Origin of the sequence: Pedobacter sp. KBS0701, assembly GCF_005938645.2 — a bacterium.
Lineage (GTDB): Bacteria > Bacteroidota > Bacteroidia > Sphingobacteriales > Sphingobacteriaceae > Pedobacter.
Genome location: NZ_CP042171.1, coordinates 1,211,098 through 1,441,783, shown reverse-complemented (window position 1 = coordinate 1,441,783; position 230,686 = coordinate 1,211,098). Strand labels below are relative to the sequence as shown.

Here is a 230,686-nt window from a genome sequence, read left to right as displayed (position 1 = left end):
GGTTATAACCAAATAAGTCTTGCCTGTAGCCGATTCTGATGGGAACGCTTGTATATTGATTTGCGGCAAAGGCTCCAAAATTCCTTAGATACCCAAGTTCCGAATCTATAAAAAAAGTACCCCCTGTTACATCCAAATTTTGTTTCACGGCGAGATTCCCGAAGCTATAAAGCGCCTGTTGTCTTCTATAAACATCAATGTTCAGGCCTGAATCATACCTTCTGACATAGTCCCGGTTGTAGGCGATGGGTGTCATGTTGAGGGATAATGACGGGAGTCTGTCAGCTTTGAAACTTTGATATTCCCAATAAGATGCCATATAACCGTTTTTTGCGCGAAAGGTTGCCAATGAGCTATCTGAAGCGATCTGAACTGTTTTTTGCAGGTCGAGCCTGATAACTTTCTCCTGAGCGAAGCTTGTGTCTGAGAAAAACACACTTTGCAGGACAATTAAGAGATATAAAATTTTCACCGGTTTATTCATGATTTTCAATCGCATCGCTTGTTTCTTTATGATATGCCAGCCAATAAAGTAATGGGATCAGGAAAATACTCACTACCGTTCCGACCGACATTGTACTGATCATTGCAATAGCCAGGGGCTTCTGTAACTCTGAGCCCAGATCAAACGCAAATATTATAGGTACCATTGCTAAAATGGATGTCAGTGAAGTCATGATGATCGCTCTGAGTCGCCTAACTCCCGCAACGTGGATGATATGTCGTAATGAGTGGCTTTTGTTGGAAGCTCTAAGTTCATTTATCAGATCGATTTTCAAAACTGAATCGTTGACTATGACCCCGATTACTACAATGATGCCGATTGCGCTCATCAAATTCAAGCTGTTTCCGGTAATCCATAAAATCCCCAGTGCAAAGGCAATGTCAATAGGCACCTCCATTAACAAAATCAACGGCTGAAGGAAACTCTGGAACTGTGCAACCAATATGAGGTACATCAGGAGTATTGAAATAAACAATACTACCGATAATTGATTGATCATTGACTTATTATAAAAGTAATCACCTGCGAACTTCAGGTTAAAAGGGCTGGTTTTCCCAAATTTCGCTTTCACGCGCTCCATGAATTCCTCAGGTTGATTGATGTGGTTATATTTAAAAGGGATATGTTCACCAGACTTGCCGGCAACGATGATTTTCAGATCTTCAGCGAGCCTCAGCCCCAGTAGTGTTCTAACCGGAATCAGATCCGATTTTCCATTGGAAGAATAAACGCTTTTCACATGTGTATCGGATAAGAGTTTATCAATGGACTGTTGTTTACCTGAAATTACTATCGGAAGATACTGGTCAAACGATCGCAGTACCGCAACCTGATTATCCTGCAAAGCAATTTTCAACGCGTTATAGACATCATGCTGGCTAACGCCATAGAGCAGTAGCTTTTCACTATTCAATATCAATTCATATTGCTGATCGAAAGAAACGGGCTCTGCAGTTCTTCCGGTAATGGAAGGAAGAATAGTATCCAGGTGTTTTACATCCTCAACTTTAGGGATGTTTTCCTGATTTTTTGAACTGAGTTCCAGAATGAGATCAGCTCCTTCTGTGTCGAATATTCTCTGAAATACATTATCAGGAGGTGAGAAAGTGATGGCTGCTCGTGGGTAATTTGTTTTGAGCCATCTATATGTTTGTTGTTCGAGACGGGATAACTGCTTAGGGCTTCCTGTCCTGAAATAGATCTCTGTTTCGTTCCTACTTAACTCATTGTTTTTTTCCAACAAATATTGCTGATGCCCGAGATAGGCTGAGTGTTCGGTTACGTGTTGCCCGACATTTTTGACCAGTCGGAATGTCCTGGTATTATTTTCATCTATTGATATATTTTCATTCCAATCGATCTTCGTCAGTGTCTCTACATGGTCCAGCTTGGGCATCATCGACTTTGGCATAAAAACAAATAGCAGGATACACAGCGGAATGGAAAGGACTAAAATCAAAACGCTTTTTTTTTGGTTCCTGAAGACAACCTCAATGCCCTTATCATAAATTGGGAAAATAATATTGTCAAGCTTAAGATGGAGCTGAGTCAACCTGTTTGACAGCGCGTTTTCACGAAACTCATATTTATACAGCATTTTATATGCCACCGGCAAGAGTATGATGCCTGTAAAATAGGATATGATCATGCCGACAGTAACTGCAAAGGCCTCAGCGTAAAAAATTGCACCTGCTATTCCACTCATAAAGACCAATGGCACAAAGACGGATATCGTTGTCAGGGTTGAACTCAATATAGGCACAATGACTTCTTTTGTCCCTTTCTCACAGCTTTCATCCAGGCTATAACCTTCGTTCCTATATTGGGCAATAATATCTGTCACCACAATCGAACTATCTATCATATTCCCAAGGGCAAGGATCAGTCCTGATACCGTGATGATATTCAAAGATTGTTTGCAGAGAAAAAAAACGATAAATGTGGTAAGGAAAGCGGAAATTGTACAAACCGCAATGACAAATGGTGATTTGAAGTTTCCCAGAAAGATCAATGCTACTATAGAAACAAGAATAAAACCTGCAATCAAATCGTTTTGGAGGTTGGAAATCGTATAATCCAGCAATTCGGTTTGATTTCGGTTCAAAGTAAAATCAATCTCATCATGATTGGATTTCAGATTGACCAAGATTTTGTTTACTGCAAGTTTCAGATCTTCGATCGTTTCTTCCGACTGCTTGATAATGCCGATAGTGATTGCCCTTTTCCCATTGACCAGCGAGCGTCCAATGTCATTTTGCTGGGCCACTTTAACCTCCGCAATGTCTCCGAGCCTGATCACTTTGCTATCCTTTTCAAATAGGATGTTCAGAATATCTTCCACTGTTCTCAGTTGAGAGGTAAGTTTTACGTTGTATAGATAACTTCCATCCACAACCGACATGTTTTCAGTTTCAATATTATTTGAATTCAAGGCAAATTCAATATCTTCTGTGGTAATAGAACTCGGCCCCATATTACCCTTGAGCATAATCTTAATGTGTTTCTGCATCAGACCGGTAATATCTGCAAGCGCAACTTCAGGCAGCTGTTCGATATGACGTTTGACCACGTTCTCGGCCACTTCAGAAAGTTCCAAAAACTTTTCATCGTTGCCGGACGTATAGGGAACATCACTTTTTAGGGACAAGTTCAAATAAAAAACCGGTAGATCGGAAGCACTTGCTTTGACAACCCTTGGCCTTGCCATATCACGTGGCAGCGAATTCATTGCCAGATCAATTTTTTCATTCACCTCAATGAAGGCCAGATCAGTATTGGTACCATGATTAAACTTCAATCGTATAAACCCAAGACCGTCCTGTGTCTCGGAGCGGATATCCTGCAGGCCGGACAACTGCTGCAGATATTGCCGGATTGGCTTGACCGCCGTGTTTTCGAGCTCTCTCGCCGATGAACCATCCTTCTGAAGCTGGACAGTAATCTGAGGAATTGGAATGTCTGGCAATAAAGAGACCGGAAGCCTGTTATAAGCTATAAAACCCAGAATCACACAGGTCAGAAAGAAAACCAGGACAGATATTGGCTTTCCAAGTAGTCGTTTGATCATATCTGCAGCTCGTCGTTATCTTTGAAACGTGACTTTTATCGGCGCACCATGGGAAAGCCCGGCATTTCCCTCAATGATAACCTGATCTCCGCCTTTTAAAGTTTCACTGGTGATGGAATACTGCGTAGAATTCTCTAACCCTGTTTTGACATAATGCCAATTCGCTTTTCCCTTATCAGCTGTAAAAACCACCTGTTTTCCGGTCCTCATGACCACCGCCTGTTTTGGAACAACCCATAAATGATCCAGGGCGCGGAATATGTGTACCCTAACATTCATACCTTCCAATAAACCCGACTCCCCATCAACAACTCCTTTTACCTGGATCATCCCCTTTTCATTGATCCAGGGATTTACTTCCGATATACGTCCGGCGATTGACCTGCTGTTCAAAGCGTAGGGCTCCACTTTGATTTTGTCATCAACCTTGATCAATGACAGCTCTGATTCCAGTATATTGAATACAATTTCCAAACTGTTCTGGTCGATGATGTTGCAGAAAACGGCTGAAGGATTTGAAAGGGTATTTGCCTTTGCCGTTAGATTTGCAACGACACCGTTGATGGGGCTCAAAAGCGTTGCGTTCCGAAGATTGTGGTCCGCAATCTCCCACTGGACCTGCGCATTATTCAGTCCACTTTTTATCCTGGCGAGCTGCTGGATTTCCGGTGGCACAGACGCTATCTGATTGATTTTGTAACCTTGACCAATTAATACATCCTGATAATCCAACTGTGCCCGATCCAAAGCATTTTTCGCCTGTACGTGCATTTGCTTCAGTAAATAGTTATCAAGGATAGCAAGGGGTTCCCCTTTTTTAACCCTTAATCCATTATGCACATAGATCTTCGAAATATCTGCAGAAGAGCTGAACCTGGTCTCAGCAATATTCTTAGTGGCCACTTTTCCATTGCTGATCAGCTCATGTTGAAAGCGTGATTCACTCAGGGTGACCGTACCAACATCCTGGATAGATGCTGTAGATTTCTTCAGGATAACCGGTGCGGATTCCTTTTCAGGTGAACACGCACATAAAAAAGACAGGCACGTAAGTGAAAAAAAAATATAGCAGAGATGCTTCATTAGCGAGAGGAATTTTAGTGTGTCTCAAATGTATATAAAAACTTTGTCTGTCAATAGATATTTGTATTTTTTTTCGACACTATTTGGAAGATTATTTATCTCAAAAAAAAAATTATCAAAAAAGTTGCAATTATTGAAAAAACGTTTTAGTTTTAAAAATCTAATCGAAATTATATGAAACGCTCTAAGCCCTACCAACCTTTTATAACAAAAACTAAATCGTTTAAGGAAGGTTACATCTGATTCATAATCCATTCTCTGTAAATTTTCCGGCCTAATCGCATCGTCATCATCGATTTTGCCTTTTCATCAATATCCCAAGGTTTTTCCGGCTGAAATAACCTTGATGAAAACAGGCTTTTAAGAGGCATTTAAACAATCTATAATCGCACATTAAGTATATTTAAAATTACATAATATGGACCGTTCAAAATTACGCAATCACCAATTTTTACTGTCATATACTCTCCTCGTCCTCGCATCTATTGCGGTTTATTTTCCCATTCTTAAAAATGCACTTCTAAAATACTGGGATGATCAATGGGTAGTAATGAATGGCTACACTTCAGGTGGGATGACCGCATCCAATCTCAAAGACATCATGTTAGATTATTATGAAGGACAGTACGCCCCGTTCAACGAGTATTTATATCTAACACTTTATTCAATAAACGGATATGACCCATTCATTTTTCACTTAGCGAGCCTTACGATCCATCTGGTCAATAGCATCCTGGTCATGGTTGTTATAAAAAACCTGATGGAATCAACCCTGAAATTTGACCCGGACTTCATCCGATGGGTATCATTCATCGCTGCGTTCATTTTTTGCGTCCATCCCGTAAACGTCGAGTCTGTAGCCTGGATGAGTGCGTCCAAGATTCTTGTTTACGGTTTATTTTATTTACTGGCTACCATCACTTTTTTAAAATATCTAAAAACCAAAAAACGAGCATATTACATCTTAACCTTAGTACTTTTTGCATGCAGTTTTCTTGGCAAGGAACAGGCTGTTACTTTTCCGGTATGGTTGCTACTGATTTATTGGATACTAAACTATGACCTGAGATCCAAATCCGTCTGGATGAGCGTCCTGCCTTTCTTTGCCTTATCCATATATTTTGGCATCATTACTATTTATTCTCAATACCCAGGTGGCGATGGCTTTTTATCGGCCCAAACCAATTATCCGTTGTGGCAAAGAATCATTTTCGGATGTTATGCTTTTTTGGAGTATGGCTTCAAAACGCTGCTTCCATTCCACCTTTCATATTTATACCCATTTCCGGTTCAGGTTGGGGAAAAACTCCCGACCTGGTTGATGATTTACCCCATATTGATCATCGTTCTGTTTATCTCCTTCAGGAAAAGTCTCGTTAGTTTAAAACCCTTGACTGCCGGATTAGCATTTTTCGCCATCCATATTGCTATTGCACTGCATGTCATACCGCTATCCAGGTTTGTGATCATTGCGGACCGATATGCGTACTTAGCGATCATTGGCTTAGCGGGCATACTTGCTTATTACCTTGTCTTGACCTTGAGATCGATAAATTCCACATTTTATCGCGCATTGTTGCTTTCCGTCACTGTTCTTTTTGTTTCTTACCTAGGGGTTTATGCCCATAAAAGAACGTACGTATGGCAGACTACAGACACCCTTAAAAAGGAAATCCGGGGCCTGCTAAAACAGCGGAATGATTATATGAAGCCAAAAGCAAAAATTCCCTCAAAATGACCCCGGCCGAAATTTAGTCGGAGTGTAATACCTGAAAATGCCCTATTTCCATTCTCGAACCATAACTTAAAAATCAAAAATTATGAAAAATTTAAAAATGACCATTTTAGGTGCAGTGACATTATTGCTGGCACTTACACTCAACTTTAGGCACGCGCTAAGTGACTATGGAATTTTGGATGGCAAATTGCATATCGAGGTGCTCGCTCAATCGACAAATACCAGTGGAGGCGGGTCATCTACGGGAAACACTACCAATCCGTGGTATCAGTGGCCTTTCCAAGGTGTTACCCAGGATGAACGTGAACTGTTCAGGGATTGCCCGACAAGCAGCAGTTCTAGTGGCGGTGGATCTGCAGGTGGTGGCAATTCAGCTGGCAGCGGCAGCGCAGGTGGTAGCTACAGCCACAGTCAGACCAACCCTACCACCAGAAAAGAACTGTCATGTCCTTACGGAAATGTAAACTGCTCAGCTTTGGACTGTTAAGCAATCCACAAAAGTGATAGCTATAACACGATAACTTAATTTACAAATATGCCTGTTGCGTTTCCATCATTCATTGTAGAATGGAATGGGGCATGTTGACTGGAAACGCATGCCAGGTTTCAGACCCGAATGCGGTTCCGTCATATTGATCAGATTTTCTGAATCAAGGACACGCAACAGGCTTTTATTATTGAAAAAATGAACAAATACTTACTCCTGATTCCCGTTGTACTTCTCGCTGGTTGTCTGAACTCCAGCAAAAAGAAGCCGCGTTTTACAAATTCTCAGATCAAATCTCTGCATCTAGAAAGTGCCAGAGTTCTGACGGTTAACACAGATTCAGCTGAAAAGCTCATTTTGGATCCATTTTTAGGCAAGAAGCCCTACGATCTGGGATCCAAGATCAACAGCTTCGATGTGATCCCACTGGAGACAACCGATGATGGTCTGCTAGATGTAATCTATAAGGTATTGACCACCAAAACCCACATCTATGTTCATGACCGCTTAAAGGGGGGTGGGTTAGTGGTATTTACCAGGGAAGGTAAATTCGTGAAACGAATGCCCTATGGCCAGGGACCAGGCGAAATCAACCGGCTTTATGATATCTGTTATGATACTGAGCATGACCGGTTGATCGCCTATCAGCATTCGTTCCTCAATTATTATACTGCTTCAGGGGAATTTATTGAACAGAAGCGGCTACCTTTCGGATTCTATAACTTTAAAACGTTCAAAAACGGATTCGTATTCAAGATGCTTGATGAACAAGGAAATGACCACTTAGGCAATTTAAAGAAAAGCACTTTGATGGCCACAGATACGCTGTTCAAAATTAAATCCGCCGGGCTTCCATTAAATGAAAAACTGGTGAGTTATGGAGGCTATAATTATCTTTATTCTCAAGGAGAAACCCTATCTGTAACGAGTAGGTTCGTGGATACCGTTTATAGTTTCCACCCGGATAACAACAAACTCACAGCTCAATTCATACTCTCCTACGAGGATAAAAAACTTCCGAAGGAATATCTAACAGAGAGTATGGCCGCATTTGATAAAGCAGCTACGCAAAATGACTATTATTATTTTCTTGGCGAATACCTTGAGAACGAAAAAAACAACGTATTTTTTTTGAAAAACGATTTTACGGGTCGAAAGACCTTGATCTTCCGTGACAAAAAAACCAAACATCTATTTGGAGGCAATGACCCCGTATTTGATCATGGCAAGAATATCTCCACATTGAGTTTACCTATTGCTGTCGAAGGGAACAGATTTATATCGATCCACTACCAAAACAGTAAAGACCAATCCCTGATGCAAAGTACCTTGTTATCTGCTCCGGCAAAGGCAAAGCTTGCAAAAGTAACTGAAGATGATAATCCAGTCCTTGTTTTTTACGACTTAAAGCAATTCTAAATGAAGGTGAAAATATTAACCGCTGCACTGGCAATCACGACAGCTCTTCTGGTTTGCTCTTCAATCTACATACTTAACACGGAGAAAACCGCTGCATTGGATCCTGCGGAAAACCGGTCGCAGGATAAAGCCGCTGGAAACGGTGTCTCAAAACCATCGGGTCAGAATGAACAGGATTTGTTGCATACTTACCGCATCAATTTAATCTCGGGCATTAAGTCAAACGGAGCTGATCTTAAGGCTACAGAATTGAAGAGTATGAATGGCAGTACTGGATTGATCGGTGATTCTTTGCGAAAACGTAATCCTTATACATTGGTCTATAGATTTACCGAATTCCACTGTGCCAGCTGCGTAAATGCAGAGCTCAAATTTTTCAGATCAGCCGAATCGATGATTGGAAAAGAAAACATGTTGATTTTCGGGGCCTACAAGAACAACAGGATTTTTAGCCGTACACTGAAAGCCTATGATGTCAGTAATTACAAGGCTTACAATGTTCGGGAACTGGACGTTTTTGCCGAAGAATTTGGATATCCCTACTTCTTCGTCATTGATAACAATTCAGTTGTATCCAATACATTCGTACCTGATAAGGCTACTCCGGAAATTACCAAAGAATATTTGGCAATGATACAACAACGATTTTTTCCGGGGTAACTTTTTGTGTCCTAGAAATCAAACGTGTCCTTTGACCGGCAACTATGATCCAATTCTAAAAGCAATTTGAATCTATAGCTATAATAGCATGTTGAATATTAAAATGCCAGATACCAGATCCAAACTATACCTGTTTACAACATTTGGTCTGGTTTACCTTATTGCCGTAATATTCAGTAACGGATACTATCATCCTGATGAACACTACCAACTGATAGAATTTGCGGGGTTAAAGCTGGACTGGAATTCTGCTGCCGACCTTACCTGGGAGTTTGACAGGAAGATCCGGCCGACCTTGCAACCCTTTATCGCAGTGGCCATCTTTAAGAGCCTTGGCTTTTTAGGCATAAAGGATGCATTTATTTTATCGGGAGCGCTTAGGTTCTTTTCGGCTTGCTTCTCTTTTCTTTCCATTTACCTGTTTACAAATACGTTTAAAGGAGAAGTAAAGGAAAAATTCCGGATATGGTTTTACATTTTATCTTTCTGCCTGTGGTTCTTACCCTCAGTTAATGTCAGGTTCTCATCTGAAACATGGTGCGGCAACTGTTTGATCATTGCTATCGTCCTGATCCGGCGGATCCATACTCACCGTCAAAATCCACTGTGGATCGGAATATTCCTGGGCTTAGCCTTTGAGTTCCGCTTCCAATCCACGTTCGCCACGATCGGCCTTCTTGCCTGGTTGATCTTGATCTCGAAGATTGAGTCTGGCAAACTACTTTGGATCATTACCGGTGGAATACTTATACTGTCCCTCGGGATAGCACTGGACAGCTGCTATTATGGACAGGTCGTCATCACACCCTACGAGTATTTCAAAGCGAACTTAATGGACGGAATTGCCTCGAATTATGGGACAAGTCCGTGGCATAACTATATTCATTTGATCATCGTTGCCCCTACTGCAATCATTGGCTCCGGCATATTATTCTCGCTGGTTTGGTCTGTGATCTATTTACCGAAACATATCATCGTGTGGGCGGTTTTCCCGTTTATATTACTGCACACCCTCATTCCCCACAAAGAACTCCGGTTTTTATTTCCGATCATTAATCTGGTTCCGCTCCTGATCACTCTGATGATCCAATACGTAGATGATCTTACCGTTAAGATCAAAGATCTAAAATTGCCTTTTCGACTTCTATTGTATATTTCACTAGCTACTAATATGCTGGGGCTGATCAGTCTTATCTTTAAGCCAGCCGGGAACGGTTCGGCCAACATGATCCGATACATCGATCGAAAATATAAACAGGTAGATTCTGTGAGCGTTTACTGCCTACCCGAAAACAATCCATATGTCATCGGAAGTGCAAGAGGACTTAAAGCAAAATTTTATCTCTCAGACAATATCATTTTGAAGGACATCAACTGGCGTAACCTTAAACACCCCAAATCCAATGCCGTATACCTCATGCCGTTGAGTAATATAGTGGAAGGGCGAATACTGGAAAAAAACGGCTTTAGAAAGGAATATATTGGACTACCTGAATGGATAATCTTCCTAAATCATTTTTACGGAACCTTTGACGGCCAATCCGTGCCTGCCCTGTACACAAAGCAAACTAAAAACTGAATTACAAATGTTATATTAGGATGAAAAGATTTTTTTTGGTAACGGGCGTATCCGTTCTGGTAGCTGTGCTGTTGCGTTTATTCGTTGGCGAGCCCTGCTATATCTCAAGTGCCAGCATGGAGCCAACCATCCTAGTGGGTGACTGGTTATGGATTGATAAGGCCTCATACGGAAGCCTGTTGCCAAAACGACTATCTGAAATTCCACTCATCAATATTTTTACCTGGAACAAAAAACTTCGGAACAAAGACCTGAACTCGGATTGGGGCCAGCACCGGTCGAAGGGCTGGGCGGTCCCCAAAAAAAACGATGTAGTCGTTTTTAAAAGTCCGGACGAACCTGAAGTGCTCCTGGTCAAAAGGATTTTTGAATATCTGCCTGAAGGAACAGTAATAATGCTCAATCAACAGAATCTACCGAGATACGAGAGCATTTTGAAACAGGAAGACAAAAAAACAGGTGATATCCTTTCCAAAATCAAGCTTAATCCATTTGGCAATACGGCTTATATATTACAAAACAGTTATTTTTTCGTGTTGGGCGACAATCCAAAGATTTCGAGGGACAGCCGTTTTTTTGGCTATCTGAAAGGTGATCGGATTGTCGGAAAAGCCAGCCTCATTATCACCTCAACAAAATCACTCAAGAGAAGCTTTTTAGGAATTCCTGATCTTCCGCTGTAACCTTACAACGCCTTCTTAATGTTTGACGCGGTTATATCTAAATTAGAAGGTGATCCGGGTTTGTTACTCACGATCGTTCCGGACCGGTCAACGAGTATATAAGTCGGGAAAGATGTCACCCCCAATTCCCGCTCGAGCATCGCCTGTTGCTCATTCGGCAGCCGATGATGAACAACATTATCACCCATCAGATTATATTCACCTATAATATTTTTCCACGTTTCTTCCGGAGACCTATTGGCCAGGTACAGGTAAACAACGTCCTTGGAGTTTACTTTAGCCTTCAGGCTATTGGCAAACTTTAAGTCTTTCCTGCACGGACTGCACCAGGTACCCCAAAAGTCCATATATACCACCTTACCCTTATAAGGCTTTAGCAGCTCTTGCAGTAGTTGTTTTGCATTTTTACTGTCTTGCAAAGGCTTCAGATGATCTGCAATAAAACTTTTGTTCTGATTGGCCAGGACCAGGTAATGGGCCTGAAGTTGCTGAATGTTATGGACCAGGAACGGATTGTGCACGTTTTCCATAAAAAACATTTCTGCCTGCCTGGATAGCGGTCTCCTCAACACTTCAAACCAGTAATGATATCTATTGGTCAACCACAGTTCTTTAAGGTTCGGATTGGTAAGCAACGTGTCAGCGGTTGAAAAATCCAGAAAAGACTTTTCAGATTGTAAAACCTCAGCAGTTTTTCTAATTATCTCCAGGGCGTTCAGGGCATTGGAGCGTTTATCAAGCTCAGCGTAAACAGTTTCCTTTTGAGAAGAGGAATCGAGCTTCTTCAGTAATACGTCGATTTCGGAAATTTGTGAAGCTATATCCGGAGTGAGTTTATGATCATCTTTTAAGCGCTGTCCAATATCTTTAAAGAGTACCGAACTGGAGGCGCCGTTTCCAGAAAGATATTTTAAATAGTCATTAACAAAGAGGCCAAAATAACGCGTTAGCGTATAATCCAGATCGTTGCCTAAATTAAAATTATCATTAACAAATTTTAAATATCGTTCCTCAAGTTTTGGGTTCTGCCTTCCGGAGATATCAAAGCGATGTTGCATGAGGTTGAATGCGAAGTCATATTTTTCCTCTGTTCGTTTGTAAGTGACAAATTTAGAGGACAAGGTCCTGTGCGACCCGATATAGGATCCAAGATGAGCATTCCTCCTGTTGAAAACATCTTTAGACTTTTCAAGATAATCCATATCCCCCAGACCTGCAGCCGCGGACCTATCCAAGCTCAAGGTAGACTCCGGATAAGCGTTTAATTCATTATTGATCCTGGCATTGCGGCCCATGAACAGTAACTGTTTTGATCTCTGTAGATAGCCCTGGTAGGAACCATCGTTCTTTTGGGGGACATAATCAGCAACATCCAAAAATAACAACAGCGTATCACCCGGCTCTGCAACTGCTTTGATCCTTGCCCGCTTCCAGTCAAGATAAAGTTCCTGCGCATTCATTACCGGGAAGGTGATCTTAAAACGTCCCAGCTTATCAAAATCAGCATAATATTTGACATCTTCTCCTTTAATGAAATCATATAGTGATACTTCAAACGGTGCACGAAAAAAGCGGTCGACGAATCCTTTGATCCCGGCATCCATATTCCGGTAATAACCGATGACCGTAACCGAATCGACTTTGAAATCGGGCCGCTGAAAAGAGGAAGTATCCTGGGATTTATACTCGGGATATTTGCTCTTCATTAAAACAAAACGTGAATTTAACCCGCCCTTTTCCAGAACCGTCATTTCTCCGCCCGAGCCAAGTTGTAATTTCAACTCCTTTAGGCCTGCCTGATCCCCGAACAAAATCTTATAAACCCCACTCCCATCGTCTATGACACGTTCATAGTTGATAAACTTGTTTTTATAGATGGCAAAATCTTCAAAAAAGCCATACTCGAAGTTATTGTTTACCGCGTTGATCCAATTGCCCATCAGCGCCTTCGGTAATATTACTTTACCCCTTCTGAAGGGCAAAAAAGATGATATCACAAATACGGTCAGTATAGCAATAAAAATTGGGAAAGTAAATTTTAACAGGACTTTCATAGGATGAGATGGATTAATCGATAACGTTTATAAAAATAACAATTTCCCTAAATAAAAAGAATTTAAATCGATTTAGTATTCAGGTCAATGTGGTAGAAATTTATTGAAGGGACAGTTTTCAAATGGTCTGGACCGTTTTCGGTACAGGGTGAAACCCACCTGTACCTTCAGGCCGTAAATGTATTCCTTCAGTACAGAAAAATGAAATAACAAACAAAAGCCCATAGATTATAAGCAGATGGATGTTAGAAACAATCTTTTTGTCATGAAATACGATCCTTAACAATCCGTGCGCCTTTTCTTCCACCGTACCGGGATCCGTTATTACAACAGCGGCTTTAATGATGAACCGAGATCTAGGCAGACTACTGCCCCGGAAAATTCATAAATGGCGAGTCTCCCCTTTTCGCTTCCCTGAAAGAATGAATTCCTGCTTCAACTAACTTTACAACTTCCTTTATAATCCAAGCCATCCTATTCGTTTTTGGTCAAACTCATAACCTAAGGTAAATTAATGTAATACACGAGACTTGCTGTTATAAAGAAACCTCTTATTAGATACATCTTATTAGCAACTAATTGTTTATCTTTATCATACGGCAGCCCTTAAAGGAATATGGAAATTGATGAATTACTACACACCCCTATTAACAGACTTGGTTTCAGTACTGGTTTTTGCAAAATTTGTGCGTCCATGAATTTCACCACGCTACTAGATGTAACTTCTATTTCGCCTGAAGAACTCATCAATAAAGAAGGGTTTAACTACACCTGGCTGGGGGAACTCAGCGGATACTTAGATAAGAAAGGATTATTGCATTTATTGCAACGACCGTAGGAAAAAATTACGGTTTATCCGCTGAACCATACGCTGTAAAAGGTCCCGTACGCGTGCGGCAGTATGCTGGTTGATACTGTAAAACTCTTTACTCAGACTACCGGGAGAAATCACCGCCTGTCTTTTAGTCTGGTAATGACCAGCAATACTTTTAAAAATGAACTTAAGATTCTGCGTAGCGAAAACACTTTCTTCATATAATAACTTGATCAGGCAGGACAAGTGTGCAACAGACATTTCCAATGGTATTTTGGGAACCGCCACTCCATCTTTATTACATAAAGCTTTTTCTGTCAGCAAAATCTCTTCCTGCAACCAATCCGTTATCATTGTCTTTATGGAAGGCCAAGCCGGATCATAAACCCAGTTTTTCACTTCAGGTGATGACATCATCAAGGCTTTCTGCTCCATTAGATAATCAAGCCTTCCATTTTTATCCCCAAGGTATCCAGCGGAATTCCGAATGCTATCCTGGAGATAAACCAAGAAGGAAAGGTTATTGAAATTCGAACGGACCAGTAACGAAACCAGCGGAATCTCCCCGGCTGTCGATAAAGCGTCGGATTCCAATAGTTGATTGGTGATATACCCAAAATAATGTAATGAACGAAAGCTAAATTCCACCGCCCCGATGTGATCAGACATCAGGGTAAACCACTTGGATAGGCATAAACTCAGAGCAGCATCAATATTACCCGACCGCAGTATTTTTTGGACCGCATTAATATTCCCGCTAAGTTGCGAGACCAGTCTTTGATGATACATTACAGGTGCAACTGCATCCTCGTTAAAATAGTTGGAACAGTAATTCTGCAGATGATCGATCAGCGCTAAAAATTCATTTTGGGAACTGAAGTATTGTTTTGGATTTGGCGAATGAGATAATCGAGTAGAGATAGTCGATATAACTTCAATGTGATAATGAAAATAACGCACCAGGCTGCTCTCGGGGATATTGGAAAATAATACATCTTCCCATGCTTGAAAGATTTGCCCGAACCGAGTTTTAAGATCAGTTCGGGCAGTTGTGTTGCTGTTGGAATATATTTGCTCAATCAAAATTTCTTCTATATCCTTCAGTTCATTTTTAAGCATAGCGAGGTGATTTCCTGGTGCGTCACGACTCAATTTACTTTTTGAAAATATGAGTGCTGGTTATTGTACCAGTAGCGGCGGTGGTATCCGTTTCTGATATATTACCGTTGCGCTGGAATGTCCCGTAGCGACTGTAAGTTTGTGTTCTTTTTTGCGGAAGTTTTTTGGATTTTGTCATGATTTCTATTTTTTATGTTTAAATTAATATGAATTTGATGTGAATGCACATTTATTACAGATCTCTAATGTTTCGAGGTATAAACAGCTATTTTAGCCATGGATTTATTTAAGCTTCCAATCAAGAAATTCTCATCTAACATACTAGCGATTCATGTTATTTGTTGGTCAGCCTTCATAGCGTACGAGCTTTCAATAGTCTATTTTACCATAGGAACGATAGAAAGTCCTTACATCTATTTTATTTATTACCCAATTAACATTTGTTTTTTCTACCTCTATGTGACGCTATTAAACCATACAATCATCGGTTGGAAGGTCAATTTTCTTAAATTGATTATCGGCTATTTCGTATTAGCTGTGCTGTATCTTTTGTTAAAGTATACAGCAGATTGTTTGTTGGAAGATCCACCCAACAGAACGGGAAAATCTTATGTATATATTGGAGCATTCGCTCCCCGGAATATAATAAGAGGTCTGAATTTTACCATATTAGGAACTTTTTATTGGTCTGCCAGTCATATTTCATATTTCCACAAAAAATTTCAACAATCTGAAAACAAAAAGCTAGCAATAGAAAAAACCAATGCAGAATTAGAAACACAGCTAGCGAAAACACACAACGCATACCTCCAACAACAGATCAACCCACACATGCTCTTCAATGCTCTTAACTTCGTCTATAACAATAAATCTAATACCAGCAGATCCGCTCACTGTTGCAGATCTTGCATGATCATTTAAGTCATCGAAATCATCTCTGAAGTAATTCTTTAAGTTAATAGTTGAATTAAGATCAAGGTGATATTGTGGGTCGTGACTACGAGGATTTATTGACTGTCCTGAGGTAAATATACCATTACCCCTAGAGGTATTTCCAAAATTATCCCACCAAAAATGGATGGAATAATTGCTTGGAAGGGCTTGCGCTTTTGCTTTTGTATTAACAGAAATTATTGCTATCAATACAATTGATAAGATAAAAATACTTTTACGGTTTATCATTAGTTTTTCGTTTAAAAAAGACGTTGGTTTGTCTTAACCCTTCTTCAAACATAAACTATTTAATGTTAAATTGTCTAAATAAAATACAAAACCAGTATTTCTAAATTGACCATGAACTTCTGCAAAATATAGCATATGGAAAGTTTGAACCACCTATGTTAGGTGCTTATATCTACCTAAAAAGCAAAGAGACAAAGGATGATCAACTGTTTCGGACAATCGTTCAAAATCTTCAGAACAAAATATTGGTAGAGAACCTAGATGCACCTGATCTGTGGGCTCTTAATTTACTTAGCTATGAACACTTTAACGAAACGTTCACTTCTGAGTCCAGAACATCCATCAACGGTACGCCAATGCTAAGAATCGCTTATGATACAATTAAAAGGGCTGCATCCAGATACAGATGGCTTGTTCCAGAAGGAAGTTTTAATGATCTGCGCATTGATCTTTTAACTGCCCGTTTAGTAGTAAATTTCTTTTTTTCTTTTTGGCGTTTTAATAACGGATTCACCCGGAATAAAGTTATTCATCAGTGGCAGCGTTGCCGGTTTTATTCTAAATTGCTCGCTCCATGCAGTCGATTTGCTTGTGTTTTTCTCGTCGCAGTGCTCTTCAGTATAACGTACCACGACATCTCCCGTTGATAAATTGTAATCAAATTTGGTAAAATTATCGCAGGGCGCACCAAAATTTACCTCTGCACCAATTAAATACCAGTTGTTGTTCTGGAAGCGATACCGATGTCTATAATTCCATTTGTCGCGGCTTCCACCAAAATGCTGAATAACAATCGCTCTTCTTTCGATCGAAATTCCGGCGTATGGATTGCCCATCATACCTCCGGCCTGATCTGACAATAAGGGCGAGCTGGTTTGATACCACAGTTGCCATTTAGCGTTAGCTTTTTTAAATATAGCCAAACACTGAATTTTGCCCATATCTCCGTCAATCGGGGTTTTATAACTGATTACCGCTTCATCACCAGTAATATTATCAAGGTCTCCATAAACGATATCGATCACTTTCCAGAGTTTGGGTGTAAATTCTTTAAGGTTGCTGGCCTGCCTGATTTTTATTTCTTCATCATAATTTCCATTTGCCAGGGCATCATTATATTCACTTACCTGTTTTTGCTTTTTCGACGCCCATTTTGGCATTTCGGTTTCAATATTTTTGAATTCTCCGGGCATTTTAGGTAGGGTAAAAATCCGCTCTTTTGAAGTCGGGTTTTGATAGATTATTTCCCTGATTTCTATCGATTGCAGCTGTTTTTGTCCGTATACACCGTTTTCGAGTGGTTGATAATAGGTTCGTTTTTCGGTCCAGTTTCCCTTTGCGTCATAAACGTAGGTAAAATGGGTAGGACTTAATACGTTTCCGGTATATTCTGTCATCTGTTCAAAAATGGGGTTTTCATGCTGATCATATTTTCTTACCATTCGCGACGATTTTTCTGTGCCCAATCTATGGTATCGTTGTTCGATACGTTCTTTATAATTATTGCCGTAGGTGTATTCTGTTCTGTTTTCTAATGTTCCGACAGGTTTATACCATATTTCCGACAGTAAAAAGCCATTTTTATCGTACGTTGAAACCACTTCACGATCATTGAAAACGTAACCTTTGGCTAGAATGGGTTTGAATTGCCCGTTTATCAATTCGAATTTTTCCAGCTTTGACTGGTATTCGGGCCTGGATTTGCTGAGTTGAGGAAGTGCAAAGTCGTAAGTTTTAGTTGGGCGTGCAACCGAATCAGCGCCATATTCTGTTATTATCACATTGATATGCTTTCCATCAGTAACCTTTAAATATTGAATAAATGCCTCATAAACAAAAGGTTTTTGAGGTAAGGTAAAGTATTTTACCTGCGCTTTCAGCACTCCGTCCTGATCATAAATCAGCCAATCTCGGTTTGTTTTGTTTGCATTTTGCTGTAGTTCCTTTAAGATCAGGTTTCCGGTTTTACTGTCGTAATGATATTTCTCAGTTGTTTGAGTTTGACCATAATACTTTACACGATATTTTTTTCTTCCGTCTGGCAGGTATTCTGTATAACTTTCCGGCACATAGGGTTTTCCGCCAATCATCCTGATGTTTTGGCCAGGACCATTTTTAAGTTTAGCTTGATAAATTTTAGCCGAATAAATATTACCACCTTTGAAATTGGCCATATCTTCATAGGCGCTGTTGATTACAAAATTATCGAGGTTGTTGTTGATTACATTTGGCTGGCTCTGCCCGGAGCAGGCAAAATTAAAAAATAATAGGCCAGCAGCTGAAATGTTTTTTAGAACGATTGATAGTTTCATGTCTTTCATATTTATAAATCAATATAGTGTTATACATTTATTAATCTGATGAAGTTTGAAAATCGGTTAGTTTGATCGATTCTTCGCGAAGTTTAATTAGGATATTGATTTTGATGGCATAAATCTCAGTACCGCTGAAATTGTTTGCGGATTAGCCAGCCAAAGACTGAAATTATACATGTAAACGCAAAATATTTTTTTTAAACCGAATATAAGTGATAAGATGTACATCCATTTAACTTATCCATTTTCCGTCTATTTAAAATGATGAAGATTCCAAAATTGAATATTTTACTGGAATGGTATGCTAAAAACGTTTCTAATATTTATTCTTATACCAGAGTAAAATGTTCAAAGATTTTTTAAACCTCAGGTTTCAAGCAGTGATATCATAATACTTCCAACTAAGTTCATCAGTATCAAAACCATATACAATACTAATTTTTAAGTATTTAAATCCCAATCGTCCTATCAGAGGTATTGAAACTACTTTCAATAATAATATAGAGCAGTTTGTCAATACGAAACGGATAAAAAGGCAGCTAAGCTAATGCGGCCATCCATCTCTCCTCCCACCAAAAGACTATGGCATAACGGACTACTTCCCTAAAGCGGGTACTTCAACGAAACTGGTCACTCCGTTTCGGATCAAACTCTACGCTAATGTTACTGCCGGGCACAGGGCAACCGACTAAATTTTTCCTTTCCACCGACCGCATAGAATCACCAACCCCAAAATTTCTCCCCTCCCTCAAGCGCCTACTTTAGCCCAGTCCAACAAGAAACCAGATCCTTTCAGGCACAGCATCTGCCTGCGAATCTTCATGCGGTAAAGCAACATAAGGCAGTCAGGATGCGTTAGTCAGAGTGAACATCTCCCACAATCATCGTTATTTGTGGTAACTATTGATTTTTTTTTGTATTTATCATATCTTAGCTTAAGTTATACTTATAAATACACTACTTACTATGAAAATTTACAAAACATTATTGTTTGCCGGGCTTTTGTTCGCCTCAACTTCAATTTCGGCACAAATTGTGACCGGCCAATGGCAACCTGTTGCCCCTAATGACGTCCAGCCGCTTAGCCCCCTTCCCCAGGAAGGCTTATTTGGTTTCTACCAGGAATGGAATGGTACCGGTAACCTGGTACTGACCTATGGGAATCATTCCACAAAGGCTTTGAACCTCAAAAAAACCACTCCAAGCGGTGCAAATGACAGAATTAAATCAATGGTACTTCAAGGCCCCTTGAGTAATACCCAAATTGTGGTATTTGATAACCCCGATGGACAAACAGATGATGATTATGCTGTTATTAAAGTGGAAGGAACTTTACCTCCGGGAATCCGGGTGGTCATTCCAAGCTTCGACATTGGTGCAGCACCTGGTGTTTTCTGGGACGGCGGTAATGGTAACCGGGTTGTTGAATATTTTTACTACCACAATGGCTTAGACGGTAAAATTTCTCATATTAGCCGGGCAGTGGGCCAATAAAGCGTTATCAATTATCGAAAAATCACTATTACAGGTAATAGTGATTTTTTAGCTTAGATTTTTACAATTAGGGTAGATGAGTTTTATCAGTGAATATGGGACCATTACGCCATTGAGTTCTGACATCAATGTCCATTGAAGATTTGCCCGAAAGCTAATGCCAATACCTGCTGTGCTGGTCCTTCAGTACCCAGGCATTACTATACTCGATATGCTTAGATCGACAAATCATTTCCTACTGACCCTTTACCGTCAATTTGCTAATATACAAGCCAGCAAAACTTTACAACAATTTTCGTTTCCGGTTAGATGGGGTCAATTCACTCTGGCTTTTCCATTAAAGTCACATTTATACCACGGATGATGAATATAGTTGGATGATCAGGCACAAGAGTTTTACAGGGAAATACCCTTTTCGCCTTTAATAGACAAACTCCCGTGCCTGCAGATAATTTAAATACCATAAATAGCCTTCACCCAACCGGCATCTTTGGTGGACGGGGATTTTGTACCACTCCAGGAATTATCGATCCAGGTGGAACCATCCAGTCGTGTCGTAGTTGGAAGACTGCTATTGATCGCGCCATATCCATTGTATGATCCATAAAGCATAATTGAACTGATGTCAAAAGTGGTCCCACCATAATTCATGCCGGTAAGTTTATTATATCCCGATTGTGCTGCCGTAGTGATATTATCCCATTTTACAGCGATATAAGCATCACGATCTGCACGCAGCTGTTCATGGTGTAAACCGATGGCATGACCCAGCTCATGAACAACAATGCCTTTAGCCTCCGGATTCGAAAGATTCATTGTCGCCCCGCTAACATAGCCCACAGTACAATTATTCGCACTTCCCGGCTGTATAGTCAGGTAATAGCCCGAAGTTACCGCCTCAAAGATAATTCCTGATTTTGCGGTCCAGTCGGCCATGGCTGTCAAGATAGTGTTTGTCTGAGCAGTAGTAAATCCAGAGGCAAACCTATAGGAGACTTTGTGGTTTGGCCACTTGTATGCTCCTGCCGGCCCGTGTCCTTCGGTTGTAACTTCCGGTAGTTTTGTGGTAATCTGTTCATCTGGAATAACCATATCGCCATTAAAAATATTTCTACCGTCAACTCGCTCGTAACTGATTAACGAGCCCAGGTAATAGCCCTGCCTCAATTCCAGACTTTTTGCAGCAGGGTTTTCTTGCGCTGAAACCTGTTGCGCGTTGTTGTCATTTTTTTTGCACCCCAGTGAGAGCAATAGCAATACCATAAAGGATAACGCAAATAATATTGTCTTTTTCATAGTCATAAAAATGTAGTTTAAATACTAATTTAATGTATTTTTTTTTACAATTAAAAACAAAACTTTCTGTCTGCAGCTGGTTAACTGTTGGCAACGGCTGTTTGATTGATTAGATTTAGTACAGGTGTTAATCTAAAAGAAGATTTGCAATCGTGTTGGTACGGTATTGTAGCACATCGGTGAATTAGCCCTCCCCATTTGCTTGCTCAATGAACAGTCGGTATTTATTTTGACCGTATTGAGTAAACTTTGCAGGGAAAGCTTCCGGTTATTAAACTTAGTTGATTAATAAAAATTTAAAAGGCCGAAGCTTTGTTCCTAAGTTAATAGGTGTTATAGATCAGGTTTTAATATACTTGCTCTTTTAGACTTCTGATGAGCGGATCATCGGATCAAGTGAAAAGGGCATATTGGCATCTCAAGGGTAACTACTGTTATTGAACCTATCATGCCTACTGGCTTTCCAGATAGATAAATAGCTACGCGCATCCTTAAACCGCTTTTTCAATGGACTGGAAGACTTCCTTTCAGCAAAAGATATTGTTAGCAGTCAGAGTCAAGTATCCCGCTATCGAAAAAAAATACGATGCTATTCTGTATAGGCTGGTTTATAACCAAAGTTACAAAGAAGAGTTTCAGGCTTCCCTTGAAGAATGGCGCGGCGGCGAAACGCCAACACAAACTTCCTGATCAACTCGTCAGATGATGAAACCGTTAATATAATGAGCGGATAAAGATTTCAAAACCGAAATTCCAAAAAAACTTTTTTTGCTCGTAAACACATTGCCCTCACGTCGCATGAGCACATTTCAATTTAATTAAAATCAAGTCAGGGCAATACTAGTAAACCGTATACGAAGTCTTAAAATTGCGGCTACCTATCCGCTCATATCTTGCCCTAGCGCATATAAATTGACGTTTGGATGCTTGGATGAACAAATTAGCGCGTCAGGCCTGGCCGGGTAAACATGCCGGCCTCCCTAAACTGGAACATAGGCTGTGACGGATTGGGTAAATATTTCATCAATAGGCGTTTATGCTTTCATCCTAGCCATAAATGTTTTATCTTAGGCCATAACAATCTCAATCTTATTAACGTGACACTACTCTTCCTCTCGATCAGCCCGATTACAGCCTGGATAATTGTACTCACCGCGCTGCTGGCCGGCATTTCCGTTCCCCTTAAAGAAAAGGATACCAAACTGGAAAAGTTTATTCAAAAATACGGCCTCAAAACCAAGGCTAGCCTGGTTACCGTTGTGCTGGTCTGCATTTTGAGTCTTTGGAATGAACATAATAATAACCGGGAGAAGCAAAAGCAGGACAAGGAATCGGAAGATTTACGTCAAAGCCTTAAAAGCTTAAGTAGTGAGAACACCTTCATTACGGTTAACCTTAAGCAAATGGGCATTGATTACCGAAATGGGCAGTTCTTTCCGGTTACCCGGGTGGCTCGGGAACTGATTTCGGAGATGAACAAAAGCAAGGCACCTGAGGCTACTTTTGCGTTGAATTTTAATTCGCCGGTTATCAAAAAATATATCCTGGGACATACAAGCCTTCGGTACGCGCGGGAATCACCGCTGATCATCAAGGTGGGTTATAGCGGGAGGATCGCTGAAGATCTCAATGGTTTGCACTACTACCCTGCGGGATATTTGACGATTGAAATTGACCAATTGCAAAGGAAAATGATCACTGACATCGAGCTTACCCAAACCTATCCAAGGGGCGCCAGAGAGTCGGCTATACAGCAGGATTTGCAAGCCCAGCTCGAAGCGCACATTCAAAACCAACCACAAAAAATCGCTAAATACATTCTCAAATGCTTAAACTAAGATACTTATGCTGCCTGTTCTTGGTATGCTGCAATATTGCCTTAAAGGCGCAGGAAAGAAATACGATTGTGTTGCATGCCCGCGATGCACCGGTGCTGTTGCCGGTGGTGGAAAAAATCCTGGATACGATGACCTTCAGGGGCAAAAAAGTATTTGATGCAACGACTAACCTGAATGAGGTATTTTCGAATATTGAAAACGACAAATCCAGCGCGGCCGCATTTATCTTTTTGACCAACAAAAACCTGAGACTCTCTAAAAAGGATATGTTGCTCTACGATAGTCTGGCTGCTGAAATTGCCAATTATAAATATTTTCTGAACATACACATTAATAAGATCAATACCATGCTGGAGATTCAGTTTTACCTTTACAAAACCAGCAACCTCGGGGTGAAAAGGCGCATTGGGCCCAATGACCTGTTAGCCTCGGCTAAGGTGAGTAAACCGGAATACTACACCTCCTTTATCGTTGATCTGGTTAAAAATGACTATAATGAGCGCATTTATTGGGAAGTGACCAAGATGTTTCCCTATTATAACGAGTTGCCCAGCGCCGTGATTTCAAGTCAGCAACAGCTTAAAAAGGTATATGACCTGGCCGTCGGGGATACTTTGGCCTTTGCAGGTGATTATTCTACTGATCGGGAAACCTACGCTAAAAACCTGAATTTTACCTGGTCGAGAAAGCGAATTGACACTGGGGTCAAATCGCCTGCGACCGGCAGGTCACTGGTTTCAGACCGGAGCGCGTTCAAGTTTATCGGACATGAAGCAGGCAGGTTTAGAGTATACCTTTCGGTGTCTGATGGTGCGAATGTTTCTGCGGAGGATTCAGTTGAGGTAAGGGTGAACTACAGGCCCAAGATCCAGGTCAGTTCGACTAAGGTCGTGCGTTATACTTACGGTACGGTCTTTCCACTGAGAAATTATGACCCTGGGACTTTTTTTGTGAAAGTGGAAAACTTTTCGAGGCCTTTTCCAACGCTTCATATAGAAAAGGATCCACTTGATTCAATTAGATTCGAGGAAAAACGTAAAAAAACTCTCCGTTATCGCCTGACATCACTTGCGTTTTCGCGCTTACCTAACCTGAGTTGGATCAATAACGCTAAATCGGAACCGAAACCCTATTCACTGGATACCTTGTCCAATGGTTATTTAATCAAAATGGATCGGGCGGAAGCAATGGAAGATTTATGGGCGAGCTATGAGGTATCGGTTTCCAATTATAACTTAGGAAGTGATAAGGTAAAAATAGTCTACCAAAATATTGTTTACTCAGCACCTTCGCTTTATGTAGCGTACGAAAGTTTTTCCTTCGGGCGCTTTTCGTTAAACCGGTTTGAGCAGAAGCCTTTTACAAACAGGAGGATGTTAAGGGTGGGAATCGCATATAATTTTATTGCAGAATTTTCCAGAAGAAGGGGAATTTATGGCACCTTTAGTTTTGGCAGTACGAAAGCCAACCTAGTAGAGGGCATGGATGTGGACGCCCCTTTGGAAACTACCCTTTATTTCAAACTTGCGAACTTTTTCCCGGTTGTATTTGGCGCTTATGGCCGGCTGGTCAATGTGCGCACGGTGTATATTGAGATCCCCAAGTACATTGAGGTAAAAGATAATTATCGGCTAATCGCTGGTGGTATTCTGGGATTTTACCTGCATCCGAGTAAGAAGTTGCCATTGGCGATTGTGGCAACTGCCGGGGTACAGTTTTCGCCAATTAGGGTGAACGGACTCGAAATTGGATATGGATTTTCAAATATTGGCCTTAAATATTTTTTTCGCGGCTAGTGGATAGCTGGCAGTTTAGCCGTTGTCCTTCCAGTCGCCGCGTCCGGTGAGACAAATCTCCCTGATCAGCCCGGTGACCACAAACCAGAGCTGCTGCTGCACCTCTCCTTCCCTAAGTGTGTTTTTTAATGTGAAAAAACGGCAAGGAAACGATCGTATGCTCCACAGCGTTTTTAAAATCTCATGACAACGGGTAAAAGCCTTCCGGGACTTTTAGCAGCTGCCCAAAGCATTTCTTACTGCCCATAATTTAAAAAGCTATGCGTCCCGACCAAAAAAAGGGAGCCGCGGCTCCCTCCTGTATCCAAGAATCCTATAGGATCCGTTTAAAGAACGATGGCTGAAATGATCGGTTAAAAATTGATTATTTCAGGACTCAAGATATGCCCAAAAGGAGTAAAAAAGGAAGTTTATTATAGGAAAGCCCTTCACCACTATACGAAATCCCAAAAATGCCAGGCAATATTTGTCTCTTTTATACTCATATACTTGCTGATTTAAAAGACAATTCCGATATTGGTAAGACATCTAAATTTCTTTCTATGGAACTTACCAGTATCGCTATCGATGATGAGCCGCAAGCCCTTGCCGAAATCGGGGAACTCCTTTCGCTTACTCCAGGGATCAACCTACGCGCAACTTTCAACAATGTAAACGACGCCATCCACAATCTTCAGGAATTCGGACCGGTGGATATCGTCTTCTGTGATATCAGCATGCCGGTTACCGACGGTATTAAAGGCGCAAAGATGCTGAAAGTCTATTGTGACCACTTGGTCTATATCACTGCACACCGCAACTACGCAGAAGAAGCATTTCACGAAGGCGCATCCGGATACCTGGTCAAACCCATCAACCATGAACGCCTGATCGAAAAGGTAGAACAGCTAAAGGAAACCCAGGAAAAAAACCGGCGGATAGAATATAGCGAAAAGAAGTTCGCCTTCATTACCGGAAAGACCAAGCATAGTTTTATCCAGGTGTTCTACAGCGAGATCATATACTTTGAGGCGCTGCTCAACCATATCAAGATCATTACCACCAGAAATACCGAGATCACCTATATAGGTCTTAAACAACTGGAAAGGGACCTGATGCGCCATCCGGACTTTATCAGGATCGGTAAATCGCACATGATCTCCATCAACTACCTGAAAAAAGTCGAAGGTAACATGGCCTTCATGAGCAACGGAGAATGTCTCTCAGTCGGGGAGAAATACCGGAACGCATTTACAGCAATCCTCCGGAAAGGCATGCTTAGCGGAGGTTAACGTTTGAAAAAACTGTAGTAGCCGTTGTCGTCAGCACTGTGGTCGGGTCTGTACTGGTGGTAGTCGGTTCTGTTGTTGACCTGATCGGCTGACTCGCACTTTTACAGGTGAACACGGTCCTTTTCTGAAGTTTTTTTGCTATGCTTTTCATGGCCTATTGCGTTGATTGACCAATTTTACCCCAGCCGGGCCGCCTGCACATTTTTACTATATGACAGACCTTAACGACGATATGAGATGCGGAATTTTAGCAAAACGAATTTCGGATCCACCTGATCTGCTGGACGGTTTACATCTTTTTAGAAGTCGTACTGGCGGGATTTATCGCAGGAAAACTCAGCAATTTCTTCCTGTATGTACCCTTCTACATCATCAATGTCGGCGTATTTTATCTGCACGCCTTATGGGTAATGCCCTTACTGAATAATAAGCAAAAAAATAGGTTGCTGTATTTCTCCTTGGCGGTAATCGTCGAATGTGTATTATACCTGGCCGCTGCAATACTGGTGAATTTATTTCTCGGCCGTATCGGGCTCAGGGGATCATCAGCATTAATGGTTAACTTAAAATACCTGGGCATCACGAGCTGGCGGGCAAGCATTTTCATCATATATGCCAGCGGTTACTATTACCTTAAACGACATTTGGAGCAAAGAGAACTTGAGCTGCACCGAACAGTGGAGATTGAAAGGCTAAGGATTTAACTGGTCATCGCAGAAAAAGACTTTCTTCGGGCACAGATCAACCCGCACCTGCTTTTTAATACCCTTAATTTTATCCGGCATGCCACCAAACACCATACCGCCGACGCATCATTCGCCATCTCCGCCCTAACTGATCTGATGGAATATGCACTGGAGGACAGCAAAAGCGATTATGTTCCCCTCAATAAGGAAATTGAACAGATGGAAAACCTGATTGAGCTGAACCGCCTGCGCTTCGAACACCTGCTCAACCTGAATTATACCAAAGATATCAGCAACGTAAAAGCAGTCATTTTGCCGATCATCCTCCTGACACTCGCCGAAACCTATTCAAACATGGGATAGTACACGATCCGGATAACCCGGCCAGTATTGAGATCCGTGCTAATGACCATCAAATCTTCTTCAGGACCAGCAACCTGGCCGCAGCGAACGGAAAGACTACAGGGGGACAGACTGGACTAAAAAACATCAGCGCCAGGCTTGCTCATGCTTATCCGCACTGTCATGATTTTGCTTATGGGACCAAAGGAGACCGCTTTGAGACGCAGCTGACAATTACTTTTAATTAAACAATCAAAGGGCGGTATGATATCAGTATCCGAGAGCGTTTCTAGACCTTGGCAGCATAAAACATTACCGGTAAAATTTCGGGCCGGAACTAAAGTCCGGCCCTTTCGCCACGCCTGCCCCTTGCGGTTAGGGTTTACTCTTGTGATCAGGATTCTTTGTGAAGAAAGGCACATCAACATACATCGAATCAATTGGCCGCATCGTTCATAAGTTCTGAATTAGCTTTGAAATTTGGAAGTACAATTGGTTAAGTAAACCCAAAATAAACCGGACCTGTCAAAAGACAGTATCCGGCTTTATTAACGCTCTCAATGACAAGATATAAAAAATAATTCACTATACCCACTTTGGACCAGAATTAAAAGCTTTTATAATAACCAAAATATATGCCATACTGAGAAACCTCAAATTTTCAAACTGATTTACCCCTTTCAAACTCTTTTGCAATTGGTTTTCCCTTATCTTAACCATCTTTTTCCCCATGATAGCCACTATTTCCAAGCATCCAAGCCAGTATCGGCCGTATAAAACGTTGTTCTATTCTTCTCTACAACAGCTCAGCCGACAAAACCGTAATGCCGGCGATGGTTCTTTGGCTTTACCCCAGATGAGGTATCAGAACAGCGAATAATGCTTATATTAGCGGCTTTAAAATTGATCGCTCTCATGAGATATAAAATCCCGTACTTCCTCAGGACACCTGCCCTGCTCTTGACCATCTTGTCTACGCTATTCATTCAGTCTTGCAAAAAGGAACCGGAAATCCTGCCTGTAAACCAACCAGCAGCCACTCCTCCCACCATTCAGGGACTCGCTAAACTTTTCACTGACAGCATCTCGGACCTGAGCAACTTCTCGGTTACCTTCCGTGGCAGGATACTCGACCAGGGAGTATCAGCTGTAAGCGAATCCGGGATGGTTGTTGATACGGTACCAAACGCCACCATCAGTAAAAATCTCAATAAGTTTAAAGCAACTCCCGATGCCTCAGGACAGATGAAAGTGATTGTGACCTACGTACCTGAAGGGACCACTTATTACATGCGCACCTACGCGGTTAACAGCGCCGGAACAGCTTATGGCAACGAGGTTGTATTTCACTCCCCTGAAGGGAAAAGTACCCTGGAGACCTTCGAAATCAAAACCCAGGAGCAACTTGTCGCCCTTGGCGCAAAACATTACACCAGCGTGCAGTCCCTGCGCATCGGCGGCACGGTGAGTGACCTGAGCCCCTTAAAGGACCTGGCCTTTGTTACAGGAGGCATGGAAATCAGCGGCACCAGCCTTTTAAAGGACTTCAGCGGGCTCGAACACCTGGAGATGGTCGGTACTAATTTCCCCAACAGCCTGCGCCTGGAGGGCAACCGGGGACTCATTTCGCTTAAAGGCCTCAATAAGCTCAAAATGGTCCGGGGCTATTTCTATATTCTTAGCAATCCGTTACTTACAGATCTCAGGGGCCTGGACAGCTACACGATGACCAATGCAGGGGAATTCAGGGTCGACAACTGCGCCAGTTTGCGTAGCCTTGACGGCATTGAAAGCATGATCTATTGTTATGATGGCCTCGCTATTATGAACAACCCGCTGCTAAACGACCTAAAGGCACTCCGGAACCTCAAAGGAACAACTGGTATCATTATCGGTGCCAATAGCACACTGACCAATTTAAATGGACTGGAAGGACTGACCCAGGTGGGCATTGGCGATCTGGAGTTTGCCAGCATCACCCTACAGGGCAACCCTTTACTGACGAGCCTTGAAGGACTTAAAAACATCAGTAAGTGCGGCAATCTGAATATTAACGGGAACGCTTCACTAAGAAGCCTCAACGGTCTCAACGCCCTTTCAGAACTGAACTATGTACAGGTCACCAATAACATTTCCCTGGCGGATCTTCAAGGGCTTAACGGCCTGAAAACGGTCAACAATAACCTAAAAATATGGGAAAACCACCAATTGGCAAATATGGATGGGCTTCAAAAGCTGGAGAAAGTAGGCCGGCTGGACATTGTAATGAATAAAGGAATAAAAGACCTCAGTGGCCTGGACGGCCTGAAGGCCGTTACCGGGCCAAACGGTTACGCCATAACCATCTCGCATAACGAAAACCTGTTATCCCTGCACGGACTGGAGCAGCTCGGCTCTTCTACCGAAGGGATACAGATCATGTATAATAAAAACCTGGCGGATTTCTGCCCGTTGAAACTATTAATGAGCAGCTATAAAAGTTACTTTTCGGCACTGGACAACAAAATCAAGATGGATCCGCAAATCCTGCAGAGCAGCTGCAAATAGGCATCTTAACGCATCCATGTAAAAAAAGTAACGTTGTTCGATCTTGTGGAGGATAATGTGCAGATTTCCATTCTTCCAGCAGCATCAACTCTGGGATCAAGCGGAACGATTTCGGCTCCCTTCCTAAACTCTGCGATGAAACCTCGGATATTATTATTTATATCTGGTTAATTGCACGACCTCATCTCGGCGTCCACCATTACTGGAAACGGTCAGCGGGTGCAACAGCGCTCATTTAAACAAAAGACAAAGCGGCTGACCCGCTCCCATTTTGCAATTAAGAGGCGCTTAGCACAGTCATTCAGCCAATATTATCTAAGGTTTAAAATCTGTTTCGCTTACGTCTGAATTGATCTTCAGCTCCACAACGTTCAGGGCCTGCAAACTGTTCTTGTTCCCTATTTTCATTTCGGATGCGAAGGTCAGGCCTGAATACTTTTGATAATTCAGGTAAATTGTTGTGGAAAAGCTGTTTTTGTTTACATCTTCAACCTTATCATCACGCTGCAGCAATTTGGTTTCCTTGTCAAAATACAACAGCTCAACCAACCCACTTTTCCGGGTTGCCTTAATTTTGTAACAGTCCTTTAGCCCCAGTTTTTCCTCATTCAGAAATTTAAGGGTCCAGAGTTCCGGCCTGATCCAGTCAAGTTCATTAAAAATATTTTTTCTATCAAACTTGTCTTTAAACTCAGCAAGATCGGCTTTTTTAACCGCACCATTAACGGTTTCAAAAGCCTTTTTCCCATCAAACCAGTTTTGAAATACAGTTCTGCCTTTGTATACAATCTTAAAACTACCCTTATTTGGCAACATTTCCCTTGTAATGTAATTGACCTCCCTACCCTCCGTTTCTGTCTTGATATCAGTGTACAATGTTGTAATACTACGGAGAAAGGTTTCTCCACCCATTGCCTCAATGCAATCTTTTACGATGACTGTGGGATCCGGCTTCGCGGCCTCCTGGGCCCGAAGCGTAACGCTGCCAAAAGCGGATAGCAACAGAATTGATATTATTTTGGGAAAGTTCATATTTTATTTTAAATATTAGGTATACTGATCGTACGGTTTTAATCTGGTTTTATCTCACGCAAAGCCTGCGACGGCTCGCTCCCTTCCGCACCCATCATTTTACCCGTCTTAAAGTCATACCCGAATTCATCATAATCCGCATTACCCTCTCCTTTTGGATTATCGCCATACTGATTGGGGCCAAAATCACCTGCAGCAAAAAACATCATCAGTCCGTAAAAAGGGACCAACTGCCACCAACCTGATCTACCCAGATCATGGCAGCGTTTTGCACCCTGAGAAATCAACAGATAAATAGGCAGAAGTAAAATAATCACGATCCAGCTGCCAACTGCCTTATTGTTCTCAAAAACCAGAACAAAAAAGTAGGTAATCATATAGAGAATCTGGGTTAAGGCAAATTCCGTACGACGGATCCTGCCATAAAAAGAAAGGGGGGCTTTGAACATTAGAGAGGTATTTATTTAGCTATTGGTTTGATGCGGACTAAAATACTGATTATTTGATCTGATCTCAAATATTTTTTTCACCTGATGGCCGGAGGCTGCCCCTGGTTGAAACCTGCTGACTACAAAAAATATCAAAACGAAGAACTTTTTCTCTGCCTGTTTCCTTTTAACGGCTTATCAGGATGTTTCCCTGTCTGTAATTCTGACCAAAGGTAGCATGGTGGCAAAGGTCCGGGATTTAAAATTCACAAGGCTTGAAAAATAGGTTTCCAGTAGGCTCAAGTTTAAAGACAAAAAGCTTTATGGACCAATCAAATACTAACCAACTGCTCCCGATCACCATCGTCAACATCAAACTCCTCATTCTTTACCTTATCTTCTTCCGACAACGCCCTACCTTCCGCCCTCGCCAAAATCTTCCCACACTCTTCCTCCAACAAAGCCGCAACCTCATTTTTAATCATCATATAATTTTCCACGATATCCCCATAACTCACCTCCCTCGGCCTTGGAATCGGCAAATAACCTTCCATCTCCTCCGCAATCGCCTGATGGTCATTCTGTATTTCACAATGAAACATTTTCAGTTTAATCTTCTCCTCCGGATTATCCGCCACAATGCCCACAAACTCCCCCGATGACAAAGAAGCGATCTTAGAAGCCGGCACCGCATAATCCATCTGCGTAGACCTCGAAATCGAAATATCAGAACTGTTGATACTTTTGCTTTCCTTATCCTGTACGATCTTTCCAAAATTCTCAGACAGTTTTTTCGCTGTATCCCCACTCACCTGCCCACTGATAATATTGCCTACAATGTTCGTGATGACATCCGCCTGCTCCTGCCCGTAATCCTTCCTCAACTGCGAAAAATCCTGCAATCCTAAGGTAGTTGCACATTTATATCCTCTCGCTACCGCAATATGACTGTCCATTCCCCCCACAAAAATCGAAGAATACTCATCGAAAACAATGCTACTTTTCAGCATCCCCTTTTCGTTCACCAGCTTTAACATCCGGTTCACATAAAGCGAAAGCACCGCCCCATAGGTCTGCACCTTCTGCGGATTATTGCCCATACAGACAATCTTCGGCTCCAGAGGGTTATTGATATCCAAGGTGAAATCATTACCGCTCAACACATAATACAACTGTGGTGAAGACAGCCTGGCCAGGCCAATCTTGGCCGAGGCAATCTGCCCTTCCAGTTGTGGCATCGCCTTGCGCTGCAAAGCAGAAATAAATGGATTGATCAATACCCTGATCTCCGGCTCTTCCTGCAACACCGCAAATAACCTGTCATATTCCGCCTGGATCAGCTCAATCGCATGCGGTAGACCGATAATGTAATCTTTTTATGAGAATCGACCAATGTAAAAAAACAGTTGATCGTGAGACCACTTTTTGACCATAACATAAAATCCAATATTGCAAGGTAAGATCCAAGCGGTATCTCTTTCTTATCATAAGAATAGTTTTTAGGGTCGAATCCCGCTTCTAAAGCAGGGAAGAATTCGAGGACTGTTGTTTCCATGTTATTTTGAATTTGATTTCAAAATTGGTAAGGAAAACACAAAGGTTATCCAATGTTGGGTAGATTGGTTGTTAGAAAAAAAGAGAACCTTTCCTTGTAAGCATCAAATTATGCTCAAATCAAAATTCAATAAGTGAAACAGAATATTTTCAATATGTTTAAAGGTCTAAATTATCAATCATGAAAAAATTCAAATCCAAAGGATTTCAAAATTTTGAATCCGCTCATTTTGACCTCAACATATTCATCAAATTTTCTATAGCTGCCGTAGATCATCTTTCAGATAATAATAGAAGCAAAGAGGAACTTACCAGTTTTGTTGCTCATTTACTTAATAATGCAGGGGAAAGATGGGGACTATCTAGATATGATGAGCCATTTGAAAAATTAACCATGGTTCGCTCAAGAATTACCAAATCGGGAATTATGTGGGTATACTCAGCATTTGAAGTATATGTAAATTATGCCCATAGTTATTGCGCAAATAGCGTCGAGGTTTCGGCAAATACAAAGCCTGAAATCCTCGAAGACAAAGTAAAAATTGAAGTACTGTTCGGTAAATATAGCTGGAACATTAATCAACTGGATTATTTAATGCCTTTGCTTAAATTCTATACAGAAGCACGGCATTGCATCGTACACAACATGGGAAAAGCAAATAATACCATGTTGAATATCTTAAGCTCCAATGAATTTAAAACCGCAGTTGAAAATTGGCCGACAGTTCTTGCAGGCAGAAAGCTATCCGCGCCGACATTAATTTTATCCGATGGCAAAATTGTTTTCAATCCACATCATGCGATAACCTATTCCGATATCTGCTGGAGGATCGCGCGCATTATTGACGAAAATATTTTTACAACGCTCAATATAGATCATTTTCTCTTAGAAACTGCTTCGAGTAGATTGGATAAGTCAAATATTTTAGGAACAATAGAGCGAAAAAACATTTACTCCTATTTGAGAAATTGTCTAAACCAAGACCTCAATATCTCCCTAAAGGATGAGGAAATTAAAGAAATTCTCGAAACTAAATTTGTTCTAGACGAATTGAAGATAAAATTTAATACGATGAAAACTTTTCTGAAAAAGACAGAGATTGAAACTCAAGCTGCAGATAAAAAGTCTAGAAAAAAAAGTCATCATAGATAATGCATGGATAGATTTTTCTGATTAAGCAATTCTAATTGATTGATGTCTTCAATGTTTTTCTTAACAGTGAAATAATCACTTATCTCCTAATGCGATCTTTTTTCTATACTTGTGCCAAATTTACTGGTATTATCGTTTATAGTTTTGCCTTTCTGAAACGCTCACACAAAATTTTTATTCTAGAAAAAAGTTTATCAGGCTCAAGCGATGCCCCATAGATCATGAACTCGCGCATAGACTTGTAATCAACCTCATATGCTACGATATGACTTTCGGGCGGATGAAAATCGATTACATTATGCGCTAGGCCATCATAATCAACCCCTTTGAGCGCACTATAGTGTTTTCGGTGATCAATAAGGCCGTAATAGAATTCGGGATCAGAAAGCGCTTCCTTCGCAAAAGGCGTATCCATCATTTTTTCCAGGTCATATAAATGACGGGACATCCGTTCGGTACGTATTTTATCCTTATGTGGCTTTGCAAACTCCTCATGAAGCAAAAAAGCCTTTTCCAGGAAGGTTTTGTGAGGCTTTACGGCAGTCACCACAAAGGGATCTTCCAGATATGCCTCATTTGGAAAATATTCATAAAGCAGGCTTTTTATCTTTACCGGCAAATGAGGCTCTAGCTTGGACCTTACACTCACCTCGATCTTGACCTCATCGGGAAGATAAGGGTTCGGGTCAAATAGAGACCTATACCTTAAAAAAAGTACTTGGGGATCTTTATCCGGCATTTCCGCTTTTACCTCCTGTGCTTCCAAGGTAAAACTACCCTCGGCAAGCCCCAAGCCAAGCAGTTCAATACGCAGCGCTTCCATCAGATCGTTTCCTGTGAACTCGCACCCGCCTTTTTTCAGTTTATGCAGATAGCCCCTGGAAGGACTTGTCACATATTTGATTCCAAAAGCTTCTGGATCTAAGGCTAGATCGATATCTTCTGAAAACCTGTCTATCAGCTTTCAGCATTTGGATAAGGAAGTCCCTCCTTTAAATATTAGATATCCAGCAAAAGGCGTCTGGAATAGCGCCTTGAGAGTAAGGGTTACCCACCAATCTTTTTCAATAGATTTAGCAATAATCCCACTTGAATTCGAAGCTTGGTTTAACGATGTTCTCCGTTGATCATCGGTCAGTTTAAGCCACTGGATCATCTGCAATAATAAGTTTAGTTATATATTCTGCAACTTGAACAGTCGCCTTTTTTAAATCCTGATTAAGAGTCTGTGCATTTTCCAGTTTCAACAGCTCTTTTAAGCGCCTTTCCATCGCCTCATCAATGTTATCAAGACCAAGCTCTTCCAGTGCCAAAATGATCAGGCTACTATAGGTCCCCTTCAATGACAGCTTTTTAGGTGTAGTGGCCTTGAACTTAATAATGTTCTTTCCAATTTTGATTTCCCTTGCTGTACCATCGGTTAAATATACCAGTTTGGTCGGTACCTGCATACTAAGGCCCAATTTATGAAGCGCATGAGCACCAGCAGGCTTTATCCTGACCTGATCTTTTTTAGCCAGGGAAATAGCTACCTGCTCTGCCGAAGGCAGTATCTCTCCAAAAATCGGATCTTTCTTGGGCAGTACATAAATGCCATGGCCCAACCTTCTGAGGATACCTTCCTGTGCAAGCCTGGATAATGTCTTTTTAACAGCATCATGGTTCCCCTTTCCCCTAAAATCGACAGGAAAAACCAACTCGCCCCTTTTGTAGCGTTTGATCGAGTTTTCTATATTGGAATGAATACTAGGCAATTCTTTCTTAAAGCAAATATAATACTAAAAATTATTTTGTCACCATTTTTTTGTATAAAAGTGACAACTGTAAAAATAAAACGTCACTTTTTACTCAAAAAAAAGTGACAATTACAAATAATAAAACAAACATAAATAATTAGTATACAGATATTTAATATTAAAAAATAAAATACTAATATTAAATTGTAATGGATTATAAACATAGATATGAAAACTATAAATAGATGGGTAATTTTTACTCTTGTATCTATCGATAAAAACACAGAAATTTGGATCATAATCATACCTTTTGTAACTTGGTATATATACCAAGTTACAAAAGGTAGCAATTAGCTCGTTTTCTTATATTCCGATAATAATAACAGTCTGAATCTGGGTCAAGAAGGTAAAACCGGCTGATTAAAAAAATGATACAATATAACTCTTAAAAATTATTGAAGCACCTGATTACCATCTATGGCGAATCGTTCAAGACTTTCAATGGCAGCAGGCCGTATCGAAAAGAAGTTGCAACAGCGGTCCCCCCTGGTATTTAGGGCAAATGAACTCTATACCATTTTTCACAAATTTAGAGAGACATGGAACTTACCAAAAAGTTTAGGAGCCGGCACATTCTTGGAAAAGCTGATAGAAACAGGAGTTATTGACAGCTGCTACCTTGATTTTGGCGCAGAAATCTTTGAGTTCTACTATATCGAAGGAATCTCAGTCTATCATCTGATAGGTTATGGCGTCACAAGATCCTATATGTCCCACCATTCCGCCCTTTATTTATGGAAACTCTCCGCTCAGGAAGATACCATCATTTTTGTCAACCAGGAACAATCTGCGAAGAAACCCGCATCCAAAAAAAGTGTGCTGATACAAGAGGCTATCGATAATGTCTTTGCCAATGCGCAGCGGGCAAGCAATTCTATAGCTTACCATGATCATCGCAATATTGTGCTAATCAAAGGCAAAGCGACCGGTATGCTCGGAGTAAAACTGTGGGGTAAAACGAAAAAAGACCGGGTATTGATAACCGATGTCGAACGTACACTTATAGACTGCGTTGTAAGGCCCAGCTACGCCAGTGGTGCCCACAATATTTTATACGCCTTTTTCATGGCTAGGCAAAAGAAAATGATTTCTGTAGAAAAAATGCTTGACTACCTGAAAACGCTGGATTATATTTACCCCTATCAACAGTCGATCGGGCTATACATGGAGCTTGCCGGTAACTATACCGAGGAAGAAATGGGCCTCTTTGATTTTGGCAGAAAAGAAATCAACTTTTATCTCGACTACGCGATTCAAGAAAAAAACTATCATCCACGATGGTGCGTATATTACCCATCTGAATTAGATAGATATACTGACTAGGGAAAAGCATTATCCTTTGCAGGTTACCTTAGTCCTACATCACTCCCTCATCCAAAAAACTGTAAAACCCGTACCTTGAAACAATCAGATGGTCATGCACACTTATCCCCAAGATATCCCCACCGGACTTCAGTTTCCTAGTTAAAGCCAGATCAGCATCACTCGGAGATAACTCGCCACTAGGATGGTTATGTGCCAATATAATTGCACTCGCACAGGCCTTCAGCGCCACTGCAAAAATCACCTTAGGATCTGCAGCCGTTCCCGAAAAACCACCCTGTGAAATATTCACTACACCCAATACCCTGCCCCTCCTGTTGAGCAAAATCACTTTAAACTCTTCCACAAGCTCCAACCTTCCATCATCCCAACGATCCATCAAAACCTCATAAGCTTCCCTGGAAGAAGTAACTTCTGGCAACTCTGCCAATTTAAACGCCGGACGGTAACTGATCTCAATCTCTGCTACTTTAAAACTTAAATTTTCCATAATTTTTCCGATTTAATTATGGCCCCCAGTAAGGTTCAGCTTCTGCCAAAGCAAAAGGAGGAACGGAATAAATGGGTAAGCGGGCAAAGGCTACAGGAGCGTTTATGCCGGAAATTCCTTTGCGTGCCAGAACTGAACCTTAACTTGGTTAAGAATTGAACAGGAACTCAAATGACATATTAAAAAGTTAAACCTTTCTTCGATTACCTACTGATAAAAAACGGGTACCTCTTTTCCCTAATTCCAATATTGGATATTTTCATAAAGAATTCAACCATAATTGCCTTTATATGCCTATCGATATGAAAAGAAAAATAAGGAAAAGACCAGGTAGCAAATTAAGGAAGAGCATTAACCACGTATCCATACCACTCGAACATCAATTCAACCCAACGCGCAGGGTAAGTACGGAACAGGCACAAAAAGTCTTATCGGACAGTGGTATAGATATAGAAAAAGAAGATGCAGCCAAAGTCTTGGAATTTATGTACCAATTGGCTAAATTGATTATCGACCAAAATTTTAAGAAATGAAAACTGCAGATTTATACATCAGGGTAAGTACAGATGAACAGGCAGATAAGGGTTATTCACAACGCGACCAGGCGGAGCGCCTGGAAAAATACTGTCAGGATAAGGGGATAATGGTCCGCAAAGTAATCTTTGAAGATCATTCGGCTAAGACCTTTGATCGCCCGGCCTGGACCAACCTATTACTCACGCTTCGCAAGCAGCGCGGGCAAACTGATCTAATACTTTTTACCAAATGGGACCGCTTCAGCCGTAATGCACCCGATGCCTACAACATGATCCGCACCCTAAAATCCCTGGGTGTAGAACCTCAGGCAATCGAGCAGCCGCTGGATATGGACGTACCGGAAAACAAAATGATGCTGGCCATTTACCTGACTGCACCAGAGATTGAAAACGACCGCAGGGGACTTAACACCTTTCATGGCCTAAGAAGAGCCCGTAAAGAAGGCCGGTGGATAGGCCTGGCGCCGACCGGTTATATCAACAGAACCGCTGAAAATGGCAAAAAATATATTGCCCTGCACGGCAACCAGGCTGACCTGATGGCCTGGGCCTTCAAAGAACTATCCAAAGGAAAATATTCCATTGAGCAGGTATTTAAAAAAGCAGTAGAAATGGGCCTAGTATGTAGCAAAAACAACTTTCTACGTCAGATCCGAAATACCATGTATTGCGGCATCATTCAAATACCGAGCTACAAAGATGAGCAGGCTTACACAGTTCGCGGGCTACATGAGCCTATCATCTCCCCCTCCCTTTTTTATCAGGTACAGGATGTCATCTCCGGCAAAAAAAACGATTTTAAAACCAAAATCCTTTCGGATGAAAACGTACCGCTAAAAGGATTTCTAACTTGTTCCAGGTGCACACGCACCTTATGTGGCAGTGCGTCCAAAGGCAGAAATGCATATTACTACTATTATCACTGTTCCTCCGCGTGTGGATGCAGATTAAAAGCAGAAATGGTGAATAAGGAATTCCTAAACTTTCTCAAAGATTATACACTGGATCAAAAAACCGCAGAACTCTTCAAACTTGTCATATTGGATGAATTTTCAAACGATTCGGAAAACAACAGGGAATATAAAGCCCGACTGGTAAAACAGCTCACCAAATCCAACAATAAACTCACCAGAGCACGGGAACTGCTTCTGCTAGGGGACTTAGAAAGCAGCGATTACAAAATCGTTAAAACAGAATGCGATGAAAACATCATCCGAACAGAGGCGAAGCTACAGGATTTTAGCAGGAAAAAATACAACAAGGCGCAACTCGAACTCATCTTAAATGATGCAATGGACACGATTTGCGATTTATACACGATTTACACCAAATCTGGCGTAGAAGACCAAAGAAGGCTGATTGGTTCGATGTTTAAGGAAAAATTCAATTTTGACAACGTACAACATCGAACCGCTGAAATGACGGAAACATTTAGTCGAATCTACCTGATTAAGAATCAAGTTAGGAGAAAAAAAGAAGGGGCAAAAAGTTGTTAAAAACTCTTTGCCCCATCAAGGGTGGCTGATGGGGCTCGAACCCACGACCCTCGGCACCACAAACCAATACTCTAACCAACTGAGCTACAGCCACCGTGTTTTTTGATGTCACAAAAGTACGACTTTTAACATTCCCTGCAAATATTTTTTTCAATGTTTTTACAACAAATTTTTAATTCCTTAACATTCAATTATTTGAAATTGAAAAAAAATTTCAGCAGCAGATAAAATAGGCAATTTTAAACCTAAAAACATAACTTTACTGCGTTTATGATCGAAATTTATACAGACGGAGCAGCTAGTGGAAACCCTGGGCCAGGTGGTTGGGGTACCATTTTAAGGGCAGGACAACACTACAAAGAATTGAGTGGTGGTTTTAGAATGACTACGAATAACCGCATGGAGTTATTGGCTGTAATAAAGGGATTAGAGGCATTAAAAAGTTTGAACCAACAGGTCACCGTTTATTCGGATTCGAAATATGTAGTAGATGCCGTTGAAAAAAAATGGGTTTTCGGCTGGGTGAAAAAAGGTTTTAAAGACAAGAAAAACAAAGACCTCTGGTTGAGGTTCCTTGAACTATATAAACTTCACAAAGTAAAATTCATCTGGATTAAAGGCCACAACGATCACCCGGAGAATGAGCGTTGCGACCGTTTAGCTGTTTTTGCTTCACAAGACAAGCAAAATCTGGCTATAGATACTTTTTTTGAAGCAGAAAGAAATAAAACAACTTTGCTTTAATCCAATCCACCGATAACATTTAAACCTTCCAGTTTAGCATCTACATTGTTTTCGATAGAGATCGATTTTGCCGTATATAGCAACATCATTTCTTCGGCTTTTTCGACCATTTTTTTTGATCCGATAAAAATCGGTACCCTTTGATGCAATTCAGTTGGGTTAATGTCGAGTATACGTTCAAAACCTGTACTGGCCTTACCTCCTGCCTGTTCAATAATAAAAGCCATTGGGTTACATTCGTACAACAACCTTAATTTTCCATTAGGCGAACGTGAGGTTGTGGGGTAAATATAAATTCCCCCTTTTATTAAATTCCGGTGAATATCGCCTACCATCGATCCGATGTAACGTGAAGTATATGGTCGTTTTGTTGCTTCATCCTCAACCTGGCAATATTTGATGTATTTTTTTACGCCATCGGGAAAATGCACATAATTCCCTTCATTTACAGAATATAAATAACCCATTTCGGGTATTTTCATTTGAGGGTGCGAAAGACAGAATTCACCGATTGATGGATCAAGTGTAAATCCATTTACCCCTTTTCCGGTCGTGTACACCAGCATGGTTGATGAGCCGTAAATAATGTAACCCGCAGCAACCTGTTGTGTACCTTTTTGCAATACATCTTCCAAACTGGCTCTCCCCTCAAGGGATTTCCTTCTGTAAATAGAAAAAATAGTACCAACTGCAACATTCACATCCGTGTTTGAAGAACCATCCAAAGGATCAATGCAAACAATATATTTGGCATTCTGCGAAACCGGCGATTCAATATGAATGATCTCATCTTCCTCTTCAGTTGCTACGATACAGCATTCACCACCACTGGTTAGTGCGGCAATAAACTGCTCATCAGCATAAACATCTAATTTTTTCTGTTCTTCTCCCTGAATATTCGTAGTGCCCATATCGCCAAGAATATCAACCAAACCTGCCTTATTAATTTCGCGGTTTACGATTTTTGCGGCAATGCCAATATCTCTTAGCAGCCTGGAGAGTTCACCTTTGGCATAAGGAAAATCTGCCTGTTTTTCTATAATAAATTGTCCTAGTGTTTTAACGCCACAAACCATACTTAGTGTAAATTTTACATTATCTACCTGATAACTCTATGACCTCTAAGGTATGAATATTTTCATCAGTAATGCAAAATCTAATCAGGGTTCTCACCTTGTGCCAACCATGTTTTCCGGCTGCACCGGGGTTTATATGCAAACATTTAATCTTTTTATCGAACATTACTTTCAAAATATGCGAATGCCCGGTAATGAATAATTTAGGAGGGTTAGTGTATATTTCTGGTTTTACAAAAGATGAATACCTACCCGGGTATCCGCCTATGTGGGTCAACCAAACATCAACCGCTTCGCAGCTAAATCGATTTTGTTCTGGAAAGGCTGATCTAATCGCTCCATCATCGATATTTCCGAACACCCCACGCAAAGGCTTAAAAGCAGCTAAAGGTGCTGCAACATTGGGACCAAAATCTCCCGCATGCCATATTTCATCCACCCCATCAAAGTGCTTAAAAACGGCATCGTCTAAAAAACCATGGGTATCAGAAATTAGTCCTATTTTTTTCATTTTGTAAAGTTAATATCCGCTGCGTTTTACACCTTTATTTACGGGTAAATTATTTTTGCCCCTTTTTAAAACAGCTATAAAAGAGATGCTTTTTAGCTTAAGCGGCAACAAATCCCAACGAATCATTCTTTTTTTTAATTATAGGATATTATCATAGACACAGCTCCAAATCAGGACTGATAATGGGTTGTCTTCTAATTTTGCCTTACCTGTTTAAATGTCCCGTTAGGTTGTATAAACGAAACGGACGAAGCTTTTGATACGCCCTCTTTCTTCTCGAATTTTAAACTAAAGCCTTTTAAATTTTTAAAATTAAAAGTATCGTTTCCTACTGATATGGTTTCATATTCTGGCTGACCGGGTACTGAAACAAACAAAATTTTGCCTTTTAAATATACCTTAGCCATCCCCTTTTCTCCGTAAGTACCCGTATAACTTTCTAAGTCCGCAGCACTCAACTCAACAGTTCTTGGTTTGTATGTAAAAATGGCAGGTTTCATTCCCCGCTCAAGCGGAATACTGATTCCTTCAATTTTGCCGTCCTGTCCGCTGATAAAATTAAAACGCAGATCACTTTCTGCCGTATCAATCTTCCCTTTTTTATCGATACCGCTGATGCTGAACACATCATAATGATAGTGCCTAAGCAAAAGTTTCTCTTTTCCCATCATAGCAAAAAGCGAATCGTTTTTAAACGATACATTGATCACACCATAAGCAGGGTTATCAAACAGGCCATCGTAATCTTTTAAAGGATGTGAAGGTTTGGTATTTAGAACATGGGGATTTTCAGCTGTTTTTTTTGCTGCCTTTTCTCTTTCTTTCGCCTCTTTTTTTGCTTTAATCGCTCTACCATTCCAGTCGATATTTTTCAGTTCCAATACCCTGTCGGCAATGCTGCTGTAAACAATTTTAGGAACATTAGAAGTATTCTGATTGGTTAAAACCACAATACCTATTTTATCCGTAGGAAAAAAGGACACACTTGCAGAAAAACCATTGATGTTGCCCCCATGCTCTACCATATAATGCCCACGGTACGAACTGATCATCCAGCCAAAGCCATAGGTAGACAGGTAAATATCCTTATCCGCTTCGGGTAAACCAGCCCCTATTACCATCTGAGAGCTTGCAGCCTCTCTTATATAAGAAGTGGGTAAAATCTCTTTTCCTTTAAAAGATCCCCCGTTGATCCACACTTTTAACCAGTGCGTCATATCGTTTACACTGCTATTGATGCTTCCGGCCGGCCCCATTCCATCAATATTAAAATAATCGATTTTTTCGATTGCGCCTTTATCGTTTATGGTATAAGGTAAAGAAGCATCATGATCCTTTTCAAATTCAAAAATATTGGTGTTTGAACGGTTCATCTCCAGTGGACCAAAAAACTTTTCTTTAATATTCTGCTCCCAGGTTTTTCCGGTCAGTTTCTCGACAATCATACCCTGCGCCAAAAACATAAAGTTATTGTACTGCCATTTCTCACGCACGGCAGCAGTTGGCTCCATGTAACGCACCCTCTGTATGATGCTATCGCGGTTGGAAGTATTAAAAATAAACCAGGATAAATCATAACGCGATAAACCGGTGCGGTGGCACATCATATCGCGCACGGTAATCTGGCTGTTCATATTATCATTATAAAACTTTAACTGCGGCAAATAAGAGGTGGCAATGCCATCATAAGAAAGCTTTCCTTCTTTTTGCTGCAAACCAATGAGTGCGGAGGTAAATGATTTAGTGCTGGAACCTATAGCAAAAAGTGTATTCGGCGTAACTGGTTTTTTGTTTTCGACATCGCGGTAACCAAAACCTTTACTATAAATGACCTGATCGCCTTTTACTACGGCTACCGCAAAACCAGCTACTTGCTGATCCTTCAAGATCCTGTTCAGCAAAGTATCAATCCCGGCTAAAGGATCGCCAGTTTTTTGTTTTTTGGATTGAGCAAGAGAAGATAGTGCCATGAAGCACAGCAAGAACACATTTAGAATACGTTTCATTTTAATTTAGGTGAGATTATGCCTCCTAAATTACAAATGATAATGAGATAAAAAGAATTATATCAGATGAGACATAAAATCGACTCTAATAAGCCAGGAAAAAGTCTTTCAATAAAAGCTTGTATTCTTGGGTATGTTCCTTTAAAGATTGATAAATATTAAAATCACTTTCTTTTAAAAGCGCTTCGCCTTTTTTCAAACAGATAATTTGCCTGAAAGTAGGTTTATTTTCATCAGAATGAATATTGATCCGTTCAGCAAGCGATAAATCATAGTGAGATGCGATCGCAATCGCTTCATTCGCCTGTTTAACCGGTAAAATAAGCCAGATCTGCCCATCATCAGCCAAAAGTGAGTTAGATTTTTCAACTAATAAACTAAAAAAATCTTCATTTGCATGCCGGGCGATGCCTTTTCTAAATTCCTCATTCTTTAAATCATTCACAAAAAAAGGCGGATTAGATACGATCAGGTCAAATTTTTCATTCGTATTATATTTTTCAATTGCAACATGGTTAATATTCAGGCGCTCACAGAAAACTGATAACCGGAAGTTTTTGCTCGCAGTTTCAGCAGCCAGTTGATCAATCTCCACTGCCTCTATAAATGCATCAGGAAAACGTTGCGCCAGCATTAAAGCAATTACGCCTGTTCCTGTGCCAATATCCAGGATTCTTTTTGGCGAAGGATGCGAAACTGTTGCACCAAGCAATACGCCATCGGTATTAATCTTCATGGCACAGCCTGTTTGATCGACATCGAACTGTTTAAACTTAAAAATGCTCATCTTAAATTTCGTACAATTCTAAAGGCAAACCATCCAGATCAGCAAAAAAAGTAAACCTTTTATCGGTAAATTCATCAACGCGGATCGGCTCCGTTACAATTCCCTGTTCATTTAATCTAGCAATTTCTTTCTCAATATCCGTTACCTCAAAAGCCAGATGACGCAAGCCTTGTGCTTCTGGCCGTGATGGCCTTGCAGGTGGGTTTTCGAACGAAAAAAGTTCGATCTGATACACACCATTTACCGCCAGATCGAGTTTATACGATTTCCTTTCCGCACGGTAAACCTCGGCCAAAACCGTAAAACCCAATTTATTTACATAAAAATCTTTCGATTTTTCGTAATCAGAACAGATAATGGCAATGTGGTGGATTCGAAGCATAAAAATTAATGATTGAATGGCAAAATGATTGAATGAGTGAATTAACCGGACAAAGTTGCAAAATATCCCCCTCAATTTATCAAATTATCTCCAGGCTTTCATCATTTCGCCTCCTGCCATTCATTCATTCAAAAATCCCTTCATTCCATCATTATATATTTTGACATTCAATCATTCAAAATTCTATCATTCAATCCTAGTATCGCACCTGTTTTTTCATATAAAAAAGCTATTTTTGCAACTTCAAAAAAAAAGCATGATTCATTTCTTCCTTAGTCAATCGCAGGCGATTTTTGTTTTACAAACAGACAAAGCGCTTTCTACCACTGATATTACTAAACTCGAATGGTTATTTGGCGGTGCCAAAATCTCGCAGGAAACAGCTCTAAAAGGCTTTTTCGTTGGCCCAAGAGCAGCAATGATTACTCCATGGAGTACTAATGCCGTGGAGATCACCCAGAACATGGACATGCAAGGCATCATCAGGATTGAAGAATTTAAGCAGGTTGACGAGAATTTTTCAGATTATGACCCGATGCTTTCTCAAAAATACGACAAACTTGATCAGGAGGTTTATACCATCAACATCAAACCTGAACCGATTTTAGAAATCACCGATATTGCCGCTTACAATAAAAAGGAAGGACTTTCTTTAAGTGATGAAGAAGTTGAGTACTTAAATACATTGGCAAAAAAATTAGAAAGACCTTTAACCGATTCTGAGGTATTTGGTTTCTCGCAGGTGAATTCAGAACATTGCCGTCACAAAATCTTTAACGGAAAATTCGTAATTGATGGTGTAGAGCAGCCTACTTCATTGTTCAAGCTCATCCGCAAAACTTCTGAAGAGAACCCGAACGATATTGTTTCAGCATATAAAGATAACGTTGCTTTTATTAAGGGTCCGAAAGTACAGCAGTTTGCACCTAAACGTGCCGATGAGCCTGACTATTATTCCACTAGCGATTTCGAATCTGTAATCTCTTTAAAAGCAGAAACACACAATTTCCCAACAACTGTTGAGCCTTTTAATGGTGCTGCAACCGGATCTGGTGGCGAAATCAGAGACCGTTTGGCTGGTGGACAGGGTTCTTTACCTTTAGCCGGAACTGCAGTTTACATGACCGCGCTTTCGCGTCTGGAGGATAACCGTCCGTGGGAACAAGGCGTTGAAGAAAGACAATGGTTATATCAAACGCCAATGGATATCCTGATCAAAGCTTCAAACGGCGCTACCGATTTTGGAAATAAATTTGGTCAGCCACTCATTACAGGTTCGGTTTTAACTTTCGAACATGAAGAAGATAACCGCACATTGGGTTTTGATAAAGTGATTATGCTTGCCGGCGGTATTGGTTATGGTAAAGCCAGCCAGGCACAAAAACTTAAACCACAGGAAGGCGATAATATCGTGATCTTAGGTGGCGAAAATTATAGAATCGGAATGGGTGGTGCAGCAGTTTCATCTGCTGATACGGGTCAGCATGGAAGCGGAATTGAATTAAACGCGATCCAACGGTCAAATCCTGAAATGCAAAAACGTGCGGCCAATGCCGTTCGTGGTATGGTAGAAAGCGATCACAATCCGATCATTTCTATTCACGATCACGGTGCAGGTGGTCACTTAAACTGTTTATCAGAACTGGTTGAAGAAACCGGAGGTTTAATCGACCTTGATAAATTACCAGTAGGCGACCCTACCCTTTCAGCAAAAGAAATTATTGGTAACGAATCGCAGGAAAGAATGGGATTGGTGATTGGCAACGAGCATATCGAAACCTTACAAAAAATTGCCGACCGCGAGCGTTCACCAATGTACACCGTAGGTAAAGTTACCGGCAATCACCGTTTCACCTTTAAATCGGCCACTACCGGTTTAAAACCGATGGATTTTGAGTTGGCCGACATGTTTGGCAGCTCGCCCAAAGTTGTAATGGAAGATACCACGGTAGATCGCAAATACAGTGAACTTAATTATAATGCTACCCAATTAAACACTTACTTAGAACAAGTACTTCAATTAGAAGCTGTTGCAGCTAAAGATTGGTTAACCAACAAGGTTGACAGGTGTGTGGGTGGCCGTGTAGCCAAACAACAATGTGCTGGTCCGTTACAATTACCCTTAAACAATTGCGGCGTAATGGCTTTAGATTTTCAGGGTAAAGAAGGTATTGCCACTTCAGTTGGTCACTCGCCTGTTTCGGCGCTGATTGATCCGGCTGCCGGTAGCCGCAATGCCATTGCCGAATCACTTTCGAATATTGTTTGGGCACCTTTAAAAGATGGTTTAAAAAGTGTTTCACTTTCTGCCAACTGGATGTGGGCCTGTAAAAACGAAGGTGAAGATGCCCGTTTATATGCTGCCGTTGAAGCTTGTTCTGATTTCGCAATTGGTTTAGGAATCAATATCCCAACCGGGAAAGATTCCCTATCAATGAAGCAGAAATATGCAAACGGTGATGTTATTGCTCCCGGAACGGTGATTATTTCAGCTGGTGCCAACTGCGATGATATTACCAAAGTAGTTGAGCCGGTGTTGCAAAAAGATGGCGGTGCCATTTACTACATCAACCTTTCTAACGATAGTTATAAACTGGGAGGTTCATCATTTGCGCAAATTTTAAATAAGGTAGGTACCGAAACTCCGGATGTTAAAGATGCAGATCAGTTTAAAAATGCATTTAACACCTTACAGGAATTAATTAAAGCAGGTCAAATCCAGGCCGGACATGATATTGGCAGCGGTGGTTTAATTACAACCCTGTTGGAAATGTGTTTTGCCGACCGTGATTTAGGTGCTCAGATAGACTTATCGGCTTTAGCAGAGCAGGATAACATTAAATTGCTCTTCGCTGAAAATATTGCCGTTGTTTTCCAGGCCGATGCTGCTGTTGAGGCAACTTTGACCAAAAACGGTGTTACTTTCCAAAAAATTGGTACTGTAAGCACTTCAGCTACCCTTGAGGTTAAAAATGCTGCCGATAGCTTCAGTTTTGATATCGACCACCTGCGTGATGTTTGGTTTAAAACTTCATACTTATTAGACAGCAGACAAACTGGTAATGGCTTAGCTAAAGAGCGTTACAACAATTATAAAAACCACGTTTTAAATTACAGTTTCCCGCTTACTTTCGATGGTAAAAAACCGGTAATAGACGAAACCAGGCCCAGACCAAAAGCAGCCATTATCCGTGAAAAAGGAAGTAACTCTGAGCGCGAATTGGCCAATGCCATGTACTTAGCTGGTTTTGATGTAAAAGATGTACACATGACCGATTTAATTACCGGAAGAGAAACATTAGAAGATATCCAGTTTATTGGCGCAGTAGGCGGTTTCTCTAACTCTGATGTTTTAGGATCTGCAAAAGGTTGGGCAGGTGCATTTTTATATAACGAGAAAGCGAGAATTGCTTTAGAAAAATTCTTTGCCCGTCCTGATACTTTATCCGTTGGGGTTTGCAACGGTTGCCAGTTATTTGTTGAGCTGGGCTTAATTAATAAAGACCACGCCGATAAACCTAAAATGTTGCATAACAAAAGTGGCAAACACGAAAGTATTTTTACGTCGTTAACTTTACAGGAAAACAATTCTGTCATGCTATCAAGCCTTGCCGGAAGCACTTTAGGTGTTTGGGTATCACATGGTGAAGGAAGATTCTCGTTACCATACGCAGAAGATCAATATAAAATTGTAGCCAAATACGCTTACGAAACTTATCCGGCCAGCCCAAATGGTTCCGATTACAACACGGCAATGTTGTGCGATGAAACCGGACGCCACCTGGTGATGATGCCGCACATTGAGCGTTCATTGTTCCAATGGCACTGGGCAAATTACCCGCAAGGCAGAAAAGACGAAGTTTCTCCTTGGATGGAAGCCTTTGTAAATGCCCGTAAGTGGATTGAGAACAAAGGGTAATACCTGGATGGAAGATGTAAAATGGATGATAGAATTAAAAACCATCATCCATTTTTTGTTAAATACACTCGTCATCTCGAGCGGAGTGCCTTATAGTGCCGTCATCTCGACTGAAGCGTAGCGAAATGGAGAGATCTATAATAGATTTCTTCATTTCGCTACAGATGAAACCTGTGAAACAAGTAAGCATACCATGTATAAATAATAACAGATGCTTAAACCGGCAAGCTTCATCCAATAGCTATCGTATCGAAATGACGTTTTTTTTTGTATTATTCTAAATGATTTATTTTATCATGAAATGAGCGTTCCGCCTTTCATAGCTGCTGTACACCTGCCATCGCTTATAGTCCTCGTTCCGCTGCACTTCACTGCGGGCTAACTGCTCTGTCTGGTTTATTGAACAAAAGCCTGTTCTTCGGCATAAGACTTTCTGCCCCCAGGTTAAACCTTTAATAGCACCACCAGCCTTGCCACCTAAACCCGACCGAAGTGGAAAACCCACAGCCCGAGGTACGAGGGTGAGGATTTGAAACAAAGGGCGGGACTACAATTACAAAAAGGCACTGTCCCTGCCTTCCAAAAAAAGCAACAATAAAACCACGAGAACAAAAAACCGGCCGGGCACCGCCCAAACCACCAACATCCACGATCCACGTCCTCACAGACTGTTTCTGAAAACTAAAATGAGTATATTTACTATGGAGAGAGATCTATAGTAGATTTAGCTTCGTTGAGCCTTCGGGTTCTCGACTGCGTTACCGATGTAAAATCGGTACAGGTAGCACTACGCTCGAAATGACGCAACTTATTTAAATCAGATTACATAAAAAACGGCCTGGGCACCGCGCCCAAACCGTTCAATTTACCTAACCCTACATCTCCCTAAAAACCAAGAGCGTTAATTAAAAATCCCACCATCATCCATTTCCAATCCTACATCTTCTAATTCGAAATCTGGAAATTGATTGCCATATTATACCTTACACGTACCGGAACACCTTTATTTTTTCCAGGTTTCCAAAGCGGCGATTTTTTGATCACTTTAATTGCTTCCTCATCACAGCCAAAACCGATTCCTTTAATTACCGACACATCAGTAATAGAACCATCTTTTTCTACCACAAAACTCACAAATACTTTTCCGGCTGCGCCTTCTTCCTGAGCCCTTGATGGATACCTTAAATTGCGTTCCATATATTTAGACCATGCCTTGGCACCACCGGTAAATTCAGGATATTCGTCTACACCACCCGCAATATATATTTCCTTATCGTCACCTGTCCCTGTCCCATCTTTAGCTGTTCCCGTGCCATCGCCACTTCCTTTATTATCAGAAGCCGTAGCATTAGGAGCCACAACACCATCCTGAGTCTTGATGCCTATCACCGCTAATTTTATATCATCAACTGTTGGGGGAGGTGGAAGTTCTATTTTATTAACTACCACAATTTGAGACGGAAGCGCTACCGTTTTAACCTTTACAGGCTCAGCCTTTTTGGGCTCAAGTTTTTCCTCCGGTTTAGGCAGATCCGGTTTCATCTGGTGAATCACATCCGTTAAATCTATAATTTTTGCCGTTTCTACAACCGCATCTTCTTTAGGAACCAATTTTGCATAAATTAAAGGAGAGAAACAGGCGAGTACAAATAAACTACCTGATACAAAAAGCGCCCTGGTCATAATCTTCGAAGATTTAGACCTTAAATCGTAAGCACCATAGTTTTTGTTGCGGTTTGCAAATACAAGATCGAGCCACTCGGTTTTGTATACGTTAATAGAAGAGTTGAACATAGCTTTAATTTTTATACCATGATGCAACAAAATCATCAATTCCACAAAACATTCGAAAAATCTCTTTTCTTTACAAAAAATGAAATTTCTCACCCGAAAAACATTTTTTTATTTCATTTTCAATAAAATTGATATAATTTTCACGATTATTTAACAGGAATTAATAAAATATACTATTTTTGACAAAAAACATAACAAATTAATGAAAAGCTTAAGAACCATCGCATTAAAAGAGGCTCAAAACAGAATTTCACCAGAAGTTAAAGCCCCAGCGGCAAAAATTTCTGACTTTTTTGGCGCTAATGTATTTGATAAGAAAAAAATGAGAGATTTCTTATCTAAGGACGTATATGAAAAATTAATATCATCTATCAACCAGGGTGAGTTAATTAATTCAGACGATGCCAACCAAATTGCAACCGCTATGAAAGCGTGGGCAATGAGTGCTGGCGCAACGCATTATACGCACTGGTTCCAGCCGTTAACAGGTACAACTGCTGAAAAACATGATTCATTTTTTGAGCCAAGTGGCGATGGAGCTATTGAGAAATTTGCAGGAAGCGCTTTAGTTCAACAAGAGCCGGATGCTTCTAGTTTCCCTAACGGTGGTATCCGTAATACTTTCGAAGCCCGTGGTTATACTGCATGGGATCCATCATCTCCAGCATTCATTATGGAAAGTAAAGCAGGTAAAACCCTTTGTATCCCTACTGTTTTCGTATCTTACACAGGGGAAGCGTTAGATTATAAAGCACCTTTATTAAAAGCATTAGCGGCATTAGATAAAGCTGCTGTTGATGTTTGCCAGTATTTCGATAAAAGCATCACTAAAGTAAATGCATCGTTAGGTATTGAGCAAGAATATTTCCTGGTTGATGAGTCGTTATTCAACGCCCGTCCGGATTTATTGTTAACTGGCCGCGCTTTATTCGGACACATGTCTGCTAAAGGTCAGCAGTTAGAAGATCACTATTTCGGTTCTATCCCTGAGCGTGTATTCAGCTACATGGTAGATTTCGAAAACGAAGCTTTAAAATTAGGCATTCCTTTAAAAACCCGTCACAATGAGGTTGCACCATCTCAATTTGAGTGTGCGCCAATTTACGAAGAAATCAACTTAGCAATCGATCACAATCAATTGTTGATGGATTTGATGGAAAAAGTTGCCCGTCGTCACCACTTCCGTGTTTTATTACACGAAAAACCTTATGCAGGTATCAACGGATCAGGTAAACACAACAACTGGTCGTTAATTACCGATACCGGCAAAAACTTATTGGCTCCAGGTAAAACGCCAAAAAACAACTTAATGTTCCTTGCTTTCTTTGTAAATACTATTAAAGCAGTTAGCGAGCATGCCGATTTATTACGTGCAAGTATTGCATCAGTAAGCAACGATCACCGTTTAGGTGCTAACGAAGCGCCACCTGCAATTATCTCTATCTTCTTAGGTTCACAATTGAACGATGTATTAGACGAGATTGAGCACTCACGTATCAGCAAAAAAATCAAAGAAGATAACGCACTTTGGTTAGGTATCCCTAAAATCCCTCAGATTTTATTAGATAATACCGACCGTAACCGTACCTCTCCTTTCGCATTTACAGGTAACAAATTTGAGCTTAGAGCTGTTGGATCTTCAGCAAACTCTTCTGCTCCGATGACGATCTTAAACGCAATTATGGCCGAGCAATTGGTTAAATTTAAAGTTGAAGTGGATAAACTGATCAAAAAAGGTGATAAAAAAGACATCGCTTTATTAACCGTGATCAAAAAATACATCAAAGAATCTAAAAACATCCGTTTCGAAGGAAATGGTTACAGCCAGGAGTGGGAAGATGAAGCTGCAGCACGCGGTTTATCAAACATCAAAACTACACCAAAAGCTTTAGATGCTTATTTAACGGAGAAATCTGCTGAATTATTTGCTACAACAGGTATTTACAGTGCACGTGAGATTCATGCCCGTCATGAAATCATGTTAGAAAACTTCTACAAAAAATTACAAATCGAAGCACGTGTAATGGGAGAAGTAGCGAACACCGCTATTATTCCTGCTGCAATTGCTTACCAAAACTCTCTAATTGCAAATGTACAAGGATTAAAAGCAATCGGTGTAGACAGCAAAGTTTCTATTGATATCGTTAAAAAATTAACTGAGCATCTAGAAATCGTGAAAACCAATATCGATGCGATGTTAGAAGAACGTAAAGTAACCAACAAAATCGAAGATACCCGCGAAAAAGCGATTGCCTACGATGAGAAAGTTAAATCTTACTTCGATATCATCCGCTATCACGCTGACAAATTAGAACAAATTGTTGACGATAGCGTTTGGCCTTTACCAAAATTCAGAGAATTATTATTCATGAAATAAGAAAGGCGTAAGCTAAAAGGTTTAAGGCGTAGGGTTATACTCTACGCCTTTTTTGTTTTCATAAATCCGTCATTGCGAAGAGGAACGATGAAGCAATCTTACAAAGTCACTACTAAATAAGTCAATCAGCTTATATGCCCTTAAATTCCTTATATGGTAAAAGGAAATAGTAAAAATCAATAACCCATCATATCCAGCCAGTGGTCAAACAATTTTAGCTAAATGCTCAGTTGGTGTTTTTTTTGGGAAAGCAATACCAGTGCTCATCGGTTAATCCAGCACTGCTTTCCTTCCTGCTGTAAAGTTTCCTTCACTTTTTAATTCATCGTTTACAGCATCGATGCAATCAGGTTTATTTCAGATAAGCCTGTGCACAATGTTATAAGTTAAGGGATAAATCTCAAGAAGTCTTCGACTACACTCAGACTGACAACCGCGGCGCTTAACTTAATGACGTTGGACCCGTAGAAGAAAAAAAAATCCGCCACAAAGAACCTATCTCTTGTACTTAAGCCCGATTGTACGGATGCCGTTTTAATCGACAGTTTTTTAATCCCCGAAATTTAAAACGGCAGGAGGAAAAGCGGGGCTGCAGGCTCCTATGAAAAACGACCTTTCACTTCCAAAAAAATGAGCAAAACACTTTTTTAGGCACCTTGAAAATAAAGCAATCATCCTACTTCAGACTATTCACTTTACATTTTAGCTTCTATGTTTTTACCTTCCACCTTAAAAAACTATCTTTGCGGCAACATGAGTGATAACAGGTACAATCAACGCGGCGTTTCTGCCTCAAAAGAAGATGTGCACAATGCCATCAAAAACATCGACAAAGGAATTTTCCCTAAAGCATTCTGCAAAATTATCCCGGATATTTTAGGTGGAGATGAGGAATATTGCAACATTATGCACGCCGATGGTGCCGGCACCAAATCTTCTTTAGCTTATGTTTACTGGAAAGAAACCGGCGATATTTCGGTATGGAAAGGTATTGCGCAAGATGCCATTATCATGAATATCGACGATTTAATCTGCGTGGGTGCTACCGATAACATTTTATTATCCTCAACCATTGGACGAAATAAAAATCTCATTCCAGGCGAAGTAATTGCTGCCGTAATTAACGGAACTGAAGAAATTTTAGCCGATTTACGCGAGCAGGGCATCTCTATCTACTCAACAGGTGGCGAAACTGCAGATGTTGGCGATTTGGTAAGAACCATTATCGTCGATTCTACGGTAACTTGTCGCTTAAAGCGCGAAGACATCATCAGCAACGATAATATTAAACCTGGCGACGTAATTGTGGCATTAGCCTCATATGGACAAGCGACCTACGAAACCGAATATAATGGTGGAATGGGATCGAACGGATTAACCTCTGCCCGTCACGATGTTTTTGAAAAATCAATAGCCAATAATTACCCTGAAAGTTTTGATCCGGCCGTTCCTTTTGACCTGGTTTTCTCCGGGCAAAAACAACTGGCTGAAGAAATAGAAATCGAAGGTTTCGGCAAAACCACTATTGGTAAATTAGTGTTATCACCTACCCGTACTTATGCACCTGTAATTAAAAAGATTTTAGAAAGCTACCGCGGCCAGATTAATGGTATTGTACACTGTAGTGGTGGTGCGCAAACCAAAGTATTACATTTCATTAATGATGATATCCATGTCATCAAGAATAACTTATTCCCTATCCCACCGCTATTTAAATTGATCCAGGAACAATCGGGCACGGATTGGAAGGAAATGTACAAGGTATTTAATATGGGTCACCGTATGGAGCTGTATGTCCCTCAGGAGATTGCAGATCACATTATCGAAATTTCTGAAAGCTTTAACATCGATGCGCAGATCATCGGTCGCGTAGAAAAAGGCGATCAGAAACAGGTAACCATCGAAAGCGAAAAAGGAACTTTCGTTTATAATTAAGAAATAAAATCACAATGTAAAAAGGCTGCTGAAATTAAGTTTTCAGCAGCCTTTTTTATTTACACGAATCGCCATTCATTAAATAAAACTTTTGGTATTATTAAAAGCCCAAATTGTATGATCGGAGCTTTTATTAGAAATTAAGTTTAATTAAAAATCGTTGAAACTATTTGAGCCTTATACATTTGATAAATTACACTTTAGATTTCTCTTAAGTTCATATTTATAACTTATAGCCTACGCCATTTTTTAATCTGATAGGAAGAAATAAAGTGGAAAACATAATTACCATAGTCAAGTCTATACTCATCTCTGGATTCACCTAAATATACTTCATTAGCTCCAGCTGGAGCAATTACAGTCCTACTTTCATTTATCTCCGTGGTGCGACCAATTTCTTCATGAGTATAAATATATTTTAATATTGGCTTTTGAAGAACTACTTTAGTTGTATAACTTGCATCACTGAAAAATTCTGCTTTATTAATATAGATGTGACGCGCATCATCAATATTACTATAAGAGTTAACATCATCATAAACTTCCGAAATTCTAGCATAAACTGAGGGTGAATATAAATAGTTCACCCCATCAATATCCCCCTGAGATATATAAGAATTATACCCCCAAGTAGTTCCATTTTTTCTAGTCATTTGTGGTGACGTATTTGAACCTACTCTTGCTTCTGGCACACTTGAAGGATATAACATCACCGAATTATAATCAAATGTTCCTATTTGAAATCCAGATCTACCTAGCACATCATAAGTTTTGTATTGATCTTTCCAATCATTATTGATATTGGAAAAATCGATATTTATATATTGATCGCGGTCAGTTCTGGTTTGTTCGTGCATTAGCCCCACGGCATGTCCAATTTCATGGATGACCGTAGATTTATCTGCACCTGTGGATAATCTAATGAGCTGCTGCCCACCTACCATACCTAATTGAGAATCGCCGCCCCCATGGGTGGAGCTCCTTGAAAATTAACATAATTAGCCTGGTTTGTTCTTTGTAGAAAACGTATTGGCGTGCTGGCCTCCCAATCGCTCATCGCATTTAAGATATCTGAACTATGCTGGCATCATTAATCACATAATAAATGATGCCACCAGGCCATAACTTTTGAAATTCAGCGGTAAAAGTACTCCTGTGTGTAGTTTCTTTGCCACTGCCTACTTTATTATACTCCAAATAGGCAATTTGGTCTTTTGACAAAACAACATCACCGCCAACAACATATTCTCCTCTGTTATTAATGGCCACTGTTACCTGGCCTCCATTTTTTAAATGATAGGTAATGGTTTTCCCCGGAGCCTCCTGTTGTTCTTCCTTAATTGAAGCTTTCTTTTTACAAGCACTCGAAAAATAATAAGCACTACAATAGCATAATAGATTTTTTTCATGTTTAGATGTTCAAAAAATTAATTCATATTGATTGATTTAAATAGATAAAACAATAATGACTTATTAAAAAGGCACAGAAGTTTAGGCTTGTAGAGTTTAATTAGCACTGGCGTGGCAAACTAATTCAAGCAGAACAGGATTATTCTAATTGGCGAAAGGAATATTTTCGTAGAGAGCATGTGTTTCATAATAGCTTTTTTGTTTTCCGTATTAAAAATACACATCAACAATTAGCAATTATTATTTTTACATGAAGTAGTTATTTTATTACGCAAAATACTTCAATGGATAGACAATCAGCTAGTTTTAAAATGGTAGTAAACAACAAAGCCCCGATCGAATGATCAGGGCTTCTAATGCTGTATTCCGTATTAATTAAAGTTATAACGAATACCAACTTGTCCTTGCCATCTTGATAGAAATGAAGATGGTGCATACGGAACACCACCAGTTGGTGCTCTGAATGTAAAACCACCGCCACTAGTTGTTACGTAATTGATAAGTGAGTATGCAGTATTATTGATAAAATAAGATCTGCCCCAATCTTTATTAATCAGATTACCAACATTAATAATATCAACAGAAAGCTGTAATGAATTTTTAGTGCCTTTAAATACAATACCTAGGTCTTGCATAATGCGAACATCAAACTGATGTTCCCATGGCATTCTCGCAACATTACGCTCAGAATATTGACCTCTAATTTTACTTAAATAAGGATCGTTACTAATATAATTATCCAAAGCAGCCCATTGTTCAGCTACCGATTGAGCAGGTAAAGAACCTGAAGCAGCTAAAGGAATTAATTTAATGTCACTTAAGGTACGAGGTACAAAAATCAAATCATTACTTGGGTTCCCTGATGAAATTGAATTATCTCCGTTCAGATCTCCATTATAGATATATGAGAATGGGGTCCCAGATTTACCTACGTAGAATAATGAAAAAGTAGTTGCTGAAGCTTTATTTTTACCATATTTAATTGAGTAATTTAAAGCTCCAACTATTCTATGACGAAGATCATAGTTAGAATAAGCTAAAGGCGGGTTTTGCGGATCTCTAGAAATTAACACACCTCCGAACCCAGAACTTGCTGTGCTACTAAAACCTGAGTTAATATCTTCTGATTTCCCGTAGGTATAGGCAATCGAAGCATATAATCCTAGGTCAAATGATTTTTGCAACTGAGCAGTTACATTATAAGCTGAACCGCTTCTCGTATTCTGTAACAAATAAACTTCAGTAAACTTAGCTCCGTTTACTCGACCGGCCGTTGTATTTACAAAAAGTGGACGGGTATCTGCACCACCTGACAAAGCGGGATTAATCGATGCTACAGAAGGTTTAATATTTAAATTTTTATATGAAATATTGTTAACTGTAGAAGAATATAATCCTTCGATAGTTGCCTGAACTCCACCAGGTAATTTAAAATCAACAGCTAAATTGGCTCTAAAAACCTGAGGTAACTTGAAATTATTATCAATTAAACTAATTTGCGAAGTTGTACCAGCAACACCACCAGCAGCCGATTGATTATTTACATCTGGAATAAAGGTTCCTGTACCAATTGGTGCGCTAACAGAACTAGTTAACATACCGTTTCCTGAGAATTGATTAGATATCCATACAAATGGAGCACGACTTGTTAATAATCCACCTCCACCTCTCAATTGAACCGAACGATCTCCTGTTAAATCCCAGTTAAAGCTCAAACGAGGAGAAACAAGTATTTGACCACTTGGAACCTGATCAGTTTTGTAGTTAGGAAAAGTAGCAACGACATCAGGGTTAGCTAATGGAGTATCAAAAATTAATGGCACATCTACTCTTAAACCAGCGATTAATTTAAAACCTTTAAAAGCATCTATTTCATCTTGAAAGTAAAATCCTAACTGTGCAGCGCTAAATCTAGCTGCAGGTCTTGGATCTCCTGGAATTTTTGAAGTACTTGTAGCTGCAGAAGGCTTAGTATTGGACTCAAAGTCCGCTAAGTTATTCCATGCATAACTTCCGGCTAAATTATTCACAAATAAGTTTCTAATTTTATAAAACTCATTGTGTGTACCAATTGTGAAAGTATGTTTGTTTGCGAAAATTTTAAAATTATCAGTAAATTCGAAAATATCCTGGTCTAATTCATTCGCTGTTGAAGATGCTTCTGAACCTAATGTAGCAGACTGACTGCCAGTACCTAAACCATTAATTCTGATTTGAGGGAATAAATCGCCAACAGTAGCTCTTGTATCTCTAATTCTAGAGTAACCAACAATTAAATTATTCGATAAAGTACTTGAAATAGCACTTCTTAACTCTAATACTGAATTATTTTGTTGATCATTAAAGCGATATAGATTACTTGCGAATCGGAAAGATGTTGCACTTCTAGAAATGTTATCATCATAAGCTTTAATATAGTTATGACGCAAGGTTAATTGGTTTTTTGAATTGATATTCCAATCTATACGAGCAAATAATTTATCATTTCTAGTTTCTGCATCAAATGCATCAATACCACCAGCATCGTACCCGTAGCGATCTTTAGCAACTTTAGCAATTCTTAAAAGCTCAGCTGTAGAAACTGCACCAACATCGCCTGAGTTAAAAGTTGTAGGTTGAACAATACTTTGTCTTTCAGCACTAACAAAGAAGAATAACTTATCTTTAATAATTGGGCCACCTACTCTTGCGCCGTAAGTAAAATTATGGAAAGGTAATGCTTTGGCATTTGTACCATCAACACTTTTACCAATTGTGTTTTGATTTCTTCCGAAAAAATAAGCTGAACCTTCTACAGTATTTGATCCTGATCGGGTTACAGCGTTAACACCACCACCAATTGCATTACTGTTCGTAACGTCAAATGGAGCTAAAACAATCTGAAGTTCTTGAATCGCATCCAAAGAAATCGGTTGTGTATTTGCCTGACCACCTGGCGCACCTGTACTTCCTAAACCAAAAGCATCATTATTTACGGCTCCATCAATAGTTAAGCCATTAAAACGATTGTTAATACCACCAAATGAATTACCATTAGCTTGCGGTGTTAAACGTGTAAAATCTTGTAATGAACGTGATAGAGATGGTAGGCTTTGAATTTGATCCTTACTAACATTGGTAGAAGCACCTACTTTCTTACTGCTAAATACGGCATCTCTTTTTCCAGCAACCACAACTTCTTGTAGTTGTTTGCCATTTTCACTTAAAACAAGATTTAATAAGTAGGGCTCACCTAACTTTAACATTGCTCCAGTTACTTTTTCAGGTTGATAGCCAACAAAACTGATTTCGAAAATATAAGGACCGCCTACACGCATGTTATTAATTACAAAACGGCCATCATTATTTGTTGACACAGAATATACTGTACCAGTTGGCGTATGTGTTGCTTTAACACTCGCTCCAGGTAAGGCGCCTTTGGCATCCTTAATTGTTCCTGTCATTGATGATGAGGTTACCTGTGCATTTGCACCAATGGTAACACTTACAAATGCAACAATAACCAGTACTAATCTTAAAAGTAAAGATTTCTTCATACTTTGTTTTTTAAATGTTTTTTGTTGTTGAATAATCTAATTAATGATATTAAGCTGCAAATGTCCTAATTAAATTTAACACATTTTAACATCTAATGTTAAATTATTATTAAGTCAGGCAAAACTTTTCAACATTTAACACATATTGAGCAGATTATAACTTTCAGTTTATCAATACTTTGACCATATAAATAGATTATTCATAACAAAACCTTTGACTAGTTATAATTTACGCATAAAAGACGATGTAATGTTGGTATTTTTCCAATAACGCCTGTAAACAATAACTTTTTATGTAAAAACACGATAAATTAAACCTATCGTTAAATATTTACTTTTCATCGGCAAAAGCACAAACACTAATCAACAGGCAACCATAAATTTGAGGCAACAATATTCAATCATTGTAATTTTTAACAGTTATCTCAATATTCACCGAAGCCAATTGACATTTTTTTTTTAGTTTTGAGCGATTGTTGCAGGATGAAGATCTTTTAAATTTTGTAATCTGGATGTAGACAACCCGTATTAAGGGATAATTGAGCAGATTACAGGTATAAAACAATTAAAAACAAATCTCTTTAAAATAGATTAAAAAACAGATGAATTACGACGTTATTGTTTTAGGCAGCGGCCCAGGTGGTTACGTAGCTGCAATCAGAGCTTCTCAATTGGGACTAAAAGTTGCAATTGTTGAGCGTGAATCATTAGGTGGTATTTGTTTAAACTGGGGCTGTATCCCTACTAAAGCACTTTTAAAAAGCGCTCAGGTTTTCGAATATATTAATCATGCTGCTGATTACGGAATTACTACTGCTGGTGCAACTGCAGATTTTGCTGCTGTGGTAAAACGCAGCCGTGGCGTTGCTGATGGCATGAGCAAAGGCGTTCAATTTTTAATGAAAAAAAATAAAATTGACGTCATTATGGGCACTGGTAAAGTAAAACCAGGAAACAAATTAGAAGTTAAAGGTGCGGATGGTTCTCAACAGGAACTAAGTGCTAAAAATATCATCATTGCTACAGGTGCCCGTTCAAGGGAACTACCTAACCTGAAACAGGATGGCAAAAAAATTATCGGCTACCGCCAGGCCATGGTACTTCCTGAATTACCAAAAAGCATGGTAGTAGTAGGTTCTGGAGCTATTGGTGTAGAGTTTGCTTATTTCTATGCGACCATGGGTACCAAAGTAACCATTGTAGAATTTATGGATAACGTTGTTCCGGTGGAAGACGAAGATGTATCTAAACAATTGTTACGCAGCCTGAAAAAAGTGGGTATCGATGTAATGACCTCAGCAAGTGTTGAATCGGTTGATACCAGCGGTGCAGGTTGTAAAGTTTCTGTTAAAACTGCTTCGGGTATGCAGACTATCGAGGCAGATATCGTGCTTTCGGCAGCAGGTATTGTAGCTAACATCGAAAACATTGGTTTAGAAGAGACAGGGATCAAAACAGAGAAAGGCAAAATTGTTACTGACGAATTTTATAATACTTCAGTTAAAGGTTATTATGCCATTGGCGACGTAGTAGGCGGACAAGCTTTAGCGCATGTTGCTTCTGCAGAAGGCATTATCTGCGTAGAGAAAATCGCTGGTCAGCATGTTGAGCCGTTAGATTATAACAACATCCCGGGCTGTACTTATTGCACACCAGAAATTGCTTCAGTAGGTTATACCGAAAAAGCAGCAAAAGCAGCTGGCTACGAATTAAAAATCGGTAAATTCCCATTCTCAGCATCAGGTAAAGCCAGTGCTGCCGGTGCTAAAGATGGTTTCGTAAAACTAATTTTCGATGCTAAATACGGAGAATTATTAGGTGCACACATGATTGGTGCCAACGTTACTGAAATGATCGCCGAAATTGTAGTTGCCCGTAAATTGGAAACTACTGGTCATGAAATGATTAAATCTGTTCACCCTCACCCAACCATGAGCGAAGCCATTATGGAAGCTGCCGCTGATGCCTACGGAGAAGTGATCCACCTATAAGGCAGAAGGTTTAAAGGTGGAAGGCTTAAGGCCAACACCACAAATAAAACCAATATTATTACAGAAACTCTTTAGTTAATCCTAAAGGGTTTTCTTATTTTTAGCCAATTCCAATCTTGATATTTAATAATAGCTTCTTGATACTCGATACTAAATACTTGATACTGGACTACTCGATACTAAAAAAATGAAACTCCACACCATAAACACAGGCTTATTTAAATTAGATGGCGGCGCAATGTTTGGCGTTGTACCCAAGGCCATCTGGCAAAAAACCAATCCTGCCGATAGCAATAACCTTTGCACCTGGGCCATGCGCTGTTTATTGATAGAAGAAGGCAACCAGTTAATTTTAGTGGATACTGGGATTGGAAATAAACAGGATGAAAAATTTTTCAGTCATTATTATCTGCATGGTGATGATTCTATGGAAAAATCGCTCTCCAAATTGGGTTTTAGCACTGCAGATATTACTGATGTTTTCCTGACACACCTGCACTTTGATCATGTGGGCGGAGCTATTATAAGAGAAGACGAAAAACTTTCACCAGCTTTTAAAAACGCTACATACTGGAGCAACGAAAAACACTGGCAGTGGGCAGTAGAGCCAAATGCAAGGGAGAAAGCTTCTTTCTTAAAAGAAAACATTCTTCCGATCCAGGAAAGCGGGCAGCTTAAATTTGTGCCGGAAGAAGAAAGTATCGAATGGCAAAAAAATATCAATATCAGTTTTGCTTACGGCCATACTGATGCTATGATGTTACCCAAAATCAGCTACAAAGGCAGAACCATCGTGTATATGGCTGATCTTTTGCCTTCAGTAGGTCACCTGCCCCTGCCCTACGTTATGGCTTATGATATGTTCCCTCTAAAAACGTTAACCGAAAAGCAGACCTTTTTAGAAGAAGCCGTTAACAACAACTATATATTGTACTTAGAGCACGATCCCATTAACGAATGCTGTACCCTCCAACGCACCGAAAAGGGAATCCGCGTGGCAGAAACCTTTAAGCTAAGCGACGTATAAATGATCAGACCAGCAACACCTTCAGATGCTACAGTTGTAGTGCCATTGATTATCCGGGCCATGGACAAACTGGCTCAGAAACTAACCAATGTTGAAGATGAAAATATAATCAATCAGATATTCAGCTACTTCTTTATTCAACAGGGCAATCAATACAGTTATGAAAATACACTGGTTTATGAAGAAGAAGGTAAAGTCTTGGGATCACTGAATGCTTATGATGGAGGAAAACTGCCCGAACTCCGCAAACCATTTCTTCATTATGTAGCCGCACACTACCATGCAAATGACGTCAACCAAGGCACAGAAACCGAAAATGGAGAGTTTTACCTGGATAGCATCAGCGTCAATCCAGAAGCCCAGAGAAAAGGAATTGGAAAACAGCTGATTAAAGCAGGTATAGACTGGGCTAAACAACTTGGCCATCATAATGTTGGCCTATTGGTAGAACAAAATAATCCAAACGCATTAAGGCTTTACGAAAAAATGGATTTCGTTATCCAGAACGAGAAACAGTTTATGGGAGGATTATACCATCACATGGTTTTTAAAATAAAATAATTAGCCTCTGGGCATCATCTCTGTACTGCTAAACGCCTAACCCCAACCGCTTCTAAATTTATTTTGGTTTTTATTTGTATTTAATCTAAATAATACCAATTTTTGTAACCGATGGAAAAAGCGTGTATAGATATTAACCAACTGGTTAACGTATTCTCAAATACCCATGGTTCAATTTATCAGTCAGATAAGTTAAACTGCTTTTATGTAGATTTTGGCGGTAAATTTGCACGTTTCAATTGCCTGTCTCTTCTGAAATTAAAAGCTGTTGTAGAACAGATTGATATTGAAGCACTCCTTTTAAATACCCACAAAGCCGATTTCGAACTGGTTACCTTTAATGGTTGCGAACACATCTATTTATTAAGTGCATTGGAAATTATTGCCTTAAAAGATCTGTTGCATGGTACTTTCACCATGTTCAAACTCAACCACATCATCAGCGACTGCCTCTATAGATTAGTTTACTAGTTCATTAGTCATTTGTCCATTGGTAACTGAAAATTGCCGGCTATTCTTCGGGTTAATTGTTTAAGTTGGTTAACTGCTAATATTAAACAGCCAGTTTAAAAGCGTTAACTCAAAATTTCCTGCTTACCTCACTGCCATTCAATAATTGCTTGGTTATCCATTCTGTGCGCCGAGGCCTTATCATAAATTGGAATTCAATTGAATTTGCCACGTTGAGCCTGGCCTGTACTGAGCTTGGCGAAGTATCGAAAAGCCTTGTGAAACATTTAAAACAATCCTTTCAACAAGCTACCATTGACAGATTCCAAAAAAAGCTCGTCATCTCGACCGGAGCAACGCGAAGTGGAGAGAGCTATCAAAATAGATTTTGCTTCGAAGAGCCTCCTCGGTCTCGACTGCGTTACCGATGTAAAATCGGTACAGGCAGCACTCCGCTCGAAAGGACGAAAAATTGAGTTTTTTTTTAAAAACACAGATTAATTACTGTCACTTATGTTGATTTTTACACAATAAACTATCTCTCAGGATGACGATCACCAGGTAGATTTCGATATATTACCACTCTCTGATCCTAAATTATTCACATGATTTAATTCATTGGAAACTACTGACTGAAAATTGCCAACTGAAAACTGATCTTTATCCTTCTGATCCTCAACCACTATCCGTCTCGCGTTATCCTTCCATTTTCCATCATCCGTCTTACCTCTTACATGATCCATTCCACCTTATTTAAACTGATTACAAATAACTAATTATCAGCAATTTAGACTAATTTCATATTACAAATAAATCACACAATCTGGTTAATTTGATGTTACATTTGTATTATTAGTTAAGCAAAGAAAATTATGAAAGACTTAATGCGCATTAAATGTTTAATATCACAGGATATTGAAACATTATTAAATCAGCAGATCAAAAAAGAAGCACACTCTTCATCACTATATTTATCCATGTCATCCTGGTGTGACCAAAATGGATTTGATTTTTCAGCAGATTATTTCTTAAAGCAATCTGAAGAAGAAAGAGTACACCAATTGAAATTGTTCAAATATGTTTTGGATATGGGTGGAAACGCAATATCTCCGGAAGTTTCTGGCATCAAAACCGAATTTGCCGGATTCAGAGAAGTTTTCGAAGATGCTTTAGAAGCAGAGATTGCCATTACCCAGAGTTTTAAAAACCTGGCTGCTAAATGCCATAAAGAGCAGGATTTTGTAACCATGGAATTTTTGAACTGGTTCTTGAAAGAACAACGCGAAGAAGAGTATAAAGCACGCAGAGCATTAGAATTATTCGAAGTGATTGGCGAAGAAGGTACCGGAAGATGGGAAATCGATAAACATGTGAATAAAATTACTTATTCTGAAGAATAACAACAACAAAACATATATTGAAAGCTATCCAAATCAGGTAGCTTTTTTTTGTATAAAAAATTTGACGAAGTACCAGTACTACAGCATAAGATCGCCACATGCGCGAGGATGAGGACATTTGTTAATCCTTAGCTCAATACCTGTTTAATCTGCGTTTCTTATCTTCTTAAATCTGCGGAAAAAACTTTAAACCACAAAATTAGTTTGTTTCCCGCTGATGACGCGGAAAAGGGCCGCAGATTTAAAGGGAATTTATAAGTTATAAAGGGAATTGTAAAGCATACCGCATTAAGATTCCCGCATAAGCGAGGATGACGACATTTCTTAGCCCTTAACTCAATACCTGTTTAATCTGGGTTTCTTATCTTTTTAAATCTGCGGGAAAAACCTAAATGCAAATTCATTTGTTTCCCGCTGAGGACGCAAAAAAGGCCCGCAGAACTAGAGGGATTGTATAAGTTATAAAAGGGAAAAGCATATAGCATTAAGATTCCCGCATAAGCGAGGATGACGACATTTCTTAGCCCTTAACTCAATATCTGTTTAATCTGCGTTTCTTATCTTCTTAAATCTGCGGGAAAAACCTTAAATGCAAATTCATTTGTTTCCCGCTAATCGCGCAGAAAAGGCCCGCAGAACTAGAGGGATTGTATAAGTTATAAAAGGAAAAGCATACCGCATTAAGATTCCCGCATAAGCGAGGATGACGACATTTCTTAATCCTTAACTCAATATCTGTTTAATCTGCGTTTCTTATCTTCTTAAATCTGCGGGAAAAACTTTAAACCACAAAATTAGTTTGTTTCCCGCTAATCGCGCAGAAAAGGACCGCAGATCTAAAAGGATTTTATAAGTTATAAAAGGAAAAGCATATCGCATTAAGATTCCCGCATGCGTGGAGATGACAAAACTACTACCCTCCACCAAGCTTTATCCTACAGTTAACCGATTGAAATAAATATAAAAAAAGAAAAGCCCCAGTTATCTGGAGCTTTCTTGGTTTAGGTTGTTTGGTTTATGTTGATTATGAATAAGTCTTGAAGTTTTATAAAAAAAGCGCCGTTGCCAGCGCTTTTTTTAAACCAAATATATAATAATAATTAACGAGCATTACAAAAGTACAAACTTTATCCATACCAGCAAGTATTTTTATTAAAAAATTTAATTTTTTTATAAAAAATTAGATAAAACACTAATATTAAGACAATAAAAATCAAATCAACAGACATAATTAACTACAAAAACAAATATTTACCCTTAAAAGCTATTTATTTAGTCAAAAAATTATAATTTAAGGAAATATTTAAGCGAAATGATAGAAGATTTTATAAAAAATTATTTTAATCATCCCAAAACTTACGATGAAATGTTTCTAAATGGTGATAATTACAGAAATCACTATGCAAATTTCATCAGCAATTTCTCTAAAGAGTCTCTCGAAAATCTAAACAAAAAGGAAGAACTCGCTAAAAAGCTATTTATGAGTCAAGGTATTACCTTTACGGTATATGATAGCGGTGAAGGCATCGAAAAAATCTTTCCTTTTGATATCATCCCGAGAATTATTACTTCCATCGAGTGGTCTTTCATAGAAAAAGGAATAAAACAAAGGCTAAAAGCGCTAAATCTTTTCCTTAAAGACATTTACAGCAATCAATTTATCTTAAAAGATCAAATTGTACCCATAAATGTAATTTATTCTTGTCCGCACTTTTTAAGGGAGATGCACAATGTAAATGTATTGCACGATATTTACATCCATATCGCCGGAATAGACCTGATCAGAGATCACGATGGCACGTTCTACGTACTGGAAGACAATCTCCGAACCCCATCAGGTGTTAGTTATATGCTCGAAAACAGGGAAATTACCAAAAGGCTGTTCCCCGACCTGATTCCGCAGTGCGGCGTAAGGAGCGTAACCGAATATCCTGCCATATTATATAAAAATTTAATGAGTCTCTCTCCCAGAGCAGTTTCGAACCCAACAATTGTACTGCTGAGTCCGGGCATGTATAATTCTGCCTATTACGAACATACTACCCTGGCCCGCTTAATGGGGGTAGAATTGGTAGAAGGGCGTGATCTGGTAGTTAAAAATCAAAAGGTATTTATGAAAACCACCACCGGCCTGCAGCAGGTTGATGTAATTTACCGGAGGGTGGATGATGATTATCTCGATCCTTTAGTATTTAATCCAAACAGCGTACTGGGCGTAGCAGGCCTGATGGGTGCTTACCGTAAAGGTAATGTAGCTATTATTAATGCAGTAGGCAATGGCGTAGCCGACGATAAAGCCGTTTACACCTATGTACCAGATATGATCAGGTATTACCTGAATGAGGAACCTATATTAAAGAATGTACCCACCTATCAGCTCAGCAATAAAGATGAGCTTGATTATGTTTTTGCAAACATTAATACCATGGTAATCAAAAAAACCAACGGAAGTGGGGGTTACGGCATGTTAATGGGGCATGCGGCCAGCGAAAAGGAAACCGATGAATACAAAATTGAGGTACTGAAAGATCCGCGCAACTTTATTGCCCAACCCACCATCAGCCTGTCTTCCGCGCCGTGTTTTATTAATGGGAAACTGGCTCCGCGCAGAATAGACCTCCGCCCCTTCGCCTTAAATGGACCAGATGGTATTTCGATTGTTCCGGGAGGCTTAACCAGGGTAGCCTTAAAAGAGGGTTCACTTGTGGTAAACAGTTCGCAGGGCGGTGGCAGTAAAGATACATGGGTTTTAACTTCTTAGAATACAGAATATGTTAAGTAGAGTGGCATCAAGCCTATATTGGTTAAGCAGGTATGTTGAGCGCAGCGACGGCATGCTGCGTATGTTAAAAATAAATTACGCTTCCTCACAAGATACCATACAGGAATTCACCTGGAAACCCGTAATCAGGATTTTTTCATCTGATGACGAAAATGAACTATTGAATATCCAGCATGATAGTCGCGCCGTGATCGAATACCTCCTGTTAAACCGCGATAACCAGAATTCGATTTTAAACATCGTTACCCTTGCGCGTGAGAATGCAAGGAGCGTACAGGAACATATCCCCAAAGACTTATGGCAATGTTTAAACGAATATTACCATGCGGTTAAAGACGAGAAATTATTGTGGTACGTACAAAAAGATGATCCGGTAACAGCCCTGGATGTTTTGATTAAACAGGTAATGTTATATCATGGCACAGCCGACAGCGTAATGGAACGTGGTGAAAGCAGAAGTTTCATGAAAATCGGCAAACATTTGGAAAGAAGCATCCAATCTATCGATATCCTGGACATTAAATTCAGTTCGATCAGCAACAATCCTGACCTGCTGACTGATATCGCCTATTGGAAACATTTATTACTATCATTGGGTGGCTATGAATTATACCTGAAAACCTATCGCCAGGGATTTGATGCAAAAAACATTATCGAACTGGTAATGCTTAATAACGATTTTCCGCGTTCGGCATTATATGCGATGAACAATATTGAAAGATATTTTAACCGGTTAAAGAGCGAAAGTAATATCGAACACTACAATAACCTGTCTTTTAAAATAGGACGCTTAAAAAGTATGATTACCTATAGCTCAGTTAACACCATGAACGAAGAGCAATTACACCATTACCTTACAGAAATCAGGGCCGAACTCTTCGGCATCGGAAACCTGCTAAATGAATATTATTTCGCAAATTCATAAACAGTTTTTTAACCATAGATAGACACAATTAACATAGATATGATTTTCCTTTACTGATTTCTCATCTGTGTTTATCCTTTTTATCTGTGGTAAAACATAACAATAAACATTATGCCAATTTTCAAAATCAAACATATTACCAATTATAAGTACGAATTACCTGTTCGGGATAGTGCGAATCAGATTATTCTATTTCCAATTAAAGATGATTTTCAGAAAGTGGTTAAACACGACCTGAATATCTCTGGAAGCCCGGAGATTGAAATTTTTATTGATTATTACGGCAATGAAGTGGGCACTTTTACCCAAAACGAACCGCACACCCAACTTAAAATCTTTTCGAAGGTAAGTGTAGAAACTTTTCCGAAGCCTTTGCCACAGGATGATATGTTTAGCAGCGAGCAGTGGAACAGCTTAAGCGCCCTAAAATTTGAAGTACCCTTTATCGATTATTTACGGCAGGAAAGTTTTGACGGGATAACTCAATTAAAGGAAACAGCCCTGAGCATTAAAGGTCGTGATGATACCCCTTACCAAACCGCTATAAAATACTGCGCGGATGTTTTCAACAATTTCGAATACATTAAAGGTGTAACGGCAGTTGATACCACCATTGAGGAGATTCTAAAACTAAAAGCGGGCGTTTGTCAGGATTTCGCACATGTATTAACCGCCATGCTGCGTTTAACGGGCATCCCGGCACGTTATGTAAGCGGTTATATCTGCCCTAACAGAGACGGCATGCGGGGCGAAGGCGCAACCCATGCCTGGGCGGAGGCTTACCTGCCCGAATATGGCTGGCTAGGTTTAGACCCGACCAATAATTGCATTGTAAACGAAAACCATGTCCGCCTGGCGGTAGGCCGGAATTTTACCGACTGCTCACCCGTAAAAGGGGTTTATAAAGGCGGCTTCGAACACATCATGGAAGTTAATGTATCTGTAGGTTATAATGATGAAGATTTTAACGATCAGGAAACTTACTTCCAGCCAAAAGAGGTGAATTACAGCAAACCCACAGGATCAATAATTACCGGGAGAACCAAAAACAGCTATCAGGAGTACATGGAAGCCATGCAGCAGCAACAACAGCAACAACAACAACAGTAGGCAGTTTATAGTTTTATATCATCAGCCATAAAAAGCAGTAGAAATCTATTCTAAATTTCTACTGCTTAAAATTTCATCAATCTTTTCATTTTCAATAATCCACATCCCTATCCGTTCATCGGTAATTCCATTCATAAGATTATAGGTAAATGTAGGTTTGTTGTGCTCCATTTTGGTAGATAGATATTTAAACATAATACTTTCATTCTCCTTTAATATTTCGGCAACCTCAATAATATGAGTTGAAATCATGAAATAACAGTCTTTTATTGCAGAAAATGATTTAATCACAGATAAAGATCCGTCAAATGCATCTTTAACATTCGTACCCCTAAACAGCTCATCAAAAATTACAAAAATATTTTTAGAAACTTTAATCTTCTCTGCAACATACTTTACCCTTAAAACTTCATTGTAAAAATGGCTAAACCCTTCATTTAAATTATCAGGCAAGTTTATGGTCGACACCAATCCTTGCCAAATTCCTGTCTCCATATAGGTTGCAGGAACAGGAAAACCTAAATGAGCCAGATAAACAGAAATCCCAACAGATTTTAAAAAAGTAGATTTCCCAGCCATATTACTTCCCGTTAGGAAACAGACGTTCTTACCAATTTCAAATTCAATATCATTAGCAACCGGGTGATTTAAAAAAGGATGAAAAACACCTTTAATACGCAGATGGGACTCTTTTGCATTTACATTTGGCAAGGCTAAATTGTATTTCCTGGCTGCCTTAACAACAGCATAATAGGCATCAATTTGGTAAACTAAATCTAAAAACCGCTTGATTGTCATTAGCTCAGATCCCCTAAACATAAAATCCAGCTCTTCTAATTCGAATAAGTTAATCTTTTTCTCAAACCGCTCAACAATAGCTTTAATTAATTTTTGCTTAAATAAAATTCCAGCAACCTCATTAAATTCTTTAACCAGCGCAGGCTTAACCTCTTGATCTAGTGTCGCAAAGACTTCAGTAAGCTTCTTAAGCAAAGAGATAATTTCCTTTATGCCTTTTTCTTTTAAATAATATGCCTGATTTGGATAAAAGAAATAATTGATAGACTTAGTTAATGCCGAAATCTTTGAATAGAATTTGATTTTACCATTCTGCTCCAGATAACTTTCAATAAAGTCTATGTTCGTATAGTCAAAGTTTAAATCTTCGTTATAATTGGATAGATATTTGATTAAACCTTGTCTTTCCGTAATGATCTTAATATCTGTGGAAGGCAATCTGAAAATTTCAGATAATTTATCATTGCCTTTAATTGTAGAAGTAAGTTTGAACAGAGAAAAAATACTTTTATTTAAGCCATGAACCTCAAATATGTTTAAATCAGTTAGGGTTTGTTTATCTATATCAAACTTATTCATGAGGTGCTGTAGATGGATATGTTAAAATTGTCTTTAGCTGTAAATCTTTTCAAGATAAGAATTTACGATAAGACTTGGCAATTGACAGTTCGCAATTTTCAGTTGGCAGCGGATTCATGCTAAAAAACTGAAAACTGTATACTGAAACCTGCTAACTGATACATTTTTTTTCTAAATTTGCGCCTTTTACAAATAACAATATGATTAAGAGACAGCAAATTAAAGATTTATTAAAGTCGACAGCATTTGACACAGAAGTAAGGGTTATGGGATGGGTTAGAACTTTCCGTAATAATCAGTTTATTGCCTTAAATGACGGATCTTGCATGGGCAATATCCAGGTTGTGATCGATTTTAATAATTTACCTGATGAGCTGTTAAAAAGAATAACAACTGGCGCGGCCATTTCTGCAACAGGTAAATTGATCGAATCACTTGGTAAAGGTCAATCTGTCGAAATCAAGGCAACAACGGTAGAAATTTTGGGCGATAGCGATCCTGAAAAGTTTCCATTACAACCAAAGAAACACAGTTTAGAGTTTTTACGCGAAATTGCACACCTGCGTTTCCGTACCAATACTTTTAACGCGGTTTTTAAGGTGCGTCATGCCTTGGCCTTTGCCATCCACCAATTCTACAACGATCGTGGTTTTGTGTACATGCATACCCCTGTAATTACCGCAAGTGATGCGGAAGGTGCAGGCGAAATGTTTAAAGTAACCACTTTGGATTTCGATAATACACCACGAACGGAAGACGGTAAGGTAGATTTCTCGCAGGATTTCTTTGCCCGTGCAACCAACTTAACTGTATCCGGACAATTGGAAGGTGAACTGGCAGCAATGGCTTTCGGACAGATTTATACTTTCGGCCCTACTTTCAGGGCAGAAAATTCGAATACTACACGTCACCTGGCAGAATTCTGGATGATTGAACCCGAAGTTGCTTTTGCAGATTTAGAAGACAACATGCAGCTTGCAGAAGATATGATGAAGTATGTCATAAAATATGCTTTAGATAACTGCAAAGATGAATTAGAATTCTTAAATACCCGTTTAGCTGAAGAGGATAAACAAAAACCGCAGAACGAACGCAGCGAATTTAGCCTTTTAGAAAAGCTAGATTTCTGTTTAGCCAACGAATTTGAACGTTTAACGTATACCGAGGCAATCAGGATTTTAAAGTCTTCTAAACCGAACCAGAAGAAACAGTTTAAATACCTGATTGATGAATGGGGTGCTGATTTACAAAGTGAGCATGAACGTTACCTGGTGGAAAAACACTTTAAAAAACCGGTCATCTTAACCGATTATCCTGCTGATATTAAATCGTTCTACATGCGCCAGAACGAACCAGATGCGGAAGGCAGACAAACGGTTGCAGCCATGGATATCTTATTCCCGGGTATTGGAGAAATGATTGGCGGATCGCAACGTGAAGAACGTTTGGATCGTTTAACGAAACGTATGGAAGATTTAAATATCCCGCAAGATGAGCTTTGGTGGTATTTAGATACCCGCCGTTTTGGCTCGGCACCGCACTCAGGTTTTGGTTTAGGTTTTGAGCGTTTAGTATTGTTCGTAACCGGAATGACCAACATTCGTGACGTAATCGCTTTCCCGAGATTTCCGAAAAACGCAGAGTTTTAGGAAGGTTTAGGGTTTAGGGTTTAGGGAAAACAAATAGCCTATTATCAAAGAAGTCAAGTTTAAAAACTTGACTTCTTTTTTTTATACCAACGGGAAAACTCCAGAAGTTATCTCCTATTAATGATATATTCTAAAAATCGGCGTCATCTCGACTGAAGTGCAACGAAATGGAGAGATCTTTGGACCATATTAAAAGATCTCTCCACTACGGTCGAGATGACGATTCATTCGCGATCATATTGTTGCAAATTGGTGGTTTCCGTTCCGATTGAATATTTGCTGATTAATCCGTTAATACCTCTTCATTACTTGCCACTTAAACCTGATTGACGCGGAAAGCCCGCAGCGTTGGACTTGCAGCAAAAAGCAGGACTGAACAAACCCAAATGCTACTGCACCTGCTTTTCCAAAAATAGCCCAAAACCAAGGCGATACGGAAAAGACTTACGAAGTTCTGCCAACGCTAGCGTCCTTTGCCCTTTGAAACTTCGTAAGTTATCCCTGGCTGTTATCGTCCATCATCATGCATGCTATCACCATACGGATTGGCGTGTGCGTAATCTACCGCCGAAACTTTATAATCTGTTGGGGCAAAACTGGCCGAAGTACTCAATGCCATTCCCAGTTCGTAACGGGTTGGATAAGGCGTTTGTAACAAACTGCCTGCAGGGATATAGGGAAAAGTCTCCAGATAACTCTGCATTACACTTGGGCTTACGCGCCTGTTGATATAGGCCCTGCTTAACTGATGTGTTTCTCTTAAACCCGCTGCACCTAATAATTCTACCGCACTGGCTACGGTTAGGTTATGGAAGTTTTTAACGCGAACCGTTTTATCTTCCACTACCAGGCCCTTCATTAAACTCTGATCTTGCGTGGCCACTCCTGTCGGGCAGGTATTGCTGTTACATTCTAAAGCCTGAATACAACCCAAAGCGAACATCATTCCGCGGGCAGCATTACACATATCGGCACCAAGGGCTATATTTTTAACCAGATCGAAACCTGTTGCAACTTTACCTGAAGCAATTATTTTAATGTGTTTTTTCAGATCAAAACCATTTAAAACATCATACACAAATGCCACACCTTCGCGCAGGGGCATACCTACCGAATTCGAAAACTCCTGCGGCGCAGCACCTGTTCCACCCTCACCACCATCAACAGTGATAAAGTCAGGGTAAATTCCGGTTTCTACCATAGCTTTGCAAATGGCATAAAACTCACTTTTACGACCGATGCACAGTTTAAAGCCTACGGGTTTGCCACCTGATAAATCGCGGAGTTTTTTAACAAACTCCAATAAACCGATAGGTGTATTAAAAGCGGAGTGAGCCGGCGGAGACAAGACATCTTTACCTTCGGGCACTAAACGAATCCTGGCAACCTCTGGTGTTACCTTTTTGGCTGGTAACATACCACCATGTCCTGGTTTAGCGCCTTGCGAAAGTTTAATCTCGATCATTTTTACCTGATCCGTTTGTGCCCTTTCTGCATAAGCTTCGTAGTTGAAAGTTCCGTCGGCATTACGGCAGCCAAAATATCCTGTACCAATCTGCCAGATTAAATCGCCACCTGGCTGACGGTGATAATCGCTGATGCCACCCTCACCCGTATTGTGGGCAAAGTTGCCCATTTTAGCACCACCATTTAAAGCTAAAATGGCATTCTGACTTAAGGAGCCAAAACTCATGGCAGAAATGTTATAGATACTGGCCGAGTAAGGCTTCTTACAATCTGGCCCACCAACGGTAACTCGCGGATCTAAATTCAGCTCATGGTGTGAAATCGCAGCAATACTGTGGCTTAACCATTCGTAGCCATTATCGTAAACATTCAACTGCGTTCCGAAGGGAATGGTATCGTTGTCTTTTTTAGCACGTTGATAGATCAAAGAGCGGTTTAGCCTGTTATAAGGCGTACCGTTGGTATCGCTTTCTACAAAGTATTGATATACTTTCGGCCTTAACTCTTCCATAAAATACCTTAAACGCCCGAAAACAGGGTAATTTCTTACGATACTGTGTTTAGGCTGGTATAAATCGTAAATACCAAGAATTACAAAAGGACCGGTGAAGATGAATGTCCACCATAAAAAAGGATGGTACAAACCCAGCATAATGGTTAGGGCAATTAAAAATGCGGCAATCGCAACGAAAGCTTTTCTCATAATAATAGATTAGCGTATGTTTTGTTAGTACAAAGATTAGGATTATTAAACAACTGACACCATTAAATTGTTATTTTTACGCTATGCTTATTAAGATTTATCCGGAAAACCCCAACGAAAGAGCCATTGAACAGGTTGTTGATGTGCTGAAAAAAGGTGGCTTGATCATCTACCCAACTGATACCATTTACGGTTTGGGCTGCGATATTACCAATCCTAAAGCTATCGAAAAAATTTGCCGCTTACGTGGCATCAAGCCCGAGAAAGCCAACTTTTCTTTTATCTGCCATGATTTAAAGCACATTTCTGATTACATTAAACCGATTGACAATACCACTTTCAGGGTATTAAAAAAAGCGCTACCAGGCCCTTTTACCTTTATTTTTAATGCGAATAACAACGTACCCAAATTATTAAGTTCGAATAAAAAAACGGTCGGTATCCGTGTACCCGACAACAACATTGCACGCTGTATTGTCAAAGAACTTGGCAATCCTATCCTATCAACTTCCATAAAAGATGACGATGATGTAATCGAATATTCTACCGATCCGGAATTGATCCACGAAAAATATGAAGACCTGGTAGACCTGGTAATAGATGGCGGTTATGGCGATAATGAAGCCTCTACTGTAATTGATTGTACCACCGGCGAGTTTGAAGTCATCCGTGAGGGTAAAGGAAATATTGAAGAGTATTTATAATATCTTACTTATAAAAATTGCGTGAATAAGCTGGAAACCTGTTTGATCAGGGATATATTAGATTGCTTTTTTAGAAGTGAATTTAAGGTTCTTTGTGGCCGCCTCCTGTCCTGCTTTACTCTTCAAGTCCTCTCCCGATAAAACAATCGGGATTTCCGTTACAATCAGGCTTAATAACAAAGTATGCATCACCAGGCGCAAACCTTTATATGATAAGATTTGCGTTTATCTCTTTAAATCAGCGGGAACATCAATAGCAATATCATGATAACAACCAAAGTCATGATGGTCTATTTCATAAAAACCAAAATAAATAACAGTGGATTTTAATTTTAAGACGATAAACGGACTCTAAGTACCGCCATTTCGAGCGGAGTGGAGAACCCGAAGGCTCTGCGAAGCAAAATCTTTAATTTAATTTCAATAATTTGTTCCAAGATCTCTTCATTCCGTTGCACTCCAGTCGAGATGACGCCCCTTGTATTCCAAACTGTCAATGATAGTGTAGTCTAATATTTAAACTGAAATACAAAAAGCACGTCAACGTCGGCATAATCATAAAATTATTCCTCATTACATTTATTTTTCCACAATTACCTAAATTAACATTAAGTTAATCTGATAATAAGGCTTTTGCCTATACATTTGCTATAAATAAAACTTATTCTATGAAAAGATTTTTACTTCTCATTTTATTTTTTCTGGTTTTCTCGGATTATTTATCTGCCCAGGTTTCATTAACTGCAATAAATACCGCTAAAGCAGAAAATTTTGACGGCATAACCGCAACAGGAACTTCGACAGTTGCCGGATGGAGTGCCGTTAAAGCGGGCGGCACAAACGCCGCAGCCGTTGGTTCGGCCTTAACGTTAACGGTTTACACCGCTTCGTCAAATAGTGGAGCCGCTTACAATGCAGGAACAGCAGGAGCTGCCGACCGTTCGTTAGGAAGCCTTGCCTCTGGCGCGTTAGTACCGAGATTTGGGGCCGGATTTCAGAATAACACCGGTGCCACCGTAACCTCAATCGATTTATCTGGCGTAATGGAACAGTGGCGAACTGGCTCAACGGCTACGGTTAACGAAAAACTAAATTTCGAATATAGCTTCAATGCCACCAGTATTGCCGACGCATCGGCCACCTGGCTCCCGCTTACCGACATGGAGCTTAACGAAAAGTTAACAACAACAACCACGGCAGCCGGCATTGATGGTAACTTACCAGCAAACCAAACCCCTGTTTCTGGAAGCATCAACGCAATTACCTGGGCAAATGGGGCTACACTTTATATCCGCTGGACAGATACAGACGATTTAGGAAGCGATGGCATTTACACTATTGACGATTTTAGCATCACGCCAAAGGGCAATACTACAACTACGCCGGTTTTATCAGCCTCAAATACAACGTTTCTTTTTGGCGATCAAAACATCAATTCAAATTCTACAGCACAAAGTTATACATTAGGAGGAGCCAATTTGACGGCTGCTGTTTTAATAAATTCGACCGCACCTTTCTTTGTATCTAAAGATAATATCGCTTTCAGCAATTCCATCAGTTATACCACAGCCGAAGTGGCTGCATCTCCATTTGTTTATGTACGTTTCAGTCCAACTTCAGGCGGCAATGCCAGTGGCAATATTACTAATACCAGCACTGGTGCCAGCCCGGTTAATGTTGCGGTAAGCGGAAATGGACTATCAACAATTTTAACAGTAGACCAAACGGCTTTCGATTTTGGTTCTCAAAATACAGGCACCAATTCTACGGCACAAACCTTTAGTTTAAACGCCACGGGCTTAACCGATGTGGTAAATATTACCACTACAGCACCTTTTTATCTATCAAAAGATAATATTACTTATAGCGCTTCGCTAGTTTATACTGGCGCTGAGCTTGCCACAAGCAAAACGGTCTCTGCGCGTTTTAGCCCTACAACACCATCCGCTGCATCTGGCAATATTAGTATTTCGAGCACTGGTGCAAGCACACAGAACATTATTACGGCAGGTATGGGCACAACTCCACCCGCAGCGCCAACCCACGTTGTAATATCTGAAATTTATGGTGGCGGCGGAAACACCGGCGCAACCTTCAAAAATGATTTTATCGAATTATATAACCCTGATAACACCACGGTTGATTTAACCGGCTGGAGTGTACAGTATTTAAATGCTACCGGAACAGGCACCTGGGCAAAAACAGATTTAACGGGTAGCATACCTGCAAAAAGTTTCTACTTGATCCAGGAAGCTATTGGAGCAGGTGGAACGGTTAATTTGCCTACACCAGATGCAACCGGAACTTTAACCTTATCCGGTACAACCGGAAAAGTAATTTTAAGCAATTCAAATGTGCTTTTAACTGGTGCCAATCCATCAACCACTGCGGTAGTTGATAAAGTAGGCTTTGGCCCAACAGCCACCGGTTTCGAAACCGCACCTACCCCCGTAATCTCCAATACAACTTCAATTGAACGTAAAGCAAGTGCAACTTCAACAGCAGCAACTTTAGCCGTTGGGGGTGCTGAAGAGTTTAATGGAAACAGTTACGATACCGATAACAACAGTACCGATTTTGTAGTTACGGCTCCAAACCCGCAAAACACTTCGACAAAAGAACCAGCAGGTGCCAATCACGTGGTCATTTCTGAAGTTTATGGCGGTGGCGGCAACAGCGGTGCTACCTATAAAAATGACTTTATCGAGTTGTACAACCCAACGCTTAGTGCTGTAGATTTAACCGGCTGGAGCGTACAGTACGCCAGTGCTACCGGTACGGGCAGCTGGGCAGCAACAACCTTATCGGGTTCTATCGCCTCAAAAGGTTTTTACCTGATCCAACTGGCAGCGGGTACAGGTGGTACATTAGATTTACCAACACCTGATAAGATTGGTACACTCACCTTATCGGGTACAACAGGAAAAGTATTGTTAAGCAATTTAGCTACCCCTCAAACAGGTGCCAATCCGGTTAATGCAAATATTATTGATAAAGTTGGTTATGGAACAGCAAATGGCTACGAAGGTATAGCTCCTGCGCCTGCCACAACCAACACCACATCAATTGAAAGAAAAGCAAGTGCAACATCAAATGCCACCACCATGGGCATTGGTGGTACAGAAGAATTTGCAGGTAATGGATACGATAGCGATGAAAATTCTTTAGATTTTGTACCAAGGATACCAAATCCGCAAAACAGCTCGGTAACTGAACCCACTTCAACAACTGGCCCCTATTTAGTTGTTGCGCCAAAAACCCTGGCTTTCAGTAACCAGGCAATAAATACCACATCAGCTTCAAAAAGCTATGTACTCTCGGCCGGAAACTTAACCAATGCCACTACTTTAACAACAACAGCACCTTATTCTATTTCTAAAGATAACGTTACTTTTTCTACTACATTAAGTTATAGTGTAGCAGATTTAGCCGCCAATCAAACGGTGTATGTAAAATTTAGCCCAACAGCTGTGGGCAACTCAGCCGGTGCCGTTTTACACACCAGTTCAGGTGCAACCTCGGTTCCACTTTCATTAACCGGTGCGTCGGTAGATCCTAACCAAACGGCTTTCAATTTTGAAAACTGTACAACAGTAGGCAGTTCTGCCTTGTCTGATGGTTTTTACCAATACAGCGTAACAGGTCCGCAAACCTGGGGCTGTACTACTACCTTCGGACATGACGCAAGCGACCCTACAGGTGTGGCGAGCGCAGGAAATGCCCTCCAGATTAATGGTTATTCTGGCGGTAATATCTTAAATGAGGACTGGTTGATTTCTCCAGTCTTAAATATTTCTTCATTTAACTATGCTATTTTATCTTTCTGGACAAGATCTGCTTTCGCAGGTGATAAATTACAACTTAAAATTTCTACAAACTATACCGGTTCGGGTAATCCTGCACTGGCTACATGGACCAGTTTAGATGGTAAATTCCCTGAAACGGGTAGTGATAAATGGACCAAATCAGACAATATAGATTTATCAGCCTACAAAGCAACGCCAATTTATATCGCTATTGTATATAACTCGACCACTTCATCAGCCAGCCGCTGGACAGTTGATGATTTTGCGGTAACCAATTCGAGCACACCGCCAGCGGTTGATATTACCACTTCGCCATCAAGCCTTAGTTTTGGTTTCCAGGCGGTTAATACCACTTCTGCTGCAAATAGCTTTGGTTTTTCTGCAGGCAACTTAACAGGCGATGTCACCTTAACTGCTCCTGCTAATTTCACCTTATCAAAAACAAGTGCCGGAGCCTATAGCAGTACCATCACTTATCAAAAAGCCGACATCAACAATACTTCGCCAACAGTTTATGCTAAATTTTCGCCAACGGTAGTGAATACCAGTTATACCGGCAATGTAAGCATTGTTACTACCGGTTCGGCAAATAAAACCGTTGCCTTAACCGGAAACACCTTTGATATTGCCAACACATTAGAAGTAGTGAACTGGAACATTGAATGGTTTGGCAGCCCAGCTCAGGATCCATCGAACGATGTATTACAGGCGGCTAACGTTAAAACCGTAGTGAACAATCTAAATGCAGATATTTATGGTTTTGCAGAGGTGGTAGATACCACTTTGTTCAGAAATACCGTTTTACCGGCAGGATATAATGTTTTATTCAGCGAATTTGGATCCTATGCTGATGATAAAGCTGATGCAGACTATCCGTTGGCACAAAAACTGGCTTTTATGTATCGCACCGATCTGATTAAACCAATTTCGACTTTAGGCATTTTAAGAGATACCTATAACCCTGCTGTACCCGCAACCAGTGCCGATGGTACCCCCTACAAAAACTGGTCATCGGGCCGTTTTCCTTATATGATGCAGGCACAGGTGAAGATCAATAATAAATTGGATACCGTTTATTTTGTTGAAATTCATGCGAAAGCAAACACAGGACCAACAGCCGATCAGATTGATGCCTATAACCGTAGAAAAGGCGGAAATAAACAATTGAAAGACTGGCTTGATGCTAACCTTGTTGGCAAAAAAGTTATTATTCTTGGCGATTTTAACGATGTACTGGATGCCGATAAAACCATTGCACCAATGCCTGCAGGTACTGGCACTTCATATTCCGATTTCACCCAGGATGCAGCTAATTATTTCCCGGTTACGCTACCTTTAAGTTTAGCAGGAAAACAATCTACAGACGGATTTAATACCGTAATTGATAACGTGATCATCACAAAAAACCTTAACCTCAACTACATTCCGGCCTCTGCCGAGGTTTTAGATGCCGTTAAAAACCTCGTGACCAATTACAGTTCTACCACAACAGATCACTATCCGATTAAAACGAGATATTTATTCGGCAATGCTGCACCCACCATCGATGCGGTTGAAAACCAGGCAGTTTGTTATTCCTCAACCAACCAAAACATTGCTTTAACCGGAATTTCTGCTGGTCCTGAAACTGCACAAAATACTACACTTTCGGTTACTGCTGATCATGCTGACCTGTTTGATCTATTAACCGTAACACCAAATGGTACAGATAAAGGTACCATCACTTACCATCTAAAAAACAATGTAAGTGGTGTAGCCAATATTACCGTAACTGTAATGGATAATGGCGGAACAGATTTTGGAGGGGTAGACAAAACCATTAAAACTTTCAAATTAACGGTTACTTCAACCGCTACAGCAAGTATTGCTGGCGCATCAGCAGTCTGCTTAAACGGAGCCGCCCAAACCATCACCTTTACCGGTGCAAACGGGACTGCACCCTATACTTTTACCTATAATATTAACGGCGGAACAAGTAAAACTGTAACGACAACCGCTACAAGTGCATCGGTAACAGTTTCGGCACCCACTAATGCAACCGGTACTTTTGCCTATAATTTAGTCAATGTTAAAGATGCAAATTGCGGTCAGGCGCAAACCGGAACCGCTACTGTAACCGTCTACGCCTTACCTGTGATTTCCATCAGCAGCAATAAGGGTGTAACCATCTCTAAAGGCGATGCCCTAATTTTAACTGCAACCGGTGGTGTACAATACAGCTGGACAGGTGCAGATATCCTTAGCGGACAGAACACCCCTGCCCTAACCATCCGCCCAAAACAGAGCGATACCTACCGGGTTAGCGTAACCAATGCGAGCGGTTGTGTAAGCGATCAAAACATTGCCATTACGGTAATAGAAGATTATAAACTCGAAGCCAGTACAGTAATTACCCCTAATGGCGATGGTTACAACGATAAATTTATCGTCAAAAACATCGATTACTATCCAAACAACACCTTAAAGATTTTCGATAAAGCCGGAAGGATATTATACACCAAACATACCTATGCCAACGATTGGGACGGAACCATAAACGGTAGCCCCTTAAACGAAGGAACCTATTATTACATCATCGATTTAGGTAAGGGCATCGGTACATTTAAAGGTTATATCAATATCATTAGAGACTAATTACAGACATGAAAGCAATTACCAAAAACATAAAGCAAATGCGTCGCGTAACGTTTCTATTTGCTGCAGGCACATTATTTTTAGGATCTGTAAAAGCACAGATCCTTCCGCTCAATGCACAATATTTCCAGAACCGTTACCTCGTAAACCCATCTATGGCGGGTATTAACGAAGGGTTTAACATTAACGGCAGTTTCCGCAAACAATGGTCAAATATTCCGGGTGCACCCATTACCCAGAGCGTAACTTTAGATCAGCAGGTAAACAAAGTGGGTTGGGGCGTAAACATCTATAACGAGAAATCGGGTGGCATCCAGCGCACCAAAGCCGTTGGAACCTTTGCCTATCACCTTCCGTTAAACAATGACGACCAGAAGTTAAACTTCGGAATCTCTTTTGGCGCAAGTCAGGATAAACTGGATTTAAACAGTGTAAGAAACAGCGATATTAACGACCCATCCATCGCCCGTTTTAACGATCGGGGTTATTACCTGGATGGCGATTTCGGGATCTCTTATACCTCGAAAGGATTAACCGTTGAGGGTGCCGTGCCAAATATGCGTTCAGTTTTCAGAAAAGATGATTTAAATTTTGCCGATAAACCCACCTTTTATTCTGCCTTGAGTTATAAGTTCTTGCTGGGATCGGGTATTAACGGAATCAGCCTGGAGCCTAAAGGTGTTTTCAGGGGCATTAAAAACTTCGATAACCTATGGGATGCGGGTTTGAATGCCAATTTTGCCAACGATAAATTGTACGTAATGGCCATGTACCACAATACGCAAAATGCTACGGTTGGTTTTGGCATGAATTACAAATCGACCTTATATTTTATGGCTTATTACAATACCGCGACCTCAGCCATCAGCGGTTACACCGATGGCGATTTCGAAGTCAATATCAGAGTAAATATTGGTAAAAAGCCTTAATAACCCTTGTCCATCATGCTGAATTATTTCAGTTTTAATAATGGTCGTCATCCTCGCGCATGCGGGGATCTTAATGCAACAATATATTTCACATTGGGATCAGCGTCTTATAGATTCTGAAACAAGTTCAGCATGACGAAAAAACGAAAAGCCACAGATTTAAAAAATCTGTGGCTTTTTTATTAGTCTTAGTGCCTTACCCCTATCCGCCTATCTGTACCTTTCCTACTGAAAGGGAAAGGACTTAAAAAATTATCGCACCCTGTAATATGCTCCATGCGACCTGTACCCTGCTATCCGTCCTAGCATATTTCCGCCGGAAAAAGCACGAAAATCTTTGCAACTCCCCTCACAACCCCACAGCCCAAGGCAGGATCAAGCGGGAGCGGTGGAGTAAGCAAGGATAAGAGCTTGGATACTGCCGCTATCAAGATTTCGTAGCTTTTTACAAGAAAAGATGCAAGCCTTGGGTTTTTGTTTCTTTTGGGCCAAGCCAACCTGCGAAGCAAGCTTGAAGGCCTATAAAAATATATACACAACTGAAAAAAGAAAGAGCCTCTGGGCAGCTGCGGACCTGTACCGATTTTTCATCGGTAGCCGAGGCAAGCCCGAGCACGAGACAAAGAATAGCCAGTGCTTTAAGGTTCCCGCATGCGCGGGAATGACGACCGTATTAGATAACTTCCAATAGAACCTAAATCCATACCATTAAAATAATAGATTTCCTTACAAAAACTTCCCCTTTCCCCCTTCATTTTTCCTATTTTTACCCCTATGGCTAAACTCATCAATCTAGAAGTATTTCAGCGTTTCTTTCGCTCCGGACAAGTAGGTGGTTTTTTATTATTGATCTGCGTGGCCATTTCCTTACTTATAGCCAATACTGCTTCAAAAGAAAGTTTCGAAATCTTTTTAGCCACAAAAATCGGCTTTGGCACCATTAGCTACAGCATTTTAGCGTGGATAAACGATGCCTTAATGGCTATATTCTTCCTCTTAGTCGGACTCGAAATCAAACGCGAACTGGTAGAAGGCGAACTCTCTTCCATGAAAAGTGCAGCACTGCCTGTAATTGCAGCACTGGGCGGCATGCTTTTTCCCGCTTTAATTTATTCGGTATTTAATAAAGGTACAGAAACCGCCGGAGGCTGGGGTATCCCCATGGCCACCGACATTGCCTTTGCCCTCGCCATTATCGCCATGTTAGGTAAAAGCGTACCCACCAGTTTAAAAATATTCCTGGCTGCGCTGGCCATTGTGGATGATTTAGGTGCCATTCTCGTGATCGCAATCTTTTATACCAACCAGATTCATTTCGTATACCTGGCTATGGCAGGAGGTATCCTCGTTATTTTAAGCTTAATGAACTATTTCGGCGTAAAGAAACTTGTATTCTATCTCATCCCCGGAATATTTCTCTGGTATTTCATTCACCACTCGGGCATACATGCCACCATTGCAGGTGTATTACTGGCTTTCACCATCCCCACCAACGAAACAGACATCGAATCGCCATTGGAAAAACTGGAGCATTTTTTAACCATCCCCGTAAATTACCTCATTATGCCGGTTTTCGCACTGGCGAATACCAATATCGCTTTCCAAAAAGAAATGCTTACGGGACTGGTTTCTCCTCTGGGCCTCGGCATTATCGTAGGTTTATTTGTAGGAAAAACTATAGGTGTAACCTTTTTCAGCTGGCTTGCCGTGAAACTGAAATGGGCCGATTTACCCACCGGGGCAGGCTGGAAACACATCTTAGGTTTGGGCATGCTCGCCGGAATTGGTTTTACCATGTCGATTTTTATTGCCCTGCTCTCTTTTAGCGAAGTGCTCCATGTTTCGGAAGCGAAGTTTGCGATTTTAACGGCTTCAATCCTATCGGGTGTAGTGGGTTTCATGTTTTTGAAATCCGTGAAAGCTAAGGCGTAACCTACAAATTGTATTTTTTGAAACAATGGCGTAAAGGCATCCAACTTGAACAGATCATATTTTAACTTCTTCCAATATGCATACCTTTATTAATACTGTTAATTTTAGTTAAAAAATTTCACATGTTATTCGATTTTCCTACTTTATAAAAGTTTCGGATTTAAATTAAAATATGTTCAGATTATTTTGTCTCACATTCTTTTTGCTTTTAACGAAGTATAGTTTTTCGCAGCCCGTTTCCTATAATAAAGGTGGAACAAAAGCAATACTTTTAAGGATCAAAATTTTACCATTTTAAGCATTTCCCTGGACGACAGTCGTGATGAATGGCTACATGCATTAGCCGCGCTAAAAATGTCCTGAACGCAGCTGGTTGACTTGAAAACCTGGAATGGAGAACTTGCTACATATTACGGAATACTGGCAATTCCAGGTTCTTTATTGATTGATCCCAAGGGAAACATCGTTGCGAAAGATTTAAGAGGTATAGAGTTAACTAAAAAGCTCACTGAATTAATAAGTGGTCACTACCAAGCGAACCACAGCTTAGATATACATTAAGTATGCGCTCAGTATAAACGCGGTTGGATCATTGATTTTTGAAACAGCTTCCTATACTAAAAACGTATCACATTGAAAAAATCAGTGATCACAAATATACGTACAGATTATTTGAACCCAGTTGCAGCGGGTTTCCTGTCGTGGTATTAGGTGATAATGACGGCTGTGATCGTTCGTAGTAATGAGGCGAAAGCGTGTGGTCATTGATGTAATTATTCTTTAATTAACAGATTCAAGTAAGTAAAAATCTTTCCACTATGCTCTGCTTCGTGATAGTTAGCGGCTTGTAGTGCCTCGATATGATTTTTCACTTGAAATCCGATGGGTAACTCAAAAGACTCATAGTTCACAAATAAACCGGATCCCAAGTCGGATTCAAGGTGGTTAACGGTATCAATCAATAAACGTTTCACCTCATTAACACTCGGATTAATTTTCCAGGAACGTGGAGAAGATCCAATTTTAAAGGATTCCATGAATTCTTTTGAGATATACATCGGTAATCCACTACGCATATACATGTGCCGCTGTTGAGAAGTGATACAATGACCAATTTGCCAGATTATATTATTGTTAAAACCTGCTGGAATTTTAAATAATATTTCATCATCACTCGTTTCAATTAACTGCAATAGCCTGGTCCTGCTGGCTCTTAAAATTTCACATTCAAAATGTACATTAATCATTTATTTGGTTTATTCTTAAGGGATAGAAGCATCCGTAATGTGCTCTAAATTAACTTTTTCAACATTAATTTCAAACTTCATCTCACCAGAATTTTCAGTTACCCAAACCTGTAGCCAGAAACTATGGAGGCATCGACCATGGAGCGTGCATAATCACGTTACATCGGCAGCCTATCTGGAAAATCCGTAAGGCTTGACGATACAATCCCTTAGGGTGTAGAGCACCGATCTGTGTAGCTAAATGTTATAAACATGTTTGATATCAGCAAATTGGCTTGGTCATAGCGATACGGAATTGATATTTCTGTTTCTCAGGACACGGTGGTTAAGCAAGGGACCGCAATATCCAATATAACACATAATTTACGCTGAATTACTTGTTATAAATAAACGTTATAGATACATTTAATAATTATTTCTAACCAAAATGAAAAAATTATTTTACTTGTTTATCCTGATCAGTTTATCACCTGCTTTGCATGCGCAAAGCGGACGATTGGTTTTGGATTTTGATCAAAACTGGACCTTTAACCTGGGCGACGTACCAAACGGCCAAAATGTTGATTTTAATGATGCCGGCTGGCGAAAATTAAATTTACCTCATGACTGGAGCATAGAGGGAGAATTTAAAAAAGAAAACCCCGCTACTGTGGAAGGCGGCGCTTTACCAGGCGGTATAGGCTGGTACCGTAAAAGCTTTACCGTTCCGCAAACTGATAAAGACAAATTAATCTATATTGCTTTTGACGGTGTTTATCAAAAAAGCGATGTGTGGATAAACGGCCATCATTTAGGTTACAGACCAAACGGTTATATCAGTTTCAGATATGAACTTACGCCATATTTAAATTATGGCGGTAAAAATGTGATCGCTGTAAAGGCTGATAATTCTTTACAGCCAAATTCCCGCTGGTATTCCGGTTCGGGCATTTACCGCAATGTTTGGCTGATACGCACCAACAAAATTGCCGTTAACCACTGGGGTACTTTTGTAACCACACCAAAGGTAAGCGCCAGCCATGCCGATGTTAACCTGAGCGTTAGCATAAAAAACGCGGCAGGCAATACTAAACTTGCTACTGTTGTCAGCAGCATTTATGCCAATGGTAAAGTAGTAGCAAGCAAAACCCTTAACGGCGTTAATTTAAAGGATACGGTTACTACTGTAAGCCAAAATTTCGGTGTTAATAACCCGGTATTATGGTCGGTTAACAAACCGTTCCTGTATAAAGTACAAACTAAAATATTGGTGAATAATGTAGTGGTTGATCAGTATGAAACACCGCTTGGTATCCGTTATTTCAATTTTGATATAGATAAAGGTTTCAGCCTGAACGGTGTTTACATGAAAATAAATGGCGTTTGCCAACACCATGACCTGGGCGCGCTGGGCACTGCATTTAATGTGCATGCGCTGGAAAGGCAGTTTAAAATATTAAAGGAAATGGGCGTTAATGCGATACGCACCTCCCACAACCCACCCGCACCAGCGTTTTTAGACCTTGCAGACCGCATGGGCCTGATTATTATGGACGAAGCATTTGACGTATGGCAGATTCATAAGAGGCCTCAGTTCGATTCTCATCTTTTCTTTAATGAATGGCACAAACGCGACCTGACCGATCAGATACTGCGCGACAGGAATCACCCATCGGTGATGATATGGAGTATTGGAAATGAAATACCCGAGCAAAGAGATACCAGTGCGACACGTATAGCCCGTGAGCTTGCCGGTATCATCCACAAACTGGATACCACAAGGCCAATCACTACCGGCAATAATGAACCCGGCCCTGGCAATAAAATTGTTGAATCAGGCGCTGTTGACTTGTTAGGCTACAATTACCATAACGATAAACTGGCCACTTTCCAGAAGGACTACCCCGGCAAAAAATTCATTGGTACCGAAACTGCTTCGGCGCTGGAAAGCCGCGGTGTTTATAATACTTCGCCCGATACCATTAAACGATGGCCGGGAGGCGGGGTAGTTAATGGTAAAAAGGTAAGATGGACCATGAATGCCGATAATACCGTTAACGCTTATGATAATATTTCGGCACCCTGGGGTCATACCCACGAGGAAACCTGGAAAATATATAAAAAATATGCTTTTCTGTCCGGCCAGTTCATCTGGACCGGGTTCGATTATATAGGCGAACCATGGCCTTACCAATGGCCATCCCGCAGTTCATACTTCGGGATAGTAGATCTGGCGGGATTCCCTAAGGATGTTTATTATATGTACCAGGGTGAATGGACCAATAAAACAGTGCTCCACTTATTACCACACTGGAACTGGGAAGCTGGTAAAGTAGTTGATGTTTGGGCCTATTACAGTAATGCCGATGAAGTTGAACTGTTTTTGAACGGCAAATCATTAGGTACAAAATCAAAACAGGGCGACGATCTGCACATTGCCTGGAAAGTAAACTATGAGCCGGGTACCTTAAAAGCCATATCGCGCAAAAATGGCAAAGTGGTGTTAACTACCGAAGTTAAAACTGCAGGTCCACCTGCCAGGATAGAATTAAGTGCAGACAGGAGCATCATACGTTCAAACGATCATGATCTTTCTTTTATCACGGTTAAAATTGTAGATAAGAATGGCATAATGGTCCCGAATGCTGATAATGATGTCAAATTCAAATTATCAGGAGCGGATAGCTTCCTGGCAGGTGTTGATAATGGAAGCCAAACCAGCCACGAATCGTTCAAAGCCGATCATCGTAAAGCATTCAATGGCTTGGCCCTGGCAATTATTGGTGCTAAAAATAAACCAGGTAAAGTAATCATAACAGCAACAGCAGATGGCTTAACTTCTGCATCATTGCCAATTACTATCAAATAAACCAATTGGTAATCGGCCCCCAGAAAAACAAAAAACCGTCACCGAATTTCTTCGTTTGACGGTTTTTTTCAGTGGGCCCACCTGGGCTCGAACCAGGGACCAAAAGATTATGAGTCTTCTACTCTAACCAGCTGAGCTATAGGCCCGGAAAAAAGGTATTCCTTTTTTGCGAGTGCAATGTTACAAATTTGAATTGAAATTAGGAAAATGTTTTAACCATTTTTTATAAAAAGAAAGAATATAAACTCATTTTCAAGCGCTTAATTTTAATTTTCATTTTATTGAGCCTCGTTTCCGATTAAAAAATGTTGATAAAACGCCTGCTTACCTGCCCTCAAATCAATTTCGAATAGGTTAATTTTGTAATTGATATGAATACGCCCGACCCGGACAACCAACTTCTTCTGGATTTTTTAGCCACCACCAATCAGCCTGTTTTTTTAACCGGTAAAGCTGGAACCGGTAAAACTACCCTGCTACGCAAGATTAGGGATACCACAAAAAAGAATTTTGCCATTGTTGCACCTACCGCTGTTGCGGCAATAAATGCTGGTGGCGTAACGCTCCACTCCTTTTTTCAAATTCCTTTCGGCCCCCTGGTTCCGGTTGTTGATGAAAACGCTGAAAGTAATTTTAAATATTCAGACGAAAAAACAAGACTCTTACGCTGCCTTGATTTATTGATCATTGATGAGATTAGTATGGTTAGGGTTGATCTGATTGACTTTGTAGACCGTACTTTAAAGCGTGTTAAAGGCTCTAACCGTCCTTTTGGTGGCGTTCAGGTGTTAATGATCGGTGATCTGTACCAACTCTCTCCTATTTTTCACGATGCCTGGCATATCCTGGGTAGTTATTATTCCAGCCCCTACTTTTTCGATAGCCTGATTTTCAGGTCTACGCCAATGCTTACGTTCACCTTAGATAAAGTTTACCGTCAATCAGACCCCACATTTCTCGATATTTTGAACGGGATGCGGGAAAACAGTCTCGATGCCGGCCTTCTTGCCAAATTGAATGAACGTTACGATCCATCTTTAGATCAGGAATGGAAAGATGATTACATCACGCTCACCACACACAACCAACTGGTTAATGAAATTAACCAGGGCTGTTTAGAAAAATTGCCCGGAGAAATTTTCGAATTCAATGCGGAGGTAAGTGGTGATTTCCCTAAAGATGCCTATCCTACCGATGAAAAACTTCAGCTAAAGCTGGGTGCACAGGTCATCTTTATTAAAAATGATTCTTCCGGTAAAAAGCTATTCTACAACGGAAAAGCCGCAAAAATTACCGCAATCAGTCAAGATTCGATAAAAGTAACTTTCACTAACGGTGGCAGGGAAATCGAAGTAGAAAAAGAAATCTGGCAAAATGTTAAATATAGCCTGAGTGACGAAGAAAATAAAATCGACGAAACCAGTACCGGATCCTTCTCGCAATATCCATTTAAACTGGCCTGGGCCATTACCGTGCACAAAAGCCAGGGATTAACCTTCGATCAGGCAATAGTTGATGTGAGCACCGCATTTACCCATGGACAGGCTTACGTAGCACTGAGCCGTTGCAGAAGCCTGGAAGGGCTTATCCTAAAATCGCCTGTGGTTAACGAAAATATCATTACCGACGCCAAAGTGATCAGTTTCACAAAAGCGGCTCACCAGGATAAACCTACCGCTGATTTGCTGGCACGTTATACGCAGCAATATGCGTGGGGATTGATCCGTGAGCTTCTGGATTTTTCGCTGATTGCCAAAGATTGGGAAAAACTCGGGCGCTCCAAACTGATCGATAAAGATGAGAAAAATGCTTTTTTATCTATTTACGAACAGGGAAACCAGATCTTTCAACATGAGATCTTTAAAGTAGCCAGAAATTTCATTACAAAGGAGTTCTCGAAAATAAGTACCAATGAAAATCCTGCAAATGAAAGTGCTTTTATGGAACGTTTGCAGAAAGCGTCAGATTATTTCATTCCAAAACTGGAACAGCTCATTGCCTTAACGGCAAAAATTGTGGCCATCAACTTTTATAATGATACACACTCTGACAAACTCCTTACTGTTTTAAACGACTGTAAAGATGCACTCCAGATCAAGCTGGATTTATTTAAGATTTCATGGAACCCCTTTTCGATCAAAGATTATATCAATACCTTGCATGCCGCTGGCAATAAACAACCAGAGAAAAAACCGATTAAATCCAGCATTAAGCCAAAAGAGATTTCCAATCCTCAGGTTTATAAAAACCTGGTTGAATGGCGCAAAACAATAGCCCGGCAACGTGGCACTCAGGATTATGCTGTACTGTCTGATTTAGCATTACTTTCTATTGCCGAAAAAATGCCCAGAACCACCGACCAACTGGCGGCGCTTAAAAGCGTAGGTATTGGCAATGCCAAAGAACTCGGCCAGCAGATTACCCGCATTGTAAATGCGCATTTGGGTACTAGTGAGTTATTTTAAATAACCTAAGTATTTATTGCCTTTAAAATAAAGAAAATATTGACAAGAAGATAAACGGTTAAAAGAGATAAGGAGAAAAACCGATCAAACCTTTCGGCTTTTTTCTCCTCTCCTCTTTTGATCAATTTTAAAGAAAAGGCTGTTAAGATGATAACGATCAGAATAAATACTAGGGTAATTCCGTGCAAAGTATCTACCAGGGTAAAAGTAGTCGATTCAGGGAGCGAACCATCAATAATGTATTTATTACCAATTACAGCAAAAAGAGAGCCTACACTTAGCCCAAAGCGCGAGTCGATGCTGTCTGCGTGGATATAAAAGCACATATATGCAATAAAAAAAGCAACATACATGCCTAAAAACATTTTCCAGAACAGGCCAAAAGCATCTCTGCTAATCCCTATCCTCACCTTATAACTACTATATTCTGTTCTTGGCACTTTTATGCCTGGATCGCCAAAAGCCGTTTCATAAATTTTATTGGCTGTAGAAGTTTTTAAACTGTCGATATTCCACCCGCGTAGGGTAAACCGGGGATCAAACTGCTTACCTAAAGTATCAGGAACAAATACCAGGGCTGCCGAATCAAATTGTGAATTTTCTACAGAAAGCCTCAGCAATTGATGGTCGAATGGAAAATTATTGATCGACCAGGAATCTTTCATTACACACTGCAACTTCATTAGCATATATACTTCATTACCACTGCTATCTATAGTTGAAAATGATTTGCTGACCGTTTTGGCCTGTGGTATCTCCAGGTTATCAGCAAAATTAAATTCCTTGTTTTTATACTTTAGCCAAAGCCAGAAATTAATGGTATATTCTTTATCTTTAAAATCAATATCATGGATGCTCGTAACATAAATCCCTGTCTTTACGGTATCGGGTATATTTTTTTGAGCTAAAGAAACAGTGTTGATACAAAAAAGCTGGAAAATCAAGCCCAGTAAAAAGGGTATAGTAGTTTTCAACTGTGATTAATTTAAAGCGTGAATGTTTTTTTAAATATAGCGAATAAGGTTTTATATACAAGGGATATTTTAACCTTAAAAAGCTTTCAGGCCTCGCTTTTTTTTAATACTTTCGCAACCCCATTTTAGCCGACAACCACAGCATAGCAAACCATGAGTAAGTTTTTATACGGAATCGATTTTGGAACAACCAATTCGGCACTTTCTATTTATGATGAAGAAAAGAAAGAAATTGTAGACACGATTTCTATCCCTTCATTGATTTATTTTACAGAAGTAAAAAGTCTTGTGGATGGCGAAAGTCATATCGTTGGCGAAAAAGCAATAGATGCTTATTTAAGCGATGGTATGAAAGGCCGCTTTATCAAATCTATCAAACAAATCCTCTCGAGAACTACTTTTACCGAAACCCGTATTCATAATAAAAGATATACAGCTTCAGATCTGGTAACCTTAATTCTTAAAGACTTAAAAATGAAGGCTGATCAGATTATTGGTGAAGAATGTCACAAGGCCATAATAGGCCGCCCGGTTTTCTTTGATGATGATAATACAATGAAAGATACACTGGCACAAACCAGGTTAAAAAAGGCAGCAGAAAGTGCTGGTTTTACCGATGTCCGATTTCAGTTTGAACCTATTGGAGCTGCGTTTGCCTACGAAAAAAACATTACTAAGAAAGAGCGTGTTTTAGTAGCCGATCTGGGTGGAGGAACAACAGATTTCACTTACCTTATTCTCGATCCAGATAAGGTTGGCAGTAAAGACCGTAAAAATGATATGATTGCTTCTGGTGGAATTTATATTGGTGGCGATAGTCTTGATTCTGCATTTATGTGGGATAGAGGCACACCGTATTTTGGAAAAAACACCATGTACGAGGCCACACCCGGCAAGGTTTTAAATGTTCCCAAGTCGCTTTTTGCAAATATCTGCACCTGGGATAAAATGAACTTTTTTAACGGCTTAAAAATTCAGAAAGAGATAGAGGAATATTATTATTACTCTGGAAACGATCCGAAATTCAAAAACCTGATTACCTTGATCGAAAATAACCTGGGTTATTCTTTGTTCAGATCAATAGAGAAAACAAAAATTGAACTTTCTGACCAACTCGTTTCTACTTTCCACTATAACAATATGGAAATTGAGATTGATGAAAATATTTCGCTCGAACAGTATAATTCCATCATCGAAAAAGACATCAACAAAATCGATACTTACCTGGATCAGTTTATGGAAACATACAAAATCAACCCGGGAGATATAGACTGTTTGTTTTTAACCGGAGGAACATCAATGGTTTCGGCAGTCCAAAACTTGTTTAAAACTAAATTCCCGCATATTCCGCTAAACTCTGGCGATAATTTTAAAAGTGTAGCCAAAGGACTGGCTTATAGTGGTTATTTGTTTGAAAATTAATGAGCAGATTGTCATTCCATGCTGTAGCAAAGAATCTGTAACATAGCTCCTGTCAAATACCAACGATCTGGAATGCGTACCCTGTACTAAATAACAAGTAGTGCTCCCGTCTTTCGCTTTTATGCTTCGCTGCCTCGTACCTCGTTGCTGCAAGGTAACACACCAGCCGGGGCTAATGGACAATGCAGCATTTAATTTTTAGGGTATGCAAGGTACAGAACCTTTGTTCATAAACCCGATTGCAATGTAAAGCCCACAGCGCAGCGAGGACTTGAAACAAAAAGCGGGACTGCAAAACGCCAGGAACCACAGCACCTACATTTCCTGTCATCTGCAATATTATCTATTACTATTCGACACCCATACTTAAAATTTGGAGCGCTCAGCCTGCAATAAATAACACGTGTGTTCCCGTCTTTCGCTTTTACGCTTCTCTTCCTCGTATCCCCTTACTGAAGGGTACACCTGCACGCCAGTTGGGTAACACTTCAATTGCGAATAAACTATAAATACCAGATTACATTTTTATTTTAGTCATGAAAAACTAAGGCAGACGCATAACTGTAAATGCTAAAATACAATTAGGTAGCATTTTTAGGAATATTTTTTCTTGTTTAGGTTAAGATTTAATACTTTAGCGGAGGTAAAATTGGTGCGGCTGATAAAATAGATGCAGTAAGCAAAGCTTTACGCGTTAGGCGCAAAAACAATTAATGTGGTGAGGTCTGGAATACCTGTCTTCTAGAAGAGATGAAATCAAGCTGATGAAATTTCTTTGGCAGACGCACCAATTTTTCATTGAATTTAGGCCAGGCGGCTGAATCTTAATACAGACATGCCCTTGTGACGTCTAAAACTCTTATTAAAATTAGTAGTTTGTTCAAAGCCCAATAGTTCAGCTATTTCATCAATTGTATAATCGCTATTGAGCAATAATTCTTCCGCTTCGCGCATAATGCGATCTTTTATAAGCACTGTCAGGCTTTTTCCAAGCACCCGATCTAAAAATCTATTTAGTTTACCAGCACTCATCCCCATACCTTCTGCGTAAAATTGAATGGATCTTTCTTGCCTGTAAAATTGTTCTAAAATTGCCCTGAATCTCAATACCTGCTGTAAATCATCTAAAGTTAAGGCAGCCAGATAGCCATCTAAACCAGCTGTATAACCCAGAAATAAAGATAAGTACTGGGCTAAAAAGGGCATATCTTTTTTATCATTGATTTCTCTTTTTAGCTGATCGAGTAAACTATAAGTTTTAGTCGATTTGTGTGAATCAAGATCTCTGAAAGATAAATTTAAAAAGAGATTCTTAGCCTTCGGATCTAAGTGCTGAAGTAAAAACTCTGCGTACAATAAACTACTAAAACTCAACCAATAACCTGAAGTAATTTCGCCATCAAGCCTAACGAGGCCTTCTTCAGGAATAAAAAAAATCCTGCCTTTTAACAAAGTGTAATCGCCAGAATTCATGCATAAAAAGCCATTTCCATCGCGTACAATCAACATGCGCATGGGGTAGATTGCCTGCAACGCACGTTCTCTTCGAAAAAAACCTTTGATAGGCTCTAGCTGTATCATAAAAATTTAAGGATAAACAATTTGTAAGATCAAATTCATCTGATTTGCTTACAAGCTGCTAAAATAAATTATTATAATGATAAATGCTTTCTGTAATACAGATTAAAGAATTGAATCGTTAAATCAGCATCATTCTTTTGCTTACATAATTAAATGATAATAGGATAAAAAGATATTCGAGAATACTGATCTATGCAGATAGCACAATTACCTTAGTGGCCTCAATACCATTTGACGTAAATTCAATATCAAACTGAACAATATTATTGGATTTTATTGGATCGACTACACCATGAGCAAAAACACTTAGCTCTCTTCCGCCATTTGATGGTGTAATACTGCCAACGCCTTCTTTTTGATTATAAAATTTTACTGTACCTAATCTCATCGGAATATTAAATCAATTTCACATTAACCGCACTAGGACCTTTTTTACCTTGAGCAACCTCAAATGCCACCCGATCATTCTGATTTATTTTATCAGTTAAGCCTGTAGCGTGAACAAAAATTTCTTCTCCGTTTTCTGTTATAATGAAACCAAAACCTTTAGATTCATTATAAAATTTTACTGTTCCTTGCATTTTTATTTAGATTTTACTCAATAAACATACAAAAAACAAAAAAAGTTTAGCGATTAATTAAATTTCTATAACAGATCAATAGACCAAGCAATGGTTAGCACTAATAATCAAGAGTTGAATTTAAAAACCGATACAACAAGCAATGTCTTACCGGTATCGAAGACCCGATTGGCATACAACAGGTTGTTGGTTTACGTTTATAAGTGCATAGTCCAACTATCCTAAATAATAAAAGGATTAATAGAATACCAGACAATAAATCCAGTCTTCACTTGAATGCTCAATTATAGCTAATCATCAAAATAAACCTTCATGGAAAGAAGTTTCTCATTGAAAAAGTATTTAAAAATTGAACTAACCCTTTTTTTCGCTAAAAATTACAAAGAAAACGCTAAAACCACCTAAAAGGGAAACTATCCCAAGAATCAAATTTACTTTATCGCCCATTTTGGTAAGTTACAGATTAAAATGACAATGACAATAAACTGACAAAAAAATAGCATTAAAAACAACTTATGGTTGTACGATTTTAAACATGAACCTAACCATACAGATTTTGAGGAATAATATTTTGATGATATGACCTGATTTTTAGTATGATGGCTAATTTTAAGCAAGCATTGTAATAGCCATCATTTCATGATTTTACCAATCGATAACGAATATATATTCCGCTATTTTTCGCATAAATTTTGATACAATACTTAAGGCTATAAAAGTATATCCTATATTTATTAAAAATCATTCAACCAAATAAATGAAAACAACCTTTACCCTTCTGTTATCTGCCATTGCATTTGTATTTATATCGGCAACAACATTGAACAAAAACGTGTACGAAAGCAAAACTTTCGATTTTTTTCCAAAACATAAAATAGACACACCAGACCAGGACCGCTTTGTGAAGGTTACCCTTGCACAAGGAGAATTTACAGAACCTACTGAAATGACGATACTTCCAAACCTGGATATTTTAGTTGCCCAACGCAGGGGTGAGGTATTGATTTATAAAAATCAGACTAAAAAAATTAAAGAAGCGGGTAAACTAGATGTTTATTTTAAAACCAGCACCCCTAATGTAAATGCAGAAGAAGGTTTATTGGGTATGGCCGCAGATCCAAAATTTGCTGTAAATAAATACATCTATCTTTTTTACAGTCCATTTGATAAATCTGTCAACCGGTTATCCAGATTTAAATTGGTTAACGATCAGATTGTAAAAGAATCGGAAAAAATTGTGCTGGAATTCTATTCTCAGCGCGAAATATGCTGTCACACCGGAGGATCTATTGCTTTTGGATCAGATAACCTGCTATATGTATCAACAGGTGATAACTCTACCCCATTTGATGCTCCAAAACAGCAATATGTAAACAAAGGCTATGCCCCGCTCGACAATAGAAAGGGATTTGAACAATACGACTCCAGGAGATCCGCTGGTAATACGAACGATTTGAGGGGAAAAATACTTAGAATCAAGGTAAATGAAGATGGGACTTACAGTATCCCGGACGGTAACCTTTTCCCTAAAGACAATCCGAAAACCAAACCTGAAATTTATATAATGGGTAACAGAAACCCTTACCGCATTTCTGTAGATCAAAAAACCAACTTCTTATACTGGGGCGAGGTTGGACCTGATGCACCGGACGATGACGATTTGAGAGGTCCCAGAGGTTATGACGAAGTAAATCAGGCCCGTAAAGCAGGTAATTTTGGCTGGCCCTTATTTATTGGCAATAATTATCCTTATAAAGCTTACGATTATACCAATGGCGCAAATGGAAATGCATTTGATCCGGCAAAACCGATCAATAATTCGCCAAACAACACCGGTTTAGAGCAACTGCCGCCGGCACAACCTGCTTATATCTGGTATCCTTACGGAGAATCGAAAGAATTCCCACAGGTTGGTGCAGGTGGCCGAACAGCAATGGCCGGTCCGGTGTACTATGCCTCAGCAAATTCACCTTACCCAGCTTATTATAACGGGAAGCTGATTATTTATGAATGGGTACGTGGTTGGGTTAAAGCGGTAACCATGAATGCACAAGGTGATTATGTAAGCATGGAGCCCTTTATGTCTAATGTTTCTTTAGCAGCACCTATTGACATGGAATTGGGTCCCGATGGAAAATTGTATATCCTGGAGTACGGTAAAGGCTGGTTCACCAAAAACCCTGATGCTGCAATTACCAGAATAGACTACATGAAAGGTAACCGCCCACCCTTGGTTGAAAGCCTGAACATTGCGAAAACGAGTGGTTTATTGCCTTATAAAATGACGGCAACAGTTACCGCTAAAGATCCTGATGGAGATCCTTTAACCTATATATGGAACCTGGGAAAAGGCATTACCAAAACCACCACCAGGCCAACGCTACAGTATACTTTCGCTAAAGCAGGCGAATATCCGGTAAGTGTCACCGTAATAGACAATAATAAAGCTTCGGCAAAAAGCCAGGTGATACCGGTATATGCAGGGAACGAACACCCAACTGTAACTATAGACTTAGCTGGAAACAAGAGCTTTTACTTTCCCAATAAACCAGTTGATTATAAAGTTTTAGTAAGCGATAAAGGTGCTAAAGTGAACAATAACCGCATATATATTTCAAATACTTATACAGAAGGAACCGATTTGGCTGGCGCACAATTGGGTCATCAGCAGGCAGCACAAACCATCATTGGTAAAGCACTGATGTTGAAATCTGATTGTAGCACCTGCCATAAAGAATCGGCAGTTTCTATTGGGCCGGCTTTTGATAAAATTGCAGCAAAATATAAAAACGACCCTAAAGCGGTTGATTACCTGGCTTCAAAGGTGATTGGCGGTAGCCATGGCGTGTGGGGAGAAGTACCAATGCCTGCACACACCGCGATGAAAGAAGCTGAAGTTAAAAAAATTACGGAGTGGATTATGACTTTAGGTAATAAAGAAGCGGTTAAAGCATCACTTCCAACTGCAGGCAAAATCATTCCAACAGCTGCTACTGATAAGAAGAAATCAGTTTTAACACTAAAGGCAACTTATACAGACGCAGGAGGTACAGCATTAAAAAAAACGTTAACCACAACAAAAGTGATCAACCTGAGAAGTAATGTAATTAATGCAGACGACATTAACGATTTTGGAGGCTTTGAGCGTAAAGATATTTATGGCGGGGAGAAACTCATTCTCACCAGTGATAACGGCTGGATAGCCGTTAAAAATGTTGATTTAACCGGTATTTCTGGATTTGAATTTTCTTTCCTGAACCTTGATTCTGGATCGGATGGCGAAATCGAAATCAGATTGGACGATAGTAAAGGCATTATGATCGGGAAATCTACTTTTAGAAAAAGTGTGCCTGTCAATATGATTTCGGACGGAAAAAATCATGATATTTATTTCGTATTTAAAGCGATAAAAACAGTCGATAAAAAGAAGCGGACTATTATCCAATCGATTACGGTAGCGCCTAAATAGGTCTATAAATAAAATTATTTTTATGTTGCGTCATTCCCGTGAAGGTGGGAATCTTAGTGCAAATAGAAAATACCACTAAGCATTAAGATCCCCAATCATTTAGGAATGACGCATCTACAAAGTATTACTCGCCAATTAAGCACTGCGGGTTTTTTATTGTAAAAATTGATGATTTAATACCTTTCATTAATCCAGCAATAATATCTTTGCAGCAAATTCAGAAGATTTACATGCAAAACATTAAAAACATTATTTTTGATTACGGAAACGTAATATTTGATATAGATTTCAGAATTGCTCAGGCTTCTTTTCAAAAACTGGGTATTACAGATATCGAAAATTTCTTTGCACACAAAGCGCACAACCAGCTATTTGATGACTTTGAAACTGGTGCCATTTCTCCGGCCGAATTTAGGAAGGGAATTAGAAATGCCGCGGGCAAACCTGAATTAACCGACCAGCAGATTGATGAGGCATGGAATAGCCTGTTAATTGGAACGATACAAGAAAACCACGATTTACTGCTTGAAGTAAAAGAAAAATACCGTACTTTTTTGTTAAGCAACAATAACGAAATCCATTACGATTGGATTATCAATTACCTGAAGACAACATTCGAGATTAATAATTACGATGCTTATTTTGAGAAAGCTTATTTCTCGCAACAGATGAAACTGCGCAAACCCAATACCAATATTTTTGAGCAGGTATTAAAAGAAAACAACTTAGATCCGGCAGAGACCTTATTTATAGACGATAGCCCACAACATATAGAAGGTGCTAAAAAAGTGGGCTTAAATGCATTATTAATGACCGAAAAACCGGCACAGCTGGGTGCCTTTTTAAAAGCAAACGGGATTTTGTAAATTAGGATATGTCAGAAAAAAAGTTCAAGTCGCTAAAAGAGTTCTACCCTTTTTACTTGTCAGAACATAAGAATACCACATCGCGTATCCTGCATTTTATTGGTACTGGTTTGGTTTGCCTGGCTTTTTTTACTGGCTTTCTTTTTCACAACTGGCATTTCTTTTTGGCGATACCGGTATTGGGATATGGTTTTGCATGGGTGGGGCATTTCTTTTTCGAGAAAAACAAACCTGCTACTTTTCAATATCCAGGCTATAGTTTAGTGAGCGATTTTATCCTGTTCTACGATTTGTTATCAGGCAGACAATCTTTTGTAGTGAAGAAATAGTTTTCAGCAGTTTAAAAAACGACCTTTCCATCTAAACTCGATTGAAGCAGCATCCTTTTTGGCTTTCACCCTGAGCGAAGTCGAAGGGCAGCCAAAAAGATACAGCGCAAAGCGAGGCTGCATGCCCCGAAGAACTACTGCACACTCATTTCCAAAAAAACAAGCTGATTTTCACAAGCGGTCGTCACCCTGAATTTATTTCAGGGTCTTAAACGTTAAGATATTGCTATCTCAAGTATACTTCGGGCTTATTTCCGAAAAAGAAGGCTTATTGACTACAATCGTTTTATATAAAGAAGTAATTTTTGCAAGGCATAATAAAAAATTAGCCTTGCAAACTAAACTCGATTGAAGCGGCATCCTTTTTGGCTGTCACCCTGAGCGAAGTCGAAGGGTAGCCAAAAAGATACAGCGCAAAGCGAGGCTGCATGTTCCGAAGGACTACTGTATGTTCATTTCCAATAACAATAAAAAAACTATAAGACATGAAAGATGCTGAAATAAATCCGACATGACGATACGAAATGAAAAATCGTCATCTCGACTGAAGCGCAGTGAAATGGAGAGATCTGCCAGACATAGATTTCTCGACTTAGTTGCACTCCGTTTGAAATGACGACTCTGTTAACTGAAAACCACCAACTGTGAACTGAAAACTGAACTACAGTTTTCTTCTTTTTAATTCTCTTTCAATCAAACCAAGTTCACGGCCAGTTTGTCCGGCCACTGAAGTATTTTCCTGTGCTCTTCTGAATAAATAAGGCATTACTGCTTTAATCGGTCCATAAGGAACATATTTTGCTACATTATAGTTCGAATCTGCAAGGTTAAAACTTAAGTTATCACTCATTCCTAATAACTGGGCAAAATATACATGAGGATGATTGTGTGTTATATTTTTTTCCTCTAAAAGATAGGTTAATAAGCGGCTGCTATCTTCATTATGCGTTCCGGCAACAATGGCGATCTCCTCAATATGATCAATACAATAACGTAAAGATTCGTTATAATCGCGGTCAGATGCTTCTTTATCAGGCTGAATTGGCGAAGGATATCCCATTTCCAAAGCGCGTTTACGCTCCTTTTCCATGTAGGCACCACGTACCATTTTTACGCCTAAAATAAAACCATCTGCTTTGGCTATTAAGTGGTCGGCTTTCATATCGGCTAATTTATCATGACGATACATTTGGTAAGTATTGTACACAATAATCCGCTCGCGGTTAAATTTACGCATCATATCCAGCGCCAACTCATCAATGGTATTCTGAATCCAGGTTTCTTCAGCGTCAATCATGATTGGCACAGCTTTATCGAAAGCCGTTTTACAGATCATTTCGCAACGCAGTTTTACTTTTTCATATTCTGTCTGTTCTGCCGCAGTTAAAGTTTCTTTGGCATCCAGTTTCTGTAATAGCGCAAAACGGCCGATACCTGTTATTTTGAAAACCGTAATCGGAATTTTGGTATCGCCATCGGCACGCACGATCGTGCGGATAATTTCGGCACAGGTTTCGTCAAAAACCTGTTCTTCTTCTTCTCCTTCTACCGAATAATCTAAAATGGTACCTACCCCGCCTTTATCCAATTGCTCAATAGCTTTATTACATTCTGCAATGGTTTCACCACCGCAAAACTGTTGAAAAATGGTTGCTTTGATAGCGCCCTGAATCGGCAAACCAATATTTAAAAAGAAATTTGTAATGGCCGGACCAACTTTGGTCAGGAAATTATTGCCAATCATTTTAAAAAGCCAGTATGCTTTTTTAAGCTCATGGTTAGATTTTTGACGGAAAGCAATTTCCGTATTGTCGAAATTTGGTTGTTTTTGGTTGGATAAATCCATTTTTTACTATATGATAAGTCAGATTGGTGCAAAATTATAAAAAGCATTGGTTGTTAAAACTAAAAACCTCTAAATAATCGTATTTTTGCATAAAATGATACAATTCAAATTAGAAGGCGAATTTATTCCGTTAATCCAACTGCTAAAAGCAAACGGATTAGTTGGCAGTGGTGGTGACGCCCAAACTGTTGTTGAGGATGGTTTAGTAAAAACTAACGGCGAGGTCGAATTCCGCAAACGCTACAAGGTTAGAGTTGGCGATATTATTACTTTTGGGGAAAATAAAATAGAAATTATTTAATGGAACCACTCACCAGCGCAGGACACACCCTTTATTTCGAAAGTGATTTAGCCGCTTTAAAAGTACTTTTAGAAAGCAACAAATACAGCAAAATTTTTGTACTTGCTGATGAACATACCAGTGAAATATGCTTACCCCTTTTTCAGTCAATTTTAGATTTTTCTGAATTTGACCTCATTGAAACTTCGGCAGGTGAAGAAAATAAAAACATTGATTTCTGTATCGGCATTTGGAAAACCTTACTGGATTTTGAAGCCGACCGCAAAAGTTTAATGATCAATCTGGGCGGTGGCGTAATTACAGATATGGGTGGCTTTATTGCCTCAACCTACAAACGCGGAATCGATTTCATTAATATCCCTACAACCCTCCTTTCGCAGGTTGATGCTTCGGTAGGTGGTAAAACCGGGATTGATATTGACAATGTAAAAAATATGGTTGGTACCTTTACCCTGCCGCAAATGGTTTTTATTGAAACTGCTTTTTTAAAAACACTGCCAGAGCGCCAACTTTTATCGGGTTTTGCCGAAATGATTAAACACGGTTTAATTTACGATAAGCCTTACTACGAGAAATTAAAGGCAAGCAGCTATTTAACGCCGACTGCAGCGGACATTTACCGCTCGGTTGAAATTAAAAATGAAGTGGTAACCATCGATCCCCATGAGAAAAACCTGCGTAAGATTTTAAACTTTGGTCATACCATTGGTCATGCTATAGAAGGTTACTCTTTGGCAAACGACGAAAATCCGTTAACACATGGCGAGGCCATTGCCATTGGTTTTGTGTGCGAGGCAGCGCTTTCCATTAATAACAGTACGCTGAGTACGGAAGAACTGGAAGATATCAGTAAATATATCTTATCATTATACCCTAAATACCGCATCAAAAAAGAAAGCCACAATACACTTTTAGATTTAATGAAAAGTGATAAAAAAAACGAAGATGGAAACATCCTATTCTCACTTTTAGAAAGCATAGGTAAATGCACGTTTAACTGCCGTGTAAGTACAGCCGATATTTTAAGCAGTTTAGATTACTATAATAGTTTATAAAATGAAGTATACCGGAAGTGACATTTCTGTTATCGGGCTATTTGGCTTTGTAATCGTTTTAACCTTAGTTGAAATGTATTTCAGCTATCAGCACGACAGAAAATTATATACCAAACGCGATACCTGGACGAACATCTACCTGATGACGGCAGCCGTTGTAATTAATTTAGGCACCAAAACAGGTACCTTTTTTCTACTGGAATATTGTTACCAATTCCGCTTATTCCAGATCTCAAATGTTTGGGTGTATTGGCTTGTTTTGATTTTAGCTCAGGATTTTCTGTATTGGTTTTTGCATACCGTTGGTCATTATGTACGCTTTTTCTGGGCAATGCATGTTACACATCACTCATCTGAACACTTTAACTTAACCACGGGTTTCCGTTCAACTGTTTTTGAGCCATTGTACAGGGTTTTCTTTTATCTTCCGCTAGCATTCATGGGCTTTACTGCGGTTGATATTCTTTTTGCCTACCTGGTTACCCAGATTTATGGAAATTTGGTTCACACCCAATACAACATCAAATTCCCTAAATGGTACGAATACATCTTCGTTACGCCATCGCACCACCGGGTACACCACGCCAGCAATGTGCGTTATTTAGATAAAAACATGGGTATGGTATTAATCCTATGGGACAGGTGGTTTGGCACTTTCCAGGAAGAATTGCCTGAAGATGTAGTGAAATACGGCTTAACCACACAACCAAAGGATACCGGCCCTGTAAATATTATTTTCCATGAGTTTATTGCTTTAACAGCCGACGTTAAAAAGGCACCAACATTCGTGGATAAAGTGAAATACATTTTCAATCCACCGGGATGGAGCCATGACGGAAGCACTAAAATTGCTAAAATTATGCAACAGGAATTACGTGACGAGGAAAAGAGAAAATACGAAGAACTGCAACAGCAAAAAGTAAAAGGCCTTAACGATCGGGGAGAGTTAAGTTCTACAGGATAAAAAATTAAGCTAAAGGTCTGTGTATCCACACGGACCTTTTTCGTGATATGCTTTAGCTATTGTTTTTTAACCACAGATGCACACAGATAAACGCAGATAACATTTTTCGAACAGATGTTTCATCGCCTGTATGTACTGGTTACGCTTCTATTGATAGTACTCAATTAGTAAAGTCGTCATTCCCGCACAAACCTATCGTGTGGACACATCTTTTAAGTATTTTTAGGCGTTTTGCTAACTAACTTTAATAAAGCACCGATTATAACCAAGGACGCTGTCAATCCCAAGAGCCGGGGAAATCAAAAAAACAGGTGCAGAACAGTAAAAATGGCAGTAACAAACCTGAAACGCAGTGGTTTTGTGTTCATAACCTATGATCTAATTTAAAAAAAATATTGAACACAAACCCCGCAGGGCTCAATCAGACCAAAGAAAACACAAACAATACCTGATTAAACGAAGTGCCGCTGTTTTTTTGATGCGCGTGAGATTGCGCAAAAGGCTTATTGCTGGATCCGATAGCCATCGGATGACAAAGCGCTTTGGGTACTTTAGCGCTCCAAAGTGCCATGCCCAGCGGCATAGAGCGATAGAAGAATGTTATAATTAATTGTGTCCACACGATAGGCACAAACGGGAATCTTAATGCTATGCACACAATTCAAAAATCAGTACGCTTTCTTTATGTTTGTCGTTAATTTAGCATATTGCAGTAAATTACATCATCATGAAAAAGCTAGTGCTCTTCTTTATGTCTATTCTTCTGCTAACGTTCGCTATAAACGCACAAGAAGTTCAAAAAATAAGATATTTCGATGTAAACGATAAAGAAATCAGCAAATCTATCTTTGAAGAAAAACGAATTACAAACGCTGTTTTGGATATTCCTGGTGATTCATCCAATCATCATAAACTAATCAACAGAGAAGAACAAGGTAAAATAAATGATAAGATAAAACTCATTTCATTTTTAGAAAATGCTTCACATAAAAAGATCGACTCTTTACAACAAATTGTAATTATTTATCACCCGGGATCTGACCCTTGCAATTCTACAGGCAATATTGATTTTACTATTTCAACCTATAAAGAGATTGAAAAAGGCGTTATCAAAATCGCCAAGGCTAAAACATTTTATATCTATAAAGATATTAAGGGCCTCGAAAGATATAAAAATGCAATTCCATGGATTAAGGATTCGGAGCAAATTGTAGAAAAGCTATTTTTCAAATACCACTATCCATGCAGTAGTTTTACCGTTATTTCAAAAAACGGTAACTACTCAAGTTATTTTGGTGAATTTTATAAGGATCTTGTTCTTGAAACCTCAAAAAAGCTCAAGAAATGATTTAAATATACAATTCAACAAGAAACTATCTGTCTGTTATTATAACATCCTAACCATATAAAAATCCGTTTTTAAGCCATTTCAAGAAACAAAAAAACCTATCAAAAAAACAGCCCATTTTTAACAAAATTTAATTCTATTAAAAATATTTTCAATTTCCTATTGACAAATTAAATTTTGTTACTACATTTGGCTCAACAAAAAAAGAAATGCAAATTACAAACACATATTACTTTGGTTACTTTTACTATTTTAGTAAGAGCCGGGGCTAATATGCAAAAAGATATATAACAATATTAAAATGTATAAAAAAGTCCCGGCAAACAGCCGGGACTTTTTTGTTTTAACGCAAAAATGGAAACGAAAAAACGTGTAGCAATTCAGGGTATTAAAGCATCTTTTCACGAAGAAGCCGCCTACAAATTCTTTGGTAAAGACATTGAAACTGTTGAGTGTAATTCTTTTAAGGAAACCTGCGACAAGCTGGAGAAAAGCGATGCCGACTTTGTGGTAATGGCTATCGAAAACTCTATCGCCGGCAGTTTATTGCCAAACTATACGCTGATCAGAGATTTTGGTTTTTCGGTTGTGGGCGAAGTTTACTTACCTATTCAGTTGCACTTAATGGCACTACCGGGCGTAAAGTTTGAGGATATTAAAGTGGTTACTTCACACCCTATCGCCATTCGCCAGTGTATTGATTTCTTTTACGATTACCCACACATTAAAATTGTAGAGAGCAACGATACCGCTGCCTGCGCAAAACGGATCCAGGAAGAGCAATTAACAGATACCATGGCCATTGCAAACAGCTTAGCTGCTGAACTTTACGGATTAAATATTTTGGAACGCCGGGTAGAATCGAACAAGAAAAATTACACCCGTTTTCTGATCCTTAAAAAAGACAAAACAGACGAAGGAAAAAAAATAAACAAAGCATCAATCTGTTTTCAGGTTGGACACAAGGCAGGCTCATTGGCAACTGTGTTAAATATTTTCGCAGAACAAGAGGTAAGCTTAACAAAAATACAATCTATGCCTGTTTTAGGTAAAAGAAACGAGTATTACTTTTACGTTGATTTAGAATGGCCAAGTACCGAAAAGTATGATAAGGCCATTAGAAAGGCATTAAAATATACATCAAACTTTAATATCCTGGGAGAGTACCAGAAGAATGATAAAGTGTAAAAAGTCAGGAATCCTAAGTCAGGAGTCCAAAGACAAATAGAGGAACATTCAAACTTGTAATAATAAAATAATTAAAATATAACTTCAGACTTCCGACTAGGGACTCTGGACTTTAAACAAACCCGTCATCATGAAACTTAATTTAAACATTCAGCCTTTAAACACCTGGTTAAACGTAAACAACGAACCATTAATCATTTCTGGTCCTTGTAGTGCAGAAACTGAAGAACAATTATTAACTACAGCACATTTATTGGCTGCTACCGGTAAAGTATCGGTATTGAGAGCTGGTATCTGGAAACCCCGTACCCGCCCGGGAGAATTCGAAGGTATCGGAAGCATTGGTTTAGAGTGGTTAAAACGTGCTAAAGCAGAAACAGGCTTACCAACGGCTGTTGAAGTTGCCAATGCAAAACACGTTGAAGAGGCTTTAGCAGCTGGTGTAGATATCCTTTGGATTGGTGCACGTTCTACGGTAAATCCTTTCACTGTTCAGGAAATTGCTGATGCTTTAAAAGGCCATGATGTTCCGGTGCTAATCAAAAACCCGGTTAACCCAGATTTACAGTTATGGATCGGTGCAATTGAGCGTATCAATGGCGCAGGAATTACTAAAATCGGGGCTATTCACCGCGGTTTCTCATCATTCGAGAAAAGTTCTTTCCGCAATGAACCGATGTGGGAACTTGCAATCCAGTTAAAAACACTTTGTCCTGAATTACCGATCATTAACGATCCAAGTCACATTTGTGGTAACCGTGAACTGATCCCTTACATTTCTCAAAAAGCATTGGATTTAGATATGCAGGGTTTAATGATCGAATCGCACGTAGATCCTTCTGTTGCCTGGACAGATGCTAAACAGCAAGTTACACCAGCTGCTTTAGCTGAATTGGTAGATCGTTTAACGGTACGTGAACCGGAAGCACCAAACGAAGCTTTCGCTGATAAATTGGCTGATCTACGTAAATCAATCGATAAAATTGATGATATCTTATTACAGAAATTAGGTGAACGGATGGCTATTGTAGAGAAAATCGGTGAGTTTAAACGTGATAATCAGGTAACTATTTTACAGGTTAACCGTTGGGATGCCATCATTAAAAAAGGTCACGCTTTTGCAAAAGCTTTAAAATTAGACTTAAACTTTACCGAGAAATTCTTAGAATTAATGCACGGTGAATCAATCCGTAAGCAGACGGAAATTATGAATGCTGGTAAAGCTGAAAAAGGCATTGCTGCAGAACAACATACTGAGGTTAAAGCATAATAAGGTAGAGGGTTTGAAGGTTTAAGGTGGAGGGTAAAGTCTAAATCTTAAAAACAAAGATCTTTAAAAAGGTAAAGGTTTAAGGCAGAGGTTGAAACCCAACCTTAAAAAGATATCATCTCTATATAACATTATTGATGTGGTGTCAGATATTTCCATCTGACACTTACATTTAAGAATAAAAACAGAATAAAATGTCGAAAAACGCCTTAGTTTCTTTTAAAGGAACCAGGAATATCAATACGGAAATCCAATTAACAGGCTCGAAAAGCGAATGCAATAGAGCCTTGATTATTAGCGCATTAAGCAAAAAACTGGTTAAAGTTGAAAACCTTTCTAATGCTGCCGATACGGTAACCTTAAATGGGATCCTAAACAAGTTGGGAGTTGAGACTAGTGAGTTGGGAGCAGACTCCAAACTGAAAACTGCGAACTCCGAACTGGTTGACGTTGGCCCTGCAGGTACTGCTATGCGTTTCTTATCGGCCTATCTTTCGGCAAAAAATGGTAATTTTTTACTTACGGGAACAGAACGGATGAAGCAGCGTCCCATTGGTATATTGGCAGAGGCTTTAAAAACCATCGGTGCTGATATTTCTTATGCAGAGGCTGAAGGTTTTCCGCCATTGAATATTGTTGGTCCATTGGATCAAAAAACTGCCCAGGTAAAGATTAAAGGCGATATCAGCAGTCAATATATTTCGGCTTTGCTGATGATTGCTCCTATCCTACCTCAGGGTTTAACTTTAGAAATTGAAGGTGAACTTACTTCTAAACCGTATGTAGATATGACTTTAGATATGTTGGCTGAAGTTGGTATTGAACATAACTGGAACGGAAATTCAATTTCCATTAAACCACAGACTTTTAAACCAGGCACTTTGGTTGTAGAACCCGACTGGAGTGCGGCATCATACTGGTACAGCATTGCAGCTCTGGCAGATGAAGCTGAAATTAGTTTACCTGCTTTAAAAGAAAAAAGTTTGCAGGGCGATAGCCAGATCAAGAATATCATGAAGATTTTTGGCATTGCTACCAGTAAAACCGATAAAGGAATCGCCATTAGCAATTTAGGCCTTACTTTAGATACCAAAGAAGTTTTGGACTTAAAAACCTGCCCGGATTTAGCACAAACTATCGTAGTTATTGCAGCAGCTTTGGGTAAGAATATGTCTTTTACAGGCTTAGAAACACTAAAAATAAAAGAAACAGACCGTATTGCGGCCCTTCAGAATGAATTAGCCAAAATAGGCGTTACTTTTACAGAAGATAATCTGATTTATACTTTAAATACGGATAACCTTCATTTTCCTGATCAAGTTACTTTTGCAACTTACGAGGACCACCGTATGGCAATGGCTTTTGCACCACTTGCACTGTTGATTAACGAAGTTGAAATTGAAGAAATGCAGGTAGTAGAAAAATCTTATCCTTATTATTGGGAAGATTTGAAAAAAGCGGGATTTGAGGTGAGAGAGATTTGAGCACTCAGATCTGAGATGTGAGACACGAAATGTGAGTGAATGCATCAGGGTTAAGATACAAAATAAATTAAGACAACTAAATAACAGCTACGAGGTTTTAGGGTTTGAGTGATAAATCTCAAATCTAACATCCTAAATAGTTTAAACTAAAACACTGAAGTTCAGATATGGTAAACCGGGTATTTCTCAAATCTCATATCTAGCTTCTCACCTCTAAATAATATGGCAGGCAACTCATTCGGACAACTATTTCGCATCACTACTTTTGGCGAATCTCATGGCGTAGCCATTGGGGTAATTATTGATGGCTGTCCGGCGCAATTGGATATCGATATGGATTTCATCCAATCAGAACTCGACAAACGTAGACCGGGTCAATCCAAAATCACCACGCAAAGAAAAGAAAGCGATACCGTTCAGATTTTATCGGGTGTATTTGAAGGAAAAAGTACCGGGACACCAATTGCCTTGCTTATTCCAAACGAAGATCAGCGTTCAAAAGATTATGGCCATAATGTTGATGTTTACCGTCCCAGCCATGCCGATTATGTTTACGATGCGAAATACGGTATCCGCGATCACCGCGGTGGCGGACGCTCTTCTGCCCGCGAAACAGCAGCCCGTGTTGCAGCCGGAGCAATTGCAAAACTGTTTTTAAAGCAACAGGGTATTGAAATTTTTGCCCATGTAACCTCTGTAGGCACTATTGACGCACCAAATTTAGAAAGCAAAGATTTATCGTTGCTTTTAAACGTCAGAGAAGATAATATTGTGCGCTGTGCTGATCCGGCAACAGCACACGAAATGATTGAGTTTATCGATTCGGTTAGAAAAGATGGCGATACCGTAGGCGGCAAAATCGGCTGCGTAATAAAAGGTTGTCCGGCTGGTTTAGGCGAGCCTGTTTTCGACAAACTACATGCTGATTTAGGTAAAGCCATGCTCAGCATTAACGCCGTTCATGGTTTCGAATATGGTTCTGGCTTTGCCGGAAGTGAATTAAGAGGATCGCAACACAACGATATCCCTCAGCCAAAAGCTGCTGATTCTAAAGTTTTTAAAACCACAACTAATTATGCCGGTGGCATTCTGGGTGGTATTTCTAATGGGATGGATATTACCTTTAAAGTGGCATTCAAACCTGTAGCAACCATTATGCATAACCAACAAACCATAAATGCAGCTGGCGAAGCTTCGGAAATTAAAGGCAAAGGCCGACATGATCCCTGTGTGGTACCCAGAGCAGTAGTAATTGTTGAGGCTATGGCTGCACTGGTTTTAGCCGATCAGTTTTTAAGAAACAAAGCAAGTGTGATTTAATTTTCGCAAATGAGAACCATCACCTTTTTATTACTATTGTTCAGCATGAATAGCTTTGCACAAAGTTATGCTGAGCAGATTGCAAAACACCGTGAAACCTATAAACTGGATTTCATTAAAGATGAACGGTCACCGCTCAAGAAAGACGACCTGCAAAACCTTCACTTTTATAATGCTGACAGTACGTATAAAATTTTGGCTGATGTAGAAATACTGAAGAATGAAAAAGTTTTCAAAATGCCTACTTTCAATGGTTCAAGCAGCGATTACTATAAATATGCACACGTAAACTTTGTTTTGGCTAACAAGAAAATTCAAATGACTTTATATAAAAGCATTTCTTTGTCAAACAACCCAATTTATAAAGATCATCTATTTTTGCCTTTTACTGATGAAACCAACAATAAGGAAACTTATGGTGGTGGCAGGTACATCGATCTGGATGCAAAAGAAATCGTAGATAATCACATTGAAATCGATTTTAATAAAGCCTACAACCCTTACTGTGCCTATAGTAATGGATACCGCTGCCCTGTACCACCGGAAGAAAACGACCTGCAATTGGGCGTAAAAGCTGGCGAGAAATTATACACTGGAGAAAAGAAACACCAAAAATAAAAGTTAATATCACCCTTATCTATAAACTAATCTCTGGATCATACAAAATCCATATTTTAACTTAAGGCTAAGTAAAAAATACCTTTTCCCTAAATAAATTAATAGGTAAGCAGTTTTTTTATCTTTTCACCAAAATTTAAATCATTTCAGTAATAAACTGATTATAATCCCTTTAAAAATTAGCTAAAAACACTTAAAGCCGGTTTAAAAATTAAATAAAATTTATTTCCTATGTCAGTCTGAGCATAGTCGAAGACCATTTCAACGCATTAATAAAGCAATCGACTACGCTAACATAGACAGAATCCATTAACATGTCTCGTCATTCCCGCAAAGGCAGGAATCTTAAAGCGCTTGCATGACGATTATTCATAAGTTTCCCTTGTTTCAAAGGCATTCATGAGCACTCCGTGGTTCCCAATCGAGTTGCGAATGACGATCTCTCGCAGCCAACCATTTTGCCAAAAAGATCTGTCTTTTATATTGATTTTATGAAATAACTATCCCTCAGTGTGACAGCAAAAAGACATTTATATTTGTTATAAAAATTAAACAGGCTCCTAATTTATACGCCAGCTATTGCTCCATTAAAAGAGTGAAGGGTATTTAGTTGGATTTGCATCATGCATCATTTGGTAAATGGTTTCTATAACATCATCAACGGATGGTTTACTGAAATAATCACCGTCTGATCCAAATGGTGGACGATGCGCTTTAGCCGATAATGTTTTCGGCTGGCCATCTAAATGGAAATAACCTTTTTGTTCTTCCAGAACCTTTTGCAGGATATATGCAGATGCACCTCCCGGAACATCCTCATCTACTATAAGTAATTTATTGGTTTTGGCAAGCGAGTTTACACAAACCTGTGTAGTATCGAAAGGCAAGAGCGTTTGCGGATCTATAATTTCTACAGAAATACCCAATAAGCTCAATTCTTCTGCTGCCTCCTGAACAATTCTTAATGAAGAACCGTAAGATATTACGGTAATATCAGTTCCTTCTTCCAAAACCTCCGCTTTGCCTAATGGAACAGTAAAATCGCCGACATTACCTGGTAGCTTTTCTTTAAGCCTGTAACCGTTTAAACATTCAATTACTATTGCAGGTTCGTCAGCCCTGAAAAGGGTGTTGTACATGCCGGCAGCTTGCGTCATATTTCTTGGTACGCATAAATGCATCCCTCTTAAAGCACCTAAAATCATGCTGATTGGTGAGCCTGAATGCCAGATCCCTTCCAACCGATGGCCGCGTGTCCGCACAATAACCGGTGCTTTTTGAATTCCTTTGGTACGGTAGGAAAGCGAAGCCAAATCGTCGCTAAGTACATTTAATGCAAAAATTAAATAATCAAGGTATTGTATTTCGGCTATCGGTTTTAAACCCCTCATGGCAAGGCCAATACCCTGCCCCATAATGGTCATTTCTCTAATTCCGGTATCGGTAATCCTTAATTCACCATATTTGGCCTGTAATCCTGCAAAACCTTGATTTACATCACCAATATTCCCCAGATCTTCTCCAAAAGCAACTAAACGAGGATCGCGGGCAAAGTTTTCATTAAAACAGGCATTGAGCACCTCCCTACCGTCAACCATCTTCGAATGCTCATCATATACAGCATTAACCACTGCAATCATATCCGGACTTTCTTTGCCGTCAGTATGCAGTTTAGAATTGTATCGGTCGTGGTTAAACTTAGACTGCTGCTTGTACCAGGCTAAAAGTTCATTACGTTCCGGAGAGCTAAAACTGGCCGATAAACGTATGGCTTTTCGTACAGCAGTAAAAACTTCCCGACGTTGTGCATCGGCAGTTGAGGCCAGATTTGCGGCAATTTTAGCCAGTTCAGGTTGATGTTTAGCTATACCGCTAATTAAATCAATAACTTGTTTTTGTTCTGGTTTAATATTGTCCAAAAACTCATTCCAGGCTTCCTTTTGCGCATTACGCACAAAAACCTTGGCATTCTTTTCAACCTCTGCAATTTCCTCCTCGGTTGCTACCGCCGAATCGAGCATCCAGGCACGCATTTTCTGAATACAATCGTATTCTGTTTCCCAAGATAACCGATCTTTTGATTTGTACCTTTCGTGCGAACCAGAGGTAGAATGCCCCTGAGGCTGAGTAAGTTCGGTAACGTGAATTAAAACAGGTACATGTTCGTCTCTGCAAACATTTATTGCTTTTTCATATACCTCGCATAAAGCCGGATAATCCCAGCCTTTTACCTTATAAATTTCATAACCTGGTTGATCAGCATTACGCTGAAAACCTTTTAAAACCTCAGAAATATCTTCTTTGGTCGTTTGATATTTTGCCGGAACTGAAATACCATAGGCATCATCCCAAATAGAAACGGCCATCGGTATCTGTAAAACACCTGCAGCATTAATGGCTTCAAAAAATACACCCTCCGAAGTTGATGCATTACCGATAGTACCAAAAGCAACCTCATTTCCGTCTACAGAAAAGTGTTTTAAGTAATCGAGTTCTTTATTTTGTCTAAATAATTTAGAAGCATAAGCTAAACCAACCAAGCGGGCCATCTGGCCACCGGTTGGTGAAATATCTGATGAGCAGTTTTTAATCTGTGTTAAATCGTTCCAGCTACCATCTTCATTAACAGATTTTGTTGCAAAATGACAGTTCATTTGTCTACCGCCTGAAAATGGATCAGCGCCCTCGGTTGGATTGGCGTAAAGCTGTGCAAAAAATTCTTTAATGGTAGAAATACCTGTTGCAAAGGCGAAAGTTTGATCGCGGTAATAACCTGAGCGCCAATCTCCGTTTTTAAAAGCCTTTGCCATAGCCAACTGCGGCACCTCTTTACCATCGCCAAAAATACCAAATTTAGCCTTCCCTGTTAATACTTCTCTGCGGCCTAAAATGCTGGCCTGCCTACTTTCAAAGGCTATTTTATAGTCATTTATAACGATAGATTTAAAATCGTTAAAACTGAGTTCAGAAGCATCAATAGCGTTAGTCATCAATTTTTCATTCGGCATAGTAATCAAAGATTGGTTGCGGCAAATATATACAAAATTAAAAGTTTGCCTTTATCCTCTATTGTAAAATTATATATCGATTTGTAAAATATATTTGGAATAGTTTTTGTTTTAGTAGGAAAACATTAAATTTGTTATAGAATTTTAAAAAATAAATTACAGCCACATAACATGAAAAAGATCTTAGTATTATTCGCTTTTGTTTTAGGTTTAGGTGTTGCAGTAAATGCACAAACCAAGCCTGCAGAGTTTAAATTCGAATCGGAAACTCACGATTTCGGTAAAATTGTTTTAAACAAACCAGTAACTTACGATTTCAAATACACGAACATTGGCGAAGCGCCTTTAATTATTACCAAAGCTGAAGCTAGTTGCGGATGTACAGTCCCTAAATACACTTCTACTCCATTAAAAAAGGGTGAAACAGGTGTAATTTCGGTAACATTTAACGCTGCTGCTGGTCCTTCTACTTTTTCGAAAGCCGTAACCATTACTTCAAATGCTAAAACACCAATTAAAGTGCTTTATATCAAAGGTGAAACGGTTGCCGCATCTTCAAAATAATTTTTAAACGATAATATTTAAAAAGTCCCGATTTTCATCGGGACTTTTTTATTTTTGTGCCATGCCAAAAATTTCACAAAAAGGTGTGCAGATGCCTGCATCGCCAATCAGAAAGTTAACCCCATTTGCAGATCAAGCTAAAAAAGATGGTAAAAAAGTTTTCCATTTAAATATTGGTCAGCCAGACATAGAAACACCAGAAGGAATGTTAAACGCCATTAAAAACATTGATTTTAATGTTTGGGCTTATACGCCATCTGAAGGTACACTTGCATATCGTTTAAAACTGACAGAATACTATAATAAACTCGGCTACAATATTACGCCAGAAAATATACTGGTAACTGTTGGTGGCTCTGAAGCCATCACCATTGCCATGCAAACCTGCGTAAACGAGGGTGATGAAATTATCATTCCAGAACCTTTTTATGCCAATTACAATGGCTTTGCCTGTATGAGCAATGTAGTCGTAAAACCAATCCTTTCTTACATTGAAAATGGTTTTGCATTACCACCGATTGCTGAATTCGAAAAATTGATTACTGAAAAAACCAAAGCGATTATTATCTGCAATCCTAATAATCCTACTGGTTATTTATATTCAAGAGCAGAATTAGAAGCTTTAAAAACACTTTGTGTTAAATACGATCTGTTTTTATTCTCTGATGAAGCTTATCGCGAATTCTGTTATGATGGACGGGAATTTATCTCCCCCATGCATTTAGACGGTTTAGATGAAAATGTGGTTATTATGGATACGGTTTCTAAACGTTATAGCGCTTGTGGTGCTCGTTTAGGCTGTTTAATTACTAAAAATAAAGAGGTTATTTCTTCAGGATTAAAATTTGCGCAGGCAAGATTAAGCCCGGGCATGGTTGAACAAATTGCCGGTGCAGCAGCTGTTGATACGCCGGATAGTTATTTTGAAAAAGTAAATACCGAGTATACTTTACGCCGTAATACTTTGGTTGGTCGGTTAAATAATATCGAAGGCGTTTTCTGTCCTAATCCGGGCGGAGCGTTTTACGTAGTAGCAAAATTCCCTATTGATGATGCTGATAAATTCTGTCAATGGATTTTAGAGGATTTTAGCCATAATAACCAAACAGTAATGATGGCCCCTGCAACTGGTTTCTACTCTACCCCAGGTTCTGGTAAAAACGAGGTTCGTATGGCATACGTATTAAATACCGATGATTTAAATGCAGCTATGGACTGTTTGGAAGTAGCATTGAAGCAATACCCCGGAAGAGTAGGTTAATTGTATATAAATTATTTAAACCGGTTAATTGTTGAGCGCTAGTTCAATTTAAACAATTAACCGGTTTAAATAGTTAAGAAAGTATAAGCAGAATTAAAAGACTCTATTTCAACTATTCATTCACTCCTGTTGCATGGGAGTTAATCTGATAACGGCTCTATTTTAGTAAAACAATAAGCGGGCTGCATTGGTTTTGAAATCATGACAGTATTTAACATTGAAATAGATCATAATGATCAGGTAATCACCTTAACCATTATCCCAAAAGCTGATTATTTTAAGATTGTTTATTCAGGAGGTATTTTAGGAGCAATAAAAAAACAGGAATCTGACTGGATCTTACTCAAAGCAGAAGAGATTGATCCTGGAGAACGCGCACATGCATTGACCGGAAACAGTCACCTTTCCCTCGGTGTGGCCGAGATCAACCAGATCTCCGGCGCAATCGAAAACTACCTACTATAGTTAGAATAACATAAGTTAAAATGTACTCAAAAAATTAGTTAGTAACACCTATTTTCTACTATTCCATTCTTTATTTAACTAAATGCTCTGTTGAAAAGCACTAGCATTTTAGCACAAATTCACTTTGCCTTACTCCTTTCATCAACCTTACGGCCAAGAACAACATTTTCCTATATAAATAATATTTGTCTTCATGTTAATAATCATCAACATCCAGACTGATCTAAATAAAGCTTCGCATAATTAACCCCTGCTATATAATTTTCTGTATGATGCATAAAAGCATCCCATTGCTCACCATTAAATATCCTTGAATAGTCCATCCTGCCTTCTTAAATCAAATGACATCCTAATACCAGCCAAAAAAATTGCTAAAATTAAGTTTCACAACGTTAGCGGTCCGTTTTACCACGTTAATACCAAAAAAGGAAAATAAAAGCTTAGAATTAAGCAAAGCGGCTACCAGATAAATGATGTACGAACTTATCAGCTTCAGGGAAACGATATTAGATACCATTAAAGTTGGCGCTGCATATCAATGGTCCGGTAAGGAACTGCAAAATGAAATTTTAAAGGAAAGTAAACGAATAATCAGTTCCATTCAGTATAATGTTACGCAAATGGCGCCTGATAGATCAAAAGCCTATATAAGACAACATCAAAGAGGGTTGATACAATTAATGGATGAGTTAGCAGCCATGATAGGTGAGGATAACCTTAACGCTTGTCAAAAAAACAAAAATGAAGAAATTAGTAGCATAGTAAATCTACTCAACCAAATGGTTTTAGATCTTCAGCAATATTTACCCTATTATTTTGACTATGGTTGCCCTGTTTCCTTATCCACCCAGAAACAACTGTTATTAAATATTGCAGAAAATTCCAGCCAGGTCCTGAAAAACCTTGAAGAACGGGATGCCGATAATGAAACCATCGCCGTTTTTAAGCTTATCTTCGAAAACCTTAATAGCGGCCCGGGGCGTTTCACTTTCGAACAGGTTACATATCTACGTGATTTTTTTGAGTCGCTTAAAATAGCATTGAATAAATTTGCACCACCTTTGGATATTCCTGAGATTATCCTACTGCTCGTCTCCTTAAACTTTAATCACCCATCTTTTTATCATTCCTGCTGCAGCCATTTTAATCGTGAACTTCAAAAATGCGAAAGCATTAGCGATCAATATAGATTAATTCATTTCTTTAAAAAACTCATTGGGCAGGTTTTTAAAACCATAAGTATACCATATAATAGAAATCTGCCCAATATTGACGAATCATTACTAAGATATATTAAAAGTGAAATCAGCTACCTCAAATCAATAGATACCCTAGCTGAAGACCTGAGTGATGGTGGTATTTTAGACAGCAATTTTAAAGTAACCTTCACTGTAAAGCAGCTTGCTATATTTATCCGCCTTCAAGTTGAGGCGGGAATCATCACCACCCATAGCCCCAAAGCATTGCATCAATATGTTACGAAACACTATAGTACTGCAGAAAAAGATATCATCTCAGAAAAAAGCTTTAAAAATGCATACTACGGAAATGTTGGAAACGATGTTCAAAAAGTGATCAAAAAAATCAGCACCATGTTGGGCATTGCAGAAGACAAATATTAACCAAGAAGATTTAACAAATCCTTCCTGCGTAAAAAATCAACAAATTCAAAATACCAATGCTCTGAATAGTCATCCAGTTCAGGTAATTCTTTTTGGTTGGCTCCAATAATATCCAGAATTGTAAAAAAACCCATTAGTTTACTTCTAAGCTTAAAATTCTCAGAAAGTGGAAGTTCCGCAATTGGCAGATTAAGGAGAAAGTGATTTGATTGGGAAAAGCTATCCATAAAAAGCGTGGGTTAACCCGATATCCGCTTTAGAGGCACCGCAAAATGCCCAGACACAAGATAAACAGGCACCCACGCATAGCGTAGGCAACCATCTATTTTTTCCTGTGTCTTTTGAAGTTTTGCGGTTTTCTAAAACAGTAAAATAGCTGTCGCTACAATATCAATATGTAATTAATTTTTATTTCATGGCTCAAATATAACAGATCTGAGCCTTTTTATTCCTTTAAAACAAAAAAATAAAGGGGTTGCCGGAGGTTGCTCGATCAGCAACTTGACAAACTTGAAAATATGCATTTCTTTACCCTTAAAAACAGGTTATGGAAAAAGAACAATACCTCTCCAAATTATCGTCCTATCAAAAACTTTCGGTAGGCCTCAGCGCATATCTTAATTATGCGGTGTACCAAACTAATTTTAGTAAAATGGAAAAAATTTCACTTGACAGCATGGAGCCAGGCAGTTTTTGTTACCTGGCCAAAGGCAGTGGAAGATTATTTATTTATGATATTGAAAACGAGCAACAAATTACTATCCTTTTCTTCCAGGCCCAAGATATGTTACCTGATCTTAAATCTATCTCTAAGTATGTGCAAGGTCAGCTTTTCATGCAATTTCCAGAAGATACCGAACTGCTTAGCATCCCCAATAAACACACCGATAACATACATAAACTATTCCGCGAATCCGCCACTTTAATTACCGAAATAAACGCAGAAATACTTGCAAAAATAATCATCATATCTACGGCGCTAAAAATCCACGATGCAGACCAGCGACTTGATAAACTAATTGAATCTTTCCCAACAGTTTTTAGCCAAATTGCAGTAAAAGATGTTGCATCATACCTGGGAATTCATAGCAGTACGCTGAGTGCGATGAGGAATAAAAACAAAAAACATATACAATAATTCAAGTTGCTCCTTACTAAATAATACCATTATAACCCACTTAGCTGTCATATTTTTTCTAAAAGTTACCGTTTTTTCCCATCTGGATGTGAGGCGATTTAGAAGGCAATAATCCAATTTCGGAATAGCAAAGAAAGTTGGATATGAAAACAAAGGTACCACAGGTTATTTCAGCAGCATTTATTTTGCTCTGGGTATATACAGCAGGAAGCAAGTTGGCCGACTTCCAGTCTTACAAACAGGAAATGAATCTACAGGTTTTCAGTCCAGATTTTACAGCTGTACTATTAAACGCAATACCATTGATTGAAATACTATCTGCAATACTGTTATTGATCAAAAAAACCAATCAGTTGGGCTTAGTCTTATCGCTCTTACTCATGCTCGCTTTTACGGGATATATTGTGCTCATTATTTCAGGGTATTTCCCCAAAACACCATGCAGTTGTGGTGGAGTAATTAAAGCAATGGGCTGGAAAGCTCACCTCATTTTCAATATTTTTTTTCTTAGCGCTGCAATTCTCTCACTATTTATTAAACTAAAGCTGGAGGTACGCGACAAAGATTAAGGTTAAACAATGGATCTGGCCAGGCCAAAAATAAGAACCACAAGCTGTATTGATTGCCAAGAAAAAACAAACAGCCGGGCTAGCTGCTTAAGCCCTATTTGATAAGCAGAATATCAAACTAAAAAAAACATGTTAAAAAAAATCAATTTAGGCTTTGCAGCCCTCGTTTTGGGGTTCGGCCTTATCGCTACACAAAGTGCTTTTACAACTAAAGCAACTACTTTCTGGGCCTACCAACCTAATGCAAGCAATAATTTAAGGGATTACACCAAGTATATCCATACCTCAACACCTTCAGCCCAGTGCACAGAAGATAATGAGCCATTACCTTGTGTTATTGAAGTTCCGGAAACAGTTACCTCCCAAACAGATCTTCAAGATTTTTTTGTGGGAAAAACCAATAGCGATATACTTGCATTATCAGCAGAGCGCACACCAGAACAATAGTCTTAAAATTAGTGGGGAAATTTTCCCCACTAATTTTATCTCGGATTTTGCTGAATACCACTTATTGAGATAATATCCTGAGGAATTTCCAGGGCATATCTTTTATCATTTGGATTTAGTTCATAGTTAATTCCATTTGCAGTTCTTCTCAACGTAATATTTGCTCCCTCAAGATTAAACCGCTTTAAATCAGACCACCTCAAGCCCCTCATAACAAGCTCCTTCCTACGCTCTTTTAAAATCACACCTAAAATATCCAATGAATTTACCGTATAAGGAATGTAAGTACCACTTTTGAAACGTTTTATCAATAGGGTATTCAGATCATCTACCGCATTTTGGAGATTTCCTAAACGGGCATTACATTCAGCCCGGATGAGGTATTGCTCATCAATTGTAACACCGGGAAATACACCCTGTCCTGCCCTATAACTCCCTCTCCAGCCGAAGGTTCCGTTATTGTTATTTTTAAAATAAAGAACTTTCCTCAAATCGTTATCTGCATATTGGGTAATCAAATCTGCAACAATCTTTGCTCTTGAATTATTCAGAATCTGCGGAATAGCAGCAGCAGATTCATAAATAACCTCGGCATTGAACCTGGTAAAAGGAAATGCAGGCATATTACTAATCAGGTTATAATCCAATAAAACAGCTTTAACCTTAATACATGAATCTGCATATAAAGCTGCTTTTCTGTAATCTCTCATACTGAGGTAAACACGGGCAAGAAAGCCAAACGAAGCCTGCCTACCTGGACGGAGCGCATGTACTGATAATTTTGGCAGCAACCGATTAGCTTCAAGAAGATCAGCAAGAACATAACTGTAGCCTTTGGCCACAGATGACCTGACCGAAGCTTTGTTAAAATCGGTCGATTCCCTTATCACAGGCCCTAAATCGTTATCCGCAGTATTACTATCATACCCAACAGACCACAGTTGCAAGATATTGTAGTAAGCACGCGCACGATTAAAATATGCCTGCCCTTTTATATTGTCGTATTGGGCAGCGTTTGAAGAAATCCGCTCAATTTTCTCAAGATTCTCCAGAACCGTATTGGCGGTATAAATTAACGAGTACAGGTATTCCCAGTCATTGGGAAAATTTACACTTGTAAATAAATTATCCTTCTCCCATGTATAAAGCCTCCTATTTTGCTCAGATGATAAACTGTTCAGGTCTGCATCAGTAACAAAATAGTCATCAGCACTAACCTCAGCCGCACCCGGATCTACAGCATTGTTCAAATTTTCGTTGTTCAGTAACGCCTGCAGATCGTCCAGTCGCTCTGGCACCGCCAGCTTCATATCAGATTTTTCATCCAAAAACTTTTTACAGCTAAGTAGTGACATGGTCAGCACAATAGCTACTAGATATAATATTTTCATATAATTTATTTTAAAATTAAAGGCTTGTCCTTACGCCAATTGAAACTGTTTTAGGAGGAATTAGACCATTTAAACCAATTTCATAATCAGGATCCAGGCCCTGTTTATTGGCTGCCCAAATCAAGCCTAAATTTGAAACTGTAGCATAAACAGTTAAACTTCTGAATACCTTTGACCTGATATTTGGGCTGTACCCCATATTGATATACTGTAACCGGATATGGTCGCCTTTTGAGATCAGTACCTCTGACCCCCTGTAAAAATTATCTCTGGCACTAACTGTGGGGTATATTTGGGAAGGTACGTCCGTGTTGAGTTCATCTCCTGGTTGTTTCCAGCGCGATCCATAATCTGCATGGCCCTGCCCCGTAGTATTCAGGTTAGCGTACTGAATTGAATTTCTTCTAAAAAAATAATCAAGCTTAAAACTAAACTGAATATTAAGTTCGAGGTTACCATATTTAAAAGCGTTCCCCAGACCACCAAATATCCTGGGCACAGCAGAACCATAATAAACCAGGTCAGAAAGCTGTGTACCCTGCCCTGTAATCAGATTATAATCCTTACTGGTATTGCCATTAAGGTAACCGATGGGATCGCCGTTAGCAGGATCTAAGCCGCCCCACCTGTAACCATATATCGAGTAAACCGGACTTCCAATTATGCCCGAAACTGAAGGTCCACCTGCAAGGCCCAAAAAATTGCTCCCTTGGTAATTAGACAATAAATATTTATCGATCTTATCCTTATAACCGCTTATATTAAAACTGCTTTTCCAGATTAACCTGCCCGGGGTATTTATCGAATTAAGCTGGATCTCCCAACCGTTTCCGCTCATCTCCGCCACGTTTTTAACAATTGATTGTCCTACACCACCAGAATAATCTAAACTTGCAATACCAAATAAATCTTTTCCTTTTTTATGGAAATACTCCAGAGAACCCGACAAGCGGTCTTTCAATATCGAGAAATCGACGCCCAGATTTGTCATTGCGGAAGTTTCCCACTTTAAAGAGGGATTTGAATAGGTACTGAATCTGGCAAATGGCAGTCCTGTATTGGTAGAATTTCCCACGTAGACGATAGTAGAAACCGAAGCCATAGTAGGATCAATATTACCAGTAAGTCCATAAGTTGCCCTGATCTTTAGCGAACTAAACAGGTCTTTATTAAAAAAAACCTCATTCGATACATCCCATAATATCCCTGCAGACCAAAGTAAATTCCATTTATCATTTGTATTGACGCCAAAAAGGTTTGAAGCATCCCTTCTGCCACTCAGCGTAAAGGTATACCTGGATTTATAGGAGTAAGAAAGATTTGAAAAAACCGAAACAAATCTTGTATTAGTAGCCACTATCCCGTTCCTGTCTGGTATAACCGAATTATTTCCAGTGGTAAGCGAAGGATATGCGATTGTATAATCAACTACGGCGGCAGAAATAATATCATCTCTAAAACCGTACAATCTGGAAGATAGCCCATTGGTAGAGGCCTGCCTTGTTTCGGCCCCGACAAATCCTGCTATAACATGTGCTGTTGTATTTAAGCTATAATTAAGCTGCCCTCTTACATTATGTACCTGCAAAGAATTGAATGAGTTATCCAGTATTCCCCCCTTTGGTATCTTATAGGCTACAACATTATTTGCATACTGGGCAAAATCGTTAACCAGGTTACGTGCAAAATAACTTTGCCCATCGCTAAGTACTGTATTTTTTCGCTCCTGGTTTTCATACTGGTATTTTAAAGTTAAAGAAAAGCCATAGGGCAGCTTTTGCTGCAAAGATGCATCAAGAATCAGATCCCCGATTTTAGTCTGGTTGTTAACATGCTGATAGTCTGTCAACGGATAATACTTCCAATCGTCTAAAAGTCCGCCGGCCAATCCATTCAGATATGACGCACGCCTATCCTTTGGAAGAGCAATTGCATTGCCGTTTGCATCTGCAAACTCCGCATAGGGGTATAGATTTCCTGAAACAGAACTGATACTACCATAATCTGGCTTTCCAGTGCGTGCATTGCTATTGGTATAATAAAATCCTGTGCTAATTTCCATACTTTTATATGGCCGGTAACTCATGCTCATTTTTGAATTTAACTTTCTAAAAACAGCATCAGTTACTGATCTGTTGTCATCGATGGTAACTGAAGAATACCATTTGAATAATTCCTGCCCACCGGATATATTTATAGAAGCCTGGTTGTTCAATCCTGCTGAATAAAAATACTGTTGATACTGATCCCTTACATCCAGCAATTTTAGCCGTTCAATTTCTGTTTGAGCTGCCAAACCCGATACCATTCCGTTTTCTTTTTTCAACAACAATTCTACTATAGGGCTTAAGGCAGGCTGTTGCGAATTATTGATCTGAGATTGATAAAAACCTTTTGAAAAAAGAAAGATTTCATTGTCAATATAATCTGCCGAAGTAATTTGCTTTAATCTGGAAAGGTCAGGACTTTGAGAAAAACTGGTATTGATATTCGCATCGATCTTTACTTTCGAGTTGAACCTTCCATTTTTTGACGTGATGACCACAACCCCGTTCCCCGCCCTTGCTCCCCATATACTTGAAGCCGATGCATCTTTCAAAATCGTGATATTTTCTACATCATTCGGATTTATATTACTGATATCGCCCTCATAAGGAAAATTATCCAGGATAATCAGTGGGGCCTTAGGGCCTTGAATTGAGCTCAGTCCCCTTATCATAAGCCTTCCCCCGCCGTTGGTAGATCTGTCTACGATCAGTCCTGAGGAAATGGCCTCCAACCTCGAAACAATGTTGGAGCCTACCTGTTGAGCCAATAGCTTATTATCCAGCGTGGTAAAAGATCCCGTTGAGCGCTCTTTTGGCAAAGTCTGGTAACCTGTATGCACCTGTACTTCATCAAGAAGTTTTACCACAGGTGTCAAATAAATTTTTAAACCGACTTTTAAAGGTAAACTCACCTTAACTAATACTTTTTCAAAGCCTATATGACCTATTTCTATTGTATATTCTCCAGTGTACCCAGGCACTAAAATTTTACCCTCGCCATCACTCAACAGCATTTTATTAATTGTTGTAAATTTCAGCACTACCCCTTCCAACGGCGTTTTTGTTTCAGCATTGAAAACCTGTATCGCCAACTTATCCTGACCAACGGCCCTAAGTGAAAGGAGTAACACAGTTATAAATAGAATGTATCTCATGTTAGTTTAGATTATCTGTTTTACTAATTACCAACATTTCCAGCTCCTGATGATCAGCCACCAGCGATAACCCATACGGTTGCAGCAGTGCATTCAGACCCTCCAGATCCCTTACGTCTGAAAGCTCCATATCTACATTAAACAACAGACCAGTATCGTTTAATACAGGATTTTTTATAAAGGCGCAGTCCTGAATATCATTTACCAGGTTGGCTATCGGTTGGTTGATAAATCTTGAACCTTTATGAAAGCCCAAACTAGCCGGTTTGCCACCCCCGGTCTTTAGCTCACGTTTAGCTTTCCCCGAAGCGTACCGTAATTGATATACCTGCGTATTAATCACTTTTACCGCTGCCGAGTAGCCGGAATTTTCGTTCAGATACTTCATAGTCTGTTTTTTTAATGAGCCTGATTTCGCTGTCGGTGCCCAGAAATCAACAGTCCATAGGTCTTCAGTTTTTAACGATGGGTTATTGAAGCCCGCTACATCAGGAAAGTCAAGCTTTATCCGCTGATCAGAAAACCACCTAAACTCTGCTCTGGCCAGTACACTGTAAATCCACCTTAGTGGATGGTTAAATATGATCAATCCGGTATTTGATCCATTAGAACGGACCATGGAATTCGAAATCCCCGGTATTTCACCCTTAATTAACAGGTTAAAGGATTGCATCCCCTTAGGGTTCTCATCCATCATTAAAACCGTGTTGGGATAAATGTAATGGAGCGGCGTTAAACTTAACGTTTCAGACAAAGCCGCCCTGATGTTTTCCGCTGTTAGTGCATCACCCTCCGTGGTATTTCTCACCCTGCCCTGTTTATCAATCCACACCAGGTGCGGGATTTTGTTATGCAGAAACAAACCACTTAACTCCTTACCGTCAACAATGGAATTAAATGCCTTGCCTATGGGGTTTCTTTCAGAAGAATAAAAAGCCGAAACCAGTTTTTCGCCCTCCGGCGTTACGCTTACGATATTAAGTTCTCCCCCGAACAACCTGGCAAGCCTTTCCTGTTCCGGCATTCCCTTAATACACGGAATACAAAAGGTTGCCCAAAAATCTATAATCAACAGTTTGCCCTTAAACTTCGACAGGTCTCCCGGCACCACCTTGCCCCCTACCATAAATTTCCGGGGCGTTGTCCAGAAGGTATTGGGCACCCTATCGCCCACATGCAAAGCCTTAATAGTCTCCTGAGCAAATAAAAAAAGAGAAAAAACAAGCAGTAAGCCCGTTAAAATAATTTGTTTCATAAATTTTGGTTTATATCAGCAGCAGTTAGCACCTTGAAAGCTTTAGCCGGCATCAAAACCGGACTAAAGCCTGCCGTACCTGCTTTGCGGAGCAGGCGGAACCGGCGTTGGTTACCTTAAACTGTTTAATTTTTTGGCATAAACCTGCCACACCAAAAAATAGCTGATGGTTAGTATTGGTTAAGTTGAAATATAAATAAGAAAACCTGCCAGCTCGTCTACGATTAAGGGAACCTATTTTCTTAAAAGCAGGGCCGACAATTTTATATGGACTTGAGGCTTTGCAGCCTATAACGTTTCAGGAAGAAACCGCTTACTTTGGCCCAAAAATCTATTATTACGAGCTCCCCCCTATCATTAGAGAGGGCATATTCACGTGGTACACCCGGTTTAAGTAATACATATTTAAAATTCCAAAAAGTCTTCGGCAATTGATCTCCAACGGCTACAGGCGTAATTTTCGGTAGCGCCTGCTGTGCAAATCCACTACATGCAAATAGCTGAATGAGCAATAAAATTGTACAAATATTTTCTATCATTTTTAGTTTGGTTAGTTTGTATGGTCCGTTTATTCTGCCGGCATAGCCGCCCGGAAAGAATCTTCCGGGACAGTCCAGCCTGCTGCTCGCCCCTTTTTGCGGCAGGAGCTTTTGTAGCGGAAAAATATTTACCGTTCTGAAAGTTAATCAGATCGCATGGCCATACAGGTTAATAAGGTAAAGTGTTGATCATAAAGTAATCCGAAAACAGAGTGCTGTCACTACTACAGGTATCGGGTTCTTTCACGGTTTGCTTAACTGCATTGTGATGTTTTCCAATTCCTGCCTTAGTATATGCTTTTTCTTTACAATGCTCACGCTTGCCATTCGTTAGCATAACCAATGGCGCATACAACAATGCACAGCAAAAGAAAAAAAGCGGCAAGTAAGAATTGTTGAATTTCATAATTTGATTTGCGTAATTAGTTAAATTGAATCGTAAAACTTTAGGTCATTGAAAGTTTGTTATGAAAGAAAAGAGCATGTAAAAGGCGAAAAATTTAGACATAACAATCCCATTGCAGCATAAGCCACTTATTTTTTATAAAGAATTCTGCAAAAACTTAAGTTTTATTAGAATATCAAATAATCTCTTCAAAGAGGAATAAGGCAGGCCTTCATCATTAAAAACCTAAATCATTATTAACCTTTAAGGTTAGCCTGCCTTATCAAAAGAGTTATTCTGGATTTTTGGGTTTTAAGGCATAAAGCCGATCAAAAGGACAACTTAACAGAGACTGGTAAAGAAATACTTGAAAATGGCGAACAATTAAAATAATATATTGGGGCATACTCACCTCAGTAAGTACCAACCAGTTAATCCAACCTATTTTTTGCTTGCTCATGACCGTATGTTATGAGTCTTGATGGAGAGAAAAAAGTGGGCTTCTCAAACCATAACCTCATAATGTTTCTCACGCCTTACGTTGAAATGGAATTACAGCAGAAGCCCACTCTTATTTTGGAAAGCTAAAGATAGCAATTCCGCTATAAGAAATGGGATAAAATCTGCTGTCCTGCTCCAACGGCGTGAGATTTGAGGTTGCAAGACTCTTAATTTTACCTTTTATTAGTTTTTATTTTTTTCGTTACGTAAATGTAAATAAAAAAAATACAAATGTCAAGTAATTACATGACGTTTTTAAATAAAATATAAAAGACATTGCTAATTATATTTTTATTAGCAATGAAATGATTAGTGAGAAAGAAAAAATAATTCTGAAAAGATTCGGTCAGCATTTAAAATCTTTAAAAGAGAAACAGGAACTTTCTTATCGTGAATTTTACAAGAGAAGTGGAGTTAATACAGGAGATATTATTAAATATGAAAATGGAGAAACCAGCCCAAGTTTTATTACTATAATGAGATTGGCTATAGGTTTAAAAATCCATCCAACAGCACTTCTTGATTTTAATTTTGGAATAGACTTTAACGCTGGGTTAGAATAGCATAATATTCCGTGATATCATGAAATATTTGTGAATTACAGGCAATTGAAAGGCGATCGTTATACTGATTCGATAAATACCGGATTTATTTTGTAAGTAGAGATTAGTATTTCAATAGTCTTAAAAAACATGTTTATTCCGAAAAAAACACTTTACACACAAATTTTCAGGCATAGTTACCATAAACCTATTTTCAATACCCAGCTACTACGCTCGTGTTAATGGCGCTATCTAGTTCCGTATATTTTTTTCTGAACTGACGATATAACACCGTAGTGATACATGGATAAAGTATAGAAAAGATCAAAATTTTTGTCATGACTTTTCCGCTAAAGTCATAAGCGTCTACCCATAAACTAATAATAAGCGCCGCGAGCAGTAAGATCGGCAGTCCGGAAAAGCTAAGCCACGAAAGAAGAGAACTATTCCTTATCTTACTGATGAAGTTCAAAAAAACTGCAAAAGAGCAAATCACAACTGCGGCAAGGTAAAGTAATGAAAGCCCTATATTTAAAATGATGTCTAAAATATACAGGATATTTGCCAACAGGCCTTCACCAGCAGCACTTATATTCATAATGGTAATTCTGTAGGCAACATATAAAACGAAACCTATTAGTAAATCTATCATCCAGTATTTTAAAATAATTTTGTTCATTGTTAATGTTAACCAGTTTTTGGAGTTAGTCAATTATAAGCTTTATAAAAAAACGTCTGGTCTAAAAAATACAGTATCAATCAAATGTTACCAGTTTATCCCCAGAAAGATCATACTCATAAATCCGCCCATCCTCTTCTCCAACGTAAAGCCATTGAACAACATTACTGCCATTTGGTCCTGCCGGCGCAATGCCAATTACTTTATAATTGCGACCATTCCTTTCCCTTGACTCAATGGAATAAGTTAACTCCTCCCGATTTTTTATGGTAGCCTGCAATAATGGATTCTTTGTTTGAGTGAGATAATACTCAGCCAATAAATATACTTTGTCCAGATAAGACGAAGTGAATTCCTCATCAGTAGACCACGTATATCTTAATTTTTTGCCGTATGTATTTCTGAATGCAGTTACCGGACCGTCACCTGTTTTTTTGATGGAAATTATTAACTGTGCCGGCATTTCAGCATCATTATCTCCAGGTATGGTAACCGTACTATTCTTCCAGGTAACTTGTATCTGGTCTCCCCGATTTAGGTTTCTGGTGGAGTCGGTTTCATTGATAAAACTAGATGTACTACCATCCTTTTTTGCCAACAGTTGAAAATAATCACCGTCATCAAGATATTGCACAAAAGTCATTAGATCAACATGCTCAAGCTTATTATTTTGTTTTTGTTTGGCAACAGCTTTTCCTGAAGCAGGACCTGGCTTATCCAGCTTCTGTTTCTCAGCTGTTTTTGAATGGCAGGCCAACAGACCGCATAACGCCATAATGATGATTGCATTTATCAGTTTATTCATTCGGTTAACTTATTATCTCATCTTTCATATTTAAACTATTCTGAAGCCTGATATATTATATCAAAGGGAAAACCATAGTTGTACCTGGCAACCATTACCATATATATCATTCTACTTCTATAGTTCCCTTTGCCCGTCTTGCTCCCTTAAAACACTTTGTATTCAAATACACCAATATTAATCAAAAAAAACAATCAATTGCTGCAAATGCACTGATTAGCTGGCATTTTTTAATTTTTCTCTCCGCAGAAAAAATAATTTCATTTTTTAAGTATGATTAGTCCTATTAACCCTAATTACCAAACTGCTTTTTAACTACCTGATAATCTTTAAATTTTAAGATAAAAATCATAGAAAACAAAATAGTTATTCCTCATTATTTCAGTGCAAAAAGCTCCTTAACCTATCTTTAAAGCAAAAAAAATAAAATTATTTTTGATAGTGATATTTATATTTCTATATTTGCAACCCCAAAGGAATACAACAGCTGTATTTAATTTGCGAAAGTAGCTCAGTTGGTAGAGCACGACCTTGCCAAGGTCGGGGTCGCGAGTTCGAATCTCGTCTTTCGCTCCAAATGCCTTCCTAACCGAAGGCATTTATTTTAAAGTTAACATACCGAAGGATTTCGGAACAGGCTAATGCTCGGGTGGTGGAACTGGTAGACACGCAGGACTTAAAATCCTGTGCTTTCAAAGGCGTGCGGGTTCGATTCCCGCCCCGAGTACGGATGGGATTTATTTATCCCATATCTAAAAAGGGTTGCTCCATAAAAGAGCAACCCTTTTCTTTGAATTTCAATTGCTTATGCTTGTAAAGTTGCCAAGCAAAAAAAATTTGGAGTTGAGACGTTTGTGTAATTTTGCACGACATTATTGTTTTGGACAGCTCAATACTATCATTAATACTTCCTGAAGGTTTAACCGGTTACTTTGAACTTGCTAAGTTCTAACTTTCTGAGGGCTCTTATCATATTGATCTTTTTGAAAAAATATTAATCCAGAAGAGTATTGCGGCCAGAATTTAATTTCAAAAGGTTTTTTCGATGAAATTACCGTTCGTTACTTTATGGGTAATCTTTCTATAATCCCACTTATTTAGCAGTACTTCTTGCTACCTGGCCTGCAGGTCTGCCATGCTTGGGGGATAGCGTTCTCCCTGAAGGCTGATGTTGTCCAAAGCTTTATGGATATTGGCTAAATCATCATCGTTTAAAAATAGGTTTGCACCACCTATATTTTCTTCTAAGCGGGTCACTTTTGTCGTCCCCGGAATTGGAGCAATCCACGGCTTCTGCGCCAGTAGCCATGCCAATGCTATCTGCGCCGGCGTAGCGTTATGTTCGACCGCAATCTTAGTTAGAAGGTCAACAATGGTTTGATTCGCTCCGCGGTTTTCTTTAGAATAACGGGGAAATAGGTTCCTGGCATCGGTCTTGTCGAATTCAGTGTCTGCATTTATCTTACCCGTTAAAAACCCTTTGCCTAACGGGCTAAACGGAACAAAGCCAATGCCCAATTCTTCAAGCAATGGAATGATTTCTTTTTCGGGTTCGCGCCAAAACATGGAGTATTCACTTTGCAAGGCTGCCAAAGGTTGTACGGCATGCGCGTTGCGTATACTTGGCACGCTGGCTTCACTCATGCCAAAGTGTTTTACTTTTCCTTCGGCGATCAAATCTTTTACGGTTCCGGCAACGTCTTCAACAGGCACATCCGGATCTACGCGGTGTTGATAAAACAAGTCGATATAATCGGTTTGCAGATTTCGGAGTGAATTTTCTGCCACCTGCCTGATACGTTCCGGGCGACTATTCACCCCATCTGTAACCTTGCCGTTTTTAAAGCCAAACTTGGTCGCGATGATTACTTTATCACGAACATGGCGCAGTGCTTTTCCTACCAACTCTTCATTAGTGCCTTGGCCATATACCTCTGCAGTATCAAAGAAGGTAACACCCGATTCATAAGCTTTTTGTAGAAGTACAATGGCATCGTTTTCATTGGTCGCCGGTCCATAACCAACGCTTAATCCCATGCAGCCGAAACCAAGTTCGGACACGGCTAACCCTGAGGCTCCTAATTGTCGTGTTTTCATTTTGTATGTTTTCTAGTGCAAAATTATGAAGGAATGAGAAGCTGCTTTGTACACAGATTACAGGTTTTTGTACCAATAATACCGATTGGGCAAACCAGTATCAAAAGAGCTACCCGAAACTTGTAATTTTGTAGCGATAAAAGAATTAGGTATGGAAGATATTGTAAAAATTAGCACTATCGCACAATACAATACCATGAGGGGTGTAACTACCAAACATCCGTTGATTACGGTGATCGACCTCTCGAAAGCGCAACCGATGCCAGCAAAAACATTCAACTATGGTTTGTATGCTGTGGGTTTGAAAGAAACGGACTATGGTCAATTGCGCTATGGAAAACGGGACTATGACTACCAGGAAGGGAGCCTGATATTTATAGCACCCGGACAGGTTATAGGTGTACAACCTGGCGTAGAAGTATTTGCCACGAAAGGTTGGGCATTGCTGTTTCATCCCGATCTGATAAAGGGCACCCCGTTAGGCAAACGCATTCAGGATTATTCTTTCTTTTCGTATGATGTAAACGAAGCGCTTCATCTGTCAGATAAAGAAAAGAGTATTGTGATTGATTGCTTTTCAAAAATCGAGTATGAACTCGATCAAAATATAGACAAGCACACTAAAGGGCTGATCGCGTCCAACATCGAGTTGCTCCTCAATTACTGCGTACGTTTTTACGACAGACAGTTTATTACGCGCAATATTGCAAATAAAGGAATCCTGGAAAGGTTTGAATACTTATTGAAAAACTACTTTTTATCTGACAAACCGCAGAACGAAGGCCTTCCTTCGGTAGCTTATTGCGCCGAAGTCCTGCATCTATCTCCCAACTATTTTGGTGATCTGGTGAAAAAAGAAACCGGCATATCTGCCTTGGAATACATTCAATCAAAAGTGATAGATGTTGCGAAAGAGCGGTTGTTCGACAGAAATAAATCTGCAAGTGAAATCGCCTACGAACTGGGTTTTAAATACCCGCAACATTTTACCCGCTTATTTAAACAAAAAGCAGGCGTCACACCAAATGATTACCGGACAAAGAATTAAATGAACGCATTTAAATTTTGTCTTTGTGGATTTTAATTACCGTCCCGGCCAATCAATATCAGTTGTTACTGATCAACAATGAAATTGAATGCCTATGAAATCAATATGATCTTCTCATTACTTATGTTCCTAACTACCAGGCTTTGGAGCAACGACTGGATGTTCCTCTGATTTGACGCGGTTATAAACAGTTCCATCATCTACGTCTTTTAAGCGACTTACACGATTGTTTTTATCATATATAATTTTCAAATACATTACTTTGCGATCCCTCTCTTTAAATATGACGATACCATTTACAATTTCTACATCATAATAATCAACCTTTGTAATCAATTTTGGAATTTTCTGTTCTGAATTTTCCAGGCCCGTTTTCGACCTTCTAAAGGTAACATCCTGTTGGCTGTAATAACCGTTTACCTCTGTTTTTTCATAGGTAAGCTTTATTACTTTTTTAAAAACGGTACCCGTTTTAAGTGTGGTATCTGCATTTATTTCCCATTTAAACAAAATAGGGAATGAATATGGCTGCAGGGTGAATGGTTTTTCCGAAAATTCTATTAAGCTTTCCTTTGGCGGCGGCGGCGGTTCGGCTCTAGCCTTTTTCTTTTGGCTGAAGCTATTGTAATGCAAGAATATTAAAGCTGTAAACAAGAATAAATATTTCATAGGCTATTTTACGCTATTGGTTAAGTAAGCGCAAATGTCGGTGAATTAAAATAAATTTTCATCTATCCATACAAAGAGATCTATTAAGCAACTAGTAGGCTGGACATTATAATTCTAAAATATTCAATTTATAAAGGATGTAAAAAAGCAGCACCTCCCCATAAAAACATGTCCGGTCCGTATATGCCCGTTTGTATGGCGTGCAGTCAAAATGCCGACGTTCAAAAAGCTTAGCGAAACCGGAATAAATTCAATCTTACCTTAAGCGCTCAAACATTTGTGCCTCATCATTGTTGCAATTATTTAAAATTACAATAATGGCAACAAAATACAGGAATACGCTTTTGTTAGCGACATTAGCGATCATAGCGGCAGTCTATGCAAGCTGTAAGGTTTCAATTCCTAAGAGAGCATCAGCAGTTAAGCCATTTAAAAAGGATAAATACCTGGGCACCTGGTACGAAATTGCCAGAATGGATTTCAAGTTCGAAAAAAACCTGAAGAACGTAACCGCTACCTATTCAAAAAATGATGAAGGGTCTATTAAGGTCGACAATAAGGGTTATGACACGGTAAAAAACAAATGGAAGCAAAGCATTGGAAAGGCCAAATTTGTGAAGGGCAATGACGAAGCGAGGTTAAAAGTCTCATTTTTCGGTCCTTTCTACGCCGGGTACAATGTAATTGAGATCGACAACGATTACCAGTACGCCCTGATAGCCGGAAATAACTTGGAATATCTTTGGATACTTTCCCGGACAAAGTACATTCCAGACGCAGTAAAGGCAGATTACTTAAGAAAAGCAAATGATCTCGGGTATCAAACCAAGGACCTGGTTTGGACAGTGCAAGATAAGGAATACAGCAAATAAGCCCTGATAAGGTAATATTTTAGGTGCTTACGTAACCGAATGCTTTAAATTTTCGAAAAACATTTGCGGCACAACCCAGTAAACCTGCTTTGTTACCCAATTTTGCCGGAACAACCAAAGCATTGGCTGATGCCACCGGAACGGCTAAGGTTTTGATTCTGCGTTCTATTTCTCTGGTATAAAAGGCACCAGCTTCACTTATTCCGCCCCCAATCACAATTTTTTCTGGACTGAAAATGTTGATAAAACTGGTAATACCTGTTGCCAGGTAATCGAAATGCTGCTCCATGGCTTTAATGGCATACTCTTCACCAGCCAGGTACTTTTCTATAATATAACGCCCATCAACTTCATTTTTTTCGGGTATGCCCGGATGAATAAACTTATAGTGTTTTAATAATGCAGTTACTGAAGCATAAGCTTCCAAACATCCTTTTAGGCCACACACACAGGCCAAGCCATTGTGCTGTACAATAATATGCCCCAATTCTGTCCCCCTGCTTCTGAATCCGCCATACAGTTTATTGTCAATCATAACGGCTCCGCCAATTCCTGTACCAACGGTAAGAAAAACCACATCACTACAATCTTTAGCAGCACCATAGCACATTTCACCCAGCCCCATCAAATTGGTATCGTTATCCATAACAATATTATAACGGGTTACATCCTGCAGGATTTCGCCAAGGGCCAGTTGTTTAAAGCCCGGTAGATTGTCGGCACCGGCAATAATTCTATTATTGTATATCGTACCCGGAAATCCTACTCCCACACCTAAAATAGGATGTTTCACTTTTGCTGCACAGGTTTGGATCGCCTCCACAATAAGTGCAATAATTGCACCCTGAGTTTTTGCTTTTTTTAGCGGAATCAGCGTGGAATACAAAATTTCGCCTTGCTGGTTTACTATACCGCATTTGAGCGAAGAGCCACCAACATCAATCCCAATAGCATAAGATTGTTCAAGATTGGTGTGGTTTAAAGATATCATTTGTTTGAGTTTTTTGTTTAGTTGTTTTATGCTCTTACTGCATTGGCTGCTCTTTTGATTAGCATTTATAACTTTCTGTTATCAATCAGCAGCCTGTTCTTGCTTTTTAATCCAGGCTAAAAATAAAATGTATAGGCTTGGTTTTAGGTTTCCGCTTAAAATATTTTAATATCGATTAATGCTTACCTCGTTATCATGCCAAAAACGCAATTTCATTTCAAATATACTAAGCAAGTAATAAAAAAATAAGATTCAAAATATGGCTATAAGAAAAGTGTTTTTCTTCAAATGCCATTAATTTCATAATGACAAACAAATATCTAATATTCAAGCATTAACCCAATGAAAAAAGCCTTTAATGTAATCGGACCGTAGACGAAATTCTCATTACCGGTTTAGAAATAAAAAAGGCTTTCTTTAATGGTAAAGAAAGCCTTTCTCAAGCAAATTAAGCTAATTTAGCTTAAAATAATCTGGTAATTCACATTTACTCTTTTCGGATAATTGCTTTCTTCTTTATTTAAGGAAACAAATGCAGCATTGCCATGAACTTCATTTTTCAATGCATGTTCGTAATGCGATTGGATAGTTTGCTGATAATCGTGCTGAAGGCTTTTTGTAGTTTCGGCTAAAAGATTTCTATCATTCAGGTTTTCTGGCAATAATGTGATATCACAGTTTCCGTCACTGATTTCTTTGACTAAGTATTTCATTTTTGTTAAATGTTCGGTTTCCTGCTTTAAAAATAAGATTTCGAGAACGCTCAAAAATATGGTAAGTCTTTATTTTGTATGTAATCTAAAAGTTAATTTTTTACTTAAAATGATGTATTATTTTAATGCAAGCGACATTATTATAGCTACATCATTTGATTTCACTGCGATTGGAATAACTAAGAATCTGCTAATTATTTTTTTTGACTGGATTACAGGTCTGACTAAAACTGACCGTTGTATTTTCGTCAAAATAGATCGAAACCTTTTAGCCCCGCCCTTGTTAATCAATCAGAAGTTATTTATTTACAATAGGCTAATACAATCACAATAACTTGAAGGAGAACGAGAAAATGAAAAAAATATTAGTGGTTGATGATAATCAGGAAATACTAGAGGTTATAGAATTAATTTTAAGACTGGAAGGCTATCAGGTAAATGGATTAATGGATGCAAGTTATTTTAAGCAGCGGATTAGAGAATTTAAACCCGATTTAATTTTACTGGATGTGATGCTAGGTGCCCTGGATGGACGGGATCTTTGTAATCTGCTCAAATCAGACCAGTTAATGCTGCACATTCCGGTAATTATGATTTCGGCCAGCCATAACTTAAGCGATATGCAAGGCATCATTTGTTATCCTAACGATTTCATCGCCAAACCATTCGATATCAACAACCTCATTAATAAAGTAAGTGCACAACTTGCTGCCTAAACAATGTTTAAGGCTTTACGTTAAAATAGTTACTTAAGAATACACTCTGAAACTTAATCGCGTTGCCCCAATAATCCCAGTTATGTACGCCAGGCCTCGTGGTAAAATCGTGGGGAATATTGTTGTACAATAGCTCATCATGCAAACGTACATTCATTTTATAGAAAAAATCTTCAGTACCACATTCAATGGCAATTGCAAGCGATCCTGGTTTAATGCGGTAGATCATATCAATCACACTGTTCTGTTTCCAGCGCTCCGGAAATTCATCCTCTGTACCCAATCTTTTTGAAATATTCCATCCGTTCGGGAAAGGTTTAATATCTACACCACCACTCATACTCCCTACGGCTCCATATACATCCTGGTGTTTAATAGCCAGGTAAAGCGCACCATGTCCACCCATACTTAAACCCGTAATGCCCCTGCTCTTTTTTTCGGCAATGGTTTTATAATGTTCGTCAACATAACTCACCAATTCTTTAGCTACATAGGTTTCGTATTTCCATTCGGGGTCTACCGGACTATCGAAATACCAACTGGTTACATTCCCATCAGGGCATACCACAATAAATTGATATTGATCGGCCAGGTTTTTAATCCCCGGCACTTTTTTGACCCATTCTGCATAGTTACCTCCAGCTCCATGGAGCAGATAAACCACCGGAAATTTTTTTCCGGTTTTATAGCTATCGGGCTTAATTACCACAGCTTTGATATTTTTGTCCATCGATTTACTGTAGGTTAAAGCAGTATCTACTTCGGCAGCACTTAAACCATGGCTAAACAAAAACAAAAAGGCAGTTATCAAAAAGCTATTTTTCATGGGTAATTTTTATCATGATTATTTGGTGCTAAATTTATAAATTAACTGGCTATTGTTTGCCATTTCTACGCGTTAAAACTCAAAAAAGAATGATGCCCTGTTCACCTATTCCTTAGACGGCTAAGAACTTTAAAACAATTTTAGTACCTTTTAGGTTGTTGAACGGTTAACTTATCTAAAAAATGCTTAAAACCTACCCATTTTACATCAAGGCCCCTGTAATTCTTTTAGGATTAGTAATTACGGTATTTATCATGAGTGTACTGAGAGACATCCTGGTACCATTAGCTTTTGCTGCCCTAATTGCCATTTTGCTAAATCCGCTTACCAACCGTTTCGAAAGAAAAATGCCCAAAATTCTCAGTATTATTCTTTCTATGCTCATTGGTTTGCTGGTGGTGGTGGCCGTACTTTATTTTTTGTCATCACAGGTAGCCCACTTTTTTGATGACCTGGATAGCATTAAACAGAAATTATCGCAGTTGCTTGAGCAGATCAGAAGCTGGTTACAAGGAACCTTTGGCATTTCTACACAAAAGCAGATGCAGATGGTTAATGATGCGGCTAATGGCAGTAAAGCTCTGATCGGTCAAACGCTCAGTGGTTTGATGGGTGTTTTAAGTGTCGTTTTCCTGATCCCGGTTTATACTTTTTTAATCTTATTATATAAAACGCTGATCCTAAACTTCATTTACGAAGTATTTTCGGAGGAAAACAAACAGAAAGTTGCAGAAATTCTGGGCGAAACGAAAGCGGCCATCCAAAGCTATATTATAGGTTTATTGATCGAAACTTCTATTGTTGCCGTAATGAACTCTGCCGCCTTATTAATCCTTGGTGTACAAAATGCCATTTTAATTGGTGTTATCGGCGCTATATTAAACCTGCTCCCATATATTGGCGGTATTATAGCCATTGCTTTACCAGTATTAATGGCCACCCTAACCAAAGATGGTTTTACTACCCAACTCTTAATTATAGGTGCTTATGCGCTAATCCAGTTTATTGATAATAATATCCTTGTACCACGCATTGTTTCGAGCAAGGTACAGATCAATGCCCTTATTTCTATTGTAATTGTGTTAATGGGCGCCGCTCTTTGGGGCATACCTGGCATGTTCCTTTCTATTCCTTTTATTGCTGTATTGAAAATTATTTTCGACCGGATAGATGGACTTAAACCATGGGGTAAATTACTTGGCGATAATATCCCCACAGAACACATGGGGCAGGTGAAAAGGTTTAGGAGGAAGAAAAAAATGGCAACGAGCTAATATAATATCTTTCTATTTTTTGGAAATGAGTGTTTAGTAGTACTTCGGTAACTGTAGCCCCGTTATTCGCTAATTCCGATGAAAAATCGGAACCGCTGCTACCAGGTTTATTAAACAATGGTTGCTGCATAAACAGATAATTCACTAAAAAAATATCTCACTCGTGCTTAAACACGCAACCCATAATCTTATTACAGGCTGCGCAACCTAGCCCCGATTGAAGTGGGCGCGAAGCAAAACGGAAAGCGGGGAGAAACAATAATAGCTGTACCAAATTGCGCTCCATATAAAGAAAAACTTGCCACATATTAATAATTATTTTTTTTGAAAACGATCGTTCAGCGGCTTTTCGGGAACAGCAGCCCCGTTATTCGCTAATTCCGATGAAAAATCGGAACCGCTGCTACCAGGTTTATTAAACAATGGTTGCTGCATAAACAGATAATTCACTAAAAAAATATCTCACTCGTGCTTAAACACACAACCCATAATCTTATTACAGGCTGCGCCACCTAGCCCCGATTGAAGTGGGTGCGAAGCAAAACAGGAAGCGGGAAGAAACAATAATAGCTTTACCAAATTGCGCTCCATATAAAGAAAAACTTGCCACATAGTAATAAATTATTTTTTTGAAAACGATCGTTCAGCGGCTTTTCGGGAACAGCAGACCCGTTATCCGCTTTATCCCGATAGAAAAACCTGTGAAACAAGCAAGCACACCAAAACATAATATAAACCAGTGCTTAAATCGGGATGCCCGCTACTACCGGGTTTATTGAACAATGGTTGCTGAACAAACTCTAAACTTTCACTCATGCTTAAACACCCAGCCTATAATCTTATTACAGGCTGCGCCACCTAGCCCCGATTGAAGTGGGCGCGAAGCAAAACGGAAAGCGGGGAGAAACAATAATAGCTGTACCAAATTGCGCTCCATATAAAGAAAAACTTGCCACATATTAATAATTATTTTTTTTGAAAACGATCGTTCAGCGGCTTTTCGGGAACAGCAGCCCCGTTATTCGCTAATTCCGATGAAAAATCGGAACCGCTGCTACCAGGTTTATTAAACAATGGTTGCTGCATAAACAGATAATTCACTAAAAAAATATCTCACTCGTGCTTAAACACGCAACCCATAATCTTATTACAGGCTGCGCCACCTAGCCCCGATTGAAGTGGGCGCGAAGCAAAACGGAAAGCGGGGAGAAACAATAATAGCTGTACCAAATTTGCTCTCCAATTTACGATTAAAAACTTTAAAAAAACCGCCCACGCAAACGGACTCTAATTAATCGATAAAAATTACTTCTTTTTCAAAAAAGCCAAAACACTACTGGCATGCTCATCTCCTTTTAGCATTCCTTTAAATTTAAATGCCACTTTCCCATCCAGATTAACCAAAAAAGTTTCTCTTCCGGTTAAAAACATCACATCTTTAACGCCAAACATTTTCAGGACTTTATTATCCGGGTCGCTCAACAGGGTAAAAGGCAGATTATGGTGTTTCTTAAAATCGGCATGGTTTTGCACAGTGCCAGAATTTATGCCAATAATCATCGCGTCGGTTGATTTAAACTCCTCATAACTATCCCTGAATGCACAAGCCTCTTTGGTACAAACACTACTTTCATCTTTTGGATAAAAATAGATCACTAGTTTTTTCTTTCCGATGTAGTTGCTCACTTTAAAATCTTTTCCGCTATCATCTTTAAGGGTAAAATTGGGGATTTTGCTCCCAACTTCAAGCGGTGGATTTTTACCTTTAGGTTTCGATTCCTGCGCAGGAGTTCTTATTCCGATCAGGCCTAAAACAACTACCATAATTGCTGCTATATTTATTTTCATCATTTTTATTTAAGGATTTATTCCTACTTACGTTTAATCTTCCCAAACGGATCAAAAATTATCTTTACCCATCTAAGCTACACTATTAAATCAATTGTAAATTTTACTACTTTTGGTTTATTCTAATTAACATGAAACGGATCTCTTTTCTTTGCCTGCTATTAACAGCACTAATTTCTAAAAGTTTTGCCCAAAACAAGCTTCAATCTGCCTCATTCATTACTTTTAACTGTTATAGTAACAACTTTGCCGAAAAACTCGGAAAAAGCGAAGCTCCAACGGTCGCCTTTTTAGGTGGATCAATTACCGATATGGAGGGCTGGCGGGCTTTGGTATGCAACTACCTGACTAAAACCTACCCACAAACCAAATTTAAGTTCATTAATGCGGGCATCCCATCATTAGGCAGTTTGCCTCATGCTTTCCGCCTGCAGCGCGATGTGCTCGACAGCGGCAAAATAGATTTATTATTCGTAGAATCAGCCGTTAATGATCACGTAAATAAAACCGCAGAACAAACACAACGCCGCGCTTTAGAAGGTATCATTAGACATACTTTAAACAAAAACCCGAAAACCAATATCGTATTAATGGCTTTTGCCGATGAAGATAAAAACAATGATTTCGACAATGGGAAAATCCCGGTTGAGGTAAAAGTACATAGTGATTTAGCCGAATATTATCATTTGCCTTTCATTAATCTGGCTTTAGAAGTAGATAAACGTATTGCCAATAAAGAATTTACCTGGGCTACCGATTTTAAAGACCTCCATCCGGCGCCTTTTGGTCAGCAGCTTTATTTTAATACGATTAAAACCTTCCTGGAAGAAAACCAGAAAAATACCAACAGAAAACAAAGCGTTGGTCTGCCTAAAATCATCGACAAATTTGCCTATACCAAAGGTCAATACGTAAATATTAATAAGGCAGAAAACCTAAATACTTTTAGCATCAACAAAAACTGGAAACCAAGTGATGGTTTAGAAGCCAGACCGGGTTTTATAAACATACCTGTACTGGAAAGCAGTACGCGAAACAGCGGTTTCGATTTAATTTTTAAAGGTAATGCGGTAGGTATCGCTATTTTATCAGGACCTGATGCAGGTATGCTCCATTACCGCATTGATGGTGGTGAAGAGAAAACAATCGATCTGTACACCCAATGGAGCGCAAGTCTGCATTTACCCTGGTATTTATTATTGGGCGACCAATTGGGCGGTGGAGAACACAAACTGAGCGTACGCACCAGCGAATATCACCATCCAAAATCTACAGGATATACCTGTCGTATAGCTTATTTCCTAGTAAATGGTAATTAACTATTAGCCTTGATTTGCAATCCAGATCGATCAAGCCTTGCATCGTCCCCGCTTGTAAAGGGGATATATGAGAATCGCGATTGTATCGCCTCTTAACTCCTTGTCTTAGATTACATATACAGATTTTTCCAATCATAGTTAAAATGATGAGTATTTTTAATTTCGAAACTAAAAAAAACGTTTTAGTAAAATCAATTCTTAACAAACAATATCAATTTCCATTTGCTTATATAAACAAAAACAACACATGAAAAACATCAAATTAATTATTCCTGCACTTTTGGTTTTATTTTCGGCCTGTAGCGAAGCTACAAGAAACACCGCTACCACTAAAAACGAAAGCACCAATCAAATTACTGCCAACAAAACTGATTCGCTCGAGGTCAAACTAAAGATAAATGGCAATGTAACCATTGGCGAGCCATTGTTGTTGAGATTTGTGGTGCATAACAATACCGACAGCACAAAAAAATTCTGCATCTGGCATACTCCCTTCGAACCTTTAATGAGCAGTTATTTAAGCATTACCAACGAAAAAGGAGAAGAAGCCCCATACAAAGGTGCAATGGCCAAAAGGATTATGCCACCTCCAGCCTCTAGTTATACAAATGTAAATCCAGGTGATAGCCTGGTTGCAAATGCTGATTTGCTTAAAGCTTACGACCTAAAAAAAGGGGCGAGTTATAAAGCCGTTTATACAGGTGGAAACATGAGCGGCCTGGCATCCAGAGATACCGTTACTTTTATTTATACTGATTTACACTAGCGAAAACACCATTTATTTTATAAACAACTAAAAAGTGGTGTATTTCACCCCACTTTTGTCGCATTTACACTTTTGGGGCTGTAAAAGTTCATATAACTTTACCATACAATTTAAAAGAGCTAAGAAAATGGAAAACATTACAGTAGAAACAACAGTAAATGCACCAGTAGAAAAAGTTTGGGAATTTTGGAACAATCCTGATCACATTACAAAATGGAGTTTTGCTTCTCCCGATTGGCATACCCCCTATTCGGAAAACGATTTAAAAGTTGGCGGCAAATTTAAAAGTACCATGGCTGCAAAAGATGGCAGCATGAGTTTCGATTTTGGCGGAACCTACACCACCATTGATACCAACAAAAAAATTGAATACAGTTTAGAAGACGGTAGAAAAGTAAGCATCATTTTCGAGCCCTTAAGCGAGCAGACCAAGGTGATTGAAACTTTTGATCCGGAATCGACCAACCCTATCGAGATGCAGCGTGGCGGATGGCAGACTATTCTGGATAACTTTAAGAACTATACTGAAGCGGGATAGTACTTTCAATAAATGCCGTCATCTCGACCGGAACGCAGTGGAGTTGGAGAGATCTACTCCGAGACAGATTTTGCTTCGCAGAGCCTTTGGGTTCTCGGCTTCGTTGCGCTCCGCTCGAAATGACGACCTACTAATAAATGCTCCTTATAATGACATATTCTCTCATGTGAAGTAGCCTGGCTTTGTAATCCTTTTGTCTTACTTGCATACGTACATCAAAAATTATCAATAAAAATTAGTTAAAAGGGTGTTTTCATTGTTCATTAAGTAACATTTCGATTATTATTTGATTCGCATAATTTTTGATTTGAACGGAATACTTTGATATTGCCGCCATAATTTACATTTGCCGTGTAAATTATACACTATGCCACGCATATCTTTATTTTATTATTCACTATTATTATTTATTAGTTTATCTATTGGCGCAAATGCTCAAACACTAAGTCTAAAACAGGCTGTTAATACTGCATTAACCAATTACGGTACGATAAAGGCCAAATACAACTATGCAGATGCCTCAAAATCTTACATTCAACAGGCGAAAAGGGAGTATCTGCCAAACTTTAGTTTAAGTGCCCAACAGGATTATGGAACCATTAATGGCCAAAACGGCCCGCAGTATGGTTTGGGCGGTTTGGGAGCGGCTTCTTCTGGTCCGGCCTTAGAGAGGCAAAACTGGAACGCTGCATTTGGCGGATTGTATTTAGCCAACGTAAACTGGGATTTCTTCACCTTCGGAAGAATCAGAGACCGGATAAAAGTGGCCAATGCGACTTACCAAAGGGATAAAAATGATTTAGAACAGGAAAAATTCCAACAAGAAATCCGCGTTTCGGGCGCATATTTAAATTTATTGGCTGCACAGCGCTTAACCAGGTCGCAACAGAAAAATCTCTATCGTGCGATTACTTTTCAAAATACAGCCATCATCAGGGCTAAAAACGGATTAATTGCAGGAGTAGATTCTTCCTTTGCAAAAGCAGAAGTTTCAAATGCAAAAATTGCCTTAACCAAAGCAAAAGACCTGGAGCAGGAACAAGCCAATCGTTTAGGCCTTTTAATGGGTTTAACGGCTACCTCATACGATTTGGATACCGCTTTCATTACGCGCATACCGGGTAATCTCCTTGAAGATACAGTGGTTAAAAGTTCGCATCCCCTTTTAAAATTTTACCAAAACAGGGTAGATGTAAGCGATCAACAGGTTAATTATTTCAAAAAACTTTATTATCCAACCTTTACTTTCTTCGGTGTAATGCAGGGACGGGGATCGGGATTTAGCCCAGGTTATGCCTTAGATCAAAGCGCTTATTCTACCAGTTATGCAGATGGTATCAATCCTACGCGTGGAAACTATTTGATTGGAATAGGAATGACCTGGAATTTATCTACCTTATTAAAAAACCATCCGCAAGTACGTGCACAAGAATACATTAGCGAGGGTTTAAAGGAAGAATACAACTTGGTCGATCAGCAATTAAGGGCGCAACTGGCACTTGCTGAAACCAAATTGAACAACGCCCTAGCCAATTATAGGGAAGCACCTATTCAGGTAAAAGCAGCTTCTGATGCTTATTTACAAAAAAACACCCTCTACAAGAACGGCTTGACCACCTTGGTTGATCTTACCCAGGCACTTTTCACTTTAAACAGAGCCGAAACGGATCGGGATATTGCCTTTACCAATGTTTGGCAGGCTTTATTGTTAAAGTCGGCTGCTTTGGGCAATTACGATATATTTATCAACGAATTTTAATCTGGCTATATCAATGAATTTAATACGTTTCGCACTCCGCAAACCCATATCCATCTTAGTTTTAGTAGCCGGACTTTTCTTTTTCGGTATAGGGGCCATCAACCAGATCAAGGTTGATATCCTACCGCAGATGAACCTTCCGGTAATTTATATTGCCCATCCTTTTGGCGGTTATACTCCCGACCAGATGGAGGCTTATTTTGGTAAACAATACGTTAACATCCTGCTTTTTGCAAATGGTATCAAAAGTATCGAAACTAAAAACACACAGGGTTTAATGTTGATGAAGCTGACTTATTACGAGGGTACCAACATGGCGCAGGCCGCAGCAGAACTCAGTGCGCTTTCTACCAGGGCGCAGGCTATTTTCCCGCCAGGTTCGCAGCCTCCCTTCGTGATCCGTTTTGATGCTTCTTCGCTTCCTGTTGGACAATTGGTATTGAGCAGTCCAATCCGCACCAACAACGAACTACAGGATTTAGCCAATACTTATGTTCGCCCAAGTTTTTCGGCTATCCCGGGTTTGCTCTCTCCTGCTCCTTTTGGTGGTAGCCCCAGAACGATAGAAATTAATGTAAATCCATCTTTACTCCGTTCGCACAATTTAACGGTAGATCAGGTGGTAGAAGCCATTAGGTTAAATAACCAGACGGCACCTTCAGGAAACGTAAGGATCGGCGATAAAAACTACCTTACCCCAACCAATTACACGATTAAAAAAGTGAAGGATTTTGAAAATATTCCTTTATTTAAAGGCAGTGTACAAAATTTACAGCTCCGCGATGTGGCTACGGTTAAAGATGGAGCCGATTTGGTTGCAGGTTATGCTTTAATCAACGGTAAACGCTCAGTGTATTTAAGTATCGCCAAATCAGGAGATGCCTCTACCTGGGATGTGGTGAAAAATTTAAAGAAAAACCTGCCCAATATCCAAAGTTCATTACCGGAAGATGTTAAACTTTCCTACGAGTTCGATCAATCCGTTTATGTAATCAATGCGGTAAAAAGTTTGATCAGTGAGGGTGCAATTGGTGCGATACTGACCGGATTAATGGTTTTACTTTTCCTTGGCGATAAACGCGCCGCCCTGATTGTAATCCTCACCATTCCAACTTCGATTATTGCAGGCGTTTTGTTCCTGAAATTATTCGGACAAACAATTAACATCATGACTTTGAGCGGATTGGCTCTGGCGATCGGTATTTTGGTAGATGAATCGACGGTAACGATAGAAAATATCCACCAGCATTTCGACATGGGCAAACCCAAGGCCCTGGCGATCTGGGATGCCTGTAAGGAAATCGCTTTCCCTAAATTGCTGATTCTGTTCTGTATTCTTGCCGTGTTTGCCCCTGCTTTTACCATGACTGGTATTCCGGGAGCATTATTTTTACCATTGGCTCTGGCAATCGGCTTTTCAATGGTGGTATCCTTCTTATTATCTCAAACTTTTGTGCCGATTATGGCCAACTGGCTAATGGTTGCACATCCTAAAAAAGGAGCTGAACACCATCCGGAAATTACACAGGATGAGGCAGATTTTACAGCAACAGGCATTACACTCGAATCGGAAAAAGATACCCTCAACCAAAAAAAGGTGCTGGTTGAACGTGAAGATTTTAGTGGTGACGGTAAAATTGGTTTCTTCGATAAATTCCGTAACCGCTTTATGCGTTTCCTTGATCGCATATTACCTTATCGAAAATCTGTCGTTTTGGTTTATTTAGTAGTAATTATCGGTTTAGCGGCCTTGTTATTGGCTAATATTGGCCGCGATGTTTTACCAAGGGTAAACTCAAGTCAGTTTCAGTTGCGTTTACGTGCACCCGATGGAATGCGTTTAGAACGTACCGAAGAAAAGGCAAATGTTGTTTTGGCAGAACTGAAAAAAATGGTTGGCGAAGAGCATGTAGGTATTTCTTCTGTTTATGTTGGTCAGCACCCGGCACAGTTTTCGGTAAATCCCATCTACCAGTTTATGGCTGGTCCGCATGAAGCTGTTTTCCAGGTAAGTTTAAAAGATTTTGAAGAAGATATGGACGATTTTAAGGATCAGTTGAGGGAAAAAATCAAAAAACTCCTGCCTGATGTTAAACTTTCTTTCGAGCCTATTGAATTAACAGATAAAGTATTGAGCCAGGGCTCCCCTACTCCTGTTGAGATCCGTATTGCCGGGAAAAACAAAAAACTGAATGAGCAGTATGCCAATAAAATATTGGCAGAATTAAAGGAAATCCCTTACATGAGGGATGTTCAGCTAGCGCAACCGATTAAATATCCATCATTAAATATTGATATCGACAGAACCCGCGCAGCACAGATCGGAGTAGATATGGCTGATATTTCGCGCTCATTGATTGCCTCAACTTCATCATCACGTTATACCGATAAAAACATCTGGTTAGATGAAAAAGCAGCTTTACCCTATAGTGTACAGGTTCAGGTACCACTTAATCAAATGACCAGTAAAGATGATATCGGAGAAATTCCTTTATTAAAAAATTCGGCACGGCCTGTACTGAGCGATGTGGCAAAAATCACTCCAGATACTACTGCTGGTGAAAACGATAACATTGGGGCCATGCCTTTCTTATCCGTAACCGCAAATCTTTACCATACCGATTTGGGAACTGCATCAAAAGATATGCAAAAGGCGATTAAAAACCTGGGCGAACTGCCAAGAGGCTTAAATGTTACCGCAATCGGATTGAGCAAAGTATTGGGCGACACTTTAGATAGTTTACAATCTGGCTTGTTTGTGGCCATTGTGGTTATTTTCTTAATGCTGGCCGCCAACTTCCAGTCTTTTAAAGTTCCATTGGTTATTTTAGCTACTGTTCCGGCAGTTATTTTAGGTTCACTATTATTATTAACCATTACCGGATCAACCTTGAATCTGCAATCGTATATGGGAATCATCATGTCGGTCGGCGTATCTATCGCCAATGCCGTGTTACTCATTACCAATGCAGAGCAATTAAGAAAACACAATGGCAATGCGCTCGAATCGGCACGTGAAGCTGCTGCATTACGTTTACGTCCAATTATTATGACGAGTATTGCGATGATTGCAGGTATGTTGCCAATGGCCATCGGTCACGGCGAAGGTGGCGGGGCTGTTTCGCCACTTGGCAGGGCAGTAATTGGAGGTTTATTGGCTTCCACATTCGCTGTATTGATCATATTGCCATTGGTATTTGCATGGGTTCAGGGAAAGCAGACAACCAATTCTATGTCGCTTGACCCGGAAGATACAGACAGCATCCATTACATTAAAGGTTTAGAAGAAAACGATTAAAATCATCATCACAAATGAATACGAAGATATTTTCAACAGGATTATTAAATACAGGATTTTTAATGCTTACGGCTATATACGGCTGTGGGCATACAGAATCAAAAGCTCCGGCAAAAAAAGAAAAAGAAGCAGCCATAGCAACCTTCGATCTTAAAAAAGAAAAATTATCCACTCAGCTCAATCTACCAGGCGAACTAATTGCCTTTCAACAAGTTGACTTATATGCCAAAGTAAGTAGTTTTGTGAAGTCATTAAAAGTTGATATTGGATCGGAAGTGAGCAAAGGCCAGTTATTGATGACTTTGGAAGCACCGGAAATGACTTCGCAACTGGCTGCAACACAATCAAGGATTAAAGCACAGGAAGCCATTTATACTGCTAGCAAGGCCAATTACAACCGTTTATACGAAACCAGTAAAACCCCTGGTACTATTTCTACCAACGACCTGGACCAGGCCATGGCCAAAAAGAACTCCGATCTGGCACAACTCGAAGCCGCAAAAGCAGCTTATAAAGAGGTAGGCTCGGTTCAGGATTATTTAACCATCCGGGCACCTTTCAGTGGAATTATCTCAGCCAGAAATGTGAATTTAGGTGCTTATGTTGGTCCTACAGGTAAGGGCTCTGATCTGCCTTTGTTTACTTTGCAGGATCAGAAAAACCTGCGTTTGGCGGTTTCCATTCCAGAGGTTTATACCGGCTATTTAAAAGTTGGCGATGAAGTGAGTTTCACTGTAAAATCTTTACCCGACCAAACTTTTAAAGCAAAAGTGAAACGTTTATCCGGTGCTTTAGATGTCCGTTTACGTTCAGAGCGTGTGGAGATGGATGTTCCAAATGCTTCAAAGGTTTTATTACCTGGTATGGTAGCTGAGCTGAATATCCAGCTTCCGGCCAATGCCAGTACGTTTATCATCTCTAAAAAGGCATTATTAGATACCAGCGAAGGCTTGTTTGTATTAAAAGTAACTGATAACAAAGCGGTTAAAGTCGCTGTAAAGAAAGGTAGGGAAACTGACGATAAAGTTGAAGTTTTTGGCCATTTAACAGAAGGTGACAAATTAGTTGCAGAACCTACCGAGGAAATGCATGAAGGAATGGTGATTAAACCATAACTTTACGTGACTAAGGATTAATTATGTTATCAAAAAACCAAGAGCTTTCTACGCTTCAAAAAAAGGAAACTTTAGAGGATTTTTATAATAGGCTGAAAATTACACGTCCAGAGATTCCTACGCCAAGCTTGGGGATGATTAACGATATTGGGCACTTTAATGTTTTTAACAGAAGTGTGGTTTGCACCAACATCCCCTCTGCTTTTAGCCGCAGGGATTTTTATAAAATTTCGTTGATTATTGGCAATGGGATTTTGCATTATGCGGATGCTGACATAGAAATTAAAGGTCGGGCATTGCTGTTTACCAATCCGAATATTCCATATTCCTGGGAAAGTACCTCGCCAAAACCTGCAGGCTTTTTCTGCCTTTTTACCGAAAATTTTATACATAACCGCAACGAAACCCTTCGCGATTCTTTATTGTGGCGCATAAACGATAGTCCGGTAATTCATATTGATAATGAACAGGAAGTAACGTTAAGGGATATTTTCTGTAAAATGATGAAAGAAATGGATGGCGACTACATCCATAAATACGATCTGTTAAGGAATTATGTGCAACTGATCGTTCACGAAGCATTAAAGGTAAAACCACAGGATATTTTATTTAAACAGAACAATGCATCGGCACGTTTAACCGCGTTGTTTCTCGAACTGTTGGAAAGGCAGTTTCCTATTGGTTCTACCGAGCATATTTTAGAATTAAAAACGGCCCACGATTTTGCTTTCCGCTTGCTGGTGCATGTAAATCATTTAAACCATGCGATAAAGGAAGTAACGGGAAAAACCACTTCAGAACACATTTCGAGAAGAATAGCAACTGAAGCAGTAGCTTTATTGAAACACACCGAGTGGAATATCGCACAGATTGCTTACTGTCTGGGTTTTGAATACCCGGCAAACTTTAATATATTTTTTAAACGCCAGATGCAGTGTACGCCAAAGGGGTTTAGGGCTAATTGATTAATCGTCATTTAGACGCAATCTGGTCTTAGCGAGACGCTAAGACCCTATAAAAATAATCGCATGTCGTAGCGAGATGCTACAACTAGAATAATCTAAGCTACTTTATTCCACCACCGCGACATTATCACTTCTATCACCATCTAACACATATCCGTAAGGATCAATTGCCACTGTTTTTGGTTTATGATTCACTATAATCGAAAGCCTGGTCTTATTCTGCATGAGGTGATACTTTTGAAAATAAACCGGCTTAGTATTTGCATTCCAATCACTTTCCAACTGATCAAAACAGGCTAAATCTATTTCCAGATCAGGCTTTTGTTTCGCACCATCGCTTACTCTTTCAGCTGCAATTTCTAGTTCAACTTTATATTTTCCGTTATTCAGGGCATTGCAACGAAGCAATTTGATCCCCAGATGGTAAGTCACCACCTTGTTAAAACAATCTTTTATAAAATTCTTTTGTTCAGCTGAAGCCTGATCTAAAAATGCATTAACCAGATCAGTTGCTTTAGCTTTTAGTTTCGGGCTTTTATGATCGGTAATGAGCTGGCTTAGTACCGCATTAAACTTTTCCTCCCCTAATAACTCTTTCACCGCATACATCATCAATCCACCTTTCTGGTAATGCACGTAAGACTGATCTAAAGTTTTGGCCAGCGGCAATTCCTTTTCGCTGTTGTTCCGGTTCAAAAAATAGAGGTTATTATCATAAGCGAGGTACTTCCTTAAGTACATTTTTCCAAATCTTTTTTCGATCAGCACATTTTCGGTGTATTTGGCCAGCGATTCCGTTAGCATGGCATAACCCGCACCATCAACCGGTGCCAATATATTCGCCCACCATTGATGTGCCGTTTCGTGTGCGGCAATAGCATAACTCTGATTGATGCTATTACTTTGACTATAATTTCCTAAAAAATTAATGCGTTCTGCACTAAAAACTAATCCAGGGTAAGCGGTAGCAGCACCTTTGTATTGAGGAATTTCGGCAATGGTGAGTTGTTTAAGCGGATAACTGGCGAAATTTTTATTACCATAATCCAAAGCATCCTGAACACCCTCAAAAATACTCTTCAGGTTATATTCCTGTCCAGGCTGATAATAAATACGCAGATTTATGCCTTTATATCTCTCATTTTTGATTGCATATTTCGCACTGCTTAAGGCAAACATGAAATTTATGGGCTGAACCGTTTTGTATGTAAAATATCTTTTATTGCCCGATACCCATTCCTCCTGTAATTCGCCAACGGTAACCACTTTCTGGTCTGTTTCCGTAGAAATGGTGGTTTCTAAATCAATCAGTTCGTATGTATGTCCATAATCTGGTTTAGTGGCAATTTCGGCCAAACCTGCTTTTTTCCGTTCTTGTTTATCATCGCTTTCAAAATTATAGCTATAGCCCAATTGAGGGACAAATTTTTCCAGTTCGATATAAGTTCCATTTTTAACGATTGAATTTTCACTATCAAACGCGGTAAACCCAGACCGGATAACTTTAATGGAAAAATCCATTTTCAGCTCTTCGTTCGGTTTTAAGGGAGTTTTCAGCGTAATAAACTGCTGGTTATAGTGCTCATCCATTTCGCTTTTTTCACTTCCTGTTACCTCAACTGAAAATGAGTTTACCGCTGGGTTAACAGAAATCCATATTTTAGAAATGGGTAAAGTTGTTTCATTCTTTAGCTGATAAGTGCCTTTAACAGTATATTTACTTTCACCTGGATATACATCGACATTTGTTTTAACCGATTTTATTACCGGTTGTGGCAAAGCTGCCAGTGATTTATATTTCTTTTCGTAGGCCAGGCTCCATGCTAATTTCGCTTCTTTGTTTTGATACTTTCCGACAATATTGCTTTGATAAAAAATAAACGTGCCGCAGGAAATCCAGGTCAACAATGCAAAAACAGTAATCCATTTATACTGCTTCACGCTTCTTCCAATTAACTTAAATCGTTCAATAACCTTTACTTCGACATTGCACTGCCACATTCCAATGGTTAAAACTGCAATAATTGCTGCAAAGGCAGTCCAATATAACATATACCAGTTAAAAGATGTAGCATAATATCCAAAACCATTAAAATAAGAGTGAAGAAGATCTGGAACGGTTGCAAAGCGGAAGAGATAATGCGATAGCCCAAACCTTTCCGCATAAGAGATCAGAAAAACTATAACCATACTTAATACCATACCAAGGTATTTGTTTGTACTCAGATTCTGAGTAAATAAAATCAACACCACGAAAAGCAACATCGGGAAGGCGCTGTAATAGTATAAAGTTAGATACAAAGGCAATTCGATGTGGAAATAACCGTGGCTAACCTGTAAAACAATACCGATAACAATATTTAACGTAACGAGGATAAAAACCAACGTAAACAAGCTGAAACTTTTCGCCATCCATAACACGGAATTCCGAACAGGGGTACTGTAAATTAACCCATGGATATTAACCGATTTTTCCCTGCTGATGGTTTCTGCAGCATAAAATAAGATCAGGATCAATCCAAATTTCATCGAACGCATTTCTTCGATAATAATACCCGTTGCTGGATAACTATGGATACCGTAAACCCCACTGAACAATTGATCTTTTAATTCTACACCATACAAAAACACCCAGAGTAAAAGCATTACCATAATTGGGATATTTTTAAATAAGAAAATCACTTCTAATCTGAATTGTGTTTTAAAGGTGCTGAAAACATAACGTAAACCATTAGGGAAAACCTTTAAAGTGTGATAAGGAATCAGTTCTATTTGTTCTTGTTTAAGTACCTTTAATTTTAATTGTTTCTGCTGCTGTACACGAAAATTAAATAAGTGGTAAGTCACCAACATAATTAAAGCAGTGATACCCAACCACAATAACCTGTTGAACAAAAAAACACCTTCTACTGGAAACAATTGTTGGTTGCGTTGAAAATCCGTCCAGGTTCTGGTTTCTCCAAAAAACGAGGCCAGCGCAAAAGGATCTAACAATAAAGGCAAAATATCCGGACTACTTGCTTTCATTGTGGAAGCGGCCAGCAAAGGAGAATTTCCAAAAATCGAAGCCAGCATGTATAAGATGTAAATCAATACGCCTACTACGTAAATTGCCCTGATGCTTTTGGTTAATATAGCGGTACAAAACAATGCTCCCACCGCAAACAGTACATTAGGAAAAGCAAAAACCAATAGTGGCTGCAAAAAATAGTTGATGCGAAAAGCGCCCAAACGATCCGCATCGACGAAAAAGGAGCCAATAAAAATCCCCAGGACTACGAATATATACAGACTAAAGACAGCGAAGAGCAATCCTAAAAACCTGATGCCAAAATAGTTGAATTTATTAACCGATGTAGTAAAAATAACAGCTTCCATCCTGAACACCGCATCTCTCAATACCACATTCGCGCTGAATATAGTCCCCGAAAAGATGGAAAAAAGTGAAAGTAGTGCGATAATATTGGTAATAACATAGGGCGAGTTTTTATGAACTTCTTCCCCACCAAAGCCCCCCTGTACCACACAGAAATACCCCAGAACAAAAAATAAAAGCGCTGCTACTTTGAAAGAAATTTGTCCGAATTGGTATTTCAGTTCAAACTTTAGTAAATCCAGTATCATAGCTTTACCTCCTTATGTTGATTGGCCGGACCAAATAATGAAGAAAAATAAACCTCTTCCAAACTGGGGTACACCGATTCGAAACCCGCCGCCGGAAGTTGTTCTGCAAGTACAAATACATGTAATTTACCCGAAATAATTTTGGTAGAGATTACATTAAATGCCGACGAATAGGAAATTAAATCCACCTTATCGATTACCTTCCGCCAGATTTTACCATTCAAATTTTGGGATAATTCAGCCGGTTTGCCCTGTAAAATCAGTTTACCAACGGCCATCACGGCCATCTCGGAGCAAAGGTCGTTCACATCTTCTACAATATGGGTGGATAGGATTACTACCCTGTCTTCTCCTATCTCACTCAACAAATCATGAAAGCGATTTCGCTCCTGTGGATCGAGGCCAGCAGTGGGCTCGTCTACAATGATGAGTTGTGGATTACCTAATAAAGCCTGCGCAATGCCAAAACGCTGTCGCATACCGCCAGAAAAGGTGCTGACTGATCTTTTCCTTACTTCAAATAAATTTGTTTGTTGCAAGAGTGAAAGCACCTGCTCTTTTCTCTCGTTCTTATTTTGCAGACCTTTTAAAACCGCCAGGTGGTTTAAGAGATCAAAAGCTGAAACTTTAGGATAAACACCAAAGTCCTGTGGTAAATAACCCAACTTCTTCCGCATTTCCTGAGGATTTTGCAGTACATCATTTCCATCAAAATGGATCTGTCCCGCATCCGGCAGTTGCAAAGTAGCGAGTGTGCGCATCAATGATGATTTACCCGCGCCATTTGGTCCCAATAAGCCAAACATGCCGTTGGCAATGTTCAAATTAACATCATTCAGGGCCTTTACCCCGTTTTTATAAGATTTAGTAAGTTGCTGTATTTTAAGCCGTACCATTTTATTTTAAATAAGATGGAGGCAAATTATAGCGATTAAACCGATCTGTTAAATTTAAGTGATGAACGAAGCTAAAATGATGATAAAAAGAAAAAAATAACCTGATATTCCTTTCATCATGAAAAATGGACCTTTCATCATTTAAATTTTTCGTGGACTTCGAACTTTTATAACTTTAAAAGTTGTTTAAAAAGACTAGTCACGATGATATTGTCAGGCTGAGCAGAGTCGAAGCCCCACACAATTAAATCAATTAAAAAAGATTGTCCTTCGGCTCCGCTCAGGATGACATCTTTTAAATAATATTATCCTATTTAACAAAATGCCCAGTACAAAAAATTTCAGCTACAATTATAAGTACCAAGACTTTTTCATATTTCTTGGCCTTTTGTTGTGGATAGCAATATTTAATACTTACAACTTAACCAGCAAAATTTGGCTTAACTATGCCAGCTGCATTTTGGCTTTGGGTTTTTGTTTGCTCCCTGTACTTGTTTTTTCTTTTCTTAAAGTCAGACTAAAAAACATACTCACTCGAAATCGATACATTGCCCAATGGTGTACTTGCTTCTTCATCCTGCTTCCGCTTTTTACTGACGTTGCATTTTACCTGCAAATTGCGAAGCTTGACCATACTGTTTTTATTTCAACAGCTTTGGCAGCAATAACCCTCGAAATAATGTTGATTGCCAATCAATATTACCAGAAAAAGGTGCAGCATATTAAATGGATCAAGAAAATCGGCCTGGAGAATGCGGTACTTATTACCATTATATTATTGGCCGCGACTATTTCGGTGATGGCGGTTTCGAGCCTGGAGAATCCGATTTATCAAAGAAAAGGCTTCCGCCTGGTGGGTTTTGAGTTTGATATTAAAATGCTGTTGCACAATTTCGGAACTTTCCTGGCTTTCTTTTCGCAATTTCTGATCATGTACTTGTGTGGATACCTCCTTTTCTTCATCAACAGCCGGTTTTTGGTTTCTAAAATCTTAAAAGAAAAAGGACTATTGATGTATCTGTTAACACTTTCGGCTATTGTTGCGCTGCTTTATCCGTTATTGGCGCAAATATTAATTTCACTCCCCATTAATACGGTATTTGGCCGGAGCATATTTGTAGCCAATCCTTTCGAGTTTGAAAATGCTTTTGGGGCCTTTGCCATTATGCTAATCAGTTTGCCTGTGGTTTTGGCTTTGCAATGGGGAAAGCAGAACAATAAAATTTTAGCACTGGAAAAAGAAAAATCACAAAATGAACTCGATTTATTAAAACAACAGCTCAATCCGCATTTCTTTTTTAATACCCTTAATAACCTTTATGCATTAAGCTTGCAGAAATCGGATAAAACACCAGAGAGTATATTGCAATTATCAGAACTGATGCGTTATACGATTTACAAAGGGCAGGAAAAAACAGTTAAACTTTCACAGGAACTGGATTACATTGAAGATTACATCCAATTACAACAGATCCGTTTACGGAAAACATTGCATTTTGAGTTTGATAAACAAGTCGGAAATGATCAGATCGATATCGCCCCGCTACTGCTCATCGTTTTTATCGAAAATGCCTTTAAACATGGCATAGAACCTGCAGAAGATGCCGCTACGCTAAAGCTTTCATTAATTACGACCGATAATTTACTCAGTTTTACCTGCGAAAACTCTTTAGATTCTGAAGGAATACGAGAAAGCAAAGGAATTGGTATAGATAACCTTAAAAAAAGGCTCGAATTGCTCTACCCGAACCGTTACACATTGCATATTACCACAATTGGTAATATCTTTAAGGCAGAACTTAAACTCCAGCTAACATGAGCTTACGTTGCTTAATTGTAGATGACGAACCGCTTGCCCATGGCGTAATCACCGAATATGCAAAAGATATTCCCTTTATTACCATTGCCGGACATTGTTACCGCGCTACAGAAGCGTTGGATTTTTTGAACAAACAACAGGTGGATCTAATTTTTCTGGATATCAGGATGCCAAAGTTAAATGGCATGGATTTTTTAAGGACCTTACAGCATAAACCCCTGGTTATTATTACTTCTGCTTACGAAGAATATGCCTTAGAGAGTTTCGATCTTGCCGTTTGCGATTACCTTTTAAAACCCTTCAGACTCGATCGTTTTCTTAAAGCCGTGAACCGTGCCCTTGAACTTTTCCAACTCAAAAAACAAAATTTAGAGATTGCCGATACAGAAAAAACAATTCCCAAAAACGAAGCTCAGATTTCACTCAAAGTAGATAAAAAGCATATCCTGATTAAAACGGAAGAAATACAGTTTTTAGAAAGCCTTGGAAATTATGTAAAGGTTTGGAAAGACCATAATTTTTTGCTTACCCCAAGAACCCTGGCTAGTTTCGAAGAACAGCTGCCATCCGGTTTTATCCGCATTCATAAATCTTTTCTCCTGAACAAAAGACATGTCGATTATCTTGAGGGCAATACCATTGTGCTTAAAAATGGTCAGGAGGTGCCCATTGGTAAAAATTTTAAGAGTATTATCAAACAGCTCCTCAACATTGAAGATTAGCCGTTAACCAATCTTTAACCAACCCGTAATGCTCATCCGCTGTTTATTGGTGAGGAGTACTTCATGTGCCAGATCAGAACTTTTAAAGAAAACACTTTTACCGCTGTTAGGCGCTATATTCTGTTCTTCATCAGTATGATAAATGCGCAACTCTCCGCCATCTTCTGTTTTCCAACCGGCATTTAAATACATAATCATAGAATATTGTCTGCTTCCATTGTTTTGGAACTGATCGATATGTTTTTTATAAAAAGCACCCGGTTCGTATAGCGTATAATGAAATTCGTAACCGGTGATTCCTGTATAACAGGTACAATTCAGATAAGCCACAAATCCGTCAATCAGATCGAAAAAATCATTTTCATATTGATTATCATGCTTTCTATCCAGCCAGCAGATCACATCGCTCCTGATCAGTTTATCCTGATTAACAATCACATCATTCCCCACCCCTGCATTTAAAAGCTTTTTATTTTCAAACAGGGTAATCAGGTTTTCTCTCAGGTGATCGGATAGAGAGACGCTTAAAAATCCGTCTGCAATGCCAACTTTATCTTCAATAAAACTATCGATCAGGCAATCAAATATTTTTTCCAACAGATTGGTTTAATCTTAAAACAACTTGCCTAAGGTTGGTAAGGTAATCTTATTTAACGGTTAAGATGTCGTTTTGAAAATTTATATTTGAAATCCCAACACCATTCACATGCAGAATTTCTTCCCCGCCCAGTACTCCACCTTGTCAGCTATTGCTTTAAAAACTCATTTAATTGAAGCTTATCAATTAGATCCATCAACAACCTGTCGCTTATTAATCAGGAATGTAAGCGACACTTATATTCTCGAAAATGACAGCCAGAAATACATTTTCAAGATTTACCGCGATGCACACCGAAAAAGGAAAGAAATTGAGGGCGAGGTAGAATTGCTTAACATTTTAAAAGCAAATGGAAATTCGGTTTCTTACCCCATAGCTAATGTGGAAGGAAAGCAGATCCAACAGTTTAATGCCATTGAAGGTTTAAGAAATGGCATATTGTTTTCTTACGCCGAAGGGAAAGTAATTTTAGACCTTGAGGATGAGCAGCTTATCCAGTTGGGATATGATATGGCCAAATTGCACCAAACTGCCTCATCAATAAAACTGAACCATCCCAGACCAATATTCAACTTCGAAACCACCTTAATTGAGCCTTTGCGAGATTTAAAACCACATTTTACTGAAATGCAGGAGGAATTTGAATACCTGACCAACATTGCCGACAAAGTAGCTAAAAAGTTTGAAGAATTTGATACTTCAACGTTCAGTTATGGCTATTGTCATTACGATTTCCTTCCTAAAAACTTCCACTTTGATGAAAAGGGAAAAATTACTTTTTTCGATTTCGATTTTGCTGGTGAAGGTTACCTGATTAATGATTTAATGACCTTTTTGAATCATTATTTCTTCCACCAGCTCAATAACCTGATTACTAAAGCACAGGCTGAAAAAGATTTTGGCACTTTTTTAAAGGCTTATCAGGAAGTAAGACCATTAACCGATGAGGAAGTAAAGGCCATTCCTTATCTGGGGATCACCTTCCATATTTTTTTCCTCAAATTCTTTTACGATAATTATGATGATTGGTCGAACGTTTTTTTAACGCCACGATATACCAAACACCGGGTTGGATTGATTAAAAAATGGGTAGAATTGTATTGTAACTTTTAGGCAAGGCGTAGCTAAATCTCATCCGTCTTTTTTATCTTGTAAGATAATTCAAAATCAATAAGATGGATCAGAAAATAATCAACCTGTACGATGAGTACACCCATAGTCAGATCGCTAGAAAAGATTTTATGAAAAAGCTGGCTGTACTGGCTGGCAGCACGGCATTAGCCATGACCATTTTGCCTATGCTCGAAAATAATTATGCGGCAGCGGCCGATTTTAGCAGTAATGATATTGAGGTTGAAAACATTACCTACCCGGGCGTTGATGGCGAAATAAAAGCGGTGCTGGCAAAACCTAAAGGCAAAAAGAATTTGGGCAGTATATTGGTTATCCATGAAAACAGAGGTTTAAATCCACATATTATTGATGTAACCAAACGTGTAGCTGCCGAAGGTTTTATTGCAATGGGTGTTGATGCACTTTCTCCTCTGGGTGGAACACCTGCCGACGAAGATAAAGGACGTGAACTGATCGGCAAGTTGGATCCTGAGAAAAACCTGCAGAATTATTTAAAAGGATTGGATTATTTGCGTAACCGTAAAGATGGGAATGGCAAAGTAGGCTGCGTTGGTTTTTGTTGGGGCGGTGGTATGGCGAATAAACTGGCCGTTAACGATCCGAAGTTACAGGCAGCTGTTGCTTATTATGGTGCGCAGCCAGATGCTTCCGATGTACCTAAAATTAAAGCCAGCGTAATACTGCATTATGGTGGTTTAGATGAGCGGATTAACGCTGGTATTCCAGCTTATGAACAGGCTTTAAAAGACAATAAGATTGATTACAAAATTTACATTTACGATGGGGTAAACCACGCGTTCAACAACAATACCTCTCCTACCCGGTACAACGAAGCTGCCTCAAAACTTGCCTGGAGCAGAACCATTGATCTGTTTAAGCAGAAATTGGCAGTGTTAACGAGGTAATTTTTCATTGCAGAAAAAGAAGTCAAGTTTTAAAAACTTGACTTCTTTAGTACCTTAATGCTTATTGCAGGACCAACCATTCATAGCCCCGATTGAACGAAAAGCCCGGATCCCGATTTTTCATCGGGAGAGGACTTGAAGTAAAAGCGGGACAGTATTTTACCAAGAATCACAGGTTTTGCGCTTCAAAAAACAAGTAGGTTATTCTGATTTTTTATCTCTTGAATTAGTATGATAGACCTTGAAATGAATTCAGGGTGACGATCACGCTGGTAGTAGAGGAAACCTCCCAATCAACCCTAAAATAAGTCCGTATTTAACATGGTTTTCAAAATATTCGATTGCACATCAAAATTATTGAGGTGATTCAGGAAATTGATATCTGATATTTTATGATAACTATCTTCCAGTAAATCAATTACCTCGTGCGGGATGGCAGTTTTTAACACCGCTGCATTACTTTTCAGCTTATCGTTTTTGTATTGAAGCTCCTGCATAATCCTCTGCTTTTCGGAAAGATTGGTCGAAGTATCCAGATCCTTCAAAACCGCTAAATCGCAGAACAAAAACAGGTTTCTACCTGGAAAAAACAGATAATAATGATCGGTTTCCAAAAATTTATAAACCTCAATTACCTGCTCACCAGATTTTAGGCCAATATAAAATTCTGTCCGGAAATCATATTTACACAGTTTCCCCATCAATTTCTTCTCAATAGTGGCGTGCACATTGGTATATACCTGTTTATCCTGAAAATTAATCAGTTGTGCAAACTGATCAGTGGTAAGATCGAAATAAAAATCGTTGGCGTATTTAGAACTGAAAACGTTGATGTTTTTAGAAAAAGGAAAATCAGTACTCAGATCAGACAGCACACTGAACAGTTTACGAAGCGACAGGTTCACTTTTAGCGATTGCTTCTGTCTATCCTGCTGGAAACTTTTCTGATCAACCAGCGTTCCCGCCATACGGTCTATCAGTTCTTCATTGAGGTCGATCTCATCGTAAATGAGCGACACATTTTTCTCATTGCTCTTTTTAATCTTTCTGAGCAGTTCGATCACGCTATCGGTAAACTGAAGATGAAAAAGATCGAGCTTTTCGATCTCCAGTTCTTCATTATTGGCAAAAAGCTGATGAATAACCTGGCTCCGTAAGTAAATTTTATAAATCACTTCATCATCAAAAAACACAGAGAGCAACTGTAAACGGTTGATCTCTGCGCTTGATTTTTTGATAATATTTAAACGGTATTCATCCATAGATTAATTTAATTCACCCTCGTAACGTTCTTTTTCAACTCTGCTTCCAGAGTTTTAAGTTCGCCATCTAACACACGTCTGCTTTGTGCACCAGCCTCATGAATCTGTTTCACCTCGTTAAGCGTTTCAATCAATGATGATGTGGTGCGTTTTAGGGTTTCCAAAGATACCACAGTTTTTTCATTTTCTTTAGCTACATCAATACTGTTCTGTTTCAACATTTCCGCGTTTTTCTGCAAAATGGTATTGGTCGTATCTGAAATTTTCTTTTGCATCTCTACATTGGCTTTTTGCCTTTGTAAAGCAACCGCAATGGTCAACTGGTTTTTCCAAACCGGAATCGTTGTAGAAACTATCGATTGTGCCTTTTCTGCAATTGAAGTATTGTTGTTCTGTACTACACGGATCTGTGCTAAAGATTGTAACATAATGAAACGTACAATCTTCATATCTGCCAGTCTCTTATCTAAACGGCTGACGAAATCCCTTAAATCGGCAATTTCATAATCCTGGTAATCGGCAGGCCTGCCTTCCATTTCGGCCAGTTTGATATTCAGTTCGTTGTATTTCAGTTGACCAGCAATAATCAGTTCTTCCATCTGGTGGATATAACCAACATTGCTATCGAACATGGTTTGCAGCGAACTGTTGTCTTTAATTGAGTTTAACCTTCCAGCTTTAATTTTGTTGGTGATTTTATCGATATTATTCACCACCACATCATACTTCTGAAAAAGTTTCTTCACATCAACCACTAAACTCTTTAAAAACGGGATTTTAGAGATAAAACTCTTAAAACCACTCTGTTCCAATTCAGAAACATCGATGTAATTAAGTTCGGTTAGCAGTTCGTTAATTAAACCACCAACTTCGCCACTATTGTAGGTACGTACAGACGATAAAAACTCGTTACTGTATTTCTCCATTGAGTTTTGGGCATCGCTTCCGTAATTCAGGATAGAATTTACGTCTGATGGTTCGAGCGATTTTCCAATTTCCTGGTATTTAGCTGTTTCCTCGTTCGTTATTTTTTCGAGGTCAACATTGCCGTCCTTATCCAGCTTAACCGGTGTAAGAACCTGGGGAAGATTTGGGTTGTTTTCCATAGTTGATTATATGATCGGCTTTGCAGCTTATAAATAATTTTGGGTTACAGTTTTTACGGTATCTTCCAGTTTCCTGTCTTTGGTTGGTTCGCCAATCGCATTAAATTTCCATTCGCCGTTTTTCTTATAGAAAACACCCATTACCATTGATACGTGACCTGCAAAATTAGATCCGTTGGCAATATCATACTTAGCAAAAACCTCATTTACGCGTTTAGTGGTTCCTTCATAAATGCGAATCGAAGCAAAAGGAATCGTACCAAAATCGTGACCTCTAAAACTGTTCAATACAAAGGCAACATAGTTTACATTAGCATCCAATTGTGAAAAATCAAGTGTGATGATCTCGTTATCTAAACCATCATCACCACCCATATCACCGGTTAAATCGTCACCACTATGTTTTACAGACCCATTTTTAGATTTAAGGTTACCGAAATAAACTACCTCTAAAAGTTGCTTGTTTTCATTGTATAATGCGCAGCTTCCATCTAAATCTACTGCTTCTTTTGATGATCCGAAGCCGAATAAGCCTTTCTTTTCAATTGCACCCCAGTTAATGCCTACACAAACATTCTGAAGTTTGCTGCCATTGCTTTTTTCAAGACTGATGCGCTGTCCTTTTTGAAGATTGATTGCCATAATATTATTGATATTTGTTTAAATAATCTTGTAAACCACCTTTCATACCTACGCCAACGGCCTCAAATTTCCATTTGCCTTCGCGTTTGTAAATCCTTCCGAATTCTACAGCTGTTTCAATAGAGAAATCTTCTTCTAATTCATATTTCAAGACCACCTCATTGGTTACCGCATCAAAAATACGGATGAAAGAATTTCTCACCTGACCAAAATTCTGTCTTCTGTTTTCAGCATCATGAATGGTTACCACGATACAGATTTCATTTACTTTAGCATCAGCTTTGGTTAAATCAATTTTGATCTGCTCATCGTCGCCATCGCCATCGCCGGTTAAATTATCGCCGGTATGTTCGACTGCCCCATCTGGAGAAACCAAATTATTATAGAATACAAAGTTTTCGTCAGAAATTAGTTTTTTCTGATCGTTTAATATAAAAATCGAAGCATCTAAATCGAATGCAGAACCTGTTGAAGAGCTGTTGGTATCCCAACCTAAACCTATTGTAAATTTAGGCGCATCGATATTTTCTCTCTGCCCCTTTTGCAAATTAATAGCCATATTTAAATTAATTTATAATTGTTGTTTTTGATATAGTCTTTTATAAGATGTAAGTTTTTCGAATACGCTTCTATCGTATGATAATTGTTACCCAACGAAAGATCGTAAAGCTGATTGATAAAGTCAGTACTCCTGCGTTCTAAAAAGATGGTAAAACTGCTCGAAGTAGTATTTAAAATGTATTTCACAATACGGGTATTGAAACAAAAATTTCCGCCATCGATAATTTCTTCCAGGTCAAAAATAGATTTGATCTGATGGTAATTCAGGAAGTTTTCTACGTTGGGATGGATATTCTTATTAACGAGTTCGGCAAAATAAAGCATGTGCATTTCGTTCTTTAAGCCATATTCTTTTGCCATTTTTAAGATCATGCGCTCATGGCTTCCGGTAATCCTGATATCATCCAGAAACAAAAGTATTTTACCCACCAGAAAATCCTTATCAATATGAAACGAATCGTTACCGATCAGCGAAAGTCTTTCTGCAGCACTTAGTTCGCCATAATCTTCTTTATAGGTAATGGTTCTATGCACTTTGGTTTCCTGTACCGCTAAACCACCATTTTCGACCAGCCAGCGGTTAAGCTGGCAAACGAAATAGTTTTTCATGGCAAAAGTTGCCGTAGGGATAAAGCTGTAAGGACTGGAAATGACCACAATCTGACCGGTAATTAGATTATCGGCCAGGTAGTACCTGATAAAACCGTCGGCCAGGTCTTTCCCGAACGATCTGGCTACCAGATCGTCACCAAACTTAAAGCGACTATAATCGTCGGCACTAAAGCCAAAATCGACTGTATTGTCTATTTTATGAAGTGAAAAATTATACGGTATCATAGAGTAGGTTTGAGATAGATAAATTGTTGGAATTGATCAGCATACTATTGATCCCCATTGCTTCTGCCCCCCGAACATCGGCATGGGGGTTATCTCCAACGTGGATGACATCTGTTAACAATAATTCGGGGTGTTTTGTTCTGTCGATGCGATCTAACATCAACTGAAAAAAACCTCTACTGGGTTTCGACATGCGCACTTCGTCAGAATAAAGCTGAAAATCGATAAACTGACCAATACCCAAATGTTCGATTACTTTTTTTAAGGTTTTACCTTTAATAAAGCCTGTATTACTTAATATATTGGTAGAGCTTTTGCCCGACTCTTTAATCTTGGCCAGTACATCTAAACAATCACCACAATAAAGGTTTGGCATATTGTTAAATACGATCTGCTCCATATCATGATCAAGCACTTTGAGGTCTACATCACTAAAGTTGAAATCGTAATCATTGATCATACTAATGATCATCAAATACATTTCTTCAGCATCAACATTTTTTCCGGCTTTTTCATTAATGGCGTTTACCATTAAATCTACCTGACGGAAAGTAATGGCAATTTCGTCAATGCTTTTATGCTTACCATTAAAATTTCTAAAAAAATACTGACCCCGTTCCAGCTTGTAAGTTGGATTAGATTTAATCAACGTTAACCAAAGATCGAATGAGTAATGTTTGTAAAAAGCCATTGCACCCTGTTTAATAAATCCTGATATTACAAAATAGATTGTATAATTGGAAGCGGTTGATTGTAAGATTTATGACAGATAACCCTCAAAAATCAAGATTTATCTAATACTTCTTCGGCTTCTTCCGAAATAACAATATCGCTTTTGTGTTTTTTTGGATAGTTGAACAAAAGAGAGGTTAATACAGGTATAATGAAAATGGCTACCGTAAAAACAGACACGAAAAGATCCGTTTTTTCCCCTTCAATGGCATGAGAAATTGGCGACTCGGGATAAAAATGCGTAAATAATGAAGAGGTAAGTTTAATACCCAAAACACCAATTACGATAAAGGCCACCGTTTCTAAAAAGGTGAATTTTTCCATCAGTTTTACAAAAGCCTGCGCCACAAAACGCATGGCCAAAATTCCGATAAAAACGCCGATATAGATTAACCAGATATGATCGGTAAAAGCCACTGCCGCAAAAACATTATCAATAGAGAAGGCTAAATCCATTACTTCTACCAAAGCAACTGTAGCCCAAAAAGTACCCACTAAGCCAACAGTCGATTTATAAATCCAGCTTTTACTTTTATCTACTTCCTCTTCTTCCTCATTCTTTTTACTGTTCTTTTTTCTAAAATAATCGAAAGCCAGATACAACAAATATAAACCACCAAGCGGTTTTAACCACCAGATTTTAACTAGCCATGCTGCAAGAAATAAACAAATACCCCTGAAAACATAAGCACCGATAATACCATATTTTAAAGCTTTTTCTCTTTGCGATTTTGGCAGATCCATTACCATGGTTGCCAAAACCGCAGCATTATCAACCGAGAGCAAACTCTCAATCACAATCAGGTTTAAAATAATTAATAATCCGGCCTGTATATCATCACCTAAAATCGTGTGCAAAAAATCCATTGAGCGAGTGTGTGTATATTTTAAATTAAAGTTTTAGTTTTCCTAACAAAGAAACAAATTTATATGATTGTTTTACTGTTAGAATGACAATTGTTAGAATTGTTACGTATTTGACTCCAAATATTAATCAGCATTCAATTGATAAATCGCTCCCTTGTCTCCTGCAAGTACAACAACTCTACCTTTTTTTGCTTTTTGAACCGCATTAAAGCTTTTATCAGAAATGTGCTTCCAATTTTGGCCACCATCAGTTGAAATATCTGTACCTGATGTTCCTGTAGCAACTAATGTTTTCGCAGTGATATAAGCCACGGCCGAACGAAAGCCCCAAACAGGTATATTTGGTTTTTGCCAGTTTTTGCCACCATCATGGGTTAAAAGTACATTATTCGAATTTTCTTTATCTTTTAAGTAGTTACCGCCAACAGTTATACCTGTTTTCTCATTCAAAAAATCTATAGAAAAAGGACCTGTACTGTTTTCGCCCTGTAAAATGGGACATTTAAATACCTGCCAGGTTTGGCCGTAATCGGGTGAGAAATAAATATTGGATACTGTTCCACCGGTTGCAATCCAGGTTTTGCCACCTGCTAATGTTTTTATGGTTGTGCCACTGGCAGCAAAACTGGCTTCGCCTTTGGTTAAATTGGTTTTCAGATTTGAAGAGATATCCTGCCAGGTTTTACCTGCATTGGTGGTTTTAAGCAATTGTAATTTATCATTAATCGGGTCGCCGAAGATGATGCCGCTGTTTTTATCCCAGAAACTAACGCCATCTAAAAATATAGCCGAATCTGCATTTTTATAATTTTCTGTCCAGGTTTCACCCCCATCTGTAGTTTTTAAGATATAAGCGGGCGAGGCGATCCCAACAATAACGGCCTGTTTGTCATCAAAAGCTTCGATATCCCTGAAATCGATTTTTTCATAACCTTTGGGTTTTACCCAGGTCCAGGTTTTGCCGCCATCAATGGTTTTACCGATTGAACCGTTACTACCGCTTACCCAGGTAACCCGATCGGATACCACGCTTAAACCACGCAAACTGGTTTTAGTACTTTCATTTAAAGGTTTAATAGAATACGACTGCGCGGCGCAAAAAAAAGGTGCCAATAAAAGGCACCATAAAATTTTCTTCATCTGTTGTTATTTAACCCGTCTAAAAGTTTCTGATCTTCCCAAAAGTGAAATACCTACATATCCGCGGATATTTAATACATCAGCACTTTTTAAAGTCATGTTGCAACTATAGGTTTTACCGCTTTTTGGATCGTAAATTGTTCCATCGGTCCATTTCCCATCATCATATTTAAAATCTTTCAGTATTTCCAGATTTAACAAAGCACGTTTCTGTAGCTTTTCATCAGGGTTTTTAACATCTAATTTAGGTTTTCCGTTAATGTTAGGCTCTTTTATCCAGGCCAGTTTTCCATAAAACTTTTCGCCTTTTTTATAAATTTCAATCTGTCCTTCTCCTGATGGATTAAGCCATTTGCCAACAATAGCATCTTTGTTCTGTGCAAAGGCAGAAAATGATACCGCTATAAAGAGCAGCATTAAAAATGGTAGCTTTCTCATATTTTTTATTTCTAGTTAGTTTTTAAAGATAATGAATTACACCTTATATCGAAACACTAAATAAAGGGAAAAAGTATGAGAAAGTTTTATAAATGGTAAAATTTACTTTGAAAGGATTGGCAGGTACTTAGCACGATAAGCATAAAAAAGGAATAAATTAAATATAAGCATCACACCAACCATAGGTAAATCTTTCGGACCTAAAAATGCATGATACAGGAAAATATTGAGTGTAACCGGAAAAATTACCAGTGCAGCCAAAGGTGCTGTACGGTTAATAAGCAAAAGTATCCCACCTATCAACTCTGTAACTTTAATTAAGGGCATTAAATAAACAGATGCCATTACACCCGACATAAATGTGTTTTGAGCAGCCGACATTACTGGTGCCTCCTTAGGCATTAAATGAAGGAAAAAACTTACAGAAGCAAAAAGATACATGGCGGCTAGAAGCACGCGTACAACAATTACTGCAATTTTCATAGTGGTTAAGTTTTAGTTTGTATTTTAAAAATAATAAAATTGATTGATTAGTTCAATTGGCCGTTGGTTAATTGATAATAAACGCAGAACTTTAAAACGCCTGTTTGGTTAATAGTTAGATAATCCATGGTGGATAGCCACATAACTTATAATAATTACTAAAACCTTAATATCCTTAACTTCTTAATGTTCTAATTATTTATAGTTGATAGCTCATGGTAGATCAATCATTGGTTATTGATCATTAATGATTGGTAATTGATCATTATTCTATTGGCAATTTTGGACTAAGACTCATGACTACGGACTTTGAACTTCCCACCTACTTATAATCATAATTCACCATCCATTGGATGCCGAATTTATCGGTAGCCATACCAAAAAGTGCATTCCAGAATGTTTTTTCTAAGGCCATGGTAACGGTACCGCCTGCAGAAAGGTTATCAAATAAACGTTTGGCTTCGTCTTCACTAGTCGCGTCAACCGATAGTGAAATACCTGTCCCGAATGTTGCTGGCGGCATCGGATGAGTAATATCGGTTCCCATTAAAATATTACCGCCAATGGGTAAAGCAATGTGCATCAATTTTTCCTGATCGCCAATGGCCATACCCTCGCAGCCGGGAGAATCTTTATAGCGCTGCACTACCAAAAATTCGCCACCAAAAACTGACTTGTAAAAATTGAATGCTTCTTCAGTGTTTCCGTTAAAATTTAAATACGTGTTAAGTGTTGCCATTGTTTTGTTGTTTATCCCTTTCGGGTTGGTTTAATTGTTTGTTTATTGAGGTATTTAAAGTGCGGTTTGTCACCCTGAGCAGAGTCGAAGGATATTCAAGACTGTCTCGAAGGGTATTTTATGACTGTCATTCTGAGCGCAGCGAAGAATCTTTTCCTTATTTAACGATCTCCTTGCAACTTTATTCAAGATTCTTCATTGTATTCAGCATGACAAATTCAGTTAATGTTTTATTTTCGTCAACTTAATATCCATCCAGGGCTCCCAGCAGTTACCATTAAACTGTTCCCATAACCCTTCGATGGTATTGCCCTTAAAATTCCCTTTAAATCTTTCAGTATCTGCAAATATTAAAATGATATCATCATAAATTTTAAGTGTAGAGATGGCAATTTTCCCTGCATTATCGAAAGATTGCGACCTGAAAACATCCTCCATATCATCATAATGAATAATTTCTAAAGATTGTATCTTTTTCTTATTAAACGTTACATCTATTTTGTGCATTAAAAAGAAACCACCCTCAATCCATTCGTAAGTATCGGTTCCGGTAATTACCTCTCCCGATTGGGTTAACCCTTCTGTTTTCCATTTACCAATGTATGGATTGAGTAAATCAAGCCTGTTGTTTCTCATAAATTTAGTTAAAATCAATTGGGATTTAAGCCACTGTAAATATTTTTTAATTGGTGGATATGTCGCTGGGTATGATATATCACAAAATAAACAGCTTCCAAACGGGTAAGAAAACCATAACCGGGCAGCTCATAAGAACTACAGGTTTTAGTTAAATCCAAGTTTCCCGCCGCTTCTGATATCCCCATCCTGATCTGCTTTAAATTATCCAATAATTCCGCCGGGTTATAGTTCCTGTCTTCAGGGTAAATTTCTTTAGGCGAATCGTACTTCACATCGAAATTCAAAAAATCTTTTTTAATGGCCCCTACCATTAAATCAGCTGGTTTATCTGTCTCGATAACAGGACCATTGATAACCTGTAGAAAGCCCGAATTCGACAAAACCAGGTGTTCAGCCAATTGCCCTGCGGTCCAGCTGCCTTCAAAAGGCACCTTATTCACCAATGCGGCATCAAATTTTGAGAAAGCGTTTTCCAATGCCAATAAGGTTTCATTCGCTTCATTAATTACTTTTTCCATAATTTACATATAATTCATTCCTGGATAACCCAATAACCTACGCCACAGGGCAATTTGTCCGATACAGTTCGCATCCCGGTAAGTGCTGAAACTGATCATTTCGAAAAGGGTAATTTCCATTCCGGGTATATTGAGTTTTTCTTCCAGTTTTTCATCGGTAGCCTGGGTTAAGGCCTCCTGAAGTTTTGGAGAAATGTTTTTCCAATCTTTTATAAAATCGGCAAGCGCTGGATAAATTACATCATCAATAATGCCCTTGTTATTGGCAAAAAGTTCGTCGGTGATGGATGGAAGATCAACATCGAATGATTTAGCCAGAAAATACCGCCCCTGCACCATACTTCCGGTAATCCATGCAATGTGGTTGGCTTTGGTATCCAATCTTTTTTGCGCATCTTTTTGGTCTATCCCATCTAAAGCCCTCAATAAAAAATCTGTTTGCATTTCGTACAATACAATTATACCGTACATTCTGCCACTGGTTGGTTTACTTTTCATATTATTTTATCAGGTGGTTAGTATAAGAATAAAGTTATGGCTTAATATCGATGCCTACCCTTGCCGTAAAAGTCAATCTTAAGGGGCATTTCAGACAATTTTTATATATTTACGATACCTAAATTTTTAACCAAATGATACAAGTAGGTGTTTTAATGCCCCAAAACTTCAGATTATTAAACGTAGCAGCTATTTTAGATGTATTTGATACTGTAAATAGTTTCTATACAAAAGATAAACTTGAAAAGCCTTTTAATATCAGTTTAATTACCCTGGATAATAAAGATTATAACTTTAGCGAACATCCCTGTATCCCTTTGCAAAAAGCAAACGATGTTGATCTTATTTTGATCCCATCTTTTGCCACCAACGATATTAAGGAATGTATTTCAGCCAATAAAAGTTATATCCCATGGTTGAACAAACTGCATTACGCAGGGGCAGAAATCGCAACTTTTTGTACTGGTGCATTTTTACTGGCTGCGTCGGGATTATTGGATGGCAAAGCGGCAACCACACACGTTGATGCCTGCTCAGTTTTTTCTACGGCTTTTCCAAGGGTGCATTTAAAGACCGATAAAACAGTAACGCAGGATGGCAAACTATTTACCAGCGGAGGTGCAACCTCTACCTTTCATTTACTGTTACACCTTTTACAAATCCATTGCGGTAAAGATATGGCGGTGAAAGTTGCAAAAATTTTCGCTATAGATATGGACCGTGTAAACCAATTATACTTTAGCACTTTTCAGCCAATCCGTCACCACAATGACGATATTGTTGCTTCTGCGCAAGAAAAAATTGAAAGCAATTATCAGGATGTGGCTACTATTGAAGAAATGATCAAAGATATTCCATCAAGCAGGAGAAATATTGTGCGCCGCTTTAAACAGGTAATCGGCATTACCCCTATCGAGTACCTGCAGCAAACACGTATAGAAGCAGCTAAAAAACTTTTAGAGCAAACTGCGCAGCAAATGACAGAAGTAATTTATAATTCAGGTTACAACGATCCAAAAGCATTTAGAAAAGTGTTTAGAAAATCAGTTGGGATGACGCCGACCCAATACCGCGATAAATTTCAGTCTAAGTAAATATCGATTGAGATAGACAGAAGAGTAACCAACACCACAATTAAAAACTAAATAAATAGTTTTCAACATTGAAAACCAACTATGTTAATAATTAATCTAAAATAAATTGCAATATCCTCTTGTATTTAAGATAACTTAACTTTATAATTACACTAACCAAATATCTATATATATGAGCACATTTCTTTTAATCACGGCAGTATTTTATATTATCTCTTTTGGATCAATGTTGTACTGTTATTTCTCCGCTGAGCAGATTCCCAGCGATGACGAAAAATTTTAATCAGTTCTTTTCCCGTCATCAAAATTAACCTCTCTTTTCAAGTCAAAACATTAAATTTTCATAGCAAAACCATGTTGTTATAACCTGGCCTGCGCTAAAACTTGTATTAAATGATTTTTTTTCATATTGTTTATCCACTAATTAATTAGGGAGCAATTGCTATGCGCCATAAAACCGCGGAGATATAAAAAATAGCGTTGACAAGCCAAAAACAGGCTATCTTTTAAATTTATGTTTGGAACCGGGTGTATCAGACATTATGGACGTTGTTCATCTTTTCGCCCTTTTTTCCGGTTTAGGATTGGAGCTATTGCTCATAAATATTCAGTTGGAATACAAACGATAAACCTATAATCTACCATTAATAATGGTAATTATTGTTTAGAAAAAGCCTGCTGATATTTCAATGGAGTTTTACCCGTTATTTCCCTAAAGTATTTGTGGAAACTGGTAAAATTGTAAAATCCACAATCGTAGCAAATTTCTTTCACAGTTAGATCATTTTCGATCAATAATTTGCAGGCTTGCCCTACTCTAATTTCATTCAGAAATTGTGTATATGTTTTTCTACTTTTGGTTTTAAAGAATTTACAGAATGAATTTGGGCTTATTTTGGCTACAGCAGCAATTTCCTTGAGTTCTATTTTATTCTTGTAATTGCTAATGGTATAGTTATAAATAGATTGGATTCTATCTTTTTCGTTCTCCAAAAAGTTTGGTTTAAAACCCAGAGAAACCAATGTGCCTTTTTCTTCGCAATTGGCTATTTCTGTTAATACCTCAAGTATTTTTATAATTCGCATCGTACCTGTTGCCTCAATAATCTGCGGCATTAAACCGGCAATTTTTTCTTTCGAAATTCCTTGTAACTGAATTCCCTGTGTTGATTGAAGTAAAACTTTTTTAAGCTCCTGATTTTCGGGAAGATGGAGAAAATCTCTACCCAAAAAATCTTCCTTAAAATGAATCACATAAACATCAACCGGTTCACAGGCTTTTTCATCAAAAAATTCAGGGTCGAAACGCCAGTAATGTGGTAAATTGCTCCCTAGCAAAACCACATCGCCATCTTTAAAATTTTTAATGCTATCGCCAATAAACTGCGTACCTCTGCCTTTTTTAACGTAGATTAATTCTAATGCAGAATGGTAATGCCAACGGTTGTTGATATCGGGCAAAACATCTCTTCGGGCGCTAAAAGAATCTACAGAATTGGTAGATACATTAAGTAAATGCGGTTTCATAAAATCTTAAAAAAATCAATCTAATATGCAAAATTATTTTGCAATGTAAAAAATTGAGCCAATATCATTTAATAATTAGATCGTAAAGTTAAATTTTTATTAGCATTTAAGGGTTTAATTTGTAAAGCGACAAGTAACCAAAAACATTTTATGAAGCTGGATTATTTGCCATCTATTTCAGATGATAATACCACCATTAAAATACCCAGGTATGGCTACAGGGCTATCTGGTCATCTAAAACAGCCGATATCGAACAAACATTGGTAATTGCTGCTTATTATGCCAGAAGTTTAACTATTTTTATTTTAGCAGAAGCTGCTTAAACCATTTATAACCAAATAAACATGAGCCACACTCCATCAACGAACTTTCAGGTATCCGATACACTAAAAAATGGTAAGGGATATTTATTTCCGTTAATTTTAGTCACCAGCCTCTTTTTCTTCTGGGGCTTTGTCCACAATCTTGATCCTGTATTAATTCCGCATTTACGCAAAGCTTTTCAGCTAAACGTTTTCGAATCTACCCTGGTTGACTCTTCGGTTTTTATTGCTTATTTCTTATTGGCTCTACCCGCAGGCTACATTATGCGCAAGTATGGGTATAAAAGCGGTATTATATTAGGCCTTGTTTTGTTCGCCATCGGCTGTTTATTATTTATACCTGCAGCCAATACTGCACAGTATATATTTTTCTTAGGTGCACTTTTTATCATTGCCTGTGGTTTAACCTTTCTGGAAACAGCGGCAAATCCTTATGTTACCGTACTAGGACCACCGGAAACAGCTACACAGCGTTTAAATTTTTCACAGTCTTTTAATGGTTTAGCCGCATTTTTAGCGCCAATACTTGGTGGTAAATTTATTTTTACCGAAGTAAAATATACCGATGTTCAATTAGCGAAGATGTTGCCTTTAGAAAAACAGGCTTATATGCTCGAAGAGGCCTCGACCGTAAAAGCACCTTATCTAATTTTGGGTATTCTGATTATTGTAGTTGCTATTTTATTTATTTTCACCAAACTGCCTGATATTAAGGAAGAAGAAAATGCCAATGAGAAAAGCAGTTTTGGGCATGTGTTGAGCCATAGCCATTTGCGCTGGGCAATTATCGGGCAGTTTTTTTACGTAGGTGCACAGGTTTGCGTATTGAGTTTATTTATCAGTTTCGTCACCTCATCAGCAAATATCAGCCAGGATCAGGCATCATGGTATTCAGGCGCTGCAGGTTTAGCTTTTATGGTTGGCCGGTTCGCCGGAACTTTTTTTATGAGATACGTAGCTGCCCATAAACTATTGATGCTGTATGCATTAATCAGTGCTATACTTACCCTTGTATCTATTTTTGCAAGTGGAATGATTACCATTTATGCGTTAATCGGTGTTGCCTTTTTTATGTCAATCATGTTCCCAACCATATTCTCGCTGGGTATAGCAGGTTTGGGTAAAGACACAAAACTGGGGTCGTCATTAATTGTAATGTCTATTGTTGGGGGTGCATTTTTACCTCCAGTGTTAGGCCTGATATCAGATGCCACTCACAATATCCAATACGGGTACCTGGTTCCTTTTTTATGCTTTTTAGTGGTCTTCTACTTTGGCTGGAAAGGATGGAAACCCAATCATATCGAAAAAGAATTAAGTTTAGAAGTATAAATTGACAATGAAAAAATTAGTCATCCAGATTAACAAAGCCGATAACGTTTTAGTTGCGTTACAGGATTTACCAGCAGGCACTCCAATACTGCATGAGGGAAATACTTACGTTACTGTTGATGAAATCCCAGCCAAGCATAAATTTTTTATGCAGGATATGAAAACCGGCGAAGAAGTAATCATGTATGGCGTTTTGGTTGGAAAGGTACAGTTCGAGGTGAAAGCGGGCATGCGGATGAGTATTGATAATACAAAACATGCCGCAGAGCCATTTGCTTATCGCAATGTTAATTTCAAATGGGAAGCACCTGATGTGAGTAAATATGCCAACCGCAGTTTTAATGGCTACCACCGCAAAAATGGTGCAGTAGGTACCGCAAACTATTGGTTGTTTATCCCAACTGTATTTTGCGAAAACAGAAATCTGGATATTATTAAAGAGTCGCTTTATAGTGAATTGGGTTATGCTGTAGATGATAAATATAAATCTTATACCCACAAATTGGTTCAGGCCTTTGAACAAGGAGAAGACATAAACAACATTAGTTTTGAGCCTAAAGTAGATCAGACCAGCCGTACTTTTAAAAATGTAGATGGAATTAAATTCCTGACTCATAATGGCGGCTGTGGCGGAACACGACAGGATTCGGATACGTTAAGCAAATTATTGGCGGCTTATGCCCATCACCCCAACGTGGCCGGTGTAACCGTTTTAAGTTTGGGCTGCCAGCATTTGCAGGTAGAAGATTTTAAACGCGACCTGTTTGCACTCGATCCTGATTTTGATAAACCACTTTTAATTTTCGAACAGCAAAAGACACAAAGCGAAGAACAACTGATCCAAAATGCAATCCGAAATACTTTTGAAGGATTGATGTTCATTAATAAACAAAGCCGTGCAGCAGCACCGTTGAGCAAAATGTGTGTGGGTGTGAAATGTGGTGGTAGCGATGGCTTTAGTGGCATTTCAGCAAATCCTGCGGTGGGTTACTGTGCCGATTTATTGGTAGCATTGGGGGCAAAGGTTTTATTGGCAGAATTCCCGGAACTTTGTGGCGTGGAGCAGGAAATGATCGATAGATCTGTTGATCAGTCAACTGCTGAAAAGTTTATCCGCTTAATGACGGAGTATGATGATCTGGCGCATAAAGTTGGTTCCGGATTTTACATGAATCCTTCGCCAGGTAACATTAAAGATGGTTTAATTACTGATGCTATAAAATCAGCAGGCGCTGCGCGTAAAGCCGGCTCCTCTCCTGTTGTAGATGTTTTAGATTATACCGAACCGGCCACTAAATCCGGCTTAAGTTTGGTATGTACACCAGGAAATGATGTTGAAGCGACTACAGGTAAAGCTGCCGCCGGAGCAACCTTAATTTTATTCACCACAGGTTTAGGCACACCAACAGGAAATCCGGTTTGTCCAACCATTAAAGTAGCCACTAATTCAATCCTGGCTAAACGCATGAGTGATATTATCGATATTGATACCGGACCAGTAATCAATGGCGAAAAAACCATTAACGAAATGGGCGAAGATATATTGGAATACTGTATTAAAGTAGCTAGTGGCGAAGAAACACCAAAAGCCGTACAGCTTAACCAGGATGATTTTATCCCCTGGAAAAGAGGGGTAAGCCTATAGAGGGTGGATGACGTAAGATGGAAGATGTGATATGGAGAGTTTCCGAATAAAAACCGTCATTTCGACTGGAGTGAAACGGAATGGAGAATCTACACAGACAAAGTCCCTCTCTATTCCCTGGACGCCTGGCACTTTGCATAAATAAAAATAAAAACATAACCGAATATGAATTTAAATTTAGACGGAAAAATAATACTGGTGAGTGGCGGTGCAAAAGGCATTGGTGCGGCAATTGTTAAGGCATTGGCTATTGAAAATGCTTTCCCCATTATTATTGGCCGTAGTGAAAACGATAATGTAAAAATGCTTCAGGAAATAACAGATTTAGGTCTAAAAGCTGATTATTTTACAGCAGAGCTCACTGTTCCTGATCACTGCAAAAACATTATTGATGCGATACTGAATAAGTATGGCAGAATTGATGGCTTAGTAAACAATGCTGGTGTTAACGATGGCGTAGGCCTCGAAAGTGGCACTTATGAAGGCTTTATAGAATCGCTACATAAAAATGTGGTGCATTATTATCTTTTGGCAAAATATGCGCTGCCTGCACTAAAAGAAAACAAAGGATCAATTTTAAATATCAGCAGCAAAACTGCAGAAACCGGACAAGGTGGAACATCTGGTTATGCAGCATCAAACGGTGCCAGAAATGCTTTAACCCGCGAGTGGGCGGTAGAATTATTGCCATACAGCATCCGTGTAAATGCCATCATCGTAGCCGAAGCCTGGACACCTTTATATGAGAAATGGATCAATACTTTTGAGAACCGTGATGAAAAACTGAAAAGCATTAACGATAAAATTCCATTCGAAAGCCGGATGACTACTGTGGATGAAATCGCCAATACCGCTGTATTTTTGTTATCAGATAAATCGAGCCATACCACCGGCCAGTTGATCCATGTTGATGGTGGTTACGTACACCTGGATAGGGCTTTGTTGTAATAAGTCTCTCTCCTTTCTGTCATTCTGAACGCAGTGAAGAATCTTTCTCATTATCGACCTGTTTTGGGTTCTGTTTTCTATCGCTTGCAGATTCTTCGTTGCACTCAGAATGACAACAACTTAAATGGTCTGTACGGACACAGACCATGGCGTTACTTTTTCTTCCTTTCCTCCAAATAAGCATGCCATAGCAGCATTACAGCAATGGTGCGGTAAGGCTTAAACTGATCTGCCACTACCAATACTTCTTCTTTACCTACGCTAGTCGCCAAACCTTTTATTTTCTTTAATGAATTTACCGCAGCCAAATCGCCTATTGGAAAAACATCTGTATGGTGCAGCATAAAAATCAGGTAAATATCTACCGTCCAATCTCCGATGCCTTTAATGGTTTTGAGCTGATCTCTGACAGCAAGATCATCCATAGTTTCCATTTCACTCAGCGATAAAACTCCACTGACCAGGCTTTCAGCCAAATGCCGGACATAAACTGTTTTTTGCCGACTGAAATAGCAGTCCCTTAATTCCTGACCAGTAAGCAATAACAATCGCCCCGGTGTAACCCCTCCTATTTTTTCTTTCAGTTTATTCAGCGTAGCCAATGCCGAAGCCAAAGACACCTGTTGTTCCAGAATAATGTGCACCAATGATTCGAAGGTATTTGGCCTCGACCAAAAGGGCGGATAGCCATACCGATCTAAAATTTTCTGTAAATCTGTATCCCTGCCACCCACAAAATCGCATAGCTGATGAAAATTGGTCTGATCAAATGTTTCGAACATGAAACTGTTTTTATTCAAATATAATAAGCTTGATTGACAAATCTTACTGGTTTCGGCTGGTGAAAATTTAGATTTAACAGAAAGGCAATCCATTTTAATCTCGTTTTAAGATGAGATGGTTATTTTTGTAGGATGCTAAAGATTGGAATAGCTGAAGACGACCCTAAAATTGCCGAATTGTTAAAGTTGGCACTCGAAGAAAAAGATTATCAGGTACTTACCGTTGCCAATGGAATTGATGCACTGGATCTTTTCCTGAGCGAAAACCTTAATCTCCTGATTATTGATGTAATGATGCCCGGCCTCAATGGTATCCAGCTTTGTAAACACCTTAGGGAAAATATGGTGCAAACACCAATTCTCATGCTTACTGCCATGGGTACCATTGATGATAAAGTTACCGGTTTAGAAGCCGGTGCTGATGATTATCTCGTAAAACCTTTTCACCTGAAAGAACTTTTGGCCAGAGTGGCAGCACTTTTGCGCAGGCAGCCGCCTATTGAAACCAAAACAGACCATAAACTATATTTCGAAGACCTTGTACTTAATACCGATAGCAAAGAAGTAAGCCGCGGCGGTAAAACAATTGAATTAAGCGCCAAAGAATTTATCCTGCTCGAACTTTTTATGCGCAACCCAAACCGTTTACTTTCAAGGCAATTTATAGCAGAGCAAGCTTGGGACATCAGCTTCGAAACCGGAACCAATGTAATTGATGTATATATCAATTTCCTGAGAAAAAAGATCGAAAAGGATTTCGAACGGAAACTTATCCATACCAAGATCAATATGGGCTATATCATGAAATAAATGAAAATAAAGGACCGCATAGCACTGTATTTCACGCTGATCAGCACTTCAATGCTCTTCGTGGTGCTCTGTACCATATATTTTACTTTTATGAAATTTTTAGAGGCCGATTTCTTCGAACGCCTAACCGACCGTACTATGGTTACTGCTAAACTGTACCTCGAAGCTGATGAAATCAGTCGGGATGCGTTAAACACTGTACGCCATAAATACCTTCAAAAGTTAAATAGCGAAGTAATTCGCGTTTACGATAAAAAGAACAAGGCCACTTTCATCGGCGATACCGCACAATACTGGACCCCAGCCACTATCGACCAGGTACGCCAGAAAGGCCGCTTAAAATATACCGATGGTCAGCGGCAGGTTGTAGGTATTTATTATAAAGATAATCAGGGCGATTTTGTAATCCTTGCTTCGGCCAATGACCAGGGCTCACACAACAGACTCGACAGATTGTTGAAGATCATGATTTTTATCTTCATCCTTATTTCGCTTATCGTATTGCTGTTAAGCAGGTGGATTGCTCAGAAAATGCTGAAGCCTCTGCAAAAATTCATGCTCGAAGTAAAACAGACCAGCTCGCAAAACATGGAGTTCAGGGTAGAGGAAAATCACAATAAAGATGAAATTAACCTTATTGCCCAAAGTTTTAACCACTTGATGGAAGAGCTTGAGCAAGCTTTTATTTTGCAAAAAACCTTTATAGCCAATGCCTCGCACGAACTTCGGACACCCGTAACTCGTATCATGATGACCGCCGAACTCGCCCTATCTAAAGAAAGGGACCTGGCGGCTTATCAAAAAGTGATTGCTTCGATGCTCGAGGATGCCGAAAAAATGGAACGTATCATTACCGGATTAGTGGCCCTGGCAAAAATGGACCTCGACCTGATCAATTCGCAGCTTGTTCCAATCAGACTGAATGATTTACTTTTCAAAATCCAAAACGAATGGAAATCGCAGAAAAACCTCGATGTCAAAATCATTTATCAAGCCCCAATTGAGACACAACCTGAAATATTAGCGAATGCCATTTTATTACAGATTGCCTTGGATAATATCATTTCAAATGCCTTTAAATTTTCCAATAATCAGGAGGTAAATATTCTTATAGAAACCGGTGAAAATGATTTCCTCATCCACATTACCGATAGTGGATCAGGTATTTCAACCGATGAACAAGAGAATATTTTTAAACCTTTTTACACCCGGGCAAAAGAACAGGGCCATTATGGCGAAGGCATGGGACTTTACATGGCCCAGAAAATCATTGATCTGCTTAAAGGCGAGATAACCATTAATAACCCAGAACCAGGCGGCTGCACTTTTACAGTGAGGTTGGCAAAACTTTAGCGATTAATTACATTCATTTCGCTAACGCTCGTTTCTAACAAGCGTTGAATAGCATATCGTTTACAACGATAAAATCGTGCAACTATTTATGCGCTCGTTTGGAAACGAGCGTAAACATGATTTCCCTAGAGTCGTCATCTCGACTGGAACGTAGTGGAATGGAGAGATCTATCTTGATAGATTTTGCTTCGCAGAGCCTTCTCGTTCTCGACTTGCGTTACACTCCGCTCGAAATGACGTGTACTTGAGAAAGTGGTCAACCCCAACTTTAATCCCCTTTTAATTCGCATTTAATCCCCCTTTAATTCGGCAAGGATAGTTTTGCTGCATGATAAGAATAGGTACGCTGCTCATTTTCTTTTTGGTTTTAACGGCCAGGGCAACTTTCGCACAAAGCGATATGTTAAGCTTAAACCTGAGCCAGGCCGAAAGCCTCTTTTTAAAAAACAATTTCGACCTCCTGGCCAGTAATTACGATGTTGACAAGGCAAAAGCAGAAATCATCACGGCCAAACTGTTCGAGAACCCCACACTTGAATATGAAAATCTTTTTTACAACCACGAAACCAAGAAGTTCCTGCAAACTTCTTATGCTCACGGACAATATGCCGGATCAATTTCGCAGTTATTTAAACTGGCAGGCAAGCGTAATAAAAATATCAAACTGGCCCAAACCGGGGTTAAGCGAGCCGAATATGAATATTTCGATCTGATGCGAACATTAAAATTCGAACTGGTCAACACTTTTTATAAAACCTATTTCTCCGCACAATCGGTTAAAGTGTATCAGGAACAAATCAGCTCTACCGATCAGTTGTTGAAAGCTTACGATCTCCAGTTAAAAATGGGCAATGTTGCCGCAAAGGATATGATCAGGATTAAATCACTCTTAATCAACCTCAAAGCTGAACAAGCTGGCTTATTGAACGAATTAGAAGACAATTATAAAGATTTAAAATTGCTCTGCGGACTTAACGCAGCGACTTCTATAGATTTAGTTTTGGATCAAACAGATCTCAAATCCCCTTCACTGGATAAGATTCCTTATCATTCATTGCTTGATTCAGCCAGGGCCAATCGCGCCGACCTTAAACTAGCCAAAACCGACCTGCTTTACAACGAACGCAATTTAAAACTTCAAAAAGCAATGGCCATCCCTGATATAGAAGTTGGCCTTAGCTACGACTTAAAAGGGAATTATCCCGAAAAATATACCGGTTTAGGCATCAAAATCCCCATTCCGCTTTTCTCCAGAAACCAGGGTGAAATTAAAAAAGCACAGATCGGGTTAGCTGCAGCAGATGTAACTATTAGAAAACAGGAAACCCTGCTTGAAAATGAAGTATTTAATACTTACAAAACTGCTTTGCGTAACGAAAAATTGTATTCAGAAATCGATCCTGCATTCACAAACGATTTTAATACGCTCATTTCTGCCCTCATCAAAAACTTCAAGGCAAGAAATATTAGTCTGATTGAATTTTTGGATCTCTATGATGCCTATAAGGAAAATACGCTTCAACTCAATAAGCTCCAGTTCGAAAGAATGAGCACACGGGCTGAACTCAATTATGTAACTGGTTCTAATATTTTTTAAATCAATCTCATGCAAAATCTCTATAAAAACACTGTACTCATTATCGCAATCAGTTTATTCTTTGCCTGTAACGAGCATAAAACAGCCGTTCCAAGCAATAAATTCGCCATCACCGATTCCCTGATCAATCGCTTGCTGATTGATACGGTGCAGCAGGCCAATAGTAAAACCGAGTTAATATTTTCGGCTAAAATTGCCGCAAATGAGGAGCGTAGATCAGAACTTTTCCCTATGGTAAGTGGAACGGTAAACCGCGTTGGCGTACGCTTAGGCGATCAGGTTTCGAGCGGGCAAATACTGGCAACCCTCACCAGTTCAGAAATGGCAGGCTTTGACAAGGAAGTGATTGCCGCCAACGCAGAACTTAAAAATGCAGAACGATCAGTAAAACAGGCCGAACAGCTTTTCGAGAGTGGTTTATCATCTGCAAAAGAACTGGAAGAAGCAAAAAATGACTATCAGATCAAAAAAGCAGAAGCAAAAAGAGCCAGTTCGGTATTAAAACTTAATGGAGGCAGCAGTACGGGATTATATGCAATCAAATCTCCGATCAGTGGTTTTGTGATCGAAAAAAATGTCACCCAGAATATGCAGTTAAGAGGCGATAACGACAAAAGCCTTTTCACCATTGCCGATCTCTCTAACGTTTGGGCCATGATCAATATTTACGAATCGGATATTTCGCGTGTTAAAGCTGGCGATGAAGTCAGTTTATCTACCTTATCCTATCCTGATAAAGTTTTTAAAGGAAAAATAGAGAAATTATATAATCAGGTAGATCAGGATAGCAAAGTAATGAATGCGAGGGTCGTGATCCCAAATCCTCGATTTTTATTAAAACCAGGTATGCTCGGAACGGTTAAAGTTTCGGCAAATTCGGCGATCGATCTCCCGGTATTAAACTCAAGGGCAGTAATTTTCGATGAAAATAAAAATTATGTACTCGTTCTGAACCAAGACCATAAAGTGAGGATCCAGGAGATCAAAATCGGGCGCAAAACGGCAGATAAAACTTACATCAGCAAAGGCGTACAGGCCGGCGACTACATTATTGCCTCTAAACAGGTTTTCTTGTTCGAAAGCCTGAAAACACAATAATTTTTACCCCTAGATTTTAAAAATGAATAAATTCATAAAAAGCATTATCGGCTTTGCACTGAAGAATAAATATTTCATCTTTTTTGCCACTTTTATCTTAATCCTGGCTGGTTATTTAAGCTTCAGGCATACCACTATCGATGCCTTCCCCGATGTAACCAATACCAATATCACCATCATTACCCAATGGCCCGGCCGAAGCGCTGAAGAAGTGGAAAAGTTTGTGAGCAGGCCACTGGAAATTGCCATGAACCCTACCGAAAAAAGGACAAGCATCCGTTCTTCTTCCCTATTCGGCTTATCCATTGTAAAAGTAAGTTTCGAAGATGATGTAGATTATGCGGAGGCACGTGTACAGGTAAACAATCATCTTGACGAGGCCGACTTGCCTGAAGGCATCCAGCCAGAGGTACAGCCACCTTACGGACCAACGGGAGAAATTTTTCGTTATACTTTAACCAGCGATAAAAAATCCGTCCGTGAGTTAAAAACCCTGCAGGATTGGGTCATCCAGCGCGAGCTTTTATCCGTTTCAGGCATTGCCGATGTGGTAAGTTTTGGTGGAGAAGTGAAAACCTATCAAATCACGGTGGATCCGCAAAAGGCCATCCAGTATGGTGTTAGTGCAACCGAACTTTTTGAGGCGGTATCAAAAAGCAACATCAACGTAGGTGGCGATGTCATTGTGCAGAGCGGTCAGGCTTATGTGGTGCGTGGTATTGGTGTACTGAACAACATCGATGAAATCAGGAATGTAGTGGTTGATAATATCAATGGCACGCCCGTTTATGTTAAAACCATTGCGGATGTGGCTGAATCGGCCTTGCCACGCTTAGGTCAGGTTGGCCGCGACAAGGATCCGGATGTCGTAGAAGGCATTATCGTGATGAGAAAAGGCGGTAATCCCAGCGAGGTAATTGCGAGATTGAAAGATAAGATCAATACCATAAACAGCACTATTTTGCCTGATGATGTAAAAATCAAACCCTTTTATGATCGCGAAGACCTCGTGAATTACTCCGTACATACCGTAATGGGTAATATGCTCGAGGGAATTTTGTTTGTAACCCTGATCGTTTTCCTCTTTATGGCCGATTGGCGCACTACTTTAATCGTTTCGATCATTATACCGTTAGCCTTACTTTTTGCTTTTATCTGTCTCAAATTAAAGGGTATGCCGGCCAATCTGCTATCCATGGGAGCAATCGACTTTGGGATCATTATAGACGGTGCTGTGGTCATGGTTGAAGGGATTTTCGTCGTATTAGATGCAAAAGCCAAAAAACTGGGCATGGAAAAGTTTAACAAAATGAGCAAACTCGGTTTTATTAAAAAGGCCTGCCTCGAAAACGGAAAAGGCATTTTATTTGCCAAACTGATCATTATTACCGGCCTGCTCCCCATTTTCACCTTTAAGAAAGTGGAAGGTAAAATGTTTTCTCCCCTGGCCTGGACTTTAAGTTTTGCCTTATTGGGTGCTTTGATCTTAACCTTTACGCTCGTACCCGCCATGGCCAGCGTACTCTTAAAAAAAGAGGTTAAAGAAAAACACAACATTTTTTTAGAATGGATTACCAAAGCAACACTTAAATTTTATGATGTATGTTTCAAAAAAAAGAAACTTGTTTTTAGTACTTCCATTATTGTACTCCTGTTGGGCGCTTTCAGCTTTAAATTTTTGGGTACCGAGTTCCTGCCCAGTTTAGATGAAGGCTCTATTTATGTGCGTGCTACCGGCCCTCTAAGTATTTCTTTAGATGAGACCAAAAAACTTTCGAACGAGATGAGGAAGATCTTTTTAAGTTTCGAAGAAGTTAAACAGGTGATGTCGCAAACCGGCAGGCCAAATGACGGAACGGATGCTACAGGCTTTTACAACATGGAGTTTCATGTGGACATTTACCCGCGGAAAGAATGGAAACGAAAACAGACCAAAGAACAGCTGATCGAGCGCATGCAGGAAAAATTAAAGAGTTTTCCCGGCATCAGTCTTAATTTTTCGCAACCCATTTCAGATAATGTGGAAGAAGCCGTTTCAGGTGTAAAAGGTTCGATCGTTGTAAAACTATTTGGCGAAAACTTTGAATACATTGAACAGGAGGAAGAAAAAATAGAAAATATTTTAAAAACGGTTAATGGCATTGAAGATCTGGGGATTTTACGAAATCTTGGACAGCCAGAACTGCAAATTAACCTCGACCAGAAAAAAATGGCGCTTTATGGGGTAAGCACTGCAGATGCCAATGCGGTAATCGAAATGGCCATTGGTGGAAAGGCCGCTACGCAGATTTATGAAGGAGAGCGGAAATTCGATCTCATTATCCGTTATCCCGAAGATTTCAGGAACGATGAAAGCTCCATCAGTAAATTACGCGTGCCTACCTTATCAGGTTCAAATGTACAATTGGGCGAAATATCGGGCATCCGAAAAATTACCGGGCCAAGTATGATTTACCGCGATAAACACAAACGTTACGGGGCTATCAAATTCTCGATCCGCGGCAGAGATATGGGCAGCGTAATTGCAGAAGCACAACAAAAGGTAAATGAAAAAATCAAATTGCCACAGGGTTATCAGCTCGAGTGGGCCGGTGATTTCGAAAACCAGCAAAGGGCCATCGCTAGGTTATCGCAGGCTGTTCCGGTAAGTTTATTGCTGATATTTTTTATCCTCTTTGTGCTTTTCGGTAATTTTAGGGATGCATTATTGGTACTCAACAATGTTCCTTTCGCCATGATCGGTGGCATTTTGGCCCTGCTGGCCGCAGGTGTAAACTTTAATATTTCTGCAGGAATAGGGTTTATCGCATTATTCGGTATCTGTGTGCAGAACGGTGTGATTCTGATTACCCGTTTCAAAACCAACATTACCGAATTAAAACACCACGCCAGCTGGACCTTTACGGATGCTATGCGTGATGGGATTGCCAGCAGGTTCAGGCCTGTACTAATGACCGCCTTAATGGCCGCCATCGGTTTAATGCCCGCAGCACTTTCTACCGGAATCGGTTCGGAAGCATCCAAACCATTGGCCATTGTGGTTATTGGTGGGTTAATTACGAATACCTTATTTAACCTTTTTGTGTATCCGATCGTATTTTATTGGTCGTACAGGAGAAAAGTACATAAAATGATGGGAGATGTTAAAATGTAAAATGGATGATGGAATCTCAGGCGATCTGTAATTTTTGAGTAATGATAATTTGTTCCGAATTTTGGGAAGTAACCTTTGCAGCAAGAATCACTAGTGTGAAAGATTACTTCGGATTCTAAGGATCTCCATTTTCAAAAACTGCCCGTATTGCTTTGGTTTCATATCATATAGGGAGACAAAAATCTCCTTTCAAAAGTTAAATTTATTTTAAAATAATTTAAACAAAAAAACAAGAGCCAGAAAAACATTTATGCCTGTGTATTTGTCTCTTACAAAAGTTTGAAGTATTAAGATCTAAATCTCTTTTAGACATTTGAATTCACAATATACCATTTACCTTATTATCGGAATCACGTTTCTCTGCATCGTGGTATTGGGCATGGTTATTCGTTACCGGAATAAAAAATTTCAGCAGGAAGTTAATAATTTCCCCAATGTACTACCCGAAGCCTATGGCCTTGGTCAGAAAATGTTTCCAGTCCACCTAAAATGTGCTGATTTAAAACAAGCTTATTTTATAGTTGGTCTTGTTTTCAACCTGATTAATATTTTAATGCTGGTTATGCTGATTGGAGAACTTGATCCTTACAATTCACTCCCCTATCCCAAAATTGTAGATGCCATCCTAACCAAAGAAATTATCTTGCCCATAGCAATAGCCGTTGGTATACTTTTTATCTACAACGCGTATCACCGCATTAACATTACATGGGAAAATGGTCCTGTTGTTGCTGATAACCTCATCAATGTGAAGCACTACCAGATCAAGAAAAATGCCTTGCTGTTAAATGTGATCTACCTGCAAACTGATCAAAAACTTTGGATACTGGTGCCGGGAACATCACAGGATTTTAAAAAGTTTAAAGATTTTAAACAGCTTAGCCGGGAGCAACAGGAAAACGAAAAATACGTACAACAACTTCAGGAAAATTTAATCCATTATGGTGCGCAAGAAAAAAAGTTCCCTTTTTTTACCGGTTATTTTAAATTTTCCTTTTTTATGCTGATGCTGAGTTTTATACTCATTTTGGTTGTTTTAAAATCAAGCTAACCTACTCTTTCTTTCTCATTTTGGCTACAAAAGCCCTCAATTAGACTACAATATAACATCGAACCATGCTCACCTTTGGGTTATCAATTTATTTAAGTCGAAAAATTATGGAACATCAAAAAGAAAATCAGGATAGTGCTGCCGCTCCAACTAATAAAGTTTGGTTTATTACAGGTTCATCCCGTGGCTTTGGACGTGTATGGGCAACAGCTGCACTAGAACGTGGCGATAAAGTGGCTGCAACAGCAAGAAACCTTTCTGGTATAGCCGATCTTCAGGAAAGGTACAAAGAAAATGTATTGACATTAGAACTGGATGTAACCAATTATGACCAGGTAGAAAAAGCTGTTCAACAGGCGCATAAACATTTTGGAAGATTGGATATTGTTTTGAACAATGCCGGGTATTCGCTTGTGGGTACTGTTGAAGAGGCTACCATTGATCAGGTTAAGGCCATGTACGATACGAACGTTTTCGGGGCCGTGGCCGTTATCCAGGCTGCTTTGCCCGTTTTACGCAAGCAGGGTTACGGGCATATTTTAGGTACTTCGAGCAACCTTGGCCATGTGGTGCTGCCTGTTATCGGTTACTATTGCTCGTCGAAATGGGCCTTCGAAGCCATTTACGAAAGCCTGGCAGCAGAGATTAAAGCTTTTGGCATTAAAGTAACCATCATAGAACCAGGCGCTTATGCCACAGAATTTGGAAGTCAGGAATCGTTAAAATTTGCAGAAGGCTTGGAGGTATATACCGACTTTAAAGCAAAGTTTTTTGAAGGCTTACAGCAATTGGAAAGGGGAAACCCCGTTGCAACACCGGAAGCTATTTTTAAAATTGTTGATGCTGAAAATCCACCGCTCCGCTTCTTCTTAGGCAGTCATAACCTACCATGGGTACGCACTGCTTATGCGGAGCGCTTATCAACCTGGGAAGAATGGGAAGCCGTATCAAATGCTGCACAAGGTTAATTAAACGTACAATCAACTATATCACCGATAAACAACAGCTTATCGGTTATATTTGTATACATCAATATGAAAAAGGTAGACAATAGCCCTTACAAATTCAGTTCGTTAACAGAAGCACACCGGATGTTGGGCCTGACACAGCCTAAACACCCTCTGATCAGCTTGATCAACAATGAAGATCATCCGGTTGAAATGAACGGACAGCCCAATTCGCATATCCTGAATTTTTATAAAATCTCGTACAAACCTAAATTGGGTGGCAGGCTAAAATATGGTCAAAGTTATTACGATTTTGATGAGGGTGGTCTGTTATTTGCTGCGCCGAACCAGATTATTGGTCATGAGGAGGATTTAAGCTCAAGTGTCTGTTCACTATACACTTTGTTAATTCATCCCGATTTTCTTTTGTCATACCCCATCGCCAAAAAAATCAAAAGTTATGGTTTCTTTTCGTATTCAGCCAATGAGACCCTGCACTTATCAGTAAAGGAAAAAAATACCATCATTACCATTTTTAAAAGTATTGAAGAAGAACTGAACAGCAGGATCGACGATTTTAGTCAGGATGTAATTATTACGCAGATTGAACTGTTGCTAAATTACAGCAACCGCTTTTACAAACGCCAGTTTATTACACGTAAAGTATTAAACAGCGACCTGTTGCAAAAGCTGGAAGAATTGTTGGAAGACTATTTTAAGGATAAACTGCCCATGTTTAAAGGTTTGCCAACAGTTCAATACCTTTCCGACCACTTAAATGTTTCGCCAAGTTATTTAAGCGATCTGCTCCGCTCACTCACCGGACAGAATGCACAGCAGCACATCCACCAGAAACTGATCGAAAAAGCAAAAGAAAAATTATCTGGCACCAGGCTGTCGGTAAGTGAAGTCGCTTACGAACTCGGCTTTGAACATCCGCAATCTTTTAATAAATTATTCAAGGCCAAAACACAGGTTTCGCCACTGGCATTTAGAAAATTATTCAACTAAGTAGCGTTTTTGTTGGTTGCACCGTATAAGCTGTAAATTAAAGCTTTATGAAAAAGATAGTATTGGTTCTCTTCTCTATTGCGTGCATTATTTCTGTATCCTGCAAAAAAAACAACAACGGCAGCAATAACGATGGCCCGGGCGAGGTTTACGGCAAATGGAAACTAACTGAGGTGATGCAGGACCCTGGTAATGGAAGTATCGGAAAATACCAAAAAGTATCCGGCCAGCCTAAATACCTCACTTTAGAAAAATCAGGCAAATTTGAGGGTGATGCTATTCCGGAATTGTTGACCTACAAAATTTTGGATAGTGTACAAATGGAAGTAACCAATAAAAATTATAACAAAACACTTATTTACGGCTATAAAGTTTCAGCAAAGTCGCTCCAAATTAACCCACCTTGTTTTGAAGGTTGCGGTTACAGGTTTGTAAGGGAATAATAATGATCTTATAGGTATGATTCTTAAAAAGATTAATTTATTTGAACCTAAACTAAACAAGATTCTTCTTAAATGCGATCGTCCTGCTGATTCGATAGCCATCGGATCAGCAGAACGATCATTCTTTTTTAAACCGTTAAACTATCCCAAATCACCTGATAAACATCCGGTGCTTTTAAGGTTTTATCAATCGCTTTTGAAGTAACCAGAACAGGTTTAAACTTTTCAGCTCCATTAATACCGCCATGCGATCCTTTTACCAAAGTAGCATCGAGTGGAATTACATCCATCACATAACGGAAGCCGGCTTTTTTTCTTAAGAGTTTGTATCCTGCTCTTAATTTAGAGGTCATAAACATTTCTACAGGGTCATAACCCGGTTTTTTGTGGATATCAACAACCCTTGCATAATCGGGTGCTTTAGCATCATCCAACCAGAAATAATAGGTAAACCAGCTGTTTTCTTTAGCCACCAATACCAGATCGCCAGAACGTTCGTGGTTAATGTGGTGTTTTTTCTGTTCTTCTTTATCCAAAACCAATTCAATACCAGCTGCATTTTTCAACAAAGCCTTTACCTGTTCGGTTACACTTTTATCGTTGATATAAACATGTGCTACCTGATGATCGGCCACTACAAAAGCTTTCGAAGCCCCCGGGTCTAACAGTTCCAAACCCCGTTCTTCGCGGATCTGGATCAATCCATTTTCCCTGAATAAGCGGTTTAAGTGGATCGGGTGATTTACGGGTGCTATACCATATTCAGAAAGCAAAATGATGCGTGCGCCCCTTTCTTCATAAAAACGCACCAACTCTGATACCACCTGATCAATTTCCTGCAATTCGTTGCTGATTTTGTTCAGATCAGGTCCGAATTTTTGCAAACAATAATCCAGATGGGGAAGATAAATCAGTGTAAGTGTAGGATTATGGAGTTTTTCGGTTTCCATTGCTGCATCGGCAATCCACCTGGTTGATTTAATGTTGGCTCCCGGCCCCCAGAACTGAAACAAAGGAAACTGCCCCAGTTTAGCCTGTAAATGGTCGCGCAACTCGGCAGGTTGCGAATAACAATCGGGTAATTTACGGCCATCGGCAAGATAATTTGGGCGCGGCGTTACTGAAAAATCGGCCGTTGAATACATATTGTACCACCAGAACATATTGGCACAGGTAAAATCAGGATCTTCTTTTTTAGCCTGATCCCATATTTTTTCAGCGTTTACCAGTTTGTTAGACTGTTTCCAGAATTTAATTTCAGCATCCGCATGATCATACCAGCCATTACCCACAATGCCATTTTCTGAAGGATATTTACCCGTCAGATAACTCGATTGCACTGCCGTCGTAACTGCAGGCAATAATGGCTCTATAGTTGTTAAATGGTTCTCAGCTATATATTTCTGAATAAAAGGCGTATGTGCTCCAATTACAGAAGCAGATAATGCTACGATATCGATAACGACGGTTTTGTGCATATTCTTACTCATAATAAATTTTTAACCCAGGCCAGTTCTCTGACGATGGAATCATTCAATGGCGCTTTTAAAGCCGTTGGCAAAACTTCCCAGGTATAGGTTTCTACTTCTAAATGAGCAGTAAAAGGATTATTTTTTTGCAGGTTAAGTACCTCTATAATATCAGATTGTGTAGATTGGATCAAGCCCATATTTTCAACAAAAATAGGGACATGAAAGTGCGCGCGCCACTCCTCTGCTGCTGGATTTTCGCCCGCTGCAAGTGCATCTTTAAGGTCAGGATAGCGAATTAAATTACCATCATCTTTTCTGGCGATTACCTGATGAAGATAAGTAGGCTCATCAAAACGGCTCAGTTGATCTAACACCGCAGTTCTTTCTGAAACAGATGCCGGCAATTTAGCCTTTAATGCTGCACTAATCTGTATTTTTCCAATCTTAATGCCTTTATCCTGCAATTCTTTGATAATAGCGGTATGCGGCTCATAACCGATTGCGAAATGGCAAACATCATAACACAAACGGATGTGGTTTCTGATCAGGCTTTCATCGCTCCCGGCAGGTAAAAGCACATTTTCGTACCAATCGATAAATTCCGGACCGGATTCAAGAAAACCATCAGGTTCAGGTTCAATGTCCAAATGGATCACCTTGCCGCTTTGACTTTGTATATGATATAAACCCTTGGCCACCTTTATAATATTTGCAGTTGCACTGGCTGTGGCATCTTTTCTGGCTTCAGTAGTTATAAACCAGGGTTTATAACTCAATGGCGATGTTGAAATGCCACCATCCATATCAGCAGGAAGTAATTGTGAAAGAATTTCGGCCAAACGGAGTGTATATTCAACACGATCTCCCGTAGTCCAATCGGGTGCATGAACCTGATCTTTAACCCTGGTATGGTGAAAACCGCCGTATGGAAATCCGTTCATGGTAAAAACATACCCACCTTCCTGTATAAGCCATTGTTTAAATGTTTCCAGTTGATTTTCTTCCAGCAATTCAATGCTGGCCAGATTGGAAAGGCGCAAACCGATACCCATCGGCGCATCCGGCGATAATTGTGCTTTCAAAATTGGAAAACCAGCCTTCAACATGGCAAAATGCGCCATCCAGTTTTCGCCTGCATAAATATTGGTGCAGAAGGTTAAATGTCCGGAAGTTAATTTCATAGCTTAATGTTGAATAATAACAGCTTGTTTATTTAATATTTCTGCAGCTTGTTTTAAAACTTCAGTATCAATTTCGTGAACTTCCTCTCCACTACCCAGGCTGGTAAGCAAAGTAATGGTTAACTCGCCGCCGAGATGTTCGCGGAATTCTTCCAGTCCTTTCAAAATTGGACTATTGCCTTCTGTAACCTCTAACAAGGGGTGCGTTAATTCGAAACCAAGTTGCCGGATCAGGGTGATTACCCTTTGGGCATCTTCGGCACTTATCCTGCCCGATAAATTGGAATATACGGTATCTAAGGCAATGCCCATGGCAACCGCCTCACCGTGCCTCACTTCGAAATTGGTCAGGTATTCCAGCTTATGCGCACTCCAATGGCCAAAATCCAGTGGGCGGGCAGAACCATTTTCAAAAGGATCGGCACTCCTGATATGTTCTATATGGAGTTTTGCGCATTTCCATATCTGGTAGTTCATGGCTGTGGTATCCCGGTTTGCAAGGGCAATGGCATTCGCTTCGAGCCACTCAAAAAATTCAGCATCTTTTATCAGCGCCACTTTAATCGCTTCGGCAATGCCTGAACGCCAATCGCGATCGGATAAAGTGCTTAAAAAAACTTCATCATTAAAAACAGCAACAGGTGGCGAAAAAGTGCCTAAAAAGTTTTTTTTATGGAAATAATTAATCCCGTTTTTAACGCCAACGCCCGAATCGTTTTGCGAAAGCACAGTACTTGGAATCCTGATGTGTTTAATACCCCTGTGTGCAACCGTAGCTGCGTAACCCACCATATCGAGTACGGCCCCGCCACCAATTGCAGCAACAAATGAATGCCTGTCGATACCATAAATATTGATCGCTTCCAATACCTGATCAAAATATTTCGTATCGTTTTTTACCTGTTCTCCTCCCGGGATAACCAGGATATCCTGAACTAACTGCGTTTGAGAATATTTGTTAAAATATGCCTTAATCTGCGTATTAAGATGCTGATGTGCATTGGCTACACCCTCATCAATTACAAATAAAATTTTCTTTACTGCGACAGCCGGATTCAGGTTAACCAGAAAACTGTTCAATAATTCGTTTTCAGGCAAAAAAAGCGATGAAGTAAAAAAAACATTATAGTTATATTGTACAGTAAAGGATTGATGTAAATGTTCCATATCAATTGGTAATGTGTGTTTGAGGTTTAAGTAACCGCGAATAATTTAGAGAGCCATATAGATAAAGGCAGTAAAGCTGCAATGATAAAAGCCAAAATCAAGGCATCGAAAGTTACGGCCCAGGCGGCATCCATCAAAATAAGTGAAATTACGCCGGCTTTTACTGCCCCTCCGATATTTTTACCAACAGGCTCTTTTATGGCTTTTAAAAGTGGCCTGAAAATCATAAAGGTAAAAGGAACCAGGAATAGCAGCGACCACAAGAACCTATCGTTTACAAAAGCAAAACAAGCAATTGCACAGATAACTATTGCATACAGGAAGGCGGCCAGATACAAGTTTTTAGTGTGACCCCCGTGAACTTCGCCACGGCTGGTCATGGTGATGGAGAAAATATAAATAACTGGAATAATAGCCAGATAGTGATGATTATAAAGCATTTCTGGTACAATACTCAAACCCAACAACAGGTTAAACCCGCGGCATAAGCCCATATTCAACGGTCCCAAAAAAGAATGGTGTTTGCCAAATTTATTATAAAGCAAAGCAAAAACAGCCACCAGGAGCGCCAATAATCCGGAAGTTAAACTATTTAAAGCAGCCAAAGCAATTCCGGCAAAAAGCAATACACTTCCTAATATGGTTGCATGCTGTAAACTGATTATCCCACTCGGAATGGCCCGTTCCGGACGTTCTATTTTATCCAGATCGGCATCAAAAACATCGTTAAAAACGATTCCTCCACCATATAAGCAGGCTGTTGATGCGGCCAAAAATACGATAGACAACCACGGAATGGAAAATCCATTGCTTAAAACTTCAGAAATAGCAATCCCCGCCAAAATATCGGCTACTGAAGTAACAATATTAGCAGGGCGCATCATGCGCAGATAGGTAATTATTTTTTTCAATATATTAACTAATAATGATAGATGATTTATCTGTTCTGGGCTGTTGTCCGCCACGTAAGATGGTATTTCCTTCAAATTTCTCGGTAAGATCTATCTGTGCGTTAAAATCGGCTTCATCCAGCTGCCCGCTCTGCGCAAAGGCTGTAATTGCATTGCGGTAAGTAACCAGCTCAATATCCTGATCGCTTAAACCACGCATTTTCATTAGCGCCGCAGTTTTTGGTACCGCTAATGGATCGCTAATGCCCCAATCGGCAGCAGAATTTACCATAATACGTTCTGCGCCATATTGTTTTACAATTTCTACCATCCGCTCGTTACCCATTTTGGTAAAAGGATAAATGGTAAAAGCAGCCCAAAAGCCTCTATCTAACACCTCTTTTACCGTCTCCTCATTATTGTGATCGATAATGATGTGATAAGGATCAAGGCCATGCTCCAAAGCAATGTCCATACTGCGCTGGGTACCTTTTTTCTTATCGCGGTGTGGCGTATGCACCTGTACGGGCATGCCGGCTTCTTTAGCAAGTTCCAGCTGCAGCCGGTAATATTTTTCTTCCGCAGCAGTCTGATCGTCGAAACCAATTTCGCCGATACCAACAACACCTTCTTTATAAACAAACAGCGGCAGTATTTCCATTACCTGTTCAGCCAGGCTTTCATTGTTGGCCTCTCTTGAATTAAGGCCAATGGTGCAATAATGTTTAATGCCAAACTGAGAAGAACGGAAGCGCTCCCACCCGATCAGGCTACTGTAATAATCTCTAAAACTATCCAATCCGGTACGTGGCTGCCCTAACCAAAATGCGGGTTCTATCAAAGCAACAATTCCTGCATCGGCCATTGCCTGGTAATCGTCTGTTGTTCTCGAAGTCATGTGAACATGTGGATCGAAGAACTTCATTCCCTTTACCGTACTGATATCAAAAGCTTCGGGCGCTCCCATCATTGCTTTATCTCTTTGTATTGAACTGCTACAACACATATCTTTATCTTAAATTTTTATGGGTTAAATGAATTCCAGTTTAAGCTTCCATCGGCCAGAGCCAATTTCAGTTCAGGAAAAGTACTAATATAATCTTTTGCCGGCTGGTAACCGGACTCCGAAATGGCTAGTGCAATGGCTCTTTGTTCAATCTGGTTGTAATGCTGCAAACCGGTTTTAAGGGTTTCAAAAATTTCGGCATTGGTAAATTTACCAACCAGGCGCCACAGCTGTGGGTGTACCTCCCTGCCGGCAGCCCAGCGTTCTTTTGCATAATCTACCAGTGTTAAAGCAAGCTGAAGATTGGCACGTTGATCTAAACCCGCAATAAGGCTGATATTTTTCTCCGTAAAAAAAGCTTTTAGCACCAGTTGGTTCCAGGCAGCTTCATCCAGGTGAGCTGCAGGATATGGATTATTTTCCATAATGGCTTCGAGCACAGAACCAATATTGCTCCTGATTCCTTCTGCACAACGTTTTTCCCAGATTTCGGGGTGGGACAAAAATGGGAGTGCCGAATACAAAGCAACAGCTTCATTCACCTCTGCTGACAGAAATAAACGGTTGATAGTTGAAAAGAACAGTTCTTTATCTCCCTGATCAAAACCTGCCAGTAACCACACTCGGGCAAGTCTGTCAATCGTCCAGTTACGGATGTAGCTAAAGCCTGCCGCTTGGAGTGCTTCTTGCTGATCATCGGTAATTGCAATTGGTAATTTGCCTGTTTTACGTGGCAGCATCACAAATACTTTAGCTAACTGTGCCGGTTGATCTGTAGCTAGTATAAAATCTTCCAGCCATTTTTCTGCGACTAAATTGATATTGTTCTTTACAATAGCCCCTATTATTTCCTTTACCGCCCTGATATGATCATCTCTCATAATAAAATATCTAATGGCACTTATGCGGTAATACCTGCAGAAACAAAATAGTTGATCAATAGTGCCCCTGCAATAATTAACAGACCAAAGAATTCCCTCGTTTGCTCAATGTAAGGTTTTGTGGCTTGCATGCTCTGCACGAGGCTTTCGCGTCTGTATTTGGTAATCCAATCGCGCACACCATCTTTTGCAAAGAACAGGATTGCAGCATAAATTAAGTAAAAGGCGGTTAAAAACAGATAAACAAAAGGATAAAATTTACCTGCTGCAGCTAATCCGCAGCATATTGCGGCACTTAAATAGATAGATACCCATAAAAAAGCATCGTTATCATTAAGGTTCACATAAGCAAAACCCAAAAATGAGATACAAAAAATAATGTTGAGAATAATTAAAAGCATTTTAAGTTATTTGGTTTTAAGATAAGCTAAATCGATTTCTCGATTCTTTTCATTGAAAAACAAAGTTATTTAAACTGAATGCTTTTTTTGCTTAAAATATGTAAATTATATACTGCTATAAAAGTTTTTTTTGATTAACTTTTTAATCTCCAAAAACGAGTTTTAGAATATTGCCAAGCACAGGATTGTGATCGTCGGCCCGCCAATTAATTAATAAATCGGTTTTAAAGGGCAGCGGGATAAACCGTAAGCCCGGACTTTGATGGTGCATATAAGAATCGGGTAAAATGGCTATTCCCAATCCTTTCCGTACAAGCGCAATAATCGTAGATCCAAATTCAGAATGCAGAAACACATCAGGAACAAAATCGTAAGATTTGAAAAGCGCCTGAATGATCTCGCTATAGCTACTGCCCTCATCCTTAGTGGGTAGAATAAACTTTTGCGCTTTAAGGCTTTGTGTAGATAAATCCTCAAATTTTGTAAAGGAATGTTCTAATGGCACCACCAAAGCCAGGTGATCGGAATATATTTTTTTTGATTTAATCCCCTGCTCACTGGTAATATCTCTGGTAATGGCCAGATCAATCTTATATTTTTTTAAAAAATCGAGTTGATTTTCGTATAAAACCTGCACCAATTTAATTTGAAGCTGAGGAAATGCCTGCGTTATCTTAGCCAAAATATTGGGCATGATAGAAGCCGATATGGAATCCGGGTGCGCAATGGTAATAGTTCCGCGTTCACCAAGATGCAGTTGTTTGGCAAACTGGTGAATATATTCGAGTTCACTTAACTCTACTTCCCATTTTTCTTTTAAGAATTTACCCGCTGGCGTGAGCTTCACATTACGTTTGTTACGTTCGAAAAGCTGCAAACCCAGTTCATTTTCGAGCGACTGAATCTGGCGGGTGAGTGCCGACTGTGTAATACTTACCTTTTCTGCCGTTTTCCAATAATGAAGTTGTTCTGCCAGGGCCAAAAAATACTTGATTCGTTGAAGATCCATTAATGCAAAATACGCATTAATAAATGATAAAATAGCATTTTATTACATTTAAAGACTTCTTACATTCGTGCCATGGAGCAGATCATCATTGAAAGGGTAATACCAGCTGATATTAAAAAATTACAGGAGATTGGGAGGACAACATTTTCTGAAGCTTTTGCATCAGTAAATAGTGAGGAAAACATGAAAGATTACCTCGAAAAGGGGTTTTCGGACGAAAAACTGAAAGGAGAACTGACTAATCAGGATTCTCAGTTTTATTTCGCGCTGCTTGATGGGGAAATTGTTGGCTATTTAAAGATCAACATTGGGCAAGCGCAAACCGAAAAACTAAATCCTGACGCACTAGAAATTGAGCGGATTTACCTTTTGAAAGCATTTTATGGTCAAAAAGTTGGTCAGTTACTTTATCAAAAAGCCATTGATATTGCGATTGAAATGCAAGCAAGTTATGTATGGCTAGGGGTATGGGAAGAAAATTACAGGGCTTTACGATTTTACGAAAAAAATGGCTTTACGCCTTTCAGCAAACATAAGTTTTGGCTTGGTGATGACGAACAAACAGACCTGTTGATGAAAAAAGAATTGGCTGACACGAACCAACTAAAAGCATCTTAATGGAAAAAAGAACTCTTTTTCTGATTTTACTGATCCTGGGTACCGCATTCTGGGGAATTTCCTTTTCTGTCACCAAACTTGCTATCGGGCAGTACCAGCCTGTTCTGTTTTTGTTCTACCGCTTTTTACTTGCCACGATGGTGTTATCGGTTATTTTTTGGAAACATGTAAAAAAGCTCGATGCCACCACTATAAAAAGAGGTGCTGGTTTGGCTATTCCGCTGGTACTGGGTATTTACCTGCAAACACTGGGCATTACACATACTTCAGCATCGCAATGTTCATTTGTAGCAGGTATAACGGTGGTAATGATTCCGGTGATTAAACTTTTTATTTACCGGAAACCTGCAGCACTAAAAATATGGATTGCCTCATGCACAGCGCTAACTGGTCTTTTTGTGATATCGGTTACTGATAAATTGAGCATCGGAACCGGCGACTTATATACCATTACCGGTGCTTTTTGTTTCGCCATATATTTAATCCAGATCGAAAAGGAATCGATGACGGGTGATATTATTCCTACCATTGTGCCCATGTTTGCCACCTGCACCTTATTAACTTTTGTATTAACGTTTATTCAGGAAAACCCTACCTGGATTCCTCAGCAAGAAACATTTTGGATTGGTATTATTTTTTGCGCACTATTTTCAACGGCCTACATGTATACCATATCGAATATTTCTCAAAAGTACATTAGTGCAGAAAGGGTGTCTATCATTTATCTTTTCGAACCTATTTTCGGAGCAATTGCGGCACATTTTATTTTAGGTGAAGCAATTACATCGAGGCTATTGATTGGTGGTGGAATGATATTTTTAGCCACACTGATCTCCGAACTTAAGTGGAGAAGGCCAGGTCAAATGGCAATATCAAGCCTATCGAAGTGGAAAAAGAATTAAGCCTGTTTTTGATGCCCGGTAAATGATCAATATATTAGTGTGATGGAAGCTATTGTACTGAACAGATCGCAGGCACGGAAAATCATTATCCATGCAGCAGGACTCTCAAAAAAAGCACAGTTTGGAACTGGTATTGAGGCAGTTTACAGTGTAATTGACCATTTGGGTTACGTACAGTTAGATACCAACTATGTGGTAGAACGTGCCCACCATCATACCATGTTTGCCCGTGTACCTGATTATCAAACAGAATGGCTTGCAGAACTTGGTGAACAGGGTGATATTTTTGAATACTTCACCTCTGACGCCGGATTTCTGCCCATGCACGATTTTCGCTTTTCATTACCAGTTAAAAAGGCATTTGAAATACGAGGCACTTCCCTTACGAAACAAGAATCGGATTTAATGAACCAGATTTTAGATCAGGTTGAACGTGAAGGGGCAGTAATGGTAGGCGATTTTGAGAACGACCGTACAGAGGCTAGTTCGGGCTGGTGGGATTGGCGGCCGGCAAAGATTGCGCTGGAAAGACTTTATCTGGAAGGCAAGTTAATGATCAGCCGCAATAGCGCTTTCCAAAAAATTTACCACATGCCTTTGGATGTAGTGCCCCATGATATCGATCAAACCATGCCAACATATGAAGATTATGCACGTTATGTGATCAAACGTACTCTCGGTGCAATGGGAATTTCTTCTGTAAAAGAAATGGCCTGGCGCTCCCGCCGTGTAAAAGGTAACCTGGTAAAAAAAGAACTGGAAAGGATGCTTCAGTCGGGAGAAGTTAAAGCGGTAATTGTAGATGGAGTGAAAGGACCATTATATATGCTTTCGGGCACCGATATTAATATTGATATAGCAGATGAGGTTTTCATTCTTTCACCTTTCGATACCTTGAATGTATTTCGCGCCCGTTTAAAAGATTTTTTCGACTTTGATTATCAGATTGAATGTTTTGTACCGGCTCCAAAACGAAAATTTGGTTATTTCTCACTCCCGATTCTGTCTGGAGAGAGATTTATTGCCAGGATGGACGCTAAAGCCGACCGCAAACAGAAAACACTAATCATCCATAATCTCCATTTTGAGCCGGTTGAAATTGATGAAAAAACTATTGATACGTTTATTCAAAATTTAAAGGAGTTTATCCTGTTCAATAAATGCCGGGATGTGATCTTTAAAAAATCAAATAATAATGATTTGCTGAGATCAATCAGCAAAGAATTTTCTGATCATTAAAGGCGCCAATATAATTTTCTATTATAACTTATTGTATTTACAAACCAGAATAAATTAAATGTCGATTATAGTAATTCACCAGGAATATAAGTGATATCCTTTATTCCTGGTGAATTAGACTAATATAAAATTGGTAAACAGGGCAAACATTTTGGATTTTTACCACTTAATGATGTGGTCTTATTTAAATTTAAGATTTAAAGAAACGATATTGGAGACCAAACTTGTTGAACGTGAATAGTGACCATACCTCAACTCGAGCATATTTAACCGCTGCCAGCCAAAAACACCCTTGGGCGGAGCAAAACGGATACCTGCGCCATAAAAATCACTGGTGAGTGTAGATAGGTCATAATCGCTGGTAAAATATTGTTCTGATGGCGAATGCTGGCCATAAGGTGCAAAGTATTTGGTTCCAACCTGGTTATTATACCGATAGAATGGGCTTATAGAAAAGAAGGAATTGATCTTAACCGGTATTTCAAGCTCTGCGGTATGTGCTCTAATGCCCCAGTTATCCATATAATAACGGTAAAAAGTGCGGATCACAAAACGGTCGTCCAAAAAGTAATTCATCCGCAGCCCAATAGGAAGTTTGTAACGCTTATCGGGTAAAGTTTCCGAGCGTAGCGAGCCATCCGTAAAATAATCACGCTGGTATTTTGTAGCAAGCAAGCCTTTCTGATAGGAAGGTTCTAAAATCAGCGAAGCCTGAAATTTCTGGTTGATCACCTGGGCCAGGGAGAAAGATGCGCTAAAGGAATTTCGTGGTGCAGTATCATACTGCTCTCCGCCCCTTCCGGTGTTTCCCGTTCGCAGTTCAATCGGCAGGATGACCGTCCACTGATCTAAAAATGCCTGCAACTTAAAGTCAAACTGTGTATTTTTGTCTTTTGATAAACGGGTTAAATTGAAGGCTGCTCCCATTGATTGGTAATCGAATTCTGTTGAATAAGATCCTGTGAAACCAAAGGAATTCCCGGTTTCTTCATTAGAATGTGTCCAGTTTAAAGAAGGATAAATACGGGTATCAGCAGAAGAGGCTGAAGAAATGGTACTTGGATCGATCTTATCAGAAGAAGCGGAAGTATAATGATCTACCCCAAGCTCGAACAGAAAAGTATTTTTTCTGCCCCTTTTATTGAATTTAGACATCTGCAGGTCGATAGTGTTGGCAAAATCGCTCAGTTTTTCTGTGCCTATCCCCCCTGTAACGGCAGAATTATTTCCATTTTGGTGGTAATATGCCGAAACCAGGTTAATCTCATCGATTTTGAGTTTACGCGACTGGTATTTACTGCTGTCTACTTTTGCAGGCTCAGGCCTGGTTTGGGCATAAGTGCTCAATATACCGAAGTACATAAAAAGCACATGAAGATATATTTTTTTCATTTTTTGATCCTTAAACTAGTTACAGCCACAACCACCACCGCTCTTGCCGCCATTGGCTCCCGATGCGCCTTCACGGTACAGCTGAAAACTTTGTTCAAATTTCTGGGCCTTTCGGGCCGACAGGATCATGTCGGCATCGTTAAGTTTACTTTTCTGATAAGGCTTTACGCTGCTACAGGCACTAAGCAAACTGCCCAGCGAAATTGCGGTAACCATCGAAAGGAAAAATGTTCTTGAAATTTTCATATTTATATCACATTAATATTGTTTGAGGTATATACCCGATCATTATCGTCGATCACAATACAGGCCACTTGTTTAATCTGGTTAATCAGCTCCAGCCCAATTTTTACGCCCATTACAACAACCGGGGTAGCCAGGGCATCAGCAAGCTCGGCACTTGGACAGATAATACTTACACTTTTTACGCCGCTTACCGGTAGCCCGGTTTTGGGATCTATGGTATGAGAATAGCGTTTGCCATTAATCGTCACAAATTTTTCGTAACTGCCTGAAGTGGCAATCGCCATATCGCTGATCTTTAGCGCAGAAAATGGCCTGTCGGTCTGTTCGGGGTCTGCAATACCTACGGTCCATGGGCGTCCATTGGCTTGGGTTCCCCAGGTAATCAGATCTCCTGCCGCATTCACAATTCCGCTTTTTATGCCGAGTTTTTGCAGCACCAACTTTGCTTTATCGGCTGCATAGCCTTTCCCAATTCCGCCAAAACCGATGCGCATGCCTTTATTTTTCAAAAACACAGTCGATTTTTCCTTATTCAGAATCACATTTCGGTAATCGATGAGTCCAACAGATGCCAGGGCGGTTGCTTCATCGGGCAAGCTGGTCATATTGGGATCAAAGTTCCAGAGTTTTTTATCTATCGATCCGTAGGTGATATCAAAAGCCCCGTCGGTAATTTCTGATATCCTGACAGACCGCTCAATAAGACTGATCACTTCCTCATCAACCTTTACCGGACTTAAACCGGCATGCCCGTTTATCAGGCTGGTTTGGCTGAGATCACTAAAAGTGGTGAGCAGGTATTCTATCCTTCGCACTTCATCTATTGCGGCATCTATGGCCACATTGCCTTCCTGCTCGTTCTCAGCAATCACAGTAAACTCAAACCGGTTTCCCATGAGTTTTAGTATCCGGTTTACAGAAACAGGTTTAGCCATTTTGAGCTTATTTTTTTAGTTTATCAATTTCAGAAACAAAAGCCTGCGGACTTTCATCAGGAAATCCATCCCAGCTTTTGAGCACCTTTCCATTTTCATCAACCAAGACAGTAAAAGGAAACTTACCATCTTTGTTATATACTTCTGCTAATGATTCGTTGAGTTTAATTTGTTCTTTTGGAAGCTGGTTTTTCTTCTGCCTTGGAAAATCTGCCCTTACCAATAAAAGATTGGCAGCGGCATATTGTTCAAAGCTTTCGGATTCTAAAATCTCTTTGCGCAGGCGGATGCAGGGACCGCACCAGTCTGAACCTGAAAAATTAATCAGGATTTGCTTATGTGTAATCTTTGCCTGTTTTTGCGCTTCAGTAAAGTTCCCCATCCACGATAAAGGAATAGCAAATAGCCCCAATAGGGCAACAAAAAGTAGTTTCATAATTTTTAAGAATAAACTTTTAAGGTTGTACCCGTAAGCTGGGTATTATAAACGGTTAAGATCGTGAAGCCGGACCATTGGTTACGGCCCCATTTTCAGAAAAGGTTGCGCCATGGTTGGGGCAGTAAAAACGGCTGTTTGCCGATTGATAAGTGAGGGTATAACTTTCATGGGTACAAGATCGCTGCACGGCAATATAGGCCCCCGCCTTTGTTTTGGCCACGATAACCCCATTTGATACTAATGACCCACCGTCGCTTAGCAGTGCTGCATTGGCAGCCAGGCTTAAATCGAGCGTAAAGTTTACGCCAGTGGGCCCGCTGGTATCTGCAGAACTGCTGCCATCAGTCTTTTTGCAACCGATACAGTTGATCAGGGCGAAAGTCGCGGCGCTCATCCCAATGCTGTTAAGAAAATCTTTCCTGTCCATATTCTTTTTATAGTTAAAATGAGCAATGCAATAAAATATTCAGTCAATATCCTGATGGATGGCCCTTCGTGATCGACGGGGATGAACTGAATAAAATCGTGTAAAAATTCTATCTATAAAAAGCTTTTAGGGTTCCGTTGGCTTTGGCTATCCTTTCATCGGGAATGGGGATAAAACCGATTGCTTGTAACAAAACTACAGACAAAGTCTGAAGACATTCTGAAGTTTTGAATCAAAATCTGTTAAATATTTGTTAATGGTTAAAGTTTAAAAACGGAGAAGAAAACTATGCAATCAGGCTTCCAGTTGGAAATGCTGCTCGAATAGCGATAAAGTCCGCTTCTTTATCTTTCGGCCTAACATTTTTTGTTGTCATTTTTTTTGGCAATATGCTATCTTACTTTCAAAATACACAGATTGTACCGAAGAACGATCTCAATCCCAAGTGGCAGGAGAATCAAAAAAACAGAATTAGGAAAGAACATATCGCACTACCAAACCTAAAACGCAGTGGTTTACCATTTACAATTACCTCTTTTGCATCCAGATCTATCCTGATTTCATTAAATTCAATATGACGTTCTCCCTGTGCACTTTTGCGGCGAACAACAGCCAATATTCTGGCATTGAGTTATGAAAGATGAAACGGCTTCGTCAGGTAATCATCTGCACCTAGACTCAAACCTTCTATCTTTTGGTCTATGGAATTTCTCGCAGATATAATGATCACCCCTTCGGTCCTGTTTATGCGTTTAAGGTAGTTCAGTAGCTGAAGTCCCTCTCCGTCTGGCAGCGTAAGATCGAGCAAAATGCAGTCGTATTCGTATGCCCCAAGTCTTTCCAATGCCTGAATATAGGTTGAGGCCATACTGCACAAATTACCTTCCGACAGGAGATATTGTGCTATACTGCGCTGCAAACCAGGTTCGTCTTCGATAATGAGAATCTTCAATACGCAAATATGTCATAAGATACTGAAGACATCTTGAAGTTTGATGCAAAAACAAAATGACAGCTGCTAACAACCTTGATACATGGCCTGATACGGTTTTTTTTCACAGTTGATTCGAAATTCTGTGTCCAAAATAACTTGAAAGAAAAGTAAATTACCGCTTGCAAAAATTATGCATGTCCGTCCTGAATTAAAATCAGCTAAAACTTCTAAATTAGCTTTATGGACACAAGTCAGTTATCCCGCCTCAGATTTGCTATCGAAAACTTTGTAATCCTTAGTGACGAAGACTGGTCGCTGTTAATCCCGCACATCAGTTACCTCAGCTTAAAAAAAAAGGAAAAGTGGATTTTGGAAGGAGAAAAGGAAAAGCATATAGGTTTTATCCTTGAAGGAAACATGAGACATTACTACATTTCGGACGGTGAAGAGCGGACAACCTATTTTTATTTTGAGAACGCACTGGTAAGCGCTTATTTTAGTGCTTTGAGTGCATCACCATCGAAGCTGACTATAGAGGCCTTAACCAGATGCGAGTTATTATCCTTTCCATATCAGGTACTTGCGTCTCTTTTCGAGCAGTCGCATGCCTGGGAGCGCTTTGGCAGAAAACTCGCCGAATATATTGCATTAGGACTGGAAGACCGAATGGTAAAGCTATTGGTCTTATCTCCGGAGCAACGTTACGCTGAGCTGTTAAAATCGGAGAAAAATAAAATTATCGAACGAATACCACAGCATTTAATTGCCAATTACCTTGGCGTAAGCCCGGTTAGCCTGAGTCGTATCAGGCGAAGAGTAAGCAGCAAAAAATAAGCCCTTAAAATTTTATTAGCTTTTGTTAACGTTCCGATAAGCCCGGACTGATGACATTTGTCTTATCAAAAAATAAATAACATGAAAAAACTGATCAGGGCAGAAGCCATCGTACCATTTCTGATTTCCTTACTACTCATCACCGCATTACCAATTCACATTTCCTGGTGGATGTGGGTTCCGATCTTCCTGTTGCCAGATCTGAGTATGTTGGGCTATCTGATTAATAACAAAGCTGGTGCAATCTCCTATAATATCTTTCACCATCAGCTATTGGCAGTTGTTATTGCAGGATTGGGTTATATTTTCCATCAGCCTTATATCGAACTAGCAGGATTGGTACTACTCGGACATAGCAGTCTTGACCGATTGTTGGGATATGGATTAAAGCTTGAAAACGGCTTCAACTATACCCATTTGGGTCATATTGGCAAATCTGAAAACAACCAGAATTAAAAATCTACGAACAGATCCATTACTGATCATTCCCTAAAGCTCATGGGCCGTTTTAAGTCTGTTGACTGTAGATACCCATCAGAGGGACTTGATTCAGAGTTGAAGTCAAAAATGTCGCGGAACTGATAACAGTTACTTACCAGCAGCAATGTTATAGAATTTCCGGCCAATTAAATTAATATGGTACCATCTGTTCTTTTTTTCTTTTAACACCTGGATTTTATTAATTTCTTATAAAAAAATCTCTAAACCTGTTTATATCATTTATATCAGGATAGTTTTCTCATTGAATATCGGATTGCCTGATAATATTATTCCTACACTATTGGTTTCACCCATTATTGTGTAACATATAGACCTTTTTAAAAGTCTTATAATAAAACTGTATTTTATGAAAATCAGCAATCATATACTATCATTTATAACATGTGTAATCCTCATTTTTTCATTCCGGGCGCCATCGGTGGCACAAACCCTTCCTTCTAAAAAGACTCCGACCACAAAACCTTTCTCATTTCCGCTACAGATGGAAATGCATGTACTTTCTGATCCGACTTCTTTTCCAAGCGGACAAAAATCTGTTCTGATATACGAGTTATACTTAACCAATTTCAGTACATCAGCTATAAGTTTGCGTGGTATTGAATTAAGAGATACTAATAACGAAAACAGCAGCCCCATTGTATCTTTTGATACGCTACAACTGCATAACATGATCAAAATTTTAGGTGTAAATGGCTCAAAGGATAATCTTACTACTATTGTAGGTGGTCAGAGCGCCATTGTATTTATTGAAGCAAAATTAAACAATCCCCTTTCTTTTCCCGACAAAATAACACATCGGGTAATCACAGAGAATGACTCTTTGGACGGGGCAGTAGTTTTTACCCATAAAAGGAAACTTCAGATACTTAAGCCACCCGTAAAAGGTACCGATTGGATCGCAGCCGATGGTCCTGGCAACAGCGTTGATAATCATCATCGGAGAGGCGTTATTATCCTTAACGGGCGGGCGGTTAATTCAAGAAGATTTGCAATCGACTGGAAAAAGGTTAAGGATAGCCTGTCTTTTTCCGGCAATCCGCGTGATGTACATTCCTATTTTTGTTACGGCGAGCAGGTTTTTGCGGTTGCTGACGGAAAAATAATCGCTGCAAATGACGGCTTACCTGATAATATTCCGGGTCACGGAAAAGAATTCCATCCTGCTGTGCCACTAACTTTCGGGAAACTTGCCGGTAACAACATAGTGATTGAGCTGGGTAATGGTCAATATGCGCATTATATGCATCTGCAGCCGGGCAGTGTACGCGTCAAAGCAGGAGATCATGTCCGGAAAGGAGAAATACTAGCCAAAATTGGCAATTCCGGAGATGCGCGTGAGCCACATCTGCATTTCGAGGTTACAACTTCCCCTATGCTACTTAAAGGAGAAGGATTACCTTATTTAATTGATCATTACCGCCTGGGGTTTAAACAAGGTTTTACCGAAGTTCACAACAACGAATTGCCTAAAGAGAAAGAAATCGTTGCTTTTAGGGAATAAAACTTAAGAAGATAATATAACCTTTGCAGGAAGAATGAATGCTATAAAATGCTGTCAGTTCTCCAGAAAATGTAACAGTTGTTGTTTTCCATTTCACATCGGCTTTGATAAGATGCACCATTCGTTTCCGTAATTCGTAGGTCCATTAGAACAAAATACCCGGAAAGAGCCTTAAACCATAATCTGCTGAAAATAAAAAAAGGGCTGCTTTTTAACGAGCAACCCTTTAAAAAACCGACCATGAATCTGACCGGTGAGGCATTAAAATAGAAAAAAAATCGCAAGTATATATTTACAACAAATAAATCAAGCTAGGGGAATAAAATTTGTAAAAGTAAATACCAGCATCAGGTCAAATTCAACTATGAGCGCAAATGGATGTGAAAACATCATTCGGAATTGCCGGAACAGCCACCCCGAATGATGTTAATGACACAGCCTGATCAGCCGGAAATCATCAATTATTATTAATATTTGTAACCATTGGTACAATCCGAAAGTTCGCCATGAAGAGTTGAAATTGCGGCAATGCTTTCGAAGGGAAATTTTGATAATAATTTACAAAGGCCACGCCCGAATTTACACTTGCGTTATCCGTGATATAGCTTTGCAAAGTACCTAAAGGAAGTCCTCCGGAGGTAGCCTTGAAATAACTTAAAGGTATGGTAACGGTTTGCCATTGGTTATTAAAATTATAAGAAGCGGTTGATAAACCAGCCCACCAGCCAAAATTGTTGCAAGTATAAGAGTTAGCGCCCCCATTGGAAATATTCATCCTGTAGGAGATTACACCCGAAGTCCAGGGTTGATTCATGTACAATTCAAACTGGATACCCAGGTTGTTCATCTGCGTTGTGGCCACTATCTGATTTGCCGAATTATCAATCACCTTTTGCAAGGCCTTAACCATCTGGAAACGTAAAAACCCTGTATTGTTCTTGTCATCGTTGCCTGTGCCAACCGCTATATCTTTAGCCGCTGCCGGAATAGCAATAACATTTTGCGGATTATTGGCCAGTTTGGTAGCCGCCGCAACATTAGCGCCTGATATTGTGGTATAACCAGTTCCTCCTGTTTGAGGTACCTGTGCATCGGTTGTTGTTTCCATAAACATCCCTTCCCTGTAATACATGTACGGAGGAGTAGAGTATACAGTTCCATCAATTGTCAGGCTAATTGCGCCGCTTTTATTCATATCGACATTGGCAGGCACAGTAAAAGCGATGGTGGTATCGGTTTTCGCAGCTATTGAAACGGCCAGACTGCCCGGCATCTCCACCTTAGTGGTATTCTTGAGATTTTTTCCACTTACAATCACCATATCCCCGGGAAACGGCATAGTAGCCGAAACGCCATTGATAGCAGGAATACGATTTATATCCCGGAATACAAAATGATTATAAACTGCTTCACCATTTTTCGTAACGATACGGATGGTGTTCCGTACAGTAGTATCGGCAATATCGCCGCCGGTTGGAAGGACAGCTGGTATAGAGAATATAATGTTGTTATCGGTAACATTTGCCGCCGAGAAAGATGTAGCAACGCCATTGCAATAGATTGCGCGCAGCCCCGAAAAACCATGCCCTTGCAAACGCACCCACGCGCCTAGATTAGAAATGTTGATCTGCACAGTAGGATTCGGGTACTGATTAGTCCATACTCCGTCAATCTTTATATCAGCTGTGTTTTGTTTTTTACAGGATGACAGCGCAATACAGGAAAGCAATATGATGCCCATCCCCCAAATAAAATATTTTATATCGATAGCTCTTTTCATAATTATAAAGTTTAAAATTTGTAAGGAACAGGTGCGTCGTTCAAATTGGGGTCACTATTAATTTCAGCGGCCGGATAAGGTAAGGCCCAGATGTTCGACTTGGACCCAATAGCATGTACATAAGAGCCCGCAGGAACGTTATGCACCACCTGCTGTGAAATATAACCAGCCTGAACCCGTGGAGAGTTATCCCAGCCTGCTGTATTAGGAAACTTTGGCGGGTCATAGGTGTACGAATAAGAAGCGTAGTTTGTAAAACTGGTTGTTGGGTCACTGTTTTTCAATTTGTTGTTTAAAAAGTTAAGTGTCCAGTCCATATCGTAAAACGAGCGCCTCACCAGATCAGGCCAGTAGGTCATTTCATAAAACAACTCTTTACGTCGTTCTAATAACAAATCATTTCGTGTAACTAACGTATAAGGCTGATAGCCTGTTGGATTGAGGTAAAAAGCACGTTTTCTAACCTTATTGAAATTTTCCAGCGCTGTTGCATCTGATGTTTGTGTTGCAGTCCCCATAATGGCTTCCGCATACATCAGGTAAACTTCCGACATCCGTAAAGCGGGTGATACCAAACCGCTGTTTCCTGCTACTGCTGCACCATCGGTATCTTTGTTGCTTCCTACAACAAATTTTTTGATGTTACATTTGGTTTTGGAATTAGATGGCACTGTAAAACTGCCTGCTGCCAGCTGTGTACCCAGGTAGGCATAGTTTTGCCCTGGTATAAAAACGTTACCGCGCAATCGCGACTGCGCGCCGTCCTGAACCAGCAACCGGAGCAGGTCATAAGAAATAAATACATTGCTTCCGCCGGTAAGGTTACCGGTTACATCACCGTTAAAAGAAAGATTATTTAATACATTTCCCAAGCCGTAATCTGCAGCGCCAGGTAAAAATTGATAGCCAAAAAGCACTTCTGCATTGTTATTGGTTTGTACTTTCCATATATCTTCATAATTATCAAGCATTTTATAAGATGACAGATTAATTACGTCCAGACAAGACTGCTTCGCCAAATCAAAATATTTCTGTGCCATTTCCGCATTGCTGCTTACGCCATTTCGCTTTAAATATTCGCTTGAAAACCGATTTCCCATAGCATAATCCGCACCGGTAAGCAGTACTCTGGCAAGCATAGCCTCTGCACTGTATTTGGTTACCCGTCCTTTGCTATCTGTAGCGGGCAGGGTTTGAGCGGCAATCGTCAGATCGTTAATGGCATATTGCAGCACATCTTCAAATGAATTAGGAGGCAGCAACGTATTCAGTACATATTTTCTTGGATCATCGATAATTGGCACATCATGCCATAACATAGCCAGATACCAATAAGAATAGCCCCTGATGAAGCGGGCTTCTCCCTCACAACCTTTGGCCCGTGTTGCGTCTACACCGTTGGTTATACTCAATGGTACATAATCATTTATAATGTAGTCTGCTTGAGTTACCGCTACATATAACGATCCCCAGGTTTGAAATAATTCGTTAAAGTTAGAATTTTCGGCAAATAAAGCTAAAGCAGAAATTGTGCCCGTAACCCCATCAACATAAACATTATTTGCCCGCCCCTCTGTAATGGTTCGCGCATAATCATTAAATTTATTCCATGGCGTTGCATACAGGAAAGCCGTGGTTGCCCGAAGATCTTCAATTGTTTTAAAAGAGTTGCTTACCTGCTTTTGTGTATCAGAATGTACTTCCAGGTATTTTTTACATCCGGAAAAAAAGGTAAGCCCCAGTGTACATAGAAGTGTAATAAGTATATTTTTATTTTTCATGATAATAAGGGTTAAAAGTTCATATCCAAACCAAATGTGTAAAAACGGGATGAGGGTATTCTACCGCCATCTACACCATAAGTGAGCATATTTTGACCGTTAAGTGAACCCACTTCCGGGTCATACCCACTATATTTACTGAATGTGAAGACATTTTGCAGGTTAGTATAAACACGTACGCTTTTAATAAAGAACTTTTCCAAAAGCTTGGTAGGGAACTTGTAGCCTAGTGAAACGTTTTGAAGTCGTAAATAAGAAGCATCTTCTACATAACTATCGCTAAAAATGCTATTATTCGTGTTTTGAACAGACATTCTGCCTAAACTGGGGTTTGCTCCCGGCAACACGTAAACATTCCAGATATTGGTATTTGCCGAATTACCGTCTTTGTAACCTAATCTGGCATAGTTGGTTACAATTTCACTAACATTGGAAAGACTTCTGGGATCGTCAGTCCGGCTTCTAAGGATATTGAATACCTTGCCACCAACAGATCCGTTAAAGAAAAAGCTGAAATCAAAATTCTTATAAGAAAAGCTGTTGGTAAGGCCAAAAGTAAAATTCGGAAATGGGCTACCCACATTGGTAATATCTCTCTCATTAACAATACCATCATGGTTAACATCCGCAAACAGCAAATCTCCTATGTAAGTTGATGTAATCAGCGTTGGATCGTTGTTATTGATTATGGTACCGGTTTTATATTTAAAAGTTGGGGTAATTACGGTGCTTGTACCATTGCCATTATCTTTCAAAAAGTCAGCGGCGGAGTTAATACGCCCGATCATTTGATAAGCATAAAACTGGCTTACCGCACTTCCTGCACTTGTAGAGGTGATGATATTTTTTCCGTTCGACGTATCGTACATTGGAATGCTCGCTGTAGCAGTATTCATGCGGGTAACTAGGTTCCGGTTATAGGTAAAGATGGCCGTAGTTTTCCAGCTGAAGTTATCCCTGGTAATATTCCTTGTATTTACAGTAAATTCGAAACCCTTATTTTGAAGGGCGCCTATATTATACCAGGGTGCTTGCGCAGAGCCGGGAATGTCAGATGTACCGGTAAAGGCAGGCAGACTTAACCGAAGAAGCAAGTCGTCGGTCTTTTTAATGTATGAATCAAATACCAGTTCAACCCGGTTATTTAATATCGTCAGGTCCATACCTGCATTCCAGGATTTTGTAGTTTCCCAGGTCAGGTTAGGATTTGAGATATTTGCGGTTTGTAAACCGGTACCCTGACTATTAGTACGTATATTGGACAGGTTACTGTCATAGGCAAAGGCGGCTACATTTGAGTTACCCACAATACCGTAGCTAAGCCTTAATTTGGCGTTGCTGATGGTTCCCTTAAGCGACTTGAAAAAAGGCTCTTCAGAGAGACGCCATGCTATTGCTGCCGATGGAAAAGCGCCCCACTGCTGACCTGGAGCAAAATTTGACGAGCCATCCCAACGCATCGTTCCGGTAAACAAATACCTATCTTTGTAATTGTAAGTAGCACGACCAAAAAATGACATCAGCCTGGAGTTATATCCGCTTCCATTGTTTGTGGCGTAATTAGCATCTCCTGCGTCTAATCCTGTAAGTTCGTTAGAGCCATACTGACGGCTCCCGGTCAGGTAATCGCCTCTCCTGCTGATCATCTCCTGCCCAAGCATTAAACTTGTACGATGATTTGCACCAAAGGATTTATCTATGTTCAGGATATTCTTCCATCCCAGGTAAAAGTTATACGTTTTATCGTGTTTGTTTTCTGTATTGGCCTTGATTGACGCGCCGAACTGGTAGGCCGGCAAAAACTGCAGGAAATTATCTGTGTTGGCATCAACATTCACCTCGGTTCTGAAATTGATTCCCTTTGCCGGAAGCAATTGCAAATACAAATTACCACGGGTATCAAAACGCTCCCTGGTCCGGGTATTTAACATCGCTAACGCAACCGGATTTGAAAAACCAAGGGTATTGGCATCAAGGTCTGAAGTTGGACCGGCAAATGAACCATCGGCATTACGAATCGGAACTGCCGGACTTTGAAACAGCGCATTACCTACTGCTCCGAATGTGGAGATCGCTGTGCTTTGCTTATCCTGAGTAACATTGACCGTAGCGCCTATTTTGGCCCAGGGCTGAATTTCGTTATCCATATTTACACGGAAAACAAACCTTTTATAATTAGCACCCAGCACAATGGCATCCTGGTTCAAATAACCTCCTGAAACGCTATAGGTAGATGCCTTATTACCACCGCGGACAGACAAATCGTAAGATTGCATAGGTGCAGTCTTAAACAATTCTTTCTGCCAGTTAGTGCCTTCGCCAAGATACTCCGGAAAACTAAAGTCTGCTCTCCGGCCATAACCAAGCACATCCGAAAAATCATTGTGGTGTTGCGCGTATTCGCTGAGGTTCATCATATTGATAAGCTTCGGCAGCTTTTCAAGCCCATACCTCGCATTAAAACTTAGAACAGGGCTGGCGTTCTTTCCCTTTTTCATGGTGATCAACACGACTCCATTAGCCCCTTGAGATCCATATATAGCAGTGGCCGAAGCATCTTTTAAAACTTCAACACTTGCGATATCATTCGAGTTGATGCTGGCCAAGGGGTTAACATCGTTGTTTCCTGTTCGCCCGCTGATGATCACCCCATCAATCACATAGATGGGCTCGTTGGTGCTGTTAATGGAATTAACCCCACGAATCTGGACAGAACTTCCGCCACCGGGTACACCGGAATTCATCGTGCTTTGCAGTCCCGCTATCCGCCCTTGTAAGGCCTGATCCAATGTAGTGACCACTGAGTTAGCAAACACGTCCGACCCGATAGAGGATACAGCGCCGGTCAAATCGCTTTTGCGCATCGTGGAATACCCCACCTGTACCACTACTTCGTCCAGGTTCTTTACGTCCGCCTTTAACTGCACATCAATTACCTTTTTATTATTTACGGTGATTAATTGTGCAACAAAGCCTAAAGAAGAAAATTTTAAGATAGCCCCTGGCGGAACCGATATTTTATACACACCATCCTGATTGGTAGTAGCACCTTTTGTAGTGCTTAACTGCGATACTGAAACTCCGGGTAATGCCCCCCCGGCTTTATCTGTCACACGGCCTGAAACCGTAATTTCTTGCGCTGCTACAGACAAAGAGAATAGCAGGATAACGATAAAAATGGGGATTTTAGTAAAAATTTTAGTCATTCTCATTATTAATTGGTTTTAAATCAACTACCAGGTTGTTCATACGCCATCCAAATCCAGACTATAAATTTTGGGCTAATATCAACTACATACTTGGCAGACGAACTATTTGGTTATTTAGAGAGCAAGAAAGCAAATACCGACGGTCGCATTTTTTCTTGTCTTTTATTGCCTCAAAAGTAGAAACACACATCCGTCTAAGCTTCGACAATTGAATAATATTACAAGACAAATGTTCAACAAATGAACATATACCGCCTCTCAAGCTATGATTATAAACGATTTTTTATTTAAAATTTGCTTTTCTCCACTTTGACAAAGTTGATTTGGTGACAATTCAAAAACCAGTTAACGGAGATATTGGGTTAACATCTCTTTAATTAGGCCAACTGCAAGGAAGAATGCCATTGAAAAGTTATTAACCTGAGTTCGGTTAATGTTTATTCATACTGACTGATTTTAAGCCGTTAAGTTAGCGCGATTGCCTTAAGGCTTTATCAAAAAGATTTAAGCTGGCTCCGCTAAACAATTATATTTTGATACATCGTCATCCCCAATTTAATTGAGAATTCTAATGCGATTGCAAAGCAATTTAAGATTAGCGTCGCTGAACACCGCGTGGTCCATCTGCGCGAGAATGACCCAGAGCAAAATTAAATTCCGGCCGCAACTGCTAGATTTTACTTTTGATACGGCCTCATGTTTCCTGCTATTAAGCTCCAGAAATAAATTACCTTGATGAGCCCGCATTAGGGCTTGGTTTACTTCGTAGCTTTCAGCTGCGCTACAGGTCTCGGGATGACGGCTATGAACGAAAATGTCTGTAGTAGCCTTTTAGAGGAATATTAATAACAGAATTGAGGTTCATATCATTTCCAAGCGAATATGTTTTTGAAAAGTTACTAGGCCAATCTTTTCGTTTTAGTACTTGTTACTACCGATCTTTTTGAAGGAAAAACAAAGTGATTTGTTCAGTAAATCTTGAATAGATAGTCAGGATTTGAGAAGACAATTTTTTTGAACTTAATCATTTGATCCGGATCATAATATTCCCTACATTCCAATTATCCGACCGGATAATGATTATAATTTCGTTAACGCTTTCAAAACTAAGGCCAGAATATCCATCCTGGCCATTGATCTAATCATTAACTATACTAATCTTAATATTACCTGAATTACTGAATCGTTTTTTTTATCCAATTTTTGATGATCAACAATGCATCCTCAGAAAAACCAGTTTTAATTTTTGAAATTTCGGCATTATCACACGTTACACAGGCTAAAAACAAATGATTTAAACCAGGCAACTTCATTGTGGTTACTTTCTTATTTCCTCCCGTTAAAGAATAATTTTTCCAGTTAGACAAATTCTCATCCGCGGCTACCATCAAATCCTTATCGCCGTTTAAAGCCAGAATAGGCACTTTAATTTTAGCTATGGTTCTTTTGGCATCATACTGAATAAAATAGCGGTACCAGGGCCCTGTTGAGTTGTTAATAAAACTATATACCGGGAATCGGAAATGATCGAACTGTATATTTAAAGTTTTGAAATAAATATCATCCTTTAACTTCCAACGTTTGTAAGCGTCATTTAACTTCACTTCCATACTATCAGAATTCGCATATCTTAATGCAGTTTCAAACATGATGCGATTGATATCATTCGAACGTTTTTTATCATAGTCGGGCAAGGCCGAGTGGGCAACCAGGTCTTCGTTCTGTTTGATCTGGGCATCAAACCCGCCCATGGCCAATCCGGCCAGACTGATGAGAAACTTTACCTCTTTGCTCCTCGCAGCTGCAAGCGATATTACCGCTCCACCTTCACTATGCCCCATTAAACCAATCTTCGCACGATTGATATCCGTTCTGGTGTGCAGATAGGTAATGGCAGCTAATGCATCGTCGGCAAAATCTTTTGTAGTTGCAGTTTCATAGGTGCCGTTAGTTTTGCCTGTTCCGCGGTCGTCGGTTCTAAGAACTGCAATGCCATTTTTATTAAGATAGCTGGCAATTTCCAGAAAAATTTTATGCCCCGCCATGGTACCGTCCCGATCCTGCTTTCCGGTTCCAGAAACAATCACAACTGTAGGGAAAGATTTTTTTCCTTCAGGTTTACTAAATGTGCCTCCGAAAGTAATTTTTCCATCTGTACTTTTAAATGTTACGCTGTCGCAAACAATTTTTGTTGTTTGCGCAAACGAAACCATATTACAAAGCAGGGCAAAGCCAAAAATTAGTTTGCTTATCATTTGATTGCTTTTGTGCTATCTACCATCATTGAAATTTCATCAGCCAGTTGCGTTGCGCTTCCATTGAAGCCAGTTGACTGAAATCTAATAATACCATTTTGATCAATAACAAGCTTCTGTGGAATACCTGAGATTTTAAATGCTTTACAATATCTGTCCAAAACCTCGCCGGTAGCTTTACCATCTGCTGCCATATTATCGAACAATACATTGAAAGGGTAATTATTTGACTTAATATAATCAGAAACTTCCTTTTTATAGCTGTCGCCCCTTTCTTCAGTATCTACAAAATAGAAAACCACATTAGGGTCTTTGGCATATCTATCAACGGCAAGCTTCATTCCCGGAAAAGACGCTTTGCAGGGAATACACCAGGTTGCCCAGAAATCCATCACCACGGTTTTACCTTTTAAATCACTTAATTTCACAATTTTTCCTTTCAAATCCTGCATGGCGAAATCTACCATGGGCGCCTCAATTTTATGCCTTAATATTTCAGCCTGCATTTTTTTGCTTCCAGTAGAGTTTTTAAGACCTTCAAGATAAGTGTCAAATCCCAATTCACTACCTTTGGCTTTTATATATGAAGACTTCAACAAAGCAATCATTTCTGTACTCGCCTGATTTTCATAAATGCTTCTTTCCAATAACACTGCGAGCCTTTTATTTTCTTTTAAATGATTTAGTGTTATGGAAAGTTCATTATTAAATGCGGCGCTCTTATAGCCTAAAATGGGTTGTGCAATACCGGCATACTTTAAAGCAACCGGGTATTTTCCTGCACGATTTAAAAGATGAATGTGATCAGTAGAAATTTGCGTTGCCAATGCGTTATTGACCATTCCGACCCATTCTTTATTAGATAAATAACCATATTCTTCTGGCTTATCTGATCTGATAAACTCCAGTCTCTTCACTAGCTTTTCCGAAATTTGAAGTAAGGTTTTTTCATCTACTTCTTTTCTTTTCAATGGAATATCTACAATTTTATAGTAGAGAAAGTTAACCATTCCAAAAGAAAGTCCATTTAAATATTTATCCAGGTCAGCATAATTTTTTTCAACGTAGCTACTAAAAATAATAATGTTTTGTTTAATGACATCGTAATTGATCCGATTCTCTTCATTAAATGTTTTATTTGTTCCGGTCTCTGGAAAATCAGCTAAAAACTTTTTAAACCCAGCCAGCATTACATTCATATCGTTGCCTCTGGGTATGGCTTTAAAAGCTGCTAATCTTGCTAAACTGCCGTTGGGAAATTTCTGCATCAGTGCTTTATCAACCGAATCGGCTGTTGTTTTATCCTGAAGTATTCCCGACAAAATCTTTCTGGCATTTAGTAAATCGCTCTCTGTTGCTTCAGCTCGTTTCAGATAAGCTAAAACCCGTTGTAACCTGGGAAATGCATCATCTTTAAATGTTGCTTTAGCAGCGAGCGCGTATGGATAAACCAAAACTGATTTCGATTCTTGATTATATGAAATTTCCTGGTTTAACCAATGGTAGGTCGCCGAGTCAGAAATGCCTTTAAATTTTATATAATTTGGTATATCCATTCCATATTTTGGCGATCGCGACAATCCCCAGCCAGCGTATGCTCCTTTCGCCATCAAACCTTTCCTTTTCTTATCATGCATCATCAGAAAATATCCCTGATCGCGATTGTTATCTACAAGCGTATCCGACTTAAATTTAAAGGCCAGCAAACCACAATCTTTTGGAACGATTATGGAAACACTCCAATTATTTTCAAAGCCGGTCAACGTAATATCTTTGGCGTACCATTTATAATCCTGATAACTATACATTACTGCCGAAACAGCTTTACGACCTTTTAACAAGGTTTTACTTGCATCATATTCAACTTTAATCGTGTCGCCATTGTTCACAATTTCAGGAACTGATCTAAAATTAGGTTTTGTTTGGGCTGAGGTGGTATTAAAAAAAAGGAAGACCACACTTAGCACAACAAGGGATTTTATTTGTTTTTTCATCTGCGTTTGATCTACTGCCAGGCTTTCACCCGGCAGTAATTTATTATGGTGTGTTGTGTTTATGGATTTTTCTCCAATTCAGGATTTAAATTGGTCAGGTATTCGGCTATCGGAAAGACATAACGATTGCTGTTTGGTGCCAAAGTATAGGTAGTACCATTTACTGTGCGGGTATAAGTTTTTTGGAAAGCAGTTTCACTTTTTAAACGGCGCATATCCCACCAGCGTAACATACGGCAGAAAAACTCGCGTCTGCGTTCATCAATCACTTTGTTCAAAGCATCAGCCGCAGATGTTGCGGTAAGTAAAACATAATCAGCCGGCTTAAAACGCTTAACCCTTAAGTTATTCACCCAAAGCATAGCATTGGTGGCGTCGTTATTTCTTGCATAGTATTCCGCTTTGATCAACATCATTTCAGGCACATTGGGTCCAACATTCCGAACCTCCCCAATCCTGGCTTCTCTATAGCCATAGCGGCCTGTATAAGTTGATGATATAGTTGATGCAGGAACGGTAAATAAAGCATATCGTTGATCTGTTGTGCCTAATACCGCTAACAGATCATCACTTAATCTTAAAGCTGTTGGCGAAAAGCTAAAGGGATTACCAAAAGCTGTTTTAGATAATAAAATCTCCGGATCAACAATGCGGCGGGGGTAATTGGCACTGCTCACACTGGTTAATGCACCTAAATCATTCAAAGTATTGCGTAACGACAAAGCTAAATCTGCATAACGATTTGCGTTTGAATAATCGTTCATATACAAATAACAACGGGCCAACTCACCATAAGCACTTACTTTTGATGGCAGAGTATTATATGACTGAGCCGTTGGCAGTGCAGGAATAGCACTGGTTAAGTCGACGATAATTTGGTTATAAACCGCCTGGACGGAAGCGCGGTTTAAATTTTGGCTAACCGTTTGTGTAAGGATTAGCGGCACACCTAAATCTGTTGCTGCTGTTGCGCTATTATAAGGTTTGGCATAGGTATTAACTAATGCCAGATAGGCATCGGCACGATGTACTTTCGCCTCGGCTGTCATTTCCGCTTTTTCTGCGTCAGTCCCTGTTGCCGCCGGTAACTCCGAAATAATGGTATTGCAATATAAAATGTTATTGTACATTCGGTTCCAGTTATCGTCTTGCTCATATAATGTACCCAACGTGTAAATAACAGGTTTCCAGGTGTAAGAATTAATATAATAAGCATAGAATAAACTTCCAGAAAGGGAGTTGATTTGGGCTGCATCAACAATATTGATGTCATCAGATGCAAGATCAGCCAGGTTTGGATTAGATTCAAAATTACTCGTTCCGTTTAACAGGTAGCGATAATTGATTGCCTGATTTGGAACTAGGCTCCCTTGAGTCTTAATATCGACATATTTTTTGCATCCGGTGATGAGCGTAGCGCCAATAAAAACAATAAATAGCTTATATAATGGTTTCATTTTGGTTTCGGTTAGAAGTTAACATTAAGTGAAAAATTATAAGAAACTGTTGCTGGTAAACCCAATGATGAGGAGCTTAATCCGCTGGTAAAATCAGGATCTATTCCTTCCTTATTAGCCGTCCACAATAAGCCTATATTACGAGCTGAAAATGCAAAATTTGCCCCCTTAACCATTTTGGATATACGCTCAACAGGTATCTTGTAAGATAGTGAAAGCTCCCTTAAACGAATATAATCTCCTTTTAAAACATTAATATCTGATTGCTGGTAGCGCGTTAAACTAACTGTTGCAAAGGTACCGGCAACACTAGGAACTGAAGTAAATTGTTCATCCCCGGCTTTTTGCCATCGTTTGGCAACATCTTCACTTAAATCATACACTACGCCCGCTCGTGATGAAGGGTATGAACTGATTGTAGGTTTTAAGAACACATTTCCGAATTGATAGGTTGCAACAGCCATTAAAGTGAAATCTTTGTAACGGATAGATTGTGTATAACTACCAAAATGGGGTGCTGTCGATCTACCGGCATAAATCAGGGCATCAATTGAGTTTAAGTTTACATTTGGTGCAATTTTATTTCCGTTTTGATCGTAAATTAAAGTCATACCCGTCGCATCTAAACCTGCATTACGATAAACTAAAAGCTTATCTGTTGGGTAACCTGCAATTAATGTACTGTAAGCTGGATTTGAATAAAATGACGATGTAGGTATAAATCGGGTATCCTTCACATCATTGGTATTGTAGGCGTAGGTCAACCTTCCGTTAATATCCCAATTTTTAGCCGTATAAAAAACACCTCCAAGAGATAAGTCAACCCCTCTTCCGTTTAATTCACTGGTATTACGTATTAAATTGATTACACCATAAGTTCCGCTGATTGGAAAATTGTAAAACAAGTCAGTACCATGCTTGCGGTAAACCTCAACCGATCCGTTAATTCTGTTTTGTAGAAAACCGAAATCCAAGCCTAAATTAGTAACATAAGTTTTTTCCCAGCGCAATTCAGGGTTTGCCGGAGCGATGATACTTGAAATACTTAAACCAGTAGTATTATCAACCCCACCCAAAGCAATATTTGTAAATGGATAAATAGAAGTCGAAATATTACCATTCACCCCATAAGTTGCCCTCAGACTGAAGTTAGAAATCCATTTCACATCCCTCAAAAATGATTCCCTTGCAGCATCCCATTTTCCTCCAAACGAATAGAGCGGAGTTGCTCTGAATTTACGATCAACTCCAAAGTTATTGTAATCATCATATCTTACACTTGCAGAAACCGTATACTTAGATTTATAAGTGTATGCCCCGTTACTATAATAAGATAAGTATCTTCGGGTTTTATCCTGCTGACTTGGATTGCCCCCCAAATTATTCGTAAAACCGAAAATATTTGTATACGGTGTAAAGAAATTTACCGGACGCGAAATACCGGTTCCCATATTATAGCCATACAGCGTAGACAAACTTTCACCCTGCTGTGTTTGTCTGATTTCTGAACCAGCAATTGCATTGATCTGATGATCAGCACCTAATGTTGTATCGTAATTTAATTGCCCCCTAAGTGTGTAATTATTCGTAGTTCCATTGCCTGTATTGTAAATCCCGCTTCCACCAGATAAACCCAAGCTATTAATCGCTTTGCCAGATGTAGGTATTGGAGTAAAGCCATTTAAAAAATCGCGATAGTAATAGGTATTATCGTTATAAAAATTTCTACTTGTGGTAAAGCTACGCTCGGTATTAAAAAAGGCATTGGCTGAAAGGCCCTTAACAATAGGTACATTGAGATTGAAGTTTGCAGAGTAGTTATTGTCTCTCTGACTATTATCAGCATTATCAATTTCATCCAGCGCATTGTAACCCCAATTTAGAAAGCCACTTGGGTATAAGGTGTTCAGCCAGCCCGTATAATATTTTTTTGAGTAAGAAACACGGTTGCCGTTACTATCAACAATTTGATTGTACGGCATAAATGTTGCCAGGCTTGGATTAAAAAGACTGCTTAAGCTAACGCCGTTATTTTTATAATTTAAAAAGGACCCTTTTAGATTTGTAGTTAAGGTGGCAGTTTTAAATAACTTAAATGTATTGTTTAAAGTAACCGTAAGGCGGTCGCCGCTATTGCCTGTTGCATAAGGATTTTCCTTTGAATAAGATGCCGAATAGAAATAACTGGAGAAATTATTACCCCCACTTATTGAAAAGTTATAGTTTTGAGATGTTGCAGGTTTTAACAAATATTGTTCAATCTGATCCCTGCTATCTCTTGTAGCATATTGTTCAATCATACTATTATATGCTGCCTGCGTAATTGTGCCTGCCCTGAGTTTGAAGGTCAAATCGCTTACATCAGCTACGTTTGTACTGTAAGCAGTTGTACTAAGTGGCGCAACAATTACATTTTTAGCCACTAATTCCTGCTCATAAGCAATGGCCTGGGCCGCATTCATTGTTCTTAAATAGCCCAAATTTGGATGATTTGAAACTGATGCATTTAGTGAGAAACTGATTACCGGCGTTTGCCCGATTTTACCAGTTTTTGTAGTAATAACCATCACACCGTTAGCGGCTCTTGTTCCCCAAATAGAGGCCGCAGCTGCATCTTTTAAGAAAGTTACAGAAGCTACATCATTAGGATTAATCGCAGAAATATCATTTTCGGTAATTGCACCATCAACAACAATTAATGGCAACGATTCTGTTTCAGATGATATGGTGCTCTTTCCCCTTACAAAAAAGCTGTAATCTGTAGCACCCCGGGTACGCGAGCCTCCATTTATCGACTTGCGTGTGTTACTATATAGAAAACTATTATCACCAGCATTGATGTTAATTTTAACCCCAGGCACCATTGATTCCATACGGTATAATAAATTCGGAACCGGAACTTTTTCCAATTGTACGGCCGTAATCAATTCCGCTGAACCCGTACTTCTTTCTTTTGATATCTTTTGTAAACCTGTAGAAATTACATTGACTTCGCTCAGTTGATTGCCTGTAGAAACTTTCAAAACAATGTTTAGGTTACTTTGCGAACCCGCAATGGGGTAACTGTAATTTTCATAGCCGATATAAGAAAAGCCAAGCATTGTACTTCCAGACGGAACCCGCATACTGAACCTCCCGCTTGCATCGGTAGCGATTACCGCATTAGATGTGTTGCCTTTAATTGATGCGCCTGGTAATGTATTACCAGTTTCATCTACAACTTTTCCGGAAATGTAGATCTCGTTATTTTCTGGTACTGATTGCCCGGCAGGAACTTTTTTCGGAGTAAAAAGACGTTCATCACGGGTAACAATGGTATAATTTCCATCACTCACGTATAAAAACAATAAATTATTTGGGTATAACACCTGTTTAAGTGCTTCATCTAAATTTTTCGCCTTTACACTTTCAGCAGATGTGGTTTTTCCCTGAACAATATCATGTTCGTAAGCAAACTTGGTGTTATACTTCTTAGAAATGGTATTTAATGCAGCTTCTAATGTTATTCTATTCCCCGTTTGCTGTGCCTTTAAAGGCAGTACAAAAGCAATAATCAATAGCATAGAGATACAACCGAATAATCGGGTAAATCTTTTTTTCATTTTGTATTGGTTTGGTTGGTTGTTGATTTTAATTACACAGTTATCATCTGTTCTTCAGGTAGATTGTTTTTCCTTCTTTTTGTATGTCTACATTTAAAATGTTTTTAAGGGTAAAGAGTAAACTTTCTTCGCTTTTTATAGATATGGCGCCATCTATTTTTTTATTTCCGAGTGCAGGGCTGTCAAGAATTACCTTATAGCCATACAAGTCTTCAAATTCTCTTAAAATTTCGCTTACGGTAGTTTGATTCAGGATAATTTTTCCGCTTAACCAGGCGGTTTGATTAGTTGAACCAACAGCATTTTTAACGCGATTTCCATTCGGATTAAAATCGATAAAATCACCAGGATGCATAATATATCTTTGGCCTGTCTTATTCGAACTCACCTGAATTTTACCTTTTACTAAGGCTATGGTCGTCGTGTTATGTCGATCTTTCAGGTTAAATTCGGTGCCCAGAACCTGAACTTTTGCTCCATCGGTTATCGCCACAAACAACTCTCCTTTTTTAATCTGATCCGGATTTATATTAATGTGCTTTACCTTGAAATAAGCTTCGCCCTTTAAACGTACTTCTCTGCGCGCTTTCCATTTAAAGGCACGGGCGTAGCTTAACACCGAATTTGCATTGAGTTGAATTTCTGAACCGTCTGGCAAATGCACCAGGCGGTTCTCAGCGAAATTAGATTTCACTGTAACCGTAGAAAGGAAAAACCAGGAAACAAAAGCAACAACAAATAAACTTGCCGCAATACCCGATGTGACTATTAAACGGATTGTTTTGCTCCGTTTCGCTTTTTGGATGGTATCAATTGAAATGTTAATGTCTGCCAATAACTGATCCCGAAAATTACTTGTTGCAATTTTAGGTTGATCGCTTAAAATAAGCTGGAGCTGTAATTTTGCCGCTTTAAAAGATGCTAAATTTTCAGGGATGTTAGCTTGCCAGTTATCCCAAAAAGAAACATCAACAGAATTATTGTGTTTAACGTAACGCAGAAAATCTGCATCATCTAAAAAATTTTCGACATTAAATGAATTGTATCTTTTGTTCGGCATAATAATGAATGATTTAACGACCATTCAATTATACAAACAGGAAAGAATTAAAAATTACCCCACAGAAATAACATTATTTTAATCTTTTTTTAACGACACAATAAAACGCTATCTTTTCGCAACCAGTAAAATTGCTAAAAGCATCGCCTTGTCTACGTTCATTATTTCCCTTAACGCTTCTAAAGCCCTCGCACTCAGCTTGTAGGTTCCTTTTTTACTTAAATCCATTATTTTAGAGATTTCATCGTAATCCATTTCTTCAAAATACTTCAAATAAATAATTTCTTTTTGTCTTGAAGTAAGTTTATTCATCGCTTCGCTAAGCTGAAGTACCTTCTGATTTTGCTCTTCTTTTTTAATGTACTCCGATTCAACAGTAAATCTTAAGTCAAAAACATCGTTCTCCTGAATATCAACCTTTTGAAACCTATTTTCTTGATTTTTATAATTGATAATACTATTCCGCAAGGCAGATATTAAATAATATTTGATGTTATCAGTGGGTTTAAGTGTTTTGTGATTCACCCAGATTTTCACAAAAAGATTATGCAAACAATCTCGTACCGCATCTTCATCCTGAAGCATACGCATACCATACTGATAAAGTGGAGATAAGAATCTTTCGTAAATTTTATTTAACGCAAGCCTGTCCCCATTTAGCAAGTTCTGCCAGAGATCAAAATCATTAGTTTCTTTTTTCAAAAAATTTGGTACGGATTTCCAAAGTAATAGAAAATTAAGCTAATTTAATTAAGTTTTTTTTATAAAAAAGCTTATTTTTTTACCCAGTTATATTTCATTTGATTTAACAAAACAGATTGTAAAAATCTGAATAAAAACAAACATTATTAAAATTATACCCACTTGGGGATTTCAGGGATAATAAAAACCGGATTTCAATCCAAAGTGTGCACCCTGCTTTAGTACATTTTGATTAGAAATGGGTGACCACTTTTCAGATAATCCCCAATGATCTGACTCATCCTGATTTTACTTGACGTTGACTTTGATTTTGATTAAACCGCAAAAAATACTAAATTCCGCCTATATTAACCTTTCAAAAATGAACGCTCACGAACCTCCTTACAAGATATGCGGAAAAGTATATTCAAAAATCCAGCTTTTAAAACTTGCCGGCGTGCAGGGAATCCATCCAAAGCTCGACAGATCGAGCCGAATCACCTTGGATATTGACCGATTGAGTATCGGTGAGGAAGAAGAAGCAGCCCTTCTGACAATAACAAGCGTATTGATAGTTACCCTGCAGGTATACATCTTTCCAAAGCTGGGAATTGTAAAAAACGACTTTATTGTCTTAAAGAGCCCAGGATCGAAGCTGGCTTTTCCGTGGGTCAACAGGCAGGTTTCCTATACCCGAAAATATAGGTACAATGGTATCGAGTGCTGGGCAAAAAGAGAAGACGAATATCATTTTAAGGTAGACAGCGGTATTATCAAGTGTCCGATCATCGGATACATGATTTGGATGAAATTTGGCTACCTGATGAAGCCTGGAGCCCAACCCGCGCTCCGTGAGCTGCTCCTGGGCGAGGGCAAAAATGCCGATCTCAGCATTCTTGAGCTAATAAAAGATGATTTTGGTTTCTGGAAAGAAAAAGGCTACGGATGGCCGGGATATTTTGATCTGGCACCGGGATCGGACAGCGCAAAGATCCTAAAAAAGTACTATCTTGAAAGGAAAAACTAGAGCGCTATCTCGGTCATTTCTTCTTTAAGCTTGTTATAGTATTCCATGCGTTCCTTTTCCGGTAGTTGGTTGAAGCTATCAATGAATTGCCTTTCTGTCTTGGAGATAAAATCACCCTCAGAATAGCCGTTTCCTAAGAATCGGCTCAAAACCGAATATTCAAAGATGGTTTTTCTCTTTCCCCCAAGTTCGGAGTGATAAGTTGTACTTGCCATAGCTGGGATTTTTGTTTCATTGGGATTTTCAAAAGCGTTCCAGTCGCTTTTTTCGACCTTGCCGCCACTGAGTAGAGAATTGGAAAAGACCACCCGTGGCAAGGCCATGGAAATGGCCGAGAGATCCTCGAAGAATTCCCTGATAATCTTTTCAACCGAAACCATCTCAAAGCCTCTAAGCTTGCTCGGCCTTTCTCCGTTAAGTACATTGCTCACAAGATCACCGGAAATATGAACCGGGGAGACATTGATTATCCGATCATGGGTAATAATTTCGCTGCTTACCACAAAGCCGTTGCCTGTCTTGGCATTGACCAAATAGTCTGCTCTTAATGTTACTGGACGAATATGTAAGGATATTTATTAATTGATTTTAAATGAATATTAGTGTCTGCTTGCATTCGTTCTTTGATGTATTCAAAATGAGCCTCTATCATTCCTCTTTCTCCATAGAACTTCCGCATCGGCACATCCATCGACAGGTATTTCCTGACGGTACTTCTATGCATTCCTAGGGATTTTGCAATTGCGTTATTAGATAATCCTTTAGCATGTAGTTTCTTCATCTCATCAAATCGTTGTTTGACAACACCGCCTGTAGCGGCCAACTTCTTCCTTGCAGGAAAATCTTTTAGAACCCCCAGCGGTTCTTCAACTGTTTTAGGGGCTACTGCTCTACTAAGTCTGGTGTATTCGCGTACCATTATCCTTTTAACGGCTTCACCAAGGTTCTTAAGTAGATGCCAACGGTCAGTGATCTGTATAGCCTGCCCCCCCCCTTTGTGGCTTACCTGCATATATTTACCGTAACGGTCCCGTGTAATTATCTCTATCGTAGGTTGCCCTTGCAACCAACTTGTCAATGTTTTTTCCTCCCGGTCTGGCAGCAGATCGATTACTTTCCCGGTATCCAGGTTTACCAGATGCTGCCATATCTATCGCGCTTTTTATATGCCCAGTCATCTACCCCTACAGCTTTAAGCTGCCCTAAAGGTGGCAGAGGAGTTTTATGGATCAGCCTTAGTAAAGTAGAATCACTTACGGGCATGGATAATGTATTGCAAATGCGCTCAGCGGTGCCTGCCACCCATTTCCAGGGCAATAGTTAATAATTTCTCACCCAATCTTTTTTGTCCGTCGCTTACAGGGTTCGAAATGGTCATCAAAACGTTCTGTGAATATCTTTCTTTCACATTCAGCTTTAAGGCATCAGTATTTTCTGGATCGCAGCTATATATTGCATGATTTCCCAAATGTTGGCAGGTCACGAAACTTTCTTAAATAATAGTTGTGAAGCTTCGTTGAAGGGCTTAGGCAATCTGGACAATGGCAGATTCTTTGCCTGCTCTGCACATAAATATTAACAAAGTCGGCCTGGTTATCTACTGAAACTACTTTAAAAGAATCAATTGGTGAGAAAATCAGTTTGGTAAGATTCCTTAATGAATAACAACCAGATTTATCATGAAAAACCACCAAAATTGGGGAAGAACCAGTTTCAGTGAAATATGCAATATTCATTCAATTATATCAGCTAAATTAATTCCGACTATATCGAAAATATTATGCCAAACAGAAAACTTAATGACTTCCATTCAAGACAAAATCTATATTAAAGGCCTGCCATTTCATAGTAACCAAGTAAGATTACAAATATTTTATAATTTTAATATTTAACAAAATATAAATATTGTCAGATAAATAAAACAGTGCTATAACTAATAGCTTCAGAGGCTTATTTAGAGATTAGGTGAAATTTAAAATATATTAAATGATAAATTATTTTATGGATAATCATATTTATTACATCTTTGTAAAAGTAATTAGCAGCTCTTATTCTAAATTAACTTATGAGGAAAAAACGCACTCTGTTCGGGCATTACATATCAGCTCTGATATTATTTATAATAACATCAGTTATTGTACATTCGTGTAAAAAGGACAACAGATTCAATTCGAAAGAATTACCCGTAACTGCAGTATTGAAGCAATGGTTCGAAACGAATAAAATAAGCTACAGCCGTTTTGATGGAATGGAGCCCCTATGGGAGACAATGTATGTCAACAGCCAGGACGAAGATAAGACAGTTTACGAACTCCAACTTTCCAACCCAAAAAACATCTATCAGAAGATAGAAGGTAGTGAAAAAGACCAGATGAGAAGTGATAAAAACTTCCGTCTGCTGATCTTTAAGAAAAACGGCAGCACAGAGGTTGCTTATGGCTGTTACATGTCCATAATAGGGAATGCTCCAGAAAAAGAGAACTTAAGTAATATACATTATAAACAGGCAGGTAGTTTTA

190 protein-coding genes, 4 tRNA genes and 1 pseudogene (2 of these 195 running past the window's edge) are annotated in these 230,686 nt (G+C 39.3%); 99 read left to right on the top strand and 96 right to left on the bottom strand.

Translation table 11 applies throughout. The features are described from left to right. The 3 genes in view from FFJ24_RS05715 to FFJ24_RS05705 are tightly spaced (at most 15 nt apart) and all read right to left on the bottom strand, a layout consistent with a single transcriptional unit that may run on beyond the window. Positions 1-472, bottom strand: partial view of a TolC family protein gene (locus tag FFJ24_RS05715; protein WP_210419467.1) — the beginning only. It extends 1,022 nt beyond the left edge of the window; the window shows 472 of its 1,494 coding nt (coding positions 1-472); its start codon is at positions 470-472; its stop codon lies beyond the left edge, outside the window. A 4-nt stretch (positions 473-476) separates the two neighbouring features. Beyond that, positions 477-3,572: an efflux RND transporter permease subunit gene (locus FFJ24_RS05710; protein ID WP_138823377.1), complete on the bottom strand. Its 3,096-nt coding sequence runs from the start codon at positions 3,570-3,572 to the stop codon at positions 477-479. Positions 3,573-3,587: 15 nt separating this feature from the next. Then, the gene (locus FFJ24_RS05705) at positions 3,588-4,655 is read right to left on the bottom strand and encodes an efflux RND transporter periplasmic adaptor subunit (RefSeq protein WP_138823375.1); all 1,068 of its coding nucleotides are present in this window, start codon (positions 4,653-4,655) and stop codon (positions 3,588-3,590) included. Between the two features lie 418 nt (positions 4,656-5,073). Between FFJ24_RS05705 and FFJ24_RS05700 the strand changes: the two genes are divergently transcribed. The 6 genes from FFJ24_RS05700 (at position 5,074) to lepB (ending at position 11,221) form a co-directional block, all read left to right on the top strand. Beyond that, on the top strand, positions 5,074-6,393 hold the full coding sequence (locus FFJ24_RS05700) for a hypothetical protein (protein ID WP_138823373.1): 1,320 nt from the start codon (positions 5,074-5,076) through the stop codon (positions 6,391-6,393). Positions 6,394-6,475: 82 nt separating this feature from the next. After that, complete coding sequence (locus tag FFJ24_RS05695) at positions 6,476-6,880, top strand: hypothetical protein (RefSeq protein ID WP_138823371.1); 405 nt, start codon at positions 6,476-6,478, stop codon at positions 6,878-6,880. Positions 6,881-7,078: 198 nt separating this feature from the next. After that, positions 7,079-8,299 carry a 6-bladed beta-propeller gene (locus tag FFJ24_RS05690; protein WP_138823369.1) on the top strand — a complete coding sequence of 407 codons (1,221 nt, stop codon included), beginning with the start codon at positions 7,079-7,081 and terminating at the stop codon, positions 8,297-8,299. Further along, complete coding sequence (locus FFJ24_RS05685) at positions 8,300-8,959, top strand: hypothetical protein (protein ID WP_138823367.1); 660 nt, start codon at positions 8,300-8,302, stop codon at positions 8,957-8,959. 88 nt (positions 8,960-9,047) lie between these two features. Continuing rightward, positions 9,048-10,538 carry a mannosyltransferase gene (locus FFJ24_RS05680; RefSeq protein WP_138823365.1) on the top strand — a complete coding sequence of 497 codons (1,491 nt, stop codon included), beginning with the start codon at positions 9,048-9,050 and terminating at the stop codon, positions 10,536-10,538. 20 nt (positions 10,539-10,558) lie between these two features. Continuing rightward, entirely contained in the window at positions 10,559-11,221 is a 663-nt protein-coding gene (gene lepB / locus FFJ24_RS05675) for a signal peptidase I (RefSeq protein ID WP_138823363.1), read from the top strand. A 2-nt stretch (positions 11,222-11,223) separates the two neighbouring features. Here the strand turns inward: lepB and FFJ24_RS05670 are convergent, their stop codons facing one another. After that, positions 11,224-13,275, bottom strand: coding sequence for a thioredoxin family protein (locus FFJ24_RS05670; protein WP_138823361.1), 2,052 nt, complete (start codon positions 13,273-13,275; stop codon positions 11,224-11,226). 616 nt (positions 13,276-13,891) lie between these two features. On the opposite strand from FFJ24_RS05670, the gene FFJ24_RS05665 reads away from it, so the two are divergent. Then, positions 13,892-14,113 carry a hypothetical protein gene (locus tag FFJ24_RS05665; RefSeq protein ID WP_138823359.1) on the top strand — a complete coding sequence of 74 codons (222 nt, stop codon included), beginning with the start codon at positions 13,892-13,894 and terminating at the stop codon, positions 14,111-14,113. Here the strand turns inward: FFJ24_RS05665 and FFJ24_RS05660 are convergent. From FFJ24_RS05660 to FFJ24_RS05650, 4 genes are all read right to left on the bottom strand, one after another. Beyond that, positions 14,096-15,208 (bottom strand): hypothetical protein, encoded by a 1,113-nt coding sequence (locus FFJ24_RS05660; RefSeq protein WP_138823357.1) that lies wholly within the window; start codon positions 15,206-15,208, stop codon positions 14,096-14,098. The two genes, FFJ24_RS05665 and FFJ24_RS05660, sit on opposite strands and share 18 nt — an antisense overlap. A 34-nt stretch (positions 15,209-15,242) precedes the next feature. After that, a complete protein-coding gene (locus FFJ24_RS25980) occupies positions 15,243-15,386 on the bottom strand; it encodes a hypothetical protein (protein WP_168202394.1) in 144 nt (47 codons plus the stop codon). A 605-nt stretch (positions 15,387-15,991) separates the two neighbouring features. After that, positions 15,992-16,390 carry a hypothetical protein gene (locus FFJ24_RS26445; protein ID WP_246862746.1) on the bottom strand — a complete coding sequence of 133 codons (399 nt, stop codon included), beginning with the start codon at positions 16,388-16,390 and terminating at the stop codon, positions 15,992-15,994. 464 nt (positions 16,391-16,854) lie between these two features. Beyond that, positions 16,855-18,702 carry a hypothetical protein gene (locus FFJ24_RS05650; protein WP_138823354.1) on the bottom strand — a complete coding sequence of 616 codons (1,848 nt, stop codon included), beginning with the start codon at positions 18,700-18,702 and terminating at the stop codon, positions 16,855-16,857. 969 nt (positions 18,703-19,671) lie between these two features. On the opposite strand from FFJ24_RS05650, the gene FFJ24_RS05645 reads away from it, so the two are divergent. After that, on the top strand, positions 19,672-20,199 hold the full coding sequence (locus FFJ24_RS05645; protein ID WP_138823352.1) for a hypothetical protein: 528 nt from the start codon (positions 19,672-19,674) through the stop codon (positions 20,197-20,199). Positions 20,200-20,652: 453 nt separating this feature from the next. Here FFJ24_RS05645 and FFJ24_RS05640 read toward each other — a convergent pair whose 3' ends face one another. Then, on the bottom strand, positions 20,653-21,495 hold the full coding sequence (locus FFJ24_RS05640) for a M12 family metallopeptidase (protein WP_168202393.1): 843 nt from the start codon (positions 21,493-21,495) through the stop codon (positions 20,653-20,655). Positions 21,496-22,002: 507 nt separating this feature from the next. Between FFJ24_RS05640 and FFJ24_RS26300 the strand changes: the two genes are divergently transcribed. The 7 genes from FFJ24_RS26300 to FFJ24_RS05605 all read left to right on the top strand — a co-directional run bounded on the left by FFJ24_RS26300 (position 22,003) and on the right by FFJ24_RS05605 (position 29,975). Further along, complete coding sequence (locus FFJ24_RS26300) at positions 22,003-22,185, top strand: hypothetical protein (RefSeq protein WP_138823348.1); 183 nt, start codon at positions 22,003-22,005, stop codon at positions 22,183-22,185. Positions 22,186-22,502: 317 nt separating this feature from the next. After that, a complete protein-coding gene (locus FFJ24_RS05630; RefSeq protein WP_138823346.1) occupies positions 22,503-23,333 on the top strand; it encodes a hypothetical protein in 831 nt (276 codons plus the stop codon). Beyond that, on the top strand, positions 23,321-25,129 hold the full coding sequence (locus FFJ24_RS05625; protein WP_138823344.1) for a hypothetical protein: 1,809 nt from the start codon (positions 23,321-23,323) through the stop codon (positions 25,127-25,129). The genes FFJ24_RS05630 and FFJ24_RS05625 overlap by 13 nt, the downstream gene beginning before the upstream one ends. A 542-nt stretch (positions 25,130-25,671) precedes the next feature. Continuing rightward, positions 25,672-26,400 carry a LytTR family DNA-binding domain-containing protein gene (locus FFJ24_RS05620; RefSeq protein ID WP_168202392.1) on the top strand — a complete coding sequence of 243 codons (729 nt, stop codon included), beginning with the start codon at positions 25,672-25,674 and terminating at the stop codon, positions 26,398-26,400. A gap of 443 nt (positions 26,401-26,843) precedes the next feature. Then, on the top strand, positions 26,844-27,104 hold the full coding sequence (locus tag FFJ24_RS05615) for a hypothetical protein (protein ID WP_138823342.1): 261 nt from the start codon (positions 26,844-26,846) through the stop codon (positions 27,102-27,104). Then, positions 27,105-27,449, top strand: coding sequence for a histidine kinase (locus FFJ24_RS05610; protein ID WP_138823340.1), 345 nt, complete (start codon positions 27,105-27,107; stop codon positions 27,447-27,449). Between the two features lie 894 nt (positions 27,450-28,343). Next, a complete protein-coding gene (locus tag FFJ24_RS05605) occupies positions 28,344-29,975 on the top strand; it encodes a hypothetical protein (RefSeq protein ID WP_138823338.1) in 1,632 nt (543 codons plus the stop codon). A 315-nt stretch (positions 29,976-30,290) separates the two neighbouring features. Here FFJ24_RS05605 and FFJ24_RS05600 read toward each other — a convergent pair whose 3' ends face one another. From FFJ24_RS05600 to FFJ24_RS05585, 4 genes are all read right to left on the bottom strand, one after another. Next, on the bottom strand, positions 30,291-31,007 hold the full coding sequence (locus FFJ24_RS05600; RefSeq protein WP_138821485.1) for an outer membrane lipoprotein-sorting protein: 717 nt from the start codon (positions 31,005-31,007) through the stop codon (positions 30,291-30,293). A gap of 38 nt (positions 31,008-31,045) precedes the next feature. After that, positions 31,046-31,456: a DUF805 domain-containing protein gene (locus tag FFJ24_RS05595; protein ID WP_138821486.1), complete on the bottom strand. Its 411-nt coding sequence runs from the start codon at positions 31,454-31,456 to the stop codon at positions 31,046-31,048. Between the two features lie 311 nt (positions 31,457-31,767). After that, positions 31,768-32,742, bottom strand: a complete 975-nt coding sequence (locus FFJ24_RS05590) for a type IV secretory system conjugative DNA transfer family protein (protein ID WP_371716958.1) — start codon at positions 32,740-32,742, stop codon at positions 31,768-31,770. A 29-nt stretch (positions 32,743-32,771) separates the two neighbouring features. Next, a complete protein-coding gene (locus FFJ24_RS05585) occupies positions 32,772-32,990 on the bottom strand; it encodes a hypothetical protein (protein ID WP_138823334.1) in 219 nt (72 codons plus the stop codon). 180 nt (positions 32,991-33,170) lie between these two features. Here FFJ24_RS05585 and FFJ24_RS05580 point away from each other — a divergent pair, with 180 nt between their 5' ends. Next, entirely contained in the window at positions 33,171-34,142 is a 972-nt protein-coding gene (locus FFJ24_RS05580) for a hypothetical protein (protein ID WP_138823332.1), read from the top strand. A 136-nt stretch (positions 34,143-34,278) separates the two neighbouring features. Here the strand turns inward: FFJ24_RS05580 and FFJ24_RS05575 are convergent, their stop codons facing one another. After that, complete coding sequence (locus FFJ24_RS05575) at positions 34,279-35,100, bottom strand: nucleotidyl transferase AbiEii/AbiGii toxin family protein (protein WP_256377625.1); 822 nt, start codon at positions 35,098-35,100, stop codon at positions 34,279-34,281. A gap of 181 nt (positions 35,101-35,281) precedes the next feature. Beyond that, the gene (locus tag FFJ24_RS05565) at positions 35,282-35,896 is read right to left on the bottom strand and encodes a DUF6088 family protein (protein WP_138823326.1); all 615 of its coding nucleotides are present in this window, start codon (positions 35,894-35,896) and stop codon (positions 35,282-35,284) included. A gap of 459 nt (positions 35,897-36,355) precedes the next feature. On the opposite strand from FFJ24_RS05565, the gene FFJ24_RS05560 reads away from it, so the two are divergent. Next, positions 36,356-37,261 (top strand): hypothetical protein, encoded by a 906-nt coding sequence (locus FFJ24_RS05560; RefSeq protein WP_138823324.1) that lies wholly within the window; start codon positions 36,356-36,358, stop codon positions 37,259-37,261. Positions 37,262-37,295: 34 nt separating this feature from the next. Here FFJ24_RS05560 and FFJ24_RS05555 read toward each other — a convergent pair whose 3' ends face one another. After that, positions 37,296-37,751, bottom strand: a complete 456-nt coding sequence (locus tag FFJ24_RS05555) for a JAB domain-containing protein (protein WP_138823322.1) — start codon at positions 37,749-37,751, stop codon at positions 37,296-37,298. A 302-nt stretch (positions 37,752-38,053) separates the two neighbouring features. On the opposite strand from FFJ24_RS05555, the gene FFJ24_RS05550 reads away from it, so the two are divergent. Next, positions 38,054-38,284 (top strand): hypothetical protein, encoded by a 231-nt coding sequence (locus tag FFJ24_RS05550; protein ID WP_138823320.1) that lies wholly within the window; start codon positions 38,054-38,056, stop codon positions 38,282-38,284. Next, complete coding sequence (locus FFJ24_RS05545) at positions 38,281-39,783, top strand: recombinase family protein (RefSeq protein WP_138823318.1); 1,503 nt, start codon at positions 38,281-38,283, stop codon at positions 39,781-39,783. Before FFJ24_RS05550 ends, FFJ24_RS05545 begins: the two co-directional genes overlap by 4 nt. Positions 39,784-39,803: 20 nt before the next feature. On the opposite strand, the gene FFJ24_RS05540 is transcribed toward FFJ24_RS05545, so the two are convergent. After that, positions 39,804-39,877: transfer RNA gene (locus FFJ24_RS05540), tRNA-His, on the bottom strand. Between the two features lie 176 nt (positions 39,878-40,053). On the opposite strand from FFJ24_RS05540, the gene rnhA reads away from it, so the two are divergent. Further along, a complete protein-coding gene (gene rnhA / locus FFJ24_RS05535; RefSeq protein ID WP_138823316.1) occupies positions 40,054-40,527 on the top strand; it encodes a ribonuclease HI in 474 nt (157 codons plus the stop codon). Here the strand turns inward: rnhA and fbp are convergent. From fbp to FFJ24_RS05510, 5 genes are all read right to left on the bottom strand, one after another. After that, complete coding sequence (fbp, locus tag FFJ24_RS05530; protein ID WP_138823314.1) at positions 40,524-41,603, bottom strand: class 1 fructose-bisphosphatase; 1,080 nt, start codon at positions 41,601-41,603, stop codon at positions 40,524-40,526. The two genes, rnhA and fbp, sit on opposite strands and share 4 nt — an antisense overlap. A 19-nt stretch (positions 41,604-41,622) precedes the next feature. Next, positions 41,623-42,114 (bottom strand): metallophosphoesterase, encoded by a 492-nt coding sequence (locus FFJ24_RS05525; protein WP_138823312.1) that lies wholly within the window; start codon positions 42,112-42,114, stop codon positions 41,623-41,625. 194 nt (positions 42,115-42,308) lie between these two features. Then, complete coding sequence (locus FFJ24_RS05520; protein WP_138823310.1) at positions 42,309-44,120, bottom strand: serine hydrolase; 1,812 nt, start codon at positions 44,118-44,120, stop codon at positions 42,309-42,311. Between the two features lie 85 nt (positions 44,121-44,205). Further along, positions 44,206-44,907, bottom strand: a complete 702-nt coding sequence (locus tag FFJ24_RS05515) for a tRNA1(Val) (adenine(37)-N6)-methyltransferase (protein ID WP_138823308.1) — start codon at positions 44,905-44,907, stop codon at positions 44,206-44,208. Position 44,908: 1 nt separating this feature from the next. Beyond that, the gene (locus FFJ24_RS05510) at positions 44,909-45,289 is read right to left on the bottom strand and encodes a VOC family protein (protein WP_138823306.1); all 381 of its coding nucleotides are present in this window, start codon (positions 45,287-45,289) and stop codon (positions 44,909-44,911) included. Between the two features lie 220 nt (positions 45,290-45,509). On the opposite strand from FFJ24_RS05510, the gene purL reads away from it, so the two are divergent. Next, positions 45,510-49,208: a phosphoribosylformylglycinamidine synthase gene (gene purL, locus FFJ24_RS05505; protein WP_256377624.1), complete on the top strand. Its 3,699-nt coding sequence runs from the start codon at positions 45,510-45,512 to the stop codon at positions 49,206-49,208. A gap of 945 nt (positions 49,209-50,153) precedes the next feature. Here purL and FFJ24_RS05500 read toward each other — a convergent pair. After that, positions 50,154-51,002 carry an energy transducer TonB gene (locus tag FFJ24_RS05500; RefSeq protein ID WP_168202391.1) on the bottom strand — a complete coding sequence of 283 codons (849 nt, stop codon included), beginning with the start codon at positions 51,000-51,002 and terminating at the stop codon, positions 50,154-50,156. 202 nt (positions 51,003-51,204) lie between these two features. Between FFJ24_RS05500 and FFJ24_RS05495 the strand changes: the two genes are divergently transcribed. Further along, a complete protein-coding gene (locus FFJ24_RS05495; protein ID WP_121283457.1) occupies positions 51,205-53,379 on the top strand; it encodes a glutamine synthetase III in 2,175 nt (724 codons plus the stop codon). A gap of 753 nt (positions 53,380-54,132) precedes the next feature. Continuing rightward, positions 54,133-55,314: an AIR synthase related protein gene (locus FFJ24_RS05490; RefSeq protein WP_138824012.1), complete on the top strand. Its 1,182-nt coding sequence runs from the start codon at positions 54,133-54,135 to the stop codon at positions 55,312-55,314. A 230-nt stretch (positions 55,315-55,544) separates the two neighbouring features. On the opposite strand, the pseudogene FFJ24_RS05485 reads toward FFJ24_RS05490, so the two are convergent. The 3 genes and pseudogenes from FFJ24_RS05485 to FFJ24_RS05475 form a co-directional block, all read right to left on the bottom strand. Further along, positions 55,545-56,270 (bottom strand): annotated as a pseudogene (locus tag FFJ24_RS05485) (M12 family metallopeptidase); the annotation flags it as partial. 106 nt (positions 56,271-56,376) lie between these two features. After that, on the bottom strand, positions 56,377-56,583 hold the full coding sequence (locus tag FFJ24_RS05480) for a hypothetical protein (protein WP_138823298.1): 207 nt from the start codon (positions 56,581-56,583) through the stop codon (positions 56,377-56,379). A gap of 512 nt (positions 56,584-57,095) precedes the next feature. Continuing rightward, on the bottom strand, positions 57,096-60,260 hold the full coding sequence (locus FFJ24_RS05475) for a carboxypeptidase regulatory-like domain-containing protein (protein ID WP_138823296.1): 3,165 nt from the start codon (positions 60,258-60,260) through the stop codon (positions 57,096-57,098). Positions 60,261-60,862: 602 nt separating this feature from the next. Between FFJ24_RS05475 and lpdA the strand changes: the two genes are divergently transcribed. The 4 genes from lpdA (at position 60,863) to FFJ24_RS05455 (ending at position 64,310) form a co-directional block, all read left to right on the top strand. Further along, a complete protein-coding gene (gene lpdA, locus FFJ24_RS05470; protein WP_138823294.1) occupies positions 60,863-62,251 on the top strand; it encodes a dihydrolipoyl dehydrogenase in 1,389 nt (462 codons plus the stop codon). A 187-nt stretch (positions 62,252-62,438) separates the two neighbouring features. Further along, a complete protein-coding gene (locus tag FFJ24_RS05465; protein WP_138823292.1) occupies positions 62,439-63,278 on the top strand; it encodes an MBL fold metallo-hydrolase in 840 nt (279 codons plus the stop codon). Beyond that, a complete protein-coding gene (locus FFJ24_RS05460; protein WP_138823290.1) occupies positions 63,279-63,839 on the top strand; it encodes a GNAT family N-acetyltransferase in 561 nt (186 codons plus the stop codon). A 111-nt stretch (positions 63,840-63,950) separates the two neighbouring features. Next, positions 63,951-64,310, top strand: a complete 360-nt coding sequence (locus FFJ24_RS05455) for a hypothetical protein (protein WP_138823288.1) — start codon at positions 63,951-63,953, stop codon at positions 64,308-64,310. 533 nt (positions 64,311-64,843) lie between these two features. On the opposite strand, the gene FFJ24_RS05450 is transcribed toward FFJ24_RS05455, so the two are convergent. Next, on the bottom strand, positions 64,844-65,032 hold the full coding sequence (locus tag FFJ24_RS05450; protein ID WP_138823286.1) for a hypothetical protein: 189 nt from the start codon (positions 65,030-65,032) through the stop codon (positions 64,844-64,846). 129 nt (positions 65,033-65,161) lie between these two features. Between FFJ24_RS05450 and FFJ24_RS05445 the strand changes: the two genes are divergently transcribed. From FFJ24_RS05445 to FFJ24_RS05430, 4 genes are all read left to right on the top strand, one after another. Then, positions 65,162-65,689, top strand: a complete 528-nt coding sequence (locus FFJ24_RS05445; RefSeq protein WP_138823284.1) for a ferritin — start codon at positions 65,162-65,164, stop codon at positions 65,687-65,689. Between the two features lie 1,312 nt (positions 65,690-67,001). Next, positions 67,002-68,450 carry a circularly permuted type 2 ATP-grasp protein gene (locus FFJ24_RS05440; protein ID WP_138823282.1) on the top strand — a complete coding sequence of 483 codons (1,449 nt, stop codon included), beginning with the start codon at positions 67,002-67,004 and terminating at the stop codon, positions 68,448-68,450. A gap of 10 nt (positions 68,451-68,460) precedes the next feature. Beyond that, a complete protein-coding gene (locus FFJ24_RS05435; RefSeq protein WP_138823280.1) occupies positions 68,461-69,396 on the top strand; it encodes an alpha-E domain-containing protein in 936 nt (311 codons plus the stop codon). Between the two features lie 111 nt (positions 69,397-69,507). Further along, positions 69,508-70,506, top strand: coding sequence for a transglutaminase family protein (locus FFJ24_RS05430; RefSeq protein WP_138823278.1), 999 nt, complete (start codon positions 69,508-69,510; stop codon positions 70,504-70,506). Positions 70,507-70,551: 45 nt separating this feature from the next. Here FFJ24_RS05430 and FFJ24_RS05425 read toward each other — a convergent pair whose 3' ends face one another. Continuing rightward, positions 70,552-71,883 (bottom strand): hypothetical protein, encoded by a 1,332-nt coding sequence (locus tag FFJ24_RS05425; protein WP_138823276.1) that lies wholly within the window; start codon positions 71,881-71,883, stop codon positions 70,552-70,554. A gap of 200 nt (positions 71,884-72,083) precedes the next feature. Here FFJ24_RS05425 and asnS point away from each other — a divergent pair, with 200 nt between their 5' ends. Then, positions 72,084-73,532: an asparagine--tRNA ligase gene (gene asnS, locus FFJ24_RS05420; protein WP_138823274.1), complete on the top strand. Its 1,449-nt coding sequence runs from the start codon at positions 72,084-72,086 to the stop codon at positions 73,530-73,532. A gap of 508 nt (positions 73,533-74,040) precedes the next feature. On the opposite strand, the gene FFJ24_RS05415 is transcribed toward asnS, so the two are convergent. After that, positions 74,041-75,702, bottom strand: coding sequence for an FMN-binding glutamate synthase family protein (locus FFJ24_RS05415; RefSeq protein ID WP_138823272.1), 1,662 nt, complete (start codon positions 75,700-75,702; stop codon positions 74,041-74,043). 83 nt (positions 75,703-75,785) lie between these two features. On the opposite strand from FFJ24_RS05415, the gene FFJ24_RS05410 reads away from it, so the two are divergent. Continuing rightward, a complete protein-coding gene (locus tag FFJ24_RS05410; RefSeq protein ID WP_138823270.1) occupies positions 75,786-76,406 on the top strand; it encodes an L-threonylcarbamoyladenylate synthase in 621 nt (206 codons plus the stop codon). A 57-nt stretch (positions 76,407-76,463) separates the two neighbouring features. Here the strand turns inward: FFJ24_RS05410 and FFJ24_RS26640 are convergent, their stop codons facing one another. Then, complete coding sequence (locus FFJ24_RS26640; RefSeq protein WP_256377606.1) at positions 76,464-76,595, bottom strand: hypothetical protein; 132 nt, start codon at positions 76,593-76,595, stop codon at positions 76,464-76,466. Positions 76,596-77,074: 479 nt separating this feature from the next. Between FFJ24_RS26640 and FFJ24_RS05405 the strand changes: the two genes are divergently transcribed. The 3 genes from FFJ24_RS05405 to nhaA all read left to right on the top strand — a co-directional run bounded on the left by FFJ24_RS05405 (position 77,075) and on the right by nhaA (position 85,707). Continuing rightward, a complete protein-coding gene (locus FFJ24_RS05405) occupies positions 77,075-82,846 on the top strand; it encodes a lamin tail domain-containing protein (protein ID WP_138823268.1) in 5,772 nt (1,923 codons plus the stop codon). Between the two features lie 8 nt (positions 82,847-82,854). Further along, positions 82,855-83,775, top strand: coding sequence for a PorP/SprF family type IX secretion system membrane protein (locus tag FFJ24_RS05400; RefSeq protein ID WP_138823266.1), 921 nt, complete (start codon positions 82,855-82,857; stop codon positions 83,773-83,775). A 774-nt stretch (positions 83,776-84,549) separates the two neighbouring features. After that, entirely contained in the window at positions 84,550-85,707 is a 1,158-nt protein-coding gene (gene nhaA, locus FFJ24_RS05395) for a Na+/H+ antiporter NhaA (protein WP_138823264.1), read from the top strand. Between the two features lie 773 nt (positions 85,708-86,480). Here nhaA and FFJ24_RS05390 read toward each other — a convergent pair. Further along, on the bottom strand, positions 86,481-86,954 hold the full coding sequence (locus FFJ24_RS05390; protein ID WP_138823263.1) for a DinB family protein: 474 nt from the start codon (positions 86,952-86,954) through the stop codon (positions 86,481-86,483). 427 nt (positions 86,955-87,381) lie between these two features. Between FFJ24_RS05390 and FFJ24_RS05385 the strand changes: the two genes are divergently transcribed. Beyond that, positions 87,382-89,802, top strand: coding sequence for a glycoside hydrolase family 2 TIM barrel-domain containing protein (locus FFJ24_RS05385; protein WP_138823261.1), 2,421 nt, complete (start codon positions 87,382-87,384; stop codon positions 89,800-89,802). Between the two features lie 72 nt (positions 89,803-89,874). Here FFJ24_RS05385 and FFJ24_RS05380 read toward each other — a convergent pair. Continuing rightward, a tRNA-Ile gene (locus FFJ24_RS05380) sits at positions 89,875-89,948 on the bottom strand. A gap of 225 nt (positions 89,949-90,173) precedes the next feature. Between FFJ24_RS05380 and FFJ24_RS05375 the strand changes: the two genes are divergently transcribed. Continuing rightward, a complete protein-coding gene (locus FFJ24_RS05375) occupies positions 90,174-92,267 on the top strand; it encodes an HRDC domain-containing protein (protein WP_138823259.1) in 2,094 nt (697 codons plus the stop codon). Between the two features lie 5 nt (positions 92,268-92,272). On the opposite strand, the gene FFJ24_RS05370 is transcribed toward FFJ24_RS05375, so the two are convergent. Beyond that, positions 92,273-93,241: a hypothetical protein gene (locus tag FFJ24_RS05370; protein ID WP_138823257.1), complete on the bottom strand. Its 969-nt coding sequence runs from the start codon at positions 93,239-93,241 to the stop codon at positions 92,273-92,275. A gap of 153 nt (positions 93,242-93,394) precedes the next feature. Between FFJ24_RS05370 and FFJ24_RS05365 the strand changes: the two genes are divergently transcribed. Further along, entirely contained in the window at positions 93,395-94,663 is a 1,269-nt protein-coding gene (locus FFJ24_RS05365; RefSeq protein ID WP_138823255.1) for an Hsp70 family protein, read from the top strand. An 804-nt stretch (positions 94,664-95,467) separates the two neighbouring features. Here FFJ24_RS05365 and FFJ24_RS05360 read toward each other — a convergent pair. The 3 genes from FFJ24_RS05360 to FFJ24_RS05350 all read right to left on the bottom strand — a co-directional run bounded on the left by FFJ24_RS05360 (position 95,468) and on the right by FFJ24_RS05350 (position 96,825). After that, positions 95,468-96,244, bottom strand: coding sequence for an AraC family transcriptional regulator (locus FFJ24_RS05360; RefSeq protein WP_138823253.1), 777 nt, complete (start codon positions 96,242-96,244; stop codon positions 95,468-95,470). Between the two features lie 190 nt (positions 96,245-96,434). Further along, entirely contained in the window at positions 96,435-96,632 is a 198-nt protein-coding gene (locus FFJ24_RS05355) for a cold-shock protein (RefSeq protein WP_138823251.1), read from the bottom strand. 7 nt (positions 96,633-96,639) lie between these two features. Continuing rightward, the gene (locus FFJ24_RS05350) at positions 96,640-96,825 is read right to left on the bottom strand and encodes a cold-shock protein (RefSeq protein WP_138823249.1); all 186 of its coding nucleotides are present in this window, start codon (positions 96,823-96,825) and stop codon (positions 96,640-96,642) included. A 757-nt stretch (positions 96,826-97,582) separates the two neighbouring features. Here FFJ24_RS05350 and FFJ24_RS05345 point away from each other — a divergent pair. The 3 genes from FFJ24_RS05345 (at position 97,583) to FFJ24_RS05335 (ending at position 101,489) form a co-directional block, all read left to right on the top strand. Continuing rightward, positions 97,583-100,294 (top strand): PQQ-dependent sugar dehydrogenase, encoded by a 2,712-nt coding sequence (locus FFJ24_RS05345; RefSeq protein WP_138823247.1) that lies wholly within the window; start codon positions 97,583-97,585, stop codon positions 100,292-100,294. A gap of 230 nt (positions 100,295-100,524) precedes the next feature. Next, positions 100,525-101,160, top strand: a complete 636-nt coding sequence (locus tag FFJ24_RS05340; protein ID WP_138823245.1) for an HAD family phosphatase — start codon at positions 100,525-100,527, stop codon at positions 101,158-101,160. Between the two features lie 8 nt (positions 101,161-101,168). Further along, positions 101,169-101,489 carry a DUF962 domain-containing protein gene (locus tag FFJ24_RS05335; RefSeq protein ID WP_138823243.1) on the top strand — a complete coding sequence of 107 codons (321 nt, stop codon included), beginning with the start codon at positions 101,169-101,171 and terminating at the stop codon, positions 101,487-101,489. Between the two features lie 661 nt (positions 101,490-102,150). On the opposite strand, the gene FFJ24_RS05330 is transcribed toward FFJ24_RS05335, so the two are convergent. Beyond that, on the bottom strand, positions 102,151-103,335 hold the full coding sequence (locus FFJ24_RS05330; protein ID WP_138823242.1) for a proline dehydrogenase family protein: 1,185 nt from the start codon (positions 103,333-103,335) through the stop codon (positions 102,151-102,153). Positions 103,336-103,429: 94 nt separating this feature from the next. Between FFJ24_RS05330 and FFJ24_RS05325 the strand changes: the two genes are divergently transcribed. The 9 genes from FFJ24_RS05325 to FFJ24_RS05285 all read left to right on the top strand — a co-directional run bounded on the left by FFJ24_RS05325 (position 103,430) and on the right by FFJ24_RS05285 (position 112,883). Further along, complete coding sequence (locus FFJ24_RS05325; RefSeq protein WP_138823241.1) at positions 103,430-103,636, top strand: RNA-binding S4 domain-containing protein; 207 nt, start codon at positions 103,430-103,432, stop codon at positions 103,634-103,636. After that, the gene (aroB, locus tag FFJ24_RS05320) at positions 103,636-104,691 is read left to right on the top strand and encodes a 3-dehydroquinate synthase (protein ID WP_138823239.1); all 1,056 of its coding nucleotides are present in this window, start codon (positions 103,636-103,638) and stop codon (positions 104,689-104,691) included. Before FFJ24_RS05325 ends, aroB begins: the two co-directional genes overlap by 1 nt. A gap of 1 nt (position 104,692) precedes the next feature. Beyond that, positions 104,693-105,655: a sterol desaturase family protein gene (locus FFJ24_RS05315; RefSeq protein WP_138823237.1), complete on the top strand. Its 963-nt coding sequence runs from the start codon at positions 104,693-104,695 to the stop codon at positions 105,653-105,655. 727 nt (positions 105,656-106,382) lie between these two features. Beyond that, positions 106,383-107,003 carry a hypothetical protein gene (locus tag FFJ24_RS05310; protein WP_138823235.1) on the top strand — a complete coding sequence of 207 codons (621 nt, stop codon included), beginning with the start codon at positions 106,383-106,385 and terminating at the stop codon, positions 107,001-107,003. Between the two features lie 354 nt (positions 107,004-107,357). Further along, positions 107,358-108,191 (top strand): prephenate dehydratase, encoded by an 834-nt coding sequence (locus tag FFJ24_RS05305; protein ID WP_138823233.1) that lies wholly within the window; start codon positions 107,358-107,360, stop codon positions 108,189-108,191. 130 nt (positions 108,192-108,321) lie between these two features. After that, positions 108,322-109,461 (top strand): chorismate mutase, encoded by a 1,140-nt coding sequence (locus FFJ24_RS05300; RefSeq protein ID WP_055907066.1) that lies wholly within the window; start codon positions 108,322-108,324, stop codon positions 109,459-109,461. A gap of 194 nt (positions 109,462-109,655) precedes the next feature. Further along, complete coding sequence (aroA, locus tag FFJ24_RS05295) at positions 109,656-110,945, top strand: 3-phosphoshikimate 1-carboxyvinyltransferase (RefSeq protein WP_138823231.1); 1,290 nt, start codon at positions 109,656-109,658, stop codon at positions 110,943-110,945. 222 nt (positions 110,946-111,167) lie between these two features. Beyond that, entirely contained in the window at positions 111,168-112,265 is a 1,098-nt protein-coding gene (gene aroC / locus FFJ24_RS05290) for a chorismate synthase (protein WP_138823229.1), read from the top strand. Between the two features lie 9 nt (positions 112,266-112,274). Then, positions 112,275-112,883: a DUF1684 domain-containing protein gene (locus tag FFJ24_RS05285; protein WP_138823227.1), complete on the top strand. Its 609-nt coding sequence runs from the start codon at positions 112,275-112,277 to the stop codon at positions 112,881-112,883. A 587-nt stretch (positions 112,884-113,470) separates the two neighbouring features. On the opposite strand, the gene FFJ24_RS05280 is transcribed toward FFJ24_RS05285, so the two are convergent. Continuing rightward, on the bottom strand, positions 113,471-115,891 hold the full coding sequence (locus FFJ24_RS05280; RefSeq protein WP_138823225.1) for a thiamine pyrophosphate-dependent enzyme: 2,421 nt from the start codon (positions 115,889-115,891) through the stop codon (positions 113,471-113,473). A 171-nt stretch (positions 115,892-116,062) separates the two neighbouring features. On the opposite strand from FFJ24_RS05280, the gene FFJ24_RS05275 reads away from it, so the two are divergent. From FFJ24_RS05275 to FFJ24_RS05260, 4 genes are all read left to right on the top strand, one after another. Further along, the gene (locus tag FFJ24_RS05275) at positions 116,063-116,455 is read left to right on the top strand and encodes a DUF1573 domain-containing protein (protein WP_138823223.1); all 393 of its coding nucleotides are present in this window, start codon (positions 116,063-116,065) and stop codon (positions 116,453-116,455) included. A 61-nt stretch (positions 116,456-116,516) separates the two neighbouring features. Next, positions 116,517-117,716: a pyridoxal phosphate-dependent aminotransferase gene (locus tag FFJ24_RS05270; RefSeq protein ID WP_138823221.1), complete on the top strand. Its 1,200-nt coding sequence runs from the start codon at positions 116,517-116,519 to the stop codon at positions 117,714-117,716. 201 nt (positions 117,717-117,917) lie between these two features. Continuing rightward, positions 117,918-118,181: a hypothetical protein gene (locus FFJ24_RS05265; RefSeq protein ID WP_138823219.1), complete on the top strand. Its 264-nt coding sequence runs from the start codon at positions 117,918-117,920 to the stop codon at positions 118,179-118,181. Positions 118,182-118,651: 470 nt separating this feature from the next. Then, entirely contained in the window at positions 118,652-119,803 is a 1,152-nt protein-coding gene (locus tag FFJ24_RS05260; protein WP_138823217.1) for a hypothetical protein, read from the top strand. On the opposite strand, the gene FFJ24_RS05255 is transcribed toward FFJ24_RS05260, so the two are convergent. Continuing rightward, positions 119,800-120,030, bottom strand: a complete 231-nt coding sequence (locus tag FFJ24_RS05255) for a hypothetical protein (protein WP_138823215.1) — start codon at positions 120,028-120,030, stop codon at positions 119,800-119,802. The two genes, FFJ24_RS05260 and FFJ24_RS05255, sit on opposite strands and share 4 nt — an antisense overlap. 320 nt (positions 120,031-120,350) lie before the next feature. Here FFJ24_RS05255 and FFJ24_RS05250 point away from each other — a divergent pair, with 320 nt between their 5' ends. The 3 genes from FFJ24_RS05250 to FFJ24_RS05240 all read left to right on the top strand — a co-directional run bounded on the left by FFJ24_RS05250 (position 120,351) and on the right by FFJ24_RS05240 (position 121,957). Then, a complete protein-coding gene (locus FFJ24_RS05250; RefSeq protein ID WP_138823213.1) occupies positions 120,351-120,941 on the top strand; it encodes a hypothetical protein in 591 nt (196 codons plus the stop codon). Between the two features lie 143 nt (positions 120,942-121,084). Next, a complete protein-coding gene (locus tag FFJ24_RS05245; protein ID WP_138823211.1) occupies positions 121,085-121,510 on the top strand; it encodes a MauE/DoxX family redox-associated membrane protein in 426 nt (141 codons plus the stop codon). Positions 121,511-121,639: 129 nt separating this feature from the next. Then, entirely contained in the window at positions 121,640-121,957 is a 318-nt protein-coding gene (locus FFJ24_RS05240; RefSeq protein ID WP_138823209.1) for a hypothetical protein, read from the top strand. Positions 121,958-121,992: 35 nt separating this feature from the next. Here FFJ24_RS05240 and FFJ24_RS05235 read toward each other — a convergent pair whose 3' ends face one another. The 5 genes from FFJ24_RS05235 to FFJ24_RS05215 form a co-directional block, all read right to left on the bottom strand. Continuing rightward, complete coding sequence (locus FFJ24_RS05235; protein WP_138823207.1) at positions 121,993-123,348, bottom strand: RagB/SusD family nutrient uptake outer membrane protein; 1,356 nt, start codon at positions 123,346-123,348, stop codon at positions 121,993-121,995. Between the two features lie 16 nt (positions 123,349-123,364). Further along, entirely contained in the window at positions 123,365-126,550 is a 3,186-nt protein-coding gene (locus FFJ24_RS05230) for a SusC/RagA family TonB-linked outer membrane protein (protein ID WP_138823205.1), read from the bottom strand. Position 126,551: 1 nt separating this feature from the next. Continuing rightward, positions 126,552-127,805: a TlpA disulfide reductase family protein gene (locus FFJ24_RS05225; protein WP_138823203.1), complete on the bottom strand. Its 1,254-nt coding sequence runs from the start codon at positions 127,803-127,805 to the stop codon at positions 126,552-126,554. 263 nt (positions 127,806-128,068) lie between these two features. Then, the gene (locus tag FFJ24_RS05220) at positions 128,069-128,344 is read right to left on the bottom strand and encodes a hypothetical protein (RefSeq protein ID WP_138823201.1); all 276 of its coding nucleotides are present in this window, start codon (positions 128,342-128,344) and stop codon (positions 128,069-128,071) included. A gap of 169 nt (positions 128,345-128,513) precedes the next feature. Beyond that, on the bottom strand, positions 128,514-128,750 hold the full coding sequence (locus FFJ24_RS05215) for a hypothetical protein (protein ID WP_138823199.1): 237 nt from the start codon (positions 128,748-128,750) through the stop codon (positions 128,514-128,516). Between the two features lie 785 nt (positions 128,751-129,535). Here FFJ24_RS05215 and FFJ24_RS05210 point away from each other — a divergent pair. Beyond that, on the top strand, positions 129,536-129,793 hold the full coding sequence (locus FFJ24_RS05210) for a helix-turn-helix domain-containing protein (RefSeq protein ID WP_138823197.1): 258 nt from the start codon (positions 129,536-129,538) through the stop codon (positions 129,791-129,793). A gap of 193 nt (positions 129,794-129,986) precedes the next feature. Here the strand turns inward: FFJ24_RS05210 and FFJ24_RS05205 are convergent, their stop codons facing one another. Both FFJ24_RS05205 and FFJ24_RS05200 read right to left on the bottom strand, forming a co-directional pair. Continuing rightward, on the bottom strand, positions 129,987-130,451 hold the full coding sequence (locus FFJ24_RS05205) for a hypothetical protein (protein ID WP_138823195.1): 465 nt from the start codon (positions 130,449-130,451) through the stop codon (positions 129,987-129,989). A gap of 76 nt (positions 130,452-130,527) precedes the next feature. Then, positions 130,528-131,256 (bottom strand): hypothetical protein, encoded by a 729-nt coding sequence (locus FFJ24_RS05200; protein WP_138823193.1) that lies wholly within the window; start codon positions 131,254-131,256, stop codon positions 130,528-130,530. 500 nt (positions 131,257-131,756) lie between these two features. On the opposite strand from FFJ24_RS05200, the gene FFJ24_RS05195 reads away from it, so the two are divergent. Both FFJ24_RS05195 and FFJ24_RS05190 read left to right on the top strand, forming a co-directional pair. After that, positions 131,757-131,832, top strand: a tRNA-Gly gene (locus FFJ24_RS05195). Between the two features lie 67 nt (positions 131,833-131,899). Beyond that, a tRNA-Leu gene (locus FFJ24_RS05190) sits at positions 131,900-131,983 on the top strand. Between the two features lie 386 nt (positions 131,984-132,369). Here the strand turns inward: FFJ24_RS05190 and FFJ24_RS05185 are convergent. Beyond that, entirely contained in the window at positions 132,370-133,353 is a 984-nt protein-coding gene (locus FFJ24_RS05185; RefSeq protein WP_138823191.1) for an aldo/keto reductase, read from the bottom strand. A gap of 151 nt (positions 133,354-133,504) precedes the next feature. Between FFJ24_RS05185 and FFJ24_RS05180 the strand changes: the two genes are divergently transcribed. Beyond that, entirely contained in the window at positions 133,505-134,401 is an 897-nt protein-coding gene (locus FFJ24_RS05180) for an AraC family transcriptional regulator (RefSeq protein WP_138823189.1), read from the top strand. Between the two features lie 129 nt (positions 134,402-134,530). Here FFJ24_RS05180 and FFJ24_RS05175 read toward each other — a convergent pair whose 3' ends face one another. Next, the gene (locus FFJ24_RS05175; protein ID WP_138823187.1) at positions 134,531-135,070 is read right to left on the bottom strand and encodes a hypothetical protein; all 540 of its coding nucleotides are present in this window, start codon (positions 135,068-135,070) and stop codon (positions 134,531-134,533) included. 317 nt (positions 135,071-135,387) lie between these two features. On the opposite strand from FFJ24_RS05175, the gene FFJ24_RS05170 reads away from it, so the two are divergent. Next, a complete protein-coding gene (locus tag FFJ24_RS05170) occupies positions 135,388-135,942 on the top strand; it encodes a lipocalin family protein (RefSeq protein ID WP_138823185.1) in 555 nt (184 codons plus the stop codon). A gap of 19 nt (positions 135,943-135,961) precedes the next feature. Here the strand turns inward: FFJ24_RS05170 and FFJ24_RS05165 are convergent, their stop codons facing one another. Further along, a complete protein-coding gene (locus FFJ24_RS05165; RefSeq protein WP_138823183.1) occupies positions 135,962-136,933 on the bottom strand; it encodes an ROK family protein in 972 nt (323 codons plus the stop codon). Positions 136,934-137,391: 458 nt separating this feature from the next. Continuing rightward, positions 137,392-137,646: a hypothetical protein gene (locus FFJ24_RS05160; protein ID WP_138823181.1), complete on the bottom strand. Its 255-nt coding sequence runs from the start codon at positions 137,644-137,646 to the stop codon at positions 137,392-137,394. Between the two features lie 353 nt (positions 137,647-137,999). Here FFJ24_RS05160 and FFJ24_RS05155 point away from each other — a divergent pair, with 353 nt between their 5' ends. Beyond that, positions 138,000-138,362 (top strand): PleD family two-component system response regulator, encoded by a 363-nt coding sequence (locus FFJ24_RS05155; RefSeq protein WP_138823179.1) that lies wholly within the window; start codon positions 138,000-138,002, stop codon positions 138,360-138,362. 7 nt (positions 138,363-138,369) lie between these two features. On the opposite strand, the gene FFJ24_RS05150 is transcribed toward FFJ24_RS05155, so the two are convergent. Then, positions 138,370-139,188: an alpha/beta hydrolase family protein gene (locus FFJ24_RS05150; RefSeq protein ID WP_138823177.1), complete on the bottom strand. Its 819-nt coding sequence runs from the start codon at positions 139,186-139,188 to the stop codon at positions 138,370-138,372. Positions 139,189-139,370: 182 nt separating this feature from the next. Between FFJ24_RS05150 and FFJ24_RS05145 the strand changes: the two genes are divergently transcribed. Further along, a complete protein-coding gene (locus FFJ24_RS05145) occupies positions 139,371-140,462 on the top strand; it encodes an AI-2E family transporter (RefSeq protein ID WP_138823175.1) in 1,092 nt (363 codons plus the stop codon). Between the two features lie 1,305 nt (positions 140,463-141,767). On the opposite strand, the gene FFJ24_RS05140 is transcribed toward FFJ24_RS05145, so the two are convergent. Beyond that, positions 141,768-142,313 carry a peroxiredoxin gene (locus FFJ24_RS05140; RefSeq protein ID WP_210419466.1) on the bottom strand — a complete coding sequence of 182 codons (546 nt, stop codon included), beginning with the start codon at positions 142,311-142,313 and terminating at the stop codon, positions 141,768-141,770. Between the two features lie 128 nt (positions 142,314-142,441). On the opposite strand from FFJ24_RS05140, the gene FFJ24_RS05135 reads away from it, so the two are divergent. The 7 genes from FFJ24_RS05135 to FFJ24_RS05105 all read left to right on the top strand — a co-directional run bounded on the left by FFJ24_RS05135 (position 142,442) and on the right by FFJ24_RS05105 (position 152,070). Beyond that, entirely contained in the window at positions 142,442-143,629 is a 1,188-nt protein-coding gene (locus FFJ24_RS05135; protein WP_138823173.1) for a GDSL-type esterase/lipase family protein, read from the top strand. Between the two features lie 247 nt (positions 143,630-143,876). Then, entirely contained in the window at positions 143,877-144,395 is a 519-nt protein-coding gene (locus tag FFJ24_RS05130; protein ID WP_138823171.1) for a protease, read from the top strand. 127 nt (positions 144,396-144,522) lie between these two features. After that, on the top strand, positions 144,523-144,933 hold the full coding sequence (locus FFJ24_RS05125; RefSeq protein ID WP_138823169.1) for an SRPBCC family protein: 411 nt from the start codon (positions 144,523-144,525) through the stop codon (positions 144,931-144,933). Positions 144,934-145,300: 367 nt separating this feature from the next. Then, positions 145,301-146,692 (top strand): TolC family protein, encoded by a 1,392-nt coding sequence (locus tag FFJ24_RS05120; RefSeq protein WP_138823167.1) that lies wholly within the window; start codon positions 145,301-145,303, stop codon positions 146,690-146,692. A gap of 13 nt (positions 146,693-146,705) precedes the next feature. Then, positions 146,706-149,990: an efflux RND transporter permease subunit gene (locus FFJ24_RS05115; RefSeq protein WP_138823165.1), complete on the top strand. Its 3,285-nt coding sequence runs from the start codon at positions 146,706-146,708 to the stop codon at positions 149,988-149,990. A gap of 14 nt (positions 149,991-150,004) precedes the next feature. Beyond that, positions 150,005-151,105: an efflux RND transporter periplasmic adaptor subunit gene (locus tag FFJ24_RS05110; protein ID WP_138823163.1), complete on the top strand. Its 1,101-nt coding sequence runs from the start codon at positions 150,005-150,007 to the stop codon at positions 151,103-151,105. Positions 151,106-151,128: 23 nt separating this feature from the next. Continuing rightward, positions 151,129-152,070: an AraC family transcriptional regulator gene (locus FFJ24_RS05105; RefSeq protein ID WP_138823161.1), complete on the top strand. Its 942-nt coding sequence runs from the start codon at positions 151,129-151,131 to the stop codon at positions 152,068-152,070. Positions 152,071-152,175: 105 nt separating this feature from the next. Here FFJ24_RS05105 and FFJ24_RS05100 read toward each other — a convergent pair whose 3' ends face one another. Together FFJ24_RS05100 and FFJ24_RS05095 are read right to left on the bottom strand one after the other, a co-directional pair. Continuing rightward, on the bottom strand, positions 152,176-155,694 hold the full coding sequence (locus FFJ24_RS05100; protein WP_138823159.1) for a M1 family metallopeptidase: 3,519 nt from the start codon (positions 155,692-155,694) through the stop codon (positions 152,176-152,178). After that, the gene (locus FFJ24_RS05095) at positions 155,691-156,590 is read right to left on the bottom strand and encodes an ABC transporter ATP-binding protein (RefSeq protein ID WP_138823157.1); all 900 of its coding nucleotides are present in this window, start codon (positions 156,588-156,590) and stop codon (positions 155,691-155,693) included. Before FFJ24_RS05095 ends, FFJ24_RS05100 begins: the two co-directional genes overlap by 4 nt. A gap of 655 nt (positions 156,591-157,245) precedes the next feature. Between FFJ24_RS05095 and FFJ24_RS05090 the strand changes: the two genes are divergently transcribed. Together FFJ24_RS05090 and FFJ24_RS05085 are read left to right on the top strand one after the other, a co-directional pair. Further along, on the top strand, positions 157,246-158,409 hold the full coding sequence (locus FFJ24_RS05090) for a sensor histidine kinase (RefSeq protein WP_168202390.1): 1,164 nt from the start codon (positions 157,246-157,248) through the stop codon (positions 158,407-158,409). Further along, on the top strand, positions 158,406-159,131 hold the full coding sequence (locus FFJ24_RS05085) for a LytTR family DNA-binding domain-containing protein (RefSeq protein ID WP_138823153.1): 726 nt from the start codon (positions 158,406-158,408) through the stop codon (positions 159,129-159,131). Before FFJ24_RS05090 ends, FFJ24_RS05085 begins: the two co-directional genes overlap by 4 nt. A 3-nt stretch (positions 159,132-159,134) precedes the next feature. On the opposite strand, the gene FFJ24_RS05080 is transcribed toward FFJ24_RS05085, so the two are convergent. After that, positions 159,135-159,728: a 2OG-Fe(II) oxygenase gene (locus FFJ24_RS05080; protein ID WP_138823151.1), complete on the bottom strand. Its 594-nt coding sequence runs from the start codon at positions 159,726-159,728 to the stop codon at positions 159,135-159,137. 109 nt (positions 159,729-159,837) lie between these two features. Here FFJ24_RS05080 and FFJ24_RS05075 point away from each other — a divergent pair, with 109 nt between their 5' ends. Together FFJ24_RS05075 and FFJ24_RS05070 are read left to right on the top strand one after the other, a co-directional pair. After that, positions 159,838-160,842 (top strand): phosphotransferase enzyme family protein, encoded by a 1,005-nt coding sequence (locus tag FFJ24_RS05075; RefSeq protein ID WP_138823149.1) that lies wholly within the window; start codon positions 159,838-159,840, stop codon positions 160,840-160,842. A 62-nt stretch (positions 160,843-160,904) separates the two neighbouring features. Continuing rightward, positions 160,905-161,768, top strand: a complete 864-nt coding sequence (locus tag FFJ24_RS05070; RefSeq protein WP_138823147.1) for a dienelactone hydrolase family protein — start codon at positions 160,905-160,907, stop codon at positions 161,766-161,768. A 299-nt stretch (positions 161,769-162,067) separates the two neighbouring features. On the opposite strand, the gene FFJ24_RS05065 is transcribed toward FFJ24_RS05070, so the two are convergent. From FFJ24_RS05065 to FFJ24_RS05000, 14 genes are all read right to left on the bottom strand, one after another. Next, positions 162,068-163,030: a hypothetical protein gene (locus tag FFJ24_RS05065; protein ID WP_138823145.1), complete on the bottom strand. Its 963-nt coding sequence runs from the start codon at positions 163,028-163,030 to the stop codon at positions 162,068-162,070. 8 nt (positions 163,031-163,038) lie between these two features. Continuing rightward, entirely contained in the window at positions 163,039-164,136 is a 1,098-nt protein-coding gene (locus tag FFJ24_RS05060) for a toxic anion resistance protein (RefSeq protein ID WP_138823143.1), read from the bottom strand. Positions 164,137-164,163: 27 nt separating this feature from the next. Further along, on the bottom strand, positions 164,164-164,778 hold the full coding sequence (locus FFJ24_RS05055) for a TerD family protein (protein WP_138823141.1): 615 nt from the start codon (positions 164,776-164,778) through the stop codon (positions 164,164-164,166). Between the two features lie 4 nt (positions 164,779-164,782). Beyond that, a complete protein-coding gene (locus tag FFJ24_RS05050) occupies positions 164,783-165,337 on the bottom strand; it encodes a TerD family protein (RefSeq protein ID WP_138823139.1) in 555 nt (184 codons plus the stop codon). A gap of 2 nt (positions 165,338-165,339) precedes the next feature. After that, positions 165,340-166,176, bottom strand: coding sequence for a phosphoribosyltransferase family protein (locus FFJ24_RS05045; protein ID WP_138823137.1), 837 nt, complete (start codon positions 166,174-166,176; stop codon positions 165,340-165,342). Beyond that, positions 166,163-166,867: an HAD family hydrolase gene (locus FFJ24_RS05040; RefSeq protein ID WP_138823135.1), complete on the bottom strand. Its 705-nt coding sequence runs from the start codon at positions 166,865-166,867 to the stop codon at positions 166,163-166,165. The genes FFJ24_RS05045 and FFJ24_RS05040 overlap by 14 nt, the downstream gene beginning before the upstream one ends. Before the next feature lie 92 nt (positions 166,868-166,959). After that, on the bottom strand, positions 166,960-167,775 hold the full coding sequence (locus tag FFJ24_RS05035; protein WP_138823133.1) for a DUF475 domain-containing protein: 816 nt from the start codon (positions 167,773-167,775) through the stop codon (positions 166,960-166,962). A 123-nt stretch (positions 167,776-167,898) separates the two neighbouring features. Then, positions 167,899-168,915, bottom strand: a complete 1,017-nt coding sequence (locus FFJ24_RS05030; protein ID WP_168202389.1) for a YCF48-related protein — start codon at positions 168,913-168,915, stop codon at positions 167,899-167,901. Positions 168,916-168,921: 6 nt separating this feature from the next. Further along, a complete protein-coding gene (locus FFJ24_RS05025; RefSeq protein ID WP_138823132.1) occupies positions 168,922-169,353 on the bottom strand; it encodes a DUF2147 domain-containing protein in 432 nt (143 codons plus the stop codon). A gap of 102 nt (positions 169,354-169,455) precedes the next feature. Next, complete coding sequence (locus tag FFJ24_RS05020; protein ID WP_138823130.1) at positions 169,456-169,836, bottom strand: DoxX family membrane protein; 381 nt, start codon at positions 169,834-169,836, stop codon at positions 169,456-169,458. Positions 169,837-170,158: 322 nt separating this feature from the next. After that, positions 170,159-170,575, bottom strand: coding sequence for a VOC family protein (locus tag FFJ24_RS05015; RefSeq protein ID WP_138823128.1), 417 nt, complete (start codon positions 170,573-170,575; stop codon positions 170,159-170,161). A 222-nt stretch (positions 170,576-170,797) separates the two neighbouring features. After that, the gene (locus FFJ24_RS05010) at positions 170,798-171,211 is read right to left on the bottom strand and encodes a DUF1579 domain-containing protein (RefSeq protein ID WP_138823126.1); all 414 of its coding nucleotides are present in this window, start codon (positions 171,209-171,211) and stop codon (positions 170,798-170,800) included. 14 nt (positions 171,212-171,225) lie between these two features. Further along, entirely contained in the window at positions 171,226-171,732 is a 507-nt protein-coding gene (locus FFJ24_RS05005) for a DinB family protein (protein WP_138823124.1), read from the bottom strand. A 3-nt stretch (positions 171,733-171,735) separates the two neighbouring features. Further along, positions 171,736-172,230 (bottom strand): DinB family protein, encoded by a 495-nt coding sequence (locus FFJ24_RS05000; RefSeq protein ID WP_138823122.1) that lies wholly within the window; start codon positions 172,228-172,230, stop codon positions 171,736-171,738. A gap of 134 nt (positions 172,231-172,364) precedes the next feature. Here FFJ24_RS05000 and FFJ24_RS04995 point away from each other — a divergent pair, with 134 nt between their 5' ends. After that, a complete protein-coding gene (locus tag FFJ24_RS04995) occupies positions 172,365-173,324 on the top strand; it encodes a GlxA family transcriptional regulator (RefSeq protein ID WP_138823120.1) in 960 nt (319 codons plus the stop codon). A 657-nt stretch (positions 173,325-173,981) separates the two neighbouring features. Here the strand turns inward: FFJ24_RS04995 and FFJ24_RS04990 are convergent. Beyond that, positions 173,982-174,851 carry an AraC family transcriptional regulator gene (locus FFJ24_RS04990; protein WP_138823118.1) on the bottom strand — a complete coding sequence of 290 codons (870 nt, stop codon included), beginning with the start codon at positions 174,849-174,851 and terminating at the stop codon, positions 173,982-173,984. Positions 174,852-175,001: 150 nt separating this feature from the next. Between FFJ24_RS04990 and FFJ24_RS25975 the strand changes: the two genes are divergently transcribed. The 4 genes from FFJ24_RS25975 (at position 175,002) to FFJ24_RS04975 (ending at position 179,100) form a co-directional block, all read left to right on the top strand. Continuing rightward, complete coding sequence (locus FFJ24_RS25975) at positions 175,002-175,175, top strand: hypothetical protein (protein ID WP_168202388.1); 174 nt, start codon at positions 175,002-175,004, stop codon at positions 175,173-175,175. 21 nt (positions 175,176-175,196) lie between these two features. Then, a complete protein-coding gene (gene fucP / locus FFJ24_RS04985; RefSeq protein ID WP_138823116.1) occupies positions 175,197-176,507 on the top strand; it encodes an L-fucose:H+ symporter permease in 1,311 nt (436 codons plus the stop codon). A gap of 7 nt (positions 176,508-176,514) precedes the next feature. Beyond that, a complete protein-coding gene (locus FFJ24_RS04980) occupies positions 176,515-178,152 on the top strand; it encodes a UxaA family hydrolase (RefSeq protein WP_138823114.1) in 1,638 nt (545 codons plus the stop codon). Between the two features lie 165 nt (positions 178,153-178,317). Beyond that, positions 178,318-179,100 (top strand): SDR family oxidoreductase, encoded by a 783-nt coding sequence (locus tag FFJ24_RS04975; protein WP_138823112.1) that lies wholly within the window; start codon positions 178,318-178,320, stop codon positions 179,098-179,100. Positions 179,101-179,252: 152 nt separating this feature from the next. Here the strand turns inward: FFJ24_RS04975 and FFJ24_RS04970 are convergent, their stop codons facing one another. Further along, complete coding sequence (locus tag FFJ24_RS04970; protein WP_138823110.1) at positions 179,253-179,882, bottom strand: DNA-3-methyladenine glycosylase; 630 nt, start codon at positions 179,880-179,882, stop codon at positions 179,253-179,255. Positions 179,883-180,014: 132 nt separating this feature from the next. On the opposite strand from FFJ24_RS04970, the gene FFJ24_RS04965 reads away from it, so the two are divergent. The 9 genes from FFJ24_RS04965 to FFJ24_RS04925 all read left to right on the top strand — a co-directional run bounded on the left by FFJ24_RS04965 (position 180,015) and on the right by FFJ24_RS04925 (position 191,346). Next, positions 180,015-180,692: a response regulator transcription factor gene (locus FFJ24_RS04965; protein ID WP_138823108.1), complete on the top strand. Its 678-nt coding sequence runs from the start codon at positions 180,015-180,017 to the stop codon at positions 180,690-180,692. Further along, entirely contained in the window at positions 180,693-182,045 is a 1,353-nt protein-coding gene (locus FFJ24_RS04960; RefSeq protein WP_138823106.1) for a HAMP domain-containing sensor histidine kinase, read from the top strand. Positions 182,046-182,373: 328 nt separating this feature from the next. After that, entirely contained in the window at positions 182,374-183,642 is a 1,269-nt protein-coding gene (locus tag FFJ24_RS04955; protein ID WP_168202387.1) for a TolC family protein, read from the top strand. A gap of 9 nt (positions 183,643-183,651) precedes the next feature. Further along, the gene (locus FFJ24_RS04950) at positions 183,652-184,740 is read left to right on the top strand and encodes an efflux RND transporter periplasmic adaptor subunit (protein ID WP_138823104.1); all 1,089 of its coding nucleotides are present in this window, start codon (positions 183,652-183,654) and stop codon (positions 184,738-184,740) included. A 22-nt stretch (positions 184,741-184,762) separates the two neighbouring features. Further along, complete coding sequence (locus tag FFJ24_RS04945) at positions 184,763-187,894, top strand: efflux RND transporter permease subunit (protein WP_138823103.1); 3,132 nt, start codon at positions 184,763-184,765, stop codon at positions 187,892-187,894. A 313-nt stretch (positions 187,895-188,207) separates the two neighbouring features. Continuing rightward, positions 188,208-188,945, top strand: coding sequence for a hypothetical protein (locus FFJ24_RS04940; protein WP_138823100.1), 738 nt, complete (start codon positions 188,208-188,210; stop codon positions 188,943-188,945). A 107-nt stretch (positions 188,946-189,052) separates the two neighbouring features. After that, on the top strand, positions 189,053-189,913 hold the full coding sequence (locus tag FFJ24_RS04935) for an SDR family NAD(P)-dependent oxidoreductase (RefSeq protein ID WP_138823098.1): 861 nt from the start codon (positions 189,053-189,055) through the stop codon (positions 189,911-189,913). Positions 189,914-189,979: 66 nt separating this feature from the next. Next, positions 189,980-190,903, top strand: a complete 924-nt coding sequence (locus FFJ24_RS04930) for an AraC family transcriptional regulator (RefSeq protein ID WP_138823096.1) — start codon at positions 189,980-189,982, stop codon at positions 190,901-190,903. A 47-nt stretch (positions 190,904-190,950) separates the two neighbouring features. Continuing rightward, positions 190,951-191,346, top strand: a complete 396-nt coding sequence (locus tag FFJ24_RS04925) for a hypothetical protein (RefSeq protein ID WP_138823094.1) — start codon at positions 190,951-190,953, stop codon at positions 191,344-191,346. A gap of 128 nt (positions 191,347-191,474) precedes the next feature. Here FFJ24_RS04925 and FFJ24_RS04920 read toward each other — a convergent pair whose 3' ends face one another. The 8 genes from FFJ24_RS04920 to FFJ24_RS04885 form a co-directional block, all read right to left on the bottom strand. After that, on the bottom strand, positions 191,475-192,836 hold the full coding sequence (locus FFJ24_RS04920; protein ID WP_246862743.1) for an alkaline phosphatase family protein: 1,362 nt from the start codon (positions 192,834-192,836) through the stop codon (positions 191,475-191,477). After that, positions 192,833-193,999 carry a metabolite traffic protein EboE gene (gene eboE, locus FFJ24_RS04915; protein WP_138823092.1) on the bottom strand — a complete coding sequence of 389 codons (1,167 nt, stop codon included), beginning with the start codon at positions 193,997-193,999 and terminating at the stop codon, positions 192,833-192,835. The genes FFJ24_RS04920 and eboE overlap by 4 nt, the downstream gene beginning before the upstream one ends. 3 nt (positions 194,000-194,002) lie before the next feature. Next, positions 194,003-195,166, bottom strand: coding sequence for a 3-dehydroquinate synthase (locus FFJ24_RS04910; RefSeq protein ID WP_138823090.1), 1,164 nt, complete (start codon positions 195,164-195,166; stop codon positions 194,003-194,005). A 26-nt stretch (positions 195,167-195,192) separates the two neighbouring features. Further along, a complete protein-coding gene (eboC, locus tag FFJ24_RS04905) occupies positions 195,193-196,077 on the bottom strand; it encodes a UbiA-like protein EboC (protein WP_246862742.1) in 885 nt (294 codons plus the stop codon). A gap of 4 nt (positions 196,078-196,081) precedes the next feature. Continuing rightward, on the bottom strand, positions 196,082-197,026 hold the full coding sequence (locus FFJ24_RS04900; RefSeq protein WP_246862741.1) for a TatD family hydrolase: 945 nt from the start codon (positions 197,024-197,026) through the stop codon (positions 196,082-196,084). A 53-nt stretch (positions 197,027-197,079) separates the two neighbouring features. Beyond that, entirely contained in the window at positions 197,080-197,943 is an 864-nt protein-coding gene (locus tag FFJ24_RS04895; protein ID WP_210419465.1) for an EboA domain-containing protein, read from the bottom strand. Between the two features lie 20 nt (positions 197,944-197,963). Further along, positions 197,964-198,344: a transmembrane 220 family protein gene (locus FFJ24_RS04890; RefSeq protein WP_138823086.1), complete on the bottom strand. Its 381-nt coding sequence runs from the start codon at positions 198,342-198,344 to the stop codon at positions 197,964-197,966. Between the two features lie 142 nt (positions 198,345-198,486). Next, the gene (locus tag FFJ24_RS04885; RefSeq protein WP_138823084.1) at positions 198,487-199,353 is read right to left on the bottom strand and encodes a LysR family transcriptional regulator; all 867 of its coding nucleotides are present in this window, start codon (positions 199,351-199,353) and stop codon (positions 198,487-198,489) included. A 72-nt stretch (positions 199,354-199,425) separates the two neighbouring features. Between FFJ24_RS04885 and FFJ24_RS04880 the strand changes: the two genes are divergently transcribed. From FFJ24_RS04880 to FFJ24_RS04870, 3 genes are read left to right on the top strand one after another with little or no spacing between them, the layout of a single operon-like run. Next, complete coding sequence (locus FFJ24_RS04880; protein ID WP_138823082.1) at positions 199,426-199,971, top strand: GNAT family N-acetyltransferase; 546 nt, start codon at positions 199,426-199,428, stop codon at positions 199,969-199,971. Next, positions 199,971-200,873 (top strand): DMT family transporter, encoded by a 903-nt coding sequence (locus tag FFJ24_RS04875; RefSeq protein ID WP_138823080.1) that lies wholly within the window; start codon positions 199,971-199,973, stop codon positions 200,871-200,873. Before FFJ24_RS04880 ends, FFJ24_RS04875 begins: the two co-directional genes overlap by 1 nt. A 42-nt stretch (positions 200,874-200,915) precedes the next feature. Next, a complete protein-coding gene (locus FFJ24_RS04870) occupies positions 200,916-202,112 on the top strand; it encodes a winged helix-turn-helix domain-containing protein (RefSeq protein WP_138823078.1) in 1,197 nt (398 codons plus the stop codon). A gap of 180 nt (positions 202,113-202,292) precedes the next feature. On the opposite strand, the gene FFJ24_RS04865 is transcribed toward FFJ24_RS04870, so the two are convergent. The 6 genes from FFJ24_RS04865 to FFJ24_RS26440 all read right to left on the bottom strand — a co-directional run bounded on the left by FFJ24_RS04865 (position 202,293) and on the right by FFJ24_RS26440 (position 206,503). Then, positions 202,293-203,504: a DUF3570 domain-containing protein gene (locus tag FFJ24_RS04865; protein ID WP_138823076.1), complete on the bottom strand. Its 1,212-nt coding sequence runs from the start codon at positions 203,502-203,504 to the stop codon at positions 202,293-202,295. A gap of 15 nt (positions 203,505-203,519) precedes the next feature. Next, positions 203,520-203,750, bottom strand: coding sequence for a DUF4266 domain-containing protein (locus FFJ24_RS04860; RefSeq protein ID WP_138823074.1), 231 nt, complete (start codon positions 203,748-203,750; stop codon positions 203,520-203,522). Between the two features lie 2 nt (positions 203,751-203,752). After that, on the bottom strand, positions 203,753-204,685 hold the full coding sequence (locus tag FFJ24_RS04855; RefSeq protein ID WP_138823072.1) for an FAD:protein FMN transferase: 933 nt from the start codon (positions 204,683-204,685) through the stop codon (positions 203,753-203,755). Between the two features lie 7 nt (positions 204,686-204,692). Further along, the gene (locus FFJ24_RS04850) at positions 204,693-205,121 is read right to left on the bottom strand and encodes a thioredoxin family protein (RefSeq protein WP_138823070.1); all 429 of its coding nucleotides are present in this window, start codon (positions 205,119-205,121) and stop codon (positions 204,693-204,695) included. A gap of 55 nt (positions 205,122-205,176) precedes the next feature. Next, a complete protein-coding gene (locus FFJ24_RS04845; protein ID WP_246862740.1) occupies positions 205,177-205,551 on the bottom strand; it encodes a ubiquinol-cytochrome c reductase iron-sulfur subunit in 375 nt (124 codons plus the stop codon). Between the two features lie 631 nt (positions 205,552-206,182). Next, entirely contained in the window at positions 206,183-206,503 is a 321-nt protein-coding gene (locus FFJ24_RS26440; protein ID WP_246862739.1) for a response regulator transcription factor, read from the bottom strand. Between the two features lie 222 nt (positions 206,504-206,725). Here FFJ24_RS26440 and FFJ24_RS04835 point away from each other — a divergent pair, with 222 nt between their 5' ends. From FFJ24_RS04835 to FFJ24_RS04825, 3 genes are all read left to right on the top strand, one after another. Next, a complete protein-coding gene (locus FFJ24_RS04835) occupies positions 206,726-207,319 on the top strand; it encodes a Crp/Fnr family transcriptional regulator (protein ID WP_138823068.1) in 594 nt (197 codons plus the stop codon). A gap of 81 nt (positions 207,320-207,400) precedes the next feature. Beyond that, complete coding sequence (locus tag FFJ24_RS04830) at positions 207,401-207,775, top strand: DUF4260 domain-containing protein (RefSeq protein WP_138823066.1); 375 nt, start codon at positions 207,401-207,403, stop codon at positions 207,773-207,775. Positions 207,776-208,166: 391 nt separating this feature from the next. Continuing rightward, entirely contained in the window at positions 208,167-209,321 is a 1,155-nt protein-coding gene (locus tag FFJ24_RS04825; RefSeq protein WP_138823063.1) for a M23 family metallopeptidase, read from the top strand. Between the two features lie 457 nt (positions 209,322-209,778). Here the strand turns inward: FFJ24_RS04825 and FFJ24_RS04820 are convergent, their stop codons facing one another. The 9 genes from FFJ24_RS04820 to FFJ24_RS04780 form a co-directional block, all read right to left on the bottom strand. Further along, positions 209,779-211,101 carry a glycan-binding surface protein gene (locus FFJ24_RS04820; protein WP_138823061.1) on the bottom strand — a complete coding sequence of 441 codons (1,323 nt, stop codon included), beginning with the start codon at positions 211,099-211,101 and terminating at the stop codon, positions 209,779-209,781. Between the two features lie 11 nt (positions 211,102-211,112). Continuing rightward, a complete protein-coding gene (locus FFJ24_RS04815; RefSeq protein ID WP_138823059.1) occupies positions 211,113-212,882 on the bottom strand; it encodes a RagB/SusD family nutrient uptake outer membrane protein in 1,770 nt (589 codons plus the stop codon). A gap of 11 nt (positions 212,883-212,893) precedes the next feature. Beyond that, complete coding sequence (locus FFJ24_RS04810) at positions 212,894-216,094, bottom strand: TonB-dependent receptor (protein WP_210419464.1); 3,201 nt, start codon at positions 216,092-216,094, stop codon at positions 212,894-212,896. A 1,172-nt stretch (positions 216,095-217,266) separates the two neighbouring features. Then, a complete protein-coding gene (locus FFJ24_RS04805; RefSeq protein WP_138823057.1) occupies positions 217,267-218,346 on the bottom strand; it encodes a S9 family peptidase in 1,080 nt (359 codons plus the stop codon). Continuing rightward, positions 218,343-220,340, bottom strand: a complete 1,998-nt coding sequence (locus FFJ24_RS04800) for a TlpA disulfide reductase family protein (RefSeq protein WP_138823055.1) — start codon at positions 220,338-220,340, stop codon at positions 218,343-218,345. Before FFJ24_RS04800 ends, FFJ24_RS04805 begins: the two co-directional genes overlap by 4 nt. A 59-nt stretch (positions 220,341-220,399) precedes the next feature. Further along, positions 220,400-221,797 (bottom strand): RagB/SusD family nutrient uptake outer membrane protein, encoded by a 1,398-nt coding sequence (locus FFJ24_RS04795; RefSeq protein ID WP_138823053.1) that lies wholly within the window; start codon positions 221,795-221,797, stop codon positions 220,400-220,402. An 11-nt stretch (positions 221,798-221,808) separates the two neighbouring features. Next, positions 221,809-225,399 (bottom strand): SusC/RagA family TonB-linked outer membrane protein, encoded by a 3,591-nt coding sequence (locus tag FFJ24_RS04790; RefSeq protein WP_138823051.1) that lies wholly within the window; start codon positions 225,397-225,399, stop codon positions 221,809-221,811. Positions 225,400-225,442: 43 nt separating this feature from the next. Then, on the bottom strand, positions 225,443-226,459 hold the full coding sequence (locus tag FFJ24_RS04785) for a FecR family protein (RefSeq protein ID WP_168202386.1): 1,017 nt from the start codon (positions 226,457-226,459) through the stop codon (positions 225,443-225,445). A 108-nt stretch (positions 226,460-226,567) separates the two neighbouring features. Beyond that, positions 226,568-227,161 carry an RNA polymerase sigma factor gene (locus FFJ24_RS04780; RefSeq protein WP_138823047.1) on the bottom strand — a complete coding sequence of 198 codons (594 nt, stop codon included), beginning with the start codon at positions 227,159-227,161 and terminating at the stop codon, positions 226,568-226,570. A gap of 361 nt (positions 227,162-227,522) precedes the next feature. Between FFJ24_RS04780 and FFJ24_RS04775 the strand changes: the two genes are divergently transcribed. Next, entirely contained in the window at positions 227,523-228,167 is a 645-nt protein-coding gene (locus FFJ24_RS04775) for a hypothetical protein (protein ID WP_138823045.1), read from the top strand. Here the strand turns inward: FFJ24_RS04775 and FFJ24_RS04770 are convergent. Next, a complete protein-coding gene (locus FFJ24_RS04770) occupies positions 228,164-228,700 on the bottom strand; it encodes a hypothetical protein (RefSeq protein ID WP_138823044.1) in 537 nt (178 codons plus the stop codon). The genes FFJ24_RS04775 and FFJ24_RS04770 overlap by 4 nt on opposite strands. A 17-nt stretch (positions 228,701-228,717) precedes the next feature. Beyond that, positions 228,718-229,296, bottom strand: a complete 579-nt coding sequence (locus FFJ24_RS26635) for a transposase (RefSeq protein ID WP_256377623.1) — start codon at positions 229,294-229,296, stop codon at positions 228,718-228,720. Between the two features lie 9 nt (positions 229,297-229,305). Here FFJ24_RS26635 and FFJ24_RS04760 point away from each other — a divergent pair, with 9 nt between their 5' ends. Together FFJ24_RS04760 and FFJ24_RS04755 are read left to right on the top strand one after the other, a co-directional pair. Next, positions 229,306-229,491, top strand: a complete 186-nt coding sequence (locus FFJ24_RS04760; protein ID WP_138823040.1) for a hypothetical protein — start codon at positions 229,306-229,308, stop codon at positions 229,489-229,491. Between the two features lie 741 nt (positions 229,492-230,232). Continuing rightward, positions 230,233-230,686, top strand: partial view of a hypothetical protein gene (locus FFJ24_RS04755; protein ID WP_138823038.1) — the 5' portion only. It continues 1,124 nt past the right edge of the window; 454 of the gene's 1,578 nt are visible here — the first part of the coding sequence; the start codon lies at positions 230,233-230,235; its stop codon lies beyond the right edge, outside the window.

Coding starts and splice junctions, on each gene's coding strand:
- FFJ24_RS05710 (WP_138823377.1), bottom strand. CDS start 3,572: ATGATCAAACGACTACTTGGAAAGCCAATATCTGTCCTGGTTTTCTTT.
- FFJ24_RS05705 (WP_138823375.1), bottom strand. CDS start 4,655: ATGAAGCATCTCTGCTATATTTTTTTTTCACTTACGTGCCTGTCTTTT.
- FFJ24_RS05700 (WP_138823373.1), top strand. CDS start 5,074: ATGGACCGTTCAAAATTACGCAATCACCAATTTTTACTGTCATATACT.
- FFJ24_RS05695 (WP_138823371.1), top strand. CDS start 6,476: ATGAAAAATTTAAAAATGACCATTTTAGGTGCAGTGACATTATTGCTG.
- FFJ24_RS05690 (WP_138823369.1), top strand. CDS start 7,079: ATGAACAAATACTTACTCCTGATTCCCGTTGTACTTCTCGCTGGTTGT.
- FFJ24_RS05685 (WP_138823367.1), top strand. CDS start 8,300: ATGAAGGTGAAAATATTAACCGCTGCACTGGCAATCACGACAGCTCTT.
- FFJ24_RS05680 (WP_138823365.1), top strand. CDS start 9,048: ATGTTGAATATTAAAATGCCAGATACCAGATCCAAACTATACCTGTTT.
- lepB (WP_138823363.1), top strand. CDS start 10,559: ATGAAAAGATTTTTTTTGGTAACGGGCGTATCCGTTCTGGTAGCTGTG.
- FFJ24_RS05670 (WP_138823361.1), bottom strand. CDS start 13,275: ATGAAAGTCCTGTTAAAATTTACTTTCCCAATTTTTATTGCTATACTG.
- FFJ24_RS05665 (WP_138823359.1), top strand. CDS start 13,892: ATGGAAATTGATGAATTACTACACACCCCTATTAACAGACTTGGTTTC.
- FFJ24_RS05660 (WP_138823357.1), bottom strand. CDS start 15,208: ATGCTTAAAAATGAACTGAAGGATATAGAAGAAATTTTGATTGAGCAA.
- FFJ24_RS25980 (WP_168202394.1), bottom strand. CDS start 15,386: ATGACAAAATCCAAAAAACTTCCGCAAAAAAGAACACAAACTTACAGT.
- FFJ24_RS26445 (WP_246862746.1), bottom strand. CDS start 16,390: ATGATAAACCGTAAAAGTATTTTTATCTTATCAATTGTATTGATAGCA.
- FFJ24_RS05650 (WP_138823354.1), bottom strand. CDS start 18,702: ATGAAACTATCAATCGTTCTAAAAAACATTTCAGCTGCTGGCCTATTA.
- FFJ24_RS05645 (WP_138823352.1), top strand. CDS start 19,672: ATGAAAATTTACAAAACATTATTGTTTGCCGGGCTTTTGTTCGCCTCA.
- FFJ24_RS05640 (WP_168202393.1), bottom strand. CDS start 21,495: ATGAAAAAGACAATATTATTTGCGTTATCCTTTATGGTATTGCTATTG.
- FFJ24_RS26300 (WP_138823348.1), top strand. CDS start 22,003: ATGGACTGGAAGACTTCCTTTCAGCAAAAGATATTGTTAGCAGTCAGA.
- FFJ24_RS05625 (WP_138823344.1), top strand. CDS start 23,321: ATGCTTAAACTAAGATACTTATGCTGCCTGTTCTTGGTATGCTGCAAT.
- FFJ24_RS05620 (WP_168202392.1), top strand. CDS start 25,672: ATGGAACTTACCAGTATCGCTATCGATGATGAGCCGCAAGCCCTTGCC.
- FFJ24_RS05605 (WP_138823338.1), top strand. CDS start 28,344: ATGAGATATAAAATCCCGTACTTCCTCAGGACACCTGCCCTGCTCTTG.
- FFJ24_RS05600 (WP_138821485.1), bottom strand. CDS start 31,007: ATGAACTTTCCCAAAATAATATCAATTCTGTTGCTATCCGCTTTTGGC.
- FFJ24_RS05595 (WP_138821486.1), bottom strand. CDS start 31,456: ATGTTCAAAGCCCCCCTTTCTTTTTATGGCAGGATCCGTCGTACGGAA.
- FFJ24_RS05585 (WP_138823334.1), bottom strand. CDS start 32,990: ATGGAAACAACAGTCCTCGAATTCTTCCCTGCTTTAGAAGCGGGATTC.
- FFJ24_RS05580 (WP_138823332.1), top strand. CDS start 33,171: ATGAAAAAATTCAAATCCAAAGGATTTCAAAATTTTGAATCCGCTCAT.
- FFJ24_RS05560 (WP_138823324.1), top strand. CDS start 36,356: ATGGCGAATCGTTCAAGACTTTCAATGGCAGCAGGCCGTATCGAAAAG.
- FFJ24_RS05555 (WP_138823322.1), bottom strand. CDS start 37,751: ATGGAAAATTTAAGTTTTAAAGTAGCAGAGATTGAGATCAGTTACCGT.
- FFJ24_RS05550 (WP_138823320.1), top strand. CDS start 38,054: ATGAAAAGAAAAATAAGGAAAAGACCAGGTAGCAAATTAAGGAAGAGC.
- FFJ24_RS05545 (WP_138823318.1), top strand. CDS start 38,281: ATGAAAACTGCAGATTTATACATCAGGGTAAGTACAGATGAACAGGCA.
- rnhA (WP_138823316.1), top strand. CDS start 40,054: ATGATCGAAATTTATACAGACGGAGCAGCTAGTGGAAACCCTGGGCCA.
- fbp (WP_138823314.1), bottom strand. CDS start 41,603: ATGGTTTGTGGCGTTAAAACACTAGGACAATTTATTATAGAAAAACAG.
- FFJ24_RS05525 (WP_138823312.1), bottom strand. CDS start 42,114: ATGAAAAAAATAGGACTAATTTCTGATACCCATGGTTTTTTAGACGAT.
- FFJ24_RS05520 (WP_138823310.1), bottom strand. CDS start 44,120: ATGAAACGTATTCTAAATGTGTTCTTGCTGTGCTTCATGGCACTATCT.
- FFJ24_RS05515 (WP_138823308.1), bottom strand. CDS start 44,907: ATGAGCATTTTTAAGTTTAAACAGTTCGATGTCGATCAAACAGGCTGT.
- FFJ24_RS05510 (WP_138823306.1), bottom strand. CDS start 45,289: ATGCTTCGAATCCACCACATTGCCATTATCTGTTCTGATTACGAAAAA.
- FFJ24_RS05500 (WP_168202391.1), bottom strand. CDS start 51,002: ATGTTCAACTCTTCTATTAACGTATACAAAACCGAGTGGCTCGATCTT.
- FFJ24_RS05495 (WP_121283457.1), top strand. CDS start 51,205: ATGAAAAGCTTAAGAACCATCGCATTAAAAGAGGCTCAAAACAGAATT.
- FFJ24_RS05490 (WP_138824012.1), top strand. CDS start 54,133: ATGAGTGATAACAGGTACAATCAACGCGGCGTTTCTGCCTCAAAAGAA.
- FFJ24_RS05475 (WP_138823296.1), bottom strand. CDS start 60,260: ATGAAGAAATCTTTACTTTTAAGATTAGTACTGGTTATTGTTGCATTT.
- lpdA (WP_138823294.1), top strand. CDS start 60,863: ATGAATTACGACGTTATTGTTTTAGGCAGCGGCCCAGGTGGTTACGTA.
- FFJ24_RS05465 (WP_138823292.1), top strand. CDS start 62,439: ATGAAACTCCACACCATAAACACAGGCTTATTTAAATTAGATGGCGGC.
- FFJ24_RS05460 (WP_138823290.1), top strand. CDS start 63,279: ATGATCAGACCAGCAACACCTTCAGATGCTACAGTTGTAGTGCCATTG.
- FFJ24_RS05455 (WP_138823288.1), top strand. CDS start 63,951: ATGGAAAAAGCGTGTATAGATATTAACCAACTGGTTAACGTATTCTCA.
- FFJ24_RS05450 (WP_138823286.1), bottom strand. CDS start 65,032: ATGGATCATGTAAGAGGTAAGACGGATGATGGAAAATGGAAGGATAAC.
- FFJ24_RS05445 (WP_138823284.1), top strand. CDS start 65,162: ATGAAAGACTTAATGCGCATTAAATGTTTAATATCACAGGATATTGAA.
- FFJ24_RS05440 (WP_138823282.1), top strand. CDS start 67,002: ATGATAGAAGATTTTATAAAAAATTATTTTAATCATCCCAAAACTTAC.
- FFJ24_RS05435 (WP_138823280.1), top strand. CDS start 68,461: ATGTTAAGTAGAGTGGCATCAAGCCTATATTGGTTAAGCAGGTATGTT.
- FFJ24_RS05430 (WP_138823278.1), top strand. CDS start 69,508: ATGCCAATTTTCAAAATCAAACATATTACCAATTATAAGTACGAATTA.
- FFJ24_RS05425 (WP_138823276.1), bottom strand. CDS start 71,883: ATGAATAAGTTTGATATAGATAAACAAACCCTAACTGATTTAAACATA.
- asnS (WP_138823274.1), top strand. CDS start 72,084: ATGATTAAGAGACAGCAAATTAAAGATTTATTAAAGTCGACAGCATTT.
- FFJ24_RS05415 (WP_138823272.1), bottom strand. CDS start 75,702: ATGAGAAAAGCTTTCGTTGCGATTGCCGCATTTTTAATTGCCCTAACC.
- FFJ24_RS05410 (WP_138823270.1), top strand. CDS start 75,786: ATGCTTATTAAGATTTATCCGGAAAACCCCAACGAAAGAGCCATTGAA.
- FFJ24_RS26640 (WP_256377606.1), bottom strand. CDS start 76,595: ATGCATACTTTGTTATTAAGCCTGATTGTAACGGAAATCCCGATTGTT.
- FFJ24_RS05405 (WP_138823268.1), top strand. CDS start 77,075: ATGAAAAGATTTTTACTTCTCATTTTATTTTTTCTGGTTTTCTCGGAT.
- FFJ24_RS05400 (WP_138823266.1), top strand. CDS start 82,855: ATGAAAGCAATTACCAAAAACATAAAGCAAATGCGTCGCGTAACGTTT.
- nhaA (WP_138823264.1), top strand. CDS start 84,550: ATGGCTAAACTCATCAATCTAGAAGTATTTCAGCGTTTCTTTCGCTCC.
- FFJ24_RS05390 (WP_138823263.1), bottom strand. CDS start 86,954: ATGATTAATGTACATTTTGAATGTGAAATTTTAAGAGCCAGCAGGACC.
- FFJ24_RS05385 (WP_138823261.1), top strand. CDS start 87,382: ATGAAAAAATTATTTTACTTGTTTATCCTGATCAGTTTATCACCTGCT.
- FFJ24_RS05375 (WP_138823259.1), top strand. CDS start 90,174: ATGAATACGCCCGACCCGGACAACCAACTTCTTCTGGATTTTTTAGCC.
- FFJ24_RS05365 (WP_138823255.1), top strand. CDS start 93,395: ATGAGTAAGTTTTTATACGGAATCGATTTTGGAACAACCAATTCGGCA.
- FFJ24_RS05360 (WP_138823253.1), bottom strand. CDS start 96,244: ATGATACAGCTAGAGCCTATCAAAGGTTTTTTTCGAAGAGAACGTGCG.
- FFJ24_RS05355 (WP_138823251.1), bottom strand. CDS start 96,632: ATGAGATTAGGTACAGTAAAATTTTATAATCAAAAAGAAGGCGTTGGC.
- FFJ24_RS05350 (WP_138823249.1), bottom strand. CDS start 96,825: ATGCAAGGAACAGTAAAATTTTATAATGAATCTAAAGGTTTTGGTTTC.
- FFJ24_RS05345 (WP_138823247.1), top strand. CDS start 97,583: ATGAAAACAACCTTTACCCTTCTGTTATCTGCCATTGCATTTGTATTT.
- FFJ24_RS05340 (WP_138823245.1), top strand. CDS start 100,525: ATGCAAAACATTAAAAACATTATTTTTGATTACGGAAACGTAATATTT.
- FFJ24_RS05335 (WP_138823243.1), top strand. CDS start 101,169: ATGTCAGAAAAAAAGTTCAAGTCGCTAAAAGAGTTCTACCCTTTTTAC.
- FFJ24_RS05330 (WP_138823242.1), bottom strand. CDS start 103,335: ATGGATTTATCCAACCAAAAACAACCAAATTTCGACAATACGGAAATT.
- FFJ24_RS05325 (WP_138823241.1), top strand. CDS start 103,430: ATGATACAATTCAAATTAGAAGGCGAATTTATTCCGTTAATCCAACTG.
- aroB (WP_138823239.1), top strand. CDS start 103,636: ATGGAACCACTCACCAGCGCAGGACACACCCTTTATTTCGAAAGTGAT.
- FFJ24_RS05315 (WP_138823237.1), top strand. CDS start 104,693: ATGAAGTATACCGGAAGTGACATTTCTGTTATCGGGCTATTTGGCTTT.
- FFJ24_RS05310 (WP_138823235.1), top strand. CDS start 106,383: ATGAAAAAGCTAGTGCTCTTCTTTATGTCTATTCTTCTGCTAACGTTC.
- FFJ24_RS05305 (WP_138823233.1), top strand. CDS start 107,358: ATGGAAACGAAAAAACGTGTAGCAATTCAGGGTATTAAAGCATCTTTT.
- FFJ24_RS05300 (WP_055907066.1), top strand. CDS start 108,322: ATGAAACTTAATTTAAACATTCAGCCTTTAAACACCTGGTTAAACGTA.
- aroA (WP_138823231.1), top strand. CDS start 109,656: ATGTCGAAAAACGCCTTAGTTTCTTTTAAAGGAACCAGGAATATCAAT.
- aroC (WP_138823229.1), top strand. CDS start 111,168: ATGGCAGGCAACTCATTCGGACAACTATTTCGCATCACTACTTTTGGC.
- FFJ24_RS05285 (WP_138823227.1), top strand. CDS start 112,275: ATGAGAACCATCACCTTTTTATTACTATTGTTCAGCATGAATAGCTTT.
- FFJ24_RS05280 (WP_138823225.1), bottom strand. CDS start 115,891: ATGCCGAATGAAAAATTGATGACTAACGCTATTGATGCTTCTGAACTC.
- FFJ24_RS05275 (WP_138823223.1), top strand. CDS start 116,063: ATGAAAAAGATCTTAGTATTATTCGCTTTTGTTTTAGGTTTAGGTGTT.
- FFJ24_RS05270 (WP_138823221.1), top strand. CDS start 116,517: ATGCCAAAAATTTCACAAAAAGGTGTGCAGATGCCTGCATCGCCAATC.
- FFJ24_RS05265 (WP_138823219.1), top strand. CDS start 117,918: ATGACAGTATTTAACATTGAAATAGATCATAATGATCAGGTAATCACC.
- FFJ24_RS05260 (WP_138823217.1), top strand. CDS start 118,652: ATGATGTACGAACTTATCAGCTTCAGGGAAACGATATTAGATACCATT.
- FFJ24_RS05255 (WP_138823215.1), bottom strand. CDS start 120,030: ATGGATAGCTTTTCCCAATCAAATCACTTTCTCCTTAATCTGCCAATT.
- FFJ24_RS05250 (WP_138823213.1), top strand. CDS start 120,351: ATGGAAAAAGAACAATACCTCTCCAAATTATCGTCCTATCAAAAACTT.
- FFJ24_RS05245 (WP_138823211.1), top strand. CDS start 121,085: ATGAAAACAAAGGTACCACAGGTTATTTCAGCAGCATTTATTTTGCTC.
- FFJ24_RS05240 (WP_138823209.1), top strand. CDS start 121,640: ATGTTAAAAAAAATCAATTTAGGCTTTGCAGCCCTCGTTTTGGGGTTC.
- FFJ24_RS05235 (WP_138823207.1), bottom strand. CDS start 123,348: ATGAAAATATTATATCTAGTAGCTATTGTGCTGACCATGTCACTACTT.
- FFJ24_RS05230 (WP_138823205.1), bottom strand. CDS start 126,550: ATGAGATACATTCTATTTATAACTGTGTTACTCCTTTCACTTAGGGCC.
- FFJ24_RS05225 (WP_138823203.1), bottom strand. CDS start 127,805: ATGAAACAAATTATTTTAACGGGCTTACTGCTTGTTTTTTCTCTTTTT.
- FFJ24_RS05220 (WP_138823201.1), bottom strand. CDS start 128,344: ATGATAGAAAATATTTGTACAATTTTATTGCTCATTCAGCTATTTGCA.
- FFJ24_RS05215 (WP_138823199.1), bottom strand. CDS start 128,750: ATGAAATTCAACAATTCTTACTTGCCGCTTTTTTTCTTTTGCTGTGCA.
- FFJ24_RS05210 (WP_138823197.1), top strand. CDS start 129,536: ATGATTAGTGAGAAAGAAAAAATAATTCTGAAAAGATTCGGTCAGCAT.
- FFJ24_RS05205 (WP_138823195.1), bottom strand. CDS start 130,451: ATGAACAAAATTATTTTAAAATACTGGATGATAGATTTACTAATAGGT.
- FFJ24_RS05200 (WP_138823193.1), bottom strand. CDS start 131,256: ATGAATAAACTGATAAATGCAATCATCATTATGGCGTTATGCGGTCTG.
- FFJ24_RS05185 (WP_138823191.1), bottom strand. CDS start 133,353: ATGAAAACACGACAATTAGGAGCCTCAGGGTTAGCCGTGTCCGAACTT.
- FFJ24_RS05180 (WP_138823189.1), top strand. CDS start 133,505: ATGGAAGATATTGTAAAAATTAGCACTATCGCACAATACAATACCATG.
- FFJ24_RS05175 (WP_138823187.1), bottom strand. CDS start 135,070: ATGAAATATTTATTCTTGTTTACAGCTTTAATATTCTTGCATTACAAT.
- FFJ24_RS05170 (WP_138823185.1), top strand. CDS start 135,388: ATGGCAACAAAATACAGGAATACGCTTTTGTTAGCGACATTAGCGATC.
- FFJ24_RS05165 (WP_138823183.1), bottom strand. CDS start 136,933: ATGATATCTTTAAACCACACCAATCTTGAACAATCTTATGCTATTGGG.
- FFJ24_RS05160 (WP_138823181.1), bottom strand. CDS start 137,646: ATGAAATACTTAGTCAAAGAAATCAGTGACGGAAACTGTGATATCACA.
- FFJ24_RS05155 (WP_138823179.1), top strand. CDS start 138,000: ATGAAAAAAATATTAGTGGTTGATGATAATCAGGAAATACTAGAGGTT.
- FFJ24_RS05150 (WP_138823177.1), bottom strand. CDS start 139,188: ATGAAAAATAGCTTTTTGATAACTGCCTTTTTGTTTTTGTTTAGCCAT.
- FFJ24_RS05145 (WP_138823175.1), top strand. CDS start 139,371: ATGCTTAAAACCTACCCATTTTACATCAAGGCCCCTGTAATTCTTTTA.
- FFJ24_RS05140 (WP_210419466.1), bottom strand. CDS start 142,313: ATGATGAAAATAAATATAGCAGCAATTATGGTAGTTGTTTTAGGCCTG.
- FFJ24_RS05135 (WP_138823173.1), top strand. CDS start 142,442: ATGAAACGGATCTCTTTTCTTTGCCTGCTATTAACAGCACTAATTTCT.
- FFJ24_RS05130 (WP_138823171.1), top strand. CDS start 143,877: ATGAAAAACATCAAATTAATTATTCCTGCACTTTTGGTTTTATTTTCG.
- FFJ24_RS05125 (WP_138823169.1), top strand. CDS start 144,523: ATGGAAAACATTACAGTAGAAACAACAGTAAATGCACCAGTAGAAAAA.
- FFJ24_RS05120 (WP_138823167.1), top strand. CDS start 145,301: ATGCCACGCATATCTTTATTTTATTATTCACTATTATTATTTATTAGT.
- FFJ24_RS05115 (WP_138823165.1), top strand. CDS start 146,706: ATGAATTTAATACGTTTCGCACTCCGCAAACCCATATCCATCTTAGTT.
- FFJ24_RS05110 (WP_138823163.1), top strand. CDS start 150,005: ATGAATACGAAGATATTTTCAACAGGATTATTAAATACAGGATTTTTA.
- FFJ24_RS05105 (WP_138823161.1), top strand. CDS start 151,129: ATGTTATCAAAAAACCAAGAGCTTTCTACGCTTCAAAAAAAGGAAACT.
- FFJ24_RS05100 (WP_138823159.1), bottom strand. CDS start 155,694: ATGATACTGGATTTACTAAAGTTTGAACTGAAATACCAATTCGGACAA.
- FFJ24_RS05095 (WP_138823157.1), bottom strand. CDS start 156,590: ATGGTACGGCTTAAAATACAGCAACTTACTAAATCTTATAAAAACGGG.
- FFJ24_RS05085 (WP_138823153.1), top strand. CDS start 158,406: ATGAGCTTACGTTGCTTAATTGTAGATGACGAACCGCTTGCCCATGGC.
- FFJ24_RS05075 (WP_138823149.1), top strand. CDS start 159,838: ATGCAGAATTTCTTCCCCGCCCAGTACTCCACCTTGTCAGCTATTGCT.
- FFJ24_RS05070 (WP_138823147.1), top strand. CDS start 160,905: ATGGATCAGAAAATAATCAACCTGTACGATGAGTACACCCATAGTCAG.
- FFJ24_RS05065 (WP_138823145.1), bottom strand. CDS start 163,030: ATGGATGAATACCGTTTAAATATTATCAAAAAATCAAGCGCAGAGATC.
- FFJ24_RS05060 (WP_138823143.1), bottom strand. CDS start 164,136: ATGGAAAACAACCCAAATCTTCCCCAGGTTCTTACACCGGTTAAGCTG.
- FFJ24_RS05055 (WP_138823141.1), bottom strand. CDS start 164,778: ATGGCAATCAATCTTCAAAAAGGACAGCGCATCAGTCTTGAAAAAAGC.
- FFJ24_RS05050 (WP_138823139.1), bottom strand. CDS start 165,337: ATGGCTATTAATTTGCAAAAGGGGCAGAGAGAAAATATCGATGCGCCT.
- FFJ24_RS05045 (WP_138823137.1), bottom strand. CDS start 166,176: ATGATACCGTATAATTTTTCACTTCATAAAATAGACAATACAGTCGAT.
- FFJ24_RS05040 (WP_138823135.1), bottom strand. CDS start 166,867: ATGGCTTTTTACAAACATTACTCATTCGATCTTTGGTTAACGTTGATT.
- FFJ24_RS05035 (WP_138823133.1), bottom strand. CDS start 167,775: ATGGATTTTTTGCACACGATTTTAGGTGATGATATACAGGCCGGATTA.
- FFJ24_RS05030 (WP_168202389.1), bottom strand. CDS start 168,915: ATGAAGAAAATTTTATGGTGCCTTTTATTGGCACCTTTTTTTTGCGCC.
- FFJ24_RS05025 (WP_138823132.1), bottom strand. CDS start 169,353: ATGAGAAAGCTACCATTTTTAATGCTGCTCTTTATAGCGGTATCATTT.
- FFJ24_RS05020 (WP_138823130.1), bottom strand. CDS start 169,836: ATGAAAATTGCAGTAATTGTTGTACGCGTGCTTCTAGCCGCCATGTAT.
- FFJ24_RS05015 (WP_138823128.1), bottom strand. CDS start 170,575: ATGGCAACACTTAACACGTATTTAAATTTTAACGGAAACACTGAAGAA.
- FFJ24_RS05010 (WP_138823126.1), bottom strand. CDS start 171,211: ATGAGAAACAACAGGCTTGATTTACTCAATCCATACATTGGTAAATGG.
- FFJ24_RS05005 (WP_138823124.1), bottom strand. CDS start 171,732: ATGGAAAAAGTAATTAATGAAGCGAATGAAACCTTATTGGCATTGGAA.
- FFJ24_RS05000 (WP_138823122.1), bottom strand. CDS start 172,230: ATGAAAAGTAAACCAACCAGTGGCAGAATGTACGGTATAATTGTATTG.
- FFJ24_RS04995 (WP_138823120.1), top strand. CDS start 172,365: ATGATACAAGTAGGTGTTTTAATGCCCCAAAACTTCAGATTATTAAAC.
- FFJ24_RS04990 (WP_138823118.1), bottom strand. CDS start 174,851: ATGAAACCGCATTTACTTAATGTATCTACCAATTCTGTAGATTCTTTT.
- FFJ24_RS25975 (WP_168202388.1), top strand. CDS start 175,002: ATGAAGCTGGATTATTTGCCATCTATTTCAGATGATAATACCACCATT.
- fucP (WP_138823116.1), top strand. CDS start 175,197: ATGAGCCACACTCCATCAACGAACTTTCAGGTATCCGATACACTAAAA.
- FFJ24_RS04980 (WP_138823114.1), top strand. CDS start 176,515: ATGAAAAAATTAGTCATCCAGATTAACAAAGCCGATAACGTTTTAGTT.
- FFJ24_RS04975 (WP_138823112.1), top strand. CDS start 178,318: ATGAATTTAAATTTAGACGGAAAAATAATACTGGTGAGTGGCGGTGCA.
- FFJ24_RS04970 (WP_138823110.1), bottom strand. CDS start 179,882: ATGTTCGAAACATTTGATCAGACCAATTTTCATCAGCTATGCGATTTT.
- FFJ24_RS04965 (WP_138823108.1), top strand. CDS start 180,015: ATGCTAAAGATTGGAATAGCTGAAGACGACCCTAAAATTGCCGAATTG.
- FFJ24_RS04960 (WP_138823106.1), top strand. CDS start 180,693: ATGAAAATAAAGGACCGCATAGCACTGTATTTCACGCTGATCAGCACT.
- FFJ24_RS04955 (WP_168202387.1), top strand. CDS start 182,374: ATGATAAGAATAGGTACGCTGCTCATTTTCTTTTTGGTTTTAACGGCC.
- FFJ24_RS04950 (WP_138823104.1), top strand. CDS start 183,652: ATGCAAAATCTCTATAAAAACACTGTACTCATTATCGCAATCAGTTTA.
- FFJ24_RS04945 (WP_138823103.1), top strand. CDS start 184,763: ATGAATAAATTCATAAAAAGCATTATCGGCTTTGCACTGAAGAATAAA.
- FFJ24_RS04935 (WP_138823098.1), top strand. CDS start 189,053: ATGGAACATCAAAAAGAAAATCAGGATAGTGCTGCCGCTCCAACTAAT.
- FFJ24_RS04930 (WP_138823096.1), top strand. CDS start 189,980: ATGAAAAAGGTAGACAATAGCCCTTACAAATTCAGTTCGTTAACAGAA.
- FFJ24_RS04925 (WP_138823094.1), top strand. CDS start 190,951: ATGAAAAAGATAGTATTGGTTCTCTTCTCTATTGCGTGCATTATTTCT.
- FFJ24_RS04920 (WP_246862743.1), bottom strand. CDS start 192,836: ATGAGTAAGAATATGCACAAAACCGTCGTTATCGATATCGTAGCATTA.
- eboE (WP_138823092.1), bottom strand. CDS start 193,999: ATGAAATTAACTTCCGGACATTTAACCTTCTGCACCAATATTTATGCA.
- FFJ24_RS04910 (WP_138823090.1), bottom strand. CDS start 195,166: ATGGAACATTTACATCAATCCTTTACTGTACAATATAACTATAATGTT.
- FFJ24_RS04900 (WP_246862741.1), bottom strand. CDS start 197,026: ATGATGGGAGCGCCCGAAGCTTTTGATATCAGTACGGTAAAGGGAATG.
- FFJ24_RS04895 (WP_210419465.1), bottom strand. CDS start 197,943: ATGAGAGATGATCATATCAGGGCGGTAAAGGAAATAATAGGGGCTATT.
- FFJ24_RS04890 (WP_138823086.1), bottom strand. CDS start 198,344: ATGCTTTTAATTATTCTCAACATTATTTTTTGTATCTCATTTTTGGGT.
- FFJ24_RS04885 (WP_138823084.1), bottom strand. CDS start 199,353: ATGGATCTTCAACGAATCAAGTATTTTTTGGCCCTGGCAGAACAACTT.
- FFJ24_RS04880 (WP_138823082.1), top strand. CDS start 199,426: ATGGAGCAGATCATCATTGAAAGGGTAATACCAGCTGATATTAAAAAA.
- FFJ24_RS04875 (WP_138823080.1), top strand. CDS start 199,971: ATGGAAAAAAGAACTCTTTTTCTGATTTTACTGATCCTGGGTACCGCA.
- FFJ24_RS04870 (WP_138823078.1), top strand. CDS start 200,916: ATGGAAGCTATTGTACTGAACAGATCGCAGGCACGGAAAATCATTATC.
- FFJ24_RS04865 (WP_138823076.1), bottom strand. CDS start 203,504: ATGAAAAAAATATATCTTCATGTGCTTTTTATGTACTTCGGTATATTG.
- FFJ24_RS04860 (WP_138823074.1), bottom strand. CDS start 203,750: ATGAAAATTTCAAGAACATTTTTCCTTTCGATGGTTACCGCAATTTCG.
- FFJ24_RS04855 (WP_138823072.1), bottom strand. CDS start 204,685: ATGGCTAAACCTGTTTCTGTAAACCGGATACTAAAACTCATGGGAAAC.
- FFJ24_RS04850 (WP_138823070.1), bottom strand. CDS start 205,121: ATGAAACTACTTTTTGTTGCCCTATTGGGGCTATTTGCTATTCCTTTA.
- FFJ24_RS04845 (WP_246862740.1), bottom strand. CDS start 205,551: ATGGACAGGAAAGATTTTCTTAACAGCATTGGGATGAGCGCCGCGACT.
- FFJ24_RS04835 (WP_138823068.1), top strand. CDS start 206,726: ATGGACACAAGTCAGTTATCCCGCCTCAGATTTGCTATCGAAAACTTT.
- FFJ24_RS04830 (WP_138823066.1), top strand. CDS start 207,401: ATGAAAAAACTGATCAGGGCAGAAGCCATCGTACCATTTCTGATTTCC.
- FFJ24_RS04825 (WP_138823063.1), top strand. CDS start 208,167: ATGAAAATCAGCAATCATATACTATCATTTATAACATGTGTAATCCTC.
- FFJ24_RS04820 (WP_138823061.1), bottom strand. CDS start 211,101: ATGAAAAGAGCTATCGATATAAAATATTTTATTTGGGGGATGGGCATC.
- FFJ24_RS04815 (WP_138823059.1), bottom strand. CDS start 212,882: ATGAAAAATAAAAATATACTTATTACACTTCTATGTACACTGGGGCTT.
- FFJ24_RS04810 (WP_210419464.1), bottom strand. CDS start 216,094: ATGAGAATGACTAAAATTTTTACTAAAATCCCCATTTTTATCGTTATC.
- FFJ24_RS04805 (WP_138823057.1), bottom strand. CDS start 218,346: ATGATAAGCAAACTAATTTTTGGCTTTGCCCTGCTTTGTAATATGGTT.
- FFJ24_RS04800 (WP_138823055.1), bottom strand. CDS start 220,340: ATGAAAAAACAAATAAAATCCCTTGTTGTGCTAAGTGTGGTCTTCCTT.
- FFJ24_RS04795 (WP_138823053.1), bottom strand. CDS start 221,797: ATGAAACCATTATATAAGCTATTTATTGTTTTTATTGGCGCTACGCTC.
- FFJ24_RS04790 (WP_138823051.1), bottom strand. CDS start 225,399: ATGAAAAAAAGATTTACCCGATTATTCGGTTGTATCTCTATGCTATTG.
- FFJ24_RS04785 (WP_168202386.1), bottom strand. CDS start 226,459: ATGCCGAACAAAAGATACAATTCATTTAATGTCGAAAATTTTTTAGAT.
- FFJ24_RS04775 (WP_138823045.1), top strand. CDS start 227,523: ATGAACGCTCACGAACCTCCTTACAAGATATGCGGAAAAGTATATTCA.
- FFJ24_RS04760 (WP_138823040.1), top strand. CDS start 229,306: ATGCTGCCATATCTATCGCGCTTTTTATATGCCCAGTCATCTACCCCT.